We start from the raw sequence: 230,127 nt of genomic DNA, 5'->3' as shown, positions 1-230,127 counted from the left end.
TCCATCCGATGCACTTCGAAAACTGGCCCGACACGCCCCACTACGAATTTCTGGCCGACACCATGTGGAGTGATTACGCTTACGGCCGCAATGCGGTCTATCCTGAAGGTCATCACGGAAATGCGGTGCTGTCGCGTTATCCTATTGAACATTACGAGAACCGGGACGTCTCCGTCGGCGAAAGCGAAAAGCGTGGGCTACTTTACTGCCGTATCACCCCGCCAGACCTCGATTTTCCGGTACATGTTGGCTGCGTCCATCTTGGTCTGCGGGAAGCGCACCGGCAGGCGCAGCTGCAGATGCTGGCCGAGTGGACCAACGCCCTGCCCGACGGTGAACCGGTGGTGGTGGCTGGCGATTTTAACGACTGGCGGCAGCGAGCTAACCATCCCCTGAAAGTGGAGGCCGGGCTGGAGGAGATTTTCACCCGCGCACACGGCAGACCTGCGCGCACGTTTCCGGTGCGTTTCCCGCTGCTGAGACTTGACCGCATTTATGTGAAAAACGCCCATGCCAGCAGCCCGACCGCGCTGGCGTTGCTTAACTGGCGCCACCTTTCCGACCATGCCCCGCTGAGCGCGGAGATCCACTTATGAAATGTACCTGGCAGGAAGGCAACCGGATCACGCTGCTGGTCAACGGGGACGAATATTACCCCGCCGTTTTTGATGCGATAGACCGCGCGCAGCATAAAGTGATCCTCGAGACCTTTATCTGGTTTGAAGATGAGGTTGGCAAACAGTTGCACAGCGTGCTGCTGCGCGCCGCCCAGCGCGGCGTCAAAATTGAAGCGCTGCTGGATGGCTATGGCTCGCCCGATCTTAGCGATGCGTTCGTGAATGAGCTCACTGCCGCAGGCGTCGTGTTTCGCTACTACGATCCCGGCCCTCGCCTGTTCGGCATGCGTACCAATCTCTTTCGCCGGATGCACCGCAAAATCGTCGTCGTTGATGAGACGGTGGCGTTTGTCGGTGGCATTAACTACTCCGCCGAGCATATGTCTGACTACGGCCCGGAGGCCAAGCAGGATTACGCCATCCGCATCGAAGGGCCTGTGGTTCAGGACATTTTGCTGTTTGAACTGGAAAACTTGCCCGGCAAAGAGGCCGCCCGACGCTGGTGGAAGCGCCGTCATCGCCCGGAAGAGAACCGGAAGCCCGGCGAAGCGCAGGCGCTGTTCGTCTGGCGGGATAACGGCGAGCACCGGGACGATATTGAGCGCCACTACCTGAAAATGCTGGCGAATGCCAAACGCGAAGTGATCATCGCCAACGCCTACTTCTTCCCGGGCTACCGGCTGCTGCACGCCATGCGCAGTGCTGCCCGACGCGGCGTCCGCGTGAAGCTGATTGTACAGGGCGAGCCGGATATGCCCATCGTCAAAGTCGGCGCGCGACTGCTCTATAACTACCTGCTCAAAGGCGGAGTGCAGATCTACGAATACCGTCGCCGACCGCTGCACGGCAAAGTCGCGCTGATGGACGATCACTGGGCAACCGTCGGCTCCAGTAACCTCGATCCGCTGAGCCTGTCGCTCAACCTGGAAGCGAACCTGATCATTCACGATCGCCAGTTTAACCAGACCCTGCGGGATAACCTGCAGGGGCTGATCGTGAACGACTGCGTGCGCGTGGATGAGTCCATGGTGCCTAAACGCACCTGGTGGAATCTGGGGATCAGCGTAGTGGTGTTCCACTTCCTGCGCCATTTCCCGGCGATGGTAGGCTGGCTGCCGGCGCATACCCCGAAACTTGCGCTGGTGGATCCGCCTGTTCAACCCGAGATGGAAACCCAGGACCGCATTGAGGCGGAAGATGGAGGGAAAACCTGATGTCTAAATCGCATCCACGCTGGCGAATGGCGAAAAAGATCCTGACCTGGCTGTTTTTTATTGCCGTTGCGGTGCTGCTGGTGGTTTACGCGCAAAAGGTGGACTGGGAAGAGGTGTGGAAAGTCATCCGCAACTACAACCGGATGGTTCTGCTGGGAGCGGTTGGGCTGGTGATTGTCAGCTATCTGATGTACGGCTGCTACGACCTGCTGGGCCGCGCCTACTGCGGCCACAAGCTGGCAAAACGCCAGGTCATGCTGGTGTCGTTTATCTGCTACGCCTTTAACCTGACGCTCAGCACCTGGGTTGGGGGGATTGGCATGCGCTATCGCCTGTACTCGCGCCTGGGACTGCCCGGTGGGACCATCACGCGTATATTTTCGCTGAGCATTACCACCAACTGGCTGGGTTATATTCTGCTGGGCGGGGTGATCTTTACCATCGGCGTGGTGCAGTTGCCCGCACACTGGTATATCGATGAAGCCACGCTGCGGATTTTGGGTTTCGCGCTCCTGCTCATTATCGCCCTGTATCTCTGGGCCTGCGCCTTTGCCAGACGCCGCCATATGACCATCAAAGGGCAAAAGCTGGTGTTACCCTCATGGAAATTTGCCGTGCTGCAGATGGCGGTCTCCAGCGCCAACTGGATGGCGATGGGGGCAATTATCTGGCTGCTCATTGGTGAAGATGTGAACTATTTCTTCGTGCTGGGGGTGCTGCTGGTGAGCAGTATCGCCGGGGTGATCGTCCATATTCCGGCCGGGATTGGGGTCCTGGAAGCGGTATTTATCGCCCTGCTTGCCGGAGAACATGTATCTCATGGGACGATTATCGCCGCCCTGCTCGCCTACCGCATGCTCTATTACTTCCTGCCGCTGGCGCTGGCCACGGTCTGTTATCTGGTGCTTGAGAGCCGGGCGAAGAAGCTAAGAGCGAAGAACGAGAAGGCGATGGCAAAATAAAAGCAAAACGGCAACTTTGTTGCCGTTTTTAGTGTTTGTTCCCTCTCCCGTGGGAGAGGGTCAGGGTGAGGGCACCAGACCGCACCGCCACCTCGCAAAGCTACCTTAGCGACGGTTGCCGAAAATACGCAGCAGCATCAGGAACAGGTTGATGAAATCCAGATACAGCGTCAGGGCGCCCAGAATTGAGTATTTACGCAGGTTGGAACTGTCGCGCACGTCAATCTGCTCGCCGATGTTTTTCAGCTTCTGAGTGTCGTAGGCGGTTAAGCCAACGAAAATCACCACCCCGATATAGGTCACCGCCCACATCAGCGCGTCGCTCTTCAGCCACAGGTTCACCAGCGACGCCAGCACAATCCCGATAAGCCCCATGAACAGCATGTTGCCGAGACCGCTGAGGTCACGTTTGGTGGTGTAACCGTACAGGCTCATCACACCAAACATCCCGCCGGTGACCACAAAGGTGCTGGCAATAGAGGAGTAGGTATAGACGATGAAAATGCTGGAAAGCGTCAGCCCCGTCAGTGCCGAATAGAGCATAAACAGGGTGGTCGCCATCCCGGCACTCAGCTTCTGTACCAGCCCGGAGAGCACAAACACCAGTGCCAGTTGCGCAATGATCAGCCCAAAGAAGGTGATTTTGCTGGAAAAGATAAACATCATCAGTTCAGGGGTATTGGCCGCATACCACGCGATAAATGCGGTAAGCAGTAAGCCCACCGTCATCCAGCCATAAACCTGAGCCATATACGTCTGCAGGCCGCTACGGGTCTGCTGTACTATCGAATCGGAACGCGGAAATCGGTCCATGATTCACTCCTGATTAAGTAGACACACACGTTAAGACTAACACATCCACATAAACCTGTTACCAACGGCTGGCGGCCTGTTTGTCGCTGTCGCGCGATTCAACCCACCGATCCCCCTCCGGCGTTGCTTCACGTTTCCAGAACGGGGCTTTGGTTTTCAGGTAATCCATGATGAACTCCCCGGCGGCAAACGCGCTGCCGCGATGGGCGCTGGTCACCCCCACGAAAACGATCTCCTCGCCCGGCCACATCTCACCGATGCGGTGGATAACCGTCACACGCCCGAGCGGCCAGCGGCCTCGCGCCTCTTCGACGATCGCAGCCAGAGATTTTTCGGTCATGCCCGGATAGTGTTCCAGCGTCAGCGCTTTTACGCTGTCGCCAAGGTTGTGGTTACGCACTTTACCGGTGAAGGTCACCACAGCACCGTCTTCATCGCGCTCTGCCAGCCAGTGATATTCCGTACCGACGTTAAAACGCTCAGGGCCAACCAGAATTCGCGTATCAGCCATCTCAACCCCCCGTCACCGGTGGGAAGAAGGCCACTTCATCACCTGCCGCCAGCGGATGGGTAAACTCCACCAGCGTCTGGTTGACGGCGGCCAGCAGCTTCCCTTCATCCAGCGCCAGCGCCCAACGGTCGCTTTGCGCCGCCAGATGCGCACGCAGTGCGGCAACGTCTTTAAACGTCGCGTCCAGCGTCAGGCTGTCGGTATTTACCAGTTCACGCACCTGAGCAAAAAAGAGCACCTTAATCATGGCTGCCCACCTTAAAATCACCGGATTTGCCGCCGCTTTTCGCCAGCAGACGAACCGGGCCAATCACCATATCTTTCTGCACCGCTTTGCACATATCGTAGATGGTCAGCGCAGCAACAGACGCCGCCGTCAGCGCTTCCATCTCCACGCCCGTTTTACCGGTTAAACGACACAGCGATTCGATGCGCACGCGGTTGTGCTCTGGCTGGGCCTGAAGATTGACCTCCACCTTGCTGAGCATCAGCGGGTGGCAGAGCGGAATTAAGTCCCAGGTGCGTTTCGCCGCCTGGATCCCGGCGATGCGGGCAGTGGCAAAGACATCACCCTTATGGTGGCTGCCGTCGATAATCATCGCCAGGGTGTCTGGCAGCATGGTAACGAACGCTTCGGCACGCGCCTCGCGGACCGTTTCGGCCTTGGCGGAAACGTCCACCATATGCGCTTCGCCAGCGGCGTTAATGTGGGTCAGTTGCGACATAGCTTATTTCTTTAAATGGGGATGAAAATTACACGGACGGGTGCGGGCATCCAGCTGCGGGGCGATAATGTTGTCCCACGCGGTGCGGCAGGCTTTGGTCGAGCCCGGCATGGCGAATATCAGGGTGTTGTTCGCCATGCCCGCCACCGCACGTGACTGCAGCGTCGAGGTACCAATCTCTTCAAACGACAGCATGCGAAACACTTCGCCGAAGCCTTCCACTTCGCGATCGAACAGCGGGATAAGCGCCTCTGGCGCCTGGTCACCTGCGGTAAAACCGGTGCCGCCGGTGATCAACACCACCTGCACCTCATCGCTGGCAATCCACTGGGAGACCTGCGCGCGTATGGCGTAACGGTTCTCTTTGACGATCGCTTTATCGACGATCTTATGCCCGGCGTCATGGGCGGCTTCGCGCAGCCAGTGGCCGGAGGTGTCATCCTCTTCGCCACGACGATCGGAAACGGTAAGGATGGCAATACGTGTCGGGATAAATTCCGCGCTGACCTGACTCATCTTCTGGTTCCTTCTTAAGCCTGATTACCCGCCAATGTATGACAGGTTCTGAGTAATGCCGGTGTTGCCCTGATGCAGGAAGTGGGTCTGTTTTTTATGCGTCAGCGCCTCAGAAATACGCGCTTCCAGCGCGGCCTGTTGCGCATCGTCTTCCAGCAGATCGCGAAGGTTAACGCCGCCATCCCCGAACAGACACAGATGCAGTTTGCCCACCGAGGAGACGCGCAGGCGGTTACAGCTGGCGCAGAAATCTTTCTCGTAAGGCATGATAAGCCCAATCTCCCCTTCGTAATCCGGGTGACAAAAGACCTGCGCCGGGCCGTCGCTGCGCTGGCGGATCTGGTGGATCCAGCCGCGTTTCAGCAGCTCATCGCGCAACACCATGCCGGAGATGTGATGACGGCGGAACAGTTCGCTGCCCTCCCCCGTCTCCATGAGCTCAATAAACCGCAGTTGAATGGGGCGGGATTTGATCCACGCCAGGAAGGTATCGAGCTGATGATGGTTTACGTCACGCATCAGCACGGTGTTGACTTTGACCTTATCGAACCCGGCGGTAAAGGCGGCATCGATACCGTCCATCACCTGCTGGAATTTATCCTGGCCGGTAATGGCGTGAAACTGACGGGCATCCAGGCTGTCCACGCTGACGTTAATGGCCGTTAAGCCCGCATCACGCCAGGTGGCGACATCGCGCGCCATACGGTAGCCATTGGTGGTCACCGCAATCTGACGGATACGTTCGTTTTCACGGACAGCGGCAATAATGTCGGGGAAATCACGACGTAAAGAGGGTTCGCCACCGGTCAGACGCACCTTTTCCGTGCCGAGTTCCGAGAACGCACGCGTAACGCGGCGAACTTCATCCACGGAGAGAAAGCCGTTATTGGTGACGCTGCCCGGTTTGTAGCCGTCGGGCAGACAGTAGGTGCAACGGAAGTTGCACACATCGGTAATCGACAGACGTAAGTAGTAAAACTTACGCGCGAAAGCATCAGTAAGTTGTGAAGCCATGTACACCTTTCCAGATACGGGAGGCACAGTCATTTCTTTCTGTACCCTGGTGGCATAGTTGCCACGGCCAGGGCGCCATATCTTTCGACACAGGCGCCAGGGCTAGAGTGTATGTTTTCAAATATGAAAACGTGGTTATGGCGATAGTAGCGCGTAAATCACCCTTTCGCCATTACCGCTTAACGCTATATAAATATGTATATAGCGACCAGATCGTGCATTTTCGTTACAGAATACGCCAAAACAGCAGATTCGCATTGATATACGTCATTTTGCCCTGGCTGAGGCATCGTCTTTTAGGGGTAGTTAGGGTACTGTTACGCAGATCGAACGTGATAAGGAATAGGTATGCGCAATCGCACTTTTGCGGATCTTGACCGGGTAGTGGCACTGGGCGGAGGCCACGGTCTGGGCCGTGTGATGTCCTCTTTGTCGTCACTCGGGTCAAGACTGACAGGGATAGTAACAACAACGGATAACGGCGGCTCTACGGGGCGGATCCGACGTGCAGAAGGCGGCATTGCCTGGGGCGATATGCGTAACTGCCTGAACCAGTTAATTACCGAACCGAGCGTCGCCTCGGCGATGTTTGAGTACCGTTTTGGCGGTAACGGGGAGCTTTCCGGGCATAACCTTGGAAATTTGATGCTTAAAGCGCTGGATCACCTGAGCGTGCGCCCGCTGGAAGCGATCAATCTCATCCGTAATCTGCTCAAAGTGGATGCGTTCCTGATCCCGATGTCTGAACAACCGGTCGATTTGATGGCCATCGACGTGGAAGGGCATGAAGTGTACGGCGAAGTGAACATCGACCAGCTTACGCTGCCGCCGAAAGAGCTGATGACTTACCCGGCCGTTCCCGCCACGCGCGAAGCGGTTGAGGCCATCGCCGAGGCGGATTTGATCCTGATTGGCCCGGGCAGTTTTTACACCAGCCTGATGCCGATTTTACTGGTGAAAGAGCTGGCGCAGGCCCTGCGCAGAACGCCCGCCCCGATGGTGTACATCGGTAATTTAGGCCGCGAATTGAGTCCGGCAGCGGCCAGCCTGTCGCTTGCGGATAAACTGGAGCTGATGGAGCAGTACGTCGGGAAGAAAATCATCGATGGGGTTGTCGTAGGACCGAAAGTCGATGTGTCGGGTATTGGCGATCGCGTGGTGATTCAGGAGCCGCTGGAAGCGAGCGACATTAAATACCGTCATGACCGTCACCTGTTGCGTGACGCGCTGGAGAAGGCGATTCAGGAGTTGGGTTAGGCTCGTTTTGTGCGGCCTGATGCCCTCTCCCACAGGGAGAGGGCGAAAACACGCTGCTTTACCTAAGATGCGGCGATGAAAAGATCCCGCAGCTGATGCAACTGGTCGCGAATTTGCGCTGCCTCTTCGAACTCCAGGTTCTGGGCGTGCTGCATCATCTGCGCTTCCAGCTCGTGGATTTTCTGCTGCAGCGCTTTCGGCGTCAGCGCGACGGTATCTTCTTCCACCACGGAACGCGCCTTGCCGCGCCCTTTCGCTTTGGTCTTCGCAATGTTCTGACCCAGCGCCAGAATATCCACCACCTTCTTGTTCAGACCCTGCGGAGTAATGCCGTGCTCTTCGTTGTAGCGCTGCTGTTTCTCGCGACGGCGTTCCGTTTCGCCAATCGCTTTCGCCATCGACGGGGTGATTTTATCGCCGTAGAGAATCGCTTTACCGTTGACGTTACGTGCGGCGCGGCCAATGGTCTGGATCAGCGAGCGCTCTGAACGCAGGAAGCCCTCTTTGTCGGCGTCAAGGATGGCCACCAGCGAGACTTCCGGCATATCCAGACCTTCTCGCAACAGGTTGATCCCCACCAGCACGTCAAACTCGCCCAGACGCAGGTCGCGGATAATCTCCATACGCTCCACGGTATCGATATCCGAGTGCAGATAACGCACCTTCTCGCCGTGTTCTTCAAGGTATTCGGTCAGGTCTTCCGCCATACGTTTGGTCAACGTGGTGACCAGCACGCGCTCGTTGATTGCCGAACGGGCGCGGATCTCGGAGAGCAGATCGTCCACCTGGGTCGCAACCGGACGCACTTCAATGACCGGATCCAGCAGCCCGGTTGGACGAACCACCTGGTCAACCACCTCATCGCCCGATTTCTCCAGCTCGTAGTTGCCCGGCGTCGCCGAAACGTAAATGGTTTGCGGTGCCAGCGCTTCAAACTCTTCAAACTTCATCGGACGGTTGTCCAGCGCCGACGGCAGGCGGAAGCCGTACTCCACCAGCGTCTCTTTACGCGCGCGGTCACCGCGATACATCCCGCCGATCTGCGGGATCGTGACGTGGGATTCGTCGATCACCAGCAACCCGTCCGCCGGAAGGTAGTCAAACAGCGTCGGCGGCGGCTCGCCCGGCCCACGACCGGAGAGGAAACGTGAGTAGTTTTCGATACCGGAGCAGTAGCCCAGCTCGTTCATCATCTCCAGATCGAACTGGGTACGCTGGCTTAAGCGTTGCTCTTCGAGCAGCTTGTTGTTCGCCAGCAGCACCTTACGGCGTTCCGCCAGCTCCTCTTTGATCTCTTCCATCGCCTGCACAATACGCTCGCGTGGTGTCACGTAGTGCGTTTTTGGATAGATGGTGTAGCGCTGAATGACGGACTCGACGTGGCCTGTAAGCGGGTCAAACAGCGACAGGCGCTCCACCTCTTCATCAAACAGCTCAACGCGCAGTGCAATATCGTCCGATTCCGCCGGGAAGATATCGATAACCTCGCCGCGCACGCGGAACGTACCGCGCTGGAACGCCTGATCGTTACGGGTGTACTGCAGCTCTGCCAGACGGCGCAAAATCGCACGCTGATCGATAATCATCCCCTGCGTCAGGTGCAGCATCATCTTGAGGTAGAGATCCGGGTCGCCCAGGCCGTAGATGGCAGATACCGACGCGACCACCACCACATCACGACGCTCCAGCAGCGCCTTCGTCGCCGACAGACGCATCTGCTCAATGTGTTCGTTCACCGAGGCATCTTTCTCGATAAAGGTGTCAGAGCTCGGCACATAGGCTTCTGGCTGGTAGTAATCGTAATACGAGACGAAATACTCGACGGCATTCTCCGGGAAGAACTCTTTCATCTCGCCGTACAGCTGCGCCGCCAGCGTTTTGTTGGGCGCCAGCACCATGGTGGGGCGTTGCAGGTCAGCGATAACGTTGGCGATGGTGAAGGTTTTCCCCGAACCGGTCACCCCCAGCAGCGTCTGGTGTGCCAGCCCATCTTCCAGCCCTTCTTCAAGACGACGGATCGCCTCAGGCTGGTCGCCTGAAGGACGGAAAGCGGAATTCAATTTGAACGGTTTACTCATGGGCGACAACCTGGTGATGTAAAAAGCGGCAGGTGAGTAATTTTACTCGTTGTGGCCAGGAATGCCAGTAAAAAACACTGGATGAAAAACCAGTAGCATGTCAGGATATTTAGCATAGCGCCCGGATGATTAGCGCGTTCCCGGTCAAAATTTAGACTGAGACAACATAAAACACCAGTCCTACCCGGTTATCCCCAGAACATTTTCATTTTTAACATTTGTCAAGTCAGGTAATGATAGTTTTATGGCAACAGGTGACACTTTCATTACGGCAATTGATTTTATCTAACCAATTAAATAATAAGCGATATTTTCTTAAGCCGTGTTTCGCGTCAATTTGGGCGTAAGCCGCGTCTTCTCTCGCTTATCGCGTGTTTTCTAACTCTAATGCACATGGTTATCCACAGGAATAGTGGATAACTGCGTCCAGCCCATGCAGACTGCCGCTCAGCAAAGTCCCGGTTTTTCCCACGAAGCGGCGACAAAAAATTTTTATAGCTAATTTTTGCTGATAATCAGTTGAGTCATTCATAACCAACCGATGAGATCTTGCTCACAATTCAGCCATTTCGGGCCCTGCACCACCGCTAACAGTTCCGGCACTGAGACAGTGCAATCAGGTTATCGATCGGTCGTTTTGCGACGGCATTATCCTAAAAAAGCCGCTTTTTTAATCAGTTCAACGGTTCTGGCAGGAGATTTGCAGATTCATTAACGAGCCTCACCCACATACCTTTTTAAGGAGAGAAAGATGTTGAGTCTGCGTGCAGTCAATCAGTTTTACGGAAACCAACATACGCTATGGAATGTCGATTTGGATTTACCACAGGGCTTATGCACAGGGGTGATTGGCCTGCCCGGCATGGGGAAAACCACCCTCATCAACTGCATCACCGGCGCGTTACCGGTCGAGAGCGGAACCATCGTCTGGCACGAAGCCGGTGCGCCCCCCTGCGATTTACTGCGTCAGAGGCCGGATCAACGCGTGCTGCCGGGGATTGGCTACGTGCCACAGGACCGACGGATTTTTTCGCAACTGACCATTGAGGAAAACTTGCACATCGCCATGCGGGCGACGGGGGCAACGGACTCGGGCGCAAAAAGCGATGTCTATGACCTGTTCCCGCAACTGTGGGCACTGCGACAGATTCGGGCGAACGGGCTCTCCCCGGACGATCAGTATCAGCTGGCGCTGGCTAACGCGCTGGTCAACCGACCGCGGGTATTGATTCTGGATGAGCCACTGCAGGGCGCAGGGTACAGCTTTGCTCAGAAGCTGGGCCATCTGCTGGCGCGACTCAATCGTGAGCTGGGGATGACGGTGTTATTAGCCGAGCAGCAGCTGTCGTTTATCCGCCGGGTAGCGGATCGCTTCTGTATGCTTTATCGCGGGCGTAACGTGGCCCAGGGCCACGTTACCGAGCTGGATGACGAGCTTATTGCCCACTGGATGTCGCGGGAAGCAAGGCACTGAGGTCGAGGTAATGCCCGCTGTCGGCGTGCTCAGCACCGTCCGCGAGCCACGGGATCTCCCCAAGGAACGGCGCGGGAAGCACCCGCCTGAGCGTGGTCAGATACTCCTGATGACGCTTACCGGGTGCGACCACGTCGTTGGCTATCCAGCCCGCCAGACGCAGCCCGGCCTGCTGAACGGCCTGTGCCGTTAACATGGCGTGGTTGATACAGCCGAGCTTCACCCCGACCACGAGGATCACCGGAAGCTGCTCGCGCTGGACCCAGTCAGCAAACGTCAGCTCGTCCGACAGCGGCGTAAACCAGCCGCCCGCCCCTTCCACCAGCACCCAGTCAGCCTGGCGTTCCAGTGCGCGCAGGCCGTCCGAGAGCACGGAAAACGCGATGGGGCGGCCTTCGTCGGCGCTGATAATGTGCGGCGACGTCGGCTCGGCAAAGGTGTAGGGATTCACCACCGCATAGTCCAGCGGCAGCGTGCTGTTACGCTGTAGCGCCAGCGCATCGGTATTGCGTAATCCCTGTGCCGTCATCTCACTTCCGGAGGCGACGGGCTTGTACCCGGCGGTGGTTTTGCCCTGCAGACGTGCCGCCTGCAACAGCGCGGAACTGGCCACCGTTTTACCCACTTCGGTATCCGTTCCGGTGACAAAATAACGTTCAGTCACGTTCGATAATCCCATGATAGAGTTGATAAGAGAGCGGGAACGTGCCCCGCCGCTGCGGCCAGGCCAGCTCCAGACGCTGCAACTGCCCGCGCGTGAGTGGTTTTCTCTCGCGTCCGGCATGCAGATGCGTAGCGCCAATGCCCTTCAGCGAGCGCATGGCGCTGAACGCATCGCTAAAGTTCAGCGTGATGGTTTGTACCTGGCTGCGAAAGCGCCAGCCCGTCAGCGCGTCCGTCACCTGGTCATACGCTAAAAAGCGGTTGGCGTGCGGCTGTTCGTCTACCGCTTTCCACGCCTGATTCAGCTCGGGCAGCGAGCTTTCCAGCAGGGTAGTAAAGGCCACCTTTCCGCCCGGACGCGCCACGCGATACAGCTCGTTTAACGCCTGCGAAAGGCTGCTGCACCACTGTACCGCCAGGTGACTCCACACCAGATCGAACTGCGCATCCGGCAGCGGAAGCGACTCAATATCGCCAGACAGATAGCGGTCCGCCGCCTGCTGCTGTTGCGCCTCGAACAGCATCTGCTCAGAGAGATCGAGTGCGGTGACGTGGCTTCCCGCGTCGCGCCAGTAGCGGCTGTTGCCGCCGGGGCCGCATCCGGCATCCAGTACGAACGGAAAACTGCGCTCATCGAGTAGCTCAAGCAGCCCCTGAGCGCTCTGACGCTGAAGCTCATCATGTTGCGAATAACTGCGCGCAGCCCGGCCAAACGCCGCCGCAATGGCCTGTTTATTGACTGGCGACATGGAGAGCCTCCAGCAGCGCATCGATATCTTCCGCTGTGTGCGCCGCCGTCAGCGTCAGGCGCAGACGCGCCGTACCCGGCGGCACGGTGGGCGGACGGATGGCCGTGACCCACATTCCCCGTTCGCGCAGCGTCTGTGCCAGCGCGAGCGCGCGGCCGTTTTCCCCCACGATAACGGGCTGGATGGCGCTCTGCGAATCGGTGCTTTGGAAAGGAAGCCGATCCAGACCCTGACGGAAACGCTGAATATGTTCTGCCAGACGCGCGCGCCGTTCAGACCCCTCTTCACCGCGGATCACCTCCAGCGAGGCAGAAAGCGCCACCGCCTGCGCAGGCGGCATACTGGTGCTGTAAATCAGATGGCGGGCGAACTGCAGCAGATAATCGGCAACGGACTCGCTGCACAGCACGGCGGCCCCGCTCACGCCAACGCCTTTGCCAAAGGTGATGATCAGCAGTTCCGGCTTCACGCCTTGCTGACTGGCGCTACCGCGACCTTCCTCCCCCATCACGCCAATACCGTGGGCATCATCCACCAGCAGCCAGGCGTTTTGCTGTTTCGCAACGTCAGACAGCGCACGAAGCGGCGCGCTGTCGCCATCCATGCTAAACACCCCTTCCGTCACCACCAGCTGTTGTCCGGCACAGGGTTTATCCAGCAGCGTGGCGAGTGAAAGCGCATCGTTGTGGGCAAAGCGCCGCAGCTGTGCCGGGCTGAGACTCGCCGCCTCCAGCAAGGAGGCATGGCTTAAGCGGTCCGCGGCGATACGATCGTCCTTGCCCATCAGCGCGGCAATCACCGCCTGATTGGCGGCAAAGCCGGAGATGAACAGCAGCGCGCGCGGATAGCCCAGCCAGTCGGCAAGCGTCTCTTCCAGCGCCTGATGTGCTGTCGTATAGCCGCTGACGTGCCCCGAACCGCCACTGCCCACGCCGTAGTGTTCCGCCCCCTGCTGCCAGGCGCGGACAATCGCCGGATGCTGGCTCAGGCCGAGATAATCATTGCTGGAAAAATTACAGTACTGCCGCCGGGCGTGGGTCAGAAAACGACCTGCACCGTTTTCCACTACCCTGCGAACGCGAAAAGCGTCCCGTGCCCGGCGCGCTTCCAGCGCGGATTGAATACGAGCCTGCCAGGTCATACGGATGCCGCGTTGTAAAACTGTTCGGTATCGGCGTTGAAAATCTGCTGCTCCAGCTGCTGCTGTTGCTCGTTATCTCCCGCCAACACCTCGGTCTGATGCGGGTTCAGCCCCAGTTTGCGGAACAACTGGACGTCTTTGTCCTCTTCCGGGTTCGGCGTGGTCAGCAGCTTGCAGCCGTAGAAGATGGAGTTAGCGCCAGCCATAAAGCACATCGCCTGCGTCTGCTCGTTCATCTGTTCGCGACCGGCAGAAAGGCGGACGTATGAGGTTGGCATCATGATGCGCGCGACCGCGATGGTGCGGATAAAATCAAACGCATCGACATCCTCGTTATCCGCCAGCGGCGTGCCTTTGACCTTTACCAGCATGTTGATTGGCACGCTTTCCGGTGGGGTCGGCAGGTTCGCCAGCTGCAGCAGCAAACCGGCGCGATCTTTCACCGTTTCACCCAGCCCCACAATCCCGCCTGAGCACACTTTGATGCCCGCTTCGCGCACTTTGTCCAGCGTATCCAGACGCTCCTGATAGGTACGGGTGGTGATGATGTTGCCGTAAAACTCTGGCGAGGTGTCGAGGTTGTGGTTGTAGTAATCCAGCCCTGCAGCAGACAGGCGCTGCGCCTGCTCTTCGTTCAGCGTGCCGAGGGTCATACAGGCTTCCAGCCCCATCTCTTTGACCCCTTTCACCATCTGCTCCAGGTACGGCATGTCGCGATCGTGTGGGTTTTTCCATGCCGCCCCCATGCAGAAACGGGTAGAGCCCGCGTTTTTCGCCTTACGCGCGGAGTCGAGCACCTGCTCCACTTCCATCAGACGTTCGGATTCCAGCCCGGTTTTATAGCGCGCGCTCTGCGGGCAATATTTGCAATCTTCCGGGCAGGCACCGGTCTTGATCGACAGCAGCGTACTGACCTGAACATGGCGCGGATCGAAGTGCTGACGATGCACCTGTTGGGCTTCGAACATCAGCTCCAGGAAAGGTTTATTGAATAATTCAGTGACTTGCGACATCGTCCAGCGTGCGTGGTGAGCCATGGGGCTTCTCCAAAGGGTTTTGTTAATTTTCGGTTCGGTTTATACTCGTAAACCTAAAACTTTTCAAAATGGTTTACAAGTCGATTATGACCCAGGACGATCTCGCCTTCGACCAGCAGCATATCTGGCACCCTTACACCTCCATGACCCGCCCGCTTCCGGTCTACCCGGTGGCCTCGGCCCACGGCTGCGAACTGCAGCTTGCCAGCGGTGAGACGCTGGTTGACGGTATGTCCTCCTGGTGGGCGGCCATTCACGGGTACAACCATCCGCGTCTGAATGCCGCGATGAAAGCGCAGATTGACCAGATGTCACACGTGATGTTTGGCGGCATTACCCATCAACCGGCGGTTGATCTCTGCCGTCGTCTGGTGGCGATGACGCCCGATGCGCTGGAGTGCGTGTTCCTTGCCGACTCCGGCTCGGTGGCGGTGGAAGTGGCGATGAAAATGGCACTGCAGTACTGGCATGCCAGGGGGGGATCCCGTCAGCGGTTCCTGACCTTCCGCAACGGCTACCATGGCGATACCTTTGGCGCGATGTCGGTGTGCGATCCGGATAACTCCATGCACAGCCTGTGGAAGGGGTATCTGCCGGAAAACCTGTTTGCCCCGGCCCCGCAGAGCCGTTTCGACGGTGAGTGGAATGAAATGGACATGGTCGGCTTTGCGCGGCTGATGGCCGCCCACCGCCATGAGATTGCCGCCGTGATCCTCGAACCGATTGTTCAGGGTGCTGGTGGGATGCGCATGTACCATCCCGAGTGGTTAAAACGCATTCGTAAAATGTGTGACCGCGAGGGCATTCTGCTGATTGCCGATGAGATCGCCACCGGGTTTGGCCGCACGGGTAAGCTGTTTGCCTGCGAACATGCGGATATCACACCGGATATCCTGTGCCTGGGGAAAGCGCTGACCGGCGGCACCATGACGCTCTCCGCCACCCTCACTACCCGCCAGGTGGCCGACACCATCAGCAACGGCGAAGCAGGATGCTTTATGCATGGCCCGACCTTTATGGGCAATCCGCTGGCCTGCGCGGTGGCAAACGAAAGTCTCGCGATCCTGCAAAACGGCGAGTGGCAAACGCAGGTGGCGGCGATTGAGGCGCAGTTGAAAGAAGAGCTGAGCGCCGCCTCGGGGGCGAATTTCGTGGCGGACGTGCGCGTGCTGGGTGCCATCGGCGTGATTGAGACCACCCATCCGGTGAATATGGCGGCGCTGCAGCGTTTCTTTGTACAGCGGGGTGTCTGGGTGCGGCCTTTCGGCAAGCTTATCTACCTGATGCCACCGTATATCATCACGGCTGAACAGCTACGCACGTTAATCGCCGCGGTAGTTGAAGCCGTTAACATTCCGGCGCATTTCACGATTTGACCCTATGCGTTACACTTCCTGAACGAGTGAATAACGAGGGCAAACCGTATGAAAATCATCAGTAAAGATCTGCGCGACGGCGAAAAACTGCCTGAGCGCCACGTCTTCAACGGCATGGGGTATCAGGGAGATAATATCTCTCCGCACCTGGCGTGGGACGATGTACCGGCGGGCACCAAAAGCTTTGTGGTCACCTGCTACGACCCGGATGCGCCAACCGGCTCCGGCTGGTGGCACTGGATTGTGGCCAACCTGCCTGCCGATACGCGCGTCCTGCCGCAGGGTTCCGGCTCCGACCTGGTCGCCCTGCCGGAAGGTGCCATTCAGACGCGCACCGATTTTGGTAAAGCCGGTTACGGTGGCGCCGCGCCACCAAAAGGAGAAACGCACCGCTATATCTTCACGGTGCACGCGCTGGATGTAGAGAAGATTGAGGTCGACGAAGGGGCGAGCGGCGCGATGGTAGGGTTTAACATGCATTTCCATTCGCTGGGGAGCGCGTCGATTACGGCGATGTATTCGTAATCGTGCGGGCTGATGCCCTCACCCCCGCCCTCTCCCACAGGGAGAGGGTTAGGGTGAGGGCAAAATATCACAACACCGGCGGCAACAACCCCACCAGACGCCCTTCTTCCAGAAGCTGCATCGCCTTATCAATATCCGGCGCAAAGAAGCGGTCATCATCGTAATGCGATACGTGCTCACGCAGCACATGACGTGCCTGCTCCAGCAGCGGGCTGGACTTCAGCCCTTCACGCAGATCGATCCCCTGACACGCCGCCAGCCATTCCACCGCCAGCACGCCACGGGTATTGGCGGCCATCTCCCACAGACGACGCCCGGCAGCCGGCGCCATCGAGACGTGATCTTCCTGGTTGGCAGAGGTTGGCAGGCTGTCCACGCTGTGCGGGTGCGACAGCGCTTTGTTTTCACTCGCCAGCGCTGCGGCCGTCACCTGGGCAATCATAAAGCCTGAATTCACCCCGCCGTTGCGCACCAGGAACGGTGGCAGCTGGGACATATGCTTATCCATCATCAGCGCAATTCGCCGCTCGGACAAGGCGCCCACTTCGGCAATCGCCAGCGCGATGTTATCCGCCGCCATCGCCACGGGCTCGGCGTGGAAGTTACCACCGGAGACCACCTCGTTTTCCTGGGCGAACACCAGCGGGTTATCGGACACCGCGTTGGCTTCCACCAGCAGCACTTCTGCGGCCTGGCGCAGCTGCGTCAGACACGCGCCCATCACCTGGGGCTGACAGCGCAGCGAGTACGGATCCTGTACCTTGTCGCAGTTATGGTGCGAATCAGCAATCTCACTGGTCTCCGTCAACAGATGGCGATACATCGCGGCAGCGTCAATCTGCCCGCGCTGGCCGCGTACGTCATGAATACGCGCGTCAAACGGACGACGCGAGCCCAGCACCGCCTCCGTGGTCAGCGCACCGCACACCACGGCCGAGGCGAACAGATCTTCGGCTTCAAACAGACCACGCAGCGCAAAGGCCGTGGAGGCCTGCGTGCCGTTAAGCAGCGCCAGCCCCTCTTTTGCCGCAAGGGTGATTGGCGCTAGCCCGGCCTTTTTCAGCGCCTCTTTTGCCGGGAGCCACTCTCCCTGCCAGCGCGCCTGGCCTTCCCCCAGCAACAGCAGTGACATATGCGCCAGCGGGGCGAGATCGCCAGAGGCGCCAACAGAGCCTTTGGCGGGGATCCACGGATAGACTTCCGCGTTCACCAGCGCTATCAGGGCCTGGATCACGCTCAGACGAATGCCGGAGAAGCCGCGCGCCAGACTGTTAATTTTGAGCACCATCATCAGACGGACAATCTCGTCGTCCAGCGGCTGGCCAACGCCTGCGGCGTGGGAAAGCACCAGCGAACGCTGGAGATTTTCCAGATCGTGCGTGGCAATGCGCGTCTGCGCCAGCAGACCAAAACCGGTGTTGATACCGTAGGCGGTACGCCCCTCAGCAATGATGGCTTCAACGCAGGCCACGCTGTCGTTAATGGCGGCATGGGCGCTTTCATCCAGCGAGAGCGTGACCGGCTGACGCCAGACGCTTCGCAGCTGTTTGAGCGTCAGTGAGCCGGGAGTGAGTGTTAACGCGTTCATTCATGCTTTCCTTGTGTGGCAGGGATCATCGGCAGGTTCAGTCCCTGCTCTGTGGCACATTCAATGGCAATCTCGTAACCCGCATCCGCGTGACGCATCACGCCGGTTGCCGGGTCGTTGTGCAGCACGCGTGCGATACGCGCGGCGGCTTCATCCGTTCCGTCACAGACGATAACCATCCCGGAATGCTGGGAGAAGCCCATTCCCACGCCGCCACCGTGGTGCAGCGATACCCAGGTCGCGCCGCTGGCGGTGTTGAGTAAGGCATTCAGCAGCGGCCAGTCGGAGACCGCGTCTGAGCCGTCGCGCATGGCTTCGGTTTCGCGGTTCGGGCTGGCGACGGAGCCAGAATCCAGATGGTCGCGACCAATCACAATCGGGGCAGACACTTCGCCACTGCGCACCATTTCGTTAAAAGCCAGACCCAGCTTTTGCCGCCACGCCAGCCCAACCCAGCAGATACGCGCCGGCAAGCCCTGGAAGTTAATGCGCTCGCGGGCCATATCCAGCCAGTGGTGCAGGTGTTCGTCATCCGCGACAATCTCCTTCACTTTGGCATCGGTTTTGTAGATATCTTCCGGGTCGCCGGACAGGGCTACCCAGCGGAAAGGACCGATACCGCGACAGAACAGCGGACGAATATAGGCAGGAACAAATCCCGGGAAATCAAAGGCGTTATTTACGCCCATCTCTTTTGCCATCTGGCGGATGTTGTTGCCGTAATCGAAGGTCGGAATGCCCATCTCGCTGAACGCCAGCATGGCGGATACATGCTCTGCCATTGAACGCTTAGCGGCCAGTACCGTGCCTTCAGGATCGGTTTCTGCTTTTTGCTGGTAGGCTTCCCACGTCCAGCCTTTTGGCAGATAACCGTGCAGCGGATCGTGGGCGCTGGTCTGGTCGGTGACGAGATCGGGACGCACGCCGCGGGCCACCAGTTCCGGCAGGATCTCTGCCGCGTTGCCGCACAACGCTATAGACACCGCTTTACCTTCCGCAGTGTATTTTTTGATACGCGCCAGCGCGTCATCGAGGCTGTCGGCCTGTTCGTCAACATAGCGTGTACGCAGACGGAAATCGATGCGGCTCTGCTGGCATTCGATGTTCAGCGAGCAGGCGCCAGCCAGCGTCGCGGCCAGCGGCTGCGCACCGCCCATGCCACCCAGCCCCGCGGTCAGTACCCAGCGGCCTTTCAGCGAGCCGTTGTAGTGTTGACGACCGGCTTCGACGAAGGTTTCATAGGTACCCTGCACAATCCCCTGGCTGCCAATATAGATCCAGCTACCCGCGGTCATCTGGCCATACATCGCCAGCCCTTTGGCATCCAGTTCGTTAAAGTGTTCCCAGGTCGCCCAGTGTGGGACCAGGTTGGAGTTGGCAATCAACACGCGCGGCGCGTTTTTGTGGGTTTTAAACACGCCGACCGGCTTGCCGGATTGCACCAGCAGGGTTTCGTCGTGTTCCAGTTCGGTCAGGGCCTTAACAATGGCGTCATAGCACTCCCAGTTGCGCGCGGCGCGGCCAATGCCGCCGTACACCACCAGCTCGTGGGGATTTTCCGCAACCTCAGGATCAAGGTTGTTCATCAACATGCGCAGTGGTGCTTCGGTGAGCCAGCTTTTGGCGGTAAGGGTGGTGCCGCGCGCGGCGCGGACATCCTGCTGACGGTATTTACCTGACGACATTGTGTGCTCCTCATACGGGACAGATGATGCATTTAGATATACTTGTATAGACAAGCACACACAAGGTCGGATTTAACAAAAAAGATACAATTTTGTTATATTGCGTTAGCTATCACGCTTTTAAAACTTATGACATAAAGTGGCCCTGCAACCGATAGCGGCTACCGGGGAACAGCAGTCTTGCATGCGACACAATCTGCGTGGATGACCAGGTGCGACGGCGGATCAGCAGGCAGGGATCGTGCTCTTTGATACGCAGCAGCTCGCACTCCTGCGGCGTCGCGCGCACCGCTTCCACAATATGCTCCCCTTCCGTCAGCGGTGCGACAAGCGAGAGAAAGGCATGCGGCGTGGTTTGGGTGTAATCCTGGTCCAGATAGTCCGGTATCCGTTCGGCGTTTACGCAGCGATCCTCAATCTGCACCGGCACGTCATTTTCGAAATGCACCATTACGGAATGGAAGATCCGGGTCCCCTCCTTGACGTTCAGTACCGCAGCCTGCTCGGCGCTGGCCTGCGTCTCTTCAAGCACCAGCACTTCGCAGTGGTGCTGATGGTTTCGCGACGCTATCTCGTCCGCAATGCTGCGGATTTCAAACAGCGCCGATTGTCCTTTCGGCTCCGCCACAAACGTCCCGACCCCCTGCAGACGCACCAGCAGGCCTTCGTCGGTTAGCTCGCGTAACGCCCGGTTGATGGTCATCCGGCTAAAGCCAAACTGCGCCACCAGATCGGCTTCAGAGGGAATGCGGTCATGCGGCCGCCAGACGCCGGTGGCGATTTTTTCGCTGATCGTCTGCTTCACCTTTTCGTAGAAAGGCGCGGGAGAGCCGGACGGCGGCTGAGGTGAGCGTGAGAACATCGTCACTCCTTAAATGTTGTTATGCCCACCAGTGAGCAATTTGCCAGGCCAGACGGGCGGCAAGCTTCGCCCCCTGTCCGTCCCGATCGTAGTGAGGGTTAAATTCTACCAGATCGGCGGCCTGCAGTTTTCCGCTACGGCAAATGCGCTCGATCGCGGGCAGGAGATCCCGCGCCGGGACGCCTAACGCAGCGGGGGCTGACACGGCGGGCATCTCGGCTGCGGGCAGAACGTCCAGATCAATGGTGAGGTAAACACGATCGGCCTGCGCCAGCACCTGTTCCAGCGCTGATAGCGCATCCCGGTGGAAATGCAGATCGTCCACCAGCGTGGCGTTAAGCCGTTCAGCCTCGTCAAACAGCGCCTGGGTGTTCGCCGCGCGGCTGACGCCAAAACAGGCGTACTGAAATTCCCGCGCGTGGTCAGCACAGTAGTTCGCCAGCTGACGAAACGGGGTGCCGGAGGTGGCCCGTTCAGCCTTGCGCAAATCAAGATGCGCATCCAGGTTGATGACCGCCACGCGCTCATTCGGGAACGCCTCAAGAATACCACGGCCGTGGGCCCAGGCGGTCTCGTGTCCGCCGCCCAACACCAGCGTACGCATGCCAGCCTGCTGACAGGTGACCACAGCATCGCTCAGTGCCTGTTGGCCCTCTTCCAGGTGGTCATCCTCAACGTAAACCGACCCCATGTCCACCAGCCGTTCGTGGCCGGAATGCGTTGCCATGTTCGCCAGCGCCTTACGTAGCACGTCGGGAGCCTGCGCCGCACCCTGCCTGCCCTGATTACGCCTCACCCCTTCATCACAGGCAAAGCCTATCAGCGCAATCGCGGATGAAACCGGGGTAAATTGCGACGGCTGGCGTATGGTCTGAAAAATCCGTTTTGCGTTGCTGGCCTCGGCGCTGTCGTCTCGCCCCTGCCAGACCGTTTCGGCTACGGGCCGCCATAACGTCATACTGCCTCCCCACGGAAAATGCGTTGATACAGCGGATTGCGTCCCGGCTCGTAAACCATTTCTACCGGATGGTCTGCATCCCAGACGATAAAATCAGCCATGAAACCAGCCTTTAACTGCCCGTGCGTTGTGCCACGCCCCAGCGCCTGCGCGGCGTGCCGCGTGACGCCAGCCCAGGCCTCTTCAGGCGTCAGGCCAAACTGTACACAGGCCATGTTCATGGCCAGATGAATGCTCGCGAACGGGCTGGTGCCGGGGTTGTAATCTGTGGCGACCGCCATCGGTACGCCCTGCGCCCGGAGCTGTTCAACCGGTGGACGCTGACGCTCCTGAAGGAAATAGAACGCGCCGGGCAGCAGTACCGCGACCGTGCCGCTTTGCGCCATGGCCTGAACACCGTCCTCATCCAGGTATTCGATATGATCGGCAGATAACCCTTTAAATCGGCTGACCAGCGCCGCACCGCCCAGGTTAGAAAGTTGCTCCACGTGCCCTTTCACCGGAATACCCCGTGCGCTGGCGGCCAGGAAAAGCCGCTCGGTTTGCGCTGGCGTGAAGCCGACATTTTCACAAAACACATCCACGGCTTCGAACAGCCCTTTTTGCCACAGGTCAGGCATGATTTGCTCGCACACCAGGGTAAGGTACGCGTCTGGATCGTGGCGGTATTCCGCCGGAACCGCATGTGCCGCCAGCAGGGTTGGGCTGATCTCAACCGGATTACTCAGGCTGAGCTGGCATGCGACCTGCAGCATTTTCTCTTCAGCCGCGGCGTTAAGACCGTAGCCGGATTTGATTTCCAGGGTGGTCACCCCTTCATTCATTAACCGCTCCAGCCGCTGCTGCGCCAGTGTAAGCAACTTTTCCGGCGAACTGTCGCGGGTTGCCGAGACGGTGGCGTTAATTCCGCCCCCCTGTGCGCTGATGGTCTGATAGGAGACGCCGTTGAGACGCTGCTCCCACTCCGCCGCGCGATTGCCGCCAAACACAAGGTGGGTATGGCAGTCGATAAGACCCGGCGTGACCAGGCGTCCACCGAGATCGACGCATTTATCATGCCCGGAAGGGAGATCTGCTTCAGGAATGACGGCCAGAAGGGTTTGACCGCGCACCACAAGGGCATGATGCGCTTGCAGGCCATAAGATTCTTCACCAGGGACCATTGTCGCCAGTCGCGCATTTCGCCATATCACATCGTCGGGATGAAGTTGCAGCATAAGCCTTTCACTTGTCATGGGTTGTATAGACATTTATTTTCATCTGCTGGCTGCTGTCAACCGCCTTTATGAAAATGTTATTTATTTGTGACGACTTTCCCGCCCCCTGCGGGCGAAAAATGCAACTTTTCCCCTTTTTATCTTCCCGTTTCGCTCAACTTAGTATAAAAAAGCAGGCTATTTCGTCTATCTCGTTTAAGACTTGCATACCCAGGAGCTTCACCTTGAACATTTCCAGGATTTCCCGTCTGGCGTTGGCACTCGCCTTTGGCGTGACATTATCCGCATGCAGTTCAACGCCACCGGATCAGCGACCTTCTGAGCAGGTCGCGCCAGGCACCGCATCCCGTCCGATTTTGTCCGCTGATGAAGCGAAAAACTTCGATCGCGCGCACTACTTCTCCGCGATGGATCCAAACGCAGCACCGTGGACGCCGTCTTCTATTAACCTGCCGAAGCAGCCAAACTTTGTTGTGGGTCCGGCAGGCGCGCAGGGCGTGACGCACACCTCTATTCAGGCTGCGGTGGACGCTGCCATCACCAAACACAGCGCATCTCGCCAGTACATCGCGATCATGCCAGGTGAATATGAAGGTACCGTTTACGTTCCGGCAGCACCAGGCAGCATCACCCTTTACGGTCTGGGTGAAAAAGCCATCGACGTTAAAATTGGTCTGGCGATTGATTCCGAAATCGACAGCACTACCTGGCGTCACCTGGTCAACCCGGCGGGTAAATACATGCCGGGCAAACCGGCCTGGTATATGTTTGATAACTGCCAGAGCAAGCGTTCCGCCACCATTGGCGTGATGTGCTCTGCGGTCGTCTGGTCTCAGAACAACGGTCTGCAGCTGCAGAACCTGACCATTCAGAACACCCTGGGCGACAGCGTTGATGCGGGTAACCACCAGGCCGTGGCGCTGCGTAGCGATGGCGACAAGGTGCAGCTCAATAACGTGAACATTCTGGGTCGTCAGAACACCTTCTTCGTGACCAACAGCGGTGTACAGAACACCCTGCAGAATAACCGTCTGACCCGTACGCTGGTGACCAACAGCTACATCGAAGGTGACGTGGATCTGGTCTCCGGTCGTGGCGCGGTGGTATTTGATAACACCGATTTCCGCGTCGTGAACTCACGTACCCAGCAGGAAGGTTATGTCTTTGCGCCAGCGACACAGTCAAACCTGTTCTACGGCTTCCTCGCCGTCAACAGCCGCTTCAACGCCGCCGGTGACGGCGTGGCGCAGCTGGGTCGCTCCCTGGATGTGGACTCTGCAACCAACGGCCAGGTCGTGATCCGTGACAGCGTTATCAACGAAGGTTTCAACATGGCAAAACCATGGGGTGATGCCGCCATCTCCAAACGTCCGTTCTCCGGCAATACCGGTTCTGTGGACGATAAAGGAAACGTGCAGCGCAACCTGAACGACGCTAACTTCAACCGCATGTGGGAATACAACAATCGCGGTCTGGGTAGCAAAGTGGTTGCTGAGCCGAAGCAGTAATCTGTTTTGCCGGGTGGCGGCTTCGCCTTACCCGGCCTGTCCGTTAATGAAATACTACCGGGCATAAAAAAACCTCGCATTCGCGAGGTTTTTTTGTTTTTAGCCACTTAGTGAGCGTTAACCACTACCCACATTGGCCCCTGGCCTACCGCATAGCGCCCTTTCTCTTCCAGCAGGCCCTGCTCACCTTTGATTTCGTACAGGGCGATGTGGTGAGACTTCTGCCCCGCTGCAATCAGGTATTTACCGCTGTGATCGATATTAAAGCCACGCGGCTGCGTTTCCGTCGGCTGGAAGCCTTCCACTGCCAGCACGCTGCCGTCTTCCGAAACGCTAAAGATGGTGATCAGGCTGGAAGTACGGTCACAGGCGTAGAGATGGCGACCATCCGGCGTAATATGAATATCCGCCGCCCAGCGGGTGTCGGAGAAATCAGCCGGCATCATATCCAGCGTCTGCACGCACTCAATCTGGCCGTTAGGATCTTTCAGTTCCCAGACATCCACCGAGCTGTTCAGCTCGTTCACCACGTAGGCGTACTGCTGATTCGGATGGAAGACCATATGACGTGGACCCGCACCTTCAACGGTCGTCACTTCTGCCGGATTCTGCGCCACCAGGTGACCATCGTCGCTCAGGGTAAACAGGCAGATTCGATCCTGCTTCAGCGCCGGTACCCACAGCGTGCGGTTGTCCGGAGAGATATTTGCCGAGTGGCAACCTTCCAGCCCTTCCACCACATCCACGGTGTCGACCGGAATGCCCTCTTCCAGACGCGTCACACTGACACAGCCCGCGTTATAGGAGCCGCTGAAAACAAAGTTGCCCTTGCGATCGGTTGAGATGTGGGTTGGGCTACCCGGCAATGGCGCCTCCGCAGTGTAAGTCAGCGCGCCGTCATCCGGAGAGATGCGGTAGGCCAGCACGCGAAACTCCGGGCGCACACCCACGTACAAGAAACGTTTATCCGGACTGATCGCCATTGGCTGTACCTGACCTGGCACATCAACAACCTGCACCAGCGTGAGGGTCCCCTCGGCATTTAAACGCCAGACGTGGATCTGCTGGCTTTCAGGACTGGCGGTATAAACGGTTTGTTTCATGAATATTCACTCCTCACTGCGCATGAAAGTAGTTAACTTTTGACGGTGAATGCTGAATTGTCGACGGGAGTTTTGACGCGTTCGCCTCTCGGTGTACCATCCCATCAGATCGTAAATTCAATATTAACCCGGAAAAACAAATGACCTCGCGTGTGATTGCTCTGGATTTAGACGGTACCTTACTGACGCCGCAAAAAACCCTTCTCCCCTCCTCCCTTGAAGCGCTTAAACGCGCGCAGGAAGTGGGATATCAACTCCTTATCGTAACGGGTCGACATCACGTTGCCATTCACCCTTTTTATCAGGCACTGGCGTTAGATACACCTGCAATTTGTTGTAATGGCACTTATTTGTATGATTATCAGGCAAAAAAGGTTTTAGAATCCGACCCGCTGCCGGTTCCCCAGGCCCTGCAATTAATTGATCTGCTGGATGAACATGCCATCCACGGCCTGATGTATGTCGATAATGCGATGGTCTATGAGCGCCCAACTGGCCACGTTATCCGCACCACCAACTGGGCTCAGTCTCTGCCAGAAGCGCAGCGTCCGGTCTTTACCCAGGTCTCCTCCCTGCGCCAGGCGGCTCAGGATGTGGAAGCTATCTGGAAATTCGCGTTGACCGATGAAGATACCACCAAACTGAATACCTTCGCGAAACACGTTGAACAGGCGCTGGGTCTGGAGTGTGAATGGTCCTGGCATGACCAGGTGGATATCGCCCGCAAAGGCAACAGCAAAGGCAAGCGCCTGACGCAGTTCGTGGAGTCTCAGGGGGGGTCAATGCAGGATGTGATCGCCTTTGGCGATAACTACAACGACATCAGCATGCTGGAAGCCGCCGGAACGGGCGTGGCAATGGGCAATGCCGATGACGCGGTGAAAGCGCGCGCTAACGTGGTGATTGGCGATAACACCACCGACAGCATCGCGCAGTACATTTATACCCACCTGCTGTAATCAGGTGGTAATGGAAACGCTCTTGATTTGCGCGTAAAGCCACAGGCCAGGTTTGATCCCTAACTCATCCCTGGCCCACGGGCTGATCCGTGCCCAGAGCGTCCTGCTCCCCACCTCAAGCTGCACCTCTACCTGACCGTTATCATCAAAACACTCGGCGACCTTCGCGCGCAGGATATTTCGGATACTGGTCTGCAGCGGAGGCTGTAAAACCAGAGAGACATCCGACGCCTGAATACGAATACGCAGCGCCGACTGCAGGGGCTTGTCGATTTTATTCACCCACAGGTGCTGGTCGCCCAACGCCAGGGCGGTCATCGCGTAATGCGGATGGTGCTCCAGCACGCTCACCTTCAGGATGCTGCTCTGCTGCTCCCGGGGCAGCCACGGGTGCATGACGCTACTGCCCCAGACCTCTTCAAGATTGCCAAACGCCTTTACGCTGCCGTTTTCCAGCACCAGTACGTTATCCGCCAGATGCAGAATTTCATCCAGGGAGTGACTGACGTACAGCATCGGGATCTTGATTTCACGCGCCAGGCGCTGGAGATACGGCAGGAGTTCACGTTTACGCGGAATATCCAGCGAGGCCAGCGGCTCATCAAGCAGCAGGAGTTCGGGGGCGGTGAGCAACGCGCGCCCTATCGCCACCCGCTGTTTCTCACCGCCAGAGAGCGAAGAAGGCAACCGGTCAAGCAGTGGCTCAATGCCCAGCAGCGCCACCAGCTTGTCAAACTGCGCGGCCATGCTTTTGGCCATGCCGTAACGCAGATTCCCGCGCACGCTGTAGTGCGGGAATAACCGCGCATCCTGAAACACATAGCCAATGCGCCGTTTATCCGGCGTCAGGTAAATGTTGTTTTCAACGTCATTCAGGACGCGATCGTTCAGCACAATGCGCCCTGCCTGAGGGCGTGTCAGGCCACCGATCGCATTAATGAGCGAGGTTTTCCCGGCGCCGGAGACCCCAAAGATGGCGGTAATACCGGTGGCGGGCAGCGTCTCGTTCAGTGTAAGGGTGTGGTTTCCCAGCGTCTGGGTGAAATGGAGTTCCAGCATAACTATTTCCCCATCCGCTCGCGGCTGAGTCGCGCCAGCCATTCAGAGACCAGCAGCGATATCAGCGCCAGCACAATTGAGATAACACACAGACGCGCCGCAGCACCTTCGCCACCCGGCGTCTGTATCAGCGTATACATGGCCGAAGGGATCGTCCGCGTTTCACCGGGGATGTTCGAAACAAAGGTAATGGTGGCACCGAATTCACCCAGCGAACGGGCAAAGGCCAGTACCGTACCGACAATAATGCCCGGCAGCGTGAGCGGTAACGTAATGGTGAAAAAGACGCGCCAGCGCCCGGCACCCAGCGTGCGGGCGGCCTGTTCCAGTTTGATATCCACCCCTTCCAGCGCCAGGCGGATAGCCCTCACCATCAGCGGAAATGACATCACCGCCGCGGCCAGCACCGCACCGCGCCAGCTAAAGGCAAAGGTCAGCCCGAACCAGTCGTACAGCCACTGGCCGATAAACCCGCGTCGCCCCATGGACACCAGCAGCAGATACCCCACCACCACGGGTGGCAACACCAGCGGAAGATGGAGAACGCTGTCAAGCAAGGCTTTGCCGGGAAACTTACAGCGCACCAGCAACCAGGCAAAGAAGATCCCAAAGGGCAAACTTAGCGCAACCGCCAGGGAAGAGACTTTCAGGCTCAGCAGTACAGCCTGCCATTCAGGATCGGTCAATATCATTCGTGAGTCGTAAATCCATAACGTTTAAAGATTGCGGACGCTTCCGGCCCCTTCAGGTACGCCTGGAAGGCCGTCACGGTCGCATTTTTATGTCCATCAACAATCGCAACAGGATATTCCACTTTTTTGTGGGCGTCTTCCGGGAACGTGCCAACCACTTTGACACCCTTGCTGGCAACGGCATCCGAGCCGTAGACAATGCCCAGCGGAGCCTCATGGCGTTCCACCAGCGCCAGCGCACCGCGTACGTCTTCCGCCGGCGCCAGATCTGAAGACAGTGTCTGCCACGCGCCCAGCTTCTGCAGGGCCTCTTTCGCGTAAATCCCAGCCGGTACATGGTCCGGATCGCCCACCGCCAGGCGGCCACCGTTCAGAAGACGCGTCCAGTGAGTCTCTTTGTTGATGGTGATGTCACCCTGCGGACTGGCTTTTGGCGCGACCACGACAAGGCTATTCCCCAGCAGCGTTTCGCGGGTTGTCGTATCCACGGCTTTCTTCTCAACCACGTAATCCATCCATTTCTGATCGGCAGAGATGAACAGATCGGCCGGTGCCCCCGCTTCTATCTGGCGCGCCAGTGTAGAAGAGGACGCAAAAGAGGAGACGACGTCGACGTTCTTCTCTTTTTTATACGCAGCGGCAATATCCTGCATCGCATTCGTCAGCGACGCCGCCGCAAAAACCGTGATTTTACCTTCGTCGGCCAGCGCGTGTCCGGTCAGCGAAAGTGCCAGCGTTGCCCCTGCGAAAAAGCGTAACCCTGTACGTGCCATCTGTAGCTCCTGTGCGTTTCGTTATATACGCAATAATATAACGACAACGCCGGAGAGATCCCAGCGTTAAATCGTACCGATCAAGAGGTACAATTACCGGATGCTTTAAATGATATCGGCGATGACGAAAAATACTTGAGAGCAAAACGCCCGGGCAAGCCGGGCGTTTTGTGGGGAATCAGTGCTGCTTTTTAGCGCGGTCTCTGTGACCAATGTTCGAAAAGACGTTGAACACTTCACCCAGGCCGTAGATGGCACCGAGGATGATGGCCATCACTACTGGTACCATGATCACGGCGAATACCAAACTTTTCAACAACTCTAACATGGTTTTCTCCAGATATTGTGGACGGCTTATTCTACCCTGAAAAGTAAGAAAAACATCCCCTTTTGTGCGGTGCCCTTTGCGCCCTGTGCCATTTGGTTCACAATAGCCCTTTTGTCAGGACACTCCGTTATGCAGGCTGAAATTCTCCTTACCCTACGACTTCAGCAGAAGCTTTTCGCCGATCCGCGACGTATCGCCCTGCTTAAACAAATAGAACAAACGGGTTCAATAAGCCAGGGGGCAAAAAACGCGGGCATTAGTTATAAAAGCGCCTGGGATGCGATCAACGACATGAATACCCTGAGCGAGCAGATGCTGGTTGAGCGAGCCACGGGCGGCAAAGGGGGCGGTGGCGCCGTGCTGACCCGCTACGGCCAGCGTCTGATTCAGCTTTATGACCTGCTGGCCCAGATCCAGCAGAAAGCGTTCGATGTGCTAAGTGACGATGATAACCTCCCGCTGGACAGCCTGTTAGCCGCCATTTCTCGCTTCTCACTCCAGACCAGCGCCCGCAACCAGTGGTTTGGCACGGTCACCGCACGCGATAACGGGCAGGTGCAGCAACATATCGAGATCCTGCTTGCCGACGGCACCACCCGCCTGAAGGCCGCCGTGACGACCCAAAGCGGAGAGCGTCTGGGGCTGGATGAAGGCAAGGAGGTACTGGTGTTGCTGAAAGCGCCGTGGGTCGCAGTGACGCGCGATGCCGAACGCGCCAAAGCGGCAGACAACCAGCTGCAGGGTACCATCCGCCATATCGAACGCGGCGAAGCGCAGTGTGAGGTGCTGATGACCCTGCCGGACGGACAGATGTTATGCGCGACGGTTGCCTTAAGCGAGGCGCAGGAATTAGAAGAAGGTGCTGTGGTTACCGCATATTTCAACGCAGACCGGGTGATTATCGCCACATTGTGCTAAGCGGATTGACAAGCGTGCCGACAGTGAGTATCCCTGACAGCTGACGCTGCAAAAATTGGGATAAATCATGTCATCATTGCATATTTCGCAAGGTACGTTTCGTCTTAGCGATACCCGAACGCTGACGCTTGCTGATTTAACATTACGCGCGGGTGAGAGCTGGGCATTTGTGGGCACCAACGGGAGCGGCAAGTCCGCGCTGGCCCGGGCGCTGGCCGGAGAGCTCACCCTGCTTAAAGGTGAACGCCAGAGCTACTTTACGCGCACCACGCGCCTGTCGTTTGAACAGCTGCAGAAGCTGGTGAGCGATGAATGGCAGCGCAACAACACCGACTTACTCAGCCCGGGCGAAGAAGACACCGGCCGCACGACGGCAGAAATTATTCAGGATGAAGTCAACAATCCTGCCCGCTGTCAGCAGCTGGCGGAGCAGTTCGGCATCACCGCCCTTCTGAACCGGCGCTTTAAATACCTCTCTACCGGCGAGACGCGTAAAACGCTGCTCTGCCAGGCGCTGATGAGCGAACCTGAGCTGTTAATCCTGGATGAGCCGTTCGACGGTCTGGACGTGCAGTCCCGCGCCCAGCTGGCGGACCTGCTGGCCTCACTTAACAAGCAGGGCTACACCCTTGTGCTGGTGCTTAACCGTTTTGATGAAATCCCGGATTTTGTGCAGAACGCCGGGGTGCTGGCGGACTGCAGCCTTACCGAAACCGGCGAAAAATCGGTACTGCTGAAGCAGGCATTGATTGCCCAACTGGCGCACAGCGAAAAGCTCGACGGCATTACCCTGCCCGAACCCGACGCCCCTTCGGTACGTCTCGCTTTAGATCCGCACCAGCCACGCATTGTGCTGCGTGACGGGGTGGTCTCCTATGACGATCGTCCGATCCTGAATCATCTCAGCTGGACGGTTAACCCGGGCGAACACTGGCAGATTGTCGGTCCCAACGGCGCGGGGAAATCAACGCTGCTGAGCCTCATCACCGGCGATCATCCGCAGGGCTACAGCAACGATCTGACCCTGTTTGGCCGCCGTCGCGGAAGCGGTGAAACCATCTGGGATATTAAAAAGCATATCGGCTATGTCAGCAGCAGCCTGCATCTGGATTACCGGGTCAGCACCACCGTACGCAATGTGATCCTCTCCGGGTACTTTGATTCCATCGGTATTTATCAGGCGGTATCGGACAAACAGCACAAGCTGGCCCAGCAGTGGCTGGATATTCTGGGAATGGACAACCGGGTCGCTGACGCGCCGTTTCACAGTCTGTCCTGGGGGCAGCAGCGTCTGGCATTGATCGTCCGGGCGCTGGTGAAACACCCGACGCTGCTGATCCTCGATGAGCCGCTTCAGGGGCTGGATCCGCTGAACCGCCAGTTGATCCGCCGCTTTGTGGATGTGCTGATTGGCGAAGGTGAAACCCAGTTACTGTTTGTCTCACATCATGCTGAAGACGCACCGGCCTGCATCACGCACCGTCTGGAGTTTATCCCGGACGGTGAGCACTATCGTTACCTGCTGAGCAAAATCGATTAACTTGCGGAGGGCGCCGCCCTCCGCTTTTCAGATAACCTGCAGTGATACTTCTTTATCTCTTTGATCTACAATGCGACTGGATCAAAAAAAAGCGGGTTTGAAAAACAGTGTAAACGATTCCACTAATTTATCCCATGTCACACTTTTCACGTCTCTGTTATGCTATGGTTATTACATACCATAAGCCTAATGGAGCGAAATATGCGAGTTCTGGTAACAGGTGGTAGCGGTTACATAGGAAGTCATACCTGTGTGCAACTGCTGCAAAACGGTCATGATGTCATCATCCTCGACAACCTGTGCAATAGTAAGCGCAGCGTGCTGCCTGTGATTGAACGTCTTGGCGGAAAACAACCGACGTTTGTCGAAGGTGACATCCGCAATGAAGCGTTGATGACCGAGATCCTCCACGACCATGCCATTGAAACGGTGATCCACTTCGCGGGCCTGAAAGCGGTCGGTGAGTCGGTCGCAAAGCCGCTTGAGTATTACGACAATAACGTCAACGGTACCCTGCGTCTCATCTCCGCCATGCGCGCGGCGAACGTCAAAAACTTCATCTTTAGCTCATCCGCCACCGTCTACGGCGACCAGCCGAAAATCCCTTACGTCGAGAGTTTCCCCACCGGGACACCGCAAAGCCCGTACGGCAAAAGCAAACTGATGGTGGAGCAGATCCTGACCGACCTGCAAAAAGCACAGCCGGAGTGGAGCATCGCCCTGCTGCGCTACTTCAACCCGGTCGGTGCCCATCCGTCAGGCGATATGGGTGAAGATCCGCAGGGCATTCCAAATAACCTGATGCCGTATATCGCCCAGGTGGCGGTGGGTCGCCGCGATTCCCTGGCGGTGTTCGGCAATGACTACCCGACTGCAGATGGCACCGGCGTGCGTGATTACATCCACGTTATGGATCTGGCCGACGGCCACGTGGCGGCAATGCAGCAGCTGGCCGACAAGCCGGGTGTGCATATTTACAACCTCGGCGCCGGTATTGGCAGCAGCGTGCTGGATGTGGTTAACGCCTTCAGCAAAGCCTGCGGTAAGCCGGTCAACTATCACTTCGCCCCCCGCCGCGAAGGTGACCTCCCGGCATACTGGGCCGATGCAACCAAAGCCGATAAAGAGCTTAACTGGCGTGTTACCCGCACGCTGGATGAAATGGCACAGGATACCTGGCACTGGCAGTCTCGCCACCCACAAGGTTATCCGGACTAAGGATCCGTCATGACTTCATTCAATCCCGTCGATCATCCGCATCGTCGTTTTAACCCGCTTAGCGGGCAATGGATTTTGGTGTCTCCGCATCGCGCCAAGCGCCCCTGGCAGGGGGCGCAAGAGACGCCTGCAAAACAGACGCTGCCACAGCACGACCCGGACTGCTTCCTGTGTCCGGGCAACACCCGCGTAACGGGAGATAAAAACCCGGACTACAAAGGCACCTTCGTTTTCACGAATGATTTTGCCGCACTCATGACCGACACGCCGGACGCGCCGCAGAGCGATGATCCGCTGATGCGTTGTGAAAGCGCCCGGGGAACCAGCCGCGTGATCTGCTTCTCGCCCGATCACAGCAAAACGCTGCCGGAGCTTAGTGTTGATGCGCTGAAAGAGGTGGTGAGCACCTGGCAGGCACAAACTGCGGAGCTGGGCCAGACTTATCCGTGGGTGCAGGTATTCGAAAATAAAGGCGCCGCGATGGGCTGCTCTAACCCGCATCCGCACGGGCAGATCTGGGCGAACAGTTTCCTGCCCAACGAAGCCGAACGCGAAGATCGGCTGCAAAAAGCCTATTACGCGGAAAACGGCTCCCCGATGCTGGTGGACTACACCCGGCGTGAACTGGCCGACGGTAGCCGTACTGTGGTCGAAACGGAACACTGGCTGGCCGTTGTGCCGTACTGGGCGGCGTGGCCCTTTGAAACGCTGCTGCTGCCTAAAGCACACGTTCAACGCATTACGGATCTCAGTGACGCACAACGTGACGACCTTGCGCTGGCGCTGAAAAAGCTGACCAGCCGTTACGACAATCTGTTCCAGTGCTCCTTCCCGTACTCAATGGGCTGGCACGGTGCACCGTTTAACGGCGAAGAGAATCAACACTGGCAGTTGCATGCCCATTTCTATCCGCCGCTACTGCGTTCTGCGACGGTGCGTAAATTTATGGTGGGCTATGAAATGCTGGCGGAAACCCAGCGTGACCTGACGGCAGAACAGGCCGCAGAACGCCTGCGCGCCGTCAGCGATGTCCATTATCGCGAATCAGGAGTCTAATAAATGAGTCTGAAAGATAAAACACAATCCCTGTTTGCTGAAAAATTTGGCTACCCTGCCACCCACGTTATCCAGGCACCTGGCCGCGTAAACCTGATTGGTGAACACACCGACTACAACGACGGTTTTGTCCTGCCCTGCGCCATTGATTACCAGACGGTGATCGCCTGCGCAAAGCGCGATGACCACAAAGTGCGCGTGATTGCGGCGGATTACGGTAATGAGATGGACGAGTTTTCCCTCGATGCCCCGATTGTTATCCACGACAGCCAGCAGTGGTCCAACTATGTGCGCGGCGTGGTGAAACATCTGCAAAAGCGTAATAAGAACTTTGGCGGTGCGGATCTCGTCATCAGCGGCAACGTGCCACAAGGGGCCGGTTTAAGCTCGTCGGCATCCCTGGAAGTGGCGGTGGGAACCGTCTTCCAGCAGCTTTATCATCTGCCGCTGGACGGGGCGCAAATCGCACTGAACGGCCAGGAGGCCGAGAATCAGTTTGTGGGCTGCAACTGCGGCATCATGGACCAGCTTATCTCCGCGCTGGGCAAAAAAGAGCATGCGTTACTGATCGACTGCCGAACGCTTGGAACCAAAGCCGTTCCCCTGCCAAAGGGTGCCGCGGTCGTGATTATCAACAGTAACTTTAAACGTACGCTGGTGGGCAGCGAGTACAACACCCGCCGCGAGCAGTGCGAAACCGGTGCACGCTTCTTCCAGCAACCGGCCCTGCGCGACGTGACGCTTAACGAATTCAACAAAGTGGCGCACGAGCTGGATCCGGTGGTGGCAAAACGTGTGCGTCATGTGCTGACAGAAAACGCCCGCACCGTTGAGGCCGCTTCCGCGCTGGCAAAAGGGGACCTGAAACGTATGGGGGAACTGATGGCAGAATCCCACGCCTCCATGCGCGATGACTTCGAAATCACCGTTCCGCAAATCGACACCCTGGTGGAGATCGTCAAAGCGGTCATCGGCGATAAAGGCGGTGTACGCATGACGGGTGGTGGTTTTGGTGGCTGCATCGTCGCTCTGGTGCCGGAAGATCTCGTCCCGGCCGTCCAGTCGGCGGTGGAGAAACAGTACGAAGCCAAAACGGGCATTAAAGAAACGTTCTATGTTTGTAAAGCATCACAAGGAGCCGGACAGTGCTAAACGAAACGCCAACCCTCGCACCGGATGGTCTGCCGTATCGCCTGTTAACCCTGCGCAACAGCGCAGGGATGGTGGTTACGCTGATGGACTGGGGAGCCACGTTGCTCTCCGCCCGCGTACCGATGCCAGACGGCAGCGTACGCGAAACCCTTCTCGGCTGCGCGTCACCTGAGCAGTACATCAACCAGGCCGCCTATCTTGGCGCGTCCGTCGGGCGCTATGCGAACCGCATTGCAAAAAGCCGTTTTGAGCTCAACGGTGTTCGCTACACGTTGCTGCCAAGCCAGGGTGAGAACCAGTTGCATGGTGGACCGGAAGGATTTGACAAACGCCGCTGGAAAATTGTCCAGCAAAACGACCAGGAAGTGCTGTTTTCACTCGACTCGCTGGATGGCGACCAGGGGTTCCCGGGTAATCTTACCGCTTTCGCACGCTTTACGCTGACCGACGACAACCGTATCGCCATTGAATACCGTGCGACGGTCGACAAGCCGTGTCCGGTCAACCTGACCAACCACGCCTACTTCAACCTCGATGGTCATCAGTGCGATGTGCGCAACCATAAGCTGCAGATCCTGGCGGATGAATACCTGCCAGTGGATGAAATGGGCATCCCTTATCAGGGGCTGAAGTCCGTGAGCGGCACCAGCTTTGACTTCCGCAGTGCAAAATCCATCGCCCGGGATTTCCTCAGCGATGAGGATCAGCGCAAGGTGAAAGGTTACGACCACGCCTTCCTGCTGCAGGCAAAAGGCGATGTGAAACAGCCTGCCGCGCAGGTCTGGTCTGCGGATGAGAAACTGCAGATGACGGTCTATACCTCCGCTCCTGCCCTGCAATTCTACTCCGGTAACTATCTGGGCGGGACAACCGCGCGTGAACACGATGAGTACAGCGACTGGCAAGGCCTGGCGCTGGAGAGCGAGTTCCTGCCGGACAGCCCAAACCATACCGAATGGCCACAGCCGGACTGTGTGCTGCGCCCGGGTGAAGAGTACGTCAGCGTCACCGAGTATCATTTTACTCCGCACGCTTAACCTCCGGCCGCAACAACGTCAGCCCTCCCCTGGAGGGCTTTTTTCTGCACGCCTTGCTGAAAATAGCGCCAATCGCAGACAAAATCATAACCCTGGATTCACAAGCACCTTACACTCAGAGACTATTTTCGCTATGGTTAGGGTTAAGCGTTGCTGCTGGCACGGCCACGGCAATATAATGAGAATTGTTATCATTCTAAAACTGCTTGAGGAGTAAGAGATGGCTATTACTAAGCTGGTTCTGGTGCGCCACGGCGAAAGCCAGTGGAACAACGAAAACCGCTTCACCGGTTGGTACGACGTTGATCTGTCAGAGAAAGGCGTAAGCGAAGCAAAAGCAGCGGGTAAACTGCTGAAAGAAGAAGGCTTCAGCTTTGATTTTGCTTACACCTCTGTGCTGAAACGTGCCATCCACACCCTGTGGAACGTGCTGGACGAACTGGATCAGGCCTGGCTGCCGGTTGAAAAATCCTGGAAACTGAACGAGCGTCACTACGGTGCGCTGCAGGGTCTGAACAAAGCCGAAACCGCTGAGAAATACGGTGACGAGCAGGTTAAACAGTGGCGTCGCGGCTTCGCGGTAACCCCACCAGAGCTGACCAAAGATGACGAGCGCTATCCGGGCCACGACCCGCGTTATGCGAAACTGACCGACGCTGAGCTGCCAACCACCGAGAGCCTGGCGCTGACCATCGACCGCGTTGTGCCTTACTGGAACGAAACCATTCTGCCACGCCTGAAAAGCGGTGAGCGCGTGATCATCGCCGCTCACGGTAACTCCCTGCGCGCGCTGGTGAAATACCTGGACAACATGGGTGAAGACGAAATCCTTGAACTGAACATCCCGACTGGCGTACCGCTGGTGTATGAGTTCGACGAAAACTTCAAACCAATCAAACACTACTATCTGGGTAACGCAGATGAGATCGCAGCGAAAGCCGCGGCTGTTGCGAACCAGGGTAAAGCGAAGTAATTTTCGCCGGACATAAAAAAAGCGCGGAGCCTTCCGCGCTTTTTTATTTGTGCCGGGAGAATCAACCGCGACGGGCTTTTACCGCATTCGCCAGCTGACGCAGGATGGCGTCGGTATCTTCCCAGCCGATGCAGGCATCCGTCACGCTCTTGCCATAGACCAGCGGCTCGCTGCCTTCGAGGTTCTGGTTACCCTCTACCAGATGGCTTTCAATCATCACCCCAATCACCGCTTTCTCACCGCCGGCAATCTGCTGACAAACATCTGCGCCGACGTCCATCTGCTTTTTAAACTGCTTGCTGGAGTTGGCGTGGCTGAAGTCGATCATCACCTGAGGCGGCAGCCCGGCTTTTTCCAGCCCGACCTTCACTTCCGCGACATGTTTTGCGCTGTAGTTAGGCTCTTTACCGCCGCGCAGAATGATATGGCAGTCACCGTTACCGCTGGTGTTAACAATGGCAGAGTGACCCCATTTGGTCACCGACAGGAAGCAGTGTGGTGCCCCTGCCGCATTGATGGCATCAATCGCGACTTTGATGGTGCCATCGGTACCGTTTTTAAAACCAACCGGGCAAGAGAGGCCGGACGCCAGTTCACGGTGAACCTGAGATTCAGTCGTACGCGCGCCAATGGCGCCCCAGCTCATCAGATCTGCCAGATATTGTGGCGTAATCATATCCAGGAACTCACCGGCGGCTGGAAGGCCACTGTCGTTAATCTCCAGCAGCAGCTTGCGCGCAATACGCAGGCCGTCGTTAATCTGGAAGCTGTTATCCATATGTGGATCGTTAATCAGTCCTTTCCAGCCAACGGTGGTGCGCGGCTTTTCAAAGTACACGCGCATCACAATCTCCAGCTCATCTTTAAGCTCTTCGCGTAGCTGGAGCAGTCTCGCGGCATACTCTTTTGCCGCGGCAGGATCGTGGATAGAGCACGGGCCAATCACCACCAGAAGACGATCGTCATTACCTTTCAGGATCTTGTGGATCGCTTTACGAGCATGAGAAACCGTGTTTGCGGCATTTTCAGTGGCGGGGAATTTCTCAAGGAGTGCTACAGGAGGTAATAACTCATTGATCTCTTTAATGCGTAAATCGTCGTTCTGATAATTCATCTTCTTTCCAGCTCTGCCATATCTTTAGTAATGAAAGCAATCCTTTCAATCTATCTTGTCGACCAGGAAGTGTAAACACGGTTTTACACTTCACGCAGATAATTCCTGGAATTCGCCTAAAAATCGCCACAAAATAGCGAAAAACGAGATCTAACCTATGCTTTTTAACTGTAACAACCATTTTTACTTGCTTAAACGCGATTCCCTACTGACGTAAGTCCGTCTGGCGGGATCTTTCGCCTCTGAAAAAGATGCACTGTTGGAGAATGTTATCCAGCGTAACGACAAGAACAGGAGCACCATGATGAAAATGACGAAACTGGCAACCCTCTTCCTGACGGCAACCCTCACCCTGGCAAGCGGCAGCGTTCTTGCGGCCGAAATGGGCTCATCGGGTAACGGCGATGCTAACGCGGCTGCGTCAGCAGGCCAGGTCGCCCCTGATGCTAAACAGAATGTCGCCCCGAACAATGTCGATAATAGTCAGATTAATAATGGAAACACCAATACCGGTGGCACGATGCTGCACCCTAATGGTACCGACTCCGGCACCATGAATCATGACAATATGAGCAAGGATGAGGTTCACAAAAACACGATGTGTAAAGACGGCCGTTGCCCGGACGCGAATGACAAAGTGGGCGATGATGCCAATACCAAAACGGATGGTACAACCCAGTAACCGGTTGGTGATTTAAGGATAAAAGGAGAGCCCAGGCTCTCCTTTCTTTTTGAGTAACCTATTAAAAACGCTACACTAAAAATGATAACGAATCAGGAAAGATAACATGGCACACACACATTCCCACGCTTCCGGCGACGACAACGCTAAACGCCTGCTGTTGGCCTTCGGCGTTACCGCAACCTTCATGATTATTGAGGTCATCGGTGGTCTGGTCTCCGGCTCTCTGGCACTGCTGGCTGACGCCGGGCATATGCTTACGGATGCAGCGGCGCTGCTTTTCGCCTTGCTGGCCGTGCAGTTTGCCCGTCGCCCCCCCAATGCACGCCATACGTTCGGCTGGCTGAGGCTGACGACCCTTGCCGCGTTTGTTAACGCGATTGCGCTGGTGGTCATTACCATTCTTATCGTCTGGGAGGCGATTCAGCGCTTCAGACACCCTCAGCCGGTTGCCGGGACGACAATGATGGTGTTTGCCGTGGCGGGACTGCTTGCCAATATCCTGGCATTCTGGATTTTGCATCGTGGCAGTGAGGAAAAAAACCTCAACGTGCGAGCGGCGGCCTTGCACGTGCTGGGGGATTTGCTGGGCTCCGTGGGGGCCATTGTTGCCGCACTGGTGATCCTCTATACCGGCTGGACACCTGTCGACCCGATTCTTTCAGTGCTGGTCTCGTGTCTGGTTTTACGCAGCGCCTGGCGGCTATTGAAGGAGAGCGTCAATGAGTTGCTGGAGGGAGCCCCCGCCTCTGTGGATATCGCCGAGTTGAAACGGAATCTGCACCGTTCGGTTCCGGAAGTGCGTAACGTCCACCATGTACACGTCTGGCTGGTGGGCGAGAAACCGGTTATGACGTTACATGTGCAGGTTATTCCACCTCATGACCACGATGCGCTACTCGAACGCATCCAGCACTTTCTTGAACATCACTATGAAATTGGTCACGCGACCATCCAGATGGAGTACCAGCCCTGTAACGGGCCGGATTGCCACCTGAATGAGGCGCAGTCCGGCCATTCACATCATCACCACCATTAACTGGACAGCGCGTGTGAGCCTCGCTCACGCGCGCTGTTAATCCACATCCGGCTTCCGTTCAGGGCAATGAAGGTCAGGAGCAGATATTCCAGCGACATCGCATAGACACCCTGCAGCGCGAAAATCACCACGCTGATGACATTGATGATGACCCACAGCAGCCAGTTCTCAACGTACTTACGGGTCATCAGGATCATCGCCGCAATCGACAACACCATCATGCAGGAATCCCAGAACGGGAAAGCATCCGGCTGAAGCTCCGGCATCGTCACATGCAAACCGATGCCGGACATAACCGCCACAGCAATGCGGGTCAGGAAAGCAAATACCGGGTTAATGTAGACCGTCATTAAACCAATGGCGACCACACAGGCGACAAACCAGGCGATGGCTTTCGGCAAGGGTAACCAGCGGATCTGCAGCTCGGCTTCCTGCTGACTGTTCTGCCGCGACCATGCGTACCATCCGTAGATATTGGCCGCAAAAAAGAACAGCTGCAAAAGCAGGCTGGCGTACAGCTGGATCTGGAAGAAGATAATCGCAAACAGTGTGACGTTAATTAACCCGAACGCGTAATTGCTGATCTTCTCCAGGCTTGCGAGCCAGATACAGAGCAATCCCGCCAGCGTGCCAACCGCTTCAATCCATGACAGGTCATAGCCACCTGCACCAATCGGTATATGAACCAGAATGTTTTGTGTGCTAAAAAAATCCATCTTTTCCCCGGGACGTAGTGAATTAAGTACGTAGTGTAGCTGCAAAATCCAGCATGCGGTTAAGTGGAACTAACGCGCCTTCACGCAGGGCGGCATCCACATGGATTTCATGCGCCGCACCGCCAGTTTCTAACCCTTCAGCAATCGCTTTCAGGCCGTTCATCGCCATCCACGGACAGTGCGCACAGCTGCGGCACGTGGCCCCCTCACCTGCGGTAGGCGCTTCGAGAAGCTCTTTCTCCGGCACGGCCTGTTGCATCTTGTAGAAGATTCCGCGATCGGTCGCCACGATAAGCTGCTTGTGAGGCAACGTTCTGGCAGCGTTAATAAGCTGGCTGGTGGAGCCCACGGCATCGGCCATGTCGACAATCGACTGCGGAGATTCAGGGTGAACAAGGATAGCGGCGTCAGGATAAAGGGCCTTCATGCGGGCCAGCGCCTGCGTCTTGAACTCGTCATGAACGATACAGGCCCCCTGCCAGCAGAGCACGTCTGCCCCGGTCTGCTTCTGGACATAATTGCCGAGATGGCGGTCAGGTGCCCAGATAATCTTCTCGCCCAGACTGTCCAGATGTTCAATCAGTTCAACGGCGATGCTCGATGTAACAACCCAGTCTGCGCGCGCTTTCACTGCTGCCGACGTATTGGCGTAAACCACCACGGTACGGTCAGGATGGGCGTCACAGAAGGCCGAGAACTCGTCAATCGGACAGCCGAGATCCAGTGAACACTCCGCGTTCAGCGTTGGCATGAGGATGGTTTTTTCAGGGCTGAGGATTTTTGCCGTTTCCCCCATAAAACGCACCCCCGCAACCAGTAGCGTGGAAGCAGGATGTTTTGCACCAAAGCGCGCCATCTCCAGAGAATCAGAAATACAGCCTCCGGTCTCTTCCGCCAGCTGCTGGATTTCCGGATCGGTGTAGTAATGTGCCACCATCACTGCATCTCGCTCTTTGAGAAGACGCTTGATTTTCTCACGGTAGAACTGCTTTTCATCCATGCTCAGCGGAACAGGCTTCGGCGGGAAGGGATAGATTGCGGCTTCAGGATCAAACATCACGCTCATTATGGCTTCTCGTTTTACTGGCTTAACAATATTGCCTTTCTTTTGCCTGACATAGCAAAACTTGCGGCAATTGTGTTTTGTATACTAAACAAGATAGCGAATCTGGAGTGAAAAGTCACCGGGAATAGATGTGAGGAGCATTTGTTGTATCGCAGATAGCAAAAAAGCGCCTTTAGGGCGCTTTTTAACATTGGTGGGTCGTGCAGGATTACTCGGCCTTGCCTCGCCCTTCGGGCCATTGCTAAAGCAACGTTATCCTTCACATTTGACATCTGAGTAAGATATCAAAATTGGTGGGTCGTGCAGGATTCGAACCTGCGACCAATTGATTAAAAGTCAACTGCTCTACCAACTGAGCTAACGACCCCTTGCGGGATGTACTTCAAATTTATTCAGGCTGGTGGGTCGTGCAGGATTCGAACCTGCGACCAATTGATTAAAAGTCAACTGCTCTACCAACTGAGCTAACGACCCATCTGGGTGTTGCCTGAATTATCACTCGGAACCAATTAAATTGGTGGGTCGTGCAGGATTCGAACCTGCGACCAATTGATTAAAAGTCAACTGCTCTACCAACTGAGCTAACGACCCGAGTGGTGGGTGATGACGGGCTCGAACCGCCGACCCCCTCCGTGTAAAGGAGATGCTCTACCAACTGAGCTAATCACCCACTCTGTACTGCCGGAACTGCTTTAAGTGGTGGGTCGTGCAGGATTCGAACCTGCGACCAATTGATTAAAAGTCAACTGCTCTACCAACTGAGCTAACGACCCACTTTTATGCTGCTTTCACGTTGTTTGATATCCCGTGGCAACGGCGGCATATATTACTGATTTAAGAATTCTGCGCAACAAAAATTTCGATGAAGATCACTTAACTGCTTAGTAATCATGCTGCACGACCAGAAATAACGCGATTTCTGGTCATGCGATAATCATCCCATCGAACTCAGACGTTTTTGCGCCTGTTTGGCCCCTTCCGTGCCCGGGAATTTTGCGACCACCTGCTGATAAACCGCTTTGGCTTTCGCAGTGTCACCTTTGTCCTGCATGATCACGCCGACCTTAAACATCGCATCAGGCGCTTTTGGCGATTTTGGGTAATTTTTCACCACTGAAGCGAAATAAAACGCCGCATCGTCCTTTTTACCCTTGTTGTAATTCAACTGACCCAGCCAGTAATTTGCGTTTGGCTGGTAAGTGGAATCCGGGTACTTCTTAACGAAGTTCTGAAACGCAACGATAGCGTCATCCTGGCGCGATTTATCCTGTACCAGTGCAATAGCCGCGTTGTAATCCGTATTCGCGTCACCGCTCTGCACAGGCGCACCTGTCGAGGCAGAAGCATCGGCTGCAGGTGCTGGCGCGTCTGTCGTCGCCCCACTTTGATCGCCCGCTGCTGGTTGCGCTGCTGCCCCACCGCTGCTCAGGCTATCAATCTGCAGCAAGATCTGCTTCTGCCGTTCCACAACCTGGTTAAGCTGATACTGGCTCTCCTGAATCTGACCACGAAGGGAGTCAATATCGTTTTGGTTATCGGAAAGTTGTTGCTGGAGTTGGGTTAAAAGCTGACTGTGAGCGTTAGAAATACGCTCGAGTTGAGTGACCCGGTCTTCTACCGAGCCTGAGCCGACACTACTGATTGGTGCCTGAGCAAAAGCGGCCCAGGGGGCCGCTATTCCAACCAGTAACGACAGACTCAACAGATGATGTCTGAAGTTACTGCTCATGCAATTCTCTTAGTAAACCAGTACGGCACGACGGTTTTTGGCGTAAGCCGCTTCGTCATGACCCAGTACTGCAGGTTTTTCTTTACCGTAAGAAACGATGGAGATCTGGTCAGCAGAAACGCCTTTACCCTGCAGGTACATTTTAACAGCGTTAGCACGACGTTCACCCAGGGAGATGTTGTACTCTGGAGTACCACGTTCGTCCGCGTGACCTTCTACGGTGACTTTGTAAGACGGGTTGCTACGCAGGAAGTTAGCGTGAGCATCCAGCATCGCAGCGAAGTCAGAACGGATGTCGTATTTATCCAGATCGAAGTAAACGATGTTGTTCTGCTGCAGCTGCTGCATCTGAAGACGCGCTTGCTCTTCAGAAGACATGTTGCCATTGCCGTTAGCGTCCATACCGGTGCCGGCACCCATCATGCCTTCGCCGCTCTGGTCATTGCTGGCGTTCTTGTTAGAAGAACACGCTGCGATTGCCATTACAGGCAGAGCGATCATCAGCCCCTTCAGCACTTTGTTCAGTTGCATTTCTATGATTCCTTTAGTAATCAATTAATTATTATTTACAGATACGGCGACCAGGCAGGTGATTTTACCTGACCATCAGTTGCCGGAATACGCGCTTTGAAACGCCCATCTGTAGAAACCAGATTCAGCACAGATCCCATCCCCTGAGAAGAGCTGTAGATTACCATAGTGCCGTTAGGTGCCAGACTTGGCGTTTCATCCAGGAACGTTGACGACAGAACTTGGACGCCACCCGCTACCAGATCTTGTTTGGCAATGTGCTGCTGCCCACCGTTGGAGCTGACCATTACCATAAATTTGCCGTCGCTGCTCACGTCTGCGTTCTGGTTCTGAGAGCCTTCCCAGGTGATACGCTGCGGAGCACCGCCGTTGATGTTCACTTTATAGATTTGTGGACGGCCTGCCTGGTCAGAGGTAAACGCCAGGTTCTGGCTATCCGGGAACCATGATGGTTCGGTGTTATTGCTGCGACCATCCGTCACCTGACGGATCTGACCAGAACCAATGTCCATCACGTACAGGTTCAGGCTACCGGTTTTAGACAGCGCAAAGGCCAGCTTAGAGCCGTCCGGCGAGAACGAAGGTGCACCGTTGTGACGCGGGAACGACGCCACCTGACGAACAGCACCGTTAGCCAGCGTCTGGATAACCAGCGCAGAACGACCGCTTTCGAAGGTCACGTAGGCCAGTTTAGAGCCGTCCGGAGACCAGGCTGGAGACATCAGCGGCTGAGAAGAGCGTTTCACCAGGAACTGGTTGTAACCGTCGTAGTCAGAGACGCGGAGCTCATACGGGAACTGGCCGCCGTTGGTCTGTACCACATAGGCGATACGGGTACGGAACGCACCTTTAATACCGGTCAGTTTTTCGAATACCGCATCGCTGGCAGCGTGAGCCGCATAGCGCAGGTACTGTTTAGTGACCTTGTAAGAGTTCTGAGCCAGAACGGTACCCGGTGCACCGCCGGTATCCACCAGCTGCCAGGCCACGTTGTAAGAGCCGTCCGGGTTAGGGGTAACCTGACCGACAACCACGGCATCAATGCCAAGTGCAGACCACGCAGCAGGCTGAACTTCCTGCGCGCTACCCGGCTGCTGAGGCAGACGAGAACGATCTAACGGGTTGAATTTACCGCTGTTACGCAGGTCAGCTGCCACGATGCCGCCGGCATCTTCAGGCGCCGCGCCAGGGCCAGCCCACTGGAATGGAACTACACCGATTGGGCGTGCCGAGTCCACCCCCTGGGTGATCTCGATACGTACTTCTGCGTGCAGTACAGCTGCCCACAGCATTAAGAAACTAAATGCTACACGTAATGCCTGCTTCATCATATCTCCCTTATCTGGGTAACCTTACCCACGATAATTTAGCAGAATGTTAACAAACCCAAATAGACAAAACTACTAAACCCTGGTTACGACAATAGACTGTTTTCCATACTTCCGTAAGGAGAGTCGATTACAGCTTAAAGTCCAGTTTGGCATCTTTTATCTTTTCATAAACAGCCTCACTAGGCGGTTTAGGAATGTTCGCCGATCTTGCTGCGGCCAATGCTGCCTGACAAAGCGCAGGATCGCCCCCTTCAGACGTCACATTTTTCAACCGGCCGTCTGGCGCAAGGTTGATATGCAGCACGCACTGTTTACCCTGATAAAGGCCTGCATCAAACAGGCGACTCTGAATAGCCACCTGAATCTGCTTAGCGTAAGCGCTGATATCCGCCCCCGTCGCACCACCGTTGGCACCCGAAGTACCGCTGTCTTTAGACGGCTGACCACTCCCTTTCGCCCCACCGCCTGTTTTCGGCGCATTCTTACCAGAACTGAGATCGCCCAGCAGATCGTCAACGCCCGCAGCGGCAGCGGCTTTTTCTGCAGCAGCCTTTTTCGCTGCAGCTTTTTTATCGGCAGCAGCCTTCTCAGCTGCAGCTTTTTTGTCGGCAGCCGCTTTCTCGGCGGCAGCTTTCTCGGCGGCAGCTTTCTCGGCGGCAGCTTTCTTCTCCGCAGCCGCTTTTTCAGCAGCAGCGGCTTTTTCTGCGGCCGCTTTCTCGGCAGCAGCGGCTTTCTTCGCCGCCTCGGCAGCCGCTTTCTTCTCGGCTTCCTGAGCGGCTTTTTTCGCGGCTTCTGCTTCAGCTTTCTTCTGAGCATCAGCAGCGGCTTTTTTCGCGGCTTCCGCTTCCGCTTTCTTCTGAGCATCGGCGGCGGCTTTCTTCGCGGCTTCCGCTTCCGCTTTCTTCTGGGCGTCGGCAGCGGCTTTCTTCGCCGCTTCTGCCGCTAATTTCGCCTGGGCATCAGCCTGTGCTTTGGCATCCGCTGCGGCTTTCGCTGCCGCCTCTTCCGCCTGCTTTTGCTGTTCCTGGGCTTTCTTCGCGGCCTCTTCGGCTTGCTTCTGCTGTTGTGCCTGCTCTTTCGCGGCTTCCTGCGCCTGCAAACGTTCTTTCTCAAGCTGCTTCAGACGTTCCTGCTCGGCGGCCTGCTTTTCGCGCAGTTCCTCCGCTTGCTGTTGCGCCTGTTTTTCTCGCTGCTCTTCAGCCCGTTTTGCGCTCGCCTGCTGCTGTTGCTGACGGTTATAGTTCTGCACGACCGCACCGGGATCTACCATGACGGCGTCGATAGAAGAACCGCCACCGCCGCCTGATGCATCAATATGCTCGTCGAACGAACTCCAGATCAGCCCTGCAAAAAGGATCACATGCAGCACTGCGGAGACGATTATCGCTCGCTTAAGCTTGTCGTTCTGTTCGGTTGCCTTTGACACTATCGGTTCCCAAAAACTACGCGGATGATCAAATAGGCTGAGTCATTAAGCCAACCGACTTAACACCCGCACTATGTAGCAAGTTCAGCGCTTTAATAATTTCATCGTAAGGCACGTCTTTCGCCCCACCGATTAAGAAGACCGTTTTCGGATTTGACTCCAGGCGTCGTTGCGCTTCAGCAATCACCTGCTCCGGCGGTAGCTGATCCATACGATCTTTCTCTACCACGACGCTGTATTGCCCTACGCCGGAAACCTCAATGATGACCGGAGGATCGTCATTGGTGCTTACCGCCTGTGATTCTGTCGCATCCGGCAGATCAACTTCCACGCTCTGGGTAATGATGGGCGCTGTCGCCATAAAGATCAGCAGCAACACCAGCAGTACGTCCAGCAGCGGAACGATATTGATTTCGGACTTGAGCTCGCGACGACCTCGTCCACGCGATCTGGCCATGGTTTACCCCTTGTTGCTCTCGGTGCTGGTAAACGCCTGACGGTGCAGAATCGCGGTGAACTCTTCCATGAAGTTGTCGTAGTTCAGTTCCAGTTTATTCACGCGCTGGTTCAGACGGTTGTAAGCCATCACCGCCGGGATTGCCGCAAACAGACCGATAGCGGTCGCAATCAGTGCTTCTGCAATACCCGGTGCAACCATCTGCAACGTCGCCTGCTTCACTGCGCCCAGCGCGATGAAGGCGTGCATAATCCCCCACACCGTACCAAACAGGCCGATATACGGGCTGATGGAACCCACCGTTCCCAGGAAGGGAATGTGCGTTTCGAGATTTTCCAGTTCGCGGTTCATGGAGATACGCATCGCACGTGACGCCCCTTCCACTACCGCTTCAGGCGCATGACTGTTCGCGCGGTGCAGACGGGCAAACTCTTTGAATCCGCTGTAGAAAATTTGTTCGGAGCCAGCGAGGCTATCGCGACGACCCTGACTTTCCTGATACAGACGGGACAGTTCGATACCCGACCAGAACTTGTCTTCAAACGCTTCCGCTTCACGGCCAGCCGCATTGAGAATACGCGTTCTCTGGATGATGATGGCCCAGGATGCGATTGAAAAACCAATCAAAATCAGCATGATAAGTTTAACCAGAAGGCTTGCCTTCAGGAACAAATCAAGGATATTCATGTCAGTCACTGCTTAAACTCCGCGACAATAGACTTAGGAAGCGCACGAGGCTTCATTATGGTTGGATCAACACAGACAATCAGTACTTCAGCTGAGTTCAGTACGGTGTTCTCTGCATTGACTATCCGCTGCGTGAAAACCAGTGAGGTTCCGCGCATTGATGTAATTTCAGTTTGGACTTCGAGCATATCGTCGAGTCTGGCAGGCGCAAAATACTCAAGCGTCATCTTGCGTACCACGAAGGCAACTCGCTCAGCCAACAGCACCTGTTGACTAAAGTGATGATGGCGCAGCATCTCTGTGCGTGCCCGTTCATAAAAAGCAACGTAGCTGGCGTGGTAAACCACACCACCGGCATCGGTATCTTCGTAATAGACACGAACCGGCCATCGAAACAGCGTTGTATTCACTTTACATCCCGGTAATGCAACAAAAGTTAGAGCTTTTAAACTTCGCTACTATACGCGCGGGAAAGATGGTTTGGAATGGGAGAAAGTAAACGGAGAGTAAATTTTTATGGGCTCGGGTAAGCCCATATGGTTAACGGACATTTCTTATTCAGAAGAAGAAGAAAATCAATCCAGCAAGCAGCACAAGATCGGCGATAAGCGGACAGAAGATACCCTGCCAGTGAATCGCTTTCGGACGAAAGCCCACGCCGTGAATCACGCCTGCGCACACCGCCCACATAATGAGAAAGCCGTGCCAGATCTCAAGCTCGCTGGTCTTCGCTGCAAAACGCGAAGGGTCCCAGAAGATACACCCTGCCAGCAGTAATGCCATCACTAAAGAAAGCGCCCGTAGCGGGCGCTTATCCATTACCGCATATAACGTTGCGATAATATTCATTAGTGTTTTTCTTCACCCGCTTTAGTCGCTTCAACGTGCTCAAGCGCCAGGGCAGTGATGACACCAAAAGCACAGGCAAGAAGCGTCCCTAAAATCCATGCGAAATACCACATATTCAGCTCCTTACTTAGTACATAGAGTGGGTGTTGCTTTCGATATGTTCTTTAGTGATACGACCGAACATTTTCCAGTAACACCAGATGGTGTAGGCCAGAACAATCGGAACGAACACGCAAGCAACATAAGTCATTAAGTTCAGCGTCATATGGCTGGAGGTTGCATCCCACATGGTCAGGCTAGCATTCAGCATGGTGCTGGATGGCATCACGAATGGGAACATAGCGATACCTGCAGTCAGGATGATGCACGCCAGCGTCAGTGAAGAGAAGACGAACGCCAGAGCACCTTTTTCCAGACGAGACGTCAGTACTGTCAGCAGCGGCAGCAACACACCCAGCGCCGGAATAGCCCACAGCACAGGCATCGTGTTGAAGTTCACCAGCCATGCACCGGCCTCACGCGCCACTTCTTTGGTCAGCGGGTTAGACGGTGCGACGTGGTTAATGGCAGAGGTCACCACGTAACCATCAATACCGTATACCACCCAGACACCTGCCAGCGCGAAGCAGATCAGCGTGATCAGCGCGGCAACCTGAGCCGTCGCACGAGAACGCAGGTGCAGCTCACCAACAGTACGCATCTGCAGGTAGGTTGCGCCCTGGGTGATGATCATCGCCACACTGACTACGCCTGCCAGCAGACCAAACGGATTCAGCAGCTGGAAGAAGTTACCGGTGTAGTACAGACGCATGTACTCGTCCATGTGGAACGGTACACCCTGCAGCAGGTTACCGAATGCCACACCAATCACCAGCGGTGGAACGAAGCTACCAATGAAGATGCCCCAGTCCCACATGTTACGCCAGCGGGTGTCTTCAATCTTGGAACGGTAGTCGAAACCTACCGGACGGAAGAATAAAGACGCCAGTACCAGAATCATCGCCACGTAGAAACCGGAGAACGCAGCCGCGTAGACCATCGGCCAGGCAGCAAACAGCGCGCCGCCTGCGGTGATCAGCCACACCTGGTTACCGTCCCAGTGCGGGGCGATGGAGTTGATCATGATTCGACGCTCGGTGTCATTACGACCGAGGAAACGGGTGAGCATCCCCACCCCCATGTCGAAACCATCCGTGACAGCAAAACCGATCAGCAGAACACCGATCAACAGCCACCAGATAAAACGCAATACTTCATAATCGATCATTTGATGACTCCTGTCTTAGCGTGCCGGCTGAGTAGTCACACCGGACTGCTCGTAGTGATAGCGACCGGTTTTCAGGCTGCTTGGGCCAAGGCGCGCGAACTTGAACATCAGGAACAGTTCAGCCACCAGGAACAGGGTGTACAGACCACAGATCAGCAGCATTGAGAAGATCAGATCGCCTGCTGTCAGCGAGGAGTTGGCCACCGCCGTTGGCAGCACCTCACCAATCGCCCATGGCTGACGGCCATATTCCGCAACAAACCAGCCGGACTCAATAGCGATCCACGGCAGCGGGATAGCATACAGCGCCGTACGCAGCAGCCATTTTTTCTCGCCGATGCGGTTACGAATCACAGACCAGAAGGACGCCGCAATGATCAGCAGCATGATGATGCCGCAGCCCACCATGATACGGAAGGCAAAGTAGAGTGGCGCTACGCGTGGAATAGAGTCTTTGGTTGCCATCTGGATCTGCGCTTCCGTCGCGTCGGAGACGTTCGGGGTATAGCGTTTCAGCAGCAGACCGTAGCCCAGATCTTTCTTCACGTCGTTGAACTGGTCACGAACGGCCTGGTCGGTAGAACCGGCACGCAGCTGTTCCAGCAGAGCGTAGGCTTTCATACCGTTACGGATACGGCCTTCGTGCTGCTCCATCAGTTCTTTCAGACCCGTCACCTGTTTATCAACAGAACGGGTAGCGATGATACCGAGCGCGTAAGGAATTTGAATGGCGAAGCGGTTTTCCTGCGCATCCTGGTCCGGAATACCGAACAGGGTAAAGGCAGCAGGCGCCGGTTGGGTTTCCCATTCAGCTTCGATTGCGGCAAGTTTGGTTTTCTGCACATCACCCATCTCGTAACCGGATTCATCACCCAGAACGATAACGGAGAGGATTGCAGCCATACCGAAGCTTGCAGCGATAGCAAAGGAACGCTTGGCAAAGGCGAAGTCACGACCACGCAGCATGTAGTAGGAGCTGATGCCCAGGATGAACATCGCGCCGCACACATAGCCAGATGCCACGGTGTGGACGAATTTAACCTGTGCGACCGGGTTCAGCACCAGCTCGGCAAAGCTGACCATCTCCATACGCATGGTTTCGAAGTTGAAATCAGACGCAATCGGGTTCTGCATCCAGCCGTTTGCCACCAGGATCCACAGCGCGGACAGGTTAGACCCTAATGCCACCAGCCAGGTCACCGCCATATGCTGGACTTTGCCCAGACGGTCCCAGCCGAAGAAGAACAGACCTACAAAGGTGGATTCGAGGAAGAAGGCCATCAGACCTTCAATGGCCAGCGGCGCACCGAAGATATCCCCTACATAGTGGGAATAATATGACCAGTTAGTCCCGAACTGGAACTCCATGGTCAAACCGGTAGCCACGCCCAGTGCGAAGTTGATACCAAACAACTTGCCCCAGAACTTGGTCATATCTTTATAAATCTGTTTGCCGGAGAGAACGTATACCGTTTCCATGATGGCCAGCAGGAACGCCATACCGAGCGTCAGCGGCACAAACAGGAAGTGGTACATCGCGGTCAAGGCAAACTGTAAGCGCGACAGTTCGACTACGTCTAACATTATGACTCCTTGCTCATCGCATGAAGACTCCGAGAGTGAACCCCGTTAGCAACGGATCCACACGCATGCCCCAATACAAAGTTATCTGCTCCCCTTCTTCGTTGCCTATTCTCTACAACAGGAAAAAGCAGTGATGAAAGGTTACAAATACGTTAATAAAAAACTCAAATTGATCCCGCAAATATAATACGCTGCAAAACCCTTACAATAAACAGGTTTTTATTGAATCACATTTACGTTTTTCGACGGCGATCAATATATAGCAAAATTACCACTTTTCAGCCATTTTGATCGGGCACAATTTAGCGCTTTTTGATGCTTTTTTCCAAGCATTAAACATTGATTTAAATCAAAAATAATGAGGTATGTTAATTGTGTTTTGATGTGGTGAACATAGTAAAAACCATGTTAAAGATATGTATATGAAATACAATTAAGGTTATCGAGTAGAAAGATTGATATAAACAGAAGTGATTTTTATTAACTCAGATGTGGAAGAACGAATGATTAATCCAGGACATAAATTTTAGTGCGTTTTTTGTTTTTTTCCACTCGTTCTCTTTGAAGCAAATAAACAACAATTATTTTACTTTTCCAGCCCTACAAATTAACACCCATTCGTGACTATTTCATGTCGTCCCGTGCGCAATAAAAAAGGCCGCTTTACAGCGGCCAACCATGTCGAAACGGACATTTTTTTATTTCAACGCGCCCTTTTCAGGGCGCAGAGAGGACTTACTTAATGATGGATTTCAGTGCTTCGCCGATATCCGCCAGGCTGCGAACGGTCTTCACGCCTGCGGCTTCCAGCGCTGCGAATTTCTCATCAGCCGTACCTTTACCACCGGCGATAATCGCGCCTGCGTGACCCATACGCTTACCTTTCGGCGCCGTCACACCCGCGATGTAACCGACTACTGGCTTGGTTACGTGTTCTTTGATGTAAGCAGCGGCTTCTTCTTCCGCGCTACCCCCGATCTCACCGATCATAACGATCGCTTCGGTCTGTGGATCTTCCTGGAACAGCTTCAGGATATCGATGAAGTTAGAGCCTGGGATTGGGTCACCGCCGATGCCCACACAGGTGGACTGGCCGAAGCCGTAGTCGGTGGTCTGCTTAACCGCTTCATAGGTCAGCGTACCGGAACGGGAGACGATACCCACTTTGCCCGGCTTGTGAATGTGACCTGGCATGATGCCGATTTTGCATTCGCCTGGGGTGATCACGCCCGGACAGTTCGGGCCGATCATACGCACGCCCGCTTCGTCCAGCTTCACTTTCACGGTCAGCATATCCAGCGTCGGGATACCTTCAGTGATGGTGATGATCAGTTTGATGCCTGCGTCGATCGCTTCCAGAATGGAGTCTTTGCAGAACGGTGCCGGTACGTAGATAACAGTCGCGGTTGCGCCCGTCGCTTCTACGGCTTCACGCACGGTGTTGAACACCGGCAGGCCCAGGTGCGTGGTGCCCCCTTTACCTGGGGTTACGCCGCCAACCATCTGCGTACCGTAGGCAATCGCCTGCTCGGAGTGGAAAGTCCCCTGGCTACCGGTGAAGCCCTGGCAGATAACCTTGGTATCTTTATTAATTAAAACTGACATTATTTCCCCTCCACTGCGGCAACAACCTGCTGAGCTGCATCCGTCAGACTTTTCGCTGCAATAATATTCAGGCCGCTGTCAGCCAGTTTTTTCGCGCCGAGTTCAGCGTTGTTACCTTCCAGACGCACAACAACCGGGACGTTAACGCCCACTTCTTCCACCGCGCCGATGATACCGTCTGCGATCAGGTCGCAACGTACGATACCGCCGAAGATGTTCACCAGAACAGCTTTCACGTTGTCGTCAGAGAGAATGATTTTGAACGCTTCGGTTACGCGCTCTTTGGTTGCGCCACCGCCCACGTCGAGGAAGTTCGCTGGCTCGCCGCCGTGCAGCTTAACGATGTCCATGGTACCCATTGCCAGGCCCGCACCGTTAACCATGCAGCCGATGTTGCCATCCAGTGCCACGTAGTTCAGTTCCCACTGTGCAGCCTGCGCTTCACGCGGGTCTTCCTGGGACTGGTCGCGCATTTCACGCAGATCCGGCTGGCGGAACAGAGCATTGCCGTCAGCACCCAGTTTGCCATCAAGGCAGATCAGATCGCCCTGAGTGGTGATCACCAGCGGGTTAATCTCGATCAGCGCCAGATCGCGCTCCAGGAAGATGGTCGCCAGACCCATGAAGATCTTGGTGAACTGCTGAACCAGCTTGCCTTCCAGACCCAGTTTGAACGCCAGCTCACGGCCCTGGTAAGGCATTGGACCTGCCAGTGGATCGATAGCCACTTTGTGGATCAGGTGTGGCGTCTCTTCTGCCACTTTTTCGATTTCCACGCCGCCTTCGGTAGACGCCATGAACACCACGCGACGTGAACTACGGTCAACCACCGCGCCCAGATACAGCTCTTTCGCGATGTCGGTTGCCGCTTCAACCAGGATCTGGTTGACTGGCTGGCCGTTCGCATCTGTCTGGTAAGTGACCAGACGCTTGCCGAGCCAATGTTCAGCAAACGCACGAATTTCTTCTTTGCTCTTAACAACCTTCACACCGCCCGCTTTACCACGGCCACCAGCGTGAACCTGACATTTAACTACCCACGGGCCGGAACCGATTTTAGATGCGGCTTCTTCTGCTTCACGCGGGGTAGTACAGGCATAACCCACCGGAGCCGGTAAGCCATACCGGGCAAACAGCTGTTTGGCCTGATATTCATGTAAGTTCATGTGTTCTATCCATCCTTCAGGGTAATCGTTATCTTCAAACCTGCAGGCCGGCGCAAGGCGTATCCGGCCTACAGGGCAGGTGATGCTAAAAGGGACTAGACGTCCAGCAGCAGACGCGTTGGATCTTCCAGCAGCTCTTTAATCGCTACCAGGAAGCCTACGGACTCGCGGCCGTCGATCAGGCGGTGATCGTAAGAGAGCGCCAGATACATCATTGGCAGGATCTCCACTTTACCGTCTACCGCCATCGGACGATCTTTAATGGCATGCATACCCAGGATCGCGCTCTGCGGCGGGTTGATGATCGGGGTAGACATCAGCGAGCCAAATACGCCGCCGTTGGTAATGGTGAAGTTACCGCCGGTCAGGTCGTCTACGGTCAGCTTACCGTCGCGGCCTTTCACGGCCAGCTCTTTAATATTTTTCTCGATGTCAGCCATACCCAGGGTATCCACATCACGCAGAACCGGGGTCACCAGGCCACGTGGGGTAGATACCGCCATGCTGACGTCGAAATAGTTGTGGTAAACCACGTCATCACCATCGATGGACGCGTTCACTTCCGGGTAGCGTTTCAGCGCTTCAACAACCGCTTTCACGTAGAAGGACATAAAGCCCAGACGGATACCGTGACGTTTTTCAAACGCGTCACCGTACTGCTTACGCAGGTCCATGATTGGCTTCATGTTCACTTCGTTGAAGGTGGTCAGCATCGCGGTGGAGTTTTTCGCTTCCAGCAGACGCTCTGCCACACGCTTACGCAGGCGAGTCATTGGTACACGTTTTTCACTGCGCGCACCCAGAGCAGGCTGTGCTGCTGGTGCTGCCACAGGGGCTTTCGCTTCTGCCTGAGCAGGCGCTTTCGCCAGGTGTTTGTCGATGTCTTCACGGGTCAGACGACCGCCTACACCGGTACCTTTGATGGCTGCCGGGTCAAGGCTGTGTTCAGCCAGCAGGCGACGGATCGCCGGGCTGAGCGCGTCGTTGGTCTGTTCTTCCAGAGAAGCCTGCTGGCGCTGAGCCGGCGTAGAGGCTTTCTCTTCAGACTTCGCGCTGGACTCTTTGCCCGCGCTGTTGCCTTCACGCAGGCGACCCAGGATCTGACGAGAGGTTACGGTGGTGCCTTCGTCTTCCAGCACCGCGTCCAGAACGCCATCCGCCGAAGCCGGTACTTCCAGTACCACTTTGTCAGTTTCGATTTCTACCAGCACTTCATCGCGCTTAACGGCATCGCCTGGTTTTTTGTGCCAGGTAGCGACGGTCGCATCTGCTACAGATTCAGGCAGGTCGGGAACAAGAATATCTACGCTACTCATTATGTATCCTTTAATTAATCGACGTTCAGCGCGTCATTGACCAGATCTTGTTGCTGCTTCTGGTGAACGGACATATACCCTACCGCCGGAGAGGCGGAGGCCGGGCGACCTGCATAACGCAGGGCAGACCCAAATGGAATCACTTCACGGAAATGATGCTGACTGCAGTACCATGCGCCCTGGTTGAGCGGCTCTTCCTGGCACCAGACAAAATCATGCACGTGAGCATACGGTTTCAGCGCTTCCTGCACCGCCTGGTGCGGGAATGGATAAAGCTGTTCGATACGCACGATGGCGACATCTTTCTGATCGTTCTTACGGCGCTGTTCCAGCAGGTCGTAATAAACCTTACCAGAACACATCACCACACGCTTCACAGCCTGCGGATCCAGTTCGTCAATCTCACCGATGGCTGGCAGGAAGGTACCGTTCGCCAGTTCTTCCAGGCTCGACACCGCCAGTGGGTGACGCAGCAGGGATTTTGGTGACATGACCACCAGCGGACGACGCATACCGCGCAGCGCCTGACGACGCAGCATGTGGTAAACCTGCGCCGGGGTAGAAGGTACGCAGACCTGCATGTTCTGCTCTGCGCAGAGCTGCAGATAACGTTCCAGACGCGCGGAGGAGTGCTCCGGACCCTGGCCTTCGTAACCGTGCGGCAGCAGCATTACCAGGCCACACATACGGCCCCATTTCTGCTCGCCGGAAGAGATGAACTGGTCGATAACCACCTGCGCACCGTTGGCGAAGTCACCGAACTGCGCTTCCCAGATGGTCAGAGTGCGTGGTTCCGCAGTGGCGTAACCGTATTCGAAGGCCAGCACCGCTTCTTCAGACAGCACGGAGTCCCAGACCTTGAACTGGCCCTGACCATTGTGCACGTGCTGCAGCGGGGTGTAGGTTGAACCGTTGGACTGGTTGTGAACTACCGCGTGACGGTGGAAGAAGGTGCCACGGCCCGCATCTTCACCGGACAGACGAACAGGAATACCTTCGTCAACCAGCGTCGCGTAAGCCAGCGTTTCCGCGCCGCCCCAGTCGAAGAGCTTCTCACCTGCCGCCATAGACTGACGGTCAGCATAAATTTTCGCTACGCGAGACTGCATCTCGATGGCGTCCGGCACGGTGCTAATGCGTTTAGCCAGCTCCTGCAGGCGCTTCATCTCGACCTTGTTCGGGTAACTCTCATCCCACTCGTGGTTGAGGTACGGCGACCAGGTAAAGGAGTGCATATTCATCGGACGCAGCTCTTTCACCACGCACTCACCCGCATCCAGCGCGTCGCGGTAGAGGTTGACCATCTCGGTCGCATCTTCCAGCGTCGCCACTTTTTCGCCTTCCAGCTTATCAGCGTAGATTTTGCGCGGGGTTGGGTGTTTTTTGATTTTCTGGTACATCAGCGGCTGCGTTGCACTTGGCTCGTCGGCTTCGTTGTGGCCGTGACGGCGGTAGCAGAACAGGTCGATGAACACATCGCGTTTGAAGGTGTTACGGAAGTCCAGCGCCAGACGGGTCACGAAGGCGACCGCTTCCGGGTCATCCGCGTTAACGTGGAAGATTGGCGCCTGTACCATCTTGCCGATGTCGGTGCAGTAAGGGGTTGAACGCGCATCCAGTGGGTTAGAGGTCGTGAAGCCCACCTGGTTGTTGATGACGATACGAACGGTACCGCCCACTTCATAACCACGCGCTTTCGACATGTTCAGGGTTTCCTGAACCACGCCCTGCCCGGTGACCGCCGCATCACCGTGAATGGTGATTGGCAGCACTTTGTTGCTGCTTGGCTCGTCCAGACGATCCAGACGCGCACGCACGGAACCGATAACTACCGGGCTGACGATCTCCAGGTGCGACGGGTTAAACGCCAGCGCCAGGTGAACCAGACCGCCTTCGGTTTCGATATCAGACGAGAAGCCCATGTGGTACTTCACGTCACCGGTGCCGAGATGTTCTTTATGTTTGCCCGCGAATTCATCGAACAGGTCCTGCGGTTTTTTACCCAGCACGTTGACCAGCACGTTCAGACGACCACGGTGCGCCATGCCCAGTACCACTTCACGGGTACCGCTCTTGCCTGCGTGACGAATCAGCTCTTTCAGCATTGGTACTAACGCATCGCCGCCTTCCAGTGAGAAGCGTTTTGCGCCAGGGAATTTCGCGCCCAGATAGCGCTCAAGACCTTCCGCTGCCGTCAGTTCGTTGAGGAAGCGTTTTTTCTCTTCAGCAGAGAACGTCGCGTGGCCCGCCACGGACTCAATGCGCTGCTGGATCCAGCGTTTCTCTTCTGTCGAGGTGATATGCATGTATTCCGCGCCGATGGAGCCGCAGTAGGTTTGCTTGAGGGCGTCAATCAGATCGCCCAGCTTCATCGTGTCTTTACCGATGGCAAAAGAACCTACGTTAAAGCTTTCCTGGAAATCGGCCTCGGTCAGATCGTGATACGCCGGATCGAGATCCGCCACACGGTCTTGTTTCCACAGTCCCAGCGGATCGAGATTCGCATGCTGGTGACCACGGAAGCGATAAGCGTTAATAAGCTGCAGGACTTTAACCTGCTTCGCATTGGTGTCAGGGTCGGAAATCGCAGAAGAGTAACGTGAGGCATCCTTCGCCAGACGACGGAAATAATCACGTGTTTTGGAATGGAATTGATCCGGTTTGACTCCCGTGCCAGGCAACTGCTGGAACATGGAACGCCAGTTTGCGTCCACTGAGTCAGGATCGGTTAAGAAGTCTTCATAGAGCTGTTCTATCCAGCTCTGGTTGGAACCAGAGAGGTAAGAAGAGTCCAGCCAGGCTTTCATTGCGCCGTTCTGCATCGTGATCCCTTAAGCATTTTTATGCTTACTTTCGCCGTAGAAACTACCACGCACACACCGTGTACGTGCCGGGGTTCACCTGCGAGCTCTTTTCATTTGGCCCGCGAAGGAACCTTTAGAAACTGTCTTAAGGGTTTCCCCTCACCCCGACCCTCTCCCAAAGGGAGAGGGGGAAGGTCGTCGGCAGTTTTTAAAGATTTCCTGCAATTATCCCCTCTCCCTTTGGGAGAGGGTTAGGGTAAGGGGAACAGCGCTCCCCTCTCACTACTTACGCACTGCGCTGCAGCAGCATCGACTTAATATGGCCGATGGCGCGCGTCGGGTTCAGCCCCTTCGGACACACACTGACGCAGTTCATGATGCTATGGCAGCGGAATACGCTGAAAGCGTCACTTAAACCTTCCAGACGGCTATCGGTTTCGGTGTCGCGGCTATCAATCAGGAAGCGATAGGCAGCCAGCAGACCGGCCGGACCGATAAACTTATCCGGGTTCCACCAGAACGACGGGCACGACGTTGAACAACATGCACAGAGAATACACTCGTACAACCCATCGAGTTTTTCACGCTGCTCAGGCGACTGTAAGTGCTCACGAGCGGGTGGATTTTGCCCATTATTCAATAAGTAAGGCTTAATCTTCTCATATTGTGCATAGAATTGCCCCATGTCTACCACCAAATCACGCACGACCGGCAGGCCTGGCAGAGGACGGATAACAATTTTCTGCCCCGGACGCTGCAGCGCGGAAATTGGCGTGATGCAGGCCAGACCATTTTTGCCGTTCATGTTCACACCGTCAGAGCCACACACCCCTTCACGGCAGGAGCGACGGAACGACAGTGTCGGATCTTTTTCTTTCAGCTGGATTAACGCATCCAGCAGCATCATGTCACGCCCTTCTTCCGCTTCCAGCGTGTAATCCTGCATGCGCGGAGCGTCATCTACATCCGGGTTATAACGATAAACTGAGAATTCGAGTTTCATTGTCCTGTCTCCGCATTAGTAAGTACGAATCTTCGGCGGGAACGCCGGACGCAGTTTCGGTTCCATGTTCACCTGGCGGCGCGTCATGGTTTCCGACTCTGGCAGATACAGGGAATGGCACAGCCAGTTTTCATCGTCACGATCCGGGAAGTCGAAGCGGCTATGCGCGCCACGGCTTTCGGTACGGAAGTTGGCCGACATCGCGGTCGCGAACGCGGTTTCCATCAGGTTATCCAGCTCCAGACACTCAACGCGCTGGGTGTTGAACTCGCTGGAAGTGTCATCGAGACGGGCGTTTTTCAGGCGCTCGCGGATCGCTTTCAGCTGCTCAAGACCTTTGGCCATCGCATCACCTTCACGGAATACCGAGAAGTTGTGCTGCATACATTCCTGCAGCGCTTTGCGGATTTCCACCGGATCTTCACCGTTACGGTTACCGTTCCAGCGGTTGAGGCGCTCAAGCGACGCATCAATTTCGTCGTCAGTGGCGTCACGCAGCGCGCCCTGTTCGGCAATGGATTCCTGCAGGTGCAGACCCACCGCACGACCAAACACCACCAGATCAAGCAGAGAGTTACCACCCAGACGGTTGGCTCCGTGTACGGATACGCAGGCAATTTCGCCTACCGCGAACAGGCCTGGGATCACCACATCTTCACCCTGCTCGTTCACGGTCAATGCCTGACCGGTCACTTTGGTCGGAATACCGCCCATCATGTAGTGGCAGGTCGGGATAACCGGAATCGGCTCTTTCACCGGATCGACGTGGGCGAAGGTACGGGACAGCTCCAGAATGCCCGGCAGACGGGATTCCAGCACCTCTTTACCCAGGTGGTCGAGTTTCAGTTTGGCGTGTGGACCCCATGGACCATCACAGCCGCGACCTTCACGGATTTCGATCATGATGGAACGCGCCACCACGTCACGACCCGCCAGGTCTTTCGCATTCGGGGCATAACGTTCCATGAAACGTTCGCCGTGTTTGTTCAGCAGGTAACCGCCTTCACCACGGCAGCCTTCTGTCACCAGAACGCCCGCACCGGCGATACCGGTTGGGTGGAACTGCCACATCTCCATATCCTGCACCGGCACGCCAGCGCGGATAGCCATCCCAACACCGTCACCGGTATTGATGTGGGCGTTGGTGGTGGACTGATAAATACGCCCTGCACCGCCGGTCGCCAGCACGGTGGCGCGCGCTTTGAAGTAGACCACTTCACCGGTTTCAATGCACAGCGCAGTACAACCGACAATCGCACCGTCGGCGTTTTTCACCAGATCCAGCGCATACCACTCGGAGAAGATGGTGGTGTGGTTTTTCAGGTTCTGCTGATACAGAGTATGCAGCAGCGCGTGACCGGTACGGTCAGCCGCTGCTGCGGTACGTGCCGCCTGCTCGCCGCCGAAGTTTTTCGACTGGCCGCCAAACGGACGCTGATAGATGGTGCCATTTTCCAGACGGGAGAACGGCAGACCCATATGATCCAGCTCCAGAATCGCTTCCGGGCCAGTCTTACACATATATTCGATGGCATCCTGGTCGCCAATGTAGTCGGACCCTTTTACCGTGTCGTACATGTGCCATTCCCAGTTATCTTCATGGGAGTTACCCAGCGCAACGGTAATACCGCCCTGCGCAGATACTGTGTGGGAACGGGTCGGGAATACTTTAGAGAGCAGCGCACAGGTCTGGCCGCTCTGGGAAATTTGCAGCGCGGCGCGCATACCTGCGCCACCCGCACCAATCACAACAGCATCAAATTCTCTGACTGGCAGTTTCATTACACACCCCACACCACAACGAATCCATAAATAACGTAAACCACCAGTGCAACGACAATGGCCAGCTGCAGAGGAAGGCGAATCGCCAGCGGTTTAACGTAATCGGTCAACACCTGCCACATGCCAATCCAGGCATGAATAAGAATGGAGAACAGCGCCAGCAGGGTGAACACTTTGGTGAAGGCCGATCCGAAGAACCCACTCCAGATTTCCCACGTCAGCGTGCCGCTGGTCGCGAAGAAACCGATCATATAGATGATGTAAAGGGTGAGAACGATGGCGGTAGCACGGACCAGAATGAAGTCATGTACGCCGTTGCGTCCTAATGCGGAGGCGTTGCTTACCATACGAGAACTCCTGCGAGAAGTGAAAGCACGACAGTAATCACAAATGAAATGTTAGCGGAGCGTTTCCCGGCTTCGAAAGTCTCTTCCAGGTAACCAAAGTCCATCAGCATATGGCGAACACCTACCACAACGTGGTACGCCAGTGCGGTCAGAATGCCCCACATGATGAATTTCACGAAGAAGCTGTTCATGATGGCCGAGGCCTGGAGGAATCCTTCAGGAGAAGAGAGGCTGGTGCCCAGTAACCACAGCAAAATGCCTACCGCCACAAACGTAATCACACCCGATACACGGTGCAGAATGGACGCTATTGCTGTTACGGGGAACCGGATCGTTTTGAGATCCAGATTGACAGGTCTTTGTTTTTTCACATTTCTTATCATGAATAACGCCCACATGCTGTTCTTATTGTTTCCTTCCTCCGGACTGCGATGCGGGTCAGACAGCGTTCCTTTTCTATAACTGCGCGTCATGCAAAACATTGCTTCCAAATGCTAAAACGACACGTTACAACGCTGGGTGGCTCGGGATTGCAGGGTGTTCCGGAGACCTGGCGGCAGTATAGGCCGTTCACAAAATCATTACAATTAACCTACATACAGTTTGTCGGGTTTTCTCTGGAACAGTGATCAGGGTCACGATAACAACATCTTTTTAAATTTTAATCATCTGATTTGACAAATGTTAAACAATATTGTTACAAACGTCATCAGAAAAGGCATATAATGCGCAAAAGTTATGAGGTCTCACTTTCACCTGAGAATTAGTTATGTAACAGTGTGATGGTATTGACCGAAGTTATCAGGACAGTTATTAGTGGTATACAGGTTTGAATAATTCGGACTGCAAAAACGCTGATTTGCTGTTGTTTCACTGATATTTCATTCGTTTACCTGCAAGGCGCCATAGCTCTGTACCCTGGTTTCTCCTCGCGAGCTGAGCGGTAAGCCAAATAACAATCTGGTAACGGTGATTAACAGCTGAATGCAAATCCGGTGAACCGCAGTCTTAAGCATAAGGCGCTAAGGAGACCGTAAATGGCTGATACAAAGGCAAAGCTCACCCTAAATGGTGACACTGCTATTGAACTGGATGTGCTAAAAGGCACGCTCGGTCAGGATGTTATTGATATCCGTACGCTGGGTTCCAAAGGGGTGTTCACCTTTGACCCTGGATTTACCTCTACCGCATCTTGCGAATCCAAAATCACCTTCATTGACGGTGACGAAGGTATCCTGCTCCATCGCGGCTTCCCCATCGATCAGTTAGCCACCGAATCCAACTATCTGGAAGTGTGCTACATCCTGCTGAACGGCGAAAAACCGACGCAGGCACAATACGATGAATTCAAAACCACCGTGACCCGTCACACCATGATCCATGAGCAGATTACCCGTCTGTTCCATGCGTTCCGTCGTGACTCTCACCCGATGGCGGTGATGTGCGGGATCACCGGTGCGCTGGCGGCGTTCTACCATGATTCACTGGACGTGAATAACCCGCGTCACCGTGATATCGCGGCGTTCCGCCTGCTGTCCAAAATGCCAACCATGGCGGCAATGTGTTACAAATACTCTATCGGCCAGCCGTTTGTGTATCCACGTAACGACCTCTCCTATGCCGGTAACTTCCTGCGCATGATGTTCTCCACACCGTGCGAAGAGTACGAAGTGAACCCGGTGCTGGAACGCGCGATGGACCGTATTCTGATCCTGCACGCTGACCACGAACAGAACGCCTCGACGTCCACCGTCCGTACCGCAGGCTCTTCAGGCGCGAACCCGTTCGCCTGTATCGCTGCGGGCATCGCCTCCCTGTGGGGACCGGCGCACGGCGGCGCGAACGAAGCCGCACTGAAGATGCTGGAAGAGATCAGCACCGTTGAGCACATTCCTGAATTCGTGCGCCGCGCGAAAGACAAGAATGACTCCTTCCGTCTGATGGGCTTCGGTCACCGTGTGTACAAAAACTATGACCCACGTGCAACCGTGATGCGTGAAACCTGCCACGAAGTGCTAAAAGAGCTGGGCACCAAAGACGATCTGCTGGAAGTGGCGATGGAGCTGGAACATATCGCGCTGAACGACCCGTACTTCATCGAGAAGAAACTCTACCCGAACGTAGACTTCTACTCTGGCATTATTCTGAAAGCGATGGGCATTCCGTCTTCCATGTTCACCGTAATCTTCGCCATGGCACGTACCGTGGGCTGGATTGCGCACTGGAACGAAATGCACAGCGAAGGCATGAAAATCGCCCGTCCTCGTCAGCTGTACACCGGCTACGAGCAGCGTGATTTTAAGTCTGACCTGAAGCGCTAAAAGACGTGGGGGCGGCCTGATGCCCTCCCCCCGTCCTCTCCCACCGGGAGAAGGTGAAAACATTAAAAACGGTAACCTGAGGGTTACCGTTTTACTTTTTACCTCTGGCACCCCGGGCACCAGTAAAACGGTCGTGAAGAGAGCGTTGTCTTCTCAATCACCCCACCGCATCGCTCGCACTTTTTCCCCGCCCGATGAAACACCTTAAAGCGGAACAGCGCCCCGTGATGCTTATTCTCATCCACCACGCCGCGCGTATTATACGAAAGACGCGGAATCTCCAGCAGCGCGTGAGAGAGCGCTTCCAGCTGGTCATCGCTCAACTGCGACGCTTTGTGCTGCGGTGCCAGCCCTACTTCCCAGAGAATTTCGACGCGAAGGTAATTGCCTAATCCGGCCAGGAACGCCTGATCGAGCAGTAGCCCGGAAAATTGCCGGTTGCGGAATTTAGGGGATAACAAGCGGGCTTTAACGTCGTTCGCCGTCAGACGCATATCCAGCACGTCCGGCCCGACCCGCTGTAAGAACGGGTGCGTAAGCAGTTGTTCCGGCGTTAACATTTCGATATCAGACGCGCTATACAGCAGAATCGCTTTATCCGCGGTTTGCAGCCTGACGCGCAGCACCCTTGTCGTTTGCGGCTGCTCGTTGGCGTTCACCACCCGCCAGACGCCGTAAAGCTGGTTGTGGCTGTATAACGTCAGGTTATGGGAAAAATGCGTGAGTAACGCCTTTCCCCGCGTTTCGATGTGGGTCACCGTTTGTCCCACCAGCGGTGCTTCAAACGGCTTCAGTTGAGGAAAAGCAAACCAGACGTCCGTCAGGGGTTTGCCTTTTATCGCCGCCTCGAGGCTATCCGCAGCGCGGCGGATCTCCGGGCCTTCTGGCATCTCTTTATCCTTATGATTTTCAGGCGCTGACGAGGATCCCCTGCTCTGCAAACGCCGCCCGTAAGCGGCGGGCAAACTGCAGCGCATGCTCGCCATCACCGTGTAAGCATACTGTGTCAGCCTGAACGCTGGCGGTTGCACCATCAACCGCTCTCACTGTTCCCTCGCGCACCATCTGAAGCGTCTGCGCCAGCGCCAGAGACTCATCGGTGATCAGCGCGTTGGGCTGTGAACGGGGAACCAGGGTTCCGTCGGTCTGATAGCCTCTGTCGGCAAACACTTCCTGCCGGGTGGTTAACCCCAGCCGCTGGCCGGCGCGGATAAGCTCGCTCCCCGCCAGGCCAACCAGGATCAGTTGCGGGTTGCAATCGAACACCGCCCGGGCGATGGCCTCTGCCAGCGCGGGATCGTTGGCCGCCTGATTATAGAGCATGCCGTGCGGCTTCACGTGGCGCAGCGCGCCCTGCTGGGAACGCACTATCGCCTCGAGCGCGCCAATCTGGTAAAGCGTCTGGGCGTAGACCGTTTCGGGAGGGAGATCCATCGCCGTGCGGCCAAAATTCTCCCGGTCAGGGAAGCTCGGATGCGCCCCTATCGCTACGCCGTTTTTGATGGCATTGCGCACGCTCGCCAGCATCGTTTGTGCATCACCCGCGTGAAAACCGCAGGCGACATTCACCGAGGTGACCAGGGTCATCAGTTCAGCGTCGGCGCTGCCGCCCTCGCCCAGATCGGCATTTAAATCAATCTTTACCATTAAGCCTCCACGCCAGTTGTTCCAGATAACGCTGCTGGTCCTGCCGCGCCTTCAGCGCCTCCTCCAGGGAGCACTGCACGAAGTGAATCGGCTGTCCGAGAGGAATTTGCGCCAGATGGTAGCGATCGGCCTCAATGATGCAGGCAATACGCGGGTAACCGCCCGTGGTCTGCGCATCGTTCATTAACACAATCGGTTGACCGTTACCCGGCACCTGAATGACGCCGGGCAATAAACCGTGAGAAAGCAGCTCGCGGTCTGTGGTACGGGTCAGCGGCTGCCCCTGAAGGCGATACCCCATGCGGTTACTCTGTGGACTTATCTTCCATGGCGAGCGCCAGAAAGACTCCTGAGACACCTCATCAAATTCCTGATACTCCGGCCCCGGCAGGGCGCGGATCTGGTTTCCCCAGAGGAGTTGCTTCACGCCCTGCGCGGTGGAAAAGTGTCGCGTTGACGGTTTTATCGCCAGACGATCGCCATCGCGCAACAAACGTCCTTCGTGACCGCCAATACCAGCTTTCTGATCGGTACTGGATGAACCCAGCACCTCCGGCACGTCAATCCCACCGGCAACGGCAAGATAACTGCGAACCCCGTGCAGCGGACGCTTAAGCGTTAAACGCTGTCCGGCTTTCGCCCGCAGCCGCCAGCCGGTCCAGACCGCTTTGCCATCAAGCGTGGCATCACACCCGGCGCCGGTTAAGGCAAACCAGGTCTCCTGACTGAATTCAATGACACATTGCCCCAGCGTAATTTCGAGCGCAGCTGTATTGCCGGGGTTACCCACCAGCACGTTGGCAATCTCCAGCGCCGGCCTGTCCAGCGCGCCACAGTAGCTCACGCCAGACTGGCGCATACCAAAGCGACCCGCATCCTGAACGGAGGTGTAAAGCCCGGCGCGAATAAGCGTTAACATACCCCCTCCTTCTGCGGGATAAAGCGAAGGGTGTCGCCAGGACGCAGGAGGACCGGCGATTCCAGCCCCGGTTCAAATAACGGCATGGATGTGTGTCCGATGAGCTGCCAGCCCCCCGGCGACGCGAGCGGATAAATGCCCGTCTGTTCGCCACCAATCGCGACGGTACCCGCCGGCACGCTCAGGCGCGGTTCAGCGCGGCGTGGCGTGTGTAACGCCGGGGAGAGTCCGCCCAGATACGGGAAGCCCGGCTGGAATCCCAAAAACCAGACCACATAATCAACAGAGGCGTGCAGCTCAACGACCTGTTTTTCGGTTAGCCCGCAGTGTTCAGCCACCACGCCAAGATCGGGTCCCCCTGTGCCACCATACACTACCGGGATCTCAATCGTGCGGGATTCCGGCTCCAGCGCTTCGCTCTCCTCCCACCAGCGCTGTAAACGCTCGATGGCATCCAGTGCCAGCGTATGCGGATTACGCAAAACCACGGTGATATTATTCATCCCCGGGATCGCTTCAACCACCTCAGGCACCTCCACCAGACGCTGCGTTAGCCGCCAGATACGCTTTTGGGTCGCAAGGGTAACGGGCGGCTCCAGCTCCAGCACCACCGCCGTTTCACCCAGAAGATAACAACGCGCTCGCTGCACTCAGGTACCTCTCATCAGGCCGGGTTAGGGATATCAATAAACGTAACATCCAGATCGGTATTTTCGGTCAGCCATTCGCTCAGGGCGCGAATGCCGCCGCGTTCGGTGGCATGGTGACCTGCCGCGTAAAAATGCAGCCCCTGTTCACGGGCTGAATGAATAGTCTGCTCGGAGACTTCACCGGTGATAAACGCATCAACACCAAAACGCGCGGCACTATCAATGAAGCCCTGACCGCCACCCGTGCACCAGGCGACACGCTTCACCGTATCCGGACCGGTATCACCGCTCCACAGCGGACGACGTCCCAGACGCGCTTCAATCCATGAGGCCAGCTCAAGGCCCGGCACCGGCATCGACAGCTCGCCCCACGGCACCAGCGGCTCAATTTCACCCATCACGGTGATCCCTAACAGCTGCGCGAGCTGAACGTTGTTGCCAAGCTCGGGGTGCGCATCCAGCGGCAGATGATAGCCATACAGGTTGATATCATTTGCCAGCAACGTTTTCAGACGGTTGCGCTTCATGCCGCGAATGATCGGTGATTCGTTTTTCCAGAAATAGCCGTGATGGACGATGACAGCATCGGCCTCCTGACGCACGGCTTCATCCAGCAACGCCTGACTGGCGGTCACGCCGGTGATAATTTTTTGCACCGTGTCGCGCCCTTCGACCTGTAACCCGTTCGGGCCGTAGTCGCTGAAGGCGCTGCTGTTCAGTTTTTCGTTGATCAGACTTTCCAGTTCGGTGTTTTTCATCATGACTCTCTTAAGCTTTACGGGCCGCTTCGTACGCCGCCAGCGTGGCGACGCGCGCCTGTTTATGTTCAACAATCGGGCGAGGATAATCGAGCGTTACGCCCTGTTTGTCCGCCCATGCCCACGGGTCGTGGATCGCCTTAGCGGGGACCGCTTTCAGCGCAGGCAACCAGTGGCGGATAAACGTCCCGTCCGCATCAAATTTTTGTCCCTGCGTGGTGGGATTAAAAATCCGGAAGTAAGGTGCCGCATCGGTTCCGGTCGAGGCCGCCCATTGCCAGCCGCCATTATTCGCCGCCAGATCGCCATCGATCAGCTGAGAAATAAAATACCGCTCCCCGACACGCCAGTCGATAAGCAGATCTTTCACCAGGAAGCTGGCGGTAATCATCCGCAGGCGGTTATGCATCCATCCAGTTTCATTCAGCTGGCGCATCGCGGCGTCCACAATCGGGTAGCCGGTTTCACCCTTTTGCCAGGCCTGCAGCAGCGTCTCGTTCTGCTGCCACTGCACATTTTCGGTCCAGCGAATGAAAGGTCGATGTTTACATAATTCAGGGTGATACGTCATCAGATGACGGTAGAATTCGCGCCAGATAAGCTCGTTAAGCCATACCGAACCAGCGCCCCCTTCCAGCGCCTGGGGCTGTTCAGCAAGAAGACGATGTAAACACTGGCGCGGAGAAAGCACGCCCAGCGCTAAACAGGCCGATAACCGGCTGGTGCCTTCAATGGCGGGGAAATCCCGGCGTGCGTCGTAAGCGGCCGCACCCGTTTTGCAGAACTGGCGCAACTGCGCGATTGCCGCTTTTTCATCAGCCGGGAATAAGGAGCCGTCATACGCCTGCTGCGGATAGTCAAACGTCAGTTCAGGCAGGTTGTTTACACTCTCCCCTCGCGCGGACGGCGCGGCAACACACTCCGGCAGCGCCTCTTTCAGTCGTTTGATAAATGCATTTTTAAATGGCGTAAAGACTTTATACATCTCGCGATTGCCGGTCATCACGCTGCCCGGGGGCAGCATCACGCTGTCATCAAATCCCTGACACTCTACGTCCCCGAGGATCCGCTCCAGCTGACGATCGCGCTGCTGTTCATTGAATTCGTACTGGTAGTTGTAAAAAAGATGCGTGACGTCGTTCTGCTGACAGACCTCCTGTACCGCGCTGAGTTGAGCGGCAAAATCACTGACCTCTTTGTAAATCAACGGAATGCCTTTTTCCGCCAGCGAACGTTGCAGGGCATTCAGATGCGAACAGAGATAAGCGGCTTGACGGGGGGCCATATCATGCTGCTGCCACTGTCCGGGGGTAGCGATAAACAGCGCCAGCACCCGGGCGTGTTCAGAGCGACAGGCTGCCGCCAGGGCGATGTTGTCATGCAGGCGCAGATCCGCGCGAAACCAAACCAGATGGGTGGGCATAAAACTCCAGGCAATTGTCCATTATATCCGTAAGGGCATGCCGTAAAAGGAAAAAGGCACGTATTGAACTACTTTGCCATGAAGTGTAGACGGGATGAAATAAGGGAGTGGCAGTTTGATTACTCAGAAAAAGAAGATATGCCTGAAAACCACCCAACGGACCGCGAATCCGGAGGGACAAAAAAACCGCCACATTGCTGTAGGCGGTTTTTTTATTGCTGTGTGTAGTCTTAGTATCAGTAAAAATCACAGGTCGCTTTTTCGGCCTGATCCATCCACACCGGCTTCTCGCTGGTTTTCGCCCAGACGCGGTGCAGATAGCTGTAAAAACGTGCGCGATCTTTCCAGAACAACATCACCGGCAGGGCCAGCACGCCAGCCACTACGGCGAAAGCGCGACGCATGAACACGATATGAGCCGGATACTCTTTATAAAGATCCATATTTTTCTCCCCTGTAGTTGGCCGGAAACTCACTCCGGAAAATTCAAAAACTGTGACCTGGCTAAAATAATATCGCTTTGTTTGTAATTTTACTACTCATCCGACCACTTATTTTCACCTGTTTAGCCAAAATTTACATTCACGCCGTAATTAAGTTACAAAAAAGTTAAAGGTTTACTTACCAATAGTTAAATTGTGGGCTTTGCCATTTTTATACTTTTTTTACACCCCCCGTCCTGATTTTTGCGAAATCTTTGCGCCATAAATCCTACCGTTAGCACAAATACAAATGTCACCCGGAGGTGGATTGTGAGTGCAGGTCTTATTGCCGGCATCGTGCTGGTGTTCCTGTTATTGGGTTATCTGGTTTATGCCTTGATTAATGCGGAGGCATTCTGATGGCTGCTCAGGCGTTTTTGCTTATTGCCAGTTTTTTAGGGGCGCTGTTCCTTCTGGCAAGACCGCTGGGAACAGTGCTGGCAAGGATGATCAACAACGTGCCGCTGCCGGTGGCAGGTCGCGTTGAAAAAGGGATCTGGCGCGTCCTGGGAATCCAGGATGGGGAAATGAACTGGCGTCAGTATCTGCTGGCGATCCTGCTGCTGAATATTGTCGGCCTTGTCGCCCTCTTCGCCATGCTGATGCTGCAGGGTAGCTTACCGCTCAACCCGCAGCAGTTGCCGGGTCTGTCCTGGCATCTGGCGCTGAACACGGCAGTCAGCTTTGTCACTAACACCAACTGGCAGTCCTATGCCGGGGAAACCACGCTGAGCTACTTTAGCCAGATGGCCGGGTTAACCGTGCAAAACTTCCTCTCTGCTGCCACCGGCATTGCGGTGATCTTCGCGCTCACGCGTGCCTTTGCGCGTCAAAATATCAGCACGCTGGGCAACGCATGGGTCGATCTGACACGCATCACCCTGTGGATATTACTCCCTGTGGCCCTGATCATCGCGCTGTTCTTTATTCAGCAAGGCACCCTGCAAAACCTGCTGCCTTACACGCCTTATACCTCCCTTGAAGGGGCAAAACAGCTTTTGCCTATGGGGCCGGTGGCATCGCAGGAAGCCATTAAAATGCTCGGTACCAACGGCGGTGGCTTCTTCAACGCCAACTCGTCGCATCCGTTTGAAAACCCAACCGCGCTGACCAACGTTGTACAGATGCTGGCGATCTTCCTGATCCCCGCCGCGCTCTGCTTTGCCTTTGGCGATGTGGTAAACGACCGCCGTCAGGGACGTACCCTGCTGTGGACCATGTCTCTTATCTTCGTGGTCTGCGTCGCGCTGGTGATGTGGGCGGAATGGAACGGTAACCCTCACTTCCTGACGCTGGGCGCTGACAGCGCGATCAATATGGAAGGGAAAGAGAGTCGCTTTGGCATTCTCGCCAGCAGCCTGTATGCGGTGGTCACCACGGCAGCCTCGTGCGGGGCGGTTAACGCCATGCATGACTCCTTTACGGCGCTGGGCGGCATGATCCCAATGTGGCTGATGCAGATTGGCGAAGTGGTATTTGGCGGCGTGGGCTCAGGTCTTTACGGCATGCTGCTGTTTGTACTGCTGGCGGTGTTTATCGCCGGACTGATGATTGGCCGTACCCCGGAATACCTCGGTAAAAAAATCGACGTACGGGAAATGAAATTAACCGCGCTGGCGATTCTGGTCACGCCTGCCCTCGTGCTGCTCGGCACCGCCCTGGCCCTGATGACCGACGCCGGGCGCAGCGGCATCTTTAATCCGGGTATCCATGGGTTCAGTGAAGTGCTCTACGCCGTCTCGTCTGCGGCTAACAACAACGGCAGCGCCTTTGCAGGCTTAAGCGCCAACTCACCTTTCTGGAACTGTCTGCTGGCATTCTGCATGTTTGTCGGCCGCTTCGGGGTGATTGTGCCGGTGATGGCCATCGCCGGATCGCTGGTGAATAAAAAAATTCAACCGACCACCACCGGCACATTACCGACCCACGGTGCGCTGTTTGTTGGCCTGCTGACCGGCACCGTGTTGCTGGTAGGCGCCCTGACCTTTATCCCCGCCCTCGCGTTAGGCCCGGTCGTGGAAACCCTCTCTTTACGCTGATTTTGCGGAGAATTTGTCATGAGTCGTAAACAACTGGCCCTGTTCGAACCGTCGTTAGTTCGTCAGGCGCTCATGGATGCGGTGAAAAAGTTAAGCCCGCGCGTGCAGTGGCACAACCCGGTGATGTTTATCGTCTGGGCAGGCAGCGTGCTGACTACCGCCCTGGCGATTGCCATGGGAACGGGTCACCTTCCAGGCAACGCGATGTTCACCGGAGCGATCAGCCTGTGGCTGTGGTTTACCGTGCTGTTTGCCAACTTTGCCGAAGCGCTGGCGGAAGGCCGCAGTAAAGCGCAGGCCAACAGCCTGAAAGGGGTAAAAAAGACCGCCTTCGCACGCAAATTACGTGAGCCAAAATACGGCGCGCAGATGGACCACGTGCCAGCAGATGAACTGCGTAAAGGCGATGTGGTCCTGGTGGAAGCCGGTGACATTATTCCCTGTGATGGCGAAGTGATTGAAGGGGGAGCCTCCGTTGACGAAAGCGCCATCACCGGGGAATCCGCGCCGGTCATTCGTGAATCAGGCGGTGATTTCGCCTCGGTCACGGGCGGGACGCGTATTCTCTCCGACTGGCTGGTGATCCAGTGCAGTGTCAACCCGGGCGAAACCTTCCTTGACCGGATGATCGCCATGGTAGAAGGCGCGCAGCGTCGTAAGACCCCCAACGAAATTGCTCTGACCATTTTGCTGGTGGCCCTGACCATCGTCTTCCTGCTGGCCACCGCCACGCTGTGGCCCTTCTCCAGCTACGGTGGCACCGCAGTCAGCATCACCGTGCTGGTGGCGCTGCTGGTCTGTCTGATCCCAACCACCATTGGCGGCCTGCTCTCTGCCATCGGTGTGGCGGGGATGAGCCGCATGCTGGGCGCGAACGTTATCGCCACCAGCGGACGTGCCGTAGAAGCTGCCGGTGATGTGGATGTTCTGCTGCTGGATAAAACCGGGACCATCACCCTCGGCAACCGCCAGGCCTCCGAGTTTTTACCTGCCCCGGGCGTGGATGAAAAAACGCTGGCAGATGCCGCCCAGCTCTCGTCTCTTGCCGATGAAACGCCGGAAGGCCGCAGCATCGTGATTCTGGCGAAACAGCGCTTTAATCTGCGCCAGCGTGATGTGCAGAGCCTGCATGCCACATTTGTGCCCTTCACGGCGCAAACCCGAATGAGCGGTATCAACATCCAGGACCGCATGATCCGTAAAGGTTCCGTTGACGCCATTCGTCGCCACATTGAAGCCAACAACGGTCATTTCCCACCGGAAGTGGACAATCTGGTTGAGAGCGTTGCCCGTCAGGGGGCCACACCACTGGTCGTGGCTGAAGGAGCCCATGTACTGGGGGTGATTGCGCTGAAGGACATCGTCAAAGGCGGTATCAAAGAGCGTTTCGCCCAGCTGCGTAAAATGGGGATCAAAACGGTGATGATCACCGGGGATAACCGGCTGACTGCCGCCGCCATTGCCGCAGAAGCGGGCGTGGACGACTTCCTCTCGGAAGCTACACCGGAAGCCAAGCTGGCCTTGATCCGTCAGTACCAGGCGGAAGGCCGCCTGGTGGCGATGACGGGTGACGGCACCAACGATGCCCCTGCCCTCGCACAGGCCGACGTGGCGGTGGCGATGAACTCCGGTACGCAGGCGGCAAAAGAGGCGGGCAACATGGTCGATCTTGACTCTAACCCGACCAAGTTGATTGAAGTGGTGCACATCGGTAAACAGATGCTGATGACGCGCGGTTCCTTGACCACGTTCAGTATCGCCAATGACGTGGCAAAATATTTCGCCATCATTCCCGCGGCGTTCGCGGCCACCTATCCGCAGCTGAATGCGCTGAACGTGATGCACCTCCACTCCCCGTCTTCGGCCATTCTCAGTGCGGTGATCTTCAACGCCCTGATTATTGTCTTCCTGATCCCGCTGGCGCTGAAAGGGGTGAGCTATAAGCCGCTGACGGCCGCAGCCATGCTGCGCCGTAACCTGTGGATTTACGGGCTGGGCGGGCTGCTGGTGCCCTTTATCGGTATTAAGGTTATCGACCTGCTGTTAACGCTGTTCGGGCTGGTTTAAAAGGTGAATCAAATGACGATGTTACGTCCCGCTATACTTCTGTTTATTTTGCTGTCGCTTATTACCGGTGGGCTTTACCCGCTGGTGACCACCGCGCTGGGCCAGTGGTGGTTCAAGGATCAGGCCAATGGCTCGCTGCTTATACAGCAGGGTGAAAACCGCGGCTCTCGCCTGATTGGTCAGAACTTTACGGATGCCCGTTACTTCCAGGGACGCCCTTCCGCCACCGCCGAAAGCCCGTATAATCCGATGGCATCCGGCGGGAGTAACCTGGCGGGCAGTAACCCTGAGCTGGACAAAGCCATCGCTGAGCGCGTGGCGGCGCTGCGTAGCGCCAACCCGCAGGCCAGCCGGGAGGTGCCTGTGGAACTGGTGACCGCCTCCGCCAGCGGACTGGATTACAGCCTGACGCCTGAAGCGGTGGCCTGGCAGATCCCGCGCGTTGCCGCTGCCCGTCATCTGACCGTCGAACAGGTCAGTCAGCTGGTGGCAGAGCACACGCAAAAACCGCTGGTCAGTTTCATTGGTATGCCGGTAGTGAATATTGTTGAGCTGAATCTGGCGCTGGACGCGCTAAGGAAAAACTAAATGACCGACGAGCCCTTGCGCCCGGATCCTGACAGGCTGCTCGAACAAACAGCTGAAGCCCATCGTGGCAAACTGAAAGTCTTCTTCGGCGCCTGCGCGGGCGTCGGGAAAACCTTCGCCATGCTGACAGAAGCTCAACGACTTCGGGCTCAGGGGCTCGATATTCTCATCGGCGTGGTGGAACCCCACGGCCGTAAAGAGACCGCGGCGCTGTTGAAGGGGCTTGCCACGCAGCCCCCTCGCCGTATCAGCCATCGTGGCAGGCTGGTGACGGAGTTCGATCTCGACGCTGCCCTCGCCCGCCGCCCCGCCCTTATTCTGATGGACGAACTGGCGCACAGTAATGCGCCAGGCTCCCGTCACCCCAAACGCTGGCAGGATGTTGAAGAGTTACTTGAAGCCGGGATTGACGTTTTCACCACGGTGAATGTTCAGCATCTGGAAAGCCTGAACGACGTGGTCAGCGGCGTGACCGGCATTCAGGTGCGCGAAACGGTGCCCGATCCGTTCTTTGATTCCGCGGATGAAGTGGTGCTGGTCGACCTGCCGCCCGATGACCTGCGCCAGCGCCTGCATGAAGGGAAAGTCTATATTGCAGGCCAGGCCGAGCGCGCCATCGAACACTTCTTCCGTAAAGGCAACCTGATCGCCCTGCGCGAACTGGCCCTTCGCCGCACCGCCGATCGTGTGGATGACCAGATGCGCGCCTGGCGCGATCTGCAGGGACAGGAACGCGTCTGGCATACGCGGGATGCCATCCTGCTGTGCATAGGTCACGGCAGCGGCAATGAAAAGCTTGTCCGTACCGCCGCCCGGCTGGCCGCGAAATTTGGCAGCGTCTGGCATGCGGTATATGTCGAAACGCCACAGCTTCACGCCCTGCCTGAAAACCAGCGTCGCGCGATCCTCAGTTCGCTGCGTCTGGCCCAGGAGCTGGGGGCGGAAACCGCTACCCTCTCCGATCCGCAGGAAGATAAAGCCATTCTGCGCTACGCGCGTGAGCACAACCTGGGCAAGATTGTCATCGGCCGTCGCCAGCACCGGCGCTGGTTTAGCCGCGAATCGTTTGCCGACAAACTGGCCCGGCGCGCGCCCGACCTGGATCTGGTGGTCGTGGCGCTGGATGACAAACCCACACCGCTCCCCAACCGCGCGCCCGACAGCCGTACCTTTGGTGATAAATGGCGAATTCAGATCCGCGGCTGTCTGATCGCCGTCGTGCTCTGCGCCCTGATAACCCTTATTGCCAGCAAATGGCTGATTGCCTTTGACGCGGCCAACCTGGTGATGATCTACCTGCTTGGCGTGGTCGTGGTTGCTCTCTTTTACGGGCGCTGGCCGTCAGTACTGGCAACGGTGATCAACGTCATCAGCTTTGATCTGTTCTTTATTGATCCGCGCGGGACGCTCGCCGTCTCGGATGTACAGTATGTCCTCACGTTTGCCGTGATGCTCACCGTCGGACTGGTGATCGGGAATCTGACGGCGGGCGTTCGCTATCAGGCGCGTATCGCCCGCTATCGTGAACAACGCACACGGCATTTATATGAGATGTCCAAATCGCTGGCGGTAGGCCGCACGCCGCTGGATATCGTGCAGACCAGCGAGCAGTTTATCCGCTCGACCTTTAATGCCAGCAACCTGATTTTACTCCCGGACGAGCACGGGAAATTACGCCCGCTGACGTCGGCCTCGGGCATGACGCCCTGGGATGAAGCCATTGCGCGCTGGAGCTTCGATAAAGGTTTACCGGCCGGTGCAGGGACAGACACCCTGCCCGGCGTGCCGTATCAGATCCTGCCGCTGCGCAGTGCCGATAAAAATCAGGGGCTGGTCATCGTCGAGCCGTCTAATCTGCGCCAGCTGATGATCCCCGAGCAGCAAAGGCTGCTGGAGACCTTTACGCTGCTGGTTGCCAGTGCGCTCGAAAGACTGGCGCTGACGGCGAGCGAAGAGCAGGCGCGTCTGGCAAGCGAGCGTGAAAGCATTCGTAACTCGTTGCTGGCGGCCCTCTCCCACGATCTTCGCACGCCTCTCACCGTGTTGTTTGGCCAGTCGGAAATTCTGACCCTGGATCTGGCGGCTGAAGGTTCAAAACATGCCCTGCAGGCCAGCGAGATCCGCCAGCATGTGCTGAACACCACGCGGCTGGTGAATAACCTGCTTGATATGGCACGGATACAGTCTGGCGGGTTCAACCTCAAAAAAGAGTGGCTGACACTTGAGGAAGTGGTGGGAAGCGCGCTGAAAATGCTGGAGCCCGGTCTCGGTGGGCGGCATATCGCGCTGAACATGCCTGAGCCCCTGACGTTAATTCACGTGGATGGTCCGTTGTTTGAACGTGTGTTAATCAATTTGCTGGAAAATGCGGGCAAATATGCCGGAGCAAAAGCGCAAATCGGGGTGAACGCCACGGTGGAAGATAATACGCTTCGCCTTGAAGTCTGGGATACCGGGCCCGGTATTCCTGCCGGTCAGGAAAAAGCGATTTTCGAAAAATTCTCGCGCGGCAATAAAGAGTCTGCCATTCCGGGTGTCGGGCTGGGTCTGGCGATCTGCCAGGCCATTATTGACGTCCATGGCGGCACCATTTCGGCGGAGAATCGCCCGGAAGGAGGCGCACGTTTTTGTGTTACACTTCCTCTGGAAACCCCGCCAGAACTTGATGAATTACCAGAGGATTTGTGATCAACGTCCTGATTGTTGAAGATGAACTCGCCATTAGCCGGTTTCTGCGTGCTGCGCTGGAAGGTGACGGCCTGCGCGTTCATGATGCCGGTACGCTCCAGCGCGGGTTGATTGAAGCCGCCACCCGCAAGCCGGACCTGGTGATCCTCGATCTCGGTCTGCCGGATGGCGACGGCATCGATTTTATTCGTGAGGTGCGCCAGTGGAGCCAGATGCCGATTCTGGTGCTCTCCGCACGCACCGAAGAGACGGATAAAATCGCCGCGCTGGATGCTGGCGCGGACGACTATCTCATTAAGCCTTTTGGAATTGGCGAGTTACAGGCTCGCCTTCGTGTTGCGCTACGTCGCCACAGTGCCACCGTCCCTGCCGACCCGACGTACACTTTCGGTGATGTGCAGGTCGATCTCGCTGCACGACGTATTGTTCGCGGTGAAGAGGAGATCCACCTCACCCCGATAGAGTTTCGCCTGCTCGCAGTTTTGCTCAACAACCACGGTAAGGTCCTGACCCAACGTCAGCTTCTGAGTCAGGTGTGGGGACCCAACGCTGTGGAACATAGTCACTATTTACGCATATATATGGGACACCTGCGTCAAAAACTTGAAGTTGACCCCGCTCGCCCTCGCCATCTATTAACCGAAACCGGTATCGGTTATCGGTTTATGCTTTGAATAACTATTCAAATTTATTTCTGTCAAAATTAAAGCCACTCCACAAATAGTGCCAAAATAAGCCATACGGGATATTTTTGGCTTATTTTCGCTCATTCAGAACACAACCAATACAATCTGTTAACGCATCATCAACAAACCAGTGTTTTGATCTGGGATATTCATCGAAAACGAATAATTATTTCTAATTTGATCGGTTAAGGGTGATCTGTTTCACAGTTAATCGCTTTTTCCTGGATAAAATGACCATGCTTTCAATTACTGAAAGGAAAATGAAACATGGAAAACAATAATCGCTTGATGCCCCATATAAGGCGGACAACACATATCATGATGTTTGCCCACCGAAACTGCTTTGACTTCCATCTCTTTAATGCCCGGTAGTCCTTCGACTTCTGGCGCACCCGCTTGCAGGTTAACCTGAAAAAACCTTATGTTACAGGCCGTTGCCTGTGAAGGCGTGCGTTCATTCAATTTAATTCAGACTTATCCGCAGCCGGGCGGACTGAATCTCATTCATTAAAAAGCAACTTACTGATTTTTTATCAGCGGCCACACTTTGCTTTTTTTTCCGGACATTATCGATTTCTTTCTTGTGAGAAATCGAGGGACAAATATTGCCTGAAATAAAGAGAGAAAGATGAAAAGTTTAAAAATCGCTACCAGCCGTGCATGTCCTGATTGCTTTACCACTCACCGTGAACTGGTGGATGTCAGCACCTCTGATTATATTGATGTCGCTGCCATTGTTCTGGCCGTGAGCGATATTTCCAGTGGTACCCTGGAAGAAATAGAAGCAACCGGGTTTGGTATTCCCGTATTTATTGCGACACATAAAGAAGAGTTCATTCCGGCTGAATATTTATCGCGCATCCACGGTGTGTTTGAGTGTTCAGAGACCAGTAACGACTTTTACGGACGTCAACTGGAAGCGGCCGCGCAGAAGTACGAAACTCAGCTGCGCCCCCCGTTTTTCCGTGCGCTGGTCGACTACGTGAAACAGGGCAACAGCGCGTTTGACTGTCCGGGGCACCAGGGTGGGCAGTTTTTCCGCCGTCATCCTGCCGGTAATCAGTTTGTCGATTTCTTCGGCGAAACGCTTTTCCGCTCCGATCTGTGCAACGCCGACGTGGCCATGGGGGATCTGCTGATTCATGAAGGCGCGCCGTGCCTTGCGCAGCAACACGCGGCGAAAGTGTTTAATGCGGATAAAACCTATTTTGTGCTGAACGGCACCTCATCATCCAACAAAGTGGTGCTTAACGCCCTGCTCACCCCCGGCGACCTGGTGCTGTTCGATCGTAATAACCATAAATCCAACCACCACGGAGCCCTGCTTCAGGCGGGTGCCACGCCGGTCTATCTGGAAACTGCGCGCAACCCGTACGGCTTTATTGGCGGCATTGATGCCCACTGCTTTGAGGAGAGCTACCTGCGCGAGCTGGTATCGGAAGTGGCGCCGGGTCGCGCGCGTGACGAACGTCCGTTCCGTCTGGCGGTGATCCAACTGGGCACCTACGATGGCACCATTTATAACGCCCGCCAGGTCGTCGATAAAATTGGTCACCTGTGCGACTACATCCTGTTTGATTCTGCCTGGGTGGGCTACGAGCAATTTATTCCGATGATGGCGGACTGCTCACCACTGCTGCTGGAGCTGAACGAAAACGATCCCGGGATTCTGGTTACCCAGTCAGTGCATAAACAACAGGCCGGTTTTTCGCAGACCTCACAAATCCACAAGAAAGACCGTCATATTAAAGGCCAACCGCGCTATGTCCCGCACAAGCGCCTGAATAACGCCTTTATGATGCACGCCTCCACCAGCCCGTTCTATCCCCTGTTTGCCGCGCTGGATATCAACGCCCGCATGCACGAGGGGCAGAGTGGCCGAAATATGTGGATGGACTGCGTGGTGACCGGCATTGAAGCACGCAAGCTGATCCTGGAGAACTGCCAGTTTATTCGCCCGTTCGTGCCGGAGCTGGTAGATGGCCGTCCGTGGGAAAGCTGGGACACGGCTGAAATTGCCACCGACCTGCGCTTCTTCCACTTTGTGCCGGGTGAAAACTGGCACGCCTTCGAAGGGTATGCCGAGCATCAATACTTTATCGATCCGTGCAAACTGCTGCTGACCACGCCGGGCATCAACGCCCGTACTGGCGAGTATGAGAATTTCGGCGTGCCCGCTACCATCCTGGCTAACTTCCTGCGTGAAAACGGCATCGTGCCGGAGAAATGCGATCTCAACTCGATCCTGTTCCTGCTGACCCCTGCAGAAGACATGGGCAAACTGCAGCAGCTGGTGGCGCAGCTGGTGCGTTTCGAAAAACTGCTTCAGACCGATGCGCCATTAAAAGAGGTGCTTCCGTCTATCTGTAAGCAATACCCGGAACGCTACGCCGGTTATACCCTGCGCCAGATATGCCAGGAGATGCATGAACTGTACGCCCGCCATAACGTGAAACAGCTGCAAAAAGAGATGTTCCGCAAGTCTCACTTCCCTCGCGTGATGATGAACCCGCAGGACGCAAACTATGCGTATCTGCGTGGTGAGGTTGAACTGGTCTCCCTGCGTGATGCGGAAGGCCGCATTGCCGCCGAAGGCGCCCTGCCTTACCCACCAGGGGTGCTGTGCGTGGTTCCGGGTGAAGTCTGGGGAGGCTCCGTCCTGCGCTACTTTGCCGCGCTGGAAGAGGGGATCAACCTTTTACCGGGCTTCGCGCCGGAACTGCAAGGCGTGTACGTCGAGGAGTGCGACGGACGCAAACAGGTTCGCTGTAACGTCATCAAACAACCCGCCGCTCAGCCCGCACTGCTGAAAGGAGAAAAATTATGAGTAAGTCCAACAAGATGGGCGTGGTGCAGCTGACTATCCTCACCATGGTCAACATGATGGGGTCAGGGATTATTATGCTGCCCACCAAACTTGCCGAGGTGGGTACCATTTCGATTATCTCCTGGCTGGTAACCGCGGTCGGCTCCATGGCGCTGGCATGGGCGTTTGCCAAATGCGGAATGTTCAGCCGAAAGTCAGGCGGGATGGGCGGCTACGCCGAATACGCCTTCGGCAAATCGGGCAACTTTATGGCTAACTACACCTACGGCGTGTCTCTGCTGATCGCCAACGTGGCGATTGCCATCTCCGCCGTGGGTTACGGTACGGAGCTGTTTGGTGCCACGCTTAGCCCGGTGCAAATTGGGCTGGCGACCATCGGCGTGCTGTGGATCTGCACCGTGGCCAACTTTGGCGGGGCGCGCATCACGGGCCAGTTGAGTAGCATCACCGTCTGGGGCGTGATTATCCCGGTTGTGGGTCTGTGCATTATCGGTTGGTTCTGGTTCAGTCCGACCTTGTACGCGAACTCCTGGAACCCTCACCACGTACCGTTCTTCACGGCTGTAGGCTCCTCCATCGCCATGACGCTGTGGGCCTTCCTCGGTCTGGAATCCGCCTGCGCAAACGCGGAAGTGGTGGAAAACCCGGAGAAGAACGTGCCGATTGCAGTACTCGGCGGAACGCTGGGCGCTGCGGTGATCTATATCGTTTCGACCAACGTGATTGCGGGTATCGTACCGAACATGGATTTGGCTAACTCCACCGCGCCGTTCGGGCTGGCCTTCGCGCAGATGTTCACCCCGGAAGTCGGGAAAGTGATCATGGGGCTGATGGTCATGTCCTGCTGCGGTTCGCTCCTCGGCTGGCAGTTCACCATTGCGCAGGTCTTTAAATCCTCAGCCGACGAAGGCTACTTCCCGAAAATCTTCTCCCGCGTGACCAAAGCCGATGCGCCGGTGCAGGGTATGCTGGCGATTGTCATCTTCCAGAGCGGGTTATCGCTGATGACCATTAGCCCATCCCTGAACAGCCAGTTCAACGTGCTGGTCAACCTGGCGGTGGTGACGAATATCATTCCATATATTCTGTCGATGGCGGCGCTGGTGATCATTCAGAAGGTGGCGAAAGTCGATCCACGTAAAGCACGCGCGGCCAATATTGTGGCGCTGATTGGGGCGATTTACAGCTTCTATGCGCTCTACTCGTCAGGCCAGGAGGCGATGCTCTATGGTGCGATGGTGACCTTTATGGGCTGGACGCTGTACGGGCTGGTCTCACCGCGGTTTGAATTGAAGAATAAACATAGTTAGGTAAAAGCAAAACGGCAACCCAGGGGTTGCCGTTTTTGAGTGTTTTCACCCTCTCCCACAGGGAGAGGCCGGGGTGAGGTCATCAGCCCGCACCGAACACCACTTACGCGTTTTTCAGCACTTCGCTGACAATCTCTACCGCTTCTTTCTCAATCTGCTGGCGATGCTCAGCACCGAGGAAGCTTTCACAATAGATTTTGTACGCATCTTCCGTACCGGATGGACGCGCGGCAAACCAGCCATTTTCGGTCATCACTTTCAGACCACCGATAGAGGCACCGTTACCCGGGGCAGCCGTCAGACGTGCCGTAATCGGATCACCGGCCAGCGTGCTGGCACTGACCATCTCCGGAGAGAGTTTAGACAGAGCTGCTTTCTGCGCCGAGGTGGCGCTCGCCTGGATACGGTTATAGCTCGGTGCACCAAAGCGCGCCGCCAGCTCGTCGTAGTGTTCCTGTGGGTTCTTACCGGTGACAGCGGTAATTTCCGCCGCCAGCAGACACATGATGATGCCATCTTTATCGGTTGACCATGGCGTGCCGTCGAAACGCAGGAAGGATGCCCCCGCGCTCTCTTCACCACCAAAGCCGAAGCTGCCGTCATGCAGACCGTCAACAAACCATTTAAAACCAACCGGCACTTCCACAAGCTTACGGCCCAGCGCGTCAACCACGCGGTCGATCATCGCAGAGGAGACCAGCGTTTTACCCACAGCCACCTCTTTGCCCCACTGTGGACGATGCTGGAACAGGTAGTTGATTGCCACAGCCAGGTAGTGGTTTGGGTTCATCAGCCCGGCCGGGGTAACGATACCGTGGCGGTCATAATCCGGGTCGTTGGCGAAGGCCAGATCGAATTTGTCACGCAGTGCCAGCAGGCCCGCCATCGCGCACTCAGAGGAGCAGTCCATACGGATCGCGCCGTCTTTATCAAGGTGCATAAAGCGGAAGGTCTGATCGACGTGATCGTTAACGATGGTCAGATCCAGCTTGTAGTGTTCTGCAATGCGTTTCCAGTATTCAATCCCGGAGCCGCCCAGCGGATCCACACCCAGCTTCAGGCCGGCTTTCTGGATAGCCGCCATATCGACGATATCCGCCAGCCCTTCCACGAACGGCTGCACCAGATCCTGCTCTTTCACGTGGCCGGACGCCATGGCCGCATCCAGAGAGATACGCTTAACGCCTTTCAGACCATCGGCTAACAGGGCGTTGGCGCGGTCTTCCACCACTTTCGTGACGTTGGTATCTGCCGGGCCACCGTTAGGTGGGTTGTATTTAATGCCACCGTCTTCCGGGGGGTTGTGAGAAGGCGTGATAACGATGCCGTCAGCCTGTGGGCCACCTTTTTTGTTGTGCACAAGGATAGCGTTAGAGACGGCAGGCGTTGGGGTGAAACCGTTATTTTCCTGAACAATCACATCAACGCCGTTCGCCGCCAGAACTTCCAGCACGGAAATGAACGCCGGTTCAGACAGGGCGTGAGTATCTTTCCCCACGTAGCACGGACCGGTAACACCGTTTTTGGCGCGCTCTTCCGCGATGGCCTGAGCAATGGCCAGAATGTGCGGTTCGTTAAAGCTATGGCGTGCCGCGCTACCGCGATGGCCTGATGTACCAAACTTCACTGCGTGTTCTGCGTTGCCCACGACCGGTTTCAGCACATAATACTGCGCGGTCAGCTGAGCGACGTTAATCAAATCGCTTTGTTGTGCAGGTTGGCCTGCACGGCTGTGATTTGCCATTACCGGGTCCTTCTGATGCAAGGGTTAAATTGTACCGCAAACCTTTTCAATCAATTCCGCCGGGAACTGCATGGACTGCATGATGTGTTCAACCATGCTGCACTTGCGGCCCGTATTGGTATTGGTGATGACCCAGTACGGTGTGCCAGGGACATGTTTAGGTTTGGTTTGGTTGCCATTTTGCAGCAGCGTCTGCTCGTCGCCCGCGAAATAGACGCGAGTACGACCGTGCAGCGACTCGGTCGCTTCAGCAAACGCCTTGTTATCCAGTGAATAAAGTGTAGACAGCACCAGCATGAAGCGGTTGACCGCTTTTTTCTGCTCTGCATATTCATCAGACAGCAGCAGCTCGCGCATCGCACGTACTTTGTCTTTCACCTGCGCGACGGCAGGCTTTGCTTGTGCAACAACACTCGGCTGAGACACGACATCTTTAGTGGCTGGGGTAGCAGACGGTGAGGCGGCGGAAATTTTAAGCATGCGCCGTAAAATGTCGGACGCGCTCTCCCCGATATGCCGCGTTTGGCTGGCAATAAACTGATAGAGTTCGTCATCAACTTCGATTGTTTTCATCTTAATCCAGTGCGATATCTTATCTGAATACAAGTCGTTGGGATTATAAGGTCAAATCCCAACAGCGGATAGCGTCAAACCAGGTTGGCGGCAAAAGTCAGATTAAACTGGAACCTTGCAGCCGGGCGGCAGAATGGTCAACATAATACCCTAACCTGACATCCGTAAAAAAAGAACTTTGCCATGAAACTGAATAGTCGAGCGCAATCTGCACAATCACCGAACACGCCCCCCCCCATAGTACTGGTCCACGGGCTGTTCGGCAGTCTGGATAACCTGGGCGTGCTGGCACGCGATCTGGTTACCGATCACGATATTTTGCAGGTCGATATGCGAAATCATGGCCTGTCCGGGCGTTCAGAGGAGATGACCTATGCGGCCATGGCGCTGGATCTGCTCGATACGCTGGATGCCAGCAATCTTGAGAAAGTGACCTTGATCGGGCACTCAATGGGCGGCAAAGCGGTCATGGCCCTGACGGCGCTGGCACCGGAGAGAATAAGTGGCCTGGTGGTCATTGATGTCGCCCCGGTAGATTACGACGTCCGTCGTCATGACGAGATTTTTGCCACCATCAACGCGGTGACGGAAGCTGGCGTCTCCAGCCGTCAACAGGCAGCCGCTGTCATGCGTGAGCATCTTGATGAAGAAGGTGTAATCCAGTTCCTGCTGAAATCGTTCGTTGACGGCCAGTGGCGTTTCAACGTGCCGGTGCTGTGGGAGCAGTACGATAACATCGTCGGCTGGAAAACCGTTCCGGCATGGCCGCACCCTACCCTCTTTATTCGTGGCGGCAATTCGCCGTACGTCACCGACGCTTACCGCGATACCCTGCTGGCGCAATTCCCCCAGGCCCGTGCCCACGTCATCGCTGGCGCCGGACATTGGGTTCACGCGGAAAAACCAGACGCCGTCTTACGCGCCATTCGCCGCTATCTCACTGACACGGCAAATTGATTAAAAAGAGAGCGACTGGAAGGCTGCGGGCTTCCAGTCGTTGGCGTGCCGTTTTTGGTGATGTATGATGGCGCGCTTATCGCCCGGGCATTAGCAGGGCGGCGTGTTTCCCCCGAAGTCTCAGAATCATGGCCAAAGAACAAACGGACCGTACGACACTAGATCTGTTCGCGAATGAGCGTCGACCGGGACGACCGAAAACGAATCCGCTTTCGCGCGACGAACAGCTGCGTATTAATAAACGCAACCAGCTTAAACGCGATAAAAATCGTGGACTTAAGCGTGTCGAACTGAAGCTCAACGCCGACGCCGTCGATGCGCTAAACGAACTGGCTGACGCGCGTAATATCAGCCGCAGCGAGCTGATTGAAGAGATGTTAATCACCCAACTCGAGACCATGCGCAGCAAGGCATAAGTCCGAAAAATCCCTTTATTACCCTTTTCATGTAGCACAGAGTGCAGTCCTGCGCGATAGCTGTTTCCGCAGGGTTGCCTGTTCTGCTATTATTGCCTTTATCCGTGGACAAATTGCGCCACCATACCATTAAGTATCAAGAGGTTATTTTACTCATGGCAATTATCGGCATTTTCTTCGGCAGTGATACCGGCAATACCGAAAATATCGCAAAAAACATTCAAAAACAGCTCGGTAAAGACGTTGCCGATGTGCACGACATCGCCAAGAGCAGCAAAGAAGATCTCGAAGGCTATGACATCCTGCTGCTGGGTATCCCTACCTGGTATTACGGTGAAGCCCAGTGTGACTGGGATGATTTCTTCCCGACACTGGAAGAAGTGGATTTCAACGGCAAGCTGGTTGCCCTGTTTGGCTGCGGCGACCAGGAAGACTATGCCGAGTACTTCTGTGATGCGCTGGGTACCATCCGCGACATCATTGAACCAAACGGCGCCGTTATCGTAGGTCACTGGCCTACCGCCGGCTACCACTTTGAAGCGTCTAAAGGTCTGGCTGATGACGATCACTTCGTGGGTCTGGCGATTGACGAAGACCGTCAGCCAGAACTGACAGCAGAGCGCGTTGAAAAATGGGTTAAGCAGATCCGTGAAGAACTGCACCTGGACGATATCCTCAACGCCTGATTTTTATTGCGGCGCAACGAGGGTTGCGCCAGCAAACCAGGTCAAACCGATTAAATTAATCGCTACAATCTTTTAACTTTTTCGCCCAGACCTGTACAATGTCCCCCTGATAAAACGTGGCTCCCATTGAGCAAGTTTGTTGGTGATACCACGTTTTTATAAGCATACTTTACCTGAGACTTGCAGTTTTCATTTAGCCATGGCAGTTCTATAATGAGACGCATTATCCCAGGTGCATTTTCTGTCACTTCCTACAGAAGTGAATCGTTTAGCAACAGGACAGATTCCGCATGACTGACAACAATACCGCATTAAAGAAGGCTGGCCTGAAAGTTACGCTTCCTCGGTTAAAAATCCTTGAAGTGCTTCAGGGTCCAGACAATCACCATGTCAGTGCGGAAGACCTTTATAAGCGTCTTATCGACATGGGCGAAGAGATTGGGCTGGCAACCGTTTATCGTGTGCTGAACCAGTTTGATGACGCGGGCATTGTCACCCGTCATAATTTCGAAGGCGGTAAATCTGTATTCGAACTGACTCAACAGCATCACCACGATCACCTGATCTGCCTGGATTGCGGCAAGGTCATTGAATTCAGCGATGATTCCATTGAATCACGCCAGCGTGAAATCGCTGCCCGTCATGGCATCCGCCTGACAAACCACAGCCTGTACTTGTATGGTCACTGCGCTGAAGGCGATTGCCGGGAAGACGATCACGCGCACGACGCGAAATAAGCACGCTTTCATACTCTGAGCCAGCCGTAAGGTTGGCTTTTTTTTGCCTGTTGTTTGGCAAAAAAAAGCCCGGCAGCGCAGCGCCACCGGGCATGATAATAGCGAGTTAGTGACTGTTGTTGCTGCGAATCTCTTTCCAGATCCGATCGCAACGCTTCGCGACTTCCTGATCGTTACCGGTTTTGCGCGCCTGGATACAGGCCTGGTAATCCATCACGCGAATATTCTCCTGGGTTGCGAACTGCTCATGCGCTTTCTCTTTTTTCAGCACATTCAGCACGCTCTGGCAGGCTTCGATCTTCTCCGGCGAACCCTCCGCCGTATTGATACAGGCGCTGTAGGCTTCTTTCAGACGGGAGTCCTCTTTCGGGGCCTGATTCTGCGCACAAGCCACCAGTCCCGATGCCAGCAACGCGACGATTACAATTTTTTTCATATGTAGTCTCCGGCCCGGCGGGAATTACCCCGCCGGACGAGTCATCAGAAGATGGTGAACGGTGCGATAACCATGAATTTCACGTCGCGTTCATCCTGGAAGATGTTGCCGTAACCGCCCGCGTAGCTCGGGATATCGGAGTGGTTGTCGTATTGTGTAAAGTGCAGTTTGAACATGGTTCCTTTGGCGCGACCATCCTGCAGGGTGTAGATCGCATCCAGGCTGTAAGAGGACTCTTTGAGGCGATAGTTTGGATCGTAGTATGCGTCCGGTGTTGCCATATCAGCAGGCTTCGCGTCACATGCGTAGGCGTAAGATGCCCCCACCGCCCAGCCTGGCAGGTTCCAGTTTTTCAGATCATACATTGCGCCGAAGAAGACCGCTTTTTCGCCATCGGCGTTGAAGTCGGAACGGTTATCCCACCAGATATCCAGACGACCGTTTGAAGATGCATAGGTTGGGGTCATACGCTGCAGGAAGTAGCCCTGCTGCCCTTCCGCTTTCACCCACGTTCCTTCAAGACGCAAATCCACCTGGCCGACTTTGTAGCCGAAGGTCAGCGCCTGCAACCACGCCGTGCCATCATAAATATCATTCACGCTGCCATCACTGACTTTGTCTCGCGTACCGTAGAACTGGTAACTGGTACTCAGCGGGCTACCAGCAATATCAAATTTGTAACTGGCTTTAGCAAAATACTGGTCGATATAGCCTTCCGCCTGACCAAATGCCGCTTCAAGCACTAAATCATTTTTAAAGTCGTACTTCGCACCCAGCGAGTGGAGATAATCCACTTTGGTCTTTTTATCGTTCTGGTAGAACTTGTCCATTTCGATATGCCACGGCGCTTTATACTCGTTGGTCCACATATACGAGAAGCTCAACGCACCTGCGTCACCGTAATCAAAATTGGCGCCCGCTTCTGCACCCTGATAGGTACCTGGCATAAAGCTCCAGTGCGGTGCTAACAGGGTTTGGCCGGTTGGCTGAATATAACCACCGCGCGCCCATACCGGGCCGTATTTAAATTTCGCGGCAGCTTTATACAGGCTGATACCGCTTTTATCTCCAGACCAGTCTTCTTTATACGCTTTATTACTGGAGGAGAAGGCAATTTCGTTCGGGTGGCCGCTGTCACCATTTTCCGCCATTTCAATTGCCGTGAAGGCGGCAATATCCAGACCGAACATATCGGCAGCGTAACCAGACTGGAAATCCAGGTTGGCGTTCCAGGTAGAGTGAGAAAGGTTCGTTTTATATTTATCTTCCGTGACATCTTTACGGTCACGTTCACGCTGCCAGTAATAAATACCGCCCGTGAGGGTTGAATCATCGATGAAGCCTGCTGCTTTAGCGTCTGGCGTCACCACCAGGCCTGACATTGCTGTCACACCGGCAATAGCCAGCGCCAGCGCACTACGTTTGCCACTGAACGTACGCATAGATTATTCCTCTTTGACGAATTAAAACGCCTAAAACGGCGAAAAATATAAAAGACCTGATGGTCTGGGGTAGTCGGAAATACCCTCGAATAACTACCGTCTTTAGGTTATTTTTCGCGACGCGAATTATCAATGCTTTTCGGCGGGCAAAACTCAGGATTATGACGAAGTGCACATAATTGGTAGTGCTTTGTAACATTTAACGCAAGGCGAGAGCTGGCGGGGGAAAGAGCGAATTTTCAATGAGTAACATTTTATTTTAGTGTCGATTTTACAGACTTAAGACTTTTCAAAAGCAGATTAACTTTTTTAAAAAAAATAAGTAGCACCTCATTGACCTGTTATTTTCACATACCCTATTTCGCTAGTGCTTTAAAGGCATGATCACGCTATAAAAAAACGCCGCATTACGCGGCGTTTGTTTCTCATTGACCAGCGCGGCGTTATTATTCGCCGATCTTCGTCCAGGTATCTCGCAGACCGACCGTACGGTTAAATACCGGTTTTTCAGCGGTGCTGTGACGGCTGTCCAGGCAGAAGTAACCTTCACGTTCAAACTGAAACGCTTTACCCGCCTCAGCCGCTTTGAGGGATGGCTCAGCATAACCCTGTTTGATCACCAGCGATTCCGGGTTGATGGTCGCCAGGAAGTCTTCTGCTGCGCCCGGGTTAGGCACGCTGAACAGACGATCGTACAGACGAATCTCTACCGGCAGCGCGTGTGATGCACTGACCCAGTGGATCACGCCTTTCACCTTACGACCGTCCGCCGGATCTTTGCTCAGGGTCTCGGCATCGTAAGAGCAGAAGATGGTCGTGATGTTACCTTCTGCATCTTTCTCCACGCGCTCAGCTTTGATCACGTAGGCGTTACGCAGACGCACCTCTTTACCCAGCACCAGTCGCTTGTACTGCTTGTTCGCTTCTTCGCGGAAGTCAGCACGATCGATCCAGATTTCACCGCTGAACGGCACCTCACGGTTGCCCATCTCCGGTTTATTCGGATGGTTAGGCATGGAGACCATTTCGCTCGCACCCTGCGGGTAATTTTCGATAACCAGTTTCACCGGGTCGATAACCGCCATCGCGCGCGGCGCGTTTTCGTTCAGATCTTCACGGATGCAGGACTCCAGAGAGGCCATCTCGATGGTGTTGTCCTGCTTGGTCACGCCGATACGTTTGCAGAACTCACGGATTGACGCCGCGGTGTAGCCACGACGGCGCAGACCGGAGATGGTCGGCATACGTGGGTCGTCCCAGCCTTCAACATGCTTATCAGTCACCAGCAGGTTCAGCTTACGCTTGGACATCACGGTGTATTCCAGATTCAGACGAGAGAACTCGTACTGACGCGGATGCACCGGAATCGTGATGTTATCCAGCACCCAGTCGTACAGACGACGGTTGTCCTGGAACTCCAGCGTACACAGCGAGTGGGTGATGCCTTCCAGCGCATCGCTGATGCAGTGAGTGAAGTCGTACATCGGGTAGATGCACCACTTGTTACCGGTCTGGTGGTGTTCAGCGAATTTGATGCGGTACAGCACCGGGTCGCGCATCACTATAAACGGAGACGCCATATCGATTTTGGCACGCAGGCACGCTTTGCCTTCCTCGAAACCACCAGCACGCATTTTTTCAAACAGCGCCAGGTTCTCTTCCACGCTGCGATCGCGGAACGGGCTGTTTTTACCCGGTGCCGTCAGTGTACCGCGGTATTCACGGATTTCATCCGCAGAGAGCTCGTCAACGTAGGCCAGACCTTTATTGATCAGCTCAACGGCATAGGCATACAGCTGATCGAAATAGTCAGAGGAGTAGCAGATATCGCCAGACCAGTTGAAGCCCAGCCATTGCACGTCGTTCTTGATGGACTCAACGTATTCGATGTCTTCTTTTACTGGGTTGGTGTCATCGAAACGCAGGTTGCACTGCCCCTGATAGTCTTGCGCAATGCCAAAGTTCAGGCAGATAGATTTCGCATGCCCAATGTGCAGGTAGCCGTTTGGCTCCGGCGGGAAACGGGTATGAATTGTGGTGTGCTTACCACTGGCCAGATCTTCATCGATGATCTGACGAATAAAGTTACTCGGGCGGGCTTCTGCCTCACTCATCGTGGATTCCTCAAAGCGTAAACAACGTATAACGGCATATGATCTTATAAGCCGGACGTAGTGACAACCCTTAGTTACGGAAAATACGTATCAGATGAAAATAATGGGGGCGTTTGCTGCAAAAAAAAGCGGCGGAGGAATTCCCCCGCCGCTTAAGGCATGACTCTACTCAGGAGCGATTATTTGCCTTTAATCTCATACAGTGGCGTTTGCCCTGCAACAACCTGACCTTTTGCCTGCAGCACCAGGCCGCTGAAGTCGTCAATGTTGCTGCACACCACCGGGCTTATCATCGAGCGGGCATTGGCGTTCAGGAAATCCAGATCCATTTCCAGAATTGGCTGACCTGCAACCACTTCTGCCCCCTCTTCCACCAGGCGAGTAAAGCCCTGGCCGTTAAGCGCAACGGTATCAATACCCATATGAACCACGATCTCCGCGCCTTTTTCGGTTTCGAGGCAGAACGCGTGGTTGGTGTTGAAGATTTTCACGATGGTGCCCGCCGCAGGAGACACAACGGTCTTCTCCGTTGGTTTTACCGCAACACCGTCACCGACCGCTTTGCTGGCAAACGCTTCGTCAGGAACCTGCTCAAGCGCGACCACTTCACCCGTAACCGGGGAAACCAGTGCGGCGATGGTGGTGGCGTTTGGTACCGCCTGCGGTTTTGCCGCAGCAGTTGCGGCGGCAGGTGCCTCTGACGCTTGCGCAGCAGCGACAGGGCCAGTCGTTTTCATGGCGTTAGCAATTTTTTCCGCCACAAAGCCCACGATAATCTGCACGCTGGTTTTGTTCAGGCGAATAACACCGGAAGCACCCAGACGTTTAGCCAGCGCTTCGTTTACCAGTGAAGAGTCTTTGACGTTCAGACGCAGACGAGTGATACAGGCATCAATACCGGTCAGGTTGTCAGAACCACCGACAGCGGCAATGTACTGACGGGCCAGACCAGACACGTCCTGATCCTGCGCGCCGCTCACGTTCACGTCCTGGCCATCGGCTTCGCTGCCGGCAACAGCCAGTTCGCGACCCGGGGTCATCAGGTTGAATTTGGTGATGGTGAAACGGAACACCACGTAGTAGATAACGAAGAACACCAGACCTTGTGGGATCAGCATCCACCAGTGGGTCGCCAGCGGGTTACGGGAAGAAAGCACCATATCCACCAGACCGGCACTGAAGCCGAAACCAGCAATCCACTGCATGCTTGCAGCGATGAACACGGAGATACCGGTCAGCACGGCGTGAATAACATACAGAACCGGAGCAACGAACATGAAGGAGAATTCCAGCGGCTCGGTGATACCGGTGAAGAAGGCAGCAAACGCACCCGCCATCATGATACCCAGCACTTTCGCTTTGTTCTCTGGACGTGCGCAGTGGTAGATAGCCAGCGCAGCACCCGGCAGACCGAACATCATGATCGGGAAGAAGCCCGCCTGGTAACGACCGGTGATACCCACAACCGCTTTACCCGCTTCAATGGACTGTGCGCCACCGAGGAAGTTAGGAATATCGTTAATGCCCGCAACGTCGAACCAGAACACGGAGTTCAGCGCGTGGTGCAGACCGACCGGGATCAGCAGACGGTTGAAGAACGCATACACGCCAGCACCGACAGAACCCAGTTTCTGAATGTGTTCACCAAAGTTAACCAGACCGTCAAAGATCACCGGCCAGATGTACATCAGGATGAACGCAACGAAGATCATCACGAAAGAAGTCAGGATAGGCACCAGACGACGACCGCTGAAGAACGACAGCGCTTTTGGCAGTTCAACACCGCTGAAGCGGTTGTACAGTTCCGCAGAGATAATACCGACGAGGATACCCACGAACTGGTTACTGATTTTACCGAACGCAGCAGGAACCTGGTCCGCCGGGATCTTCTGGATCATGGCAACCGCAGCCGGAGAACAGAGTGTGGTCAGCACCAGGAAGCCCACGAAACCCGTCAGCGCGGCAGCACCGTCTTTATCTTTGGACATGCCATAAGCCACACCAATGGCAAACAGCACGGACATATTATCGATAATGGCGGAACCAGACTTAATGAAGAACGCCGCTAATGCGTTGTCTCCACCCCAGCCGACCGGGTCAATCCAGTAACCGACACCCATTAATATCGCTGCCGCTGGCAACGTGGCGACCGGCACCATAAGCGCACGGCCAACCTTTTGTAAATAACCTAGAATACTCACTTTCTTCCCCCTATGAGACCCCGTTTAAGGCATGTTCTCAGCTCTGTTTTTTATTGTGTCACGAACTATAAATACAGTTGATGATTCACTGGCATTGTGAGTGTGTGAAAAATTAATTCGTATCGCAAATTAAAAGCGTACTTTTTGTGATTTTTGTCACCAAATATCGTTTACCACCCTCCCTTTCACTGGCTAACATCGAAAACTTATTTTATCATTCGAAAAATCAAGACGGATTGATCCGGCCTGAAAGGTTCCAGGTTACGCTTAAATATCAGGTTCCGATCACTATCCGCCCACTCTTCTACTTTAACTCTTGAGGTGAACAATGAGACTGATTCCCCTGGCAACTGCTGAACAAGTCGGTAAATGGGCCGCTCGCCATATCGTTAACCGTATTAACGCGTTCAAGCCGACCGCCGATCGTCCTTTCGTACTGGGTCTTCCAACAGGCGGCACGCCGCTGACCGCGTATAAGGCTCTGGTTGAGATGCACAAAGCAGGCCAGGTTAGCTTCAAGCATGTTGTCACCTTCAATATGGACGAATATGTCGGCTTACCGAAGGACCATCCAGAAAGCTACCATAGCTTTATGCACCGCAACTTCTTTGATCACGTTGATATTCCAGCTGAAAATATTAACCTGCTGAATGGAAACGCGCCTGATATTGACGCAGAATGCCGTCAGTATGAAGAAAAAATCCGTTCTTACGGTAAAATCCACCTGTTTATGGGCGGCGTGGGTAACGATGGTCATATCGCGTTTAACGAACCGGCGTCCTCTCTGGCGTCCCGCACCCGTATTAAAACGCTGACCCATGACACGCGCGTGGCAAACTCCCGCTTCTTTGATGGCGATGTGAACCAGGTTCCAAAATACGCCCTGACTGTAGGCGTCGGCACGCTATTGGATGCCGAAGAAGTGATGATTCTGGTTCTGGGTGGCGTGAAGGCGCAGGCGCTCCAGGCCGCCGTTGAAGGCAACGTAAACCACATGTGGACCATCAGCTGCCTGCAGCTGCATCCAAAATCAGTCATCGTCTGTGACGAACCGTCCACGATGGAACTGAAAGTGAAAACGCTGAAATACTTCAACGAGTTAGAAGCTGAGAACATCAAAGGTCTGTAATTGAATAACCGCCTCTTCATGAAGAGGCGGCCGCTTTTTTTAACCGGGGGTCGTTATGTACGCTTTAACCCACGGTCGGATTTATACCGGCCATGAAATTCTGGATGACCATGCGATTGTTATCGCGAATGGCCTGATTGAACGTGTTTGCCCGCTGGCAGAACTGCCGCCGGAGATTGAACAGCGCTCACTCAATGGAGCAGTGATCTCCCCCGGTTTTATCGACGTTCAGTTGAACGGCTGCGGCGGCGTGCAGTTTAACGACACCGCAGACGCCGTCACCGTCGACACGCTGGAAATCATGCAGAAAGCGAACGAGAAATCGGGCTGCACCAGCTATCTGCCAACCCTCATCACCAGCAGCGATGAGCTGATGAAACAGGGTATCCGCGTCATGCGTGACTACCTGGCAAAACACCCAAATCAGGCTCTGGGTCTGCACCTTGAAGGGCCATGGCTGAATATGGTCAAGAAAGGGACGCATAATCCGGATTATGTGCGAAAACCAGATGCTGAACTGGTCGACTATATGTGTGCCAATGCCGATGTGATCACCAAGGTGACGCTGGCACCTGAAATGACCGGCACTGACGTTATCAGCAAACTGGCCGCCGCCGGGATTGTCGTGTCAGCAGGCCACTCAAACGCCACGCAGAAAGAGGCAAAAGCCGGTTTCCGCGCAGGCATTACCTTTGCGACGCACCTGTATAACGCCATGCCATACATCACGGGTCGTGAACCGGGTCTGGTCGGGGCGATTCTGGATGAGCCAGACGTTTACTGCGGTATTATCGCAGACGGTTTACACGTCGATTACACCAACATTCGCAACGCCAAGCGGCTGAAAGGTGACAAGCTTTGTCTGGTGACAGATGCCACCGCACCGGCAGGGGCAAATATTGAGCAGTTCATTTTTGCCGGTAAAACAATATACTACCGCAACGGACTGTGTGTGGATGAAAACGGTACGTTGAGCGGCTCCTCCCTGACCATGATTGAAGGCGTGCGTAACCTGGTTGAACATTGCGGGATTGCGCTTGATGAAGTCCTGCGAATGGCAACCCTTTATCCTGCGCGCGCTATCGGCGTGGATAAACAGCTTGGCGGAATTGCACCAGGTATGGTTGCAAACCTGACGGCATTCACACACGATTATAAAATTATTAAGACCATCGTTAATGGTAACGAGGTCGTCACTGAGTAAGTAAAAGTATGACACCAGGCGGACAAGCTCAAATCGGTAATGTCGATCTCGTTAAACAGCTTAACAGCGCGGCGGTATATCGCCTGATTGACCAACACGGGCCAATCTCACGTATTCAGATAGCCGAACAAAGCCAGCTTGCTCCCGCCAGCGTGACAAAAATTACACGTCAGCTTATTGAGCGCGGACTGATCAAAGAAGTCGATCAGCAGGCCTCCACCGGGGGCCGCCGCGCAATTTCCATCATCACCGAAACGCGCAATTTTCAGGCCATTGGCGTGCGTCTTGGTCGCCATGACACCACCCTCACACTTTACGATCTGAGCAGTAAAGCCATCGCGGAAGAGCACTACCCTCTTCCGGAGCGCACCCAGGAGACCCTGGAACACGCGCTGCTGAATACTATCGCGCACTTTATCGAAAGCTGTCAGCGCAAGATCCGCGAACTCATCGCCATTTCAGTGATCCTGCCCGGGCTGGTTGATCCGGAAAGCGGCGTCATTCGTTACATGCCACATATCCCGGTCGAGAACTGGGCGCTGGTGGAGGCGCTGGAAAAGCGCTTTAAAGTGACCTGCTTTGTGGGCCACGACATCCGCTCGCTGGCGCTGGCCGAGCACTACTTTGGTGCGAGTCAGGACTGTGAAGACTCTATTCTGGTGCGTGTTCACCGCGGCACCGGGGCGGGCATTATCTCCAACGGCCGTATCTTTATTGGTCGTAACGGCAACGTGGGCGAGATTGGTCATATCCAGGTGGAACCGCTCGGCGAGCGCTGCCACTGCGGTAATTTTGGCTGTCTTGAAACAGTTGCCGCCAACGCAGCCATTGAGCACCGCGTCCGTCATCTGCTGGAACAAGGCTACCAGAGCCGCGTGACGCTGGACGATTGTAAAATCGGCGCCATCTGCAAAGCCGCCAATAAAGGCGATGCGCTGGCCTGCGAAGTGATCGAGCAGGTCGGGCGCCACCTCGGTAAAACCATTGCCATTGCCATCAACCTCTTTAATCCGCAAAAAGTGGTGATTGCAGGCGAAATCGTCGAGGCGGAAAAAGTGTTATTGCCCGCGATTGAAGGCTGCATTAACACTCAGGCGCTGAAGGCGTTTCGCCAGAATTTACCGGTCGTGCGTTCGACGCTGGATCACCGCTCTGCGATTGGCGCGTTTGCGCTGGTCAAACGTGCCATGCTCAACGGGATCCTGTTGCAGCATTTGCTGGAAAGCTAATCGGGACTTATAGTAACGCCTTCTTTTTTTGATGTCGGATTGTTCATGACCATTAAGAATGTAATTTGTGATATTGACGGCGTGCTGATGCACGACAACGTCGCCGTGCCAGGTGCTGCGGAGTTTCTTCACCGCATCATCGACAAAGGAATGCCGCTGGTTCTGCTCACGAACTACCCTTCCCAAACCGGTCAGGACCTGGCGAACCGTTTTGCCACCGCGGGCATCAACGTACCGGACAGCGTGTTTTATACCTCCGCCATGGCGACGGCAGATTTTTTGAAGCGTCAGGAAGGGAAAAAAGCCTACGTGGTCGGAGAAGGTGCGCTGATCCACGAGCTGTATAAAGCAGGCTTTACGATCACCGATGTAAACCCGGACTTTGTAATTGTCGGCGAAACGCGCTCGTTTAACTGGGAGATGATGCATAAAGCAGCCTACTTTGTCGCCAGCGGCGCGCGCTTTATCGCCACCAACCCGGATACGCACGGCCGTGGTTTCTATCCGGCCTGCGGTGCACTGTGCGCCGGTATCGAAAAAATCTCTGGTCGTAAGCCGTTTGTTGTCGGTAAACCGAGCCCGTGGATCATTCGTGCCGCGCTGAACACGATGCAGGCCCATTCTGAAGAGACCGTGATTGTCGGTGATAACCTGCGCACCGATATTCTGGCAGGTTTCCAGGCGGGTCTGGAAACCATTCTGGTGCTCTCCGGTGTCTCTCAGCTCGATGACATTGATTCGATGCCGTTCCGGCCGAGCTGGATATACCCCTCCGTCGACGAAATTGACATTATTTAATTCAGAACCACGCCTCAGGGCGTGGTTTTTCATTTATAGCCCCCACAAATAAAACCCCATCTAACAAAAACGTCAATTCATTGCAGAATCATCAATAAAACTATTTATGACATACTCTTTTTTCAACATTCTGCAATCACCATTGCACTATTTCCGTTTAACACTTTAAAACCCTTGCGCGCCCTTCCCCTTTGCGGCATTTTCATAAGCAAGCAACATTACAAAGCAACAGGGTTAACGGAGAAGGTTATGTGTTCAATTTTTGGCGTACTGGATATTAAAACTGACGCGGGCGAACTGCGTAAAAAAGCACTCGAACTGTCCCGCCTGATGCGCCATCGCGGCCCGGACTGGTCTGGCGTCTACGCCAGCGACAAAGCAATTCTGGCGCACGAACGCCTGTCGATTGTTGACGTCAACGCCGGTGCACAGCCGCTGTATAACGAGAAAAAAACACACGCGCTGGCTGTCAACGGTGAAATCTATAACCATCAGGCACTGCGTGCGGAGTATGGCGATCGCTACGCCTTCCAGACCGGCTCTGACTGTGAAGTTATTCTGGCGCTGTATCAGGAAAAAGGCCCCGAGTTTCTGGACGACCTGCAGGGCATGTTTGCATTCGCCCTGTACGACAGCGAAAAAGACGCGTACCTGATTGGCCGCGACCATATTGGTATTATCCCGCTGTACATGGGCCACGATGAACACGGCAACTTCTATGTTGCGTCTGAAATGAAAGCGCTGGTGCCGGTGTGCCGCACCATTAAAGAGTTCCCGGCAGGCAGCTACCTGTGGAGTAAAGAGGGTGAGATCCGCTCTTACTACCAGCGCGACTGGTTCGACTATGACGCGGTAAAAGACAACGTCACGGACAAAGCCGAACTGCGTCAGGCGCTGGAAGATTCCGTTAAGAGCCACCTGATGTCAGACGTGCCTTATGGCGTCCTGCTCTCCGGCGGTCTGGACTCCTCCGTCATTTCCGCCATCACCAAGAAATTTGCGGCTCGCCGCGTGGAAGATCAGGAACGCTCTGAAGCCTGGTGGCCTCAGCTGCACTCCTTTGCCGTGGGTCTGGAAGGCGCTCCGGATCTGAAAGCCGCGCAGGACGTGGCGAACCACCTCGGCACCGTGCACCATGAGATTCATTTCACCGTGCAGGAAGGTCTGGATGCGATCCGCGACGTGATCTATCACATTGAAACCTATGATGTGACGACCATTCGCGCTTCCACCCCTATGTACCTGATGTCGCGTAAGATTAAGGCGATGGGCATCAAGATGGTGCTGTCAGGTGAAGGTTCTGATGAAGTATTTGGCGGCTACCTGTATTTCCACAAAGCGCCGAACGCGAAAGAGCTGCATGAAGAGACGGTGCGTAAACTGCAGGCGCTGCACATGTTTGACTGTGCACGTGCTAACAAGGCGATGTCGGCATGGGGTGTGGAAGCGCGCGTTCCGTTCCTGGATAAGAAATTCCTTGATGTGGCCATGCGCATCAACCCGCAGGACAAAATGTGCGGCAACGGCAAAATGGAAAAACATATCCTGCGCGAATGTTTTGAATCCTACCTGCCAGCCAGCGTGGCGTGGCGTCAGAAAGAGCAGTTCTCGGATGGTGTTGGCTACAGCTGGATCGACACCCTGAAAGAGGTGGCGGCGAAACAGGTTTCAGACCAGCAACTGGAAACGGCAAGCTTCCGCTTCCCCTACAACACGCCGGGCTCTAAAGAAGCGTATCTGTACCGTGAGATCTTCGAAGAGCTGTTCCCGGTGCCGAGCGCTGCCGAGTGTGTGCCTGGCGGTCCGTCAGTTGCCTGCTCCTCAGCGAAAGCCATTGAATGGGATGAATCTTTCAAAGCGATGAACGATCCATCAGGACGTGCGGTAGGCGTTCACCAGTCCGCCTATAAATAACCTGTAATTTCAACATCAGGCCCTGCGGGGCCTGTTTTTTTTTGCCTCACATTTCCCCCGCTAAAAACGATTAATAACCAATAATTGCCGAATATTCGGTCACGCTGTTCGCAACCTAACCAAACAGTCACATTCCGGCCATTTTCGTTGAAAAAGGTGTTGACGCTGCAAGGGTCTATACGCATAATGCGCCCCGCAACGCCGATAAGGTAACGCGAAAAAAGATGGCTACGTAGCTCAGTTGGTTAGAGCACATCACTCATAATGATGGGGTCACAGGTTCGAATCCCGTCGTAGCCACCATCTTTTTTGCGGGAGTGGCGAAATTGGTAGACGCACCAGATTTAGGTTCTGGCGCCGCAAGGTGTGCGAGTTCAAGTCTCGCCTCCCGCACCATTCCCAGGACAGCGTTGCACGGATGGGGTATCGCCAAGCGGTAAGGCACCGGTTTTTGATACCGGCATTCCCTGGTTCGAATCCAGGTACCCCAGCCATATTTCTTCGATTTTGCGGTTCTCCGCGGTATTGGGGTATCGCCAAGCGGTAAGGCACCGGTTTTTGATACCGGCATTCCCTGGTTCGAATCCAGGTACCCCAGCCATATTTCTTCGATTTTGCGGTTCTCCGCGGTATTGGGGTATCGCCAAGCGGTAAGGCACCGGTTTTTGATACCGGCATTCCCTGGTTCGAATCCAGGTACCCCAGCCATCGAAGAACGCAGTACTGGCTACGTAGCTCAGTTGGTTAGAGCACATCACTCATAATGATGGGGTCACAGGTTCGAATCCCGTCGTAGCCACCAAATTAAGATTATCGATTGTAATCGGTAATAAAAAATTGTTGGGGTATCGCCAAGCGGTAAGGCACCGGATTCTGATTCCGGCATTCCGAGGTTCGAATCCTCGTACCCCAGCCAATTTTAAAAGTCGTTAAGCAGTACGTTTAACGCAATTGGGGTGTCGCCAAGCGGTAAGGCTCTGGTTTCTGATACCAGCATTCCGGGGTTCGAATCCCTGCACCCCAGCCACTTAAAACAAACAAGCCCGCTCTGCGGGCTTTTTTGTTTTTGTTGCTCAGAATAGTGCCCCTGATGCCCTCTCCCACGGGGAGAGGGAATAAAGATTAGAGTCCCAGGGCGTATTTCAGAGCCTGACGTTTCAAACCACCGGCGCGTTCCGCCGCCATCAATCCAATGTTCCGCAGAATACGCACCGGCGCTAAGTCATTGCTGAATCCGGCATAGAACAGATCCATCCCCGACTGCATGATGAAGTTATCCGCCATACGTCGCGTCTGGTAGCGCTTGAGTACGTGATGGCTTGACCAGGCCTCCGCGTGAGCGCGTGCATTGCCCAGCACATCCAGTAAAGCGTCAACGTCACGATACCCCAGATTCACCCCCTGCCCCGCCAGCGGATGAATGGTATGCGCCGCATCGCCCACCAGCGCCAGCCCTTCACGGGCATACTGCAACGCGTGGCGCCGTGTGAGGGGAAATGCCCCTGCGGCAACCGGCGTGACGTATCCCAGACGGGCCGGGAAGTGTTGCAGGATTTCACGCTGCAACTGCGCCATTGAAAGCCCCTGCAACTGGCGGATGCGCGCCGGTTTGTCATACCACACCAGCGACGCCCAGTTATCAAACAGCGGTAAAAAGGCATGCGGACCATTCGGGGTAAAGTGCTGCCAGGTACTCTCTCCCGGCGCGTTCTCGCACTGAACGGTGATCAGCATACAGGACTGCTCATACTGCCAGGCATGAACGCCGATACCCGCCATCTGTCTGACCTGCGAGTGAGCACCGTCAGCCCCAATGACCAGTTTTACAGCCAGTTCATCGCCACTGTCGAGCGTCAGCGTATAGCCGCTATCATGAGGATGCAGCGCCTTCAGCGACGCAGGGACACGCAGCGTCACCTTCGGATGCGCCTCCAGCGCCTGCCAGAGCGCCCGCTGGAGGACGTTGTTTTCCACCATATAGCCCAGACGTGGCAGCTTCAGCTCGGCGGCATCAAACGCGACGTGGGCATTTTCCCATTCCCAGGTTTCGAGGCGACTGTAAGGGTGAGCCCGCATATCGAGCACCGCCTCCCAGACGACCAGCCCGCGAAGCAGATCGACAGAGGCCGCGCTGATGGCGGAAATGCGGACATCCGGCTTTGTCGTCGGGTCAAACTCAGCCGGTGCCGCCTGCTCAATAACCGTTACCTCAAATCCCTGCTGCGCCAGCCCCAGCGCCAGCGCGCCGCCGACCATACCGCCGCCGACAACGGCTATTTCGGTGTGTTGGAGTGTCATGGTCACTTTTCCTTATTGGAGAATCCCTTAAGTTTACCGGATTTTTGCGGTCCTGAGACGCATAACCTTCATACTGGTCACAACCCCACCAAAGCATTACAATACACGGCTTGCAATCCTGAGCTGAGCAAGTCGATGACTAAAAAACTCCATATAAAAACCTGGGGCTGTCAGATGAACGAATACGATTCATCCAAGATGGCCGATCTGCTGGATACCACCCACGGATACCAGCTGACTGAAAATGCGAAAGAAGCCGATGTGCTGCTGCTGAATACCTGCTCCATTCGTGAAAAAGCGCAGGAAAAAGTCTTTCACGTGTTAGGTCGCTGGAAACTTCTCAAACGAAAAAATCCGGACCTGATCATCGGTGTGGGTGGCTGCGTCGCGTCGCAGGAAGGTAAGCTGATCCGCCAGAGAGCCCCCTATGTGGATATTGTCTTTGGCCCACAGACCCTGCACCGCCTGCCTGAGATGATCAATAAAGTGCGTGGCGATCGTAGTCCGGTTGTTGATGTCAGCTTCCCGGAGATCGAAAAATTTGACCGTCTGCCCGAGCCGCGCGCGGATGGCCCGACGGCGTTTGTCTCCATCATGGAAGGCTGCAACAAATATTGCACCTACTGCGTAGTGCCGTATACGCGCGGTGAAGAAGTAAGCCGCCCGGCAGACGATATTCTGTTCGAAATCGCACAGCTTGCCGCACAGGGCGTACGCGAGGTGAACCTGCTGGGTCAGAACGTTAACGCCTGGCGTGGTGAGAACTACGACGGCACCACTGGCAGCTTTGCAGAGCTGCTGCGCCTGGTGGCCGCGATTGACGGTATCGATCGTATTCGCTTTACCACCAGCCATCCAATGGAATTCACCGACGATATTATCGACGTTTACCGCGATACGCCGGAGCTGGTGAGCTTCCTGCATTTGCCGATTCAGTGCGGCTCTGACCGCGTGCTGAACCTGATGGGGCGTCCGCATACGGTGCTGGAGTACAAATCTACAATTCGTAAGCTGCGTGAAGCGCGCCCGGATATCCAGATAAGCTCCGACTTTATCGTTGGCTTCCCTGGTGAAACCGCTGACGACTTCGAACGCACCATGAAGCTCATCGGCGAAGTGAATTTTGACGTCAGCTACAGCTTCATCTTCTCTGCGCGTCCTGGCACACCTGCGGCCGATATGGTTGACGATGTCCCGGAAGAAGAGAAAAAACAGCGTCTGTACATTCTGCAGGAGCGTATCAACCAGCAGGCGAACGCCTGGAGCCGCCGTATGCTCGGCACTGTCCAGCGTATACTGGTGGAAGGTACCTCCCGCAAGAGCATCATGGAGCTGTCCGGCCGTACCGAAAACAACCGCGTGGTGAATTTCGAAGGCACACCGGACATGATCGGTAAATTTGTGGACGTTGAGATTGTGGAAGTGCTGACCAATTCGCTGCGCGGGAAGCTGGTGCGCACCGAAGATGAGATGGGTCTGCGCATTGCGCAATCGCCTGAATCCGTGATTTCCCGCACCCGCAAAGAAAACGATTCTGGCGTACGGGTTTACCAGCCATAATCCTTCAGGCCTGCCTTCCCGGCAGGCCTTGTATTTCCTCTCATCGCCCCCAATATCTTCCGCAACGCTTGCGCCTTTTTTCCATGGCGTGAATAATTTCGGTAATGACCGTTTTATTACGCCTGAGGGCGCCGGGCCAGTTAACCAATCAAAGAGGAACAGTTTGAACATAGACACGCTTGAAATTAGCCTAACGCCCGCAGACAACGCTCGCCTGCTGAGCCTGTGCGGGCCGTTTGATGACAACATCAAACAACTGGAGCGACGTCTGGGTATCGAAATCAATCGTCGCGATAATCATTTCAAACTCACCGGACGCCCTATCTGCGTCAATGCGGCTGCGGACATTCTGCGTAACCTGTATGTTGATACCGCCCCGATGCGCGGCGAAATTCAGGATATCGAACCAGAACAGATCCACCTCGCCATTAAAGAGGCGCGCGTGCTTGAGCAGAGCGCGGAAAGCGTGCCGGACTATGGCAAGGCCATAAACATCAAGACCAAACGTGGCGTCATCAAACCGCGTACACCGAACCAGGCGCAGTACATCGCCAACATCCTCGACCATGACATCACCTTCGGCGTGGGCCCGGCGGGTACAGGTAAAACCTATCTGGCCGTTGCCGCTGCAGTTGATGCGCTGGAGCGCCAGGAGATCCGTCGTATTCTGCTGACCCGCCCTGCTGTTGAAGCGGGTGAAAAACTCGGCTTCCTGCCGGGAGACCTGAGTCAGAAGGTGGATCCTTATCTGCGCCCTCTGTACGACGCGCTGTTCGAAATGCTCGGCTTCGAGAAGGTTGAGAAGCTCATCGAACGTAACGTGATTGAAGTCGCCCCGCTGGCCTACATGCGTGGCCGTACCCTTAACGATGCGTTCATTATTCTGGATGAGAGCCAGAACACCACCATCGAACAGATGAAGATGTTCCTGACGCGTATCGGCTTTAACTCGAAAGCGGTCATTACCGGTGACGTCACCCAGATCGACCTGCCGCGCAGCACCAAATCGGGCCTGCGCCACGCCATCGAAGTGCTGGCCGAAGTGGACGAAATCAGCTTTAACTTCTTCCACAGTGAAGACGTGGTACGCCACCCGGTGGTCGCGCGTATCGTTAACGCCTATGAAGCCTGGGAAGAGGCCGATCAGAAGCGCAGGGCCGAACTGGCCGCAGAACGTAAGCGCGAAGCGCAGGAGCAAGAACAGAAATGAGTCAGGTGATCCTCGATTTACAGCTGGCCTGTGAAGATAATTCCGGCATGCCAGAAGAGGCGCAGTTTCAGAAATGGCTGGATGCCGTTATCCCCCAGTTTCAGGAAGAGTCAGAAGTCACGATTCGCCTGGTGGATGAAGCAGAGAGCCATGAGCTCAACCTGACCTACCGCGGGAAAGATAAGCCAACCAACGTGCTCTCTTTCCCGTTCGAAGCCCCACCGGGTATTGAGATGCCGCTGCTGGGCGATCTGATCATCTGCCGTCAGGTGGTGGAACAGGAAGCCAAAGAACAGCAAAAGCCGCTCGAGGCCCACTGGGCGCATATGGTCGTCCATGGAAGCCTGCACCTGCTGGGCTACGATCATATTGAAGATGACGAAGCGGAAGAGATGGAGTCCCTCGAGACAGAGATAATGCTTGCTCTGGGCTATGAGGATCCGTACATTGCCGAGAAAGAATAGTCAGACAACAGACTGACTAACATGCCGCCGCGTAAGGAAATCACGCGGCGGTAAACATTGAACTGACGAGAGAACCCTTAACAAACGCCATGAGCGACGACAATTCACACAGTAGCGACACGACAAACAGTAAAAAGGGATTTTTCTCCCTCATTCTGAGCCAGCTTTTCCATGGTGAGCCCAAAAACCGTGATGAACTGCTGGAGCTGATTCGTGATTCCGGGCAGAACGATCTTATCGACGAAGATACGCGCGAAATGCTCGAAGGGGTAATGGACATCGCCGACCAGCGCGTTCGCGATATCATGATCCCCCGCTCGCAGATGATCACCCTGAAACGTAACCAGAGCCTCGACGAGTGCCTCGATGTCATTATCGAATCCGCTCACTCCCGTTTCCCGGTCATCAGCGAAGACAAAGATCACATCGAAGGGATTTTGATGGCGAAAGATCTGCTGCCGTTTATGCGCAGCGATGCCGAAGCCTTCAGCATGGAAAAAGTGTTACGCCAGGCGGTTGTTGTGCCGGAAAGTAAACGTGTGGATCGGATGCTGAAAGAGTTTCGCTCCCAGCGTTACCACATGGCGATTGTGATTGATGAATTTGGCGGCGTGTCAGGCCTCGTCACGATCGAAGATATTCTTGAGCTGATCGTGGGCGAGATCGAAGACGAGTATGACGAAGAAGAAGATATCGACTTCCGTCAGCTTAGCCGCCACACGTGGACCGTCCGCGCGCTGGCCTCCATTGAGGATTTCAACGACGCCTTCGGCACCCACTTCAGTGATGAAGAGGTGGATACCATTGGCGGGCTGGTGATGCAGGCCTTTGGTCATCTTCCTGCCCGCGGCGAAACCGTTGACATCGATGGTTACCAGTTCAAAGTGGCGATGGCCGACAGCCGACGTATTATACAGGTTCATGTCAGAACGCCGGACGACTCACCGGTGCCAAAACTGGAAGATTAATGTAAATGGCATTTGCCCCATTGCTTGAACGCCAGCGCGTCCGTTTGCTGCTGGCGCTGCTACTCGGAGCCAGCGGTACGCTGGCTTTTTCTCCTTACGATATCTGGCCTGCGGCCATCCTCTCCCTGATGGGATTACAGGGTTTAACCCTGAATCGTCGTCCCGTCCAGGCTGCAGCCATCGGCTACTTCTGGGGGCTGGGCCTGTTCGGCTCAGGTATTAACTGGGTCTACGTCAGCATCGCCCAGTTTGGCGGTATGCCGGGGCCGGTTAACGTCTTTCTTGTTGTACTGCTGGCTGCCTATCTCTCGCTCTATACCGGTCTATTTGCGGGCATTCTCTCCCGCCTGTGGCCTAAAACCACCTGGCTGCGCGTCGCCATTGCGGCCCCCGTGGTCTGGCAGATTACCGAGTTCCTGCGCGGCTGGGTGCTGACCGGCTTCCCGTGGCTGCAGTTTGGCTACAGCCAGATCGACGGCCCGCTGAAAGGGCTGGCGCCAGTGATGGGTGTTGAGGCAATCAACTTCCTGCTGATGGTGGTAAGCGGTCTGCTGGTGCTGGCACTGGTCACGCGTAACGGGAAACCACTGGTGGTGGCGCTGGTCCTCTTCGCCCTGCCCTTCCCGTTGCGTTATATCCAGTGGTATACCCTGATGCCTGAGCGCGCAACGCAGGTTTCAATGGTACAGGGCGATATTCCGCAGGCGATGAAGTGGGATGAGAAAGAGCTGCTGAACACGCTGAAAATCTACGCCAACGCCACTGAAGAGGTGATGGGTAAATCGCAGCTGATCATCTGGCCTGAATCCGCCATTCCGGATCTGGAAATTAACCAACAGCCGTTTCTGAATATGATGAACGATCTGCTGCGCGCGCGCGGCAGTACGCTGATCACCGGGATTGTGGATGCGCGTCTGAATCAGCAGAACCGCTACGATACCTACAACACCATCATTACGCTCGGCAAAGACAGCGACTACAGCTACACCTCGACTGACCGGTATAACAAGAATCACCTTGTTCCGTTCGGCGAGTTTGTTCCGCTGGAGTCGATTCTGCGTCCGCTGGCACCGTTCTTTGACCTGCCAATGTCCTCCTTCAGTCGGGGACCGTATGTGCAGCCGCAGCTGCATGCACACGGTTTTGCCCTGACGGCGGCCATTTGCTACGAGATCATCCTCGGCGAACAGGTACGCGATAACTTCCGTCCGGATACGGACTTCCTGCTGACCATCTCTAATGATGCCTGGTTCGGTAAGTCGATTGGTCCGTGGCAGCATTTCCAGATGGCGCGAATGCGTTCCCTGGAGCTGGCGCGTCCTCTGCTGCGCAGCACCAACAATGGCATCACCGCCGTGATTGGACCCCGGGGTGAAATTCAGGCCATGATCCCGCAGTTTACGCGCGAAGTGTTGACGGCTAAAGTCACGCCAACAAGCGGCCTGACGCCATATGCCCGTACCGGTAACTGGCCGCTGTGGATCCTGACCGCCCTGTTTGGCTTTGGGGCTGTGCTGATGAGCCTGCGTCAGCGTCGCCAATAACCTCACCTCTTCCTGCCGGGTGGCGGCTACGCCTTACCCGGCCTGCATTTCGCTTCGTCGGTCGGGTAAGGCGTAGCCGCCACCCGACAGTTCCCTCCCCAATTTCAATTCTGGCACGTCTATTGCTTTGTTTATTCACGCAAACGCAGTTTGGCTTAACGTGCAACCTTGTCGCACCAGCGCAGATCATCAGTAGCACCGAAACGGTGCAATGAGAGATTTTTGCCTCGGAATGGTGCGGCGCGCTTCGCAAAAATAAACAATAACGCAGCAAAATCTTTACATTAAGCCAGACTAAATGTTAACAAGCTTGCATAACACTGCACTCGCATAGCGCGAGATATAACAACATCACAATGGGTATCAATGCGTCTCTGGCGCTGATAAGAAAGGAGTTGGGTATGCAATTACGTAAACTGGCCACAGCAATGCTGGTAATGGGGATGTCCGCAGGCGTCGTTCACGCTGAAGACGCGCCGGCAGCCGGCAGCACTCTCGACAAGATTGCCAAAAACGGCGTGATCGTGGTCGGCCACCGTGAATCTTCTGTCCCGTTCTCTTACTACGACAACACGCAAAAAGTCGTGGGCTATTCACAGGATTACTCTAACGCTATCGTTGAGGCCGTGAAGAAAAAGCTGAACAAACCCGATCTGCAGGTGAAGCTGATTCCGATCACCTCACAGAACCGTATCCCACTGCTGCAAAACGGCACTTTCGATTTTGAGTGTGGCTCTACCACCAATAACCTGGAGCGTCAGAAACAGGCTGCCTTCTCCGACACCATCTTTGTGGTGGGGACCCGTCTGCTGACCAAAAAAGGCGGCGCGATTAAAGATTTTGCTGACCTGAAAGGCAAGGCCGTTGTTGTGACCTCCGGGACAACCTCAGAAGTGCTGCTGCACAAGCTGAACGACGAGAAGAAAATGGATATGCGCATCATCAGCGCGAAAGACCATGGTGACTCCTTCCGTACGCTGGAAAGTGGCCGTGCCGTCGCGTTTATGATGGATGATGCCCTGCTGGCTGGCGAACGTGCAAAAGCGAAGAAACCGGACAACTGGGATATCGTGGGCACCGCGCAGTCGAAAGAAGCTTACGGCTGTATGCTGCGTAAAGACGATCCGCAGTTCAAGAAGCTAATTGATGACACCATCGCCCAGGTGCAAACCTCTGGTGAAGCGGAAAAATGGTTCGACAAATGGTTCAAGAACCCAATTCCACCTAAAAATCTCAACATGAACTTTGAACTGTCTGACGACATGAAAGCGCTGTTCAAATCACCGAATGACAAGGCTCTTAACTAATTAGAACTACAGGGGCGGGATCTCCTGCCCTCTCGATTGTCGGGAAGCATGGACAGACTATACGCGGAGTGGTCGTTCCCCACTCAGCGCGAAAAATGAGCTTCTCACCAATCTTCGAGGGTAGCGCTGCTACCCTTTTTTTTCTGGAGTTTATTATGTCAATAGACTGGAACTGGGGCATATTTCTGCAACAAGCCCCGTTCGGCAACACAACCTATCTTGGCTGGCTGTGGAGCGGCTTTCAGGTCACCGTTGCATTATCGATAACGGCGTGGATTATTGCGTTCCTTGTCGGTTCACTGTTCGGTATTCTGCGCACCGTCCCAAACCGTTTTCTCTCTTCTATCGGCACGCTGTATGTGGAATTGTTCCGTAACGTTCCGCTGATCGTGCAGTTCTTTACCTGGTATCTGGTCGTTCCTGAACTGTTGCCGGAAAATATTGGCATGTGGTTCAAGTCGGAACTGGATCCTAACGTACAGTTTTTTGTCTCCTCGATGATGTGTCTGGGGCTGTTTACCGCCGCGCGCGTGTGCGAGCAGGTGCGTGCCGCTATTCAGTCGCTGCCGCGTGGACAAAAGAACGCGGGTCTGGCAATGGGATTAACGCTGCCGCAAACCTACCGCTACGTCCTACTGCCTAACGCCTACCGCGTCATTGTCCCACCGATGACCTCAGAGATGATGAACCTGGTCAAAAACTCGGCCATCGCCTCCACGATCGGTCTGGTCGATATGGCGGCACAGGCGGGCAAACTGCTGGATTATTCCGCCCATGCGTGGGAATCCTTCACGGCAATTACGCTCGCGTATGTTCTGATTAACGCTTTCATCATGCTGGTGATGAACCTGGTTGAACGCAAAATTCGCCTGCCGGGCAATCTGGGGGGCAAATAATGTACGAATTTGACTGGAGTTCCATTGTTCCTTCCATGCCATACCTGCTTGATGGTCTGGTGATCACCTTAAAAATCACCGTGATCGCCATCATCGTTGGTATCGTCTGGGGAACCCTGCTGGCAGTCATGCGCCTGTCGAGCTTTAAACCGCTCGCCTGGTTTGCCACTGCCTACGTTAACGTTTTCCGCTCCATCCCGCTGGTGATGGTGCTGCTGTGGTTTTACCTGATTGTTCCCGGTTTCCTGCAAAACGTTCTGGGACTGTCACCGAAAACCGATATCCGCCTTATCTCCGCGATGGTTGCGTTCTCCATGTTTGAGGCCGCTTACTATTCCGAGATTATCCGTGCGGGCATTCAGAGTATCTCCCGTGGGCAGTCCAGCGCGGCGCTGGCGCTGGGAATGACCCACTGGCAGTCCATGCAGCTCATTATTCTGCCGCAGGCGTTTCGCGCCATGGTTCCCCTCCTGCTGACCCAGGGCATCGTGCTGTTCCAGGATACCTCTCTGGTATATGTCCTGAGCCTGGCAGACTTCTTCCGTACCGCGTCCACCATCGGTGAACGTGATGGTACGCAGGTTGAGATGGTGCTCTTCGCAGGTGCGGTCTATTTTGTGATTAGTTTAAGCGCGTCGCTGTTGGTCAGTTGGCTGAAGAAAAGGACGGTATAATGATTTCCCTGAAAAATGTTTCTAAATGGTATGGGCACTTTCAGGTGCTGACCGACTGCTCCACCGAAGTCAAAAAAGGTGATGTGGTGGTAGTGTGCGGGCCGTCCGGTTCCGGTAAATCGACGCTGATCAAAACGGTGAATGGCCTGGAGCCTGTGCAGCAGGGCGAAATTGTTGTTAACGGCACCAAAGTGAACGACAAGAAAACCAACCTTGCCCAGCTTCGCTCCCACGTGGGGATGGTGTTCCAGCATTTTGAACTGTTCCCTCACCTCTCCATCATCGAGAACCTGACGCTGGCGCAGGTGAAAGTGCTTAAGCGTGACAAGAAAGCGGCGCGTGAGAAAGGGCTGAAGCTTCTGGATCGCGTGGGGCTTTCGGCGCACGCCGATAAGTTCCCGGCACAGCTTTCCGGCGGCCAACAGCAGCGTGTGGCCATTGCCCGCGCGCTGTGTATGGATCCGGTCGCCATGCTGTTTGATGAGCCTACGTCAGCACTCGATCCGGAGATGATCAACGAAGTGCTGGACGTGATGGTGGAGCTGGCGCACGAAGGAATGACCATGATGGTAGTGACCCACGAAATGGGCTTCGCCCGCAAAGTGGCCAACCGCGTGATCTTCATGGATGAAGGCAAGATCGTTGAAGACTCGCCGAAAGAAGAGTTCTTCGCCAACCCGAAATCCGAACGCGCAAAAGACTTCCTGGCCAAAATCCTGCACTAATCTTCTCAGTGCGCAATCTGCGGATTGCGCACTGCCTCACGCTTTCAATCTCTGCTTCTCGTCGGCGTCACATTGCAGCGTTAACCTTGTCACAAAATAACGCTACGTATGGAGAACGCTATGGCACAGCCTATTATTCTCGATTGCGATCCGGGTCATGACGACGCGATTGCCCTCGTCCTTGCACTTGCCTCCCCTGAACTTAAAGTCAAAGCTGTCACCTCATCTGCCGGCAACCAGACGCCGGATAAAACCCTGCGCAACGTCCTGCGTATGCTGACCTTGCTAAAGCGCACCGATATTCCCGTGGCCGGTGGCGCGGTCAAACCGCTGATGCGTGAACTGATCATTGCCGACAACGTACACGGAGAAAGTGGCCTGGACGGCCCGGCACTGCCGGAACCGGGTTTTGCCCCGCAATCCTGTACCGCCGTGGAGCTGATGGCAAAGGTACTACGCGAGAGTGCTGAACCCGTCACGCTGGTAGCAACGGGCCCACAAACCAACGTTGCGCTGCTGCTGAACAGCCATCCTGAACTCCACAGTAAAATTGCCCGTATCGTGATTATGGGCGGTGCCATGGGACTGGGTAACTGGACGCCTGCGGCGGAGTTCAACATCTTTGTCGACCCGGAAGCGGCGGAGATCGTCTTCCAGTCTGGCTTGCCGATTGTGATGGCCGGGCTGGATGTTACCCACCGTGCACAGATTATGGCGAATGACATCGAGCGTTTTCGTGCGATTGGCAACCCGGTTGCCACGACCGTTGCCGAGCTGCTCGACTTCTTTATGGAATATCACAAAGCCGAGAAATGGGGCTTCCACGGTGCACCGCTGCATGACCCATGCACCATTGCCTGGCTGCTGAAGCCTGAGATGTTTACCACGGTAGAGCGCTGGGTTGGTGTGGAGACCCAGGGGAAATACACCCAGGGAATGACGGTGGCGGATTACTATTCGCTGACGGGGAATAAACCGAATACCACGCTAATGGTGGATATCGATCGGCAGGCGTTTGTGGATTTGCTGGCGGAGAGGCTCGCATACTACAGTGCAGCCTGATGCCCTCACCCCAGCCCTCTCCCACAGGGAGAGGGAGAAAACACTAAAAACGGCAACGTGGTTGCCGTTTCGCTTTTACCTAGGGCTCAAACGGCCGACGCTGGAACTGATCGTGCCCGCACTTCGGACACAGGGACAGTACCTCCGGCGTATAAACCGCAATATGATGATGGCATTTCTCACAGACCAGGTTTCCCAGTCCCACCACTTCGCCACTGTGGTAAACACCATGATGATTCAGATCCTGGAATACCTCGCGCCACTCCAGCTGTGTTTTATCGGTAATATCCGCCAGTTCCTGCCAGAGGCTCTCCTTGATCACCCGCATAAAAACGCTGTCGGTCACCTCGTCCTGGCTCTCCTGGTAACTGCGCGCGAACTCTTCCAGATCACGACGCACGGCGCGCGTCACCTCTTCCACTTCGGTTCGCGTTAACTCACCCGTTTGCGTCACGCGGGCACGCGCCTGCTCCACCAGCGCGTCGATATCACGCTCGCCGTTACGCAGCCGTTCCGTCAGTGTCGCCACCAGTTCGCGGTAAAATTGAGCAACCTTGTTCATCATTTTGCCTCCCGGGTCAGTAACTATTTCTAATAATAGACCTTATTTCATCGCCGCTTTGTCAGGTGAACCACAGACCCGGTAAATTCCTGCAAAGCGCATTTGTGCGAAAGGCTGTTTTGACGCGGGCGTTTGGGCTATGCTATGCGGATCTGAAATACCACATCCATTGGCTACATTTGTAGCTGTATTGAAAACAGGACCACTGGCTGCCATGCAAGAGCAATACCGCCCGGAAGAGATAGAATCAAAAGTCCAGCAACACTGGGACGAGAAGCGCACCTTTGAAGTAACCGAAGACGAGAGCAAAGAGAAGTATTACTGCCTGTCGATGCTTCCCTATCCTTCTGGTCGACTACACATGGGCCACGTGCGTAATTACACCATCGGTGACGTGATTGCTCGCTACCAGCGTATGCTGGGCAAAAACGTTCTGCAGCCAATTGGCTGGGATGCGTTCGGTCTGCCTGCGGAAGGCGCGGCGGTCAAAAACAATACAGCACCCGCGCCGTGGACGTATGACAACATCGCGTACATGAAAAACCAGCTCAAAATGCTGGGCTTTGGCTATGACTGGAGCCGCGAGCTGGCGACCTGCACCCCGGAATACTACCGCTGGGAACAGAAGTTCTTCACCGAGCTGTACAAAAAAGGCCTGGTTTATAAGAAGACGTCTGCGGTTAACTGGTGCCCGAACGACCAGACCGTTCTCGCGAACGAACAGGTTATCGACGGCTGCTGCTGGCGTTGTGACACCAAAGTTGAGCGTAAAGAGATCCCTCAGTGGTTTATCAAAATCACCGCTTACGCTGACGAACTGCTGAACGATCTGGACACGCTGGACCACTGGCCGGATACCGTTAAGACCATGCAGCGCAACTGGATCGGTCGTTCTGAAGGCGTGGAGATCACCTTCAACGTTGAGAACTACGATCAGACCCTGACCGTCTACACCACTCGTCCGGACACCTTCATGGGCGCGACCTATCTGGCCGTAGCCGCAGGTCACCCGCTGGCGCAGAAAGCTGCTGAAAATAACCCAGAGCTGGCCACCTTCATCGACGAATGCCGCAACACGAAAGTGGCGGAAGCCGATATGGCGACGATGGAGAAAAAAGGCGTTGCCACGGGCTTCTATGCGAAGCACCCACTGACTGGCGAAGCGATTCCGGTCTGGGCAGCAAACTTCGTGCTGATGGAATACGGCACTGGCGCGGTGATGGCCGTTCCGGGTCACGACCAGCGCGATTATGAATTTGCCACCAAATATAACCTGCCGATCAAAGCCGTTATTCTGGCAGCTGACGGCTCTGAACCTGACCTGTCTGAGCAAGCTCTGACGGAAAAAGGTACGCTGTTTAACTCTGGTGAGTTCAGCGGTCTGAGCTTCGAAGACGGCTTCAACGCCATCGCCGACAAACTGGCATCGCTGGGCGTGGGTGAGCGTAAAGTAAACTACCGTCTGCGCGACTGGGGCGTTTCCCGTCAGCGTTACTGGGGTGCGCCAATCCCGATGGTCACGCTGGAAGACGGCACCGTGATGCCAACCCCGGAAGATCAGCTCCCGGTGATCCTGCCGGAAGATGTGGTCATGGACGGCATTACCAGCCCGATCAAAGCCGATCCTGAGTGGGCGAAAACCACCGTCAACGGCCAGCCTGCGCTGCGTGAAACTGACACCTTTGACACCTTTATGGAGTCATCATGGTACTACGCGCGCTACTCCTGCCCGCAGTACCAGGAAGGGATGCTGGATTCTGACGCGGCAAACTACTGGCTGCCGGTGGATATCTATATCGGTGGTATTGAACATGCCATCATGCACCTGCTCTACTTCCGCTTCTTCCACAAACTGATGCGCGACGCGGGTATGGTCAACTCTGACGAACCAGCAAAACAGCTGCTGTGTCAGGGCATGGTACTGGCAGATGCGTTCTACTACGTCGGTGCGAACGGCGAGCGTAACTGGGTTTCTCCGGTTGATGCGATTGTTGAGCGCGACGAGAAAGGCCGTATCGTGAAGGCAAAAGACGCCGAAGGTCATGAACTGGTGTATACCGGCATGAGCAAAATGTCCAAGTCCAAAAACAACGGTATCGACCCGCAGGTGATGGTTGAGCGTTACGGCGCGGATACCGTGCGTCTGTTCATGATGTTTGCCTCTCCGGCAGACATGACCCTGGAGTGGCAGGAATCTGGCGTTGAAGGGGCAAACCGCTTCCTGAAACGTGTCTGGAAACTGGTTTACGAACACACCGCACAGGGTGACGCTCCGGCACTGAACGTCGCTGCGCTGACTGAAGATCAGCAGGCGCTGCGTCGTGATGTTCATAAAACGATTGCAAAAGTGACCGATGATATTGGTCGTCGTCAGACCTTCAATACCGCAATTGCGGCTATTATGGAACTGATGAACAAGCTGGCGAAAGCACCGCAGGAAGGCGAGCAGGATCGTGCCTTAATGCGTGAAGCGCTGTTAGCCGTCGTGCGCATGTTGAACCCGTTCACCCCGCATGTCAGCTTCACCCTGTGGCAGGAGCTGAAAGGCGAAGGCGATATCGACAACGCGCCGTGGCCGGTTGCTGACGAATCCGCCATGGTGGAAAACACCACGCTGGTGGTGGTGCAGGTCAACGGTAAAGTACGCGGTAAAATTACCGTCGCCGTTGATGCAACCGAAGAACAGGTTCGTGAGCGTGCTGGCCAGGAACATCTGGTGGCGAAATATCTTGAGGGCGTTACCGTGCGTAAAGTGATCTACGTACCGGGTAAACTGCTGAATCTGGTCGTTGGCTAAGCGCGGGAGGAAACGTGCGACAACTGGCAACAATACTCTTATCTCTGGCGGTGCTGGTCACCGCGGGTTGTGGCTGGCACCTGCGCAATACCACGGCGGTGCCCGCTGAGATGAAAACGATGATTTTCGACTCATCGGATCCAAATGGTCCACTCAGTCGGGCTGTGCGTAATCAGCTGCGCCTGAACGATGTTGAGCTGATCGAGAAAGGCACCCTGCGCCAGGATGTACCGTCATTACGTATCTTAAGCTCATCGCTGGCTAAAGATACCGCGTCTATCTTCCAGGATGGACGTACTGCGGAATATCAGATGGTGTTGACGGTGAACGCGGCCGTACTGATCCCGGGTAAAGACATTTACCCTATCAATACCAAAGTGTACCGTTCGTTCTTTGATAACCCGCAAACGGCGCTGGCAAAAGATGCTGAGCAGCAGATTATCATTAACGAAATGTACGACAAGGCAGCGGAACAGCTGATCCGTAAACTGCCGGGCATTGCCGCATCGCCAAAACAGGGTTCTGACATCATCGACAAACCGGATGCCAACACGCCTCCTGTTTCTACCTCCATGGGTAACTGATGATCAGGCTGTATCCTGAACAACTCCGCGCGCAGCTCAATGAAGGGCTGCGCGCGGCGTATCTGCTACTCGGTAACGACCCATTATTGCTTCAGGAAAGCCTGGATGCCGTGCGACACGCGGCGGCCGCTCAGGGCTTTGATGAACACCACACCGTCCAGTTGGATAACAATACCGACTGGAATGCCCTCTTCTCGCTTTGCCAGGCGATGAGCCTCTTTGCATCACGCCAGACCATCCAGATCCTGCTGCCAGAGAATGGTCCGAACGCGGCCATTAATGAACAACTGGCGACGCTGGTCAGCCTGTTGCACAGCGATCTGCTGTTAATCGTGCGTGGCAACAAGCTCACCAAAGCGCAGGAAAACGCAGCGTGGTTTACCCAACTCGCCACTCATGCCGTGCTGGTGACCTGCCAGACGCCTGAGCAGGCCCATCTGCCCAAATGGGTAGCCGCAAGAGCGAAACAGAACAACCTTCAGCTGGAAGACGCAGCAAATCAGCTGCTGTGCTACTGCTATGAAGGAAACCTGCTGGCCCTGGCGCAGGCGCTGGACCGGCTTTCCCTGCTCTGGCCGGATGGCAAACTGACCCTGCCGCGCGTGGAGCAGGCGGTTAACGATGCCGCACACTTCACGCCGTTCCACTGGGTGGATGCCCTGTTGTCGGCAAAGAGCAAACGCGCCCTGCATATTTTGCAGCAGCTCCGTCTTGAAGGTAGCGAGCCGGTGATTTTGCTGCGTACGCTGCAGCGTGAACTGCTGTTGCTGATTACGCTCAAGCGCCAGTCTGCTCATACGCCATTGCGTTCGCTGTTTGACAAACACCGTATCTGGCAAAACCGTCGGGCAATGACCACCGAGGCAATCAATCGTCTGAGCCATGAACAGCTGCGCCAGGCGGTACAGCTTCTGCTGCGCGCAGAGCTCACGTTAAAACAAGACTACGGCCAGTCCGTCTGGGCGGAGCTGGAAAGCCTTTCTCTGCTGCTCTGCCACAAGGCACTGGCAGACGTATTTATCGATGGATAGTATGCACTCTTTACAGGCCCTGTACGGTGGCACCTTTGACCCGGTCCATTACGGTCATCTGAAACCGGTTGAAATTCTGGCGAATCTGATTGGTCTTCAGCGCGTGATTGTCATGCCCAATAACGTTCCGCCGCACCGGCCACAACCTGAGGCCACCAGCGAGCAGCGAAAAGAGATGCTCGCTCTGGCCATTGCGGATATACCGCTCTTCACTCTCGACGAGCGGGAGCTACGCCGCGACACCCCTTCCTGGACGTCGCAAACGTTGCAGGAGTGGCGGCGCGAACAGGGGCCGGACAAACCGCTGGCCTTTATCATCGGCCAGGATTCTCTGCTCAACTTCCCCACCTGGCATCAGTATGAAACCATTCTGCAGAACAGCCATCTGCTCGTCTGCCGCCGTCCGGGCTATCCGCTGACCATGCGTGAAGAGCAGTATCAGCAGTGGCTGGAAGCCCATCTGACCGACAATGTGGAAGATCTGCACAGTCAACCTGCCGGGAAGATCTATCTGGCGGAGACACCGTGGTTTGATATTTCTGCGACAATCATTCGCGACCGGCTGCAGCACGGTTTAGCCTGTGACGATCTCCTGCCATCGTCAGTGCTGGACTATATCCACGCGCACGGGTTGTATCAGAAAAGCGCAGACGCATAATCCGGGCGCACAAAAAGCGCCTTATTGATTATCCTGCCTTGACAGAGTAAGCCATACTGTTATCCTCCGCTGCCAGACTTTCCCGCCGATCATTGCTTTACAGAAATTGTTTTACAAAAATGGCGATGCAATCTCCGGCGGAGGGTGGGATGATACCCGCCTTCAAAAGCCCGGCCGGTGACATTTGTCCCGACAGGGGCGTCAGTTCAGGTATACTGTCTGGCTACGAATTCACAGTTGCACAATCTCATTCACCCAGGGGGAAAACTTGCAGGGTAAAGCACTCCAGGATTTTGTTATCGACAAAATTGATGACCTGAAAGGTCAGGACATCATCGCTATCGACGTTAAGGGTAAATCCAGCATCACCGACTGCATGATCATCTGCACCGGTACGTCTACTCGCCATGTGGTTTCAATTGCCGATCATGTTGTTCAGGAATCACGCGCAGCAGGACTGTTACCGCTCGGGGTTGAAGGTGAAGCGACCGCTGACTGGGTGGTTGTCGATCTTGGCGATGTTATTGTCCACGTCATGCTGGAAGAGAGCCGTCGCCTGTATGAGCTGGAAAAACTCTGGGGTTGATGCGTGAAGTTGCAGCTGGTCGCCGTCGGCACCAAAATGCCGGACTGGGTACAAACCGGTTTTACTGAGTATCTGCGTCGTTTCCCGAAAGATATGCCGTTCGAGCTGGTGGAGATCCCCGCCGGAAAGCGCGGCAAGAACGCGGATATCAAACGCATTCTCGATAAAGAGGGAGAGCTGATGCTGGCTGCCGCAGGCAAAAACCGCATCGTGACCCTCGATATTCCAGGCAAGCCCTGGGATACGCCGCAGCTGGCGCACGAACTGGAGCGCTGGAAGCAGGATGGTCGTGACGTCAGTCTGTTGATTGGCGGGCCTGAAGGGTTGTCCCCTGCCTGCAAAGCGGCGGCAGAACAAAGTTGGTCTCTCTCCGCGCTGACGCTCCCCCACCCGCTTGTTCGGGTACTGGTGGCAGAAAGCCTGTATCGCGCGTGGAGCATTACTACCAACCACCCCTATCACCGCGAGTAATGACTGACCAGGGTAGATTAAGCAGCGGATGAAACTACAGAATTCTTTTCGCGACTATACGGCTGAGTCCGCGCTGTTTGTGCGCCGGGCGCTGGTCGCCTTTACGGGGATTTTGCTGCTTACCGGCGTGCTGATCGCCAACCTTTATAATCTGCAAATTGTCCGCTATACCGATTACCAGACGCGCTCAAACGAAAACCGCATCAAGCTGGTGCCTATCGCCCCCAGCCGCGGCATTATTTACGACCGCAACGGTACGCCCCTAGCCTTAAACCGCACCATCTACCAGATTGAGATGATGCCGGAAAAAGTCGACAACGTGCAGGATACGCTGGAAGCATTGCGAAGCGTTGTCGATCTTAACGATGACGATATCGCTGCGTTCAAGAAAGAGCGCGCCCGTTCTCACCGTTTTACCTCCATTCCGGTTAAAACCAACCTGACGGAAGTCCAGGTGGCCCGCTTTGCCGTCAATCAGTACCGTTTCCCTGGCGTGGAAGTGAAAGGCTATAAACGCCGCTACTATCCCTACGGCTCCGCGCTGACGCACGTGATCGGCTACGTTTCCAAGATCAACGACAAAGACGTCGAGCGTCTTGATAAAGACGGCAAACTGGCAAACTACGCCGCAACGCATGATATCGGTAAGCTGGGAATTGAACGCTATTATGAAGATGTCCTGCACGGGCAGACCGGCTATGAAGAGGTTGAAGTCAACAACCGTGGCCGCGTTATTCGCCAGCTGAAAGAGGTGCCACCGCAGGCAGGACATGATGTCTACCTGACGCTTGACCTTAAACTGCAGCAGTATATTGAAACCTTACTGGCAGGCAGCCGTGCGGCAGTTGTCGTGACCGATCCGCGCACCGGCGGCATTCTGGCGATGGTCTCCATGCCAAGCTACGACCCTAACCTCTTTGTCGATGGGATTTCCAGTAAGGACTACTCCGGGTTGCTTAATGACCCGAATACACCGCTGGTGAACCGCGCCACGCAGGGGGTATACCCTCCGGCGTCGACAGTGAAACCTTACGTCGCCGTCTCGGCGCTGAGCGCGGGTGTCATCAACCGCAACACCAGCCTGTTTGACCCGGGCTGGTGGCAGTTGCCGGGGTCAGAAAAACGCTATCGCGACTGGAAAAAATGGGGCCACGGTCATCTGAACGTGACGAAATCGCTGGAAGAGTCTGCGGATACCTTCTTCTATCAGGTGGCGTACGACATGGGTATTGACCGCCTGTCAGAGTGGATGAGTAAATTCGGCTACGGACACTACACCGGGGTTGATCTTGCCGAAGAACGCTCCGGCAACATGCCAACCCGTGAATGGAAGCTGAAGCGCTTTAAGAAGCCGTGGTATCAGGGTGATACCATTCCGGTAGGTATCGGCCAGGGTTACTGGACCGCGACCCCGCTGCAGATGAACAAAGCGATGATGATCCTCATCAACGATGGCGTGGTGAAGGTCCCGCATCTGCTGCAAAGTACCGTTGAAGAGGGCATAAAAGTGCCGTGGATCCAGCCGCATGAAGCACCAGTGGGGGATATTCACTCCGGCTTCTGGGAGATCGCCAAAGACGGGATGTACGGGGTGGCAAACCGCCCGAACGGTACCGCGCATAAGTATTTCGCTGGTGCGCCGTATAAAGTGGCCGCCAAATCCGGTACAGCGCAGGTCTTCGGTCTGAAAGCCAACGAAACCTATAACGCACACCGTATTGCCGAACGACTGCGTGACCATAAGCTCATGACGGCATTTGCACCATATGATAACCCGCAAGTGGCGGTGGCGATGATTCTGGAAAACGGTGGCGCAGGGCCAGCCGTAGGTACCATCATGCGCCAAATCCTCGACCACATCATGCTGGGTGATAACAACACCGAACTGCCGGCTGAAAACCCGGCCGCCGCTGCGGCGGAGGACCAATAATCATGACGGATAATCCAAATAAAAAATCGCTGTGGGATAAAATTCACATCGACCCAGCCATGCTGCTGATCCTGCTGGCTCTGCTGGTCTACAGCGCCCTGGTTATCTGGAGCGCCAGCGGCCAGGACATCGGCATGATGGAGCGCAAAATTGGCCAGATCGCGATGGGTCTGGTCATCATGGTGGTGATGGCGCAGATCCCGCCGCGCGTCTATGAAGGCTGGGCGCCCTATCTCTATATCTTCTGTATTATTTTGCTGGTTGCGGTAGATGCGTTTGGTGCTATCTCCAAAGGTGCACAGCGCTGGCTGGATCTGGGCGTGGTTCGCTTCCAGCCCTCGGAAATTGCCAAAATCGCCGTTCCACTGATGGTGGCACGCTTTATCAACCGTGATGTCTGTCCGCCATCTCTGAAAAATACCGCCATCGCGCTGGTACTGATTTTCCTGCCAACGTTGCTGGTGGCGGCGCAGCCTGACCTTGGCACCTCGATCCTTATCGCGCTCTCCGGCCTGTTTGTTCTTTTCTTGTCGGGCCTGAGCTGGCGTCTGATTGGTATCGCGGTGGTGCTGGTCGCCGCGTTCATCCCTATTCTCTGGTTCTTCCTGATGCATGATTACCAGCGCCAGCGCGTGATGATGCTGCTCGATCCGGAAACCGATCCGCTGGGTGCGGGCTATCATATTATTCAGTCCAAGATCGCGATTGGCTCCGGTGGCCTGCGCGGTAAAGGCTGGCTGCACGGCACCCAGTCACAGCTGGAGTTCTTACCTGAGCGCCACACCGACTTTATCTTTGCGGTACTGGCGGAAGAGCTGGGGCTGGTCGGCATCTTGATCTTACTCGCGCTGTATGTACTGTTGATCATGCGCGGGCTGTGGATTGCCGCGCGTGCGCAAACCACCTTTGGCCGCGTGATGGCGGGTGGGTTGATGTTGATTTTATTCGTTTATGTCTTCGTAAATATTGGTATGGTGAGTGGTATTCTGCCGGTTGTAGGCGTTCCGCTTCCGCTGGTGAGTTACGGAGGCTCGGCACTGATCGTGTTGATGGCCGGGTTTGGTATCGTGATGTCGATCCATACCCACAGAAAAATGTTGTCAAAAAGCGTATAAAAATAAGGGGATCGGAATGCGTAAGCAGTGGCTGGGGATCTGCATTGCGGCAAGTTTGCTTGCGGCGTGCACAAGTGATGATGGTCAGCAACAGGCAACCGTCGCGCCGCCGCAGCCTGCGGTGTGTAATGGCCCTGTCGTTGAAATCAGCGGCGCCGATCCCGTTTATGAACCGCTGAATGCCAGCGCGAATCAGGATTATGAGCGTGACGGCAAAAGCTACAAAATCGTTCAGGACCCTTCCCGTTTCAGCCAGGCGGGTTTCGCCGCCATTTATGATGCGGAACCCGGGAGCAACCTGACGGCATCTGGAGAAGCGTTCGACCCGACGCAACTCACTGCGGCGCATCCGACGCTGCCTATCCCAAGCTACGCCCGTATCACCAACCTGGCGAATGGTCGTATGATCGTGGTACGCATAAACGACCGTGGTCCGTACGGTAACGACCGCGTGATTTCGCTGTCGCGCGCGTCCGCCGACCGCCTGAACACCTCGAACAACACCAAGGTTCGTATTGACCCGATTATCGTGGCGCAGGATGGTTCGCTTTCCGGGCCGGGTACCGCATGTACGACAGTGGCAAAACAGACGTATGCCCTTCCTGACCGTCCAAATCTTGACGGCGGCATGGGAAGCGTCTCATCGCCGGCCGAGCCTTCTCAGCCTGGCGGAGAAGTGCGCCCTATCAGCAACGATACGCTGCAAAGCGATGACAGCACTGGCGCACCGGTAAAGAGTAGCGGTTTCCTGGGGGCACCGACGAACTTAGCCTCAGGTGTGCTGGAAGGCAGTGAGCCTACCCCCGCGCCTGTTGCCGCCCCTGTCGTGCAGCAGCCTGCTCCCGTCACCGCACCGGCCACCACCCAGAGCACAGCGGTGGCAGCGCCTGCCGCCGCCGCTACCAGCGGCGGCTTTGTCGTCCAGGTGGGCGCCGTCAGCGATCAGGCCCGTGCACAGCAGTATCAACAGCGCCTGAGCCAGCAGTTTGGCGTCCCAGGCCGCGTTGAGCAAAACGGAGCGGTGTGGCGTATTCAGATGGGACCGTTTGCCAGCAAATCGCAGGCAGCGACCCTGCAGCAGCGACTGCAAAATGAAGCGCAACTCCAGTCATTTATCGCGGTAGCGAAGTAATTTATCGGCGGTATCCGAATTGTCAGTTTGTGTAAAACACATTCACAAACTCATGCTTAAAGTCGGATGCCTGCCTGAATAGCATTTGCTATAGTAAGGCACTTTTTTTAATTCCATCACGGATGTCGTAGTTCTGACCATGAAGACCACTTTTTCTGCTCGTTTTGTGCAGCGCATGGCGCTGACCACGGCCCTTTGCGCGGCTGCACTCTCCGCAGCTCACGCCGATGACCTGAATATCAAGACCATGATCCCTGGCGTTCCGCAAATCGACGCGGAATCCTACATCCTGATCGATTACAACTCTGGCAAAGTTCTGGCCGAACAGAATGCCGATGCCCGTCGCGATCCGGCCAGCCTGACCAAAATGATGACCAGCTACGTCATCGGCCAGGCCATGAAAGCAGGTAAATTCAAGGAAACTGACCTGGTCACTATCGGTAACGATGCGTGGGCAACCGGGAACCCGGTCTTCAAGGGTTCTTCTTTGATGTTCCTGAAACCGGGTATGCAGGTTCCGGTCTCTCAGCTGATTCGTGGTATCAACCTGCAGTCCGGTAACGACGCCTGCGTCGCGATGGCCGATTTCGCTGCGGGCAGCCAGGATGCGTTTGTTGGCCTGATGAACAGCTACGTTTCTGCACTGGGTCTGAAAAACAGCCACTTCCAGACCGTTCACGGCCTGGATGCTGAAGGGCAGTACAGCTCTGCGCGCGATATGGCGCTGATTGGCCAGGCGCTGATCCGCGACGTACCGAACGAATATGCCATCTATAAAGAGAAAGAGTTCACCTTCAACGGTATTCGTCAGACCAACCGTAACGGCCTGCTGTGGGATAACAGCCTGAACGTTGACGGCATCAAAACGGGTCATACCGACAAAGCGGGTTACAACCTGGTTGCCTCTGCTACCGAAGGTCAGATGCGCCTGATCTCTGCCGTGATGGGCGGTCGTACCTTTAAAGGCCGTGAGACAGAAAGTAAAAAACTGCTGACCTGGGGCTTCCGTTTCTTCGAAACCGTGAACCCACTGAAAGCAGGCAAAGAGTTTGCCTCTGAGCCGGTCTGGTTCGGTGACAACGATCGCGCCTCCCTGGGCGTGGACAAAGATCTGTACCTGACCATTCCACGTGGCCGCATGAAAGACCTGAAAGCCAGCTACGTACTGAACACCACCGAGCTGCATGCACCACTGCAGAAAAATCAGGTTGTGGGTACCATCAACTTCCAGCTGGATGGCAAAACTATCGATCAGCGCCCGCTGGTTGTCCTGCAGGAAATTCCTGAAGGCAATTTCTTCGGCAAAATCATTGATTACATTAAATTGATGTTCCATCACTGGTTTGGCTAAAAATTGAACACTTGAAAGTGTGATTTTGATCCCCATATACTAAGTATCCTGATAACTCCCACCTGACGTGGGAGTTATTCTTTTTTGACGTTACGCCGGAGCTGACATGAAAACCAAACTTAACGAACTGCTTGAATTCCCTACCCCATTTACTTACAAAGTAATGGGTCTGGCGAAACCTGAGCTGGTTGATCAGGTGGTTGAAGTGGTACAGCGCCATGCGCCGGGTGACTACTCTCCGTCAGTAAAACCAAGCAGCAAGGGCAACTACCACTCGGTATCCATTACCATCACCGCGACACACATCGAGCAGGTGGAGACGCTGTACGAAGAGCTCGGTAATATCGAAATTGTTCGTATGGTGCTGTAGTCCCTCTGCGGTTACCCGGTTTGCCGGGTAACCCCTTTCCCCGCTGTGATATACTCCCCCTCATCTTTTGTCCCTCGTCTTCGGAGACGTCGTTTTGTACCAGGATAAAATTCTTGTCCGTCATCTCGGGCTGCAACCTTATGAGCCTGTCTCCCAGGCTATGCATGACTTCACCGACTCACGCGATGACACCACCCCCGATGAAATCTGGCTGGTAGAACACCTGCCGGTGTTTACGCAGGGGCAAGCGGGAAAAGCGGAACATTTATTGATGACGGGCGATATCCCGGTTATTCAGAGCGACCGCGGCGGGCAGGTTACGTACCATGGCCCAGGGCAACAGGTGATGTACGTTCTCCTGAACCTCAAGCGCAGAAAGCTGGGCGTACGCGAGCTGGTAACTCTGCTTGAGCAAACGGTCGTCAACACGCTGGCGGAATACGGTATTGATGCGCATCCGCGGGCCGACGCGCCGGGTGTCTACGTGGGCGAGATGAAGATCTGCTCGCTCGGGCTGCGTATCCGTAAAGGCTGCTCTTTTCACGGGCTGGCGTTAAACATTAATATGGATTTGAAGCCTTTCCAGCGCATCAACCCCTGCGGCTATGCCGGGATGGAAATGACGCAAGTGTGCCAGTGGGTCGACACCGCAACGACAGAAAATATCCGTCCTGTGCTTTTAGCTAATATGTTAGCGCTACTTAACAATCCCCCGCACGAATATATCACTGCTTAATATATTATACATTGTGGCTCGATAATTTGACGGGCCACGATTTAATTGCCGCTTTTACACTTTACAATAATCCGCAGATTCTATATTTTCGAAGCGCTCGAATATTACCGATCCATATTATTTAGCCTCCCGTCAGCGCTGCGTGCAGGACCTAAGTAACTTGCGTGATAATCACTCAACTGGTTGTTTTTGATAAACAAGTGAAACAAAACCAACACTTTACGAATCTCTACAAGCATAATAAATAAATTCAACTATCATTCATGTTGTGAATGTGTACGGAGTAAAAGCGTGGAGTATAATAATTTACCAGCCAAACGCCTGAATGAACCCGGTGGCGAAGACAAGCCGCAAATTTTTCGGACTTTACGTAATATTGATCTCAATTTACTGACTATTTTTGAGGCAGTATATGTCCACAAGGGTATCGTTAACGCTGCGAAAATTCTTAATCTCACGCCCTCTGCAATAAGCCAGTCAATTCAAAAACTGCGCGCTATATTTCCTGATCCGTTATTTATTCGTAAGGGACAGGGGGTTACCCCCACGGCGTACGCCACGCATCTGCATGAGTACATCAGCCAGGGGCTGGAGTCGATTCTGGGCGCGCTGGATTTAACCGGAAGCTACGACAAACAGCGAACCATCACCATCGGCTGCTCTCCCTCTGTGGGGGTGTTAGTCATGCCTGCGATTTATCAGGCCGTAAAAGAGCATGCACCGCAACTCCTGCTGCGTAATGTTCCCCTCAGCGAGCCTGATGTGCAGCTTGCCCAGTTCCAGACTGATTTGATTATCGACAGCGGCAGCTTCAGCGCCAGAGCGTTAGGGCAAAATGTCCTCTACGCCGACAACCTGGTGCTGGTCTGTCGCCAGCAGCACCCGGTGCTCAGTGAGCCACTCACCATTGAAAATCTGCGTAACTACGATCACTCGTCATTCATGACGGAAGGACAGTCTCACCATTCGCTGCGCCAGCGTATTGATGACATCTTCCCGGAGCGCCAGATCAGCTTCAGCAGTTACAATATGTTCACTACCGCGTCCCTGATTGGCAGCAGTGATATGCTCTGCATCATGCCGTCACGCCTGTATCACCTGCTGCGTAAATGTTGGCCACTGGAGAGCATTCCGCTCAGCCAGCTCAATGCAGAATCTATCGAGATTTCACTGCATTACAATAAGCTCAGTCTGCGCGATCCGGTACTCGAAAACGTGATCCGCATCATCCGCCAGGCCTTCTGACAGGTTGACACAGCACAAGTCCCTGCCGCACGCAGGGCAAAAGGCACAAAACAACAACTATTTTACAAATTGGCGACCTGGCAGGCTGCTTTACCGACCGTTTCAATGATATACTGCCTGTCGTTCGTTCAAAAATAGTTGATAAATACAACATTCCCTTGAATTGAAACGCTTTCCTTCGATATTCGCAACTGGAACACGCACGCTATGAGTAAACCCATTGTGATGGAACGCGGTGTTAAATACCGCGATGCCGATAAAATGGCCCTTATCCCGGTTAAAAACGTGGCTACAGAGCGCGAGGCGCTGTTAAGAAAACCGGAATGGATGAAAATCAAACTTCCGGCCGACTCTTCGCGTATCCAGGGGATCAAAGCGGCGATGCGTAAGAATGGCCTTCACTCCGTTTGTGAAGAAGCGTCTTGCCCGAACCTTGCTGAGTGTTTCAACCACGGCACCGCGACGTTTATGATTCTGGGTGCCATCTGCACCCGTCGTTGCCCGTTCTGCGATGTTGCGCATGGCCGCCCGGTGGCGCCTGATGCAAACGAACCCCAAAAACTGGCGCAGACCATCGCTGATATGGCGCTGCGTTATGTGGTCATTACCTCCGTTGACCGTGATGACCTGCGCGATGGTGGTGCTCAGCACTTTGCTGACTGTATTACTGCCATTCGCGAGAAAAGCCCGAACATTAAGATTGAGACGCTGGTTCCGGACTTCCGCGGCCGTATGGACCGTGCACTGGATATCCTGACCGCAACGCCACCAGACGTCTTTAACCACAACCTGGAGAACGTACCGCGTCTCTATCGCCAGGTGCGTCCGGGTGCTGATTACAACTGGTCTCTGAAGCTGCTGGAGCGGTTCAAAGAAGCGCATCCGCATATTCCTACCAAGTCAGGCCTGATGGTGGGTCTTGGTGAAACCAACGACGAAATCATTGAAGTGATGCGCGATCTGCGTCGCCACGGCGTGACCATGCTGACGCTGGGCCAGTATCTGCAGCCTAGCCGCCATCACCTGCCCGTGCAGCGCTACGTTAGCCCGGATGAGTTTGATGAGATGAAAGCCGAAGCGATGGCGATGGGCTTCACCCACGCTGCTTGCGGTCCATTTGTACGCTCCTCTTACCATGCTGATATGCAGGCAAAAGGCGAAGAAGTTAAATAACCCTGTAATATTCACTTACAGGAATACAAAAAAACCGGCCTGTTGAGCCGGTTTTTTTTCGCAAGCCATCAGGCATTGCCGTTACTCTTTGTGAGAGAGCTTTTCAGCCGGAACGGTATCCTCGGCGCTTTTCTTCGCTGCCGCATCATCGTCGTTCATCGCTTTCTTAAAGCCTTTGATGGCGGCACCCAGGTCACCACCCAGCGTGCGTAACTTCTTGGTACCAAACAGCAGGACGACCAGTGCGGCAACCACCAGCAGTTTGGTAATACTAATCTCACCCATAGATACCTTCTTAACATAAAACAGGCTGCATTCAGCACCAAAACCCGATCGTATTAACGGTCATTTGGCGCGTGCACACAATAGCAATCTGTAACAAGGTGAATCAAGCATTGTTGAAAAAAACATCACAATAATTGCGGTGGCGCAAAACGGCGGTTGTGAAGAACAGGTAATTGCTGCCGTGCAAGCGCAATCCTTTCCGAAATTATCTCCGTCATCAGCATAACCGGACCTTCCGCTGCGGCGGCAATCGTAACGCCCAGCGGGTCAATCACCCTGCTCTGCCCGATATTTTTATTGCCGCACTCTCCTGCCGCGACCACATAACAGGTGGTATCCAGCGCACGCGCCGTAAGCAACGTGGCCCAGTGATGCTCTTTCAGCGGCCCCCTGACCCATGCGGCAGGCAGAACCAGCACATCCGCGCCCTGTAATGCCAGGCTCAGCGCCAGCTCAGGGAAACGAAGATCGTAGCAGGTCATCAGCCCAATGTTTAACCCCTCAACCGCGATCAGGGGCGGTACACAGTCACCCGGGTCAACCTGGCGCGACTCCTGAATACTGAACGCATCATAGAGATGAAGCTTGGCATAGCTGGCGATGATGCCGCCGCCACGGATGGCCACCAGCGTATTCACCGCCCGACCAGGCGTTGACGGCACATGCACCGTCAAAATCGTGGTCATGTCATTACCCACACTCGCGGTCAGTAATTGCTGTAAAAATGGCCCATCAAGCGCCTGCGCAGATTTCACCGACAAATCCGGGTCGTTATCATCGCGAGCCAGCAAGGCCTCTGGCAACACCAGCAGCGACGCGCCCTTTCGTTGTGCCTGCGTCATCAGCGAGACGCATTGAGCCGCGTTCTCCTGCCAGCGAGGCGTGACCGCAAACTGCCCTACCGCAACATACATATTTGTCCCCTAAACATAAACAGCGTTAAACTCGCCACTCTTACACATCAAATAGCAGGTATTTACAGTGTTACAACTCCTTTTAGCTGTTTTTATTGGTGGGGGGACGGGAAGCGTTGCGCGGTGGTTCCTGAGTATGCGGTTTAATCCTCTGCATCAGGCGATCCCAATGGGGACACTGGCGGCAAACCTGATTGGTGCGTTTATTATTGGCATGGGGCTGGCCTGGTTTAACCGCATGACGCACATCGACCCAATGTGGAAAGTATTGATTACCACCGGATTCTGCGGCGGTTTAACCACCTTCTCCACCTTTTCTGCGGAAACGGTATTTTTGTTTCAGGAGGGCCGTATCGGCTGGGCGCTGGTAAACATTGCCATCAATATGCTCGGCTCCTTTGCGATGACGGGGATCGCATTCTGGCTATTTTCATCCGCCACTCCCCACTAACAGCCGGAGCGTTAATGTTGGCTTAATTTTTCTCTGTCACTCTGGTGCCAATACAGAACGAGGGTGACAGAATGAAAGAGAGTTTGATGAGCGCAGGCGTGGTGTTGTTGAGCGTGCTGATCGTTGCCAGCTTCCTGAAAATGTATCTGCTTGGCTGAGACAAAACGAAAAAAACCCGCTCAGTGAGCGGGTTTTGAAATTCTTGCTGACGCGTCTGAATTACAGAGCGATTACGTTAGCAGCAGAAGGGCCTTTGGCACCGTTAGTGATTTCGAACTCTACACGCTGACCTTCAGCCAGAGTTTTGAAACCATTAGACTGGATTGCAGAGAAGTGTACGAACACGTCTTTGCTGCCATCTTCAGGAGTAATGAAACCGAATCCTTTGGACTCATTAAACCACTTAACGTTACCTTTAATCTTAGACATCAAAATTACCTTTACATTAAAAAACGACACAAATGCTGTGTCGGTTACCAGTACATCAATTGTGGGAGCTTTTGTCCAGCGGATCTTTGATAAAAAGTGACTAAAGTCGCGTTAATTTTCGCTGGCGGATTTTTATCCCATATGATTCAACGGCTGCGCGTTTTTTCACCAGTCCGTCACCGTTTTTTCAGTTAAAACTGAAAACGCATCCAGGCGAAGTAAACGTTACCGTTGTTGTACGTACCGGGAATGTAGGTCATCTGGAACGTTGCAGGGCCATAGCCAATCGAGGCCAGCGGCAACAGAACCGGAATGGGGATATAGTTCCAGTTGTCGCGCGCGGTCACCCCAACGGTGTAGCCGAGACCAACATGGAAGTTGTCGTCAGTTAACGGACGCCATGTTTTCTCCCAGCCATAGCCGCCGATCGGTTCCCATTTGTTAAAGGAATCTTTAAAGGCCATCAGATAGATGCCATTCCAGTTTCCTTTTTCGTCCCAGCGCGACTGACCAAAACCGGCTCCCCATGGGCGCTCGTTATATTTGTCCGTCTTTTCTTTGTCGTAGGCAAAGCGTGCATGCCAGGTGATCGCCGGCACATAGAGGTCATAGTGCTCTGGCGCGCTCCAGGTTTGAGAGACATTATCCGTAAAGGTGGAGAACCAGCCTTTATCCGTCGCGTTCTCTTCAGCCAGTGCAACAGAAGAGAACGTTAACTGCGCAAAAATAAACAAAAAAATGAAGAAAAAATTATTACGTCCGATCACAATGCAATTACCATTCTTAGTATTCGAGGCAAAGTTTACCATAAAATAGTTGAATGGAGCCTTAACAGCATCAGCATTACTCCTAATTAATCAGCCATTTTGCGAGAATATTCTGAGTGATGCATTGCCCCATGCTGAATAATCGCCTGTCCGGTACCTGTTCAGCAGTTATCAAATAATGTTTACGGACATTAATAACCTCATTTTTATTATGGCTTTCAGGGCAAACATAAACGCCGGTCAAGGTCGTATAAATTTAACCATTAGCATCTGCAGTCAGACTTTTCTTTCTCTCCGACTGCCTGCCCTACGCTGGCGCGGCTCAGAGCGGATCACTCCCCCGGCACAGCTGGTTTGAAAAGTCTTTTACCTTCTTAATCAAGAACGTGTTAATCTACAACCAGTAAATTAACAACTCATTAGCATTTAAATGACATACTCTACTCAACCAATCGGTCAATACCCACATGTCATTATTGCCATCGCAATGGCAAAAATATCGCTAACATCTGCTTTAGTAGTATATTTATTGATTTTAATCAGCAAGGACTGGCCATTAATTCGGCACATTCTCATCCTTCTTTTTTATTGATTATTTGTGCTCTCGGGGAGCAAGGATACAGGGGAAATCATGCTTACGTTTTTAGAGCTCCTTATCGGAGTCGTTGTCATTGTCGGTGTAGCGCGCTACATCATTAAGGGGTATTCCGCCACGGGCGTGTTATTTGTCGGCGGCCTGACCTTACTGATCATCAGCGCGCTGATGGGTCATCAGGTCTTACCTGCCAGCGCAACCAGCACCGGCTATACCGCCACAGACATTGTTGAATACATTAAAATTCTGCTCATGAGCCGCGGTGGCGATCTGGGCATGATGATCATGATGCTGTGCGGTTTTGCCGCCTACATGACCCATATTGGTGCTAACGATATGGTCGTGAAGCTGGCCTCTAAGCCGCTGCAGTACATCAACTCCCCGTATCTGCTGATGGTGGCAGCCTACTTCCTCGCCTGTCTCATGTCGCTGGCCGTTTCGTCAGCCACTGGCCTGGGGGTGTTATTGATGGCTACCCTGTTCCCGGTCATGGTTAACGTCGGCATCAGCCGTGGTGCCGCGGCGGCAATCTGCGCCTCTCCGGCGGCAATAATTCTTTCCCCAACCTCCGGTGACGTCGTGCTGGCGGCGAAAGCGGCAGAAATGTCACTCATCGATTTCGCCTTTAAAACCACGCTGCCTATTTCTATTGTGGCTATTGTAGGGATGGGGATCGCACATTTCTTCTGGCAACGTTATCTCGATAAAAAAGAAAATATCAGTCATGAAATGATGGATGTGAATGAAATCACCACCACCGCCCCGGCGTTCTATTCGATTCTGCCGTTCACGCCTATTATCGGTGTGCTGATTTTTGACGGCAAATGGGGACCACAGCTGCACATCATTACCATTCTGGTTATTTGTATGCTTCTGGCCGCCGTGCTGGAATTTATTCGCGGTTTCAATACCCAGAAGGTATTTTCAGGCCTGGAAGTGGCGTATCGCGGTATGGCAGATGCGTTCGCAGGCGTCGTGATGCTGTTGGTGGCGGCAGGCGTCTTCGCGCAGGGCCTGAGCACCATTGGCTTTATTCAGAGTCTCATCTCCATCGCCACATCGTTCGGCTCTGCCAGCATTATCCTGATGCTGGTGCTGGTGGTGCTGACCATGCTGGCGGCAATGACCACCGGTTCAGGTAACGCGCCGTTCTACGCCTTCGTTGAGATGATCCCAAAACTGGCACACTCTTCCGGTATTAACCCGGCTTACCTCTCCATTCCCATGCTGCAGGCGTCAAACCTCGGTCGTACCATTTCGCCGGTATCAGGGGTGGTGGTAGCGGTCGCCGGGATGGCAAAAATCTCGCCGTTCGAAGTGGTAAAACGCACGTCGGTACCGGTGCTTGTGGGCCTGATCATCGTGATTATCGCGACCGAGGTTCTGGTTCCCGGCGCAGCCTGAGCTCAATGACCGATATCCAAAAAGCGCCTGCGGGCGCTTTTTGTGCTTTAATAACTTCCAGAAATTTATCGCGTTAACCCATCAGGAAATCACATGTTCAGGAAGGATATCGTTATCCCGTCTGGCGCTATGGCGCTTGCACTCTGTGTCTTCTCCGCGCAGGCGGACCCGCTCAAAGCCACGCAATATGGCGATTTCGATCGCTACGTTCTGGCGCTTTCCTGGCAAACCGGGTTCTGCCAGAGCATGGCCGAGCGTAACCGTAACGAGCCAGAAGAGTGTCGTCTGCAAAAAGAGAGCAATAACAAGACCGATTATCTGACCGTACACGGCTTATGGCCGGGCCTGCCAAAATCCATTGCCGCACGCGGGGTGGATGAACGCCGCTGGATGCGTTTTGGCTGCGCGACCCGCCCAATCCCAAACATGCCGGAAGTTAAAGCCAGCCGCAAATGTTCGGCCGCCGAAACCGGGCTGTCACTGTCGGGAGCCGCGAAGCTGAACAGCGTCATGCCCGGCGCAGGCGGTAACTCCTGCCTGGAACGCTATGAATACGCCAAACACGGCGTCTGCTTCGGCTTTGATCCTGACGCCTATTTCGGCACCATGGTGCGGATGAATCAGGAGATAAAAAACAGCGCGGTGGGGAAATTCCTGGCGGACAACTACGGTAAAACGGTAAGCCGTAAAGACTTTGATACTGCCGTGGCGAGAAGCTGGAGCAAAGAGAACGTCAAAGCGTTCAAGCTGACCTGCAATGGCAATCCGGCCTATCTGACCGAAATGCAGATTTCGCTCAGGGCCGATACCATTAACAACCCGCTCTCTGCGGACTCTTTCGCGCCACAGCCACATCCGGGTAACTGTGGCAAACAGTTTGTTATCGATAAAGTCGGTTACTGACCCACAATCGGGCGCACCAGATCAAACCGGTGTTCGTCACTGATCCCATAATAGGCCGTCGGCCCACCTGCACGCAGGATGGGCTGCGCTTTCGCCGTCTGATAGATCCCCTCTTCCAGCAGCGATTCGGCAATATGAACGCCTACCACTTCCCCGAGCACCAGCCAGGTGTCAACCGGTGTACCGTCGGCGCCGGTCAGCTGAATACACTGCGACAGGCGACACTCAAAGTTTACCGGGCTCTCGGCCACTCGCGGCGCCTTCACCAGCTGGCTCGCAGCGGGCGTCAATCCGGAAAAGGTAAACTCATCTTCTTCGTGTGGCAGCGTGGCTGAGGTTTGATTCATCGCTTCAGCCAGATCGCGCGTGGCCAGGTTCCAGACAAACTCACCCGTTTCGTTAATATTACGCACGCTGTCTTTCCAGCCATTGCTGGAAAAGCCAATAATCGGCGGACGATAGTTAAAACAGTTAAAGAAGCTATACGGAGCCAGGTTGAGCTGTCCTGCCTTGTCGCAGGAGGAGATCCAGCCAATCGGACGCGGGCCAATGATGGCATTCAGCGGGTCATGGGGCAGACCGTGCCCCTGAGAAGGTTGATAGAAATACATAGCGCTCTCTTAATGATGGGGAAGTCGCGAATGGCGTGTCGCTCATCGCCCTGATTCAGAACAGTCAGCGTAACGCAATCTGCCAGAAATGAAGACTGAATAAATTTCAGCGAAAATTCATATGGCCCATGAATGTGACCTGTATCACTTCAAAGTTGCGCGCTCAGACAGTATCATCGGGAGAGTTAAACCCTCGCTGCCAGACGGCGAGGGTTTTCTTTTGGATTGGTTTCTGCGTTACACGCAGTATTAACGACATGGAGTAAAAAATGTCCAGACCCACCATCATTATCAATGAACTCGACGCAGAACGTATTGACCGACTTCTGGAAAAACCAGAATTCGCCTCGCTACCGGTTGCCGATGCCCTGAATGAAGAGCTCGACCGGGCGCAGATGTGCACCCCGGAGTCAATGCCGCATGACGTGGTGACCATGAACAGCCAGGTCAAATTCCGCAACCTGACCACGGGTGAAGAGTTGACCCGCACGCTGGTTTATCCGGCACAGATGACCGACAGCAGCGCCCAGCTTTCCGTGCTGGCACCGGTCGGCGCGGCCCTGCTGGGTCTGCGTACCGGGGATACCATCCACTGGGAACTGCCAGGCGGAGCCTCGACCCATCTGGAAGTGCTGGAACTGCTCTACCAGCCAGAAGCGGCAGGCGATTACCTTCGTTAATCCCTTCTGAACCATCGCGACCCGCGTTGCACAGAGGATGCCTGCGCATCCTCTTTCCGCAGATTCACCCGAACGTCCTATACTGCGCCAGAAACCCTTAATCCAGGCTTAACCTGTTTTGGTGCCGCGAGGACGGTCATGAGTGAGATAGTTGTTATCACACTTATTTTTCTCATTTTTGTGGCGATCATCGTCACGGCCGTGCTCTATCTCGAGCGCCACTGGTAGGCAATCTGCTTCACACAACGCCCCCCGGAAACGCATTCACCAGCCCTTTCACCTGCTGCTCCGCCGCTTCGGGCGTTTCTGCACCTGGCACCAGGATAACCTTACGGCAGGCTTCCTCCCGTTTTTCGAAAATTCTGTAGGCGCGTTCGGCATCATCCAGTGGTAGATAGTGGGTGACAATCTCCTCCGGCGTCAGCAGCCCTTTTTCGATCAGCGGTAACAACTCACCGAGCCAGGCGTGGACATGGGTCTGGCCCATTTTAAAACTGAGCCCTTTATCAAAAGCATCACCAAACAGGAAGCCGTGAATAAAGCCCGCGTAAACGCCAGGCACGCTCACCACACCGCCCCGTCGAACCGCAGCAATGCACTGACGCAGCGCTTTGCCGCTGCTGCCCTCTATTTTAAGGTTGCTGAGGATCGTTTCCGTGGTGCTGCCTTTGGCTTCAAAGCCGACGGCATCAATGACGGCGTCCACACCGCGATGGCCTGCGGTTTGCTCAATGATTTTTTCCGCTGCATCGTTATCTTCATCAAAATTGATGGGGATGGCCCCGTAGCGCTCCGCGGCAAAACGCAGACGATACGGATGATGATCCACCACAAAGATCTGCTCGGCGCCAAGCAGCCGCGCACAGGCGATAGTCAGTAGCCCTACCGGCCCCGCGCCAAAAACGGCAACGCTGGAGCCCTTTTCAATCTGGGCATTTTTTGCCGCCTGCCAGGCGGTAGGCAAAATATCGGAGAGGAACAGCGCTTTGTCATCGGAAAGCAGCTGAGGCACTTTGAACGGCCCGACGTTACCTTTGGGCACCCGAACGTATTCCGCTTGTCCACCCGGCACACCACCGTAGAGATGGCTGTAGCCAAACAGCGCGGCGGGCGCGGGAATTTGCTTTTTATTCAGGGCGGCACCCTGCCCGGCGTTGGTGTTTTCGCAGGCCGCGTACTGTTGCAGGCGGCAAAAGAAGCAGTCTCCGCAGGCGATGACAAAGGGGATCACCACCCGGTCGCCTTTTCGTAACGTCTTCACTTCCCTGCCCGTCTCCACCACTTCGCCCATGAACTCATGGCCAAAAATATCGCCGTGCTCAACTTTCGGGATCTTGCCGCGGTAGAGATGCAGATCGGATCCGCAGATCGCCGTGGCCGTTACGCGCAGGATGATATCGTCAGGTTGTTCAATGACAGGGTCGGGGACATTCTCGACACGAACATGATGTGGACCGTGGTACGTGAGTGCTTTCATGCGACCTCCGAAAGGATCCGGGTAAGTGTTTAAGGGTAGCGTCCTCTGACGATCTGCCCGGGATTACCTGGCTTTTGAGAATTATCCTGGGGGAAAAGAGAAAAGTGCCGCAGCGCTTACAAAAACCGTATCTATTTTATGGTTGAATGATTTCAGCGTTTATAAACAAGGAGAACGGGTATGTATCAAAGAATTATTATGCCGGTTGATGTTTTCGAGATGGAGCTGAGCGACAAAGCCGTACGCCATGCGGAGTTTCTGGCGCAGCAGGATGGGGTTATTCATCTTCTACACGTGCTGCCGGGTTCTGCCAGCCTGAGTCTGCATCGCTTTGCCGCCGATGTACGCCGCTTTGAAGAGCATCTGCAGCACGAGGCGGAAAATCGCCTGCAAACGATGGTTGGGCACTTCACCATCGATCCTTCCCGCATTAAAACGCATGTCCGGTTTGGCAGCGTGCGCGATGCCGTTAACGAGCTGGCGAGCGAGCTGAACGCCGACGTGGTGGTTATCGGTTCACGCAATCCGTCCATTACCACGCATCTGCTGGGCTCCAACGCCTCCAGCGTCATCCGTCACACCCACATTCCGGTGATGGTCGTAAGATAAAAAAAGAGGCCACCTTTCGGTGGCCTCTCCTGGTGCAGGTGCAGTCTTACTGACTTTTATTATGCTGTTTTGGTGCGAATCAGGTAGTCGAACGCGCTCAGAGACGCTTTCGCCCCTTCACCGGTGGCGATGATGATCTGCTTGTACGGCACGGTAGTACAGTCGCCCGCCGCAAACACGCCCTTCACGCTGGTTTCACACTTCGCATCGATGATGATTTCACCCATGCGGTTACGTTCAATGGCGCCTTCCAGCCAGGTGGTGTTGGGCAGCAGACCAATCTGCACGAAGATCCCTGAAAGCTGAACGCTATGCACATCGCCACTGACGCGGTCGCGGTACGCCAGACCGGTGACTTTACTGCCGTCGCCCTTCACTTCCGTGGTCTGCGCATTCAGCACGATGTCGACGTTGTTCAGGCTGCGTACTTTATCCTGCAGAACCTGGTCTGCCTTCATCTCTGGTGCAAATTCCAGCAGGGTAACGTGTTCAACAATGCCCGCCAGGTCGATAGCCGCTTCGACACCGGAGTTACCGCCGCCAATCACCGCCACGCGTTTGCCCTTAAAAAGCGGACCATCGCAGTGCGGGCAGTAGGTCACGCCTTTGGTGCGATACTGATCTTCACCCGGCACGTTCATGTTGCGCCATTTCGCGCCGGTAGCAATGATAATGCTGCGGGCTTTCAGCACCGCGCCGGAAGCCGTTTCAATCTGATGTAAACCGCCTTCCACCACAGCCGGAACCAGCTTGCTGGCGCTCTGGCTGTCGATCACATCCACCGCGTAATCACTGACGTGCGCCTTGAGTGCGCCAGCCAGTTTCTGACCTTCGGTCTTCGGCACAGAGATGTAGTTTTCGATATCCACGGTATCCAGCACCTGGCCGCCAAAGCGTTCGCCCATCAGGCCGGTACGAATACCTTTACGTGCAGAATAGACCGCTGCCGCGGCGCCTGCCGGGCCAGAGCCGACAATCAGCACATCATACGCATCGCGTTGGTTCAGCGCTTCTGCGGCACGTTTTTCGGCGCCGGTATCCACTTTGGCCACAATTTCTGACAGGGTCATACGGCCCTGGCCAAACTCCTGACCATTCAGGAACACTGCCGGAACGCCCATCACGTTGCGATCGGTGATCTCGTTCTGGAAGGTGCCGCCATCAATCGCCGTGTGTTTAATACGCGGGTTCAGGACCGACATCAGGTTCAGCGCCTGCACCACGTCCGGGCAGTTGTGGCAGGAGAGCGAATAGTAGGTTTCAAAGGTGAAATCCCCGTCGATATCGCGGATCTGCTCCAGCAGCGCCTGCGCCTCTTTCGACGGATGCCCACCGGTCCACAGCAGAGCCAGCACCAGTGAGGTAAATTCGTGGCCCAGTGGTGAACCGGCAAAACGCGGCCCCTGGTCAGAGCCCGGGTTAGTGATCAGGAAAGATGGCTTACGCACGGCGAGATCGTTCGCTTCTTTGAAGGTCACTTTCGGTGACAGCTCGGCGATCTCAGCCAGCAGTTCCTTGATTTCTGCCGATTTAGCGCTGTCGTCCAGCGTGGCAATCAGCTCAACAGGTTTGGTCAATTTCTCAAGGTATGCCTTGAGCTGGGTTTTCATCGTAGTGTCGAGCATTGTTCTTCCCTCTCTAAAAACGTCATCATGCAAGCTGCCTTAAACGGGCGGCCTGAATGCAACTTGCATCATGGTGCTGGAATGAAATGGGCGCGGGGGGCGCCCATAAGTGAAACAATTTCCAAAGTATTTCGCGTCAGAGCAAGACGGCTAGCCTGTGAATCCCCGGGAGCTTACTGAAGTAAGTGACCGGGGTGAGCAGGCGACGCCAACGCAGCTATGGCGTGAAAGACGACGGAAATTTAGATCTTGCCGACCAGGTCTAAAGATGGAGCCAGCGTCGCTTCGCCTTCTTTCCATTTTGCCGGGCACACTTCGCCTGGGTGAGAAGCCACATACTGAGCCGCTTTCACTTTACGCAGCAGGTCAGATGCATCACGGCCGATACCTTCAGCGGTAACTTCGATAGCCTGGATAATGCCCTGCGGATCTACAACGAAGGTCGCACGATCTGCCAGGCCTTCATCTTCACGCATATTGTCGAAGTTACGGGTCAGGGCGCCAGTCGGGTCGCCGATCATCGCGTATTTGATTTTGGCGATGGTTTCAGAGCTGCTGTGCCACGCTTTGTGGGTGAAGTGGGTGTCGGTAGACACAGAGTAAACGTCTACGCCCAGCTTCTGCAGTTCGTCGTAGTGATCGGCCACGTCACCCAGTTCAGTCGGGCAAACGAAAGTGAAGTCAGCCGGATAGAAGAAGAACACGCTCCAGCGGCCTTCGGTATCTTTCTCAGTGACTTCAATGAATTCGCCGTTTTTGAACGCCTGGTTTTTGAAAGGTTTAATTTTGGTGTTAATCAAAGACATCTGTACTTCCTCCGTGTTTTCGTTGAGATGTAAGGTAACGAACTTTCGTCAGGGGGGCTAATGCGTTTGCTTTATCAAATCAATCAGCCATACCTAACAACCCGAACAAGACAACGTAGTGAACTTAATCAACAAAAGTCTGAAAGTAAAAAGGCCGCCCTGGTGGGCGGCCCTGATACCTGAACTTTCCACAGGAACTTTCAGTGCCAGTGACACTGGCGTTGCGTTGCGCTCTACATACCTTTATATCAAGGTTGTCACAGCCCCCTGATTACAGCACCCGTGCCGCCGCAGGGCAATGCGTATAAGGGATAATCGTATCTATGGCTGTGATAGGTTTTATCAAACTGAGCCGCCGCCTCTTTCATGAATACTCACGTCGGTAAAAAAATAAGAATGCGTGATAATTACGTGCCGATATATAAATCACACTATTTTTATTCAATTTTATTTCCACTTTTAAAGATAAAAATACCTTAATATTCATTGAAGCTCTATTTCATTAATCTACCGTCATGATATATTAAGCTTGTTTTTAATAACAATTAAGTTAGTTAGCCTCATGGATGGTAAATGGTTAACTTAGTTCTATAGTTATCAGTGATGTGATAACACAACGCAGCACGCTCAGGATGAAACATGGCAAACCTTTACGACCTTAAAAAATTCGATCTCAATCTGCTGGTCATTTTCGAATGCATCTACCAACACCTCAGCATCAGCAAGGCAGCAGAAACGCTCTATATAACGCCGTCCGCGGTCAGCCAGTCACTGCAACGGCTGCGCAATCAGCTCAATGATCCCCTTTTCATTCGTTCCGGAAAAGGGATTACACCCACCACAGTTGGCGTAAACCTGCATCATCATCTTGAGCAAAACCTTAATCAGCTCGAACAAACTATCAATATTATGCATGGTTCGTCGCTGACAAAGAATTTCGTGATTTACGGTCCGCAGATGCTCACGACGAGCGGCATGCTTAACCCAATGATTTTATTAATGAGAGAGCATAACTATGAAGTGGAACTTCACGATATGCATCTCTCGTCCGACGCGGCAGAAGACCTTCTGGCCTACCGTAAAGCCGATCTCGTGTTCACCTTGTCCCCGGTCAATAACCGTTCCACTGTCTGTGTCCCCTATATGCACTATTCCATCATTATGGTGTGCAGCGAGGATCACCCTCGCCTGAAGGAGGTGGCCACCATGGAGGAATTGCAGGCGGAGAAATTCACCCTGATGCTCAGCGACGAACCGGGCATCCAAAGCTATCGGGAAAAAGCCAATACGCTACATCGCGACAGAACCATCGGTTTTCGCTGTGATTCGCTATTCAGTATGGTCACGATGATCAGCGCCTCACATTTGGTCGGCTTTGTTCCTGAAGTGATATATGAAAAATACCGTGATGTATTGCGACTAAAAAAAATCATCCCCCCTTACACGCTGCCCGGCATGCAAATGTACATGACGTATAACCGTTCGGCTCTCAACAGCTCTGTTTTTTCGTCGTTCATTGAGCAGCTCACCCAAAAATGAATCTGAACGGCTGTGATTTTTGCAGCCATTTCATTATCCTTAAAATATAACCCGCATTTATAGATAATAAAAAATCTGCTGGTTTTCATTTACCTGGTTTTAATTTCACTACTATTATTCTCTCTTCTGCATTGACATGAACATCCGGTATTTATTTCCAGGAGGAGTTTGCCTTTGTCAATTTATAAGCACCCACTCAATAAAAATGTCCTTGATGCGGCAACAGAGCGCATTACATGGACGCTTGAGAATCTGTCCAGAGTCTGCGTGTCGTTTTCTGGCGGAAAAGATTCCACCATTATGCTCCATTTAACGGCCCGCCAGGCCCGAAAAATGGGAAAGAAAATCTGTCTGTTATTTATCGACTGGGAAGCGCAGTTCACCTGCACCATTCAGCACGTGAATAACATGATCGCACAATACGCCGATGTGATTGAAAAATGCTGGTGGGTGGCACTCCCGTTGACCACGCAAAATTCACTCTCGCAATTCCAGCCTGAATGGCAGTGCTGGGAACCAGGTAAAACCTGGGTGCGTACGCCCCCGGAAGAGGCGGTGACCGATCCCGATTACTTCAATTTTTACCAGCCGGGCATGACGTTTGAAGACTTTGTCCGCGCCTTTTCCGACTGGTTTGCCAGAAGTCGCCCAGCGGCAATCATGATCGGTATTCGCGCCGATGAATCCTACAACCGTTTTTTGACGATCGCCAACGCGCGAAAGCAGCGCTTTGCTGATGACAAACCCTGGACCACGGTCGCCCCTGGCGGACATGCCTGGTACATCTATCCACTTTACGACTGGAAAACCGCCGATATCTGGACATGGTTCGCCAAAACGGGCGGATGCTATAACCCGCTTTACGATCTGATGTTTCAGGCAGGCGTACCACCGCGCTATATGCGCATCTGTGAACCCTTTGGTCCGGAGCAGCGTCAGGGATTGTGGCTCTATCATGTTGTGGAGCCCGAACGCTGGGCGGCGATGTGTGAGCGGGTAAACGGCGTACACAGCGGGGGGGTCTATGCCGGGCAGGACAATCATTTCTATGGTCACCGCAAAATCCTGAAACCTGACGCGCTCAGCTGGCAAGAATACGTCATGCTGCTTCTCGACAGCATGCCGCAAACCACCGCGGAACATTACCGCAATAAAATCGCGATCTATTTGCACTGGTACCAGAAGAGAGGCATGGCCGATATTCCCGACACCCAGGAAGGGGATATCGGGGCCAAAGATATTCCGTCCTGGCGACGCGTCTGCAAGGTATTACTCAATAACGATTACTGGTGTCGGGCGCTGTCATTCAGTCCCAACAAACCCAAACACTACCAGCGTTACAGCGAACGGATGAAATCAAAACGCAAGGAATGGGGGATCTTATGCAGCAGCAATTAATTAACGAGATAAACACTTACCTTCAGTCTCTTCCCGAAGATAAACGCATTGAAGCCATCAACGCCTTTCGCCAGGCCATCCATGAAAATAGCCCTTTTCGCGAACAGCCTGTCGACTGCGTGCTGTGGATCAAACAGGACGAGATCACCGCGAACGATTACAACCCCAATAACGTTGCTCCGCCGGAAAAAAGATTGCTTTGTCAATCACTGGAAATGGACGGGTTTACCCAGCCCATTGTGGTAACAGAACGTGATGCCAGGCACTATGAGATTGTCGATGGCTTTCATCGCCATGAAATTGGCTCGAAGCGGGCGGCGTTGAAGCGCCAGCTCAAAGGCTATCTCCCGGTGACCTGCCTGCGTAAAGAGCGGCGGCAAAAGTTCGACCGGATGGCGGCCACCATTCGCCACAATCGCGCGCGTGGTCGTCACCAGATTAATGCGATGTCCGAGATCGTCCGCGAACTGGTGCAGCTTGGCTGGGATGACAAAAAAATCAGTCAGGAACTGGGCATGGACAGCGATGAAGTCTTACGCCTGAAGCAAATCAACGGCCTGCTGGAGCTCTTCGCAGACCGTCGTTACTCAGAAGCCTGGACGGTAAAATAATCAGAGCGCGTTAAGGCGTTCTGCCGCCGCCAGCAGCGTCGATTCCTGTTTCGCAAAGCAGAGGCGAATCAGCTTATGCGGGAAGGGATCGGCGCAAAAAACGGACAACGGGATCGCCGCCACGCCTACCTCTTTGGTCAGCCACTGGCAGAAACTGACATCATCCAGATCGGAAATGGCGCTGTAATCGGCCAGCAGGAAGTAGGTGCCTTCACACGGCAGGAGTTCCAGACGGCTTTGACTCAGGGCATTTACAAACAGATCCCGGCGTGCGCGGTAAAATTCGGGCAGCTCACGGTAATGCTCAGGCTCTGCACGCAACATATCCGCCAGCGCCAGCTGAGCCGGAGTGTTCACCGCAAACGTCAGGTACTGATGCACTTTACGTACCTCCGCGCTGATGGCCGCCGGTGCCACGCAGTACCCCACTTTCCAGCCGGTCATGTGATAAGTCTTACCGAAGGAAGAGACGGCGATAGCCCGCTCGCGAAGTTGCGGATGGGCCAGCACGCTGGCATGCCCTTCCCCGGCAAAGCAGATATGCTCATACACTTCGTCGCTCAGGACATAAATTTCACGTTCCGCAATGGCCTGCCACAGCGCGGCAAAATCGCTCTTCTGCCACACGGTCGCCGAGGGATTGTGTGGCGTATTCAGAATGACCAGCCGGGTTTTGTCGCTCAGCAGTGCAGCAAACGCCTGCCAGTCCGGGCGAAAATGCGGCGGCTGTAATGCCACGCGCTTCACCACGCCGCCGGACAGTTCGATGGCTGGCGCATAGCTGTCGTAGCTGGGATCAAAGCAGATCACCTCATCACCGGTACGCACCAGCGCGGTGATCGCCGCATACAGCGCTTCGGTCGCGCCTGCCGTCACCGTAATGTCGCTGTTGGCATCCGGTTGATAGCCATAGCGTTCCGCCGTTTTATCGGCAAGGGCTTCACGCAATGCCTGCACGCCGGTCATCGGCGCGTACTGATTCGCCCCCTGCGCAACATGCCAGGCCAGACGCTCCTGCAAATAGCCTGGACCGTCAAAATCCGGGAACCCCTGCGAGAGGTTAATGGCGTTGTGCTTCTGCGCCAGAGCGCTCATCTGCGTAAAGATTGTGGTGCCCAGGTTGGGAAGTTTACTTTGCGGAATCAATGCGTTGTTGCTCATTGTGGTGTGCCTGCTTGTAATACTTATGTTGCTGCCACTATAACACGATGTTAGTCTTTGGCAATCAAGACGCTTAGACGTCTAAACAATATGAATATTCCTGACCGGGAGGGTAAAAGGAAATGACAGACAACCTGCAACTCACGCAACTGGTCGAAGCCTGCCGCTGGATTGGTGCCAAAGGCTGGGCCCCCGCCACCGGCGGCAACATGTCGGTACGTCAGGATGAAAACCTGTGCTGGCTCAGTGAATCCGGCAAAGACAAAGGCAGCCTCACGCCGGATGATTTTCTGCAGGTGGAGATCGCCACCAACCGTGCGCCATCGGGCCGTAAACCGTCGGCCGAAACCGGGTTACACACGCTCATCTATCGCCTGTTTCCGGAGGCCAGCGCCGTGCTGCACGTCCACACGGTCAATGCCACGGTGCTCTCACGGCTGGTGAAAGAGGCTGAGCTGAATATCAGCGGCTTCGAGATGCAAAAATCCCTCACCGGGCAGACCACCCATCTGGATACGGTTGCCATTCCGGTATTTGATAACGACCAGGATATTGATGCCCTCGCCTCGCGAATCGCCCATTACGCGCAGGAACGCCCGCTTAATTATGGTTTTCTTCTGCGCGGCCATGGCTTAACCTGCTGGGGACGTGACGTGGCCGAAGCCCGCCGTCATCTGGAAGGATTAGAATTCTTATTTGAATGCGAAATGCGTTTACGACAACTGGAGAAGATATGATTCGCGCGATTGTGACGGATATTGAGGGAACCACCAGCGATATCCGTTTTGTCCATGATGTTTTGTTCCCTTATGCGCGTGAGCGTCTGGCGGCCTTCGTCACCGCCCAGCAGTACGCCGAGCCGGTCAAATCGATTCTGGACAACCTGCGCGATGAAATCGACGCTCCGCACGCCAGCGTCAGCGATCTTATCGAGACCCTCTTTACCTTTATGGATGAAGACCGTAAATCGACGGCGCTGAAGGCCCTGCAGGGAATTATCTGGCACGACGGTTACGTCAACGGCGACTTTACCGGCCATCTCTACCCGGACGTGCTGCCCGCGCTGGAAAAATGGAAAGCGCAAGGTATTGATCTCTTTGTTTATTCCTCTGGCTCCGTCGCTGCGCAGAAACTGTTATTTGGCTACAGCGATGAAGGTGATATTACTCATCTGTTCAGCGGCTACTTTGATACCCACATCGGTGCCAAGCGTGAGGTGCAGTCTTATCAGAACATTGCGGCACAGACGGGCATCGCCCCGTCGCAGATCCTGTTCCTGTCGGATATCCATCAGGAGCTGGACGCCGCTGAGCAGGCCGGTTTTCGCACCCTGCAGCTGATTCGCGGTGATGATGACGGTGCAAGCCACCATCATCAGGTTCACCAGTTCGACGAGATTAACCCGGAGCAGATCCCTTCATGAGCGCATTAACCATTTATTCCGATAAAGACGCCACTAAGCACCTGTGGCACAGCACCGACGCCGCCGAGATCGCCCAACAGCTCAATGCCAAAGGCGTGCGTTTTGAACGCTGGGCGGCCGACCGTGATTTAGGGCGCGACCCTGCCCCAGAAGTGGTCATTGACGCTTACCAGCATGCTATCGACAAGCTGGTCGCGGAGAAAGGCTACCAGAGCTGGGATGTGATCAGCCTGCGCGCCGACAACCCGCAAAAAGAAGCGCTGCGCGCGAAATTCCTCAACGAGCACACCCACGGCGAAGATGAAGTGCGCTTTTTCGTGGAAGGCGCGGGATTGTTCTGCCTGCACATAGGCGATGAGGTGTATCAGGTGCTGTGCGAAAAAAACGACCTGATTTCGGTACCGGCGGGCACGCCTCACTGGTTTGATATGGGCTCAGAGCCAAACTTTACAGCTATTCGTATATTCGATAATCCGGAGGGCTGGGTGGCGCAGTTTACCGGTGATGCGATTGCGGATGCGTATCCGCGTCTCGCATAGGTGGAAGCTTTGTGCCCTCTCCCTGTGGGAGAGGGCTGGGGTGAGGGCATCAGGGCGCTCTATCTTCAATGCTTCATTCCCTTCACATACCCCACCAGCTGATCCAGCACGATCCCCCAGCCTTCATGGAAGCCCATCTGTTCATGCTGCTCACGGATTTCTTTCGTGGGATGGCGCGCGATCGCCGTATAGCGGGTTTTCCCCTCCCCGACATCTTCCAGCAGCAGGATCGCCGTCATAAACGGCTTTTCGGTCGGTTTCCACCCTTCCGTATAACCGTCGGTAAAGACCAGCTTTTTACCGGGATCGATTTCCAGGAATACGCCCCGGTTATCCATCCGCTGCCCGTCCACCTCAAACACGGTGTTGAACCGCCCGCCCACGCGGAGATCGAGATCGCATTCGATCACCCTATGGGGAGCAGGAATGAAGAAGTTTTTGATATGTTCCGGCGTGGTCCAGCAGAGCCACAGCATGTCGCGCGGGGCATCCACCACGCGCTCCAGTGTTAAGTCAGTTTCAGGATCGAGCGTCACGATATTGTCCTCTTAAGGGAACCCCTTAAAGGATAGCCGGACTCAGGCGAATTTCCCTTCCGCCACCTCTTGCGGCGTGACCACGCCCGTATCCAGCACCCAGCCGCTAATCAGCGAAGCTGGCGTAACGTCAAACGCCGGGTTATAGACCCGCGCGTTTTCCGGTGCCCATTGCACCGCGCCAAAGCTCCCCGCCACGCCCGTGACTTCGCTGGCGGCACGCTGCTCGATGGGGATGGCGTCCCCGTTCGGGCAGGCCGGGTCGAGCGTGGTATGCGGCGCGGCGACGTAAAAGGGAATGCCGTGGAATTTCGCCAGTACCGCCAGCGAGTAGGTACCAATTTTATTCGCCACATCGCCGTTGGCGGCAATACGATCTGCCCCCACCCACACGGCATCCACCTCCCCTTTTGCCAGCAGGCTGGCGGCCATGGAGTCGGTAATCAGCTGATACGGCACGCCGAGCTCACCGAGCTCCCACGCGGTCAGCCTGCCGCCCTGCAAGAGCGGACGGGTTTCATCCACCCAGACGTTGCTGACGTTGCCTGCCTGATGTGCACGGGCAATCACGCCCAGCGCGGTACCCACGCCAGCCGTTGCCAACCCACCGGTGTTGCAGTGTGTCAGCAGGCGACTGCCGGGCTTCACCAGTACGCTGCCCGCTGTCGCAATGGCGTCGCAAAGCTGCCTGTCTTCGTCGATCAGTCGCAGAGCTTCCGTCACCAGCGCCGGAACGAAATCTTCCTGCCAGAGCGCCTGCTTCATGCGATCGAGATTGTTCATCAGGTTGACCGCCGTCGGGCGGGCAGCGCGCAGCGTTTCCAGCGCCAGCGCCAGCTCGTCGCGGCTTTTCCCCTTTTCCGCCAGCAGCGCCAGCAGCAGACTTGCAGAGAGACCAATCAGCGGCGCACCACGCACCCTAAGGGCGTGAATATGCCCCACCAGCGCCTCGACCGTTGAGGCGTCAAGCCAGCGTTTCTCCTGCGGAAGGGCCTGTTGGTCGAGAATAAAGAGCTGATTATCCGCCACCCGCAGGCTGGTCGTCTGTAATGTCTGCATGTCGTTAATTCCCTGTTGCGTTGTTGTAGCACATTGTGTCAGGATGAAATCCAGATGTATAGACGTCTAAATGTCTTTATTCGCAAATCAGTGAGGAGCAGGCAATGTCGCAATACCGTACCTTTACCGCCCAGGACGCCGTGGAGTATGCCAGGCAGTTTGGCGGCCTTGATAATCCATCATCACTGGTAGAGGCGCAGGAAGTGGGCGACGGCAACCTCAATCTGGTCTTCAAAATTTTCGATGCTCAGGGCGTGAGCCGCATCATCGTAAAACAGGCGCTGCCATACGTTCGCTGCGTCGGTGAGTCCTGGCCGCTGACGCTGGACCGCGCCCGTCTCGAGGCGCAAACGCTGGTAGAGCATTACAAGCACAGCCCGCAGCATACCGTGAAAATTCACCATTTTGACCCGGAACTGGCGGTGATGGTGATGGAAGATCTCTCCGACCATCGCATCTGGCGCGGGGAGTTGATTAAGAACAACGCCTACCCGCAGGCGGCGCGTCAACTGGGGGAGTACCTGGCGCACACGCTGTTCCACACCAGCGATTTTTACCTGCACCCGCACCAGAAAAAAGCGCAGGTTGCCCAGTTCATTAACCCGGAGATGTGCGAGATCACTGAAGATCTGTTCTTTAACGATCCGTACCAGATCCACGAGCGCAACAACTATCCGGCTGAGCTGGAAAACGATGTCGCCGCCCTGCGCGACGACGCCCCGTTGAAAATTGCCGTGGCCTCCCTGAAGCATCGCTTCTTCTCCCACGCCGAAGCGCTATTGCACGGGGATATCCACAGCGGATCGATTTTCGTGGCCGGGGACAGCCTGAAAGCGATCGACGCCGAATTCGGTTACTTTGGCCCGATTGGGTTTGACGTGGGCACCGCCATCGGCAACCTGCTGCTGAACTTCTGTGGCCTGCCGGGGCATTTAGGCATCCGCGATGCCGCTGCCGCCCGGGAACAGCGTCTGATCGACATTCAGGCGTTATGGAATACCTTTGCGGAGCGCTTCCAGACGCTGGCGCACGAGAAAACCCGGGATGCCGCGCTGAGTGCGCCGGGCTATGCCTCTGAATTTTTGAAAAAGGTCTGGAGAGATACCATTGGTTTCTGCGGAACGGAGCTGATCCGCCGCAGTGTGGGGCTGTCTCACGTCGCGGACATCGATACCATTCAGGACGACGCGATGCGCCACGAATGTCTGCGCCACGCCATCACGCTGGGTAAAGCGCTGATTGTGATTGCCGATCGCATCGACAGCGTGGAAGAGCTGGTGGCAAGAGTGCGCCAGTACAGTTAAAAAAAAACCTCCCTTGCGGGAGGTTTTTGCATCAGTTTTTGGTGAGCGTGGTGGTCACGGTGTAATCGAGAGACCACGATGAATGCCAGTCTTTACCGGCAAACTTGATATCCCCCCGGTAAACCCCGCTCGGGAGATCCGGGTTATCGGCCTCAACATACTTAAGGCTGGCGCTATAGCCTGTGGTTTCCCAGCTGCTACACAGAACCGCCACATTGAACGGACGGGTGGAGCAATCCGATCTGCGCTGCGCGCGAATCGTCACGTCCCGGGTATTGCCTTGTTCGTCCTTCATCGGCACGACAAGCGTGCTGTAACCTTCTGCGGTCCATACCAGGGACGTCGGCCCCTGCGTACTTCCCGTTGCCACGAACCCAAGCGAAGGGAAGCCAAATATTGCGCCCGTACTGAATGCACTTGTCGAACCGGTAATGCTCCACATGGCTGAATAGCTGGCAATAAACACAACCGTTTGATCGGTTTTAGTGGTGTTATTAATCCCCGCGCTCACCGTTGCCGTACCGGTATCCGGGCCACTTAGCTTCACGGTCGCCACGCCACTGCCATTGGTCACGCTGGTTTGCGCTGAAAGGGTATTAAGTGTGGTGTTCCAGTTGACCGTCGCATTTTTGACGGCATTACCGTTTACGTCTTTCACCACTGCGGTGTAGGTAATACGGTCGGTATTAACCACCGCGTGGTCGGAACTGGCCTTGAGACTCTCAACCCTGGCGGTGGTCACATCGCCAGTGAATGATACCGGCTCCGCGTTTATCGCCGCCGTTGAACCGACAACTGTTGCGCTAACCGTTGCCGTTCCGGCCGTTGTCGTTGACGCCGTTACAACCGCCTGGCCCTGTTCGTTGGTTTTTGTACTGGCGCTGGCAAGCTTCACGCTGCTGTTATCTACTCGCCACGCAACATCCACCCCGCTAAGCGGGTTATGGTTGGTATCCTCGACGGTAGCGGTCCAGCGTATTCTCGCATTCCCGTCAGCCACCGCCTCTTTTTTATCCGCACTCAGGCTCGCAAACTGCGCTGTCGCCGGATTCCCGGTTACGGAAAGAGAAAACGTCTGACCGCTACCATTCACCGTCGCGGTAACCGTGATGTTGCCCGCCTTGCGCGATGAGAATCGCGCTTCAGCCTGCCCTTGCGCATTGGTCGTTGCTGAAACGGGTGTCAGGGTCACGTCGGCGGCATCACTGCTGCTCCAGTTAACGGCGACGCCTGGTACAGGGTTCTGATGGCTATCCACCACGGTTGCGGTTAACAGTACGGTATCGCTATCGGCCACAATGCCAGTCGTTTTATCCGCAGCAACGGTAGCGATCGTTGCCGTGGTGGTGTCACCCGTGAAGGTCAGTTTTGTCACACGTAACGTGTTACTGCCGAACGTGGCCTGAAGAGAATATTCCCCCGCGGTTTCAGAACGTAAGGTCACGCTCGCCTCACCCGATGCATTCGTCACGCTGGTCGTATCGGATAACGCCGCGCCGGAAGGGCTCACCGCCCAGTCAACCTTCGCTCCGTCAACCGGGTTATCATTGGCATCCACAACGGTAGTGCGCACCGTGATACCGTCGGTACCATTGGCCACCGCCGTTACGCTGTCGGCGGCCATCTCCGTCATTTTCGCGGTCGTGAGATCGGCAATAAATCTGGCACTGTCAGCGCGAACGGGTGCGCTTTCAGCGGTCTGGGCCGTGATTACAACGCTGCCTGATTTCAGCGAGGTAGCCACCAGCGAGGCATTTCCCTGCGCATCCGTCCGCGTACTGTTGGCGGCGAGCTTAACGTCTGCGTTATCTGCCGACCAGTTAACCTCTACTCCCGAAATGGCGTTACCCTGCAGATCGCGCACCTGCGCCGTCCAGGTCATACTGTCGCTGCCGTTGGCCACGGCCTGTGGTTTATCGGCCACCACAGCGGCGATACGCTGCGTGCTGGTGTCAGCCACAAATGTGACGGCTTCCGCTTTCACCGCATTCTGCTGATTCACATCGGCGTAAACCCAGGCAACGCCCGTTTTTGCTGACGATAGCGACAACGTGGCGTTTCCGGCAGCGTCGGTAACCGAGGTTTTGCTTCCTGCGGTCGTGCCATCCTCCCGCTTCACCGTCCAGTTAACCGTCACGCCTTCAAGCGGATGATTGCTGTTATCAGCGACCTGCGCGGTATACGTTACGCTGTCGCTGTTATTGGCAACAATGCGGGTTTTATCGACATTAACCGATCTCACTTGTGCGCTAGCGCTGTCCGCAACGAATTTTAGCGTCGGGGTAGAGAGCGGGTTACCGTCCGCCAGTTGCGCACTCACTGTCGTCGCAACCACGTCACGGCTAATGAGTTGAATGCTGGCCTGCCCTTGCGCATTGGTGAGGGTGCGTTCAGCTGACAACTGGACCGCAGCGTTATCCGCTGTCCATTTCACCACTTGCCCCGAAACGGGATTGCCGGACCGATCGACAACGCTTGCCACTACGACAATCGGTGTTACGCCGTCGGCCGGTGCGCTTACGGCCGACGGACTGAGTGATGAAAGTTCCACAACCTCAGACACTGCCTCTTCAGTTACAGAGGTGCTGCCAAGCTTAATATTGCCGTCGATGAACGTCTGAATGATGAGGGTGGCAGGTGTTGTTCCGCTGATAAGCGTTGCACTGTACACGCCGCTGCTCGTTTCGCGAAACGCGCTTATTTGCGGTGCGACAGGCGCTGCGGTACCTGTTGCGGCATTTTTCAGGGTGAACGTTGCGCCAAGACGCTCCGATAGCCCGGTTGCGGCCTCGCCGGATGCGGTTTTTAACGTCAATGTTAATACCGACTGACTGGTGCCATCCGCCGGTAAGCGGGACGGGGACGCCGTCAGGCTGGGCTGCAACGTGGTCACGTCCAGGCCGTTTACGTTCACCGTCATCCGGGCGGTATCAGAAGCGTTACCGTGCTTATCCCAGGCCGTTGCGGTTAACGTATACGCGTTGGAACCGCCATTTTTCCAGGCTGGAAGCGTAATCACGACCTGGGCCGGATCGGCACCCGGTGTGATTTTGCCGCCGTTACGTATCAAATTGTCACCCTGCCAGTCGATGCGTTCGAGCCCGTATTTCGTTTTAACCTTCGCGGTTACGGTCTGGCGGGCATTTTCATTCCCGGCAATGTTCTCTGGCAGCGCGAGCGAAATCAGCTCCTGCTTACGGTAATCCAGGACAATATTGTTATTACGATCGACCAGCTCCTGACGTGACCCCAGCAGCGTACGGCGCGCCCCCACCTGGTCCGCATCCAGCTGCGTGCGCAGCGGCACGCCCGGCGCCCAGTTCACCGCAAGGTTAAACTGCGTATCCGATGCCTCGCCCTTACCCATTTTTTGGTTTACGCCCAGGGTAACCAGCGGAACGGGCGTGTAGCTCAGTCCAACGGTTACGGCGTAAGGATCTTTCTGACGATCGTCCTCATCGTCACCGAATAGCCCGACGTGCTGACCATAATATTGTTCGTATACCAGGTTCGCCCCAAGCTGCGGATACGCGGGGAGATAGCCGGTTGCACGCAGGTCAAAACCGTTCGCCACGCGCTCGTCATAATCGCGATAGCGGGACGAAGACATCCAGTCGCTTAAACGGTAGTAGCCGTTGGCTGAAAGACGCAGATAGTCCCAGCCTAGCTCGGCTCCGACACCAAGGCGCTGATGCTGATTCGCCGAAACCTGGCGATCGTAAAAGGTATTCACGCCCCACATCCATGCGGTATTAAATTCACGGTAGCCAAACCCGACATTAACGATATTTCTGTCATCGTGACGACGACCACCCAACTGGGTGAACACCAGCGACGACTTTTGTTCATATAAAGGGATAAGCAGATCTAACTCCGCGTCCTGAATAGAAAAATGCTCATCAGTACCGATATTCAGACGCGTGGTACCCAATTGATTTAACCAGGACTCAATTTCCTGCGTGGCGGTATTTGCTGCCTGAGACGTAATGGCGCTGGCGACAGAACGGCCGCTGCCGCTCTCCAGCAGTGACCCCGCCTGTACGGCGGTTTGTGCCACTACTCGCTCGGTGGTTTGCGGCTCGGCTACCTTATCCTGAGCGGCAACGGGTGTCGCGCCCAGCGAAAATAACGACGGCGGAAGGAGTTGCAGTCCTATTTGCAACCAGGCTGCACATTTTTTCAGGCTCATTTAATTCATCCTTGAATAAAAAAAGAGCCATAGTACGTATCAGGACTTAAAGATAAAGTCGGCGCGTTTATTTTAGGAATCTATAAATATTAGCATTCACCAAATAAATATATTTCAGCGCCACCTCCCCTTTCAGCCCAAATATTCAATCACCGACAACCCGCCGTTATAATCCGTGCTGTAAATAATTCCCTGCGCATCAACAAACACGTCGCACGACTGGATCACCTGCGGGCGATTGGGTCGCGTGTCCATCATCTTCTCCGGCGCGGCGGGCACCAGCGCGCCGGTTTCCACCGGGCGATAAGGATTGGAAATGTCGTACGCGCGCACGCCCGCGTTCTGCCAGGTGGCAAAAATCAGCGTTGAGCTGACGAAGCTCCCCGGCCGGTTCTCGTGCAGGTTGTGCGGGCCGAAATGCGCCCCTTTCGCCACGTAGTCGGTTTCATCCGGCTGCGGGAAGGTCGAGATGCTGACCGGGTTCGACGGCTCGCGGATATCGAACAGCCAGATGAACTTCTCGCCATCCTGCTGGTTGTCGAGCACCGCCTCGTCGAGCACCACCAGCAAATCGCGATCCGGCAGCGGCAGCGCGGTATGCGTCCCGCCACCAAACGGCGGGCTCCAGTTGCGGTGGCTAATCAGCGTCGGCTGCGTGCGATCTTTCACATCCAGCAACGTTAAACCGCCGTCACGCCAGCTACCGTACGCCGTATCCCCGGCGATAATGGCATGGTGCAGCGCATAACGTTTGCCTTCCGGCCACTCCGGCCGTTCGCCTGCGGCCTGGTTCATCCCCGGCAGCCACCAGCGCCCTGCCACCTCAGGCTTACGCGGATCGGCCAGGTCGATGGTCAGGAAGATATAGTCGGTAAAACCGTCGATCAGCGCCGACACATACGCCCAGCGACCGCCGACGTACCAGATGCGGTGAATGCCAATGCCATTTAATGACAGAAAGCCGATCTCACGCGGTCTGTCCGGCGTGGAGATATCAAACACGCGCAGCCCGGCGCTCCAGCCTTTGTCCTGCACATCGCTGACGGTCTCCCCCACCTGACGGGTGTAGTAGACCTTTTCATCGGCGAAGCGGGCATCGGCAAACAGATCCCGGGCGTTAATCACCAGTAGTAAATCGTCGTGTGCCTGCAAATGCACATTCCAGGTGCCGGGCGGCGCGGGCACATAGCCCGCCGCTTTCGGGTTTTTCGGGTCGCGCACGTCAACAATCGAAAAGCCCTGCGACACCATATGGCCAATATACGCATAACCGCGGTGCACCATCAGCTGCACGCCGTCCGGGCGACCGCCCTGGTCGCTATGGCCAATCAGCCGCATATTGCGGCTGTATTCTGGAGGGGGTACTTGCGTCACCGTTAGCTCCTGTTGGTTTTCCCCCTCTCCCGGTGGGAGAGGGCCGGGGTGAGGGCATCAGGCTGCACCTGACGCCACCCGGCTTGTTTTTATTTATTTTTCGCTTCCAGCGTCGCAAACCACGGCGCGATAAAGTCTTCGGTCTGGCCCCAGCCCGGAATGATTTTACCCAGCGACGCCACGTTCACCGCCCCTGGCTGCGCGGTCAGCAGCGCCTGAGGGATCGCCGCCGCTTTAAAATCGTAAGTGGCTGGCGTCGGTTCGCCGGCAATCTTGTTTGCCACCAGGCGCACGTTGGTGGCGCCAATCAGCTTCGGATCCACCGCCACGCTCACTTTCCACGGGCTACCCGGCTCGCGCATCAGTTGCAGATCCTGGTTGGAGATATCGATGCTGTAGAGTTTGATTTCAGTGCGGCCATTCTCCTTCAGCGCTTTATAAGCGCCCTGGCTGAAGGCGTCCCAGGTTCCCCAGATAGCGTCGATTTTGCCTTTCGGGTATTTGGCCAGAATTGCGCCGACCTTGTTGGCAGTATCCCCCTGCACGTCCGACGACACCGCGCCAATCGACTCCAGCTCTTTGATATCCGGGTACTGTTTCTGCAGTTCCTTATACGCCGCCTGACGACGCTCCATCGGCGGGAAACCGGCGACCCACAGCTTGACGATATTGGCTTTGCCGTTGAAATCTTTTGCCAGCTGGCCGAAGGAGAGATTGGTCAGGGAGGCATCGTCCTGCTGGGTGACAGTCACACCTGGGATCGCGCCGTTAACGGCGGTATCAAAGACCGACACCTTAATCCCGGCATCCACCGCCTTCTTCACCAGCGCGGTCGCATAGGGGTCACGCCCCTGAGAGAGAATAATCCCGTCATATTTCTGGCTGATCGCCTGATTCACAAAGTCCTGGAATTTTGCGTCGTCACCATTGCTTAAAAAGGTGCTGACCTTAAAGCCAAGTTTTTTCCCTTCCTGAATCGCCCCGGCGACAAACTGCGTGGTGTTGTCATCCGAGCCAAGGTTGCGGATCACCGCAATGCGAATGGGGCCGTCATGGTTGGCAATGGCTGCCGGAACCGGTGCGGGCGTGGCCGCAAAGCCTGGCAGAGAGGTGAGTAACCCAAGTGCCACCAAAGAGAGTGCAATCTTTTTCATTTTTTATCCCGTTGTGTTGTCAGCGTTTTTGTATGTAGGTAATGGCCAGCGCCACGGCAAGCACCAGCCCTTTTATAATGTCCATGGCGTAATACGGTACGGAGAGCATCACCAGCCCGTTCGACAGCACGCCCAGAATGACCGCCCCCACCAGCGTTCCCAGCGCGTTCGGCTTGCCTGACCCGGCCAGCGAAAAGCCGATCCACGCTGCCGCCACCGCGTCCATCAGATACCCGCCGCCCGCATTCACCTGCGACGACCCAATGCGCGAGGCCAGCAAAATCCCGCCCAGTCCGGCCAGCAACGAGGCAATCACGTAGGCCGCCACCTTGTAGCGCGTGGTGCGAATGCCTGAAAGGCGCGCCGCCTCCGGGTTGCCGCCGATGGCGTACATGCGCCGGCCGTGGGTGGTCAGTGACAATCCCAGCTGTGCCAGCACGGTCACCGCCAGCATGATGATGACGATGGTGGGCACCTGCCCCAGCAGGCTGAACGCCGCCGGAATGGTTCCTTCCGCCATATCACCGCTCGGCAGCACCATGTTCTCGGTAATCGACCCGCCGTAGCTGTAGGTCATCGCCACGCCCTGTATCACGAACAGGCTGGCAAGCGTCGCGAGCATGTCCGGAATACGCAGAATGACGATCAGAAAGGCATTAAACAGCCCGACCAGGGTACAGAGCGCAAGGGTGATCACAATCGATTCGGTGGTGCCGAAGCCGTGCCAGACGAAGAGCGAGATCACCAGCGCATTCGCCAGCGATGCCGTTGAGCCGACGGAGAGATCAAACCCGCCCACGGTGAGTGAAATCGATACGCCAATGGCAATTACCGTGACGATGGCAATCGAGCGCAGAATGTTGATGATGTTGTTCGGGTCGAGGAAGCTGTCCGACGCCAGGCCAAAAACCACCACCAGCGCCACCACGGTGAGCAACATGCCCCACCGGTAGAGAAAATCGAAAATCTGTTGACGGCCAGACGCCGCCGCAGTCACTGAAAGGGCTTTGCTCACGACGCCGTTCCTCCGGTTGAATAATAAAGTAGTGTCTCTTCCCGCGCCCCGGCCCCGGGGATTTCCGCCACGATGCGCCCGTCCCAGAGCACGCAGATGCGGTCACACAGCCCTACCAGTTCGGCAAATTCGCCCGAGGCGTAAATCACCCCTTTGCCCTCGCGCGCCAGGCCGTCGATCAGCTGAAACAGATCGGTCTTCGCTTTGACGTCAACGCCCTTGGTCGGCTCGTCGAATATCAGCACGCTGGCGTCATTGCGCAGCCATTTTCCAATGGCGACCTTCTGCTGGTTACCGCCAGAAAGCCGACGTAAAACCTGCCCCGGCCCACGCGTTCGCACGCCGACGCGGGCAATCACCTCTTCCGCCCAGCGCCACGCCTGACGATGACCAAAGAGACTCCAGCGCGAAAAGCTGTTATCTGCCGTCACGGCCAGATTCATGCTCACCGGCTCGTCGATAAAAATCCCCTCTTTGCGCCGCTCCTCCGGTACCAGCGCCAGCCCGCGCAGCACGGAATCGGCCGGATCGCGCGGTTTCCAGGGCTGATGATTGAGCTCGCCACGCTCCACCCGGCTTTTGCTGGCACCAAACAGCGCCTTGCAGAGTTCGGTTTTACCTGCGCCCGCCAGACCGGCAATGCCAAGGATTTCGCCTTTACGCAGATGCAGGGAGATATCTTTCAGCAACGCGTCGTCGTGCAGCCCCTCCACCCGCAGCAGCGTCTCGTCGCTATGCACAGGACGGGCTGGCGGGTAGATATCGCTCAGTTCGTGGCCGAGCATCTTCTCGACGATCGCTTCGCCGCTGAGATCCGCCATCGGGCCGGTCTCAATCAGCTTGCCATCGCGCAGCACCGTTAAGGTGTCACAGATGGCTTTTAGCTCATGAATGCGGTGCGAGATAAATACCACGCCAATGCCCTGCTGCTTTAAACGCCGCACCACCGCGAACAGGCGTTCACTGTCGTGGGCATCCAGCGGTGCGGTAGGTTCATCGAGGATCAAAAAACGGCAGTGATGCGACAGCGCCCGCGCCAGCAGGATCTGCTGTTTTTCAGCCAACGAACAGCTGTCGATGGAACGGCGAACGTCCAGCGCAACGTCGAGCTGCGCCAGCGCCTGCTTCGCCTGTTGACGAATAGCACGCCAGCGGTAGCGATGCCCCGGCTGCGCCAGCTGGTCGAGCATGATGTTTTCAGCGATGCTCAGCCCCGGAACCAGCGCCACGTCCACTTCCTGCTGCACAAGGTGGATCCCCAGCCGTTTGGCATCGAGCGGTTCGCGGATCGTCACCGGCTGGTTATTAATGCAGATCTCCCCCTCATAGCGATCGTGCGTTCCGCACAGCACCGCCATCAGCGTCGATTTCCCCGCGCCGTTAGCCCCGGTCAATGCATGCACCGATCCGCCGTTCAGGGTAAAGTCCACGCGCGACAGCGCCTGAAAGCCGGAAAAGGCCAGGCTGATACCGCGCATCTCAAGGCGACTGGAAACCATCCGCGTAGGATCCTCATTAATAGTTTGATTTATTGAATTTTTCACAGCTCCGGTTGACTGACAACGACAGAAAAGGCATAAGATAAAGCCAAATATTATTAGCCATCCGGATGTCCAGACATAACATCGGGTTAGCGCTTGCTAAAAAAGGACAACACCATGAGCAACACCGATATCCGCGTCGTGCCTGGCCCGGCGAACTACTTCTCTCATCCCGGAAGCCTTGCGCATCTGCATGACTTTTTCACCCCGGAGCAGCTTTCCCGCGCGGTGTGGATCTACGGCGAACGCGCGCTGGAGGGCGCACGCCCCTACCTGCCGGAGAGCTTTAAGGCCCCCGGCGCAAAACACCTGTTGTTCAAAGGCCACTGCAGCGAGCGCGATGTCACCCATCTGGTGAATGAATCCGGCAGCGAGGCGGCATTGGTGATTGGCGTGGGCGGCGGCGCGGTGATGGATACGGTCAAAGCCGTGGCGCGTCGTTTGGGCGTTCCGTTCGTGGGTATCCCGACCATCGCCGCTACCTGTGCGGCCTGGACGCCACTCTCTGTCTGGTATAACGATGCCGGGCAGGCGCTGCAGTTTGAAATTTTCGACGATGCCAACTTCCTGGTGCTGGTGGAGCCGCAAATCATCCTTAACGCCCCGGCGGAATACCTGCTGGCGGGTATCGGCGATACCCTGGCGAAGTGGTATGAAGCGGTGGTATTGGCACCTGAGCCGGAGAACCTGCCGCTGACCGTGCGGCTCGGTATCAACGGCGCGCTGGCGATCCGCGACGTGCTGCTGACACGCAGCGAAGAGGCGTTAGCCGACCAGCAGCGCGGTGACCAGACGCAGGCGTTCCGGGACGTGGTGGATGCGATTATTGCCGGTGGCGGGATGGTCGGCGGTCTGGGCGAACGCTATACGCGCGTGGCGGCGGCACATGCGGTGCATAACGGCTTAACCGTGCTGCCGCAAACGGAAAAATACCTGCACGGCACCAAGGTAGCCTACGGGATTCTGGTGCAGAGCGCCCTGCTCGGCCAGGACGACGTGCTGGCGCAGCTGGTGACGGCGTACCGGCGTTTTAACCTACCGACCACGCTTCGCGCGCTGGACGTCGACATCAATCACCGGGAAGCGCTGGATAAGGTCATTGCCCACACCCTGCGCCCGGTGGAGTCGATTCACTATCTGCCGGTTGCGCTATCGCCTGACGTTCTGCGCGCCGCGTTTGAGAAAGTGGAATCCTTCAGTCGTTAATCGCGGCGACAGGCTATACCTAATGATGATTCTTTCTACTCTTGCAACGAGGTCATCATGCAGATCGATTTAACAGGTAAAAAGGCGCTGGTTACCGGCGCCAGCCGCGGGTTGGGTCGGGCAATTGCACTCTCGCTGGCGCGCGCCGGTGCAGATGTGATTATTACGTATGAAAAATCGGCCGAAAAAGCCCAGGCGGTCGCCGATGAGATTAAGGCGCTGGGACGACACAGCGAAGCCGTGCAGGCGGACAGCGCCAGCGCGCAGGCTATTCAGGACGCGGTCACCCATGCGGCGCGTTCCCTCGGGGGGCTGGACATTCTGGTCAATAACGCCGGGATCGCCCGCGGCGGCCCGCTGGAGTCCATGACGCTGGCGGATATCGATGCCCTGATTAACGTCAACATTCGCGGCGTGGTGATCGCCACGCAGGAAGCGCTGGTACACATGTCTGACGGCGGGCGCATTATCAATATCGGTAGCTGTCTGGCAAACCGCGTGGCGATGCCGGGTATCTCCGTCTACTCGATGACCAAATCCGCGCTTAACTCCTTCACGCGCGGTCTGGCGCGGGATCTGGGGCCGCGCGGCATTACCGTGAACCTGGTGCATCCCGGCCCGACCAACAGCGATATGAACCCGGAGGACGGCGAACAGGCAGAAGCCCAGCGTCAGATGATTGCCGTCGGTCATTACGGGCAACCGGAAGATATCGCGGCGGCGGTCACCTTCCTCGCCAGCCCGGCCGCCGGACAGATCTCCGGTACGGGGCTGGATGTGGACGGCGGTTTGAACGCCTGATCGCATCTTCTCTGCAAGCCTCTGTCGCCCGACAGAGGCGTTTTCGCACCGCCTCGACGGTTTGCGTTTTGCCTCTTACCTGCGTTTGTTCTCCGCTCTACAGTACCCATAAGAAATTCGGAATTTATCTAATAGTCTTATTATTTCCTTATAGTTTGTGTGGGCGTACAGTGGAGGTACGGATGAAGATTGTCTGGTCCAATGGGGCAAAGAAGGCATTTTTAAAGATTGATGAGCGATATCAGCGTCGCATTGAGGTAAAGCTTGTTGAGCTGGATGACCGCTCGGCTCCCCGGCCCGATATCAAAAAAATATCGGCGACAGAAGATCACTACCGGCTACGCGTTGGCGATTACCGCATCGTCTATACGCTTCGGGACGAACCCGATAACCATTGTTATGTTTTGGCCGTTAAGCGCAGAACATCAACAACTTACCTGCACGAGGAGAAAGCCACCTATGGCTGTTCAGCTAATTAAGGACGATAACGGAAAAACGCAGTACGTGGTTATTCCCTATGATGAATATTTGCGTATGTGCCTTCAGATGGCGGAAATCGACGACGAAACCGACGACGATCTGGAAGATATTGAAGTCGAACACGATGATCTGGATGACGTTGAACTTCCAGGTGAGGTTTGCAGCATCATGACCTGGCAGAACGTCAGTCTGCAGGCCGCCTGGCGCATCCTGCGCGGTATGTCTCAGCAGGAGGTGGCAGAGAAACTCGGCATCAGCCAGTCTGCCGTATCACAGCTGGAAGCGCTGGACTCCCGTCCGCAAAAGCGCACCCGTGAAAAGCTGGCGGCGATCTACGGCTGTAAGCAGGAACAGATCAGCCTCTATTTACCAAAAGAGGGTTAACAACACTTCGCCCCGCCCTTGCCGCCGTAGCGGGCGTCCTGGCGGTCGCGGAAAAATTCTTCATAGGTCATGGGCGTCTGGTCCGGATGGTTGACGCGCATATGCTCGACGTAGTTGTCGTAGTCCGGCACGCCTATCATCATTTTGGCGGCCTGGCCCAGGTATTTGCCTGCTTTGGAAAGAGTGTCGAACATAGGTTGTTTCTCGCTATTGCCCCTCACCCTAACCCTCTCCCAAAGGGAGAGGGGACGTTAAACACCCTCTCCCCTTTGCGGAGAGGGATGGGATGAGGGGGGTATTCGGTTAAATTAATGCGCCCCTTTCGCCTGGGTCACAATCTCTTCCAGGTTCTCAGGCATTGGCTCATACGGTGTCTCTTTCGCTGTCGGCTTGTCGACTTTCAGCGCCGCCAGCGCGGTCTTCAGAGAATACAACGCCAGCACCACGACCACCACCATAAAGAAGATGGTCAACCCGGCATCCAGACGGTTGTTAAACACCAGCTGCGACAGCTGTGATTCCGTATACTGCGCCGGGATTTTACCGCTGTCGATCATCGCCTGAAACTTATTGGCAATCGCCAGGAAACCCACTTTATTGTCCGGGCTGAAGGCTTTCTGCCAGCCCGCCGTCAGGGTACAAATCAGCAGCCAGGCGGTAGGCAGCAGCGCCACCCAGGCATAACGCTGGCGCTTCATCTTGAACAGCACCACCGCACATAGCATTAGCGCCATCCCTGCCAGCATCTGGTTAGCGATACCGAACAGCGGCCATAGCGTGTTAATACCGCCCAGCGGATCCACCACCCCCTGATGCAGGAAGTACCCCCACGCCAGCACGCACAAGGCCGTTGCCAGCAGGTTCGCAGGGAGCGAATCGGTACGCTTCAGGTTCGGGGAGATCACGCCCAGCAGATCCTGCAGCATAAAGCGGGCTGCACGCGTCCCCGCATCCACCGCCGTCAGAATAAACAGCGCTTCAAAGAGAATGGCGAAGTGATACCAGAAGGAGACGTCCATCAGCCCGCCCAGCGCACCGTGAAGTATGTAGGCCATCCCCACCGCCAGCGTAGGCGCGCCGCCCGCGCGGGAGATAATCGACTGCTCGCCTACTTCACTGGCGATACTCGTCAACGTATCCGGGGTAATGGCAAAGCCCCAGCCGCTTACCACCTGTGCAGCGGATGCCACCACGTCGGCGGTGCCCGCCGGAGCCAGAACCGCCATCGGGCTGTTCATCGCGAAGTAGACACCCGGGTCGATAATGCAGGCAGAAACCAGCGCCATGATCGCCACGAAGGACTCCATCAGCATGCCACCATAGCCAATCAGGCAGGCCTGATTTTCATTCGCCAGCATCTTCGGCGTGGTCCCGGAGGCAATCAGCGCGTGGAAGCCAGACACCGCGCCACAGGCGATGGTAATAAACAGGAACGGGAACAGGTTACCGGTCCAGACCGGGCCCGTACCGTCAACGAATTTGGTTAACGCTGGCATGGTCAGCGTCGGGCGCATGATCAAAATACCGATAGCCAGCCCGACGATGGTGCCAATTTTCAGGAACGTGGAGAGGTAATCACGCGGGGCCAGCAGCAGCCACACCGGCAGCACCGCCGCCACAAACCCATACCCCACCAGCATCCAGGTCAGCTGTACGCCGGTAAAGTCGAAGAACGGTGCCCAGGTTGGGCTCTCTGCCACCCAGCCGCCGGAGATAATGGCGAACACCAGCAGCACCAGGCCAATGACCGACACCTCACCAATGCGTCCTGGACGCAGGTAACGAATGTAGATCCCCATAAAAATGGCCAGTGGAATGGTGAACGCAACGGTGTACGTCCCCCATGGGCTGTGGGTCAGCGCTTTTACCACAATCATCGCCAGCACCGCGAGGATGATCACCATGATCATAAAGGTCGCCACCAGCGCAATCACCCCGGCGGTTGCCCCCATCTCCTCTTTCACCAGCTCACCCAGCGAACGCCCGTCGCGACGGGTGGAGACGAACAGCACCATAAAGTCCTGTACGGCCCCCGCCAGCACCACGCCGGCAAGGATCCAGATCATCCCCGGCAGATAGCCCATCTGTGCCGCCAGCACCGGCCCTACCAGCGGGCCTGCTCCGGCAATCGCCGCAAAGTGGTGACCGAACAGCACTTTCTTATCGGTAGGAACGTAGTCCAGCCCGTCGTTATGACGAACGGCGGGCGTCATACGCGTGGCATCAACCGCCAGCACCGTTTTGGCGATATAGCGGCCATAAAAACGATATGCGATCAGATAAATGCAGACGGAGGCAACGACAATCCAGAGCGCATTGATCTGTTCCCCCCGGTTAAGGGCGATATAGCCCAGAGCAAAGGCTCCCACAACGGAGAGCCCTGCCCATGTAAGGTATTTCCCTGAGTTGTTCATAGTGGTTATCCGTTGTTGTGAAACAGTGAGATGTTACATTTTGTTTCTAGAACAACCGGAAAAATTTAACAACTTTGAAACGCAATAATGCGTGGTCAAACCAGAGATTTACACCACAGTGTTAAGCCGATCACTTTCGGCTGAATGACTTACCCCAGCACCATCGTACTCAACCGGCAGGTACAGCACCGCCGTCCCTGCTCGTCGAACACCACAATCTCCCAGCTCTGGCTGGATCGCCCCAGATGCAGCGGCTGACACACGCCGCGCACGATCCCCTGCGCTACCGCACGATGATGGGTGGCATTCAGCTCCGTTCCCACCACGTTCTGCCCGTCGCGGGTCATCAGAAAACCGGCCATCGAGCCCAGCGTTTCCGCCAGCGCCGCCGACGCACCGCCGTGCAGCAGGCCAAACGGCTGATGGGTTCGCGCATCCACCGGCATTTCCGCTTCCAGCGTATCGTCGCCAAGGCGGGTATAAACGATGCCCAGATGCGCCACCAGGGTGTTCTGGCTGGTGGCGTTCAGCGCATCTAACGATAAATGGCGTTTCCAGATCATTACGCCCCCAGCGTGGAGCCGCCGTCCACCACGATATCCTGCAGGGTGATATGGCTGGCAGCATCGGAGGCCAGGAACAGGATCGTGCTGGCAATCTCCTGAGGACGGGCGATTTTCCCCAGCGGGATCCCCAGCTTAAACTGCTCGCCAAAACCGCGAATGCGCTGCTGCTCCGCATCGTCGCAGGTCCACAGGGTGCGCTGCATATCGGTATCCGTTGACCCCGGCGACACCAGATTACAGCGCACGCCGCTGCCCGCCAGCTCCAGCCCGACGGTGAGAGCCAGGCTTTTCAGCGCCGCTTTCGAGGCGCCATAGGCACTCATCCCGATGCGCGGCGTGTGGGCCGCGTCGGACGCCACGGTGACAATCGCCCCGCTCTGCTGACGACGGAACTGGCCCATCGTCTGTTGAAAGAGGTTAAACGCCCCGCCAACGTTGACCGCAAACGTCTGCTGCCAGTCCTCCTGCGAAAGCTGGTCCGTGGCGCCCATGCGCAGAATGCCGGCGGCGTTGACCAGCACGTCCAGACGTTCCTCTACGGCGAGCAAGCGCCCGCAGACGTCGCTCACCTGCACCGCGTCAGATACGTCCAGCGTTTCGGTAGCAAACGGATAATTTCCCTGCGGGAAGGCCAGATCGAATCCGGTCACCTTCGCACCCGCGTCGACAAAGGCCAGCGCCGTGGCATAACCAATCCCCTTGCCAGCCCCCGTCACCCAGACGGTTTTGCCGGTGAAATCAACAACCATTACTGCACCTCGCGGGAAAGCAGCGCCCACCAGGCGTCGAGGGTTGGATTTTTTGCCAGCATTACGAAATCGATATCGCCGTGGACTTTACGCCAGCGTGCGGCGAGCGCCATCATGCGCACCGAATCCAGGCCGTAGTCGATCAGGTTTTCGTCATCCATCGGTTCGTCGGTTTCATCGAGTAATGGCAGGATGAGTTCACGCAGCGCCGCTTTTGACGCCGGAACCGATGGCAACAGGTCATCGGTCATCACCACGCGGCCGGAACGCCCCGCCACATAATTAAGCGACATCAGATGCTCTTCGCGGGTGAAATCTGCCAGCGCGTCGGCAATAAAGAAGGGCTTGATGTCGCGCATAAACGCATCGGTGGCGGTGGTCATGCAGCCGATGTGGGCGTAAACACCGGTGATCAGCAGCTGATTGCGGCCTGTCTCTTTCAGCATCAGTTCCAGCGGCGAGCGATGAAACGCGCTGTAGCGCCACTTCACCAGCACGGTGTCGGCTTCGTCCGGGGTCAGTTCAGCCACAATGCGCTGCTGCTCCGGGGAGCGGGTCAGGCCCGGGCCCCACATGTCATTCAGCAGGGCGCGGTCTTCGTCGCTCTGCTCTTTCGGCTGGGCGGTGTAGTAAACCGGAATGTTGTGCGCTTTACAGTACGCGCGCAGCCTGGCGATGTTCGCCACCACCAGCTGCATCATCGCGCTGTTTTCGCCCCAGAAGTTCAGGAAATACTCCTGCATATCGTGGATCAGCAGCGCAGCACGTTCTGGCTCAAACGCCCAGTTCACTTTACTTGTCGGCAACTCTGCGGCAGTTGGCAGCGCGTAAGCGGTTAATTTTGGAATAGCCATACTCTGTTCCTCAGGCCCGGGCGCGTTCAGCGATCCACAGGCGCAACTGTTTCTTATCGACTTTGCCGACCGGCGTTAACGGCAGTGCATCCACGCTCTCCACGCGATCCGGCAGTTTGAATTCGGCAACGCCCTGCTCGCGCAGGAAGCGACGCACCTCAACCGCGCGCAGCGGCTGTTTCACCACCAGAAACGCGCAGCTTTTCTCGCCCAACAGGCTGTCCTCCATGCTCACCAGCGCGGCGTGGATCACCGCCTCATGACGCAGCAGCAGGTTTTCGATCTCTTCGGCGGCGATCTTCTCCCCGCCGCGGTTGATCTGATCTTTCTCGCGCCCCTGCACGGTGATGTATCCCTGCTCGTCGATGGCAATCAGATCGCCGGAGCAGTAAAACCCGTTGGCATCAAAGGCGCTGGCATTGTGTTCCGGGCTGTTGAAATAGCCGCGGAAGGTATACGGCCCGCGGGTCATCAGACGCCCTGTTTCGCCACGCGGCAGCGGGTTGCCGTGCTCGTCCGCCACCCATACTTCGTCATCCGGGCACATCGGACGGCCCTGGGTGTGGATGATGCGATCCGGGGTGTCGTCGAGAGCGGTGTAATTCACCAGCCCTTCCGCCATGCCGAACACCTGCTGCAGCTGGCAGCCAATTTCCGCCGGAATACGCGCGGCGAGCGTGGCGGACAGGCGTGCGCCCCCCACCTGCAGCAGCTTCAGCGATTTAAGCTGCGCATTGCCCGCGCCGTCGGCAATCGCCTGCAGCCACAGGCTGACCGCCGGAGGCACCAGCGAGGTGACGTTAATCTGATGGCGTTCAATCAGCGGGAAGCAGATCGTGGCGCTCGGATCGTGCGCCAGCACCACGCAGCCCCCGGCCATGAATACCCCTAACGAACCCGGGGAACTCATGGCGTAGTTATGGGCCGCCGGTAGCGCATTCAGATAGCGGGTATCCGCGGTAATGCCGCAAATTTCGTTGCTGCGACGGATGCTGTAGTCGTAATCGTTATGGGTGCGCGGGATCAGTTTTGGCGTGCCGGTACTGCCGCCTGAAAGCTGGAAGAACGCCACTTCGTCGGCAGGTGTCGGGTTGGGGATGAAATGGTCCGCCGGACGGGCGATGGCCGCCTCCAGGGCATGTGCGCCGTTGTCGCCGCGCAGCAGCACGATGCGCACTGAGCGATGTTCATCCACAAAACGGTTCAGGAAATCATCGCCCGCAAACAGGGCGTGCTCGCGGTCGGCAATCAGCAGCGCGGGTTTGATCTGTGCGGCGTAGGCGTTCAGCTCGTTGCGTTGGTGGCTGAAGAGCGCGTTCACCGGGGCCACGCCCACCTGCAGAAGCGCGAAAAAGGTAATGTAAAACTCAGCCACGTTGCCGAGCTGAACCAGCGCCGTCTCGCCACGACGCACGCCTTGCCCCTGCAGGGCGGAGGCGAGGTTATTCACCGCCTGGTTGAACGCACGCCAGGTCAGGTGACGTTCACCGTCAATAATGGCGACGGTAGCTTTCTCCGCGTGGTCGGTCAGAATGTGAGTCAGCGGCTGATCCTGCCAGTAGCCTTTTTCACGGTAGCGCCGGGCAAACTCCTCAGGCCAACGGGTAAAGGGGATGGTCATGATGATTCCTCAGTGCAAACCAAAAACGTTGAGCATGGTGGAGAGCTTCACAGCGGTTTCACGCCACTCGCCCACCGGGGAGGAGGCTGGCACAATACCCGCACCGGCAAACAGGCGAACGCGATTTTTAAGCAGACGTGCGCAGCGGATGGTCACTACCCACTCGCCGTTGCCTTCGCTGTCACACCAGCCAACGATGCCGCCAAACAGTTCGCGGTCGAACGGCTCCAGCCCGGCAATCAGCTCTTTTGCCGCCTGATGCGGGAAACCGCTCAGCGCAGGGGTCGGGTGCAGCAGACAGGCCAGGGTCAGGGCGTTCTCATTTTCACGGGCGTCCCCTTCCACCGGCGTCGCCAGATGCCAGAGCGTCGGGGTGGTGATCAGCTGCGGAGAGGCTGGCATGCTGAGATGATGGCTGCGTGGTGCCAGAATGGCTTTCATCGCCTGGGTCACCAGATCGTGCTCGTGGCGATCCTTCCCGGAAGCCAGCAGCTTATTACCCGCCTCGCGATCCAGCACGTCATCCGGCTGACGACGCGCGGAGCCCGCCAGCGGCAGAGAGCTAAAGTGTGTCCCCTCTTTACGCAGCAGCAGTTCCGGGCTCGCGCCCAGCAGCACGCCGCCATCCTCCAGCGGTACATGAAAGTTAAAGCTGGCCGGATTCTGGGCGATCAGACGCTCCATCAGCGCGCCGCTATCAATCGTTTTATCCGTCGCAATATCAATCAGCCGCGACAACACCACTTTGTTCACCTGTGGCGTGGCGGTGAGCGCCGCCGCACGGGCAACCATCTCTTCAAACACGGGCTGTGGCGGGATCTCAGTGCGGGTTTCCACGTTCAACGCCTGGGAAGCGGAAAAATAGCGCGCGGACTGCTGACGCGCCGGGCGCGAAAAGGTCTGCCAGTGCTGCGGAATAAACAGGGATGAGGGCTTGCGGGTATCGAACGGGATGGCACCCACCATCACGGGATGGGCAATGCCGCTGGCCTTCGCGTGGCGGAAAGCCTGAGCCAGTTTCTGCTGGAAGGCCCCCGACGGGTTATCACCGCCCTCGGCGGGTTCAGAGAAACGGGAAAAACAGCCTGACGTGGTAAAGCTGCGGTAAGGCGACATAAAGAAAAAGCTGTCTGATGGCAGCGTGGTCGCGGTGTGCTGAACTTCCTCAGCCAGGGACGTATCCATATCATCCTCCATAAAATGATAAAAGAAGCAATAATGATTATCATTTATATTTTCGTTGGCTAACCTAATCCCACATCGCGCCGGTGTCAACCGCAGAGCGAACATCTTGTGCGAGTATCGCTTGCATCCCCCCACCGCAATCATGAAAATGAGAAGCATTAACTTCAAAGAGAACAGGATGCCGCGTTGTGAAATTCCCCGCCGTTTGTCGTAATGCCCTTCTTTTAACGGGATGTTTTGTTTTAGGACTAACCTCAGCCATCGCCGCCGACTGGCCGCGTCAGGTCACCGACAGCCGCGGGGTGCATACTCTTGAGAGCAAACCCACGCGCATTGTCTCCACCAGCGTGACTCTGACCGGCTCACTGCTGGCGATTGATGCGCCGGTAGTGGCCAGCGGAGCAACCACGCCCAATAACCGGGTGGCGGATGCGCAGGGTTTTTTACGTCAGTGGGGTGATATGGCGAAACAGCGCAAGGTAGCGCGCCTGTACATTGGCGAGCCGAGCGCAGAAGCGGTGGCGGCACAAATGCCGGATCTGATTTTGATTAGCGCCACCGGCGGAGACTCGGCCCTGGCGTTGTACGATCAGCTCTCCGCCATCGCGCCGACGCTCATCATCAACTACGACGACAAAAGCTGGCAGGAACTGCTGAAGCAGCTAGGCACGATAACCGGACAGGAAAAACAGGCCGCCGAACGCATTGCAGCATTCGATAAACAACTCGCGCAGGTGAAACAGCAGATGACACTGCCGCCGCAGCCGGTGAACGCCATTGTTTACACCGCTGCCGCGCACAGCGCTAACCTGTGGACCGCGGAGTCCGCTCAGGGCCAGCTGTTGCATCAGTTAGGCTTTACTCTGGCCGAGCTGCCTGCCGGGCTGCACACCTCAAAAAGTCAGGGCAAACGTCACGACATCATCCAGTTAGGCGGTGAAAATCTGGCTACCGGGCTGAACGGTGAAGGCCTGTTCCTGTTTGCCGGCGATCAAAAAGACGCTGAGGCGATTTACGCCAACCCACTGCTGGCGCACCTGCCTGCGGTGAAGAATAAACGCGTATGGGCCCTGGGAACGGAGACGTTCCGCCTGGATTATTACAGCGCGATGTTGGTGTTAGAGAGATTAAACGCATTGTTTAAGTAGGCATTTTCCCTCCCTCTCCCCGTGGGAGAGGGCCGTGGTGAGGGCATCAGGCCGCACCGTCGTTCAATACAACCTCCTGCCTGAACCGGCGCAATTCTGCTAATACCATTAACAGGATCCCACCAACAACGGCTAACACAAACCCGCTGGTGCTCGCCGAAGCCACCGGTGTCATGACGGCCCCCAGCCCTCCGAGGATCGCCGCGCCAATGGCATCGCCCGTCACGTTTTGCGCGGTCCACAGGCCGTTGATGCGCCCGAGCATCCCCTCCGGCGTCTGGGTCTGGATCAGGGTGTACTGCAACAGAGAACTGATGGCGCTCAGCCAGCCGAAGAGCACCAGACACAGCACACCCAGCGCCCAGACCGGCATCAGGCTGAAGAACCCCATCGCGATAAACGACGCCAGCGTCGTCAACAGCATAATCAACCCCGGACGCGCGCTCTGCGCCAGCCTGCCGCTGGTCAGCGCACCACACGCCGCGCCGAGCGGAATGGCGGCATACAGCACGCCAATCTCTGAGGCGCTCATCTGCCACTCTCCCGCCAGCGCCGGATACAGCACGCGTACGGCGCTCGCCATCGTCAGCAGACCACCGAGCAGCGCAATACCACCAATCAGCGGGTTACTGAACAGAAACCGGATCGCCGCCATCAGCGCTTTCAACGGATGCTCACGCGGCTGCGGCGGCGGTGGCAGAAGCGGCAGACGCAGCAGGGTTAAGGTGGTGATAAACGTCCCCGCCGCCGCGAGGCCGTAGTTCCACGCCACGTTACCGGTGGCCAGTAGCAGGCCACCCACCATCGGCGATATCACCGAGCCGAGGCGCACGGTGAGCATGGTGATCGCCCCCGCCTGCATCAGGTTCTCGCGCCCAACCAGCGCGGGCGTCGCCGCCAGCAGCGCCGTCACGCCTAACGACGCAAAGAAACCATCCCACAGCCCGAGGGCGTAAATGGCGAGTAAGGAGGGTTCCGGCAGCATTGCGTTCAGGCACAATCCGACAAACCCCACCCCGCAGGTGCCGCGCGCCAGCAGGATCAGCTTCTTGCGTTCGTACCTGTCGGCCAGCACGCCGCCGATCATCAGACCGATAAACATCGCCCCGCCGGTTAAGGTGACCGACAGCCCGACCAGCCAACTGGAGTGCGTCAACGTCTGGATCTGTACCGGAACGGCAACGCCGAGCAGGCCGAGGGACAAAATGGAGATAAAACGCGCGATAAACACGGCGCGATACGCCGGGTGCGTCTTCAGCAGGCTGAGGTTAATCAGCCAGGATTTTTGATTCATGACAAGACCTTGAGTCTATTTCTACCCATTCCATGGGCGCACATGCTAACATAGCCAAATAAGATAGATAACGATAATCACTATCATTATCAAATCATGGATGTTGCTATGTCGTTTTCCTCTTCTTCTGCGGTGCGCGCCGTTGCCGTGCCCCTGTTATTGCTGCTGTTGATCCTTGCGATGGCACTCAGTCTGCTGGTCGGTGCGAAACCGCTGCCCGCCTCCGTAATTGTTGATGCGCTCTTTGGTACCTGTCAGAGCGCCGACTGCACCATCGTGCTGGATGCCCGCCTGCCCCGTACCCTGGCCGGATTACTTGCCGGGGGCGCACTGGGCCTTGCGGGAGCCCTTATGCAAACCCTCACCCGCAACCCGCTGGCTGACCCCGGCATTCTTGGCGTGAATAGCGGTGCCAGCTTTGCCATTGTGCTTGGCGCGGCGCTGTTCGGGTTTACCTCTCCCTCAGAACAGCTGGTGATGGCCTTTTGCGGCGCGCTGGCGGCCTCGCTGATTGTCGCCTTTACCGGCAGCCAGGGCGGCGGGCAGCTTAGCCCGGTACGTCTGACGCTGGCGGGCGTGGCGCTTGCCGCCGTGCTGGAAGGGTTATCTAACGGCATCGCCCTGCTCAACCCGGACGTTTACGACCAGCTCCGCTTCTGGCAAGCCGGTTCGCTGGATATCCGCACGCTGGAGACGCTTAAGGTGGTGGTCATCCCGGTGATGATTGCCGCCGCCGTAGCTCTCGGTTTAAGCCGGGCGCTGAACAGTCTGAGCCTCGGCAGCGACACCGCCACCGCGCTCGGTAACCGCGTGGCGCGAACCCAGTTGACGGGGTTAGTGGTCATCACCGTGCTGTGCGGCAGCGCGACGGCAGTGGTCGGCCCGATTGCCTTTATCGGCCTGATGATGCCGCATCTGTCGCGCTGGCTGGTGGGGGCCGATCACCGCTGGTCGCTGCCGGTGACGCTGCTGGCCACCCCGGCTCTGCTCTTGTTCGCTGATGTTGTCGGGCGTCTTCTTGTGCCCGGCGAACTGCGCGTCTCGGTGGTTAGCGCCTTTATCGGCGCGCCGGTGCTGATCTTCCTGGTACGACGTAAACGCGGAGGTGGCGCATGATGGCCCCCTCTCGTCGTTTGATCGTCAGCGTTTCGCTGCTGGTTATCGTCATTCTGATGCTGGCGATCGCAAGCCTGTGCAGCGGCGCGGTGACGCTCGATCTCGCCCAGGTGTTTAACGCCCTCACCGGCAGCGCCCCGCGCGCTGTCACGATGGTGGTGACGGAGTGGCGACTGCCGCGCGTGGCAATGGCGATGCTGGTGGGTGCCGCGCTCGGCGTCAGCGGCGCGATTTTTCAGTCGCTGATGCGCAATCCGCTCGGCAGCCCGGACGTAATGGGTCTCAACACCGGCGCCTGGAGCGGCGTGCTGGTGGCGATGGTGCTGTTTGGTCAGCATCTGACGGCCATCACCGTGACGGCGATGACCGGTGGGATACTGACCGCGCTGGTGATCTGGCTGCTCGCCTGGCGCAACGGTATCGACACCTTTCGCCTGATCATTATCGGTATCGGCGTGCGTGCCATGCTGATGGCGTTCAATACCTGGCTGCTGCTGCAGGCTTCGCTGGAAACGGCGCTGTCGGCCGGGCTGTGGTATGCCGGCTCGCTCAACGGCCTGACCTGGGGCAAAGTCTGGCCCGCCGCGCCATTGATTCTGCTGATGTTTATCGCCGCGCTGCTGCTGGTGCGCCGGATGCGACTGCTGGAGATGGGTGACGACAGCGCCTGTGCGCTGGGGGTCGGCGTTGAGCGTTCGCGCCTGATGCTGATGCTGGTCGCCGTGTTGCTCACCGCCGCCGCCACCGCGATTGCCGGGCCGATCTCCTTTATCGCCCTGGTGGCGCCGCATATCGCGCGGCGCGTGAGCGGCACCGCCCGCTGGGGCTTAACCCAGGCGGCGCTGTGCGGCTCAATGTTACTGCTGGCCGCCGATCTCTGCGCCCAGCGGCTGTTTATGCCTTATCAACTTCCGGTGGGCGTTGTCACCGTCAGCCTTGGCGGGATTTACCTCATCGTCTTGCTCGTTCAGGAGTCACGCAAGAAATGACCGATTCAACCACCCGCTTGCGCGGCGAAAACCTTACTCTCGGCTACGGCAAAAAAATCATTGCCCGCGATTTAACCGTCGCCATTCCTGACGGCCATTTTACGGCAATCATCGGCCCGAACGGCTGCGGTAAGTCGACCCTGCTGCGCACCCTCAGCCGCCTGATGACACCGGTTGAAGGTCACGTCTTCCTCGACGGCGAGCAGATCCAGCGCTTTGCCAGTAAAGAGGTGGCACGACGCATCGGGCTGCTGGCGCAAAACGCCACCACGCCGGGAGACATCACGGTGCAGGAGCTGGTCTCACGCGGACGCTATCCGCATCAGCCGCTGTTTACCCGCTGGCGCAAGGAAGATGAAGACGCGGTGAGCCGCGCGATGCAGGCAACGGGCATTACCGACCTTGCACGGCAGAGCGTGGACACGCTTTCCGGCGGCCAGCGTCAACGGGCGTGGATCGCAATGGTGCTGGCGCAGGAGACCTCCATTATGCTGCTGGATGAGCCGACAACGTGGCTCGATATCAGCCATCAGATTGATCTGCTTGAGTTGCTAAGCGATCTCAACCGCACGCAGGGTTACACCCTGGCGGCGGTGCTGCATGATTTGAATCAGGCCTGCCGCTATGCCACGCATTTAATTGCACTGCGCGACGGCGAAATTGTGGCGCAGGGTGCGCCGAAGGAGATTGTGACGCCGGAGCTCATCGAGCGGATCTACGGCATGCGCTGCATGATTATTGACGACCCGGTGGCGGGCACGCCGCTGGTGGTGCCGCTTGGAAAGCGTTCGCGCTGATGCCCTCACCCCGGCCTTCTCCCACAGGGAGAGGGTTAGGGTGAGGGGAAATCACTACCCCAACATCTTCTGCAACACCGGCCCAATCTTCTCAAACGCCTGCGGCGAAATGATGTCCACGTGGGCGCAATCCTGGCTGTATACCTCCAGTTCATTCACCCACGGCGACCACGCGACCTGCGGATCCATCGTTCGCGTACGCTCGGCAACAAACAGCGTCGCTTTCCCGTCAAACCGCGAACTGTGCGCCGTGGTGAGCAGCCGCACCGCGTCGGCGTAGTTACCTTCAATGGCGTTGAATAGCGCGCTGGAGCCCTGCCCCTGCTGGGCGGCGATAAACGCCTGACGCTCGCGCTCAATTTCGGCCAGCACCGCCGGGTCGAGTCCGTTGGCCTCTTTTTCCGCCCAGTTCTGGGTTTCCGGAGGCCAGGTATCCAGCAGACCAAGGAAGGCGACGGTTTCGCCCTGTTCACGCAGACGCGCGGCAATCCCCTGCGCCAGCGTGCCGCCAAGCGAGTAGCCGAACAGGTAATACGGCCCGTGGGGCTGCCGGGCACGTAACGTAGTCAGATGATGTTCAATCACTCCATCCAGATCCGCACACTGCTGCATCGGCCCCTCCGGGCGCGGCGACTGAATTCCGGTAATGGACCAGCGCGGGCTAAGGTAGCGCGCCAGCACGCTGAACTGCCAGGAAAAACCGGAAGCCGGATGGAAGCAGAACAGCGTCGGGCCGTCGCTTTCACGTAGCGGTAGCAAGGTTTCATAACCCAGACGCTGCGCCTGCTCGTCGCTTATCGGCGAATCCAGCAGAGCGCTCAGCCTGTTGACCGTAGAGGCGACCATTATCTGCCCCGGCGTCACCTTGCGGGCGAACGTGCGGCTGAGCTGTGCAGCCAGGCGCATCGCCAGCAGCGAGTGGCCGCCGAGGGCAAAGAAATCGGCTTCGATGTCGTTCACCGCGCAGCCCAGCAATGACGCAAACGCCTGCGAGACGGCAATTTCGGTATCACTTTCCGGTGCGCGTCCGCTGGTTTTGCTGGTCAGCTCCGGCAGCGGCAGCGCCTTGCGATCCAGCTTGCCGTTTGCGCTTAACGGCAGCGCGCTGATTTGCAATACCGCCACCGGCACCATATGCGGCGGCAGCAGTGCCTTCAGTGAGGCAAGCAGCGCGTCCCGATCCAGCGGTAAACCGGATTCAGAAACCACGTACCCCACCAGCTGGCGGGCATCCCCGCCCGTGGCCGCCGCCTGGTTAAACACGCAGGCGTGCGCTACGGCCTGCGCTACGTCCGGCAGCGACAGCATCGCCCGGTCGATTTCACCCAGTTCAATACGCTGACCGCGAATTTTCAGCTGGTCGTCGCTGCGGCCTAAATACTCCACCGCGCCGTTATCCAGCCAGCGGGCGACGTCACCGGTACGGTACATCCGCTCGCCCGGCGCGAACGGATCGGCAATAAAGCGGCTGGCGGTGAGATCCGGACGGCCCAGATACCCCTGCGCCAGTTGAATGCCGGTGAGATAGAGATCGCCCGCCACGCCAAACGGTACCGGGCGCATCATCGCATCCAGGATCCGCAGCCCGGTGTTCCATACCGGGAAACCGATCGGCACGCTGTTACCTGCCACCGCCGCCAGCTCTGGTCCAAATGCCGGATACCAGCTAACGTCCACCGCCGCTTCCGTCGGGCCATAGAGGTTATGCAGCGGCACGTGAGTGAGTTGCTCCCATTCGCGACAGAGTTCCGTCGGCAGTGCTTCCCCGCTGCAGAACACCTGCTTCAGGCTCTGACAGCAATCGGCGTTTTCCGGCGTCAGCGAGGCGACAAACGCCGCCAGCATCGACGACACAAAGTGGGTGGTGGTGACGCCATAGTGCGCAAAGAATTGCTGCATGGCCTGAGGATCACGGTGCGCGTCCGGCTCGGCCATCACCAGCTTCGCCCCGGCGATAAACGGCCACCAGAACTCCCACACCGACACGTCAAAGCTGCACGGTGTTTTCTGTGCCACCACGTCACACGCCGTCAGCGGGTAGTGATCCTGCATCCATTTCAGGCGGTTAACGATGGCAGTATGCCCGACCATTACCCCTTTCGGACGCCCTGTCGAGCCCGACGTAAAGATGATGTACGCCGTCTGCGCCGGCTTCGCCAGCCGCAGCGGTTCAGCATCCACAGCCGGTAATAGTGTGTTGTAACTAAACGTCCCGACGGACAGATCGCTAAAACGCGGACGCTGTTCGTCGGTGGTGATAAGCAGCGACGGCTTCGCGTCCTCCAGCATCATCCGCAGACGATCGTCCGGGTAGCCGGTATCCAGCGGCAACCACGCGGCCCCCGCCTCCACAATGCCGTGCAGCGCTAACGTCAGGAATACCGAGCGCGGCAGCGCCACCGCCACGCTGTCGCCCGGTTTCACGCCGCGCTCACGCAACAGCTGCGCCAGTGCCACCACCTGCTCGCGCATCTGGCGATAGCTGAGCTCGATGTGCGCATCCGCCAGCGCGGGTGCGTCCGGGGTTTTGTTCGCCTGTTCCGCCACCAGATCCGCCAGCGTGGTGGACGGTAGCGCCAGCCCGGTGTCGTTGATGCGTGCAAGCTGCTGGTATTCCTGCTCTGAGACCGTTTCAACCTCGCCGCAGCGCAGGTCCGGGTTAGCGGCAAATTGCGTCAACATCGCATTCAGGCGCGCCACGTGACGGGCCAGCGTGGTTTCATCGTAGCGCTGTTTATTGGCGAGGATCTCAATGCTCAACCCGCCCTGCTCGTCCGGGAACAATGCCAGCTCCAGATCGTTCACCGGGCCGGTGGCCAGCGTATGGGTGATGGCCTCCACGCCGTCGAGATCCAGCTGATAATCGAACACTTTGACGTTGAGCACCGGGCCAAACAGGGCTTCATCCCCTGCGGCACGCCCGCTGTCGCGCACGATCTGTTCGGCGTCGTAGCGCTGGTGGCGACGCATTTTTTTCAGCTGGTTTGCCAGGCGCAGCGCCAGTTCCGGCAGGCTCTCCTGCGGATTGATGTTCACCGCCAGCGGCAGCACGTTGAGCACCGGGCCGGTCGCGGTCAGCGCAGCGGACCCCATGCGGCGCATAAAGATAAACCCGGCGGCGTAGTCCAGCCGTCCGGTGAGACGCCCCAGCCACAGCGCCACCAGCGCAAGCGCCAGATCGGTGCGCTGTACCGGCCCCGCGGCCTGCGCAAGCTGGCTGAAGGCGCGGCCATCGGCGGCGATTTTCAGGCGCAGAATATCGGTGGTGGCGGCGCGCCCCGGCAGCGGTGCAGAGGAGAGAGAGACCGGAGAAGGAAGCTGTTTGCGCTGCTCAGTCCAGAAGGCACCGTCACGCTGATACGCCTCGCTGTCGCGATAGCGCTGATACTCGTCCACCACGTCGGCGAACGGTGTAAACGGCGATTCAGGCGTGGGCTCACCCTTCTTCCACGCGGCATAAATTGCGACGATCTGGCGGGTGATCGCCGGGAAACTGAAGCCATCGACCACTAAATGGTGATAGCGCTGATACCAGTACCAGTGGCGTTCATTCACCTGAATGAGCTGGTGAAAAGCCAGCGGCTGACCGCTGTCGACACGAAGGTTTTGATTAAGGTCGGCGGCCATCAGCGCCACGGCAGCGTCGTGGGAGTCAACGTGGATGATGGATGGCTCTGGCAGAATGATGCTTTCATCCACCCACTGCCACACCTCACCGTTGTCCTCGATGAAGCGCATGCGCAAGGTATCAGCCTGCATCATGCCTTCGGCTATGGCTTTTGCCAGCAGCGGCGCGTCAATGTCGCCCTTCAGTTCGGTGTAGTGTGCCACGCTCCAGGCGTTCGGCAGGCTGGAAAGCTGCTCCGCCATCCAGATACCCGGCTGGGCGGCAACAAGCGGTAGACGGTTCATGCATTCTCCCCCGCATAATAAGAGGGGCTGAGCGTCTGCCAGTGTTCAGCCAGCCACTGCTGGCACGCCTCCTGGGAGCGGGGTTCACCGACCACACGCCAGCCTGCGGGCAATGCGCACTGCTGCGGCCACAGGCTGTACTGCCCCTGATCGTTACGCAAAATAGCAAACTGCCCCTGCGGATTATCGAAAGGATTGCTGAATTCCATACAGACTCCGTTAGTGAATAAGCGGCTGCCAGAGGGTCATCAGCCCCTGCGTCAGCCCACCGCGCCAGCAAAGCGCGTCGTGTCCGCCGTCAACCTGACGCCAGTAAACCTGCTGCTGTGTGTGCAGTTCGTCGTAAATAGCCTGATTCGCGCGGTAAATCAGCGGCTCGTTGCGCCCGGCCTCAAGGAGGATGCGCAGGCCGCGTGCGGTTTTCTCACCCGCTTTCAGCTGGGCGATAAGCAGCCCTTCCTGCTGCCCGCCGCGGTGCGGCCACCAGTAAGAGCCGGACTGGCTCAGCACGCAGCCAAAACGCTGCGGCCAGTTAAGTGCGGCATAAAGCGAGGAGAGGCCGCCGAAGCTCTGGCCTGCGACCACCGTACGGTCAGCGCGGTCGCTGAATGGCGTGCGTTGTTTTACAAGAGGGAGAAGCTCTTCCTGCACCGCCAGCCAGAAATCGGGGTTACAGGGCAATTCGTTATTGCGATGCGCCATATCTATCACATCGATTAAAACGTAGACGGCAGGCGGCAGTTTGCGTCCGAGAGTCAGCTCCGTCAGCGCTGGCCAGACGGGCATGCTTTCGGCCCAGAACTGGCCGTCGAGCAGCACCGCCAGCGGGCGTTCAGGGTCGTCATTCCCGGTGGTAAAAATCCATATGCGTCGACGGTTGCCCAGACGCCTGCTGTGCCATTCGATGCAGACCGGCTGCCGGTACGGCGTATCGGGGCGATCCCAGCCGGGCTGCACCGGAGCATCGGGCATCTCCAGCGCAGAGACATCATGTCCCCTCCCGCCTCGCCAGCTCTGGGCATTAAGCGGGTCGGACATCGCCTGCGGCAGCAGCTTGCGCCAGCCTTCACGCAGCGCCATGCGATCCGGCTGCTCACCGTGAAACACATCGGGCGCAAAATCGTCTGTATTCTCTGAGGGGATAAAGCAGTAGCTGCCGCGCCACTGGGGGCTGAACTCGCCCTGCCACTGCCAGACGTCGGTGTCCGGGATGCGTTCGAGGGATTGTGGGCGGGCATTTTTATGGTGATCGGTTACGCCGGTGATATACAGCCAGACGCGTTTCACTGCCGAGGTCTGTTGCGTTCCTGCCGGATCGCGCCACCAGAAGGTGACCCGATATTTCCCCTGTTCACGCACCCATTCCGGGCCGTTTTTCGACTGCCACCAGGCTTCACTTCCCGTTGTTAACACCGTCACCCCTCTAACCTCATGTTTAACAGTCTTTTTTGTTTCAGGACAAATTTTATTGATAATATTATTGATAACTATTTGCATTTGCAATAGCGTAATGCCCGCGCTGTGGGAAGCGCGTTCATAAGAAACCATAAAAGCGGGACATCCAATGAATAAGAAGATTCACTCTCTGGCCTTGCTGGTCAATTTAGGGATTTATGGCGTCGCGCTGCCTGCCATGGCAGACGACAACACCGCCTCCGCGCAGCATGAAGACACCATGGTGATCACCGCCGCCGAGCAGAATTTGCAGGCGCCGGGGGTTTCCACCATTACCGCCGATGAGATCCGTAAAAATCCGCCCGCGCGTGACGTGTCTGAAATCATCCGCACCATGCCAGGCGTTAACCTGACCGGTAACTCCACCAGCGGCCAGCGCGGTAACAACCGCCAGATTGATATCCGCGGTATGGGCCCGGAAAACACGCTGATCCTGATCGACGGCAAGCCGGTGACCAGCCGTAACTCGATTCGTCTGGGCTGGCGTGGCGAGCGCGACACCCGCGGTGATACCGGCTGGGTGCCGCCTGAGATGATTGAGCGTATCGAAGTGATTCGTGGCCCGGCCGCCGCGCGTTATGGTAACGGTGCGGCAGGTGGCGTGGTGAATATCATCACCAAGAAATTCGACGACCAGTGGCACGGCTCCTGGAACACCTATCTGAACGCGCCTGAACACAAAGATGAAGGCTCCACAAAACGCACCAACTTCAGCCTGAGCGGCCCGCTGGGCGGCGACTTCAGCTTCCGCATGTACGGTAACCTCGACAAAACTCAGGCCGATGCGTGGGACATCAACCAGGGTCATCAGTCTGAGCGAACCGGTGCCTATGCCAACACCCTGCCAGCTGGCCGCGAAGGGGTTGAGAACAAAGACATCAACGGGGTAGTCCGCTGGGATTTCGCACCGATGCAGTCTCTGGAGTTTGAAGCGGGCTACAGCCGCCAGAACAACCTCTACGCCGGTGATACCCAGAACACCAACAACGACAATGCGCTGGTGAAGAAGAACTACGGCAAAGAGACCAACCGCATCTATCGCCAGAACTTCGCCGTGACCTGGAACGGCGGCTGGGATAACGGCATCACCACCAGCAACTGGGCGCAGTACGAACACACCCGCAATTCACGTCTGGGTGAAGGGCTGGCCGGCGGAACCGAAGGGCTGTTCAACAGCGATAAATTCACTGACACCGACCTGGCCGACGTGATGCTGCACAGCGAGATCAACCTGCCGATTGATTTCATCGTCAACCAGAACCTGACGCTGGGCACCGAGTGGAACCAGCAGCGCATGAAAGATTCCACCTCCTTCTCGCAAACCCTGCAGGGCGGGACCGTCCCGGGAATGAGTAACGATCGCAGCCCGTATACCTCCGCAGAGATTTTCTCCCTGTTTGCGGAAAACAATATGGAGTTGACCGACAGCACCATGCTGACCCCGGCGCTGCGCTTCGATCACCACACCATCGTGGGCAACAACTGGAGCCCGTCTCTGAACCTGTCGCAGGGTCTGGGGGATGATTTCACCCTGAAGATGGGCATCGCGCGCGCCTATAAAGCGCCGAGTCTGTACCAGACCAACCCGAACTACCTTTTATACAGCAAGGGCCAGGGCTGCTATGCCAGCTCTGACGGCGTGGGCTGCTATATGATGGGTAACGACGATCTGAAAGCCGAAACCAGCATCAACAAAGAGATTGGTCTGGAGTGGAAACGCGACGGCTGGCTGGCGGGCGTGACCTGGTTCCGTAACGACTATCGCAACAAGATTGAAGCGGGCTATACGCCGATTGGCCAGACCTCCACCAGCAAAGTCACCACCGATATCTACCAGTGGGAGAACGTGCCGAAAGCGGTGGTTGAAGGTCTGGAAGGTTCCCTGAACGTGCCGGTCAGCGACACCATCAACTGGACCAACAACATCACCTACATGCTGCAGAGCAAGAACAAGGAGACCGGCGACCGTCTGTCGATCATCCCGGAGTACACGCTGAACTCTACCCTGAGCTGGCAGGTGCATCAGGATGTGTCGCTCCAGTCGACCTTCACCTGGTACGGCAAGCAGCAGCCGAAGAAGTACAACTACAAAGGTCAGCCAGTGAGCGGGTCTGAGAAAGACGAAGTCAGTCCGTACAGCATCCTTGGCCTGAGCGCGACGTGGGACGTGACCAAAAACGTCAGCCTGACCGGCGGCGTGGATAACGTCTTCGACAAACGTCAGTGGCGTGCGGGTAATGCCCAGACCACCGGGAATACCGCGACGGGTGCCTATATGTACGGCGCGGGGGCTTATACCTATAATGAGCCAGGCCGCACGTGGTATATGAGCGTGAATACCCGATTCTGATTCAGGTAGTGACTTCCTCCCTCTCCCTGTGGGAGAGGGCTGGGGTGAGGGCAACAGGCCGCACAATACTGACTGAAGGGAAAACCATGCACACAACCCACAGCACGTTCGTTCTCGCCAGCCTCACCGTTCACCGCATCACCTTTGACCCCACCACCTTCACCGACGCCGATCTGCTCTGGCTCCCCCATCACGCACAGCTGGCTGACGCCGGACGCAAACGCAAAGCCGAGCACCTGGCGGGTCGCCTTGCCGCCGCGCATGCATTAAATAACCGCACGGTGCCGGGCATCGGCCCCAGCGGCGAACCGCTCTGGCCGCACGGGGTATCGGGCAGCATCACCCACAGCGGCACGAGGGCCATGGCCGTCGTCACGCACGAGCACCATGCGCTTCTCGGCATCGATTGCGAAGCGATCCTCCCCGACATGGAGGCCCGAGAAATCAAAGACGGCATCATTGATAAGCAGGAAGAGAGTGTGCTGTCACGCGCGGGAAATCCGTTCGCCCTCGCCCTGACGCTGGTTTTTAGCGCCAAAGAGAGCCTGTTTAAAGCCCTCTTCCCGCGAGCGAAAATCTACATGGGATTTGACAGCGCCCGCATCACTACGCTCGACGAAGAGACGCTGACGCTGGCGCTGACCCGCCCACTGGCGGGGTTTAACGAAGGCACCCCCTTCACGCTGCACTGGCAACGTGATGGCGATGGGGTGATCACATTGCTGTCACGCTCTCCCGCCGCCTGGCCCTCACGCCCGTCACCACAAAGGTAACGATAAACACCAGCGCGAACAGTACCACAATGGTCGGCGCGGGCGCGCTGTCGAGAAAGAACGACAGAAAGACGCCGCTCACCGAGACCAGCATCGAGATCGCAACCGCCACCAGCAACGCCATATGGAAGCGTCGGGTGATCAACACCGCAATCGCGCCGGGCGCAATCAGCAGCGAAATCGACAGAATAATCCCCACCGCTTTCAGCGTCGCCACAATGGTCAGCGAAACCATGCACAGTAACCCGTAGTGCAGCCAGCGCGTGCGCAGACCGCTCGCCTGCGCCTGCTGATAATCAAAGCAGAACAGCAAAAAGTCGCGCCATTTCAGGCCAATCACCAGCGTAATCATCCCGGCGACGATACCGCTTTGCAGGATATCCATGTTGTTTATGCCCAGCATATCGCCGAACAGAATATGGTCGAGATGCACCTCAGGTTTAACGGCGATATAGAGGATCAGTCCGGCACCGAACATGCCGGAAAAGACGATCCCCATGACCGTATCCTGCTTGATGCGGCTGTTGTCCTTCAGGTATCCGGTGGCGACCGCGCAAAACAGCCCGGCAACAAATGCCCCCAGCGCCAGCGGCAGACCCATCATCCACGCCAGCACAACACCGGGAAACACCGCGTGGCTCATGGCGTCGCCCATTAATGCCCAACCTTTGAGAACCAGAAATACCGACAGCAATGCGCAGGGAACGGCCACCAGGAGTGAAATCAGCAGCGCGTTGTGCATAAACGCAAACTGGAAGGGTTCCAGCAGCAGCGCCATCATGGAAGTACCTCCTGCGCGTGACGTGCCCGGCGCCGGCTGGCAAGCAGGCCATGCTTCGGTGCAAAGACGAATGCCAGCAGGAACAGCAGCGTCTGGGCGACCACGATAATGCCGCCGGTCGCGCCGTCCAGATAGTAGCTGGCCCACGCGCCGAGGAAGCTGGTGATGCTGCCAATGGCGACCGCAATCATCAGCAGGCGCGGGAAGCGATCGGTCAATAACCACGCGGTCGCACCGGGGGTGACCACCAGACAGATCACCAGAAACGCGCCGACGGTTTGCAGCGCCGCCACGGTAGAGACCGCCAGCAGGGTAAAGAAGAGGATTTTCAGGCGTTCAGGACGCAGGCCGATGGCGCGGGCGTGGTTCTCATCAAAAAAGGTCACCATCAGATCTTTCCATTTGAACAACAGAATGAGCATTGACACCACGCCGATAATCGCCAGCTGGACAATATCTTCCGGAGCAATCGCGAGGATATTACCGAGGACGATAGTCTGAATATTTACCGAGGTTGGGTTGAGCGACACCATAAACAGACCCAGACCGAAAAAGGAGGAAAATATCAGTCCGATAATAGCGTCCTCTTTCAGGCGGCTGCGCTGGTTCAGAAAAAGCATGCTCCCCGCCGCCAGCCCGCCCGATAAAAAAGCCCCCAGCGAGAACGGCAGGCCGAGCATATAAGCGCCCGCCACGCCCGGTACGATAGAGTGCGAGAGCGCATCGCCAATCAGCGACCAGCCTTTGAGCATCAGGTAACAGGAGAGAAAGGCGCACAGCCCGCCCACCATCGCCGAGACCCACATCGCGTTGAGCATGTACTCATAGCCGAAGGGTTCAAGAAGCGCGTTCATTTTACCCCCTGACGATGGGTAACGAAGGGCCGCTCATCGTCAGTAATGATGCGCTCTTCAGAGCCGCTGAGCACCACGTGACGCAGCACGCCGCTGAAGGCGCGTTCAAGATTCTCGGCGGTGAAGGTGGTTTCCGTCGGGCCGCTCGCCAGCACGGTACCTTTGACCATCACCGTGTAATCGCAAAACTCCGTCACCGAACCTAAGTTATGGGTCGAGACCAGCATCGTTTTGCCCTCGTCGCGCAGTTCCCGCAGCAGGCTGATAATTCTGGCTTCGGTTTTGACATCCACGCCGGTAAAAGGCTCGTCGAGCAGGATCACCTCCCCCTGTTGGGCAATCGCCCGCGCCAGAAAAATGCGTTTCTTCTGCCCTCCGGACAGCTCGCCAATCTGGCGATGACGCAGGTCGAGCATATCCACGCGCTTCAGCGCATCGTTCACGATACGACGATCGTTCTCCTTAGGCCGACGCATAAACCCCATATGACCGTAGCGCCCCATCATCACCACGTCTTCAACCAGCACCGGAAACGACCAGTCGACCTCTTCCGACTGGGGCACATAGGCGACGAGATTCTGATGCAATGCACGATGAGGCGGCATGCCCAGAATGGCGATGTTGCCATTCGCCGCCCGTACAAAGCCCATTATTGCCTTGAACAGCGTGGACTTGCCGGAACCGTTCACCCCCACCAGCGCGGCAATCGATCCCCCCGGCACATTAAACGAGGCGTCACGCAGCGCCGTGTGACCGTTGCGGTAGGTCACGGTAAGGTCTGTGACGGCAATCCCCTTTTGCATAGTTACTCCTTCATGCCGTCACGGATGCCCTGCACCAGCGTGCGGGTGGTGACGTTCAGCAGATCGATATAGGTCGGCACCGGGCCGTTTTCCGCGCTCAGGGAGTCAACGTACAGTACGCCGCCGTAATGGGTGTCGGTTTCGCGCGCCACCTGACGCGCGGGCTTGTCGGAAACGGTGCTTTCGCTGAATACCGCCGGGATATGATGTTTTTTCACCAGGTCGATCACCTTGCGCACCTGCTGAGGCGTGCCCTGCTGATCGGCGTTGATCGGCCAGAGATAAAGCTCTTTCAGGCCCAGATCGCGCGCCAGATAGGAGAAGGCCCCTTCGCTGGTCACCATCCAGCGTTTGTCTTCCGGGATCTCCGCCACCTGCTTACGCAGCGGTTCGAGGGTGGCGGTGATCTTCTGCTTGTAGGCTTCGGCATTTCGCTGATAGGTCTGCGCATTCGCCGGGTCGTACTTCACCAGCGCATCGCGAATGTTGTCGACGTAAATCAGCGCGTTGTCCGGCGACATCCACGCGTGCGGGTTGGGCTTGCCGTTGTACGGCCCTTCACCGATCCCCATCGGCGTGATGCCTTTGGTGACGATCGCTTCCGGCACGCCGTTCAGATGCTGATAAAAGCGCTGAAACCAGAGTTCGAGATTCATACCATTCGCCAGAATCAACTGTGCTTTTTGCGCGCGTTTGATATCGCCCGGCGTGGGCTGATACTCATGGATTTCAGCGCCCGGTTTGGTAATCGATGTCACTTCTGCGGCGTCTCCCGCCACGTTTTTCGCCATATCAGCGATAACGGTAAAGGTGGTTATAACCTGGAACTTTTCAGCCGCCAGCGCGCCGGTCGTGGTCGCGGTCATGAGCAGCGCGCCGAGTAACAGACGCTTCAATCCTTGCCGTAGGTGCATCGCAGAAGTCTCCTGAGGTGGTTAAATTCAAAGCAGAATTAGCCCGTGCTATAAGGTATAGCACAGGCTATATTTAAATGAAAATGGTTATCATTAAAGTTGTGTCAACCTGGACTGTCAGGTGGAATTTTTAGGAAATGTGCTTTCTTTTTTCTCTCACGGTCAGGAGTATTATTTACGACCAATACCCATACTAAAAACAGGGAATTTGCATGCCGGTTAATGAAAGAATTCACCCCACTTCAGGAACCCCGATTAATCCGGGCGGGATCCGACAGCTCACAATTGGTGAAATCGCCCTGGCGAAGACGCTTTACGGTAATAGCATTCGCTATCATCTGGTTTGGGTGCACAGGGAAAGCTATCTTCCTTTTAATTTGCAACCCGTTGATGTGGCGATGAGTCCCAATGGGGAGATGTGGTATAGAGAGGAAACGTATTCGCCGGATTTTTCGCTAGAAGATGACATTGTTAAAAAACATCGATTTATGCATGAGATGATGCATGTCTGGCAAACTCAAAAAGGAATGTTTGTTAGAACAAGAGGCTTATTCTCGGGCATTGCTGACTATACGTATAGTTTAGATAAAGCAGATTTACAGCATTATGGGTTAGAACAACAGGCATCTATTGTAAGTGATTACTGGCTATTGAAATACTTTGGTTTGGAGAGGAATGAAGAATTATTACAATACAGAGACTTAAAACTTAGGGAAAGCTTGTATTTCCTTCTGCAGAAATACAAAAATGTCTTAAAGGGATTTCCAGGATGAAAAACACATTTATCATCTTTATCCTCTGCATTTTAATAACTGGATGTCCAGGAGGTAATCGCGCTCCCAAAAACAGATTTACGTTTATTAATGGCAACCACTTATGTTTTAGCATCGATAAAAATGATGTCCTGAACTTTTACACTATTTATTCAAGCAAAGATCATAAAATTACTATCGTAACAGGGTCGGAATATAAAAATTTAAACATCTCCTACCCGGACACATGTTTAAATATAAAATGGGAAAATGGACGTACTTACGTTATTCATTACGGATTAAACAATAAAAAATATGTACACCAATTTGATGTCGATAATAACGGAAAACAAATCAACTTAGGAGAATTATAATGTCATTACCCGCTTACTTATTTCTCTTCGATGAGAACGGAATGCAGGTTCAGGGCGACTGTATAATGCCAGGCCGGGAAGGTGCTATTGAAATCATGAACAGCAGTTATGGCATTAAGCAGGCAGTGGACAGCCATACCGGGAATATGACCGGAACACGGCAGCATAGTCCGGTTATCGTGCATAAGCAATTAGATAAAGTGAGCCCTTATCTTGCCGTTGCCTCCTGCGAGGGCAGACGGCTGCAAAAAGCCATTATCAAATATTATGAAATTGTTGAAGCGGGAGCAGAAAGGGAGATCTACGCCATTACGCTTGATAGCGTAGTGATCTCATCTCTGGATTTCACGCACGTTTATTACCCAGGCAGCTCAGCACCGAATATGCATGAAGTTGTGGGACTTCGATTCCGGGGCATTCAGTGGAATTATGTGAAAGGCAATATTCTTTATGCCGATTCATGGATGAAACCAGCTCAGAAAGAGAAGAGTAACGCATAATTTATCTGGCTCATAAAGATCAATGCATGCTGCCGTTCAGAAACGGCGATCCTGGCATTCCCTGGATCGCCTGGTTAATCTTAAGCGCTACCCTTTTCCACTTTCGTTCACGGGCAAATCCCCCGTATCAATTAACGCTCCCGGAAACGTCTCCAGCCACTTCATCATCTTCAGTTTGTTGGTATAAGTTGCACTGACGCCTTCCAGACAGCCCCACAGCTCACGGGAATTTTGCGGCGTAATCACAATACAATCCGGCATCACGCGGATCTTCACGGCTATTCCTGCTTTAAACCCTGCGCGGGTTAACCACGCGCCGGTTAACGGCAGATAGTTGCGCTCCATTCGAGTATAAAGTTCCACACAGGCGGAACCCGCCTCTCCTCTTTCATGAAGATACGCAGAGTGAACCGGCTCGTCATGCAACGCCCGGATGCGTTTTTTGCGTAGCTTCTCGCGATTTTCTTGCTGAATCTCTAAATCTGCATTTTCTGTTTGGGCAATAGCCCGCTCTGGCATAGAATTCTTCGCAGCCATAATCAACTCCCTTTTAGTTGTTTGTGGTTAGCGGTATGGAGGTGGTCGCACACCTTTGTACCGCGATTCCTTTTCTTACCTTTTTATATCCTGTTTATAGCTCACATTGCTGTGTTAATTGCCGAAATTATACCACCATGGATAAATGCACAGGTAAGCTTCAGCAGTAAATATATGAAAAATGCGACAAGGCTCGAAAAAAATGCAAGACAAACATTCCTCTTTTATTAATCACCGAGCTTTATATAAAACAATAATTTCATGAATAGCGTTTTGACAATTGGCATGTTATTTTAAAGACCAAGTTTTAGAATAACTTATTAAGTGTCTTATCCAAACGATATAAGGTTATAAAAAAGTTAAAATCTTTCACCTTACGCCTTAAGTTTATGTAATTTAACAAACAATAATTAGCATAATAAATATATTGGATACATATAAGACTACACCCAGCGATAAACATCCATTTCAGTGGACTGGCTGTTATGTTAATCCATGACATAATCCCACCCCAACCCGAAAGACCACCCACAATTAACATTACAAATGGCAACCAAAGTATGTTATTTTTAAGATTAACCTCTGCATTTTGATACTCATAAAAGCCTTTCACTAGAAACAAGGACTTACAAAACTTCCCTCGTTCTTTTTTGCTTGCAAGAAAGTATTCCAATATATATATGTTCAACTGGAAATTATCACATAATTTATAATGAGATAATTTAAGCTCTTGCTTGTATTTGCTTAATAAATTTTCTTCATTAGCACTTTCGATTAGAAAATCTATTGCTTCAGCCTTCTTATCATCTGATAAAGAGAAGAAGGTTTCATTGGTAATAAACCTTTTCAAGTATGGTAGTAATGGAATAAATAATTTATAAATGCTTGTTAACGAGGTAATTTCCATTTACTGCTTCCTTAAACTATTTTTTTATCGCAAACTTCAAACTGGCTATTTTTGATATCATCAAAATGTACCATTTACAAGTAAATGGCGGGAGTTTTGATAAAAAATCGGCGCTATACCGAAGATATAGCGCCGTTCATTAACCGACTCTCAATTTACACATCCGGGAACATCACGCTATTCCCCGGCGCTTCCCGGTGCAGATGGATAAAGTTCAGGTGCCGTTCATACTGGTCCAGAATATCCGTAATCACCTGCTCCTTGCTGTAGTCCATCAAATCATTTCCCTGGCTGCCTTCCAGCAGGAACGTCTCCAGCCGGTAGTAGGTCGATTTGCCGCTGCGCGCGCGATAGGTAAACCCGGGCACCGAATACTGCTGCGGCCAGATCTGATAAACAAAGTTCTGCTCGTCGCCCATATGCACCAGCAGATCCAGGTGCCCCAGGGTCTCGCCCTCTTCCGGCGGCAGGTTTTTCAGCTCCACGTAAGCACCGCGTAATCGCAACTCCTGCGCCACCTCTTCCATGGCCGGGTAACAGACCGTCTCCATCATCTGGCTGGTATAGCGCGTGCCCGGGTAGTTCATCAGGCGTGAGAGACGTTTCTTCCAGCTCAGTCTGTCCTGGGCGCCCATCGGACGCGGCGCGGTGTCGCGGCTGGCGCTGACGCGGCGGTAATCTTCCACCTTGAGCGATTTGTACAGCCCGGCCATTACGAAGAAGATCACAAAGCTGAACGGCAGACCCATGATCACCGTGGTGTTCTGCAGGGCGGAAATCCCGTTGGTCATCAGCATGCCGAGCGTCAGCAGGCCAATGGCCACCGACCAGAAGATGCGCAGCCAGTTTGGCGCATCGCTGTTGATGTCCTTCAGCTTTGAGGTGAAGTTCCCCAGCACCAGCGCACCGGAATCCGCCGAGGTGACGTAAAACAGCAGGCCGGTAATGGTGGCAACGGAGGCGCTAAAGGTGAACGCCGGATACTGCGCCAGCAGGCTGTAGAACCCGCGCTCCGGATGCACCATCGCCTCCTGCGCAAACGCTGCGTCACCGTGAATGATTTCAAACAGCGCGCTGTTGCCAAACACCGAGAGCCACAGCAGGGTAAAGGTGAACGGGATAATCAGCGTGCCCATCACAAACTGGCGAATGGTGCGGCCACGTGAAATACGCGCCAGGAACAGGCCGACAAACGGCGACCACGCCACCCACCACGCCCAGAAGAACAGCGTCCAGTTGTTCATCCACTCCACCGGGCGGTCAAAGGCGAAGCTGTTCAGGGTCATGCCCATAAAGCGGTTTATGTAGTCGCCCACGTTCAGCACTAAGGCATTGAGCAGGAATGACGTATCACCCATGAACAGCACAAACAGGATCAGACCCAGCGCCAGCGCCACGTTCAGCTCGGAGAGCACGCGGATACCTTTATCCACACCGGACGTCACCGAAATGGTGGCGATAATCACCGACAGCGCAATCAGCGCCGCTTTCGCCGCCATCGAATCCGGAATATCAAACAGCACGCTCAGCCCGTAGTTGAGCTGCACCACGCCAATCCCGAGCGTTGTCGCGATACCAAAGATGGTGCCGATCACCGCCGCAATATCCACGCTGTGACCAATCGGGCCGTTTATTTTTTTACCGAAAATCGGGTACAGCGCGGAGCGGATGGTAAGGGGTAAATTATAACGATAGCTAAAGTATCCGAGCGCCATCCCCATCAGGGCGTACATCGACCAGCCGGTCAGGCCGTAGTGGAACAGCGTCCAGACCATCGCCTGGCGCGCGGCCTCCATCGTCTGCCCTGCCCCTTCCGGTGGCTGCATATATTGTGTGACCGGTTCGGCCACGGAGAAGAACATCAGGTCGATGCCAATGCCCGCGGCAAACAGCATCGCAGCCCAGCTCAGCAGGCTGAACTCGGGTTTTGACTGTTCGGGCCCGAGTTTCACCGAGCCAAAGCGCGAACAGGCAATGCAGACGACAAAGACAATATAGAGCGTCGCCGCCAGTAAATAGTACCAGCCGAAGGTCTTCGACACCCAGTTCAGGGTGCGCCCAATCCACTCGGCAGAGAAGTCTCTAAAGAAGATCGTCATCAGGGAAAACAACAAAATCAGTCCTGCGGAAGTATAAAAAACAACCGGATTGATTTTGTCCTTTTCTCTGTTTTGCGAAAGATCTGTCATCCAGTATCCCCACTGTTTTTGTAACTATTAAAATCCAAACCCGCAACAATTAAGACACATTTTATATTGAACGTCCAATCAAAAACCGCTTTAATGGTTAACCAACGCTGATGAATGGAGTGGCAAAAATGCCCAAAGTGGGGATGCAGCCGATCCGGCGCAGGCAACTGATCAACGCCACGCTGGAAGCAATAAATGAAGTGGGAATGCATGACGCGACCATCGCGCAGATCGCCCGTCGTGCGGGCGTCTCCACGGGGATCATCAGTCACTACTTCAGGGATAAAAATGGTCTGCTGGAAGCGACCATGCGCGACATCACCGGCCAGCTGCGCGATGCGGTCCTGAGCCGCCTGCACGCCCTGCCGGATGGCAGCGCAGAGCAACGCTTGCAGGCCATTGTCGGCGGCAATTTTGATGAAACGCAGATCAGCAGCGCGGCAATGAAAGCCTGGCTGGCCTTCTGGGCGAGCAGCATGCATCAGCCGATGCTCTACCGGTTGCAGCAGGTGAGCAGTCGTCGTCTGCTCTCAAACCTGGTGTACGAGTTCCGCCGCGAACTGCCGCGCGAACAGGCCCAGGAAGCAGGCTACGGGCTCGCGGCACTGATCGACGGGCTATGGCTGCGCGCGGCCCTGAGCGGCAAACCGCTGGATAAAAACCTGGCCCAGTCGCTCACCAGCCACTTCATCAGCCAGCATTTATCGACCGATTAACCGAGGAGAATTTATGTCCCGAATGGCAGAACAGCAGCTTTATATCAATGGTGGTTATACATCCGCCACCAGCGGTCGCACCTTCGAGACCATCAACCCGGCCAACGGCGAGGTTCTGGCGACCGTACAGGCCGCCGGGCGCGAGGATGTCGATCGCGCCGTACAAAGTGCACAGCAGGGGCAAAAAATCTGGGCGGCGATGACCGCCATGGAGCGTTCTCGCATCCTGCGTCGCGCTGTCGATATCCTGCGCGAGCGTAACGATGAACTGGCGAAACTGGAAACCCTCGACACCGGTAAAGCGTATTCCGAAACCTCAACCGTGGATATCGTCACCGGTGCGGACGTGCTGGAGTACTACGCGGGGCTGATCCCGGCGCTGGAAGGCAGCCAGATCCCCCTGCGAGACACTTCTTTCGTTTACACCCGTCGTGAGCCGCTGGGCGTGGTCGCGGGTATTGGCGCGTGGAACTACCCGATCCAGATCGCCCTGTGGAAATCCGCTCCGGCGCTGGCGGCGGGCAACGCGATGATTTTCAAACCGAGCGAGGTCACCCCGCTCACCGCCCTGAAGCTTGCGGAGATCTACACCGAAGCGGGCCTGCCGGACGGCGTGTTTAACGTTCTGCCGGGCGTAGGCGCGGAGACCGGCCAGTTCCTGACCGAGCATCCGGGCATCGCGAAAGTCTCCTTCACCGGCGGCGTCGCCAGCGGCAAAAAGGTGATGGCGAACTCGGCGGCCTCGTCCCTGAAAGAGGTGACGATGGAGCTGGGCGGTAAATCGCCGCTGATTGTGTTTGACGACGCGGATCTCGATCTCGCCGCCGACATCGCCATGATGGCCAACTTCTTCAGCTCCGGCCAGGTGTGCACCAACGGCACCCGCGTGTTCGTACCGGCGAAGTTCAAAGCCGCGTTTGAGCAGAAAATTGTTGAACGCGTGGGCCGCATCCGCGCGGGCGATCTGTTCGATGAAAACACCAACTTTGGCCCGCTGGTGAGCTTCCCGCACCGCGACAATGTGCTGCGCTATATCGCCAAAGGCAAAGAAGAAGGCGCACGCGTGCTGTGCGGCGGCGACGTGCTGAAGGGCGACGGCTTTGACAACGGCGCGTGGGTCGCCCCGACCGTGTTCACCGACTGCACCGACGAGATGACCATCGTGCGCGAAGAGATCTTCGGGCCGGTGATGTCCATCCTCACCTATGAATCTGAAGAAGAGGCTCTCCGCCGCGCTAACGATACCGACTACGGGCTGGCGGCGGGCATTGTCACTGCCGATCTGAACCGCGCCCACCGCGCGATTCATCAGCTTGAGGGGGGGATCTGCTGGATCAACACCTGGGGTGAATCCCCGGCGGAGATGCCGGTTGGCGGCTACAAACACTCCGGCATTGGCCGCGAAAATGGCGTGATGACGCTCCAGAGTTACACCCAGGTGAAGTCCATCCAGGTTGAGATGGGTAAATTCCAGTCCATATTTTAACCGGGAGGTTTTTTTGCAATTTGACTACATCATTATTGGTGCCGGCTCTGCCGGCAACGTTCTGGCAACACGACTGACTGAAGATCCGAACACCACCGTGCTGCTGCTTGAGGCGGGCGGCCCGGATTACCGTTTTGACTTCCGCACCCAGATGCCCGCCGCGCTGGCATTTCCCCTGCAGGGCAAGCGCTACAACTGGGCGTACGAAACCGAGCCTGAGCCGTACATGAACAACCGCCGCATGGAGTGCGGACGCGGTAAAGGGCTGGGCGGGTCGTCGCTCATCAACGGCATGTGCTATATCCGCGGCAACGCCATGGATCTGGACAACTGGGCGAAAGAGCCGGGTCTGGAGCACTGGCGCTATCTCAACTGCCTGCCCTACTACCGTAAGGCCGAAACCCGCGACGTGGGTCCGAACGACTACCACGGCGGCAACGGCCCGGTGAGCGTCACCACCTCGAAGCCGGGCGTGAACCCGCTGTTTGAGGCAATGGTGGAAGCGGGGGTACAGGCGGGCTATCCGCGCACTGACGATCTCAACGGCTATCAGCAGGAAGGCTTCGGCCCGATGGACAGGACGGTCACGCCGCAGGGGCGACGCGCCAGCACCGCGCGCGGCTATCTGGATCAGGCGAAACAGCGCCCGAACCTGACCATCCGCACCCACGCCATGACCGATCGCATTCTGTTTGACGGCAAGCGCGCCGTGGGCGTTGAGTGGCTGGAGGGCGAAAGCACCATCCCGTCAAAAGCCACAGCAAACAAAGAGGTGCTGCTGTGCGCCGGGGCGATTGCCTCTCCGCAGATCCTGCAGCGCTCCGGCGTGGGCAACGCGGAACTGCTGAAGCAGTTCGATATTCCGCTGGTGCACGATCTGCCCGGCGTGGGTGAAAACCTGCAGGATCACCTGGAGATGTATCTCCAGTACGAATGTAAAGAGCCGGTCTCCCTCTACCCTGCCCTGCAGTGGTGGAACCAGCCGAAGATTGGCGCCGAGTGGCTGTTTGGCGGCACCGGCGTGGGGGCGAGCAACCACTTCGAAGCGGGTGGGTTTATCCGCAGCCGGGAGGAGTTCGAATGGCCGAACATTCAGTACCACTTCCTGCCGGTGGCGATTAACTACAACGGCTCGAATGCGGTAAAAGAGCACGGCTTCCAGTGCCACGTTGGGTCGATGCGCTCACCAAGCCGCGGGCACGTGCGTATTAAATCGCGCGATCCGCACCAGCATCCGGCGATCCTGTTCAACTATATGTCCCACGAGCAGGACTGGCAGGAGTTCCGCGATGCGATTCGCATCACCCGCGAAATCATGCATCAGCCCGCGCTGGACAAATACCGTGGCCGCGAAATCAGCCCGGGGGTTGAGTGCCAGACCGACGAACAGCTGGACGAGTTCGTGCGTAACCACGCTGAAACCGCCTTCCACCCCTGCGGGAGCTGCAAGATGGGCTATGACGAGATGGCGGTGGTCGATGGCGAAGGCCGCGTTCACGGGCTGGAAGGGTTACGCGTGGTGGATGCGTCAATTATGCCGCAGATCATCACCGGCAACCTGAATGCCACCACCATTATGATTGGCGAGAAAATAGCTGATGCCATTCGCGGGTGCGAGCCGCTGGCGAAGAGTACAGCGGCGTATTATGTGGCGAACGGAGCGCCGGTTCGTCAGCAAACGTAGAAGGTATAATTGCTACACCCTCTCTGTAAAAAGGAGAGGGTTTTCAATATGAATTTCCCATTTAAAAAATCTGCTTTTATCTATAAGAATTAAATATTAGCAAGACAATTAATTTAATTATTTAAAAGTGTGTTGACACTCTGCCCCACGAGAATTAAGTTTTAATCGAAGTCTGTTCCTGCCTTTATACAGAATATATCGCAATCAGCATTAAAGAATATGTCATGGTTCTTTAATGGCTTCCTGCATTTTATTTATTTTGCATCACCCGACAGTGAGATAACATCATGAATAATAGTGCAAACCGCGTCGTCGTGATCACCGGCGCCAGCAGCGGTATCGGTCAGGCTGTTGCTCTTCATTTAGCGAATAAAGCGTTTTCTCTGGTACTGGTCGCACGTCGTCTGGACAGAATAAACGCCCTTGTCGACAACATCACTCAGACAGGTGGACAGGCCATCGCCGTGCAGGCCGACGTAACCCGCCAGGAAGAGGTTCAGAAAGCCATCGATGCTGCCGTAGCGGCCTGGCAGCGCGTGGATGTGTTGATCAATAACGCCGGATTTATGGCTATCGCCCCCATCAGCGAGCGGAAAACCGATGAATGGGATCGGATGATCGATACCAATATCAAAGGGGTCTTGTATGGCATCGCCGCCGCGCTGCCGGTGTTTCAACGTCAGGGCAGCGGACACTTTATCAACGTGGCGTCCGTGGCGGGCATTCGGGTGCTTGCCCCTGGCGGGGTCGTCTACAGCGCCACCAAATTCGCCGTCCGCGCGCTGAGCGAAGGGCTACGCCAGGAGGCAGGCAAAACTATCCGCACCACGCTTATCTCTCCGGGGGCTGTCGAAAGTGAACTGCAGTACGGCAGTTCTGATAAAGAAAGTCTGGCGTTTCTCGCAGAATTCTATAAGCAGGCGATCCCGGCAGAGGCCATTGCCCGGGCCGTTTTATTTGCAATCGAACAACCCAGCGACGTTGATGTCAATGAAATTATTGTCCGACCGACGCAGGAAGAATTTTAGCATGCCTTAAATAATACTGAATGAGGTGTCATTATGATTAAATCATTAACGTCCTTATCAGATTTAAATATGCGAACCGGGGCCGACATTCTCCTCGAAGTGCTGGAGAGTGAAGGCGTGGAATATATTTTCGGTAACCCTGGCACCACCGAACTCCCGCTAATAGATGCCCTGCTCCGGCATGAAAATATTCACTATATTCTGGCCCTGCAGGAGAGCAGCGTGGTCGCCATTGCCGACGGGTATGCAAAAGCGTCCGGCAAAACCGGGTTTATCAATTTACATACCGCCAGTGGTCTTGGGCACGGCATGGGGAATTTAATTAATTCCCGGATCATGAAAACGCCGCTGGTGGTCACCGTCGGTCAGCAGGATACGCGCCACTATGTGCGTGATCCGCTTCTGTATGATGACATTGTCTCCATTGGCGCGCCGGTGATGAAATGGGCACAGGAGGTCACCAGTGCCGATCAGCTGCCGGTGCTGGTTCGCCGCGCATTTCACGCTGCCAGCTATCCCCCTGCCGGACCGGTGCTGCTCTCCCTGCCGATGAACGTGATGGAAGAGCTCAGCGATGCCGGGATACAAACGGCGTCCAGAGTAAACTACCACACCGTTGCCGGTTCGCTGGACGAACTGGCGGAGGAGCTAAGCCAGGTGCCCGCCGGGAGGATCATGATCGTGGCCGGGGATGAAGTTCACTCCAGCGGCTCAACGCCGGAGATTGTCCAGCTGGCGGAAACGCTGAGCGCCCATGTTTATGGCTCTTCCTGGCCGCTGAACCTGCCCTTCCCCACGCAACACGCCCTCTGGCGCGGCAATATGCCCACCACCGCCAGCGAGATCGCCAGCATCGTGAACGCCTACGACGCGGTATTTATTATCGGCGGCAGAAGTTTGATCACCATTTTGTACAGCGAAGGGGACGCCATCCCGGGAAGCTGTGCGGTTTACCAACTCTCCGCCGATATGAACGAACTTGGCCGGACGTATGCCACACGGCTCTCGGTAATGGGAGATATCAAACTGTCCCTGCGCGAACTGCTGCCGAAGCTGGAACAGCGCCTGCTTGCCAGCACGCTGACCCACCAGCGGTTGCTGATTGCGGCCCGCGATGAACGTGAAAAAGAGTGGCAGCAGCAGGAGGAACGTCTGTCTGCCGAGCGGCTACGCCCGACGATTGCCCCGATGGTCGCGGCCTGGGAAGTCATCCGCGCCATTCCGGCGGGCACCACTATTGTCGATGAGGCGATTGCCACCGCCAGGCATGTCCGCCGGTTTATCTCTGACCAGCAGCATCAGCGCTACTACTTTATGCGCGGCGGCGGACTGGGCTGGGGAATGCCTGCCGCCGTGGGCCACTCACTGGGCCTTGGCCGCGAGCCGGTCGTATGCCTGCTGGGTGACGGTGCCTCACTCTACTCGCCGCAGGCACTGTGGACCGCGGCACATGAAAATTTGCCCGTCACCTTTATTGTGATGAACAACAGGGAGTACAACATCCTGAAAAACTTTATGAAAAGCCAGGCAGACTACAGCTCGACACAGCTGGGACGTTTTATCGGGATGGATCTGGTTAACCCGCATATCGATTTTCAGTCGCTGGCCACCGCCATGGGCGTTCAGTGCTGCCGGGTAACCGAGGCTGCAGATATCGCCGGAGCGGTAGCACGCGGACTGCAGTCAGGAAAAACCAATTTGATTGAAATCGCGATTTCTCCGGATTAACCAGGCGCATGCGTTATTCCCGCAGGGCATAAGCAAAGCAGAATTTCGACTTTGCGTAAGACATCAGCCAGCCTAACGTAACGGAATATAAAACAAACAATATATCTTCTTCAGGGATCGCTATGACGAAAAAATTGCTGCCGTTACTGGTGCTGGCTGCTCTCTCAGGCGCCGCGCACGCCGCTACTCCGCCCAACACGCTGGTTGTCGCCCAGGGCCTGGATGACATTGTGAGCCTCGACCCGGCAGAAGCCAACGAGCTCTCCAGCATCCAGACCGTGCCGAGCCTGTATCAGCGCCTGGTACAGCCGGACCGCGATAACCCGGAAAAAATCACCCCGATTCTGGCGGAAAGCTGGGATGCCGACGCGGCAGCAAAAACCCTGACCATCAAGCTCAAGCCCGATGCCAAATTTGCCTCCGGCAACCCGCTACGCCCGGAAGACGTGATCTTCTCGTATACCCGCGCCGTGACGCTGAACAAATCCCCGGCCTTTATCCTCAACGTGCTGGGCTGGGAGGCGAGCAACATCGCCAGCCAGCTGAAAAAAGTGGATGACCACACCGTGCAGCTCCACTGGACAGCGGACGTCAGCCCTGCCGTGGCGTTGAATATTCTCTCCACGCCGATTGCCTCTATCGTGGATGAGAAGCAGGTGGCGGCCAACGTGAAAGATAACGACTTTGGCAACGCGTGGCTGAAAATGCACTCGGCGGGCAGCGGCGCGTTCAAAATGCGCGTCTATCAACCGCATCAGGCTATCGTGCTGGAAGCCAACGACTCCGCCCCCGGCGGTGCGCCAAAGCTGAAAAGCATCATTATTAAAAACGTCCCCGATCCGGCTTCACGCCGCCTGCTGATCCAGCAGGGTGATGCCGACGTGGCGCGCGATCTGGGCGCAGACCAGATTAGCGCGCTCGAGGGCAAGCCGGGCGTGAAGGTGCTGAGCATCCCGTCCGCCGAGCAGAATTACCTGGTGTTTAACACCGGCAACAGCGCCAACCCGCTGTTGAATAACCCGGCCTTCTGGGAAGCGGCGCGCTGGCTGGTGGACTATGACGGCATCACCAAAAACCTGCTCAAAGGCCAGTATTTTGTTCATCAGAGTTTCCTGCCGGTCGGCCTGCCGGGCGCGCTGGAAGACAATCCGTTTAAATTTGACCCGGCGAAAGCGAAAGCAATCCTCGAGAAAGCGGGCATTAAAGACGCGCACTTCACCCTGGACGTGGAGAACAAGGCGCCGTTTATCACCATCGCCCAGTCGATGCAGGCGAGCTTCGCGCAGGGCGGCGTGAAGGTGGATCTGCTGCCCGCAGCGGGTAGCCAGGTGTACGCCCGCGTGCGTGCGAAACAGCATCAGGCGGCCATTCGTCTGTGGATCCCGGACTACTTCGATGCACACTCCAACGCCAGCGCCTTCGCATGGAACGACGAAAAATCCAGCACCGTGGCCGGACTTAACGGCTGGAAAATTCCGGAGCTGAACAAGGCTACGCTGGCGGCGGTTGCCGAGCCGGATCCGGCAAAACGTCTGGATCTGTACAAGAAGATGCAGGAACAGTTACAGCATAACTCGCCGTACGTGTTCGTTGACCAGGGCAAAACCCAGATTGTGGTGCGCGATAACGTGAAGGGCTATCAGCAGGGGCTGAACGCGGATATGGTCTGGTACGATCGCGTTACGAAGTAGCTTTTCCCCCTCTCCCTGTGGGAGAGGGAGCCGTCCGTGCATATTTTCAGGATAACGGTTTTCCCATGCCACATCTTTCCACCCGCGTGCTTCAGGGTCTGCTCACCCTGCTGCTCACGCTGTTCGGGCTGCTGCTCGTCACGTTTGCGCTCTCTGCCTTTTCTCCGGTCGATCGTGTATTGCAGATCGTCGGCGATCACGCCAGCCAGTCAACCTACAATCAGGTTCGCCACCAGCTCGGGCTGGATCGGCCCCTGCCCGTGCAGTTCTGGCACTATCTGCAAAACCTCGCCCACGGTGATTTAGGCACCGCCAGCGCCACCGGACAGCCGGTACTGCAGGATCTGCTGCACGCCTTTCCCGCCACGCTCGAACTGGCAACCCTGGCGCTGATTATCGGTACCGTACTCGGCGTGATTGCCGGGGTGTTGTGCGCCCGCTACGCCGGATCGCCGCTCGATTTAGCCCTTCGCACGCTCACCCTGCTCGGCAACTCGGTGCCGATTTTCTGGCTCGGGCTGCTGATGCTGGCCCTGTTCTACGCGAAGCTGCAGTGGAGTGCCGGTCCCGGCAGGCTGGACGATATCTGGCAGTTTACCGTGGAGCCGAGGACCGGCTTTGCGCTGGTGGATACCTGGCTTTCCGGCGACCGGGAGGCATTTCGTAATGCCGTCAGCCATCTGGTACTGCCGGTGCTGCTGCTGGCGTACTACTCGCTGGCAAGTATCACCCGCCTGACGCGCTCCGCCTGTCTGAGCGAGATGAACAAAGAGTACATTCTGCTCGCCCGCGCCAAAGGGGCCGGGGAGATGACCATCCTGCTGCGACACGTGCTGCCCAACATACGCAGTACGCTGCTGACGGTCATCGCACTGGCCTACACCAGCATGCTGGAGGGCGCGGTATTAACCGAAACCGTCTTCTCGTGGCCGGGCATCGGGCGCTACCTCACCACCGCCCTGTTCGCCGGCGATACCACCGCGGTGATGGGCGGTACGCTGCTGACTGGCGTCTGCTTTGTGCTGATCAATAACCTTACCGACCTGCTTGTGCGGGCGACCGATCCCAGGGTGCGCTGATGCCGTTCTCTATTTTCTTACGCCGCCTGCGCCGCTCCCCCGCCGCCTTTTGCGGACTGGTTGCCATCGCGCTGCTGGTGCTGTTCGCCCTTTTCGCGCCGTGGCTTGCGCCGCTTGATCCCAACTGGCAGGACGCCGCCGCGCGCCTGCAGGCACCGAACGGCCAGCACTGGCTGGGGACCGACAGCTACGGGCGGGATCTGCTCTCGCGTTTAATTTACGGCACCCGTCCGGCGCTGGGGCTGGTGGCTTTAGTCACCGTTATCACCCTGCCCGCCGGTCTGCTGGTGGGGATTTTGTCCGGCTACTACGGCGGCTGGCTGGAGCGCATTCTGATGCGCTTTACCGACGTGGTGATGTCGATGCCGCGCCTGATCCTCGCCTTCGCGTTTGTGGCGATGCTCGGCCCCGGCCTGGTTAACGGCGCGCTGGCGCTGGCCTTAACCACCTGGCCGGCCTACGCGCGTCAGGCGCGGAGTGAAATTCAGCGCCTGCGCCACAGCGATTACCTGGCCGCCGCAGAGATGATGGGCATTCGCGGCCTGCGGCTGCTGGTGGGTCATATTCTTCCGTTGTGCCTGCCCTCGGCGATTGTACGTTTAGCGCTGGATCTGGCGGGGATTATTCTGGCCGCCGCCGGGCTGGGTTTCCTTGGCCTCGGCGCCCGTCCGCCAATGGCCGAATGGGGGGCGATGATTGCTGACGGTATGCAGGTGATTTTCGACCAGTGGTGGATTGCCGCCATTCCGGGCGGCGCGATCCTGTTCGCCAGCCTGGCCTTTAACCTGCTGGGCGATGGCCTGCGTGATGTACTGGAGCCGCAACATGACTGAACAACGCGTCATCGTCGATGCGCTGACTATCGACTACCCCGCCGCCCGCGTGGTCAATAACCTGAGCTTTACGTTAGGCAACGAGCGGCTGGCGCTGGTGGGCGAATCCGGCTCGGGCAAATCGATGTCAGCCCGCGCCCTGATGGGGCTGGTACGTAAGCCCGGCGTAGTGAGTGCCCGGCAGCTTAACGTGCTGGGCAACAATGTGCTGACGATGAATACCCGCCGCTGGCAGGCGCTACGCGGCAACGGCATTGCGATGGTATTGCAGGATCCCCGTTATGCCCTCAACCCGGTGAAAAGCATTTTTGCCCAGCTTGACGAGGCGCTGACCTTGCATCAGCGCCTGCCCCGTGCAGAGCGCGTGGCGCGCATTCATGACATTGTTCGCGCCGTCGGGCTGAGTGAAAACGTGCTGGCGCGTTATCCCGGTGAACTCTCTGGCGGCATGGGCCAGCGGGTAATGATCGCCATGGCGCTGATCAACAACCCACAGGTGCTGATTGCCGATGAACCCACCTCGGCGCTGGACGCGCGCCTGCGCAACCAGATCCTCGAATTGCTGGTACAGCAGTGCGAAGCCCGGCAGATGGCGATGCTGCTCATCAGCCACGACCTGCCGCTGGTGGCAGAACACTGCGACCGCGTGCTGGTGATGTATCAGGGCGAGAAGGTCGATGAGATGGCGGCAAGCCAGCTTTCGCAGGCGACGCATCCGTATACGCGCACCCTGTGGACCTGCCGGCCGAACGCCGACACGTACGGCCAGATGCTGCCAACGCTCGACCGCACGCAGCCCTGGAAGGAGGCAAGCAATGGCCCTCGTTGACGTCAATCGGCTTCAGGTCACCTTCGGTGAGAAAACGGCGGTGTCCGGTGCCCGTTTTACCATCGAAAAAGGCGAAACGTTCAGCCTGATCGGTGGCTCCGGCTGCGGTAAATCGACCCTGTTGCGCGTGCTGGCGGGGCTGCAGCGCGAGTGGCGCGGAAGTCTCTCTCTGTTGGGCGAAACAATACAGCCAGGGCAGCGTTTTACCGGCCCGCTGCGCCGCAACGTGCAGATGGTGTTTCAGGATCCGTGGGCCTCGCTGCACCCGAACCACACGCTGTTGCGCACGCTGTCGGAGCCGCTGAAAATCCACGGCGAGACGCAGATTGCACAGAAAGTGGCGGATGCGTTGCAGCAGGTGGGGTTATCCGCCGATGCGGGTAAGCGCTACCCGCACCAGCTTTCCGGCGGCCAGCGTCAGCGCGTGGCGATAGCCCGTGCGCTGCTGTTGCGCCCGCAGCTACTCCTGCTGGACGAACCAACCTCGGCGCTGGATATGTCGGTGCAGGCAGAAATTTTGAATCTGCTCAACCGCCTGAAAGCCGAGCACGGCATGACCTATCTGCTGGTCAGCCACGATGCGGACGTGATTGCGCATATGTCCGACCGGGCGGCGTTTATGGCGCACGGGGAGATCCAGCGGGTGTTTGATCGGGAGGCGATGTTAAGGGGTGAGCACAGGATGGGGTAAACCGTGCGGCGGCGAGCGCCGCACGGGTTTTCCAGGCCGGGTAAGGCGCAGCCGCCACCCGGCAAACAATTACTTCAGCAGCTTCACCGTAGCATCGATATCGATTTCATCTTCGGTAAAGATCAGCGTGGTGTTCTGGAAGGTGGTGATCGCCAGCTTCTTCACCGTGCGCATTTCGCCCGGCTTTTTGTCGGATTTCGGTTTGATGTTGTTCATCAGCAGCCCGACCGACAGCACCGCGTTCTCTTTGTCGATGCCCGTATCCGCAGGCTCTTCTTCGCTAAACACCACGAAGGATTTGATGGAAGTGAGCTTCACACGCTCGCCGGCAATATAGAGGTGTTTACTTTCCGGGATCACCTTCACCGCATAGGCGGAAAGGCCTTTGTTGTTGGTGGTTGGCTCAAAGGTCACCGCCGCGTCTTTCTTAATCAGATCAGGGTTGGCGACCTTAATCACATGAAAATAGCGGTTATCGCCGTTTTCATCTTTGATAAATCCAAAGCCTTTATCTTTAAACCACGTTGTGATTGTACCGTTCATCGCTGTTACCGCCTGTCAGATCGTAATGACTAAAGTTTTGCAGCGCGCAGTGTAATGCACAATGGCGGAGGAGACAAAAAAAAGCCCCTGCACGGGGGCAGGGGAAAACTCATGTCAGAGCTTATTAGAATTTAGTTGAACACCATCCCACCATCAATCAAGAGCGACTGGCCAGTCATGTAGTCAGAGTCTGGCCCGGCGAGGTATGAAACGCAGGCGGCGACATCTTCCGGTTCAGACAGGCGGCCAAGCGTAATGCGTTTGGCAAAGGTTTCGGTGCCGTAGCCGAGCGGTTTACCTGCCGCCTCGGACACCTGACGGTCGATCTCCGCCCACATCGGCGTTTTCACGATACCCGGGCAGTAGGCGTTAACGGTGATCCCCAGCGGCGCGAGGTCCCGAGCAGCGGTCTGGGTTAAGCCGCGCACTGCGAATTTACTGGAGCTGTACACCGCCAGTTCCGGGTTACCGGTGTGGCCCGCCTGGGAGCAGGCGTTGATGATTTTGCCGCCGTGCCCCTCTTTGCGAAACGCGTCAATCGCGGCCTGCATACCCCAGATCACCCCTTTGACGTTGATGTTGTAGACCTTGTCGACAATCTCCGGGGTGATGGATTCGATGGGCGTAGATGGCGCAATCCCGGCGTTATTCACAATCACGTTGAAACCGCCCAGCGCGGTGCGGGCTTTCTCCACCGCCGCAAACACCTGGTCGCGATCAGAGACATCCACCTTCACGGCGACGGCGTTGCCGCCGTTACGGATGATTTCATCGGCGACGGCTCTCGCCGTCTCATCGTTGTAGTCGGCGATAGCGACGGCAAAACCATCTTTCACCAGGCGCAGCGCAATCGCTTTACCAATCCCCTGGCCTGAGCCGGTTACGAGAGCAACTTTTTGCATTTCTCTGTCCTTATAGTGAGTCACAAAATCTGGCTGAGATGGAGCTGGCCCATCAGCAGCGGGTTATCGCTGTAGTCAACGGGAATGGCCACCACGGCCGGGCCATTGACATCCATCGCCGCACGCAGCGTCGGTTCAAGGGCATCGGCGCTCTCCACGGCAAAGCCCCTGGCGCCAAAGGCATCGGCATAGGCTTTGAAGTCAACCGGGCCGAACGCCACGCCGGAAAGACGCTGGTATTTTTTCTCTTCCTGAATGGCGACCATGTTGTAGCCGTTATCCACCCAGATGATATGCAGCACGTTGGCGTTGAGGCGCACCGCGGTTTCCAGCTCCATGCTCGACTGCAGGAAGCCGCCGTCACCGGACACCGACACCACCTTGCGGCCCGGGTTGACCAGCCACGCGCCAATGGCCCACGGCAGCGCAACGCCCATGGTCTGCTGACCGTTGGAGATCATCACCTGACGCGCCCGGAAGCTGTAGAGGTAGCGGGCGATCCAGATGTGGAAGCTGCCCATGTCGACGGTCAGCGTCACGTCGTTATTGACGATGTCCTGCATGGCGCGAACGATACGCAGTGGATGCAGGGCAAACTGGTTGAGCGAGGCACCGCGGCGATCGAGCAGATCGCGCTGATGCTGGCGGTCGACCAGGATTTCTGACGCACGCTGGCTGAGCTCCAGCTTGTGGTCAATCCGGCTGGCAAGCAGGTTCAGCGTGGCGGCGATATCGCCCACCAGCTCGATGTCAGGGACATAATTGCGCTCTTCATACGCAGGCAGTACATCAATGTGCACCAGCGTGGCGTCGCCGCTGTTCCACATGGACGGCTCATACTCAACCGGGCTGTAGCCGATACAGATAATCAGATCCGCCAGGTGCAGCAGGCGGTCACCCGCCTGGTTGTTAAAGAGGCCAACGCGTCCGGCGAAGCGGGTGAAATGTTCCTGGTTCACCGCCCCGGCGGCCTGATAGGTGCTGGTGACCGGAATGCGGCTTTTCTCCAGCAGCTTACGCAGCGCCGCGCTGTTAGCAGGCTGGCTCGCCATCAGCCCCAGCAGGATCACCGGGTTTTTGGCGTTGTCGATGAGTTTCGCCACGTCGTTAATGGCCGATTCGGGAGCCGGGCCCATCAGCGCCGGGCCGCTGGCCGGTAAAATCGCCCCTGTGGCAGGCTGGTCAACAATATCCTGCGGCAGGCTGACGAACGCACCGCCCGGCCTGCCGTGCTCGGCGGCACGGAATGCGTTCGACACCACTTCAGCAATCGCATCCGGAGAGCTGACTTCCACTGCGTATTTGGTGACCGGGCTGAACATGGCAACCGTATCCATGCTCTGGTGCACCAGCTTGGCTTTATCCGCCCGCTTCACCGCCCCGCCCAGCGCCACCACCGGGTCGCCTTCGCTGTTGGCGGTGGCGATACCGGTGATCAGGTTGGAACAGCCCGGCCCGGAGGTGACCAGCGCCACCCCGGCTTTGCCGGTCAGGCGCCCTACCGCCGCCGCCATGAACGCCGCGTTTGCCTCGTGGCGTACGGGGATGATCTCAATGGAGGAATCCAGCAGGGAGTCAAAGACTTTGTCGATTTTCGCTCCAGGGATCCCGAACACCTGCTTCACGCCCTGCGCTTCCAGTTGACCTACAACCATATCGGCGCCGTGCGCCCACTGACGTGACTGTTTCTCACTGTTCACGGTAGTTCTCCTGTTAGTTTTCGACGGAACGGATCGCTGCATCAAGATTGCTGGGGTGAAGGTTGGCCTGTAAAAACGCGCTGTCGGCGGGCAGATCGATCATCAGCTTGTGTATTTCGCCAAAGGTGAGCACGCCGCTCTCCAACTGATAGTCGAGCAGATGTCCCCCGCCCTGACGGTCGTCGGTAATGAAATGTTCGTGATAGCCGGCCACGTTGATGCCCTGCATATGCTGCGGCGTGCGGAACCCGACCAGCACCCCTTCGCGCTGGTTGAAGCGGAACACCGGCTGGTCGTCCAGCACGTCGGTCATCGCGCGGTATGGCGGCGTCTGACGCGGTACGGTACGGGTGTGGGCGTGGCGGAAGTTGCCGTCGATGCGCAGCGCGCAGAACAGGTTATCCGAGGGGATTTGCTGGTCGATCACGTCGTGGATCTGCTGACGACTGACCGGCGCATCAAAGGTTTTGCGGTACTGCGGCTGGAACCAGGTCATCACCGCGAACGGCGTTTTCTGCTCTGGCTTCGCGGCGCGTGCGCTGCCGTCGGCGCGCAGCTGGTACACCTGGCTGCTGAAGGCAATCATTTCGCCGTCCAGCTCGTTGAAGGTGCCCAGACCAAAATCACCGTGCGCCAGCAGATCGGCGATGGTGGTGTCCCCCTCGTAGACGCCGCTTAGCAGGGCGCTCATTAGCGATGTCTGATAGATCACGCTGTCAGGATGCTTAGCGGAGAACCCGCGCAGGGTCTCGCATAAACTGGCCTCACAGTCGCAGGCAGATGAGTGCATCATCATGCTCGTCCTCTTCAACTTTATTTAGAAAGGTTAAATAAATGTTGACCCGATTCAGCAGAGAGTTCCAATATAGAATCCATGCTGGTTTGAGACGTTTTAGATATGGAACTTCGTTATCTGCGGTATTTTGTCGCGGTTGCACGCGAGCGACACTTCACCAGGGCGGCCGAAGCGCTGGGTATTTCACAGCCTCCTCTGAGTCAGCAGATCAAACGGCTCGAAGAGGAAGTGGGCACGCCGCTGTTCAGACGCCTGACGCGGGGCGTAGAGCTAACCGAAGCGGGAGAAGCCTTCTACGAGGACGCCTGTAAGATCCTGGCGCTGAGCGACGCCGCGCTGGAGAAAGCCCGGGGCATCGCGCGCGGTCTGAACGGTAACCTGTCGATTGGCATTACCAGTTCAGATGCTTTTCATCCCAAAATTTTCACGCTCATTCGTCAGTTTCAGGTACAGAACATGGCGGTGCAGGTACACCAGGTGGAGGCCAATATGTCTTCGCTGACAGCGATGCTGGCGGAGGGTGAACTGGATATTGCCTTCGTGCGCCTGCCGTGCGAGAGCAGCAAGGCATTCGAGTTAAAGATCCTTGACCGGGAACCGATGGTGGTGGCGCTGCATCGCGATCACCCGCTCGCAACAAGCGGCGATCTGGCGCTGGAGCAGCTCCGGGATACGCCAGTGGTGTTGTTCCCGCAGGAGGTCGCGCCCGGCCTTTTCGACCGGGTTTACAGCTGCTGCGAACGGGCCGGAATAGACGTACAGCACGCGCTGCAGTCGTCACAGCTTTCGTCCTCCCTGAGCATGGTCTCCGCCGGTGGCGGCTTCGCGCTGGTGCCGAAATCGATGGCGGCCATTTCTCCGCCGAATGTCACCTATCATGCGTTGAGCTCACCCGAGCTTTATACCGATATCGCGCTCTGCTGGCGACGCTTTGAACGCTCGCGGACGGTGAAGCGGTTCTTGACGATGATAAGCGAGGAGTAGCGGCCGGTTTGGTTGGTGGTTTTTGTAGGCCGGATAAGGCGTAGCCGCCATCCGGCAAGACAGCTTCTGGCGTCAAATCCAGACATCATTCTCGGCGGTGCGTTCCCCGCCTTCGTGCCCGGTATTAAGGACACCGCAAGGTTCTATCATCATCATTTTTACCGTCCCCTCTGCAGAGGTTTTGTGCTCTACACCTTTTGGCACCACGTACAGTTCCCCCGGATTGACGAGCACATGCCCGTCACGAAAATCAATACGTAACACACCCTCGACAACGATGAATGCTTCATCGGTTTCAGGATGCGAGTGCCATATAAAATCTCCCTCAATTTTCACAATTTTAAACTGGTAGTCATTCATCTGTGCGATGACTTTCGGCTGCCAGTGCGCGTCAAAGAGGGAAAATTTATGTTCCAGATTAACAGGTTGATACATGGTGACACTCCCTATGGTTGAGAAGTCACCAGGATAGAGTAAGGCCGTTGCGCCAGTCTTGAACGATCGTGCAACTCAGGCACGGCTGTTTTGAATGAATTTTTGCCAGCGTCCCGGCGAGATCCCCACCGTTTTTATAAACTGGCGAGTCATGTGACTCTGGTCGGAAAACCCGGCTTCAACGGCCGCTTCAGCAAGCGACAGCCCCTTCTCTATCAAACGTCGGCAATATTCAAGACGGCGCATCGTTACATAGCGATACGGGCTTGTTCCGTACAGTGCACGAAAATCCCGGCTCAGGCTCCAGCGATCCCTGCCGCTGACGGCGGATAATGTCTCCAGCGTAATGTTCTGGCTAAACTCGGTTTGTATATACTCGCGTGCACGCTCTGCGCGACGATAATCGAATGCGCATCGACGAACGCGTTGCCCTCCCACAATGGCCAGCGTGCTGGCCAGATCGTAGAGCGCATCCTCTTCTTCCAGCGTATCAACAGCTTCCTCTGGCGCTTTGAGCAGGGATTCCGTCGCCGCGAAAAGCCGGGGATCGGATGTGATCCCGCCGGGAATAAACGGCAGCGGTTTTCCGCCCAGGATTTTCTGAATTAACGCGGGATCGATATACAGCATCCGATACTGAAATCCGTCAGTCGTCCCCGCTTCTCCGTCATGCACTTCATCGGGATGCAGGACCATCGTCCCGCCCGGAAGGCTGTGTTGTTGGCTGCCCCGATAGTGAAAACTCTGTACCCCGGACAAGGTTCTGCCTATCGCGTAGGTGTCATGCCGATGTGGCTCATAGCCATGCCCGCTGAAATACGCCTCAATGCGCTCTATCTTCCCTGGCGTTTGTGCAAATTTGACCCAGTCTTTGTTCTCTTTTTCGCTCGCCATATGTGCCATCTGATGCCAGTTGAGGGTAAGTCACACCATAAACGCAGGGGATGGTGTTTGGAAAGAGAGGAATGGCAGGGCTTTCTGGAAGGCGCCTCGCAAACCAGGAAGTAACCTTGTGTAATTCAGGATGGCGGCTTTTCATCACATCTTCATGGCCGTAAAGTGCCTGCGTTGCGGCACCACCGTAACCGGGGCCAGGAACCCACAAGCATGACGCGACATTTTTACCTGAAGAGGATGCTCAATGACGACTCTCCCTGGATTTTCTTACGCGCTCGCTGAAGATAGCGCGGTTTATCACCTTATTAACCTGCCCCTTCCCGACACTGCGGATCTGTTCGAACTGGTTGATGCCTGCGCCGCCTGTGTCAGCGTGCTGGTTGAAACCGACGATGCAGTAACCCACGCTACCCTCTGCGCGCGCTTGCTGGCAGGACTTAAACGCCTGCGTGAACGTTGTGATGCTGAACTCCCACCGCATCTGGTTGAACGGCTCATCGCGGGGGAAACGATCGTTTCCTGCGTGCCGGACTGCTGGCAGGAGACGACGTTGCAGGTGGATTATGCGCTGGCACTCACTCGCGCGGTAATGGGCGGCACGCTGCCTGCGAACGTGGCGAAAGACCTGACCGGGCTGCTGCATGATATGGTCTGGCTGCTGGCGGAGTTTGTGAAAGAGCCCTATATCACGGCACACTGAGCCGGGAGACCGGGCAGCGGCAGGATCCGTAAAAAGATGCTGAAAGCTGTTAAGTCGAGTATCGAATGATAAGGTAGATTTTCCACTACATTTCGGGCAGGTACAAAAGTGAATATTGCAGAGAAATATGAATGGAGTAAGAATAACTACCTGGTGAGTACAGACAGAGCAAAACTGGATGTACAGGCCATCCATCGATATTTAACGAGATCGAGCTGGGCAAAAGGCATTCCTCTGGATATTGTCTCTGCGTCAGTCGAAAACAGCCTTAACTTTGGCGTTTACCATAATGAAAATCAGATTGGTTTTGCTCGCCTGATAACGGATTACGCCACCTTCGCCTACCTTTGCGATGTTTATGTCCTTGAAGAATACCAGGGAGAAGGGCTCGGAAGATGGGTTATGGAATGCATACACAGTCACCCCATTTTTGTTCAGCTCCGCAGGGTGATGTTATTTACAACCACAGCGCCCTGGCTTTATGAAAAATTTGGCTACGAGCCGGTAAACAGAGAAAACTATGCATGGACCATTACGCGGCCTGATATTTATATAAATAGTAAAAAACCTGACTGATAAACAGGCATAGCACAATTTAAATTTTATCAGGCAGTCCATTGCCATTATAACGATGGCTTTGACTCAGCAAAGCATGCATCTTAATGATGTATTAAACCTATTTCGCTCGTTATGGAAAAATATTTACTTCTGACGGAAAAGCACCATTCCGGCGTGATGAAGTTCGTCATTACTGACAAAGATCCCATCAGCGGTAAAACCGGAGTCGTCCTGGTAGTAGATTCTGTTTTGACGAATTTCATAGTCCCCCTGGTAGGCACTACGCCGGGTGCCGCGTGCTTCATCGTAACGTCCATCCGGTAAAAGTTCATGGCGAATTAATCCATCTTCAGTAACCCAGACACCTGTGTAAAGCATTTCGTTTTCCATCTATTGTCCTTAGAATGTCTATTCACGATAAGATTAATGACATTGTTGTTGCAGAGTTGCTTCGGCACCCTTTTAATGGTGCTTTCCTCGTATTTTTCACTTCATCAGAAGTGTTTCTTTTGGATTATCAGAAATTAATCTTGCCGTCATATAGACCCTGTTCTTAACAGATGCTCCCAGGATTTCATAGGATTTACCCTCCTCCTGTGCCAGTAAAGAGATTTTTTTCTCAGCGCTGTCAATGGTTGAGTCGACAGCACTAATAGTCTGGGCGCTACTGTTAAAAGTCATGAAAGACAGAACTGCCGCTACAGTGAAAGAATAAATATTTCTCATGATGATTCTCCTGATAATTGGCGATATACCTTATTTTGTTAAGGCGAGCGGTTACCGGGCACCATACCCGCCAGATGTATTTAATTTAAAATGGATGTAAATATTACAATCGTGCTTCAGTTTGCAGACGCGGTTGGTCTGATGGTTATTTCTGTTGTATCAACGCTTTCCGGCGCCTCAATGATATGCCTTACGGCACGGGCAATGTCAGCAGGTTGAAGTGCAACAGCGCGGTAAACATCCATCGCCGCCATGGTTTCCGCATGGGTAATGGTTGACGCCAGTTCACTTTCCACCACGCCAGGATTAACGCACGTTACGCGGACTTTCGAGCTTTCCTGGCGTAAACCATCTGAAATAGCCCGCACCGCGAATTTAGAGGCACAATACACTGCCGCCGTTGGCACAACGGAAAGAGCACCAATAGAGCCAATGTTTATTATCTGACCAGAGCCCTGCGCTTCCATCAGCGGAAGCACGGCGCCAATTCCCCACAGCACGCCCTTGATATTAACGTCAATGGTGCGCTCCCATTCATCCTGTTTGCCAGCCGACAGCGGTGAAAGCGGCATAACGCCCGCATTGTTGATAAGAACATCTACACGGCCCCAGTTATCCAGCGCGGCCTGTACGAAGTCAGCCATAGACTGTCGGTTTGTGACATCCAGCTGCTGGGCTTTCGCGATACCACCCGCACTGCAAATTTCTGCGGCAATCGCCTCGGTACGCTCCACTCTGCGTGCTCCCAGTAAAACCTTCGCGCCAGCTTTTCCAAGCTCTCTGGCAATGCCTTCTCCAATACCACTTGATGCGCCGGTAATTAATATCACTTTATTCATGATGCTCTCCTTCAGTTGAGTTCGAAGAGATAATAGATCCTCTCGATTAGTTCCAGTATCCTGCTCTCACTGGACTCACTGGTTAGCATCGTTAAACAATGAAGATTGATCTTAACCTTTTACCCGTTTTCATCGCGGTGGCAGAAGAGCATAGTTTCAGTAAGGCCGCGGCACGGCTGGGCGTTACCCGTTCGGCGGTCAGTCAGGGAATACGACGGCTTGAGGATGCCTTTGGGACAATGCTGGTCATGCGCACAACACGCTCAGTGAATTTAACGGAAGCGGGAGATCGGCTGCATAAATCTCTGTCATTACCGGTAGCCGGTATTGAAGCCGCATTCGATGATATGGCTTCTGACGATATGCCACGTGGCCTTCTCAGGATCGCAGTGACCTCGATTGCGGAAGAATTTCTTTCGGGTCCGCTAATCGCCTCGTTTGCGGCAGCGAACCCAGCGGTGACGCTTGATATTGTTGTCACGGATGAGGAGTTTGATATCGTGGCAGCAGGCTACGATGCTGGCGTGAGGCTCGGAGAAGTCATTGAAAAAGATATGATTGCTATTCCGCTTACCGGAAAGCAACGTGAGATGGTGGTTGCCTCTCCCTCCTATCTCGCTGCCAACGGCATACCCGTTCACCCGCGTGAGCTGATGCATCATCGGTGCATAGGCTGGCGACCAGCCCCGGATGTTGCGCCTTATCGCTGGCCATTTGAAGAGAACGGGAAAGCGTTCGACATGGCGATTGAACCGCAGATTACAACTAACGATCTGCGTCTGATGCTGAGGCTGGCTCTTGCCGGTGGCGGCATAACGCTTGCCACTCAGGAAACATTCAGGCCGTATATTGAAGGTGGTCAGCTTGTATCATTGCTTAATGATTTTCTTCCCCATTTTCCTGGCTTTTATCTGTACTTCCCTCAGCGTCGCAATATTGCGCCAAAGCTCCGCGCCCTGATTGACCATGTCAGGGAATGGCGGCAGCAATCTGCTTAATCGGGGGTATGGCTGCGTCCGGCGGCGCTACGCTTGCACGGGCCTACGGTGAGTGCCGAGGTGGGTTTGTTTAATGGCTGGCAATTGATGATTGGTTTTCGCAGGACGGGTAAGGCGTAGCCGCCATCCGGCAATGCAACTCTTAAAGCCGCATCCTGTTCGATCAGGAGGACATTATGCGATGTGCCAAGAAAAAGTATGTATACGTATGAATAATATGTGTGTCGTCTCCTCGTCATGGCTCGCCTGGAATCATCAGAAAGGATGACAACAAAGCCAGTCATGTCGCAGATAAAGCGTTATGGTAATTCCAGAGGTACATCACTGCCATCAAACATTTCCCTTAAATACTTTGCAAGCGATTTAGAATCTTTTGCTGCAGGAATGGCCACGTGATATTCGCTGATGCCAATTTTTTTGGCGGCATCATCATTAAGCACGATCACAAGTTTGTCATCTGTGAGTTGAACGGAACGAATGGAGTCAGTTAATTCATATTCCGTTGACTCACTCTGGAATCCAATGCATTCGTTAACGGGTAATTCATCTTCGTCGAATCGTCCGATTATGATAAAATTTTTTGGATCATGACTGTCATCCCCTATTCCGATGGTGAAGACATCATTTTCTTCATAGCAGTTAATACACGCTGCAATAAAATTTTTAACATTACTCATCAGTTCTCCTTATCTTGCATCATTTTGCTCCTGACAGATTTTATCGTAAGTCTGGCGTTCATTAAGATGGCTTGTATCCTAAGAGTAACCTAAGATAGTACCCGCACCAATTTTTATAGTTTGCTATTTTTAAAAGGCAAAGTATATATTTCCGGCATAGCGAAGCGGCTGTTGATGCTGTGATATGCTGCACCAGCTACACCCACCTTACAGCAATAGATGGGCTTCGCCAGGATCACCGCAAGTACACTTTTATTAAAAATCAAGATCGACTTTAACTACTCCTGATGCATCTATTTTATCATCCTGAGCAGTAAGCATATCAACAAACTCATCGAAGGAGTTTGCTATTTTAGTCAGCCCGGAGGTCACTACTGAATCATTGAATATTGGATCAGACTCGTGATCCCAAAACCAAATCTCTCCCGACATACCTCCCTTGAGACAAAGACAAATTTGATTATCACCAGACGAGGCTCCTATCGGTAACCATTGATCGCGAAAATCATTCCGGTATGTATCAGCCATTTCAAAGACAGTATATTCTTTACCCGATTCTGCAAGACCGTATAAAGACTCAAGCGTATCAGTTCCTTGCTCATCAGACCATGGAGATGGTTGTAACGCTTTGAAAACAACATTTACATCAAAAAGAACAGAAACGCCAAAATGAAGTAAACAGGCACGATAATTTTCAGGAATTGGCCCTGTTGATGCTTCTAATGTATTTAAAATCTTTTTCAGTTCATCTAATGGTAATATTGTCGATTTCGCTCCAAAGCGCTCTAATTTTTTCAACAATGTTCTTTCCTCCATATACCTTATGCGTAGCCAATATGGGGCACATTGGCATGAAGATCTCTCGGCAGAAGAATTATGGTAGTTTCAATCAGATGATGTGGAGTGTGCATCTTTTTCCTTAACAAATTCTGAGTCGCTTTCTGTGAAATGCCTCTTTTATCTAAAAAGACACTATTATCAATAGTAAAATACAAGCATATCTGACATTGTTTTTATCACTATTTATCTATTTACTAACATCTAAATGTAAAAAAATAAGCCATAATCACATTCTAAATATGGCTTATTTTTGAAATATCATAAATCAACAGTTACATTCATTCCTGCATCAAGAGATGTCTCACATATTTTCTTGTAAAATTCAGTAAAGCCATTAGTAATTTTATAGATATTGCCGCACTCATTTTGCTCAGCGATCTCAAACTCTTGGATATCATCCTCTGCATGTAGATGTGTTCTGTCCCAATAATACACACCTTGGCTTTCACTGCCATTTAATATAAGGTAAAAGTTACCTCCAGGATCATCACCAATAATTAACTTATCATCAATGAAATCAAGTTCACTTAAAAAATTATCATTTTGACGAAAAATGTCGTAGTTTGGATTTTTCATATTTATTCCAAAAAGGGCATAAAAGGCGATAACCCCTTCATCAACACCTTCATACTCCAACTCACAAAAATCCGGAGATTTTACAACAAAGCCATTTTTCAACCTGAGGAATTCTTTATAATCTTCAGGTAAACCGACTTTTAATTTTCCCTCCAAAACTTTAATTTCATCTTTATTTGCAGGTTTTCCGTATGAAATAGGCATAAGCTCTCCTTGCTAAGGTCATGACTTAGTGATCTTAGATACTCCACCTCTGTTATGGAAAAATCGATGGTAGTAATTAAAGCCGGAAATTAATGGTTTCCGGCATATTCCATTCATTTATCTAAATAACAAAACATGTACCCTAGCCATAAAAATAATCATAGAATGCATTAAAACCTTCATTACCGATAAGAGGCGCAATTCTTTTCCGCAACTCATCAATAAATTCACCTTTCACTTCGTCATTATCATCTGCTATATCAAAGATATCGTATTGACCATATACCAAATCAATAAGCTCAGCTAATGAAAATATAAATCCAGAGAGACTGCCAGCTATTTTAAATGGTTCAATTACATCATAACTAGCGTAGACAGAGGTATTCCCTTCATCGATAACCGCAATTATAGGTTTACCTCCACCTAAATCATCACCAAAAACAAGATAATTGTTTGGTAAGTCTTCATAACCACTTTGAGCCTTCGAGAGCTCACTGACAGAGTGAATTTTAATTGGCGTGAAGCCTGTTTCAATTTTTAACTTTTCAGGATTATAATTTTTATATAAGTAATCGATATCTGATGAACGAGGTAAGTTGAACGGGAAAGCATTATCCAAGTCATTGAGTGTGTTGAAACTCCCGGACAGCGAGTATTTTTTGCAAATAGCGGCTAGTTGCTTCAAAGCCTCTTTAATCCCTCTCATCAGCCCTCTCAAAAGTATCTATGATTACCCCCCACATAGTGAGTGAAAAATATACTTTACGAAACATACTTCCGTTCAGAATAATATCAATTAATAAAAAACAGGCGAATTTTTTCTTTTCGCCAGCTATATTTCACTTATGTTGCGTACAAAGCAATAACAAGATAGTTGGCTCCTCACCAAATAAAATACTTCTATTATTTATCTCTTGAATTGACAAAAGAAAATCATGCTTCAATTCCTCATCCAAGTTATTGATATTACTTATCTTAAGTAATAAAAACTCGTCTTGCTTTAGGTTTAAAGATGTCATCCCCTCTTCTGGGAATCGCAAACTAGTCAGACAATCTATGAACGCATGGAAATTATTACCATAGAAATCAGGAAAGCCAAACAACTGCTTAACCCTATCATGAAATTCTGTAACATCATTTATTTCTTTAAAATCAATAGATAAGGTAATTACTTTCATTACTTCCATCCTCCTAGACCGATCTCTATGAAAGTGTTGTAATGGTCGTGACTATAAAATGCTTGACCTGTATTACCTAAGCTATATTTTTTAAACTGGGGAGTGGATAAGAATTTTAGCCTCATAAATATCACGCAGCAACAGCGATAGCATATTAATTAAAAAATCGCCACTAAAAATAATTTATTAAAACAACTAAACTATTGCCGAGAAGAATCCCGGCATATATTTACTCTTCTTCCAACTCAAAAGAGATTGCTTTATTGTTGAGAAAATCTTCTATTACTGACAGAATTTTCTTATAATTACCGGAGTGAATTTGAATAAAAAACTCATCTTTTTTCTTTGCTATTTCGAAATCAGCCCCCCAGTCAGATGAAGAACCTTTTATAGAAAACCCAAATGCATTATCTGAAGAATGACTCAAAATGTATGAATCACTCTTTTCGAAAGCAACTTTAATTCCCAAGAAGATATCATCTTGGTGAGAACCGTTTACAATCAAATGATATTCAATACTCATAATTATCTATCACTCCCATGAACTCGACCTCTGACAACAGGATAATCAGCTGGATTTCGGATACCTATATGAGTTAAATTAGGGTCCGTTGAAATATTACCCAAACCGTCTAACTGATCACCTAAATGATTCTGTTTATGTATATGTGCGTTTAGGCCAGACTTAGGTGTTAACTGACCATCACTCATATTCATTGATTGATTTCCATATGGATGAATACTTACTTCTGAACCATCAACATGATTCCATGTCTGATTTTTTGCAGCACTATTACTAACTTTCGTTTGAGTGAAACCATTTTTTGAAAGAATATCTTCAATTTGATTAACAGACTTGCCTCTTAACTCTGGTAATTTGCCAGAAGCACTACCACATGTTAAACCCAGCGGATCAATCCACCCCAACGGATTCGGCGCATACTGATAAAGGTTCCACCCGCCATTCAACCCTATCGGGTCCTGCACAATAAACCGCCCGACCTGCGGGTCGTAGTAGCGGAACAGGTTATAGTGCAGCCCGGTTTCACCGTCAGCGTACTGCCCTGCATAGCGAAGCGGTTGATGCGCCATCGCTGTGCGATTCACAACCCGTGAGAACCCTTCGCTCTGGTGGCGCACCTCGCCAAAGCTGCCGTACTGGCCGCTCCAGCGCACTGCGCCGCGCTCGTCGGTCACTTCCAGCGGCGCGCCGTTCAGGTCGGTGTTGAACCAGTAAATCTCACCGCTGCTCTGGTCACGAAGGTGATCCACCCGCGCCAGCGGGCTCCAGGCTTCATTCGGGTCGTATACATACGTGCTGCACAGCCCGCTCTCCTGCTGCTCCTGCAGCAGGCGGTAGCCCTGCCACAGGAAGCGGGTGTCGGTGGTGCCGTGCGCGGTGGTGACGATTTTGCGGGTACGGCGGCCCAGCGCGTCGTAGTGATAGCGCGCCTCAAACCGCCCTTCCGGCCCGGTTCCGCGGGCGGACACCAGACGGTTCTCGGCGTCATACGCATAATGCTGTTCATACAGCCCGTTGCGGCGGCTGACCAGGTTGCCCCAGTGGTCGTATTTCATAAACAGCGCCTGCCAGTGCTGCAGGCGGTTATCCGTGACCGGTACCGGATCGTCATTGGCGGCGAGGTTATCCGCTGCGTCGTAGCTGAACTGCGCGCGGCTGTGCCCCTGTCGGGCCTCGTAGTGCTTCAGCAGACGCCCGGCGGCGTTATGACGGTAAGCGATCTCATCGCTTTCAATACCCAGGGCAACGCCTTCGGCGGTTGCGGGTGATCTTGCCGCTCAGATCGCAGACGTATCGGTTTGCATAAGACAATCATGCTACCGCCACACCCTGATAAATTAAGCTATCTGCACGATACTTATGTTACTTTCTAAAAAGTAGGTTAAATAGAAAAAACTTACTCAAAGTATCCTGCTTTTTAAGGTCGACTTTTTCGGCATTACCTATTCCAACCGTAAACCAAAATCTCTGCCGGACATACATGCAAGCCCAACTTTCCCCCTCATGAGCAACTGACTCGCAGAGAAGGGATTTGAGACCGGGCGCAGCGTCACCATGAATATTTCTAACAGCTATATTTTTCTGATGGCGGATAATTATGATGTGTAGGAGCTATCCAAGTAACATTATCTGGCTAGACATATGGACAAAGGGATTAAGTGTACGCCTATGTAGCACTTCCGCAAGATTACAATAATAAAAAAGCCGGAAAGATAAGAAGATCTTTCCAGTCCTTTTTATTAATAAGTTAACTAATTTATAAAAAACAACCTTACCATTCTTTCAGATTATCAACTGAATCAAACTCTTGGAAACCAATTCTATTTTTTTTGCAATATTCAACGGCTTTATCCCATATATTACCATCAAAAACAATTACACTCCCCCCAGCGACAGGAGTAAAAAACCAGTAAAAAAGAAATTGGTAACCTTTCTTTATTAAAGAATTTATTACACTTACATCAACACCACCATAATCATCATAGAGATTAAGTAGTTCAGGTTTCTCAGGAAAAATCTCTTCAGGCAATCCTTTATTAATTCTTAACTTATTTTTCAGAAGCATCTTTCGATACTCCGCCAGTTGCTTATTCACTTGTTCATTATTGTTGCCATAAAAATAAAGCCCATTTCTACTTAGGGCTGAGCAAGCATCAAGTCTTTGTCCCTCTTTATTAAAACACATAAGATTAGTAAATAAAGAGGACAATAGCCCCTCCGATTTTTCAGTTAAAAAACCATAAGGACCATATCCATTACTATCTATATTATATTGATAGCAAATACAATAAGCCTCCGATGGTAAATCAGTTTTGAAATGACCTGATTGAACTATCCATTCGGAAATAGGAAATTTAATTAATTTCTCAGGCATAATATTTACCATGTAAAAATCACCTCATTACCTTTAGGGTCAATAGCATGCACATGACCATTAGAATGATGCTCAGGAATACCAGTTTGACCAGCATCCGGGTGGCCGTCGGGATGTTCAAACCAATGATTTTTCCCATTAGGATTACGCCTATCTAGTGATTGTCCACCATTGGCTTTCATTTTCCCCCAATTTTCACCACGACTGGTTACATTTAAATCATCCAGACTAATGTTTTCACCACCTCGCGAAATTCGGGGTACTTGCGCATGTTGCTGTGCTTGTCTCAAAGCATCATTTCGACTTTTAGCTTTTACAGTCTTGCAACTTAAACCCAGCGGATCAATCCACCCCAACGGGTTCGGCGCATACTAATAAAGGTTCCACCCACCATTCAACCCAATCGGATCCTGCTCAATAAACCACACAATCTGCGGCTCGTAGTAGAGGATAGATTATTAATTATTTCTTTGTTTGTGGTTCAAGAAAGGATTATATCATATCAAAACCGGGCGAATTTCTCACCCGGCCTTCATTCTTTTTTGCTTAAACATTTTATTACTAGCGAGTCTAACTCTATCCATGCATCTTCTAATTTAAAAGCCAAATCTGGTTTGTTTTCCACTTTATCAAAACTAGCATATGCATTTCTTATCATTTGAGGTATTGTATATAAATGCAAAGCTAATTCTTTATCTATGGACTCATTATTTTTCAATAGGTTAGCAAGCTCACCTAAACTAAAAACCAAATCATTATACTGTTCATCATTGAAAACCATATTAATTCTAACATTATTAACAAAATCATTATCAATTATTTTTTTCTTTACATCACTTAACATAAATCACCTATTTAAATATGATGGCTTCGTGAGGAATCTCACCAAAAATCAATACTTCCTGAGGCGCCGCAGCAGCATTTCAAGTAAACGGTGTTTGTAAATTCTCTGCTGATGCCTGGCTTCTGGTAGAGGAAATCCGAGGGTCACGCGAATGCGGAGCACCTACAAAATGTTAGGTCGGTGCTGTTTTATGATAAGATATTGTTCCTGTTGTTCTTTTATCCGCTCACATACTCTCACATTTATAAGGCGTCACCGCTCTTATGATGAAATTACCATTACTTAATCCCCATGGAACAAACTACCCCCAGCGGATTCAGCGCATACTGATAAAGCTTCCACCCAGTATTCAACCCAAACGGGTCCTGTACAATAAACCGCTCGACTTGCGGGTCGAGCGGTTTATTGTACAGGACCGTTTCAACATCAGCATACTGCCCTGAAGAGAGTTAAATCTCTTATTAAACCAATACCTACTGTATACTCATTCGAAAAATTTCAAATACATCCAGAAGTTCATCAAACGTTAAAAATTCATTTCGTTTATTGAGTTTGTACAAACCTGTATTCACATCCATTACTTCTGACATACAGCTCAAATCATCCCACACTGTAAATCTTGCTATATAGTTTTCGTTTTCGAAATCTATCACTAGACTATTGGATAACTCATTTTGATTATGAGAAACAACATAATCATCTTGTTGAATCACCCATTGCTCAAATTTATTTAGCATCTTTTTCTAACTTCCCCATTAATTTTCTCACCTTTAATAGTAATGTTTTGTGCTGTTGGCATTTCAGGAATTTCCAAACCTTTGCGTTTAGCTAACCGCCCTTCAATAGAATCTGGTACTACAATTTTTGCCCACCCTTCATTGGTTGGTACTAATGTTTTTTCCGGGACATCAAATTCAACATATATCGCACCATTCTTAGCCTGCTTGCCAAAATAGCTGGGTAGGCAACATGAGTAGTTCCTGTTGAGCTTTGTATTACTTTTCCTATATCAAGCATCTGTTGATATTCCGATGGTCCCATCCAGCGACCTACAGTCGCCGTTAATCCAAGCGGATCAATCCACCCCAACGGGTTCGGCGCATACTAATAAAGGTTCCACCCACCATTCAACCCAATCGGCTCCTGCACAATAAACCGCCCGGCCTGCGGGTCGTAATAGCGGAACAGGTTATAGTACAGCCCGTTTCATTGTCAGCATACTTTCCGGCATAGCGAAGCGGCTGATGCGCCATCGCCGTGCGATTCACAACCCGTGAGAACCCTTCGCTCTGATGACGTACCTCGCCAAAGCTGTCGAACTGCCCGCTTCAGCGCACCTCGTCGTATTCGTCGGTTATCACGAAATCGATTTGGCCTCTTCTGGCAGCACGAGGTTGAAAAGATCTGTAGATACAGCGTGATTTTAGATGAATGTTGACCTTATCTGGGATCGGTATATTCATCCTTTGGTTATGCGTGTATTCACTATGTCATTCACATAATGTTCAATCGAAATATTGTGCTCCCGATTAATCTGAGAAATGAATGCGCTAAGATGCTCTTGCGATGCATGAAGGGTCGTGGCAATAAGGTTATCAAAATCGTTCTGAGTAAATCGTTTATGTCCCTTCAACGTCGAGTGCTGAAGCAAAGTGTGTGCGGTCACTTCCAGGACGGCCCGCCGGTAATGATCGGACAGCAGGACGTCAAGATCGGTCTGAAGAATATCAAACTCAAAATAAAAGCTGACAAATCCCGATTCAACAGGTAATGAATAAATCAGTTTATCACCTAACTTCTCAACGTTAGGTTCATATCCTTCGCCCATTACTCGCGTAGTCTGCATATAATCCCTTTCCTTTCATGCATTAGATTAATTCTACTTGAAAAAATATACAACGTTACTCTTTTAAATCTTACTTAAAAGGCCTGTAAAAATTACAGAGAACATCACCTCGCTAAAAAAATAATATTTTCGCCGTGCTGGTTTACTTTGAAAGAAAAATAATTCACCCGTAAAAATAATTATAAAACGCATTGAAATTTTCATTGCCGATAAGTGGCACAATCCTTCCCCGCAACTCATCAATGAAATTATCTTTTACTTCATCATTATCATCTGCTATATCAAAGATACTGTATTGACCATATACCAAATCAATAAGCTCAGCTAAAGAATATATGAACCCAGAGACACTACTAGCTATCTGAAACGGTTCAATTACATCATAACCTGCATAAACAGAGGAACTCCCATCATCGATAACCGCAATTATAGGTTTACCTCCACCTAAATCATCGCCAATAACAAGATAATTATCTGGTAAGTATTCATAACCACTTTGAGCCTTCAAAAGCTCACTGACTGAGTGAAGTTTAATTGGCGTGAAGCCTGTTTCAATCTTTAACTTTTCAGGATTATAATTTTCAAATAAAAATTCCACCTCTGTCGAACGAGGTAAGTTGGACGGGAAGGCATTGTGCAGATCATTGACGGTACTGAAACTCCCTGACACCGAGTATTTATTGCAAATGACAACAAGTTGTTTTAAAGCTTTTTCAGTCTCATTCACCATTGTTTCAGGCGCACCCATAAATATAGCCCTCAGTAATAATTCATTAATTTAGTGTAATACCCCCAGAATATATAACCTTCTAACAAGCTAAGTAAATCATTTTCAATTACCCTCTTGTTCTTTAAATCAAAGCTCTAAGAAGTTATCATTCTTGAGATAAAAATTCAAACCTGCTATGAAATCTTCTACAGATGGTTTTTATCTTTGATTAGAAATATCATGTAATACATCTATAAATTGATCTCCATAGAAAAACAACTCTAGCGAATTATCGACAACAAAAACAGGGTATACTTCCTCATCGTCATCCCTAATGACAGGATAGTTTTCCAAATAACAAACAAGATCTGCTTATGCAGATAACTCATATTCTTTTGTATACACACAAAAATTATCCAATGTATCCCCACCCATAATTTTATTTATTATATCATCTAAATCATAAGCCTTTCTGTATTCTAACTGACTCATACGCACAATCCTTGAAGTTTATTTTTTATAATTTGCAAGGCAAGCAGTTAATAATAGGATTATATACTCCATTGAACTTTACTTTAATCAACCTTAATAATTCGAGTGATTGTTTTTTGATCAGCTTTTTACTAGCCGAAATAATACCCATAAATCAAATCATATTTTATATCGATTACCTTTATACTCTCATAAACGACACCCTATTATATTGTACGCATCGACTTACGATCTTAACCACTAAAAAATCTGCACTTTGAAATATTAACAACTCTAGAAATAGAATTTGAAATGGGCACGTCATTATTATATAAGCCGGAATAATTAATATAATTCAACCTTTTATTAATCACTTATCTTTACGAGTACTGCCAAAAACCAGCCACGATATTCCCGCCAGATATGTTTTTATACAAATATAAAGCACCGTAACCAAAGATGTAATCACCATCAAGCAATGAATCTGGATAATAATCTTCATCTATCTGCATGAAAAATTCATAACCATCTTTTTGCAAAGCATCAAAATAACAATCTTCCGATTGTATTAACCTTGCATCTTCGGTTTTAGTGATAAAGTCAAACTCTTCACTTTCAACCTTATCATACCCAACAATAACTGCCTTATTAATGTATTTTATCGTAAATGCATCATTATTGCTTTCATCAGAAAACGTATGCGTAAAAACTTTTACTGAACAATTGGGGTAGATATTGTTATCAATCATATCATCATATCCTTCAGGAATAAGTATCGTAATATACTCATGTCCATCATCAGGATTCTGAATTGTCAAATAAAACTTATAGCCCCGAACAACATCTTGTTTATCTAAAAAGAATTCAGGGATATTTCCACCAATCCGCCCAATGACATTACCATCAGAAAAGATACTTATTTTAGAGATCAGATTATATTTAATCATTCCTTCAACTCACTCCCATAAAAAGTACATTTTCTCTTTCCTAATACCCATAACCATTTCAGCGAACAAATTCTTAGCATCTTAAGTCACTTTTATGATTAACTGCAATGTACGTCTCTTTAGATATGATAGAAAAATAAATTAATAAAATCCGGAAAAATTTATTTTCTTTGCCAGCTAATGGATTTAATAAAGCCTGGAGTCTGAGCGTGGTTCAACATCTCTTATACCAAGTTGATTCGTTTTTTCAAAAATTAAATCATAGCAGTAGACTGTCTCTTCCCCCTTTAATAAACGAACACCTTCAAGGCTCACTTTATATATTCCTTTAGGAACATCAGCATTAATCCAACCAGTATAACTTTCCCACTCCCAAAATACTGCCATATCGGCAACATATAAATCACCAGTTACATTAAGATAGAAATATTTATCTGTGAATATAACCTCTCTGTCTTCATTGTCGGGGAATTCATTTAAAAAGAGCCTAACAACATAGCCACCATCATCAAGGCCCATAATGGGTAAGGCAATACCTTTATTAAGAACAAGATCCCCTTTGTCAGTGGTGGTGAATTCCTGGAGAATGTTATCTCCATCCTCTATCTTCCCACCAAATGGGGCCAGTATTCCTGGATAATCGAAAATTATTATCCCGTTAAAATCCACATCAATGTCAATTGTTTTAACCACATCTACCTCCTGATGCCTTACCTATTTCTTGATTATGAACAACGCAAGCAATTTTCAATGTGCTTCTTTAGGAGTGACATTTTGACTAAGATTCCAGCCGTCGAAGGAATCCTTAAATCGTTTGTAATATGTGAAATGGAATATAAATTACGGCTAGTCACATTGAATGGAACGTCCGCGGATCCTTGCCACGGCCCCTGATTTTTTTCGGTATCATTTTTAATAGCTCTATGTAGTTCTTCATGCATTCCAGCGCTATAAGGATCCGGGAAAAACATTGGTGTATTTTCATAGTGCCAAGATCGGTTGGTCCAATGCTGTTGGCTATTTTTCGTGGCATTAAATGGTATCCGATTCAAATTGGGTACAATGCCCATGGCATTAACCCTAACAGATTTATCCAAGTAAGTTGGTTGGGAACATATGAGTATAAGTCTAACCCACCATTTAACCCTCTCGAAGTCTGCACAATAAGCTGACAGATCTGCGTATAGCAAAAAAGGAAATATGTTATTAATGAAATAATTGGGCACTCCATCATTGCATTAATGAAGCCCCCTGTAAAAAGTAGTGATTAACAAATCCACCCTCTTACGAGGGTAAGAACCTGTATCACCATGCTTCATCTTCAGGAATTATTTTTCCAATAAAACTTTCAAAATTTGGCTCAAGATAGATCTCCTCCTGATTTTCCAAATCACAAAAATATACTGCACCATCATTTATACCAACACAATAGGGGAACCCACCTCCATCAATTGCGAATGGTATAAAATTTTCTGCAAGAATTTTTTTGTTAATTACTAAATCCTTATAGTAATCATCAACAGTTAATATGCCCGATCTTTTAGTATGTAATACAGGTAGGAAATATTTTATATCATTCTCGTAGTGTTCGCTTTGATAAACACGACGACCTTCGTCCAGTATGCCACCATTACTTATAAGCCATAAAGATTTTAAGGCATTAGGAAAAGTTACGCCCAGCGAAACTTCGATCTTGCCTAGCTCATCAGCAGATACAGCAGGGGAAGAATCTATAAGTTTAATCATCATTTCTCTCCTATTGACAATGTTTAGGAATACGACCTCTCAGCCATCCTTTACTATGAGATATTTTTATAGCTTCAGGAGAGCCATACTTCACTCCAAAATGTTTTTCGAACTGAGATACAGACCCCTTATGTGGGAAAGATGCTTTGTGCGCCTCAGTCGTGACCAACTGCATAGTTGACTTACCTGTTTTTGGATCAAAATCATCAAGATGATGCCATGTATATTCGCTTGCATCAGCTTCACTTATGCCTGCAAGTTTGTAGGCTTCTGTGAAATCCCGCCCCCTTGATCCTTGAAGGGTAATTTCAACGATATTTCGTTGTGTCCCAGTAACAGGATAAAGTGATGGGCTTCCACTAAAGTCAACGCCGCTCAATGCCAGACCCATAGGGTCTATCCATAACAGAGGATTAGGGGCATAGTTATATAAATTTAAGTTTCCACCAGCTAACCCAATCGGATCCTGCACAATAAACCGCCCGACCTGCGGGTCGTAGTAGCGGAACAGGTTATAGTGCAGCCCCGTTTCACCGTCAGCGTACTGCCCGGCATAGCGAAGCGGTTGATGTGCCATCGCTGTGCGATTCACAACCCGTGAGAATCCTTCGCTCTGGTGACGCACTTCGCCAAAGCTGCCGTACTGGCCGCTCCAGCGTACCGCACCGCGCTCGTCGGTCACTTCCAGCGGCGCGCCGTTCAGGTCGGTGTTGAACCAGTAAATCTCACCGCTGCTCTGGTCTCGGAGATGATCCACCCGCGCCAGTGGGCTCCAGGCTTCATTCGGGTCATAAATATACGTGCTGCACAGCCCGCTCTCCTGCTGCTCCTGCAACAGGCGGTAGCCCTGCCACAGGAAGCGCGTTTCGGTGGTGCCGTGCGCGGTGGTGACGATTTTGCGCGTGCGGCGGCCCAGCGCGTCGTAGTGATAGCGCGCCTCAAAACGCCCTTCCGGCCCGGTTCCGCGGGCGGATACCAGACGGTTCTCGGCGTCATACGCATAATGCTGTTCATACAGCCCGTTGCGGCGGCTGATCAGGTTGCCCCAGTGGTCGTATTTCATAAACAGCGCCTGCCAGTGCTGCAGGCGGTTATCCGTGACCGGTACCGCATCGTCATTGGCGGCGAGGTTATCCGCGGCGTCGTAGCTGAACTGCGCGCGGCTGTGCCCCTGTCGGGCCTCGTAGTGCTTCAGCAGACGCCCTTCGGCGTCGTAGCCGTAGTCCACCTCACCGCGCAGGGTGTCGCTGACGCCGGAAAGCTCACCGCGTGCGGTGTAGCGATACAGGCGTTCCAGTATCGCCTGCTCCGGCAGGGTCACGTCCGTACTTAGCTCACTGCGCTGCAGGGTACGTCTGCCAAGGCTGTCATACTGACGGAGCTGCTCGCGCGCGCCCTGGGTGCGGCGCACCTCGCGGTGCAGGCGGTCGCGGGTGAACTCGGTCACCAGCTGCTGCCCGAAGCGGATGGCGCTGACATGGCCGGAGCCGTAGTGCAGCCAGGCCAGCTTTTGCTCGCCGGGCAGCGTCAGGCCGGTCAGGTTGCTCAGGGCATCCCATTCATAGCCCACCGCGCCGTTAATGCCGGATTCGCTCAGCACGCGCCCGGCGGCATCGTGGCGGTAAGCAATCTCATCGCTTTCAATACCCAGGGCAACGCCTTCGGCGGTTGGCGTGCGGCGGATGCGGGTGATCTGGCCGCTCAGGTCGCGGAAGTAGCGGTACTCCGCGTGGCGCTGAGTGCGCCCGATCAGCAGCCCGCTGTCGTCATAGCTGAACTGCTGGACGCGACGGGCGATGCCTCCGTCGGCGGCAGGCCGGCCGTTTTCTTCGAGCGCGCAGAGGAAGCCTCGCGCGTCCCATTCCATATGGCGCACGGTCTCGTCCGGGCGCGTTTCGCTGAGCGGTCGGCCCACGGCGTCGTAGGTGAAGCGGTATTCCGCCCCGTTGCCGTTATCGAGCCGCAGCAGGTTACCGCGCGGGTCGTAGCGCCACTGGCGCACGCGACCAATACGGTCGGTAAGGCTGACCGGGAGGCCGAGCGCGTTATAGGCCCAGCGCACCTCGCTTTCCAGCGGGTCGCGCCAGCCCGTGAGCTGGCCGCGTTCGTTCCACACCAGCGACTCGCGGCTGCCGTCCGGATGGATCACGGCACTCAGCAGCCCGGCGTTGTTCCACTCCCGACGCGTGATATTCCCTTCCGCATCCTCGCTGGCAATCAGCTGCCCGAAGCGGTCGTAGGTGAAGCGGGTCACGCTGCCGGAGCAATCGGTGCGCTGCGTCAGCAGCCCCTGGATGTTCCAGACCAGACGTACCACGCCGCCGAGGGCATCGGTGATGCTCTCAGGCAGGTTCTCTTCCTCATCGGGATAGTGATACGCGGTGGCGTTACCGGCCGGATCCGTTTCCGACAGCAGACGACCGCGAAGGTCGTACATCGCCTGCGATGAGGTCCCGTCCGGGTAGACCGTCCGGGTGATGCGGTCGGTCAGACGATACCAGTAATACTCTGTGCGACGGCCCGCCGGGTCCGTCTCACTGGTCATGCGGCCATACTTATCCCAGGTACTGCAGCGCATCGCACCGCCGGGCAGAATGACATCGCTGAGCTCGCCGTCGCGGTAGACAAACGTCGTCTGGCGGCCGTCGTAATCCGTGAAGCACGCGACGTTATCGTCGTCATCCACCAGCCAGTGCGCCTGCGCGCCGTCTTCACGGGTAGCACGGCGGGTTCCGTTATCAAAATCGTATTCGAACGTCAGCTGTTCACCGCCGCTGTGGCGGAAGCCGACCACGCGCGGCAGGCCGTCAATCTCCCGCCAGCGGTATTCGCTCAGCAGGCCGTTGGCGTCCTCGTGGGCGCTCATCAGCCCGTCCTGCCAGCTGAAGCGTCGGCGCACGCTACCGCCCCGGCCGGTCACGGAGACCAGCTGGCGCTGTTCATCATAAGCGTAACTGACCAGGCAGATCTCGTCATCCAGCCAGGCGCCGAGGAGCCTGTCGCGGTCGTAGCGGCAGACCACGCGCTGGCCCGCGCTGTCGGTCAGGGCATGCAGGGTATTATCCGCGTTCCACTCGAAGAGGATATCGTTGCCGCAGGGTTCAGAGATGCGCTGGAGCAGCGACGGGGCATCCTCCCGCAGCGGCGCATAGTGCCAGCGCTCGCCGCTGACGTCATACACCGACCAGCTGTCGTCCTGGTGATGTTCAAGCCAGTTTTTTTCGCTTTCGCAGTAGGTGCGCAGCCCTTTCGGGACCTTCGGGAAGGCGACGTAATCGCCGGACGGCGCACGCCACACCAGCCCGTCCTGATACGGCTCCAGGCGGCTTTCCCAGAACAGGCTCCAGCCGCGGCCCAGCACGCTGTCGCCGGGGTTGCCGCTGCGCCAGTAGCGCTGCCAGCGCACCGGCAAGCGTGACGGCAGAACGAAATCGAGCTCATCATCCCCGCTGAGAAACTTCTGTCCGCTGACGATATCCACCGGACGGGCGATGATCCCCGCGGCCGCTACGCCGGTCATCAGCGTGCCGGCGCGGCAGGCGATACGGGCCAGCTTGTTGATACCGGGGATTTTGCCCAGCAGCTTAGAGAGCGCCCCGACTTTGCCAGCGGCGCCGCCCCAGCCGCCGAGAAGCCCGGCGAACAGCAGGGTAAGATCGGAGACTTTATAGAGCCACTCGGGCACTTCAGACTGAATGGGCAAGGTTTGCTGCGGATCGCCGCCGATGAAGACATTGTCCGAGCCGGTCATCACCTTCGCGTCGCAGGTGGTGCGATCCCCGATGCGGGACGCCGGCTGGCTGTTAATGGAGACGCGCTTAGAGCCTTCGGCCATCTGCTGCGAGCCATCGTCCGAGCACTTCACGGCGCTGTCCGTCGCGATGGCGGCGGGTTTGCTGTTGATAAACACATTGGGCGAGCCGGAGGTGATGACGCCTTTCTTCGTCATACTGGATGCCCCGGCGTCGGCGATACTGTCCCGGGCGGCGGTCGCCAGCTCCCCGGTGTAATA

Annotated in this window: 218 protein-coding genes, 13 tRNA genes, 4 pseudogenes and 1 riboswitch (2 of these 236 running past the window's edge); of the genes and pseudogenes, 110 read left to right on the top strand and 125 right to left on the bottom strand. The window is 55.0% G+C overall.

Annotation, left to right across the window (positions count from 1 at the left end; translation table 11 throughout):
• The 3 genes in view from ACTJJI_RS02760 to ACTJJI_RS02750 are tightly spaced (each overlapping or abutting the next) and all read left to right on the top strand, a layout consistent with a single transcriptional unit that may run on beyond the window.
• Positions 1–596, top strand: partial view of an endonuclease/exonuclease/phosphatase family protein gene (locus ACTJJI_RS02760; RefSeq protein WP_014831154.1) — the 3' portion only. The gene continues 166 nt to the left of window position 1, outside the view; only the last 596 of its 762 coding nucleotides appear in the window; its start codon lies beyond the left edge, outside the window; the stop codon is at positions 594–596.
• On the top strand, positions 593–1,831 hold the full coding sequence (gene clsB / locus ACTJJI_RS02755; RefSeq protein WP_014831153.1) for a cardiolipin synthase ClsB: 1,239 nt from the start codon (positions 593–595) through the stop codon (positions 1,829–1,831). The genes ACTJJI_RS02760 and clsB overlap by 4 nt, the downstream gene beginning before the upstream one ends.
• Complete coding sequence (locus tag ACTJJI_RS02750; protein WP_013097488.1) at positions 1,831–2,793, top strand: lysylphosphatidylglycerol synthase domain-containing protein; 963 nt, start codon at positions 1,831–1,833, stop codon at positions 2,791–2,793. The genes clsB and ACTJJI_RS02750 overlap by 1 nt, the downstream gene beginning before the upstream one ends.
• 105 nt (positions 2,794–2,898) lie before the next feature.
• Here ACTJJI_RS02750 and ACTJJI_RS02745 read toward each other — a convergent pair whose 3' ends face one another.
• The 6 genes from ACTJJI_RS02745 to moaA form a co-directional block, all read right to left on the bottom strand.
• Complete coding sequence (locus tag ACTJJI_RS02745) at positions 2,899–3,606, bottom strand: Bax inhibitor-1/YccA family protein (RefSeq protein ID WP_014831151.1); 708 nt, start codon at positions 3,604–3,606, stop codon at positions 2,899–2,901.
• Positions 3,607–3,664: 58 nt separating this feature from the next.
• Entirely contained in the window at positions 3,665–4,117 is a 453-nt protein-coding gene (gene moaE, locus ACTJJI_RS02740; RefSeq protein ID WP_050859859.1) for a molybdopterin synthase catalytic subunit MoaE, read from the bottom strand.
• Between the two features lies 1 nt (position 4,118).
• Positions 4,119–4,364, bottom strand: a complete 246-nt coding sequence (gene moaD, locus ACTJJI_RS02735; RefSeq protein WP_014831149.1) for a molybdopterin synthase sulfur carrier subunit — start codon at positions 4,362–4,364, stop codon at positions 4,119–4,121.
• Complete coding sequence (gene moaC / locus ACTJJI_RS02730) at positions 4,357–4,842, bottom strand: cyclic pyranopterin monophosphate synthase MoaC (protein WP_047362375.1); 486 nt, start codon at positions 4,840–4,842, stop codon at positions 4,357–4,359. The genes moaD and moaC overlap by 8 nt, the downstream gene beginning before the upstream one ends.
• Positions 4,843–4,845: 3 nt before the next feature.
• Entirely contained in the window at positions 4,846–5,358 is a 513-nt protein-coding gene (moaB, locus tag ACTJJI_RS02725; RefSeq protein WP_013097493.1) for a molybdenum cofactor biosynthesis protein B, read from the bottom strand.
• Positions 5,359–5,382: 24 nt separating this feature from the next.
• Entirely contained in the window at positions 5,383–6,372 is a 990-nt protein-coding gene (gene moaA, locus ACTJJI_RS02720; RefSeq protein WP_048338818.1) for a GTP 3',8-cyclase MoaA, read from the bottom strand.
• A riboswitch (molybdenum cofactor riboswitch) is annotated at positions 6,360–6,494 on the bottom strand. It overlaps the preceding gene by 13 nt.
• Positions 6,495–6,720: 226 nt before the next feature.
• Between moaA and yvcK the strand changes: the two genes are divergently transcribed.
• Entirely contained in the window at positions 6,721–7,629 is a 909-nt protein-coding gene (yvcK, locus tag ACTJJI_RS02715; RefSeq protein WP_014831146.1) for a uridine diphosphate-N-acetylglucosamine-binding protein YvcK, read from the top strand.
• Positions 7,630–7,691: 62 nt separating this feature from the next.
• On the opposite strand, the gene uvrB is transcribed toward yvcK, so the two are convergent.
• Positions 7,692–9,707 (bottom strand): excinuclease ABC subunit UvrB, encoded by a 2,016-nt coding sequence (gene uvrB, locus ACTJJI_RS02710; protein ID WP_013097496.1) that lies wholly within the window; start codon positions 9,705–9,707, stop codon positions 7,692–7,694.
• A 751-nt stretch (positions 9,708–10,458) separates the two neighbouring features.
• Here uvrB and ACTJJI_RS02705 point away from each other — a divergent pair.
• Positions 10,459–11,181, top strand: a complete 723-nt coding sequence (locus ACTJJI_RS02705; RefSeq protein WP_063412253.1) for an ABC transporter ATP-binding protein — start codon at positions 10,459–10,461, stop codon at positions 11,179–11,181.
• On the opposite strand, the gene bioD is transcribed toward ACTJJI_RS02705, so the two are convergent.
• The 4 genes from bioD to bioB are packed head-to-tail and all read right to left on the bottom strand — an operon-like array spanning position 11,144 to position 14,771.
• Positions 11,144–11,845, bottom strand: a complete 702-nt coding sequence (gene bioD / locus ACTJJI_RS02700; RefSeq protein ID WP_395999818.1) for a dethiobiotin synthase — start codon at positions 11,843–11,845, stop codon at positions 11,144–11,146. The genes ACTJJI_RS02705 and bioD overlap by 38 nt on opposite strands.
• Positions 11,838–12,593: a malonyl-ACP O-methyltransferase BioC gene (gene bioC, locus ACTJJI_RS02695; protein ID WP_118283156.1), complete on the bottom strand. Its 756-nt coding sequence runs from the start codon at positions 12,591–12,593 to the stop codon at positions 11,838–11,840. The genes bioD and bioC overlap by 8 nt, the downstream gene beginning before the upstream one ends.
• Complete coding sequence (bioF, locus tag ACTJJI_RS02690) at positions 12,577–13,734, bottom strand: 8-amino-7-oxononanoate synthase (RefSeq protein ID WP_440652946.1); 1,158 nt, start codon at positions 13,732–13,734, stop codon at positions 12,577–12,579. The genes bioC and bioF overlap by 17 nt, the downstream gene beginning before the upstream one ends.
• Entirely contained in the window at positions 13,731–14,771 is a 1,041-nt protein-coding gene (bioB, locus tag ACTJJI_RS02685; protein WP_014831141.1) for a biotin synthase BioB, read from the bottom strand. The genes bioF and bioB overlap by 4 nt, the downstream gene beginning before the upstream one ends.
• Before the next feature lie 68 nt (positions 14,772–14,839).
• Between bioB and bioA the strand changes: the two genes are divergently transcribed.
• On the top strand, positions 14,840–16,147 hold the full coding sequence (gene bioA / locus ACTJJI_RS02680) for an adenosylmethionine--8-amino-7-oxononanoate transaminase (protein WP_440652943.1): 1,308 nt from the start codon (positions 14,840–14,842) through the stop codon (positions 16,145–16,147).
• A gap of 48 nt (positions 16,148–16,195) precedes the next feature.
• Positions 16,196–16,672 carry a kinase inhibitor gene (locus tag ACTJJI_RS02675; RefSeq protein ID WP_440652941.1) on the top strand — a complete coding sequence of 159 codons (477 nt, stop codon included), beginning with the start codon at positions 16,196–16,198 and terminating at the stop codon, positions 16,670–16,672.
• Positions 16,673–16,739: 67 nt separating this feature from the next.
• Here ACTJJI_RS02675 and hutH read toward each other — a convergent pair whose 3' ends face one another.
• From hutH to hutI, 5 genes are all read right to left on the bottom strand, one after another.
• The gene (gene hutH, locus ACTJJI_RS02670) at positions 16,740–18,260 is read right to left on the bottom strand and encodes a histidine ammonia-lyase (RefSeq protein WP_236276191.1); all 1,521 of its coding nucleotides are present in this window, start codon (positions 18,258–18,260) and stop codon (positions 16,740–16,742) included.
• Entirely contained in the window at positions 18,257–19,945 is a 1,689-nt protein-coding gene (gene hutU, locus ACTJJI_RS02665) for a urocanate hydratase (RefSeq protein WP_014831137.1), read from the bottom strand. The genes hutH and hutU overlap by 4 nt, the downstream gene beginning before the upstream one ends.
• 127 nt (positions 19,946–20,072) lie before the next feature.
• Positions 20,073–20,807 carry a histidine utilization repressor gene (locus tag ACTJJI_RS02660; protein WP_014831136.1) on the bottom strand — a complete coding sequence of 245 codons (735 nt, stop codon included), beginning with the start codon at positions 20,805–20,807 and terminating at the stop codon, positions 20,073–20,075.
• A gap of 19 nt (positions 20,808–20,826) precedes the next feature.
• On the bottom strand, positions 20,827–21,765 hold the full coding sequence (gene hutG, locus ACTJJI_RS02655; RefSeq protein WP_014831135.1) for a formimidoylglutamase: 939 nt from the start codon (positions 21,763–21,765) through the stop codon (positions 20,827–20,829).
• Positions 21,762–22,982, bottom strand: coding sequence for an imidazolonepropionase (gene hutI, locus ACTJJI_RS02650; protein WP_125364510.1), 1,221 nt, complete (start codon positions 22,980–22,982; stop codon positions 21,762–21,764). Before hutI ends, hutG begins: the two co-directional genes overlap by 4 nt.
• 224 nt (positions 22,983–23,206) lie before the next feature.
• Between hutI and ACTJJI_RS02645 the strand changes: the two genes are divergently transcribed.
• The gene (locus ACTJJI_RS02645; protein ID WP_014831133.1) at positions 23,207–24,490 is read left to right on the top strand and encodes a putative acyl-CoA thioester hydrolase; all 1,284 of its coding nucleotides are present in this window, start codon (positions 23,207–23,209) and stop codon (positions 24,488–24,490) included.
• Between the two features lie 107 nt (positions 24,491–24,597).
• Here ACTJJI_RS02645 and pgl read toward each other — a convergent pair whose 3' ends face one another.
• Entirely contained in the window at positions 24,598–25,593 is a 996-nt protein-coding gene (gene pgl, locus ACTJJI_RS02640; RefSeq protein WP_038986076.1) for a 6-phosphogluconolactonase, read from the bottom strand.
• 140 nt (positions 25,594–25,733) lie between these two features.
• On the opposite strand from pgl, the gene ACTJJI_RS02635 reads away from it, so the two are divergent.
• The gene (locus ACTJJI_RS02635) at positions 25,734–26,552 is read left to right on the top strand and encodes a pyridoxal phosphatase (protein ID WP_046888721.1); all 819 of its coding nucleotides are present in this window, start codon (positions 25,734–25,736) and stop codon (positions 26,550–26,552) included.
• Here ACTJJI_RS02635 and modC read toward each other — a convergent pair whose 3' ends face one another.
• From modC to ACTJJI_RS02615, 4 genes are all read right to left on the bottom strand, one after another.
• A complete protein-coding gene (gene modC / locus ACTJJI_RS02630) occupies positions 26,553–27,611 on the bottom strand; it encodes a molybdenum ABC transporter ATP-binding protein ModC (RefSeq protein WP_014831130.1) in 1,059 nt (352 codons plus the stop codon). It abuts the gene before it with no gap.
• Positions 27,612–27,613: 2 nt separating this feature from the next.
• Positions 27,614–28,303 carry a molybdate ABC transporter permease subunit gene (modB, locus tag ACTJJI_RS02625; protein ID WP_013097514.1) on the bottom strand — a complete coding sequence of 230 codons (690 nt, stop codon included), beginning with the start codon at positions 28,301–28,303 and terminating at the stop codon, positions 27,614–27,616.
• On the bottom strand, positions 28,300–29,076 hold the full coding sequence (modA, locus tag ACTJJI_RS02620) for a molybdate ABC transporter substrate-binding protein (RefSeq protein WP_014831129.1): 777 nt from the start codon (positions 29,074–29,076) through the stop codon (positions 28,300–28,302). The genes modB and modA overlap by 4 nt, the downstream gene beginning before the upstream one ends.
• 178 nt (positions 29,077–29,254) lie before the next feature.
• Positions 29,255–29,404: an AcrZ family multidrug efflux pump-associated protein gene (locus tag ACTJJI_RS02615; RefSeq protein WP_013097516.1), complete on the bottom strand. Its 150-nt coding sequence runs from the start codon at positions 29,402–29,404 to the stop codon at positions 29,255–29,257.
• 129 nt (positions 29,405–29,533) lie between these two features.
• Between ACTJJI_RS02615 and modE the strand changes: the two genes are divergently transcribed.
• The 7 genes from modE (at position 29,534) to gpmA (ending at position 37,298) form a co-directional block, all read left to right on the top strand.
• Positions 29,534–30,322: a molybdenum-dependent transcriptional regulator gene (modE, locus tag ACTJJI_RS02610; RefSeq protein ID WP_050859869.1), complete on the top strand. Its 789-nt coding sequence runs from the start codon at positions 29,534–29,536 to the stop codon at positions 30,320–30,322.
• 67 nt (positions 30,323–30,389) lie between these two features.
• Positions 30,390–31,862: a molybdate ABC transporter ATP-binding protein ModF gene (gene modF, locus ACTJJI_RS02605; protein ID WP_440652935.1), complete on the top strand. Its 1,473-nt coding sequence runs from the start codon at positions 30,390–30,392 to the stop codon at positions 31,860–31,862.
• A gap of 201 nt (positions 31,863–32,063) precedes the next feature.
• Positions 32,064–33,080 (top strand): UDP-glucose 4-epimerase GalE, encoded by a 1,017-nt coding sequence (gene galE, locus ACTJJI_RS02600; RefSeq protein ID WP_014831126.1) that lies wholly within the window; start codon positions 32,064–32,066, stop codon positions 33,078–33,080.
• Positions 33,081–33,089: 9 nt separating this feature from the next.
• The gene (galT, locus tag ACTJJI_RS02595; protein ID WP_013097520.1) at positions 33,090–34,136 is read left to right on the top strand and encodes a galactose-1-phosphate uridylyltransferase; all 1,047 of its coding nucleotides are present in this window, start codon (positions 33,090–33,092) and stop codon (positions 34,134–34,136) included.
• A 3-nt stretch (positions 34,137–34,139) separates the two neighbouring features.
• Positions 34,140–35,288: a galactokinase gene (gene galK / locus ACTJJI_RS02590; RefSeq protein ID WP_014831125.1), complete on the top strand. Its 1,149-nt coding sequence runs from the start codon at positions 34,140–34,142 to the stop codon at positions 35,286–35,288.
• The gene (gene galM / locus ACTJJI_RS02585) at positions 35,282–36,325 is read left to right on the top strand and encodes a galactose-1-epimerase (protein ID WP_440652932.1); all 1,044 of its coding nucleotides are present in this window, start codon (positions 35,282–35,284) and stop codon (positions 36,323–36,325) included. Before galK ends, galM begins: the two co-directional genes overlap by 7 nt.
• A gap of 220 nt (positions 36,326–36,545) precedes the next feature.
• On the top strand, positions 36,546–37,298 hold the full coding sequence (gene gpmA / locus ACTJJI_RS02580; protein WP_008501111.1) for a 2,3-diphosphoglycerate-dependent phosphoglycerate mutase: 753 nt from the start codon (positions 36,546–36,548) through the stop codon (positions 37,296–37,298).
• A gap of 61 nt (positions 37,299–37,359) precedes the next feature.
• On the opposite strand, the gene aroG is transcribed toward gpmA, so the two are convergent.
• A complete protein-coding gene (gene aroG / locus ACTJJI_RS02575; RefSeq protein WP_063425678.1) occupies positions 37,360–38,412 on the bottom strand; it encodes a 3-deoxy-7-phosphoheptulonate synthase AroG in 1,053 nt (350 codons plus the stop codon).
• Between the two features lie 304 nt (positions 38,413–38,716).
• Here aroG and ACTJJI_RS02570 point away from each other — a divergent pair, with 304 nt between their 5' ends.
• Together ACTJJI_RS02570 and zitB are read left to right on the top strand one after the other, a co-directional pair.
• The gene (locus ACTJJI_RS02570) at positions 38,717–39,094 is read left to right on the top strand and encodes a YbgS-like family protein (protein WP_440653539.1); all 378 of its coding nucleotides are present in this window, start codon (positions 38,717–38,719) and stop codon (positions 39,092–39,094) included.
• 106 nt (positions 39,095–39,200) lie between these two features.
• Positions 39,201–40,133, top strand: coding sequence for a CDF family zinc transporter ZitB (gene zitB, locus ACTJJI_RS02565; RefSeq protein ID WP_440652929.1), 933 nt, complete (start codon positions 39,201–39,203; stop codon positions 40,131–40,133).
• Here the strand turns inward: zitB and pnuC are convergent.
• The 26 genes from pnuC to sdhC all read right to left on the bottom strand — a co-directional run bounded on the left by pnuC (position 40,130) and on the right by sdhC (position 62,197).
• The gene (pnuC, locus tag ACTJJI_RS02560) at positions 40,130–40,849 is read right to left on the bottom strand and encodes a nicotinamide riboside transporter PnuC (RefSeq protein ID WP_029882502.1); all 720 of its coding nucleotides are present in this window, start codon (positions 40,847–40,849) and stop codon (positions 40,130–40,132) included. The genes zitB and pnuC overlap by 4 nt on opposite strands.
• A 22-nt stretch (positions 40,850–40,871) precedes the next feature.
• The gene (gene nadA / locus ACTJJI_RS02555) at positions 40,872–41,915 is read right to left on the bottom strand and encodes a quinolinate synthase NadA (RefSeq protein ID WP_014831119.1); all 1,044 of its coding nucleotides are present in this window, start codon (positions 41,913–41,915) and stop codon (positions 40,872–40,874) included.
• A gap of 291 nt (positions 41,916–42,206) precedes the next feature.
• A tRNA-Lys gene (locus ACTJJI_RS02550) sits at positions 42,207–42,282 on the bottom strand.
• A 31-nt stretch (positions 42,283–42,313) separates the two neighbouring features.
• Positions 42,314–42,389: transfer RNA gene (locus ACTJJI_RS02545), tRNA-Lys, on the bottom strand.
• Between the two features lie 41 nt (positions 42,390–42,430).
• Positions 42,431–42,506: transfer RNA gene (locus ACTJJI_RS02540), tRNA-Lys, on the bottom strand.
• 3 nt (positions 42,507–42,509) lie between these two features.
• Positions 42,510–42,585, bottom strand: a tRNA-Val gene (locus tag ACTJJI_RS02535).
• 27 nt (positions 42,586–42,612) lie between these two features.
• Positions 42,613–42,688, bottom strand: a tRNA-Lys gene (locus tag ACTJJI_RS02530).
• A 161-nt stretch (positions 42,689–42,849) separates the two neighbouring features.
• The gene (gene cpoB / locus ACTJJI_RS02525; protein ID WP_014831118.1) at positions 42,850–43,644 is read right to left on the bottom strand and encodes a cell division protein CpoB; all 795 of its coding nucleotides are present in this window, start codon (positions 43,642–43,644) and stop codon (positions 42,850–42,852) included.
• A 9-nt stretch (positions 43,645–43,653) separates the two neighbouring features.
• Positions 43,654–44,175, bottom strand: coding sequence for a peptidoglycan-associated lipoprotein Pal (pal, locus tag ACTJJI_RS02520; RefSeq protein ID WP_006177214.1), 522 nt, complete (start codon positions 44,173–44,175; stop codon positions 43,654–43,656).
• Positions 44,176–44,210: 35 nt separating this feature from the next.
• Positions 44,211–45,503, bottom strand: coding sequence for a Tol-Pal system beta propeller repeat protein TolB (tolB, locus tag ACTJJI_RS02515; protein ID WP_013097529.1), 1,293 nt, complete (start codon positions 45,501–45,503; stop codon positions 44,211–44,213).
• A 130-nt stretch (positions 45,504–45,633) separates the two neighbouring features.
• Positions 45,634–46,932 (bottom strand): cell envelope integrity protein TolA, encoded by a 1,299-nt coding sequence (gene tolA / locus ACTJJI_RS02510; protein WP_440652925.1) that lies wholly within the window; start codon positions 46,930–46,932, stop codon positions 45,634–45,636.
• A gap of 28 nt (positions 46,933–46,960) precedes the next feature.
• The gene (gene tolR, locus ACTJJI_RS02505) at positions 46,961–47,389 is read right to left on the bottom strand and encodes a colicin uptake protein TolR (RefSeq protein ID WP_003858589.1); all 429 of its coding nucleotides are present in this window, start codon (positions 47,387–47,389) and stop codon (positions 46,961–46,963) included.
• A gap of 3 nt (positions 47,390–47,392) precedes the next feature.
• Positions 47,393–48,085: a Tol-Pal system protein TolQ gene (gene tolQ / locus ACTJJI_RS02500; protein WP_013097532.1), complete on the bottom strand. Its 693-nt coding sequence runs from the start codon at positions 48,083–48,085 to the stop codon at positions 47,393–47,395.
• A complete protein-coding gene (gene ybgC / locus ACTJJI_RS02495; protein WP_003858593.1) occupies positions 48,082–48,486 on the bottom strand; it encodes a tol-pal system-associated acyl-CoA thioesterase in 405 nt (134 codons plus the stop codon). Before ybgC ends, tolQ begins: the two co-directional genes overlap by 4 nt.
• Before the next feature lie 148 nt (positions 48,487–48,634).
• Positions 48,635–48,925 (bottom strand): cyd operon protein YbgE, encoded by a 291-nt coding sequence (ybgE, locus tag ACTJJI_RS02490; protein WP_014831116.1) that lies wholly within the window; start codon positions 48,923–48,925, stop codon positions 48,635–48,637.
• Positions 48,925–49,038, bottom strand: a complete 114-nt coding sequence (gene cydX / locus ACTJJI_RS02485) for a cytochrome bd-I oxidase subunit CydX (RefSeq protein WP_003858598.1) — start codon at positions 49,036–49,038, stop codon at positions 48,925–48,927. Before cydX ends, ybgE begins: the two co-directional genes overlap by 1 nt.
• Positions 49,039–49,052: 14 nt before the next feature.
• Entirely contained in the window at positions 49,053–50,192 is a 1,140-nt protein-coding gene (cydB, locus tag ACTJJI_RS02480) for a cytochrome d ubiquinol oxidase subunit II (protein WP_014831115.1), read from the bottom strand.
• A gap of 15 nt (positions 50,193–50,207) precedes the next feature.
• Positions 50,208–51,776 carry a cytochrome ubiquinol oxidase subunit I gene (gene cydA, locus ACTJJI_RS02475; protein WP_013097536.1) on the bottom strand — a complete coding sequence of 523 codons (1,569 nt, stop codon included), beginning with the start codon at positions 51,774–51,776 and terminating at the stop codon, positions 50,208–50,210.
• Between the two features lie 735 nt (positions 51,777–52,511).
• Entirely contained in the window at positions 52,512–53,381 is an 870-nt protein-coding gene (gene sucD, locus ACTJJI_RS02470) for a succinate--CoA ligase subunit alpha (protein WP_008501094.1), read from the bottom strand.
• Entirely contained in the window at positions 53,381–54,547 is a 1,167-nt protein-coding gene (gene sucC / locus ACTJJI_RS02465) for an ADP-forming succinate--CoA ligase subunit beta (RefSeq protein WP_006809579.1), read from the bottom strand. The genes sucD and sucC overlap by 1 nt, the downstream gene beginning before the upstream one ends.
• Positions 54,548–54,642: 95 nt before the next feature.
• The gene (gene odhB / locus ACTJJI_RS02460) at positions 54,643–55,863 is read right to left on the bottom strand and encodes a 2-oxoglutarate dehydrogenase complex dihydrolipoyllysine-residue succinyltransferase (RefSeq protein WP_013097540.1); all 1,221 of its coding nucleotides are present in this window, start codon (positions 55,861–55,863) and stop codon (positions 54,643–54,645) included.
• Between the two features lie 14 nt (positions 55,864–55,877).
• Positions 55,878–58,685 carry a 2-oxoglutarate dehydrogenase E1 component gene (gene sucA / locus ACTJJI_RS02455; protein ID WP_428184205.1) on the bottom strand — a complete coding sequence of 936 codons (2,808 nt, stop codon included), beginning with the start codon at positions 58,683–58,685 and terminating at the stop codon, positions 55,878–55,880.
• 268 nt (positions 58,686–58,953) lie between these two features.
• Complete coding sequence (sdhB, locus tag ACTJJI_RS02450) at positions 58,954–59,670, bottom strand: succinate dehydrogenase iron-sulfur subunit SdhB (RefSeq protein WP_008501090.1); 717 nt, start codon at positions 59,668–59,670, stop codon at positions 58,954–58,956.
• Between the two features lie 15 nt (positions 59,671–59,685).
• Positions 59,686–61,452, bottom strand: coding sequence for a succinate dehydrogenase flavoprotein subunit (gene sdhA / locus ACTJJI_RS02445; protein WP_014831113.1), 1,767 nt, complete (start codon positions 61,450–61,452; stop codon positions 59,686–59,688).
• Positions 61,452–61,799 (bottom strand): succinate dehydrogenase membrane anchor subunit, encoded by a 348-nt coding sequence (gene sdhD, locus ACTJJI_RS02440; protein ID WP_008501088.1) that lies wholly within the window; start codon positions 61,797–61,799, stop codon positions 61,452–61,454. The genes sdhA and sdhD overlap by 1 nt, the downstream gene beginning before the upstream one ends.
• Positions 61,793–62,197: a succinate dehydrogenase cytochrome b556 subunit gene (sdhC, locus tag ACTJJI_RS02435; protein ID WP_020684965.1), complete on the bottom strand. Its 405-nt coding sequence runs from the start codon at positions 62,195–62,197 to the stop codon at positions 61,793–61,795. The genes sdhD and sdhC overlap by 7 nt, the downstream gene beginning before the upstream one ends.
• Before the next feature lie 372 nt (positions 62,198–62,569).
• Between sdhC and ACTJJI_RS02430 the strand changes: the two are divergent.
• Positions 62,570–62,632 (top strand): annotated as a pseudogene (locus ACTJJI_RS02430) (hypothetical protein); the annotation flags it as partial.
• A 204-nt stretch (positions 62,633–62,836) separates the two neighbouring features.
• A complete protein-coding gene (locus ACTJJI_RS02425; protein ID WP_014831112.1) occupies positions 62,837–64,120 on the top strand; it encodes a citrate synthase in 1,284 nt (427 codons plus the stop codon).
• 98 nt (positions 64,121–64,218) lie between these two features.
• Here the strand turns inward: ACTJJI_RS02425 and nei are convergent, their stop codons facing one another.
• From nei to ACTJJI_RS02390, 7 genes are all read right to left on the bottom strand, one after another.
• Positions 64,219–65,010, bottom strand: coding sequence for an endonuclease VIII (gene nei, locus ACTJJI_RS02420; protein WP_182381487.1), 792 nt, complete (start codon positions 65,008–65,010; stop codon positions 64,219–64,221).
• Between the two features lie 19 nt (positions 65,011–65,029).
• Entirely contained in the window at positions 65,030–65,767 is a 738-nt protein-coding gene (gene pxpA / locus ACTJJI_RS02415; protein WP_440652916.1) for a 5-oxoprolinase subunit PxpA, read from the bottom strand.
• Positions 65,754–66,686, bottom strand: coding sequence for a 5-oxoprolinase subunit PxpC (gene pxpC / locus ACTJJI_RS02410; protein WP_440652914.1), 933 nt, complete (start codon positions 66,684–66,686; stop codon positions 65,754–65,756). The genes pxpA and pxpC overlap by 14 nt, the downstream gene beginning before the upstream one ends.
• The gene (pxpB, locus tag ACTJJI_RS02405) at positions 66,680–67,336 is read right to left on the bottom strand and encodes a 5-oxoprolinase subunit PxpB (RefSeq protein WP_050859876.1); all 657 of its coding nucleotides are present in this window, start codon (positions 67,334–67,336) and stop codon (positions 66,680–66,682) included. The genes pxpC and pxpB overlap by 7 nt, the downstream gene beginning before the upstream one ends.
• Before the next feature lie 14 nt (positions 67,337–67,350).
• Positions 67,351–68,094, bottom strand: a complete 744-nt coding sequence (locus tag ACTJJI_RS02400; RefSeq protein WP_014831107.1) for a type 2 GTP cyclohydrolase I — start codon at positions 68,092–68,094, stop codon at positions 67,351–67,353.
• A 10-nt stretch (positions 68,095–68,104) separates the two neighbouring features.
• A complete protein-coding gene (gene phrB, locus ACTJJI_RS02395) occupies positions 68,105–69,517 on the bottom strand; it encodes a deoxyribodipyrimidine photo-lyase (RefSeq protein ID WP_440652912.1) in 1,413 nt (470 codons plus the stop codon).
• A gap of 236 nt (positions 69,518–69,753) precedes the next feature.
• The gene (locus ACTJJI_RS02390; RefSeq protein WP_013097552.1) at positions 69,754–69,960 is read right to left on the bottom strand and encodes a YbfA family protein; all 207 of its coding nucleotides are present in this window, start codon (positions 69,958–69,960) and stop codon (positions 69,754–69,756) included.
• Between the two features lie 309 nt (positions 69,961–70,269).
• Here ACTJJI_RS02390 and kdpF point away from each other — a divergent pair, with 309 nt between their 5' ends.
• From kdpF to potE, 9 genes are all read left to right on the top strand, one after another.
• Positions 70,270–70,359 (top strand): K(+)-transporting ATPase subunit F, encoded by a 90-nt coding sequence (gene kdpF / locus ACTJJI_RS02385; protein WP_014069365.1) that lies wholly within the window; start codon positions 70,270–70,272, stop codon positions 70,357–70,359.
• A complete protein-coding gene (kdpA, locus tag ACTJJI_RS02380) occupies positions 70,359–72,038 on the top strand; it encodes a potassium-transporting ATPase subunit KdpA (protein WP_440652910.1) in 1,680 nt (559 codons plus the stop codon). Before kdpF ends, kdpA begins: the two co-directional genes overlap by 1 nt.
• 18 nt (positions 72,039–72,056) lie before the next feature.
• Positions 72,057–74,105 (top strand): potassium-transporting ATPase subunit KdpB, encoded by a 2,049-nt coding sequence (gene kdpB / locus ACTJJI_RS02375; protein ID WP_046888704.1) that lies wholly within the window; start codon positions 72,057–72,059, stop codon positions 74,103–74,105.
• Between the two features lie 12 nt (positions 74,106–74,117).
• The gene (gene kdpC / locus ACTJJI_RS02370; protein ID WP_440652908.1) at positions 74,118–74,693 is read left to right on the top strand and encodes a potassium-transporting ATPase subunit KdpC; all 576 of its coding nucleotides are present in this window, start codon (positions 74,118–74,120) and stop codon (positions 74,691–74,693) included.
• The gene (gene kdpD / locus ACTJJI_RS02365) at positions 74,694–77,381 is read left to right on the top strand and encodes a two-component system sensor histidine kinase KdpD (RefSeq protein ID WP_440652906.1); all 2,688 of its coding nucleotides are present in this window, start codon (positions 74,694–74,696) and stop codon (positions 77,379–77,381) included.
• Positions 77,378–78,055 carry a two-component system response regulator KdpE gene (kdpE, locus tag ACTJJI_RS02360; RefSeq protein ID WP_014831101.1) on the top strand — a complete coding sequence of 226 codons (678 nt, stop codon included), beginning with the start codon at positions 77,378–77,380 and terminating at the stop codon, positions 78,053–78,055. Before kdpD ends, kdpE begins: the two co-directional genes overlap by 4 nt.
• Before the next feature lie 279 nt (positions 78,056–78,334).
• Positions 78,335–78,439 carry a leader peptide SpeFL gene (gene speFL, locus ACTJJI_RS02355; protein ID WP_003858645.1) on the top strand — a complete coding sequence of 35 codons (105 nt, stop codon included), beginning with the start codon at positions 78,335–78,337 and terminating at the stop codon, positions 78,437–78,439.
• A gap of 256 nt (positions 78,440–78,695) precedes the next feature.
• Positions 78,696–80,894 carry an ornithine decarboxylase SpeF gene (speF, locus tag ACTJJI_RS02350; protein WP_196373274.1) on the top strand — a complete coding sequence of 733 codons (2,199 nt, stop codon included), beginning with the start codon at positions 78,696–78,698 and terminating at the stop codon, positions 80,892–80,894.
• Positions 80,891–82,204, top strand: a complete 1,314-nt coding sequence (gene potE / locus ACTJJI_RS02345; protein ID WP_014831099.1) for a putrescine-ornithine antiporter — start codon at positions 80,891–80,893, stop codon at positions 82,202–82,204. Before speF ends, potE begins: the two co-directional genes overlap by 4 nt.
• A 103-nt stretch (positions 82,205–82,307) precedes the next feature.
• On the opposite strand, the gene pgm is transcribed toward potE, so the two are convergent.
• Positions 82,308–83,948, bottom strand: a complete 1,641-nt coding sequence (gene pgm / locus ACTJJI_RS02340; RefSeq protein ID WP_013097560.1) for a phosphoglucomutase (alpha-D-glucose-1,6-bisphosphate-dependent) — start codon at positions 83,946–83,948, stop codon at positions 82,308–82,310.
• A gap of 24 nt (positions 83,949–83,972) precedes the next feature.
• The gene (gene seqA / locus ACTJJI_RS02335; protein WP_014831098.1) at positions 83,973–84,521 is read right to left on the bottom strand and encodes a replication initiation negative regulator SeqA; all 549 of its coding nucleotides are present in this window, start codon (positions 84,519–84,521) and stop codon (positions 83,973–83,975) included.
• A gap of 183 nt (positions 84,522–84,704) precedes the next feature.
• On the opposite strand from seqA, the gene ybfF reads away from it, so the two are divergent.
• From ybfF to fur, 4 genes are all read left to right on the top strand, one after another.
• Positions 84,705–85,478, top strand: a complete 774-nt coding sequence (gene ybfF, locus ACTJJI_RS02330) for an esterase (protein ID WP_440652902.1) — start codon at positions 84,705–84,707, stop codon at positions 85,476–85,478.
• Positions 85,479–85,606: 128 nt separating this feature from the next.
• A complete protein-coding gene (gene ybfE / locus ACTJJI_RS02325) occupies positions 85,607–85,894 on the top strand; it encodes a LexA regulated protein (RefSeq protein ID WP_014831096.1) in 288 nt (95 codons plus the stop codon).
• A gap of 155 nt (positions 85,895–86,049) precedes the next feature.
• Entirely contained in the window at positions 86,050–86,580 is a 531-nt protein-coding gene (fldA, locus tag ACTJJI_RS02320) for a flavodoxin FldA (RefSeq protein ID WP_008501067.1), read from the top strand.
• Positions 86,581–86,870: 290 nt separating this feature from the next.
• Positions 86,871–87,317 carry a ferric iron uptake transcriptional regulator gene (fur, locus tag ACTJJI_RS02315; protein ID WP_010428651.1) on the top strand — a complete coding sequence of 149 codons (447 nt, stop codon included), beginning with the start codon at positions 86,871–86,873 and terminating at the stop codon, positions 87,315–87,317.
• Positions 87,318–87,423: 106 nt separating this feature from the next.
• Here the strand turns inward: fur and chiQ are convergent, their stop codons facing one another.
• The 4 genes from chiQ to nagE all read right to left on the bottom strand — a co-directional run bounded on the left by chiQ (position 87,424) and on the right by nagE (position 93,510).
• Entirely contained in the window at positions 87,424–87,753 is a 330-nt protein-coding gene (gene chiQ / locus ACTJJI_RS02310) for a ChiQ/YbfN family lipoprotein (protein WP_118283176.1), read from the bottom strand.
• 44 nt (positions 87,754–87,797) lie between these two features.
• Positions 87,798–89,195, bottom strand: a complete 1,398-nt coding sequence (chiP, locus tag ACTJJI_RS02305; protein ID WP_440652898.1) for a chitoporin ChiP — start codon at positions 89,193–89,195, stop codon at positions 87,798–87,800.
• 446 nt (positions 89,196–89,641) lie between these two features.
• Complete coding sequence (glnS, locus tag ACTJJI_RS02300; RefSeq protein ID WP_014831093.1) at positions 89,642–91,309, bottom strand: glutamine--tRNA ligase; 1,668 nt, start codon at positions 91,307–91,309, stop codon at positions 89,642–89,644.
• A 179-nt stretch (positions 91,310–91,488) separates the two neighbouring features.
• The gene (gene nagE, locus ACTJJI_RS02295) at positions 91,489–93,510 is read right to left on the bottom strand and encodes an N-acetylglucosamine-specific PTS transporter subunit IIBC (RefSeq protein WP_014831092.1); all 2,022 of its coding nucleotides are present in this window, start codon (positions 93,508–93,510) and stop codon (positions 91,489–91,491) included.
• A 328-nt stretch (positions 93,511–93,838) separates the two neighbouring features.
• Here nagE and nagB point away from each other — a divergent pair, with 328 nt between their 5' ends.
• From nagB to ACTJJI_RS02230, 13 genes are all read left to right on the top strand, one after another.
• On the top strand, positions 93,839–94,639 hold the full coding sequence (gene nagB, locus ACTJJI_RS02290; protein ID WP_008501061.1) for a glucosamine-6-phosphate deaminase: 801 nt from the start codon (positions 93,839–93,841) through the stop codon (positions 94,637–94,639).
• A gap of 55 nt (positions 94,640–94,694) precedes the next feature.
• The gene (nagA, locus tag ACTJJI_RS02285; RefSeq protein WP_014831091.1) at positions 94,695–95,843 is read left to right on the top strand and encodes an N-acetylglucosamine-6-phosphate deacetylase; all 1,149 of its coding nucleotides are present in this window, start codon (positions 94,695–94,697) and stop codon (positions 95,841–95,843) included.
• An 8-nt stretch (positions 95,844–95,851) separates the two neighbouring features.
• Positions 95,852–97,072: a DNA-binding transcriptional regulator NagC gene (gene nagC, locus ACTJJI_RS02280; RefSeq protein WP_013097570.1), complete on the top strand. Its 1,221-nt coding sequence runs from the start codon at positions 95,852–95,854 to the stop codon at positions 97,070–97,072.
• Between the two features lie 45 nt (positions 97,073–97,117).
• Positions 97,118–97,870 carry a ribonucleotide monophosphatase NagD gene (gene nagD, locus ACTJJI_RS02275; protein ID WP_013097571.1) on the top strand — a complete coding sequence of 251 codons (753 nt, stop codon included), beginning with the start codon at positions 97,118–97,120 and terminating at the stop codon, positions 97,868–97,870.
• Between the two features lie 249 nt (positions 97,871–98,119).
• Positions 98,120–99,784: an asparagine synthase B gene (gene asnB / locus ACTJJI_RS02270; protein WP_046888698.1), complete on the top strand. Its 1,665-nt coding sequence runs from the start codon at positions 98,120–98,122 to the stop codon at positions 99,782–99,784.
• A gap of 226 nt (positions 99,785–100,010) precedes the next feature.
• Positions 100,011–100,087: transfer RNA gene (locus ACTJJI_RS02265), tRNA-Met, on the top strand.
• A gap of 8 nt (positions 100,088–100,095) precedes the next feature.
• Positions 100,096–100,180, top strand: a tRNA-Leu gene (locus ACTJJI_RS02260).
• Positions 100,181–100,203: 23 nt separating this feature from the next.
• Positions 100,204–100,278: transfer RNA gene (locus ACTJJI_RS02255), tRNA-Gln, on the top strand.
• Between the two features lie 32 nt (positions 100,279–100,310).
• Positions 100,311–100,385, top strand: a tRNA-Gln gene (locus ACTJJI_RS02250).
• Between the two features lie 32 nt (positions 100,386–100,417).
• Positions 100,418–100,492: transfer RNA gene (locus ACTJJI_RS02245), tRNA-Gln, on the top strand.
• Between the two features lie 17 nt (positions 100,493–100,509).
• A tRNA-Met gene (locus ACTJJI_RS02240) sits at positions 100,510–100,586 on the top strand.
• 39 nt (positions 100,587–100,625) lie between these two features.
• Positions 100,626–100,700, top strand: a tRNA-Gln gene (locus tag ACTJJI_RS02235).
• 36 nt (positions 100,701–100,736) lie between these two features.
• A tRNA-Gln gene (locus tag ACTJJI_RS02230) sits at positions 100,737–100,811 on the top strand.
• Between the two features lie 95 nt (positions 100,812–100,906).
• Here ACTJJI_RS02230 and ubiF read toward each other — a convergent pair.
• Positions 100,907–102,082 carry a 3-demethoxyubiquinol 3-hydroxylase gene (ubiF, locus tag ACTJJI_RS02225; protein WP_440652894.1) on the bottom strand — a complete coding sequence of 392 codons (1,176 nt, stop codon included), beginning with the start codon at positions 102,080–102,082 and terminating at the stop codon, positions 100,907–100,909.
• Positions 102,083–102,217: 135 nt separating this feature from the next.
• Between ubiF and miaB the strand changes: the two genes are divergently transcribed.
• The 10 genes from miaB to rihA all read left to right on the top strand — a co-directional run bounded on the left by miaB (position 102,218) and on the right by rihA (position 112,492).
• Positions 102,218–103,642, top strand: a complete 1,425-nt coding sequence (gene miaB, locus ACTJJI_RS02220) for a tRNA (N6-isopentenyl adenosine(37)-C2)-methylthiotransferase MiaB (protein WP_013097574.1) — start codon at positions 102,218–102,220, stop codon at positions 103,640–103,642.
• A 163-nt stretch (positions 103,643–103,805) separates the two neighbouring features.
• Entirely contained in the window at positions 103,806–104,852 is a 1,047-nt protein-coding gene (locus ACTJJI_RS02215) for a PhoH family protein (protein WP_014831088.1), read from the top strand.
• Positions 104,849–105,316, top strand: coding sequence for an rRNA maturation RNase YbeY (gene ybeY / locus ACTJJI_RS02210; RefSeq protein WP_003858677.1), 468 nt, complete (start codon positions 104,849–104,851; stop codon positions 105,314–105,316). Before ACTJJI_RS02215 ends, ybeY begins: the two co-directional genes overlap by 4 nt.
• Positions 105,317–105,405: 89 nt before the next feature.
• Entirely contained in the window at positions 105,406–106,284 is an 879-nt protein-coding gene (gene corC / locus ACTJJI_RS02205) for a CNNM family magnesium/cobalt transport protein CorC (RefSeq protein ID WP_013097576.1), read from the top strand.
• A gap of 5 nt (positions 106,285–106,289) precedes the next feature.
• The gene (gene lnt, locus ACTJJI_RS02200; RefSeq protein ID WP_118283177.1) at positions 106,290–107,828 is read left to right on the top strand and encodes an apolipoprotein N-acyltransferase; all 1,539 of its coding nucleotides are present in this window, start codon (positions 106,290–106,292) and stop codon (positions 107,826–107,828) included.
• A 401-nt stretch (positions 107,829–108,229) separates the two neighbouring features.
• Positions 108,230–109,135 (top strand): amino acid ABC transporter substrate-binding protein, encoded by a 906-nt coding sequence (locus ACTJJI_RS02195; RefSeq protein ID WP_014831086.1) that lies wholly within the window; start codon positions 108,230–108,232, stop codon positions 109,133–109,135.
• Positions 109,136–109,290: 155 nt separating this feature from the next.
• Positions 109,291–110,031, top strand: a complete 741-nt coding sequence (locus ACTJJI_RS02190) for an amino acid ABC transporter permease (RefSeq protein ID WP_013097579.1) — start codon at positions 109,291–109,293, stop codon at positions 110,029–110,031.
• On the top strand, positions 110,031–110,705 hold the full coding sequence (gltK, locus tag ACTJJI_RS02185; protein WP_032638859.1) for a glutamate/aspartate ABC transporter permease GltK: 675 nt from the start codon (positions 110,031–110,033) through the stop codon (positions 110,703–110,705). Before ACTJJI_RS02190 ends, gltK begins: the two co-directional genes overlap by 1 nt.
• The gene (locus ACTJJI_RS02180) at positions 110,705–111,430 is read left to right on the top strand and encodes an amino acid ABC transporter ATP-binding protein (RefSeq protein WP_014831084.1); all 726 of its coding nucleotides are present in this window, start codon (positions 110,705–110,707) and stop codon (positions 111,428–111,430) included. The genes gltK and ACTJJI_RS02180 overlap by 1 nt, the downstream gene beginning before the upstream one ends.
• A 120-nt stretch (positions 111,431–111,550) precedes the next feature.
• Positions 111,551–112,492, top strand: a complete 942-nt coding sequence (rihA, locus tag ACTJJI_RS02175) for a pyrimidine-specific ribonucleoside hydrolase RihA (RefSeq protein WP_440652889.1) — start codon at positions 111,551–111,553, stop codon at positions 112,490–112,492.
• Between the two features lie 79 nt (positions 112,493–112,571).
• On the opposite strand, the gene ACTJJI_RS02170 is transcribed toward rihA, so the two are convergent.
• Positions 112,572–113,054: a zinc ribbon-containing protein gene (locus tag ACTJJI_RS02170; protein WP_014831082.1), complete on the bottom strand. Its 483-nt coding sequence runs from the start codon at positions 113,052–113,054 to the stop codon at positions 112,572–112,574.
• A gap of 214 nt (positions 113,055–113,268) precedes the next feature.
• Here ACTJJI_RS02170 and leuS point away from each other — a divergent pair, with 214 nt between their 5' ends.
• From leuS to lipA, 14 genes are all read left to right on the top strand, one after another.
• Positions 113,269–115,851 carry a leucine--tRNA ligase gene (leuS, locus tag ACTJJI_RS02165; protein WP_440652887.1) on the top strand — a complete coding sequence of 861 codons (2,583 nt, stop codon included), beginning with the start codon at positions 113,269–113,271 and terminating at the stop codon, positions 115,849–115,851.
• 14 nt (positions 115,852–115,865) lie between these two features.
• Complete coding sequence (gene lptE / locus ACTJJI_RS02160) at positions 115,866–116,435, top strand: LPS assembly lipoprotein LptE (RefSeq protein WP_014831080.1); 570 nt, start codon at positions 115,866–115,868, stop codon at positions 116,433–116,435.
• Positions 116,435–117,466: a DNA polymerase III subunit delta gene (gene holA / locus ACTJJI_RS02155; protein ID WP_440652885.1), complete on the top strand. Its 1,032-nt coding sequence runs from the start codon at positions 116,435–116,437 to the stop codon at positions 117,464–117,466. The genes lptE and holA overlap by 1 nt, the downstream gene beginning before the upstream one ends.
• The gene (nadD, locus tag ACTJJI_RS02150; RefSeq protein WP_440652883.1) at positions 117,459–118,124 is read left to right on the top strand and encodes a nicotinate-nucleotide adenylyltransferase; all 666 of its coding nucleotides are present in this window, start codon (positions 117,459–117,461) and stop codon (positions 118,122–118,124) included. Before holA ends, nadD begins: the two co-directional genes overlap by 8 nt.
• A gap of 268 nt (positions 118,125–118,392) precedes the next feature.
• Positions 118,393–118,710 (top strand): ribosome silencing factor, encoded by a 318-nt coding sequence (gene rsfS / locus ACTJJI_RS02145; protein ID WP_440652881.1) that lies wholly within the window; start codon positions 118,393–118,395, stop codon positions 118,708–118,710.
• A 3-nt stretch (positions 118,711–118,713) separates the two neighbouring features.
• Positions 118,714–119,181: a 23S rRNA (pseudouridine(1915)-N(3))-methyltransferase RlmH gene (gene rlmH, locus ACTJJI_RS02140; protein WP_003858701.1), complete on the top strand. Its 468-nt coding sequence runs from the start codon at positions 118,714–118,716 to the stop codon at positions 119,179–119,181.
• A 28-nt stretch (positions 119,182–119,209) separates the two neighbouring features.
• Positions 119,210–121,111, top strand: coding sequence for a peptidoglycan DD-transpeptidase MrdA (mrdA, locus tag ACTJJI_RS02135; protein ID WP_440652879.1), 1,902 nt, complete (start codon positions 119,210–119,212; stop codon positions 121,109–121,111).
• 2 nt (positions 121,112–121,113) lie between these two features.
• The gene (gene mrdB / locus ACTJJI_RS02130) at positions 121,114–122,226 is read left to right on the top strand and encodes a peptidoglycan glycosyltransferase MrdB (protein WP_013097590.1); all 1,113 of its coding nucleotides are present in this window, start codon (positions 121,114–121,116) and stop codon (positions 122,224–122,226) included.
• Between the two features lie 16 nt (positions 122,227–122,242).
• On the top strand, positions 122,243–123,358 hold the full coding sequence (gene rlpA / locus ACTJJI_RS02125; RefSeq protein WP_440652876.1) for an endolytic peptidoglycan transglycosylase RlpA: 1,116 nt from the start codon (positions 122,243–122,245) through the stop codon (positions 123,356–123,358).
• A 139-nt stretch (positions 123,359–123,497) separates the two neighbouring features.
• A complete protein-coding gene (gene dacA, locus ACTJJI_RS02120) occupies positions 123,498–124,709 on the top strand; it encodes a D-alanyl-D-alanine carboxypeptidase DacA (RefSeq protein WP_013097592.1) in 1,212 nt (403 codons plus the stop codon).
• Between the two features lie 106 nt (positions 124,710–124,815).
• The gene (gene ybeD / locus ACTJJI_RS02115) at positions 124,816–125,079 is read left to right on the top strand and encodes a DUF493 family protein YbeD (protein ID WP_003858718.1); all 264 of its coding nucleotides are present in this window, start codon (positions 124,816–124,818) and stop codon (positions 125,077–125,079) included.
• 94 nt (positions 125,080–125,173) lie between these two features.
• Positions 125,174–125,815, top strand: coding sequence for a lipoyl(octanoyl) transferase LipB (lipB, locus tag ACTJJI_RS02110; RefSeq protein ID WP_014831075.1), 642 nt, complete (start codon positions 125,174–125,176; stop codon positions 125,813–125,815).
• 291 nt (positions 125,816–126,106) lie between these two features.
• Complete coding sequence (locus tag ACTJJI_RS02105) at positions 126,107–127,060, top strand: YbeF family transcriptional regulator (protein ID WP_014831074.1); 954 nt, start codon at positions 126,107–126,109, stop codon at positions 127,058–127,060.
• A 207-nt stretch (positions 127,061–127,267) separates the two neighbouring features.
• A complete protein-coding gene (lipA, locus tag ACTJJI_RS02100; protein WP_013097595.1) occupies positions 127,268–128,233 on the top strand; it encodes a lipoyl synthase in 966 nt (321 codons plus the stop codon).
• 81 nt (positions 128,234–128,314) lie between these two features.
• On the opposite strand, the gene tatE is transcribed toward lipA, so the two are convergent.
• Entirely contained in the window at positions 128,315–128,518 is a 204-nt protein-coding gene (gene tatE / locus ACTJJI_RS02095; RefSeq protein ID WP_013097596.1) for a twin-arginine translocase subunit TatE, read from the bottom strand.
• Between the two features lie 125 nt (positions 128,519–128,643).
• Positions 128,644–129,432, bottom strand: coding sequence for a deaminated glutathione amidase (locus ACTJJI_RS02090; protein ID WP_163281716.1), 789 nt, complete (start codon positions 129,430–129,432; stop codon positions 128,644–128,646).
• A gap of 67 nt (positions 129,433–129,499) precedes the next feature.
• Between ACTJJI_RS02090 and crcB the strand changes: the two genes are divergently transcribed.
• Positions 129,500–129,883 carry a fluoride efflux transporter CrcB gene (gene crcB, locus ACTJJI_RS02085; protein WP_014831072.1) on the top strand — a complete coding sequence of 128 codons (384 nt, stop codon included), beginning with the start codon at positions 129,500–129,502 and terminating at the stop codon, positions 129,881–129,883.
• 219 nt (positions 129,884–130,102) lie between these two features.
• On the opposite strand, the gene cspE is transcribed toward crcB, so the two are convergent.
• Together cspE and pagP are read right to left on the bottom strand one after the other, a co-directional pair.
• On the bottom strand, positions 130,103–130,312 hold the full coding sequence (gene cspE, locus ACTJJI_RS02080) for a transcription antiterminator/RNA stability regulator CspE (protein WP_002439184.1): 210 nt from the start codon (positions 130,310–130,312) through the stop codon (positions 130,103–130,105).
• Between the two features lie 191 nt (positions 130,313–130,503).
• Complete coding sequence (gene pagP, locus ACTJJI_RS02075; protein WP_046888688.1) at positions 130,504–131,121, bottom strand: lipid IV(A) palmitoyltransferase PagP; 618 nt, start codon at positions 131,119–131,121, stop codon at positions 130,504–130,506.
• 589 nt (positions 131,122–131,710) lie between these two features.
• Here pagP and dcuC point away from each other — a divergent pair.
• Entirely contained in the window at positions 131,711–133,078 is a 1,368-nt protein-coding gene (gene dcuC, locus ACTJJI_RS02070; protein ID WP_014831070.1) for an anaerobic C4-dicarboxylate transporter DcuC, read from the top strand.
• A gap of 93 nt (positions 133,079–133,171) precedes the next feature.
• On the top strand, positions 133,172–133,981 hold the full coding sequence (gene rna / locus ACTJJI_RS02065) for a ribonuclease I (protein WP_046888687.1): 810 nt from the start codon (positions 133,172–133,174) through the stop codon (positions 133,979–133,981).
• Here rna and ACTJJI_RS02060 read toward each other — a convergent pair.
• Complete coding sequence (locus ACTJJI_RS02060; protein ID WP_153908434.1) at positions 133,975–134,592, bottom strand: flavin reductase family protein; 618 nt, start codon at positions 134,590–134,592, stop codon at positions 133,975–133,977. The two genes, rna and ACTJJI_RS02060, sit on opposite strands and share 7 nt — an antisense overlap.
• Before the next feature lie 269 nt (positions 134,593–134,861).
• Between ACTJJI_RS02060 and rnk the strand changes: the two genes are divergently transcribed.
• Positions 134,862–135,272: a nucleoside diphosphate kinase regulator gene (gene rnk / locus ACTJJI_RS02055; RefSeq protein WP_014831067.1), complete on the top strand. Its 411-nt coding sequence runs from the start codon at positions 134,862–134,864 to the stop codon at positions 135,270–135,272.
• A gap of 138 nt (positions 135,273–135,410) precedes the next feature.
• A complete protein-coding gene (gene yldA, locus ACTJJI_RS02050; protein ID WP_274517437.1) occupies positions 135,411–135,500 on the top strand; it encodes a small membrane protein YldA in 90 nt (29 codons plus the stop codon).
• Between the two features lie 10 nt (positions 135,501–135,510).
• Here the strand turns inward: yldA and ACTJJI_RS02045 are convergent, their stop codons facing one another.
• Complete coding sequence (locus ACTJJI_RS02045) at positions 135,511–136,749, bottom strand: zinc-dependent alcohol dehydrogenase (RefSeq protein WP_046888685.1); 1,239 nt, start codon at positions 136,747–136,749, stop codon at positions 135,511–135,513.
• Between the two features lie 180 nt (positions 136,750–136,929).
• Here ACTJJI_RS02045 and uspG point away from each other — a divergent pair, with 180 nt between their 5' ends.
• Positions 136,930–137,358: a universal stress protein UspG gene (uspG, locus tag ACTJJI_RS02040; protein ID WP_014831065.1), complete on the top strand. Its 429-nt coding sequence runs from the start codon at positions 136,930–136,932 to the stop codon at positions 137,356–137,358.
• A 59-nt stretch (positions 137,359–137,417) separates the two neighbouring features.
• Here uspG and ahpF read toward each other — a convergent pair whose 3' ends face one another.
• Both ahpF and ahpC read right to left on the bottom strand, forming a co-directional pair.
• Complete coding sequence (ahpF, locus tag ACTJJI_RS02035) at positions 137,418–138,983, bottom strand: alkyl hydroperoxide reductase subunit F (RefSeq protein WP_014831064.1); 1,566 nt, start codon at positions 138,981–138,983, stop codon at positions 137,418–137,420.
• Positions 138,984–139,225: 242 nt separating this feature from the next.
• Positions 139,226–139,789: an alkyl hydroperoxide reductase subunit C gene (gene ahpC, locus ACTJJI_RS02030; protein ID WP_008501015.1), complete on the bottom strand. Its 564-nt coding sequence runs from the start codon at positions 139,787–139,789 to the stop codon at positions 139,226–139,228.
• 639 nt (positions 139,790–140,428) lie between these two features.
• Here ahpC and citR point away from each other — a divergent pair.
• The 3 genes from citR (at position 140,429) to ACTJJI_RS02015 (ending at position 143,337) form a co-directional block, all read left to right on the top strand.
• Positions 140,429–141,328 carry a DNA-binding transcriptional repressor CitR gene (citR, locus tag ACTJJI_RS02025; RefSeq protein WP_014831063.1) on the top strand — a complete coding sequence of 300 codons (900 nt, stop codon included), beginning with the start codon at positions 140,429–140,431 and terminating at the stop codon, positions 141,326–141,328.
• Between the two features lie 174 nt (positions 141,329–141,502).
• Entirely contained in the window at positions 141,503–142,726 is a 1,224-nt protein-coding gene (locus tag ACTJJI_RS02020) for a phosphoadenosine phosphosulfate reductase (protein WP_014831062.1), read from the top strand.
• Positions 142,699–143,337, top strand: a complete 639-nt coding sequence (locus ACTJJI_RS02015) for an IbrB-like domain-containing protein (RefSeq protein WP_373371729.1) — start codon at positions 142,699–142,701, stop codon at positions 143,335–143,337. Before ACTJJI_RS02020 ends, ACTJJI_RS02015 begins: the two co-directional genes overlap by 28 nt.
• Here the strand turns inward: ACTJJI_RS02015 and ACTJJI_RS02010 are convergent, their stop codons facing one another.
• Entirely contained in the window at positions 143,338–144,498 is a 1,161-nt protein-coding gene (locus ACTJJI_RS02010) for a pyridoxal phosphate-dependent aminotransferase (RefSeq protein ID WP_319851684.1), read from the bottom strand.
• Positions 144,499–144,620: 122 nt separating this feature from the next.
• Here ACTJJI_RS02010 and ACTJJI_RS02005 point away from each other — a divergent pair, with 122 nt between their 5' ends.
• From ACTJJI_RS02005 to ACTJJI_RS01995, 3 genes are read left to right on the top strand one after another with little or no spacing between them, the layout of a single operon-like run.
• Positions 144,621–145,235, top strand: coding sequence for a methylthioribulose 1-phosphate dehydratase (locus tag ACTJJI_RS02005; RefSeq protein WP_014831059.1), 615 nt, complete (start codon positions 144,621–144,623; stop codon positions 145,233–145,235).
• Complete coding sequence (mtnC, locus tag ACTJJI_RS02000) at positions 145,232–145,921, top strand: acireductone synthase (RefSeq protein WP_046888680.1); 690 nt, start codon at positions 145,232–145,234, stop codon at positions 145,919–145,921. Before ACTJJI_RS02005 ends, mtnC begins: the two co-directional genes overlap by 4 nt.
• The gene (locus ACTJJI_RS01995) at positions 145,918–146,460 is read left to right on the top strand and encodes a 1,2-dihydroxy-3-keto-5-methylthiopentene dioxygenase (RefSeq protein ID WP_440652866.1); all 543 of its coding nucleotides are present in this window, start codon (positions 145,918–145,920) and stop codon (positions 146,458–146,460) included. The genes mtnC and ACTJJI_RS01995 overlap by 4 nt, the downstream gene beginning before the upstream one ends.
• A 65-nt stretch (positions 146,461–146,525) precedes the next feature.
• On the opposite strand, the gene ACTJJI_RS01990 is transcribed toward ACTJJI_RS01995, so the two are convergent.
• Positions 146,526–146,996, bottom strand: coding sequence for an SRPBCC family protein (locus tag ACTJJI_RS01990; RefSeq protein ID WP_440652864.1), 471 nt, complete (start codon positions 146,994–146,996; stop codon positions 146,526–146,528).
• 42 nt (positions 146,997–147,038) lie between these two features.
• Positions 147,039–148,055, bottom strand: a complete 1,017-nt coding sequence (mtnA, locus tag ACTJJI_RS01985) for an S-methyl-5-thioribose-1-phosphate isomerase (RefSeq protein ID WP_440652862.1) — start codon at positions 148,053–148,055, stop codon at positions 147,039–147,041.
• A 104-nt stretch (positions 148,056–148,159) separates the two neighbouring features.
• Here mtnA and mtnK point away from each other — a divergent pair, with 104 nt between their 5' ends.
• Positions 148,160–149,359, top strand: a complete 1,200-nt coding sequence (mtnK, locus tag ACTJJI_RS01980) for an S-methyl-5-thioribose kinase (protein WP_248061298.1) — start codon at positions 148,160–148,162, stop codon at positions 149,357–149,359.
• 31 nt (positions 149,360–149,390) lie between these two features.
• Here the strand turns inward: mtnK and ACTJJI_RS01975 are convergent, their stop codons facing one another.
• From ACTJJI_RS01975 to ACTJJI_RS01955, 5 genes are all read right to left on the bottom strand, one after another.
• Positions 149,391–153,548, bottom strand: a complete 4,158-nt coding sequence (locus ACTJJI_RS01975) for an Ig-like domain-containing protein (RefSeq protein ID WP_440652859.1) — start codon at positions 153,546–153,548, stop codon at positions 149,391–149,393.
• A 132-nt stretch (positions 153,549–153,680) separates the two neighbouring features.
• Positions 153,681–154,922: an LVIVD repeat-containing protein gene (locus tag ACTJJI_RS01970; protein WP_176216300.1), complete on the bottom strand. Its 1,242-nt coding sequence runs from the start codon at positions 154,920–154,922 to the stop codon at positions 153,681–153,683.
• A gap of 89 nt (positions 154,923–155,011) precedes the next feature.
• Positions 155,012–156,076 carry a sugar ABC transporter substrate-binding protein gene (locus ACTJJI_RS01965; RefSeq protein WP_050859895.1) on the bottom strand — a complete coding sequence of 355 codons (1,065 nt, stop codon included), beginning with the start codon at positions 156,074–156,076 and terminating at the stop codon, positions 155,012–155,014.
• 19 nt (positions 156,077–156,095) lie between these two features.
• Positions 156,096–157,091, bottom strand: coding sequence for an ABC transporter permease (locus ACTJJI_RS01960; protein ID WP_063412117.1), 996 nt, complete (start codon positions 157,089–157,091; stop codon positions 156,096–156,098).
• Complete coding sequence (locus ACTJJI_RS01955; RefSeq protein WP_014831049.1) at positions 157,088–158,590, bottom strand: sugar ABC transporter ATP-binding protein; 1,503 nt, start codon at positions 158,588–158,590, stop codon at positions 157,088–157,090. Before ACTJJI_RS01955 ends, ACTJJI_RS01960 begins: the two co-directional genes overlap by 4 nt.
• A 159-nt stretch (positions 158,591–158,749) precedes the next feature.
• Between ACTJJI_RS01955 and ACTJJI_RS01950 the strand changes: the two genes are divergently transcribed.
• From ACTJJI_RS01950 to ACTJJI_RS01935, 4 genes are all read left to right on the top strand, one after another.
• Positions 158,750–159,838: an oxidoreductase gene (locus ACTJJI_RS01950; protein ID WP_182381476.1), complete on the top strand. Its 1,089-nt coding sequence runs from the start codon at positions 158,750–158,752 to the stop codon at positions 159,836–159,838.
• 57 nt (positions 159,839–159,895) lie between these two features.
• Positions 159,896–160,639: an SDR family NAD(P)-dependent oxidoreductase gene (locus ACTJJI_RS01945; protein ID WP_182381475.1), complete on the top strand. Its 744-nt coding sequence runs from the start codon at positions 159,896–159,898 to the stop codon at positions 160,637–160,639.
• 182 nt (positions 160,640–160,821) lie between these two features.
• Positions 160,822–161,118: a type II toxin-antitoxin system RelE family toxin gene (locus ACTJJI_RS01940; protein WP_182381474.1), complete on the top strand. Its 297-nt coding sequence runs from the start codon at positions 160,822–160,824 to the stop codon at positions 161,116–161,118.
• Positions 161,099–161,503, top strand: a complete 405-nt coding sequence (locus ACTJJI_RS01935; protein ID WP_182381473.1) for a helix-turn-helix domain-containing protein — start codon at positions 161,099–161,101, stop codon at positions 161,501–161,503. Before ACTJJI_RS01940 ends, ACTJJI_RS01935 begins: the two co-directional genes overlap by 20 nt.
• Here ACTJJI_RS01935 and ACTJJI_RS01930 read toward each other — a convergent pair.
• The 7 genes from ACTJJI_RS01930 to entC all read right to left on the bottom strand — a co-directional run bounded on the left by ACTJJI_RS01930 (position 161,500) and on the right by entC (position 168,892).
• Positions 161,500–161,697, bottom strand: a complete 198-nt coding sequence (locus ACTJJI_RS01930) for a YbdD/YjiX family protein (protein WP_006809671.1) — start codon at positions 161,695–161,697, stop codon at positions 161,500–161,502. The two genes, ACTJJI_RS01935 and ACTJJI_RS01930, sit on opposite strands and share 4 nt — an antisense overlap.
• Before the next feature lie 114 nt (positions 161,698–161,811).
• A complete protein-coding gene (cstA, locus tag ACTJJI_RS01925; RefSeq protein ID WP_014831046.1) occupies positions 161,812–163,917 on the bottom strand; it encodes a pyruvate/proton symporter CstA in 2,106 nt (701 codons plus the stop codon).
• Between the two features lie 149 nt (positions 163,918–164,066).
• Complete coding sequence (gene entH / locus ACTJJI_RS01920; protein WP_014831045.1) at positions 164,067–164,480, bottom strand: proofreading thioesterase EntH; 414 nt, start codon at positions 164,478–164,480, stop codon at positions 164,067–164,069.
• Complete coding sequence (entA, locus tag ACTJJI_RS01915) at positions 164,480–165,232, bottom strand: 2,3-dihydro-2,3-dihydroxybenzoate dehydrogenase EntA (RefSeq protein WP_182381472.1); 753 nt, start codon at positions 165,230–165,232, stop codon at positions 164,480–164,482. The genes entH and entA overlap by 1 nt, the downstream gene beginning before the upstream one ends.
• Positions 165,232–166,086, bottom strand: a complete 855-nt coding sequence (locus tag ACTJJI_RS01910; protein ID WP_182381471.1) for an isochorismatase — start codon at positions 166,084–166,086, stop codon at positions 165,232–165,234. The genes entA and ACTJJI_RS01910 overlap by 1 nt, the downstream gene beginning before the upstream one ends.
• 10 nt (positions 166,087–166,096) lie before the next feature.
• On the bottom strand, positions 166,097–167,707 hold the full coding sequence (gene entE, locus ACTJJI_RS01905; RefSeq protein ID WP_063425106.1) for a (2,3-dihydroxybenzoyl)adenylate synthase EntE: 1,611 nt from the start codon (positions 167,705–167,707) through the stop codon (positions 166,097–166,099).
• Between the two features lie 9 nt (positions 167,708–167,716).
• The gene (gene entC, locus ACTJJI_RS01900) at positions 167,717–168,892 is read right to left on the bottom strand and encodes an isochorismate synthase EntC (protein WP_083021353.1); all 1,176 of its coding nucleotides are present in this window, start codon (positions 168,890–168,892) and stop codon (positions 167,717–167,719) included.
• Positions 168,893–169,080: 188 nt separating this feature from the next.
• Here entC and fepB point away from each other — a divergent pair, with 188 nt between their 5' ends.
• On the top strand, positions 169,081–170,040 hold the full coding sequence (gene fepB / locus ACTJJI_RS01895; RefSeq protein ID WP_440652852.1) for a Fe2+-enterobactin ABC transporter substrate-binding protein: 960 nt from the start codon (positions 169,081–169,083) through the stop codon (positions 170,038–170,040).
• A gap of 46 nt (positions 170,041–170,086) precedes the next feature.
• Here fepB and entS read toward each other — a convergent pair whose 3' ends face one another.
• Positions 170,087–171,334, bottom strand: a complete 1,248-nt coding sequence (gene entS, locus ACTJJI_RS01890) for an enterobactin transporter EntS (protein ID WP_440652850.1) — start codon at positions 171,332–171,334, stop codon at positions 170,087–170,089.
• A 108-nt stretch (positions 171,335–171,442) separates the two neighbouring features.
• Here entS and fepD point away from each other — a divergent pair, with 108 nt between their 5' ends.
• The 3 genes from fepD to fepC are packed head-to-tail and all read left to right on the top strand — an operon-like array spanning position 171,443 to position 174,236.
• Positions 171,443–172,450, top strand: coding sequence for a Fe(3+)-siderophore ABC transporter permease (fepD, locus tag ACTJJI_RS01885; protein WP_014831038.1), 1,008 nt, complete (start codon positions 171,443–171,445; stop codon positions 172,448–172,450).
• On the top strand, positions 172,447–173,439 hold the full coding sequence (fepG, locus tag ACTJJI_RS01880; protein WP_440652848.1) for an iron-enterobactin ABC transporter permease: 993 nt from the start codon (positions 172,447–172,449) through the stop codon (positions 173,437–173,439). The genes fepD and fepG overlap by 4 nt, the downstream gene beginning before the upstream one ends.
• Positions 173,436–174,236 (top strand): iron-enterobactin ABC transporter ATP-binding protein, encoded by an 801-nt coding sequence (gene fepC / locus ACTJJI_RS01875; protein WP_440652846.1) that lies wholly within the window; start codon positions 173,436–173,438, stop codon positions 174,234–174,236. Before fepG ends, fepC begins: the two co-directional genes overlap by 4 nt.
• A 54-nt stretch (positions 174,237–174,290) precedes the next feature.
• Here the strand turns inward: fepC and entF are convergent, their stop codons facing one another.
• From entF to fes, 3 genes are read right to left on the bottom strand one after another with little or no spacing between them, the layout of a single operon-like run.
• Positions 174,291–178,148, bottom strand: coding sequence for an enterobactin non-ribosomal peptide synthetase EntF (gene entF, locus ACTJJI_RS01870; RefSeq protein ID WP_440652844.1), 3,858 nt, complete (start codon positions 178,146–178,148; stop codon positions 174,291–174,293).
• Positions 178,145–178,357, bottom strand: coding sequence for an MbtH family protein (locus ACTJJI_RS01865; RefSeq protein ID WP_014831034.1), 213 nt, complete (start codon positions 178,355–178,357; stop codon positions 178,145–178,147). Before ACTJJI_RS01865 ends, entF begins: the two co-directional genes overlap by 4 nt.
• A gap of 10 nt (positions 178,358–178,367) precedes the next feature.
• A complete protein-coding gene (gene fes, locus ACTJJI_RS01860; protein ID WP_440652841.1) occupies positions 178,368–179,567 on the bottom strand; it encodes an enterochelin esterase in 1,200 nt (399 codons plus the stop codon).
• Positions 179,568–179,712: 145 nt separating this feature from the next.
• Between fes and ACTJJI_RS01855 the strand changes: the two genes are divergently transcribed.
• Together ACTJJI_RS01855 and entD are read left to right on the top strand one after the other, a co-directional pair.
• Positions 179,713–181,953 (top strand): TonB-dependent siderophore receptor, encoded by a 2,241-nt coding sequence (locus tag ACTJJI_RS01855; protein WP_014831032.1) that lies wholly within the window; start codon positions 179,713–179,715, stop codon positions 181,951–181,953.
• 86 nt (positions 181,954–182,039) lie between these two features.
• A complete protein-coding gene (gene entD, locus ACTJJI_RS01850) occupies positions 182,040–182,726 on the top strand; it encodes an enterobactin synthase subunit EntD (RefSeq protein WP_063412104.1) in 687 nt (228 codons plus the stop codon).
• Here the strand turns inward: entD and sitD are convergent.
• From sitD to ACTJJI_RS01830, 4 genes are read right to left on the bottom strand one after another with little or no spacing between them, the layout of a single operon-like run.
• Positions 182,668–183,507: an iron/manganese ABC transporter permease subunit SitD gene (gene sitD / locus ACTJJI_RS01845; protein WP_046889091.1), complete on the bottom strand. Its 840-nt coding sequence runs from the start codon at positions 183,505–183,507 to the stop codon at positions 182,668–182,670. The two genes, entD and sitD, sit on opposite strands and share 59 nt — an antisense overlap.
• Positions 183,504–184,361: an iron/manganese ABC transporter permease subunit SitC gene (sitC, locus tag ACTJJI_RS01840; protein ID WP_014831029.1), complete on the bottom strand. Its 858-nt coding sequence runs from the start codon at positions 184,359–184,361 to the stop codon at positions 183,504–183,506. Before sitC ends, sitD begins: the two co-directional genes overlap by 4 nt.
• Positions 184,358–185,164 (bottom strand): manganese/iron ABC transporter ATP-binding protein, encoded by an 807-nt coding sequence (locus ACTJJI_RS01835; protein WP_063412102.1) that lies wholly within the window; start codon positions 185,162–185,164, stop codon positions 184,358–184,360. The genes sitC and ACTJJI_RS01835 overlap by 4 nt, the downstream gene beginning before the upstream one ends.
• A gap of 2 nt (positions 185,165–185,166) precedes the next feature.
• The gene (locus ACTJJI_RS01830; protein WP_306672635.1) at positions 185,167–186,078 is read right to left on the bottom strand and encodes a metal ABC transporter substrate-binding protein; all 912 of its coding nucleotides are present in this window, start codon (positions 186,076–186,078) and stop codon (positions 185,167–185,169) included.
• 212 nt (positions 186,079–186,290) lie between these two features.
• Between ACTJJI_RS01830 and ACTJJI_RS01825 the strand changes: the two genes are divergently transcribed.
• Genes ACTJJI_RS01825 through ACTJJI_RS01815 form a run of 3 tightly spaced genes read left to right on the top strand, consistent with a single transcriptional unit; the run spans position 186,291 to position 187,704 of the window.
• The gene (locus tag ACTJJI_RS01825) at positions 186,291–186,851 is read left to right on the top strand and encodes a hypothetical protein (RefSeq protein WP_048972624.1); all 561 of its coding nucleotides are present in this window, start codon (positions 186,291–186,293) and stop codon (positions 186,849–186,851) included.
• Positions 186,848–187,204 carry a putative T6SS immunity periplasmic lipoprotein gene (locus tag ACTJJI_RS01820; protein ID WP_048972623.1) on the top strand — a complete coding sequence of 119 codons (357 nt, stop codon included), beginning with the start codon at positions 186,848–186,850 and terminating at the stop codon, positions 187,202–187,204. The genes ACTJJI_RS01825 and ACTJJI_RS01820 overlap by 4 nt, the downstream gene beginning before the upstream one ends.
• Positions 187,204–187,704: an Hcp family type VI secretion system effector gene (locus tag ACTJJI_RS01815; RefSeq protein WP_048972622.1), complete on the top strand. Its 501-nt coding sequence runs from the start codon at positions 187,204–187,206 to the stop codon at positions 187,702–187,704. The genes ACTJJI_RS01820 and ACTJJI_RS01815 overlap by 1 nt, the downstream gene beginning before the upstream one ends.
• Positions 187,705–187,791: 87 nt before the next feature.
• Here ACTJJI_RS01815 and ACTJJI_RS01810 read toward each other — a convergent pair whose 3' ends face one another.
• The 3 genes from ACTJJI_RS01810 to betT all read right to left on the bottom strand — a co-directional run bounded on the left by ACTJJI_RS01810 (position 187,792) and on the right by betT (position 191,337).
• A complete protein-coding gene (locus tag ACTJJI_RS01810; protein ID WP_080344330.1) occupies positions 187,792–188,241 on the bottom strand; it encodes a SymE family type I addiction module toxin in 450 nt (149 codons plus the stop codon).
• Between the two features lie 307 nt (positions 188,242–188,548).
• A complete protein-coding gene (locus ACTJJI_RS01805; RefSeq protein WP_257256159.1) occupies positions 188,549–189,148 on the bottom strand; it encodes a hypothetical protein in 600 nt (199 codons plus the stop codon).
• Between the two features lie 155 nt (positions 189,149–189,303).
• Positions 189,304–191,337, bottom strand: coding sequence for a choline BCCT transporter BetT (gene betT / locus ACTJJI_RS01800; RefSeq protein WP_014831023.1), 2,034 nt, complete (start codon positions 191,335–191,337; stop codon positions 189,304–189,306).
• Between the two features lie 128 nt (positions 191,338–191,465).
• Here betT and betI point away from each other — a divergent pair, with 128 nt between their 5' ends.
• The 10 genes from betI (at position 191,466) to ACTJJI_RS01750 (ending at position 203,102) form a co-directional block, all read left to right on the top strand.
• The gene (gene betI, locus ACTJJI_RS01795) at positions 191,466–192,053 is read left to right on the top strand and encodes a transcriptional regulator BetI (protein ID WP_014831022.1); all 588 of its coding nucleotides are present in this window, start codon (positions 191,466–191,468) and stop codon (positions 192,051–192,053) included.
• Between the two features lie 13 nt (positions 192,054–192,066).
• On the top strand, positions 192,067–193,539 hold the full coding sequence (gene betB, locus ACTJJI_RS01790) for a betaine-aldehyde dehydrogenase (RefSeq protein WP_440652835.1): 1,473 nt from the start codon (positions 192,067–192,069) through the stop codon (positions 193,537–193,539).
• 13 nt (positions 193,540–193,552) lie between these two features.
• Positions 193,553–195,223 (top strand): choline dehydrogenase, encoded by a 1,671-nt coding sequence (gene betA, locus ACTJJI_RS01785; protein WP_440652833.1) that lies wholly within the window; start codon positions 193,553–193,555, stop codon positions 195,221–195,223.
• A 287-nt stretch (positions 195,224–195,510) separates the two neighbouring features.
• Positions 195,511–196,251 carry an SDR family oxidoreductase gene (locus ACTJJI_RS01780; protein WP_014831019.1) on the top strand — a complete coding sequence of 247 codons (741 nt, stop codon included), beginning with the start codon at positions 195,511–195,513 and terminating at the stop codon, positions 196,249–196,251.
• Between the two features lie 33 nt (positions 196,252–196,284).
• Positions 196,285–197,979, top strand: a complete 1,695-nt coding sequence (locus ACTJJI_RS01775; protein WP_262762109.1) for a thiamine pyrophosphate-binding protein — start codon at positions 196,285–196,287, stop codon at positions 197,977–197,979.
• Between the two features lie 122 nt (positions 197,980–198,101).
• Entirely contained in the window at positions 198,102–199,670 is a 1,569-nt protein-coding gene (locus ACTJJI_RS01770; protein ID WP_046889101.1) for an ABC transporter substrate-binding protein, read from the top strand.
• A gap of 65 nt (positions 199,671–199,735) precedes the next feature.
• Positions 199,736–200,749: an ABC transporter permease gene (locus tag ACTJJI_RS01765; protein ID WP_125364805.1), complete on the top strand. Its 1,014-nt coding sequence runs from the start codon at positions 199,736–199,738 to the stop codon at positions 200,747–200,749.
• The gene (locus ACTJJI_RS01760) at positions 200,749–201,582 is read left to right on the top strand and encodes an ABC transporter permease (protein WP_046889102.1); all 834 of its coding nucleotides are present in this window, start codon (positions 200,749–200,751) and stop codon (positions 201,580–201,582) included. The genes ACTJJI_RS01765 and ACTJJI_RS01760 overlap by 1 nt, the downstream gene beginning before the upstream one ends.
• Positions 201,575–202,411 (top strand): ABC transporter ATP-binding protein, encoded by an 837-nt coding sequence (locus ACTJJI_RS01755; protein WP_014831014.1) that lies wholly within the window; start codon positions 201,575–201,577, stop codon positions 202,409–202,411. The genes ACTJJI_RS01760 and ACTJJI_RS01755 overlap by 8 nt, the downstream gene beginning before the upstream one ends.
• Positions 202,398–203,102, top strand: a complete 705-nt coding sequence (locus ACTJJI_RS01750; protein ID WP_014831013.1) for an ABC transporter ATP-binding protein — start codon at positions 202,398–202,400, stop codon at positions 203,100–203,102. Before ACTJJI_RS01755 ends, ACTJJI_RS01750 begins: the two co-directional genes overlap by 14 nt.
• A 69-nt stretch (positions 203,103–203,171) precedes the next feature.
• On the opposite strand, the gene ACTJJI_RS01745 is transcribed toward ACTJJI_RS01750, so the two are convergent.
• The 4 genes from ACTJJI_RS01745 to budA form a co-directional block, all read right to left on the bottom strand.
• Entirely contained in the window at positions 203,172–203,645 is a 474-nt protein-coding gene (locus ACTJJI_RS01745) for a cold-shock protein (protein ID WP_023620402.1), read from the bottom strand.
• Positions 203,646–203,776: 131 nt separating this feature from the next.
• Positions 203,777–204,547, bottom strand: a complete 771-nt coding sequence (locus ACTJJI_RS01740; protein WP_014831011.1) for a (S)-acetoin forming diacetyl reductase — start codon at positions 204,545–204,547, stop codon at positions 203,777–203,779.
• A 20-nt stretch (positions 204,548–204,567) separates the two neighbouring features.
• Positions 204,568–206,289: an acetolactate synthase AlsS gene (gene alsS, locus ACTJJI_RS01735; protein WP_153907813.1), complete on the bottom strand. Its 1,722-nt coding sequence runs from the start codon at positions 206,287–206,289 to the stop codon at positions 204,568–204,570.
• A complete protein-coding gene (gene budA / locus ACTJJI_RS01730) occupies positions 206,261–207,040 on the bottom strand; it encodes an acetolactate decarboxylase (protein ID WP_014831009.1) in 780 nt (259 codons plus the stop codon). The genes alsS and budA overlap by 29 nt, the downstream gene beginning before the upstream one ends.
• Before the next feature lie 105 nt (positions 207,041–207,145).
• On the opposite strand from budA, the gene ACTJJI_RS01725 reads away from it, so the two are divergent.
• Positions 207,146–208,027, top strand: a complete 882-nt coding sequence (locus ACTJJI_RS01725; protein WP_014831008.1) for a LysR family transcriptional regulator — start codon at positions 207,146–207,148, stop codon at positions 208,025–208,027.
• Positions 208,028–208,099: 72 nt separating this feature from the next.
• On the opposite strand, the gene ACTJJI_RS01720 is transcribed toward ACTJJI_RS01725, so the two are convergent.
• Entirely contained in the window at positions 208,100–208,462 is a 363-nt protein-coding gene (locus ACTJJI_RS01720; protein ID WP_095454654.1) for a cupin domain-containing protein, read from the bottom strand.
• A gap of 75 nt (positions 208,463–208,537) precedes the next feature.
• Positions 208,538–209,356 (bottom strand): AraC family transcriptional regulator, encoded by an 819-nt coding sequence (locus ACTJJI_RS01715; protein WP_095454722.1) that lies wholly within the window; start codon positions 209,354–209,356, stop codon positions 208,538–208,540.
• 247 nt (positions 209,357–209,603) lie between these two features.
• Here ACTJJI_RS01715 and ACTJJI_RS01710 point away from each other — a divergent pair, with 247 nt between their 5' ends.
• On the top strand, positions 209,604–210,059 hold the full coding sequence (locus ACTJJI_RS01710) for a hypothetical protein (RefSeq protein ID WP_047024277.1): 456 nt from the start codon (positions 209,604–209,606) through the stop codon (positions 210,057–210,059).
• Between the two features lie 108 nt (positions 210,060–210,167).
• Positions 210,168–210,635: a GNAT family N-acetyltransferase gene (locus ACTJJI_RS01705; protein ID WP_440652825.1), complete on the top strand. Its 468-nt coding sequence runs from the start codon at positions 210,168–210,170 to the stop codon at positions 210,633–210,635.
• Between the two features lie 126 nt (positions 210,636–210,761).
• Here the strand turns inward: ACTJJI_RS01705 and ACTJJI_RS01700 are convergent, their stop codons facing one another.
• From ACTJJI_RS01700 to ACTJJI_RS01690, 3 genes are all read right to left on the bottom strand, one after another.
• Positions 210,762–210,995: an Atu4866 domain-containing protein gene (locus ACTJJI_RS01700; RefSeq protein ID WP_020684585.1), complete on the bottom strand. Its 234-nt coding sequence runs from the start codon at positions 210,993–210,995 to the stop codon at positions 210,762–210,764.
• Positions 210,996–211,103: 108 nt separating this feature from the next.
• Positions 211,104–211,343, bottom strand: coding sequence for a hypothetical protein (locus tag ACTJJI_RS01695; RefSeq protein WP_020684584.1), 240 nt, complete (start codon positions 211,341–211,343; stop codon positions 211,104–211,106).
• A 116-nt stretch (positions 211,344–211,459) separates the two neighbouring features.
• Entirely contained in the window at positions 211,460–212,182 is a 723-nt protein-coding gene (locus tag ACTJJI_RS01690; RefSeq protein ID WP_020684583.1) for an SDR family oxidoreductase, read from the bottom strand.
• Positions 212,183–212,280: 98 nt separating this feature from the next.
• Here ACTJJI_RS01690 and ACTJJI_RS01685 point away from each other — a divergent pair, with 98 nt between their 5' ends.
• Entirely contained in the window at positions 212,281–213,180 is a 900-nt protein-coding gene (locus ACTJJI_RS01685; RefSeq protein WP_440652822.1) for a LysR family transcriptional regulator, read from the top strand.
• A gap of 299 nt (positions 213,181–213,479) precedes the next feature.
• On the opposite strand, the gene ACTJJI_RS01680 is transcribed toward ACTJJI_RS01685, so the two are convergent.
• From ACTJJI_RS01680 to ACTJJI_RS01590, 19 genes and pseudogenes are all read right to left on the bottom strand, one after another.
• Positions 213,480–213,857, bottom strand: coding sequence for a hypothetical protein (locus tag ACTJJI_RS01680; RefSeq protein ID WP_440652820.1), 378 nt, complete (start codon positions 213,855–213,857; stop codon positions 213,480–213,482).
• Between the two features lie 255 nt (positions 213,858–214,112).
• Complete coding sequence (locus ACTJJI_RS01675; RefSeq protein WP_440652818.1) at positions 214,113–214,658, bottom strand: SMI1/KNR4 family protein; 546 nt, start codon at positions 214,656–214,658, stop codon at positions 214,113–214,115.
• Positions 214,659–214,955: 297 nt separating this feature from the next.
• A complete protein-coding gene (locus tag ACTJJI_RS01670; protein WP_440652816.1) occupies positions 214,956–215,477 on the bottom strand; it encodes an SMI1/KNR4 family protein in 522 nt (173 codons plus the stop codon).
• Between the two features lie 142 nt (positions 215,478–215,619).
• Complete coding sequence (locus ACTJJI_RS01665) at positions 215,620–216,183, bottom strand: hypothetical protein (RefSeq protein ID WP_440652814.1); 564 nt, start codon at positions 216,181–216,183, stop codon at positions 215,620–215,622.
• A 133-nt stretch (positions 216,184–216,316) separates the two neighbouring features.
• Entirely contained in the window at positions 216,317–216,655 is a 339-nt protein-coding gene (locus ACTJJI_RS01660; protein WP_052950849.1) for a barstar family protein, read from the bottom strand.
• A 229-nt stretch (positions 216,656–216,884) separates the two neighbouring features.
• Positions 216,885–217,178: a hypothetical protein gene (locus ACTJJI_RS01655; RefSeq protein ID WP_440652812.1), complete on the bottom strand. Its 294-nt coding sequence runs from the start codon at positions 217,176–217,178 to the stop codon at positions 216,885–216,887.
• A 374-nt stretch (positions 217,179–217,552) separates the two neighbouring features.
• A pseudogene (locus ACTJJI_RS01650) lies at positions 217,553–218,383 on the bottom strand (RHS repeat-associated core domain-containing protein); the annotation flags it as partial.
• Positions 218,384–218,949: 566 nt separating this feature from the next.
• Positions 218,950–219,564, bottom strand: coding sequence for a hypothetical protein (locus ACTJJI_RS01645; protein WP_440652810.1), 615 nt, complete (start codon positions 219,562–219,564; stop codon positions 218,950–218,952).
• Positions 219,558–219,908: a hypothetical protein gene (locus ACTJJI_RS01640; protein WP_440652808.1), complete on the bottom strand. Its 351-nt coding sequence runs from the start codon at positions 219,906–219,908 to the stop codon at positions 219,558–219,560. Before ACTJJI_RS01640 ends, ACTJJI_RS01645 begins: the two co-directional genes overlap by 7 nt.
• 176 nt (positions 219,909–220,084) lie before the next feature.
• The gene (locus ACTJJI_RS01635) at positions 220,085–220,396 is read right to left on the bottom strand and encodes a hypothetical protein (RefSeq protein WP_440652806.1); all 312 of its coding nucleotides are present in this window, start codon (positions 220,394–220,396) and stop codon (positions 220,085–220,087) included.
• A gap of 278 nt (positions 220,397–220,674) precedes the next feature.
• A pseudogene (locus ACTJJI_RS01630) lies at positions 220,675–220,827 on the bottom strand (RHS repeat-associated core domain-containing protein); the annotation flags it as partial.
• A 42-nt stretch (positions 220,828–220,869) separates the two neighbouring features.
• Positions 220,870–221,133 carry an immunity protein TriTu family protein gene (locus ACTJJI_RS01625; protein ID WP_440652804.1) on the bottom strand — a complete coding sequence of 88 codons (264 nt, stop codon included), beginning with the start codon at positions 221,131–221,133 and terminating at the stop codon, positions 220,870–220,872.
• Positions 221,127–221,652: pseudogene (locus ACTJJI_RS01620) on the bottom strand (RHS repeat-associated core domain-containing protein); the annotation flags it as partial. The gene ACTJJI_RS01625 and the pseudogene ACTJJI_RS01620, both read right to left, overlap by 7 nt.
• 203 nt (positions 221,653–221,855) lie before the next feature.
• Positions 221,856–222,242, bottom strand: coding sequence for a hypothetical protein (locus ACTJJI_RS01615; protein ID WP_046889708.1), 387 nt, complete (start codon positions 222,240–222,242; stop codon positions 221,856–221,858).
• A 163-nt stretch (positions 222,243–222,405) separates the two neighbouring features.
• Positions 222,406–222,990, bottom strand: a complete 585-nt coding sequence (locus tag ACTJJI_RS01610; protein ID WP_262788123.1) for a hypothetical protein — start codon at positions 222,988–222,990, stop codon at positions 222,406–222,408.
• Positions 222,991–223,802: 812 nt separating this feature from the next.
• Entirely contained in the window at positions 223,803–224,369 is a 567-nt protein-coding gene (locus ACTJJI_RS01605; protein WP_014830992.1) for a hypothetical protein, read from the bottom strand.
• A 186-nt stretch (positions 224,370–224,555) separates the two neighbouring features.
• Positions 224,556–225,062, bottom strand: a complete 507-nt coding sequence (locus ACTJJI_RS01600) for a hypothetical protein (protein WP_262788125.1) — start codon at positions 225,060–225,062, stop codon at positions 224,556–224,558.
• A gap of 612 nt (positions 225,063–225,674) precedes the next feature.
• Entirely contained in the window at positions 225,675–226,118 is a 444-nt protein-coding gene (locus tag ACTJJI_RS01595) for an SMI1/KNR4 family protein (RefSeq protein WP_043951578.1), read from the bottom strand.
• Between the two features lie 7 nt (positions 226,119–226,125).
• Positions 226,126–230,127 carry the 3' portion of an RHS repeat-associated core domain-containing protein gene (locus ACTJJI_RS01590; RefSeq protein ID WP_440652800.1) on the bottom strand. 195 nt of this gene lie beyond the right edge of the window, so only the last 4,002 of its 4,197 coding nucleotides appear in the window; the start codon falls outside the window, past its right edge; the stop codon is at positions 226,126–226,128.

The sequence above is a fragment of the Enterobacter sp. 22466 genome, assembly GCF_052044775.1.
In the GTDB taxonomy this organism is placed as follows: domain Bacteria; phylum Pseudomonadota; class Gammaproteobacteria; order Enterobacterales; family Enterobacteriaceae; genus Enterobacter; species Enterobacter dissolvens.
Note: the sequence above shows the minus strand (reverse complement) of the source record. Positions and strands in the feature narration are given on the sequence as shown.

Coding starts and splice junctions, on each gene's coding strand:
- clsB (WP_014831153.1), top strand. CDS start 593: ATGAAATGTACCTGGCAGGAAGGCAACCGGATCACGCTGCTGGTCAAC.
- ACTJJI_RS02750 (WP_013097488.1), top strand. CDS start 1,831: ATGTCTAAATCGCATCCACGCTGGCGAATGGCGAAAAAGATCCTGACC.
- ACTJJI_RS02745 (WP_014831151.1), bottom strand. CDS start 3,606: ATGGACCGATTTCCGCGTTCCGATTCGATAGTACAGCAGACCCGTAGC.
- moaE (WP_050859859.1), bottom strand. CDS start 4,117: ATGGCTGATACGCGAATTCTGGTTGGCCCTGAGCGTTTTAACGTCGGT.
- moaD (WP_014831149.1), bottom strand. CDS start 4,364: ATGATTAAGGTGCTCTTTTTTGCTCAGGTGCGTGAACTGGTAAATACC.
- moaC (WP_047362375.1), bottom strand. CDS start 4,842: ATGTCGCAACTGACCCACATTAACGCCGCTGGCGAAGCGCATATGGTG.
- moaB (WP_013097493.1), bottom strand. CDS start 5,358: ATGAGTCAGGTCAGCGCGGAATTTATCCCGACACGTATTGCCATCCTT.
- moaA (WP_048338818.1), bottom strand. CDS start 6,372: ATGGCTTCACAACTTACTGATGCTTTCGCGCGTAAGTTTTACTACTTA.
- yvcK (WP_014831146.1), top strand. CDS start 6,721: ATGCGCAATCGCACTTTTGCGGATCTTGACCGGGTAGTGGCACTGGGC.
- uvrB (WP_013097496.1), bottom strand. CDS start 9,707: ATGAGTAAACCGTTCAAATTGAATTCCGCTTTCCGTCCTTCAGGCGAC.
- ACTJJI_RS02705 (WP_063412253.1), top strand. CDS start 10,459: ATGTTGAGTCTGCGTGCAGTCAATCAGTTTTACGGAAACCAACATACG.
- bioC (WP_118283156.1), bottom strand. CDS start 12,593: ATGTCGCCAGTCAATAAACAGGCCATTGCGGCGGCGTTTGGCCGGGCT.
- bioF (WP_440652946.1), bottom strand. CDS start 13,734: ATGACCTGGCAGGCTCGTATTCAATCCGCGCTGGAAGCGCGCCGGGCA.
- bioB (WP_014831141.1), bottom strand. CDS start 14,771: ATGGCTCACCACGCACGCTGGACGATGTCGCAAGTCACTGAATTATTC.
- bioA (WP_440652943.1), top strand. CDS start 14,840: ATGGTTTACAAGTCGATTATGACCCAGGACGATCTCGCCTTCGACCAG.
- ACTJJI_RS02675 (WP_440652941.1), top strand. CDS start 16,196: ATGAAAATCATCAGTAAAGATCTGCGCGACGGCGAAAAACTGCCTGAG.
- hutH (WP_236276191.1), bottom strand. CDS start 18,260: ATGAACGCGTTAACACTCACTCCCGGCTCACTGACGCTCAAACAGCTG.
- hutU (WP_014831137.1), bottom strand. CDS start 19,945: ATGTCGTCAGGTAAATACCGTCAGCAGGATGTCCGCGCCGCGCGCGGC.
- ACTJJI_RS02660 (WP_014831136.1), bottom strand. CDS start 20,807: ATGTTCTCACGCTCACCTCAGCCGCCGTCCGGCTCTCCCGCGCCTTTC.
- hutG (WP_014831135.1), bottom strand. CDS start 21,765: ATGACGTTATGGCGGCCCGTAGCCGAAACGGTCTGGCAGGGGCGAGAC.
- hutI (WP_125364510.1), bottom strand. CDS start 22,982: ATGCTGCAACTTCATCCCGACGATGTGATATGGCGAAATGCGCGACTG.
- pgl (WP_038986076.1), bottom strand. CDS start 25,593: ATGAAACAAACCGTTTATACCGCCAGTCCTGAAAGCCAGCAGATCCAC.
- ACTJJI_RS02635 (WP_046888721.1), top strand. CDS start 25,734: ATGACCTCGCGTGTGATTGCTCTGGATTTAGACGGTACCTTACTGACG.
- modC (WP_014831130.1), bottom strand. CDS start 27,611: ATGCTGGAACTCCATTTCACCCAGACGCTGGGAAACCACACCCTTACA.
- modB (WP_013097514.1), bottom strand. CDS start 28,303: ATGATATTGACCGATCCTGAATGGCAGGCTGTACTGCTGAGCCTGAAA.
- modA (WP_014831129.1), bottom strand. CDS start 29,076: ATGGCACGTACAGGGTTACGCTTTTTCGCAGGGGCAACGCTGGCACTT.
- ACTJJI_RS02615 (WP_013097516.1), bottom strand. CDS start 29,404: ATGTTAGAGTTGTTGAAAAGTTTGGTATTCGCCGTGATCATGGTACCA.
- modE (WP_050859869.1), top strand. CDS start 29,534: ATGCAGGCTGAAATTCTCCTTACCCTACGACTTCAGCAGAAGCTTTTC.
- modF (WP_440652935.1), top strand. CDS start 30,390: ATGTCATCATTGCATATTTCGCAAGGTACGTTTCGTCTTAGCGATACC.
- galE (WP_014831126.1), top strand. CDS start 32,064: ATGCGAGTTCTGGTAACAGGTGGTAGCGGTTACATAGGAAGTCATACC.
- galT (WP_013097520.1), top strand. CDS start 33,090: ATGACTTCATTCAATCCCGTCGATCATCCGCATCGTCGTTTTAACCCG.
- galK (WP_014831125.1), top strand. CDS start 34,140: ATGAGTCTGAAAGATAAAACACAATCCCTGTTTGCTGAAAAATTTGGC.
- gpmA (WP_008501111.1), top strand. CDS start 36,546: ATGGCTATTACTAAGCTGGTTCTGGTGCGCCACGGCGAAAGCCAGTGG.
- aroG (WP_063425678.1), bottom strand. CDS start 38,412: ATGAATTATCAGAACGACGATTTACGCATTAAAGAGATCAATGAGTTA.
- ACTJJI_RS02570 (WP_440653539.1), top strand. CDS start 38,717: ATGAAAATGACGAAACTGGCAACCCTCTTCCTGACGGCAACCCTCACC.
- zitB (WP_440652929.1), top strand. CDS start 39,201: ATGGCACACACACATTCCCACGCTTCCGGCGACGACAACGCTAAACGC.
- pnuC (WP_029882502.1), bottom strand. CDS start 40,849: ATGGATTTTTTTAGCACACAAAACATTCTGGTTCATATACCGATTGGT.
- nadA (WP_014831119.1), bottom strand. CDS start 41,915: ATGAGCGTGATGTTTGATCCTGAAGCCGCAATCTATCCCTTCCCGCCG.
- cpoB (WP_014831118.1), bottom strand. CDS start 43,644: ATGAGCAGTAACTTCAGACATCATCTGTTGAGTCTGTCGTTACTGGTT.
- pal (WP_006177214.1), bottom strand. CDS start 44,175: ATGCAACTGAACAAAGTGCTGAAGGGGCTGATGATCGCTCTGCCTGTA.
- tolB (WP_013097529.1), bottom strand. CDS start 45,503: ATGAAGCAGGCATTACGTGTAGCATTTAGTTTCTTAATGCTGTGGGCA.
- tolR (WP_003858589.1), bottom strand. CDS start 47,389: ATGGCCAGATCGCGTGGACGAGGTCGTCGCGAGCTCAAGTCCGAAATC.
- ybgE (WP_014831116.1), bottom strand. CDS start 48,925: ATGAATATTATCGCAACGTTATATGCGGTAATGGATAAGCGCCCGCTA.
- cydX (WP_003858598.1), bottom strand. CDS start 49,038: ATGTGGTATTTCGCATGGATTTTAGGGACGCTTCTTGCCTGTGCTTTT.
- cydB (WP_014831115.1), bottom strand. CDS start 50,192: ATGATCGATTATGAAGTATTGCGTTTTATCTGGTGGCTGTTGATCGGT.
- cydA (WP_013097536.1), bottom strand. CDS start 51,776: ATGTTAGACGTAGTCGAACTGTCGCGCTTACAGTTTGCCTTGACCGCG.
- sucD (WP_008501094.1), bottom strand. CDS start 53,381: ATGTCAGTTTTAATTAATAAAGATACCAAGGTTATCTGCCAGGGCTTC.
- sucC (WP_006809579.1), bottom strand. CDS start 54,547: ATGAACTTACATGAATATCAGGCCAAACAGCTGTTTGCCCGGTATGGC.
- odhB (WP_013097540.1), bottom strand. CDS start 55,863: ATGAGTAGCGTAGATATTCTTGTTCCCGACCTGCCTGAATCTGTAGCA.
- sucA (WP_428184205.1), bottom strand. CDS start 58,685: ATGCAGAACGGCGCAATGAAAGCCTGGCTGGACTCTTCTTACCTCTCT.
- sdhB (WP_008501090.1), bottom strand. CDS start 59,670: ATGAAACTCGAATTCTCAGTTTATCGTTATAACCCGGATGTAGATGAC.
- sdhA (WP_014831113.1), bottom strand. CDS start 61,452: ATGAAACTGCCAGTCAGAGAATTTGATGCTGTTGTGATTGGTGCGGGT.
- sdhD (WP_008501088.1), bottom strand. CDS start 61,799: ATGGTAAGCAACGCCTCCGCATTAGGACGCAACGGCGTACATGACTTC.
- sdhC (WP_020684965.1), bottom strand. CDS start 62,197: ATGTGGGCGTTATTCATGATAAGAAATGTGAAAAAACAAAGACCTGTC.
- ACTJJI_RS02425 (WP_014831112.1), top strand. CDS start 62,837: ATGGCTGATACAAAGGCAAAGCTCACCCTAAATGGTGACACTGCTATT.
- nei (WP_182381487.1), bottom strand. CDS start 65,010: ATGCCAGAAGGCCCGGAGATCCGCCGCGCTGCGGATAGCCTCGAGGCG.
- pxpA (WP_440652916.1), bottom strand. CDS start 65,767: ATGGTAAAGATTGATTTAAATGCCGATCTGGGCGAGGGCGGCAGCGCC.
- pxpC (WP_440652914.1), bottom strand. CDS start 66,686: ATGTTAACGCTTATTCGCGCCGGGCTTTACACCTCCGTTCAGGATGCG.
- ACTJJI_RS02400 (WP_014831107.1), bottom strand. CDS start 68,094: ATGAAAAACACCGAACTGGAAAGTCTGATCAACGAAAAACTGAACAGC.
- phrB (WP_440652912.1), bottom strand. CDS start 69,517: ATGCCCACCCATCTGGTTTGGTTTCGCGCGGATCTGCGCCTGCATGAC.
- ACTJJI_RS02390 (WP_013097552.1), bottom strand. CDS start 69,960: ATGGATCTTTATAAAGAGTATCCGGCTCATATCGTGTTCATGCGTCGC.
- kdpA (WP_440652910.1), top strand. CDS start 70,359: ATGGCTGCTCAGGCGTTTTTGCTTATTGCCAGTTTTTTAGGGGCGCTG.
- kdpB (WP_046888704.1), top strand. CDS start 72,057: ATGAGTCGTAAACAACTGGCCCTGTTCGAACCGTCGTTAGTTCGTCAG.
- kdpC (WP_440652908.1), top strand. CDS start 74,118: ATGACGATGTTACGTCCCGCTATACTTCTGTTTATTTTGCTGTCGCTT.
- kdpD (WP_440652906.1), top strand. CDS start 74,694: ATGACCGACGAGCCCTTGCGCCCGGATCCTGACAGGCTGCTCGAACAA.
- speFL (WP_003858645.1), top strand. CDS start 78,335: ATGGAAAACAATAATCGCTTGATGCCCCATATAAGGCGGACAACACAT.
- speF (WP_196373274.1), top strand. CDS start 78,696: ATGAAAAGTTTAAAAATCGCTACCAGCCGTGCATGTCCTGATTGCTTT.
- potE (WP_014831099.1), top strand. CDS start 80,891: ATGAGTAAGTCCAACAAGATGGGCGTGGTGCAGCTGACTATCCTCACC.
- pgm (WP_013097560.1), bottom strand. CDS start 83,948: ATGGCAAATCACAGCCGTGCAGGCCAACCTGCACAACAAAGCGATTTG.
- seqA (WP_014831098.1), bottom strand. CDS start 84,521: ATGAAAACAATCGAAGTTGATGACGAACTCTATCAGTTTATTGCCAGC.
- ybfF (WP_440652902.1), top strand. CDS start 84,705: ATGAAACTGAATAGTCGAGCGCAATCTGCACAATCACCGAACACGCCC.
- ybfE (WP_014831096.1), top strand. CDS start 85,607: ATGGCCAAAGAACAAACGGACCGTACGACACTAGATCTGTTCGCGAAT.
- fldA (WP_008501067.1), top strand. CDS start 86,050: ATGGCAATTATCGGCATTTTCTTCGGCAGTGATACCGGCAATACCGAA.
- fur (WP_010428651.1), top strand. CDS start 86,871: ATGACTGACAACAATACCGCATTAAAGAAGGCTGGCCTGAAAGTTACG.
- chiQ (WP_118283176.1), bottom strand. CDS start 87,753: ATGAAAAAAATTGTAATCGTCGCGTTGCTGGCATCGGGACTGGTGGCT.
- chiP (WP_440652898.1), bottom strand. CDS start 89,195: ATGCGTACGTTCAGTGGCAAACGTAGTGCGCTGGCGCTGGCTATTGCC.
- glnS (WP_014831093.1), bottom strand. CDS start 91,309: ATGAGTGAGGCAGAAGCCCGCCCGAGTAACTTTATTCGTCAGATCATC.
- nagB (WP_008501061.1), top strand. CDS start 93,839: ATGAGACTGATTCCCCTGGCAACTGCTGAACAAGTCGGTAAATGGGCC.
- nagA (WP_014831091.1), top strand. CDS start 94,695: ATGTACGCTTTAACCCACGGTCGGATTTATACCGGCCATGAAATTCTG.
- nagC (WP_013097570.1), top strand. CDS start 95,852: ATGACACCAGGCGGACAAGCTCAAATCGGTAATGTCGATCTCGTTAAA.
- nagD (WP_013097571.1), top strand. CDS start 97,118: ATGACCATTAAGAATGTAATTTGTGATATTGACGGCGTGCTGATGCAC.
- asnB (WP_046888698.1), top strand. CDS start 98,120: ATGTGTTCAATTTTTGGCGTACTGGATATTAAAACTGACGCGGGCGAA.
- ubiF (WP_440652894.1), bottom strand. CDS start 102,082: ATGACACTCCAACACACCGAAATAGCCGTTGTCGGCGGCGGTATGGTC.
- miaB (WP_013097574.1), top strand. CDS start 102,218: ATGACTAAAAAACTCCATATAAAAACCTGGGGCTGTCAGATGAACGAA.
- ybeY (WP_003858677.1), top strand. CDS start 104,849: ATGAGTCAGGTGATCCTCGATTTACAGCTGGCCTGTGAAGATAATTCC.
- corC (WP_013097576.1), top strand. CDS start 105,406: ATGAGCGACGACAATTCACACAGTAGCGACACGACAAACAGTAAAAAG.
- lnt (WP_118283177.1), top strand. CDS start 106,290: ATGGCATTTGCCCCATTGCTTGAACGCCAGCGCGTCCGTTTGCTGCTG.
- ACTJJI_RS02195 (WP_014831086.1), top strand. CDS start 108,230: ATGCAATTACGTAAACTGGCCACAGCAATGCTGGTAATGGGGATGTCC.
- ACTJJI_RS02190 (WP_013097579.1), top strand. CDS start 109,291: ATGTCAATAGACTGGAACTGGGGCATATTTCTGCAACAAGCCCCGTTC.
- gltK (WP_032638859.1), top strand. CDS start 110,031: ATGTACGAATTTGACTGGAGTTCCATTGTTCCTTCCATGCCATACCTG.
- ACTJJI_RS02180 (WP_014831084.1), top strand. CDS start 110,705: ATGATTTCCCTGAAAAATGTTTCTAAATGGTATGGGCACTTTCAGGTG.
- rihA (WP_440652889.1), top strand. CDS start 111,551: ATGGCACAGCCTATTATTCTCGATTGCGATCCGGGTCATGACGACGCG.
- ACTJJI_RS02170 (WP_014831082.1), bottom strand. CDS start 113,054: ATGAACAAGGTTGCTCAATTTTACCGCGAACTGGTGGCGACACTGACG.
- leuS (WP_440652887.1), top strand. CDS start 113,269: ATGCAAGAGCAATACCGCCCGGAAGAGATAGAATCAAAAGTCCAGCAA.
- holA (WP_440652885.1), top strand. CDS start 116,435: ATGATCAGGCTGTATCCTGAACAACTCCGCGCGCAGCTCAATGAAGGG.
- nadD (WP_440652883.1), top strand. CDS start 117,459: ATGGATAGTATGCACTCTTTACAGGCCCTGTACGGTGGCACCTTTGAC.
- mrdA (WP_440652879.1), top strand. CDS start 119,210: ATGAAACTACAGAATTCTTTTCGCGACTATACGGCTGAGTCCGCGCTG.
- mrdB (WP_013097590.1), top strand. CDS start 121,114: ATGACGGATAATCCAAATAAAAAATCGCTGTGGGATAAAATTCACATC.
- rlpA (WP_440652876.1), top strand. CDS start 122,243: ATGCGTAAGCAGTGGCTGGGGATCTGCATTGCGGCAAGTTTGCTTGCG.
- dacA (WP_013097592.1), top strand. CDS start 123,498: ATGAAGACCACTTTTTCTGCTCGTTTTGTGCAGCGCATGGCGCTGACC.
- ybeD (WP_003858718.1), top strand. CDS start 124,816: ATGAAAACCAAACTTAACGAACTGCTTGAATTCCCTACCCCATTTACT.
- lipA (WP_013097595.1), top strand. CDS start 127,268: ATGAGTAAACCCATTGTGATGGAACGCGGTGTTAAATACCGCGATGCC.
- tatE (WP_013097596.1), bottom strand. CDS start 128,518: ATGGGTGAGATTAGTATTACCAAACTGCTGGTGGTTGCCGCACTGGTC.
- ACTJJI_RS02090 (WP_163281716.1), bottom strand. CDS start 129,432: ATGTATGTTGCGGTAGGGCAGTTTGCGGTCACGCCTCGCTGGCAGGAG.
- cspE (WP_002439184.1), bottom strand. CDS start 130,312: ATGTCTAAGATTAAAGGTAACGTTAAGTGGTTTAATGAGTCCAAAGGA.
- pagP (WP_046888688.1), bottom strand. CDS start 131,121: ATGGTAAACTTTGCCTCGAATACTAAGAATGGTAATTGCATTGTGATC.
- dcuC (WP_014831070.1), top strand. CDS start 131,711: ATGCTTACGTTTTTAGAGCTCCTTATCGGAGTCGTTGTCATTGTCGGT.
- rna (WP_046888687.1), top strand. CDS start 133,172: ATGTTCAGGAAGGATATCGTTATCCCGTCTGGCGCTATGGCGCTTGCA.
- ACTJJI_RS02060 (WP_153908434.1), bottom strand. CDS start 134,592: ATGTATTTCTATCAACCTTCTCAGGGGCACGGTCTGCCCCATGACCCG.
- rnk (WP_014831067.1), top strand. CDS start 134,862: ATGTCCAGACCCACCATCATTATCAATGAACTCGACGCAGAACGTATT.
- yldA (WP_274517437.1), top strand. CDS start 135,411: ATGAGTGAGATAGTTGTTATCACACTTATTTTTCTCATTTTTGTGGCG.
- ACTJJI_RS02045 (WP_046888685.1), bottom strand. CDS start 136,749: ATGAAAGCACTCACGTACCACGGTCCACATCATGTTCGTGTCGAGAAT.
- uspG (WP_014831065.1), top strand. CDS start 136,930: ATGTATCAAAGAATTATTATGCCGGTTGATGTTTTCGAGATGGAGCTG.
- ahpF (WP_014831064.1), bottom strand. CDS start 138,983: ATGCTCGACACTACGATGAAAACCCAGCTCAAGGCATACCTTGAGAAA.
- ahpC (WP_008501015.1), bottom strand. CDS start 139,789: ATGTCTTTGATTAACACCAAAATTAAACCTTTCAAAAACCAGGCGTTC.
- citR (WP_014831063.1), top strand. CDS start 140,429: ATGGCAAACCTTTACGACCTTAAAAAATTCGATCTCAATCTGCTGGTC.
- ACTJJI_RS02015 (WP_373371729.1), top strand. CDS start 142,699: ATGGGGGATCTTATGCAGCAGCAATTAATTAACGAGATAAACACTTAC.
- ACTJJI_RS02010 (WP_319851684.1), bottom strand. CDS start 144,498: ATGAGCAACAACGCATTGATTCCGCAAAGTAAACTTCCCAACCTGGGC.
- ACTJJI_RS02005 (WP_014831059.1), top strand. CDS start 144,621: ATGACAGACAACCTGCAACTCACGCAACTGGTCGAAGCCTGCCGCTGG.
- mtnC (WP_046888680.1), top strand. CDS start 145,232: ATGATTCGCGCGATTGTGACGGATATTGAGGGAACCACCAGCGATATC.
- ACTJJI_RS01995 (WP_440652866.1), top strand. CDS start 145,918: ATGAGCGCATTAACCATTTATTCCGATAAAGACGCCACTAAGCACCTG.
- mtnA (WP_440652862.1), bottom strand. CDS start 148,055: ATGCAGACATTACAGACGACCAGCCTGCGGGTGGCGGATAATCAGCTC.
- mtnK (WP_248061298.1), top strand. CDS start 148,160: ATGTCGCAATACCGTACCTTTACCGCCCAGGACGCCGTGGAGTATGCC.
- ACTJJI_RS01975 (WP_440652859.1), bottom strand. CDS start 153,548: ATGAGCCTGAAAAAATGTGCAGCCTGGTTGCAAATAGGACTGCAACTC.
- ACTJJI_RS01965 (WP_050859895.1), bottom strand. CDS start 156,076: ATGAAAAAGATTGCACTCTCTTTGGTGGCACTTGGGTTACTCACCTCT.
- ACTJJI_RS01955 (WP_014831049.1), bottom strand. CDS start 158,590: ATGGTTTCCAGTCGCCTTGAGATGCGCGGTATCAGCCTGGCCTTTTCC.
- ACTJJI_RS01950 (WP_182381476.1), top strand. CDS start 158,750: ATGAGCAACACCGATATCCGCGTCGTGCCTGGCCCGGCGAACTACTTC.
- ACTJJI_RS01945 (WP_182381475.1), top strand. CDS start 159,896: ATGCAGATCGATTTAACAGGTAAAAAGGCGCTGGTTACCGGCGCCAGC.
- ACTJJI_RS01940 (WP_182381474.1), top strand. CDS start 160,822: ATGAAGATTGTCTGGTCCAATGGGGCAAAGAAGGCATTTTTAAAGATT.
- ACTJJI_RS01935 (WP_182381473.1), top strand. CDS start 161,099: ATGGCTGTTCAGCTAATTAAGGACGATAACGGAAAAACGCAGTACGTG.
- ACTJJI_RS01930 (WP_006809671.1), bottom strand. CDS start 161,697: ATGTTCGACACTCTTTCCAAAGCAGGCAAATACCTGGGCCAGGCCGCC.
- cstA (WP_014831046.1), bottom strand. CDS start 163,917: ATGAACAACTCAGGGAAATACCTTACATGGGCAGGGCTCTCCGTTGTG.
- entH (WP_014831045.1), bottom strand. CDS start 164,480: ATGATCTGGAAACGCCATTTATCGTTAGATGCGCTGAACGCCACCAGC.
- entA (WP_182381472.1), bottom strand. CDS start 165,232: ATGGTTGTTGATTTCACCGGCAAAACCGTCTGGGTGACGGGGGCTGGC.
- ACTJJI_RS01910 (WP_182381471.1), bottom strand. CDS start 166,086: ATGGCTATTCCAAAATTAACCGCTTACGCGCTGCCAACTGCCGCAGAG.
- entE (WP_063425106.1), bottom strand. CDS start 167,707: ATGACCATCCCCTTTACCCGTTGGCCTGAGGAGTTTGCCCGGCGCTAC.
- entC (WP_083021353.1), bottom strand. CDS start 168,892: ATGGATACGTCCCTGGCTGAGGAAGTTCAGCACACCGCGACCACGCTG.
- entS (WP_440652850.1), bottom strand. CDS start 171,334: ATGAATCAAAAATCCTGGCTGATTAACCTCAGCCTGCTGAAGACGCAC.
- fepD (WP_014831038.1), top strand. CDS start 171,443: ATGTCGTTTTCCTCTTCTTCTGCGGTGCGCGCCGTTGCCGTGCCCCTG.
- fepG (WP_440652848.1), top strand. CDS start 172,447: ATGATGGCCCCCTCTCGTCGTTTGATCGTCAGCGTTTCGCTGCTGGTT.
- fepC (WP_440652846.1), top strand. CDS start 173,436: ATGACCGATTCAACCACCCGCTTGCGCGGCGAAAACCTTACTCTCGGC.
- entF (WP_440652844.1), bottom strand. CDS start 178,148: ATGAACCGTCTACCGCTTGTTGCCGCCCAGCCGGGTATCTGGATGGCG.
- ACTJJI_RS01865 (WP_014831034.1), bottom strand. CDS start 178,357: ATGGAATTCAGCAATCCTTTCGATAATCCGCAGGGGCAGTTTGCTATT.
- ACTJJI_RS01855 (WP_014831032.1), top strand. CDS start 179,713: ATGAATAAGAAGATTCACTCTCTGGCCTTGCTGGTCAATTTAGGGATT.
- entD (WP_063412104.1), top strand. CDS start 182,040: ATGCACACAACCCACAGCACGTTCGTTCTCGCCAGCCTCACCGTTCAC.
- sitD (WP_046889091.1), bottom strand. CDS start 183,507: ATGATGGCGCTGCTGCTGGAACCCTTCCAGTTTGCGTTTATGCACAAC.
- sitC (WP_014831029.1), bottom strand. CDS start 184,361: ATGAACGCGCTTCTTGAACCCTTCGGCTATGAGTACATGCTCAACGCG.
- ACTJJI_RS01835 (WP_063412102.1), bottom strand. CDS start 185,164: ATGCAAAAGGGGATTGCCGTCACAGACCTTACCGTGACCTACCGCAAC.
- ACTJJI_RS01830 (WP_306672635.1), bottom strand. CDS start 186,078: ATGCACCTACGGCAAGGATTGAAGCGTCTGTTACTCGGCGCGCTGCTC.
- ACTJJI_RS01825 (WP_048972624.1), top strand. CDS start 186,291: ATGCCGGTTAATGAAAGAATTCACCCCACTTCAGGAACCCCGATTAAT.
- ACTJJI_RS01820 (WP_048972623.1), top strand. CDS start 186,848: ATGAAAAACACATTTATCATCTTTATCCTCTGCATTTTAATAACTGGA.
- ACTJJI_RS01815 (WP_048972622.1), top strand. CDS start 187,204: ATGTCATTACCCGCTTACTTATTTCTCTTCGATGAGAACGGAATGCAG.
- ACTJJI_RS01810 (WP_080344330.1), bottom strand. CDS start 188,241: ATGGCTGCGAAGAATTCTATGCCAGAGCGGGCTATTGCCCAAACAGAA.
- ACTJJI_RS01805 (WP_257256159.1), bottom strand. CDS start 189,148: ATGGAAATTACCTCGTTAACAAGCATTTATAAATTATTTATTCCATTA.
- betT (WP_014831023.1), bottom strand. CDS start 191,337: ATGACAGATCTTTCGCAAAACAGAGAAAAGGACAAAATCAATCCGGTT.
- betI (WP_014831022.1), top strand. CDS start 191,466: ATGCCCAAAGTGGGGATGCAGCCGATCCGGCGCAGGCAACTGATCAAC.
- betB (WP_440652835.1), top strand. CDS start 192,067: ATGTCCCGAATGGCAGAACAGCAGCTTTATATCAATGGTGGTTATACA.
- ACTJJI_RS01780 (WP_014831019.1), top strand. CDS start 195,511: ATGAATAATAGTGCAAACCGCGTCGTCGTGATCACCGGCGCCAGCAGC.
- ACTJJI_RS01775 (WP_262762109.1), top strand. CDS start 196,285: ATGATTAAATCATTAACGTCCTTATCAGATTTAAATATGCGAACCGGG.
- ACTJJI_RS01770 (WP_046889101.1), top strand. CDS start 198,102: ATGACGAAAAAATTGCTGCCGTTACTGGTGCTGGCTGCTCTCTCAGGC.
- ACTJJI_RS01765 (WP_125364805.1), top strand. CDS start 199,736: ATGCCACATCTTTCCACCCGCGTGCTTCAGGGTCTGCTCACCCTGCTG.
- ACTJJI_RS01760 (WP_046889102.1), top strand. CDS start 200,749: ATGCCGTTCTCTATTTTCTTACGCCGCCTGCGCCGCTCCCCCGCCGCC.
- ACTJJI_RS01755 (WP_014831014.1), top strand. CDS start 201,575: ATGACTGAACAACGCGTCATCGTCGATGCGCTGACTATCGACTACCCC.
- ACTJJI_RS01750 (WP_014831013.1), top strand. CDS start 202,398: ATGGCCCTCGTTGACGTCAATCGGCTTCAGGTCACCTTCGGTGAGAAA.
- ACTJJI_RS01745 (WP_023620402.1), bottom strand. CDS start 203,645: ATGAACGGTACAATCACAACGTGGTTTAAAGATAAAGGCTTTGGATTT.
- ACTJJI_RS01740 (WP_014831011.1), bottom strand. CDS start 204,547: ATGCAAAAAGTTGCTCTCGTAACCGGCTCAGGCCAGGGGATTGGTAAA.
- alsS (WP_153907813.1), bottom strand. CDS start 206,289: ATGCAGCGATCCGTTCCGTCGAAAACTAACAGGAGAACTACCGTGAAC.
- budA (WP_014831009.1), bottom strand. CDS start 207,040: ATGATGCACTCATCTGCCTGCGACTGTGAGGCCAGTTTATGCGAGACC.
- ACTJJI_RS01725 (WP_014831008.1), top strand. CDS start 207,146: ATGGAACTTCGTTATCTGCGGTATTTTGTCGCGGTTGCACGCGAGCGA.
- ACTJJI_RS01720 (WP_095454654.1), bottom strand. CDS start 208,462: ATGTATCAACCTGTTAATCTGGAACATAAATTTTCCCTCTTTGACGCG.
- ACTJJI_RS01715 (WP_095454722.1), bottom strand. CDS start 209,356: ATGGCGAGCGAAAAAGAGAACAAAGACTGGGTCAAATTTGCACAAACG.
- ACTJJI_RS01710 (WP_047024277.1), top strand. CDS start 209,604: ATGACGACTCTCCCTGGATTTTCTTACGCGCTCGCTGAAGATAGCGCG.
- ACTJJI_RS01700 (WP_020684585.1), bottom strand. CDS start 210,995: ATGCTTTACACAGGTGTCTGGGTTACTGAAGATGGATTAATTCGCCAT.
- ACTJJI_RS01695 (WP_020684584.1), bottom strand. CDS start 211,343: ATGAGAAATATTTATTCTTTCACTGTAGCGGCAGTTCTGTCTTTCATG.
- ACTJJI_RS01690 (WP_020684583.1), bottom strand. CDS start 212,182: ATGAATAAAGTGATATTAATTACCGGCGCATCAAGTGGTATTGGAGAA.
- ACTJJI_RS01685 (WP_440652822.1), top strand. CDS start 212,281: ATGAAGATTGATCTTAACCTTTTACCCGTTTTCATCGCGGTGGCAGAA.
- ACTJJI_RS01680 (WP_440652820.1), bottom strand. CDS start 213,857: ATGAGTAATGTTAAAAATTTTATTGCAGCGTGTATTAACTGCTATGAA.
- ACTJJI_RS01670 (WP_440652816.1), bottom strand. CDS start 215,477: ATGCCTATTTCATACGGAAAACCTGCAAATAAAGATGAAATTAAAGTT.
- ACTJJI_RS01665 (WP_440652814.1), bottom strand. CDS start 216,183: ATGAGAGGGATTAAAGAGGCTTTGAAGCAACTAGCCGCTATTTGCAAA.
- ACTJJI_RS01660 (WP_052950849.1), bottom strand. CDS start 216,655: ATGAAAGTAATTACCTTATCTATTGATTTTAAAGAAATAAATGATGTT.
- ACTJJI_RS01655 (WP_440652812.1), bottom strand. CDS start 217,178: ATGAGTATTGAATATCATTTGATTGTAAACGGTTCTCACCAAGATGAT.
- ACTJJI_RS01645 (WP_440652810.1), bottom strand. CDS start 219,564: ATGGTAAATATTATGCCTGAGAAATTAATTAAATTTCCTATTTCCGAA.
- ACTJJI_RS01635 (WP_440652806.1), bottom strand. CDS start 220,396: ATGTTAAGTGATGTAAAGAAAAAAATAATTGATAATGATTTTGTTAAT.
- ACTJJI_RS01625 (WP_440652804.1), bottom strand. CDS start 221,133: ATGCTAAATAAATTTGAGCAATGGGTGATTCAACAAGATGATTATGTT.
- ACTJJI_RS01615 (WP_046889708.1), bottom strand. CDS start 222,242: ATGCAGACTACGCGAGTAATGGGCGAAGGATATGAACCTAACGTTGAG.
- ACTJJI_RS01610 (WP_262788123.1), bottom strand. CDS start 222,990: ATGGGTGCGCCTGAAACAATGGTGAATGAGACTGAAAAAGCTTTAAAA.
- ACTJJI_RS01605 (WP_014830992.1), bottom strand. CDS start 224,369: ATGATTAAATATAATCTGATCTCTAAAATAAGTATCTTTTCTGATGGT.
- ACTJJI_RS01595 (WP_043951578.1), bottom strand. CDS start 226,118: ATGATGATTAAACTTATAGATTCTTCCCCTGCTGTATCTGCTGATGAG.